At 32.6% G+C, this 230,686-nt stretch carries 204 protein-coding genes and 4 tRNA genes (2 of these 208 cut by a window edge); 117 read left to right on the top strand and 91 right to left on the bottom strand.

The genetic code is table 11. The features are described from left to right. Positions 1–247, top strand: partial view of an amidase family protein gene (locus QBK95_RS02125; RefSeq protein ID WP_280930047.1) — the end only. Its footprint begins 1,424 nt before the window's first position; only the last 247 of its 1,671 coding nucleotides appear in the window; its start codon lies off the left edge, out of view; its stop codon occupies positions 245–247. 65 nt (positions 248–312) lie between these two features. On the opposite strand, the gene QBK95_RS02120 is transcribed toward QBK95_RS02125, so the two are convergent. The 4 genes from QBK95_RS02120 to QBK95_RS02105 all read right to left on the bottom strand — a co-directional run bounded on the left by QBK95_RS02120 (position 313) and on the right by QBK95_RS02105 (position 4,710). After that, complete coding sequence (locus QBK95_RS02120) at positions 313–1,146, bottom strand: M57 family metalloprotease (protein ID WP_280930045.1); 834 nt, start codon at positions 1,144–1,146, stop codon at positions 313–315. Between the two features lie 129 nt (positions 1,147–1,275). Then, positions 1,276–2,301, bottom strand: a complete 1,026-nt coding sequence (locus QBK95_RS02115; RefSeq protein WP_280930043.1) for a zinc metalloprotease — start codon at positions 2,299–2,301, stop codon at positions 1,276–1,278. A 572-nt stretch (positions 2,302–2,873) separates the two neighbouring features. Next, the gene (locus tag QBK95_RS02110; protein ID WP_280930041.1) at positions 2,874–3,602 is read right to left on the bottom strand and encodes a hypothetical protein; all 729 of its coding nucleotides are present in this window, start codon (positions 3,600–3,602) and stop codon (positions 2,874–2,876) included. Between the two features lie 34 nt (positions 3,603–3,636). After that, the gene (locus QBK95_RS02105) at positions 3,637–4,710 is read right to left on the bottom strand and encodes a hypothetical protein (RefSeq protein ID WP_280930039.1); all 1,074 of its coding nucleotides are present in this window, start codon (positions 4,708–4,710) and stop codon (positions 3,637–3,639) included. A 110-nt stretch (positions 4,711–4,820) separates the two neighbouring features. Here QBK95_RS02105 and QBK95_RS02100 point away from each other — a divergent pair, with 110 nt between their 5' ends. From QBK95_RS02100 to QBK95_RS02090, 3 genes are all read left to right on the top strand, one after another. After that, positions 4,821–5,339 carry an RNA polymerase sigma factor gene (locus tag QBK95_RS02100; protein WP_280930035.1) on the top strand — a complete coding sequence of 173 codons (519 nt, stop codon included), beginning with the start codon at positions 4,821–4,823 and terminating at the stop codon, positions 5,337–5,339. Between the two features lie 49 nt (positions 5,340–5,388). Continuing rightward, on the top strand, positions 5,389–6,300 hold the full coding sequence (locus QBK95_RS02095; RefSeq protein WP_280930033.1) for a FecR family protein: 912 nt from the start codon (positions 5,389–5,391) through the stop codon (positions 6,298–6,300). An 85-nt stretch (positions 6,301–6,385) separates the two neighbouring features. Continuing rightward, positions 6,386–8,809 (top strand): TonB-dependent receptor, encoded by a 2,424-nt coding sequence (locus QBK95_RS02090; RefSeq protein WP_280930032.1) that lies wholly within the window; start codon positions 6,386–6,388, stop codon positions 8,807–8,809. 7 nt (positions 8,810–8,816) lie between these two features. On the opposite strand, the gene QBK95_RS02085 is transcribed toward QBK95_RS02090, so the two are convergent. Then, a complete protein-coding gene (locus QBK95_RS02085) occupies positions 8,817–9,932 on the bottom strand; it encodes a serine hydrolase domain-containing protein (RefSeq protein WP_280930030.1) in 1,116 nt (371 codons plus the stop codon). 137 nt (positions 9,933–10,069) lie between these two features. On the opposite strand from QBK95_RS02085, the gene rimO reads away from it, so the two are divergent. Then, positions 10,070–11,371, top strand: a complete 1,302-nt coding sequence (gene rimO / locus QBK95_RS02080; protein WP_280930027.1) for a 30S ribosomal protein S12 methylthiotransferase RimO — start codon at positions 10,070–10,072, stop codon at positions 11,369–11,371. Here rimO and QBK95_RS02075 read toward each other — a convergent pair. From QBK95_RS02075 to QBK95_RS02025, 11 genes are all read right to left on the bottom strand, one after another. Next, entirely contained in the window at positions 11,368–11,880 is a 513-nt protein-coding gene (locus QBK95_RS02075; RefSeq protein WP_280930024.1) for a hypothetical protein, read from the bottom strand. The two genes, rimO and QBK95_RS02075, sit on opposite strands and share 4 nt — an antisense overlap. Before the next feature lie 147 nt (positions 11,881–12,027). After that, positions 12,028–12,498: a fibronectin type III domain-containing protein gene (locus QBK95_RS02070; RefSeq protein WP_280930022.1), complete on the bottom strand. Its 471-nt coding sequence runs from the start codon at positions 12,496–12,498 to the stop codon at positions 12,028–12,030. A 569-nt stretch (positions 12,499–13,067) separates the two neighbouring features. After that, entirely contained in the window at positions 13,068–13,694 is a 627-nt protein-coding gene (locus QBK95_RS02065; RefSeq protein WP_280930020.1) for a hypothetical protein, read from the bottom strand. An 88-nt stretch (positions 13,695–13,782) separates the two neighbouring features. Next, positions 13,783–14,247, bottom strand: a complete 465-nt coding sequence (locus QBK95_RS02060) for a PaaI family thioesterase (protein ID WP_280930018.1) — start codon at positions 14,245–14,247, stop codon at positions 13,783–13,785. Positions 14,248–14,256: 9 nt separating this feature from the next. After that, the gene (locus QBK95_RS02055) at positions 14,257–14,769 is read right to left on the bottom strand and encodes a GTP cyclohydrolase II (RefSeq protein WP_280930017.1); all 513 of its coding nucleotides are present in this window, start codon (positions 14,767–14,769) and stop codon (positions 14,257–14,259) included. A gap of 32 nt (positions 14,770–14,801) precedes the next feature. Continuing rightward, entirely contained in the window at positions 14,802–17,660 is a 2,859-nt protein-coding gene (locus tag QBK95_RS02050) for a M16 family metallopeptidase (RefSeq protein ID WP_280930015.1), read from the bottom strand. A gap of 43 nt (positions 17,661–17,703) precedes the next feature. Continuing rightward, positions 17,704–18,159 (bottom strand): tRNA (cytidine(34)-2'-O)-methyltransferase, encoded by a 456-nt coding sequence (locus QBK95_RS02045; protein ID WP_280930013.1) that lies wholly within the window; start codon positions 18,157–18,159, stop codon positions 17,704–17,706. A 14-nt stretch (positions 18,160–18,173) separates the two neighbouring features. Beyond that, positions 18,174–18,893: a hypothetical protein gene (locus QBK95_RS02040; protein WP_280930011.1), complete on the bottom strand. Its 720-nt coding sequence runs from the start codon at positions 18,891–18,893 to the stop codon at positions 18,174–18,176. An 8-nt stretch (positions 18,894–18,901) separates the two neighbouring features. Then, complete coding sequence (locus QBK95_RS02035; protein ID WP_280930009.1) at positions 18,902–19,552, bottom strand: DinB family protein; 651 nt, start codon at positions 19,550–19,552, stop codon at positions 18,902–18,904. A gap of 48 nt (positions 19,553–19,600) precedes the next feature. Then, the gene (locus QBK95_RS02030) at positions 19,601–21,763 is read right to left on the bottom strand and encodes a M3 family metallopeptidase (RefSeq protein ID WP_280930007.1); all 2,163 of its coding nucleotides are present in this window, start codon (positions 21,761–21,763) and stop codon (positions 19,601–19,603) included. 35 nt (positions 21,764–21,798) lie between these two features. Beyond that, positions 21,799–24,279, bottom strand: coding sequence for a M14 family metallopeptidase (locus QBK95_RS02025; RefSeq protein WP_280930005.1), 2,481 nt, complete (start codon positions 24,277–24,279; stop codon positions 21,799–21,801). Between the two features lie 214 nt (positions 24,280–24,493). On the opposite strand from QBK95_RS02025, the gene bshC reads away from it, so the two are divergent. The 6 genes from bshC (at position 24,494) to QBK95_RS01995 (ending at position 29,851) form a co-directional block, all read left to right on the top strand. Beyond that, positions 24,494–26,089: a bacillithiol biosynthesis cysteine-adding enzyme BshC gene (gene bshC, locus QBK95_RS02020; protein WP_280930004.1), complete on the top strand. Its 1,596-nt coding sequence runs from the start codon at positions 24,494–24,496 to the stop codon at positions 26,087–26,089. A 191-nt stretch (positions 26,090–26,280) separates the two neighbouring features. Further along, complete coding sequence (locus QBK95_RS02015; protein ID WP_280930002.1) at positions 26,281–27,393, top strand: serine hydrolase domain-containing protein; 1,113 nt, start codon at positions 26,281–26,283, stop codon at positions 27,391–27,393. 9 nt (positions 27,394–27,402) lie between these two features. After that, positions 27,403–27,732: a hypothetical protein gene (locus QBK95_RS02010; protein WP_280930000.1), complete on the top strand. Its 330-nt coding sequence runs from the start codon at positions 27,403–27,405 to the stop codon at positions 27,730–27,732. Next, on the top strand, positions 27,722–28,288 hold the full coding sequence (locus tag QBK95_RS02005) for an RNA polymerase sigma factor (protein ID WP_280929998.1): 567 nt from the start codon (positions 27,722–27,724) through the stop codon (positions 28,286–28,288). The genes QBK95_RS02010 and QBK95_RS02005 overlap by 11 nt, the downstream gene beginning before the upstream one ends. After that, positions 28,285–28,611, top strand: coding sequence for a hypothetical protein (locus QBK95_RS02000; protein ID WP_280929996.1), 327 nt, complete (start codon positions 28,285–28,287; stop codon positions 28,609–28,611). Before QBK95_RS02005 ends, QBK95_RS02000 begins: the two co-directional genes overlap by 4 nt. Before the next feature lie 229 nt (positions 28,612–28,840). Continuing rightward, positions 28,841–29,851, top strand: a complete 1,011-nt coding sequence (locus QBK95_RS01995) for a ThuA domain-containing protein (RefSeq protein ID WP_280929994.1) — start codon at positions 28,841–28,843, stop codon at positions 29,849–29,851. Between the two features lie 82 nt (positions 29,852–29,933). Here the strand turns inward: QBK95_RS01995 and QBK95_RS01990 are convergent, their stop codons facing one another. After that, positions 29,934–30,713: an alpha/beta fold hydrolase gene (locus QBK95_RS01990; RefSeq protein ID WP_280929992.1), complete on the bottom strand. Its 780-nt coding sequence runs from the start codon at positions 30,711–30,713 to the stop codon at positions 29,934–29,936. A gap of 134 nt (positions 30,714–30,847) precedes the next feature. Between QBK95_RS01990 and guaA the strand changes: the two genes are divergently transcribed. From guaA to QBK95_RS01970, 4 genes are all read left to right on the top strand, one after another. Next, on the top strand, positions 30,848–32,380 hold the full coding sequence (guaA, locus tag QBK95_RS01985) for a glutamine-hydrolyzing GMP synthase (RefSeq protein WP_280929990.1): 1,533 nt from the start codon (positions 30,848–30,850) through the stop codon (positions 32,378–32,380). A gap of 55 nt (positions 32,381–32,435) precedes the next feature. Beyond that, positions 32,436–34,604 carry a PBP1 and LysM peptidoglycan-binding domain-containing protein gene (locus tag QBK95_RS01980; protein WP_280929988.1) on the top strand — a complete coding sequence of 723 codons (2,169 nt, stop codon included), beginning with the start codon at positions 32,436–32,438 and terminating at the stop codon, positions 34,602–34,604. Between the two features lie 348 nt (positions 34,605–34,952). After that, positions 34,953–35,492, top strand: coding sequence for a DUF922 domain-containing protein (locus QBK95_RS01975; RefSeq protein WP_280929986.1), 540 nt, complete (start codon positions 34,953–34,955; stop codon positions 35,490–35,492). A 17-nt stretch (positions 35,493–35,509) separates the two neighbouring features. Continuing rightward, the gene (locus QBK95_RS01970) at positions 35,510–35,734 is read left to right on the top strand and encodes a DUF3820 family protein (RefSeq protein WP_280929984.1); all 225 of its coding nucleotides are present in this window, start codon (positions 35,510–35,512) and stop codon (positions 35,732–35,734) included. Between the two features lie 2 nt (positions 35,735–35,736). On the opposite strand, the gene QBK95_RS01965 is transcribed toward QBK95_RS01970, so the two are convergent. Next, the gene (locus tag QBK95_RS01965; protein WP_280929983.1) at positions 35,737–36,249 is read right to left on the bottom strand and encodes an SRPBCC family protein; all 513 of its coding nucleotides are present in this window, start codon (positions 36,247–36,249) and stop codon (positions 35,737–35,739) included. 98 nt (positions 36,250–36,347) lie between these two features. After that, on the bottom strand, positions 36,348–37,580 hold the full coding sequence (gene lysA / locus QBK95_RS01960; protein WP_280929980.1) for a diaminopimelate decarboxylase: 1,233 nt from the start codon (positions 37,578–37,580) through the stop codon (positions 36,348–36,350). A gap of 182 nt (positions 37,581–37,762) precedes the next feature. Here lysA and QBK95_RS01955 point away from each other — a divergent pair, with 182 nt between their 5' ends. From QBK95_RS01955 to QBK95_RS01890, 14 genes are all read left to right on the top strand, one after another. Next, the gene (locus QBK95_RS01955) at positions 37,763–38,398 is read left to right on the top strand and encodes an LON peptidase substrate-binding domain-containing protein (protein WP_280929977.1); all 636 of its coding nucleotides are present in this window, start codon (positions 37,763–37,765) and stop codon (positions 38,396–38,398) included. A 156-nt stretch (positions 38,399–38,554) separates the two neighbouring features. Next, entirely contained in the window at positions 38,555–39,748 is a 1,194-nt protein-coding gene (gene sucC / locus QBK95_RS01950; RefSeq protein ID WP_280929975.1) for an ADP-forming succinate--CoA ligase subunit beta, read from the top strand. A 79-nt stretch (positions 39,749–39,827) separates the two neighbouring features. Beyond that, entirely contained in the window at positions 39,828–40,334 is a 507-nt protein-coding gene (locus QBK95_RS01945) for a cupin domain-containing protein (RefSeq protein ID WP_280929972.1), read from the top strand. A gap of 145 nt (positions 40,335–40,479) precedes the next feature. Further along, entirely contained in the window at positions 40,480–40,986 is a 507-nt protein-coding gene (locus QBK95_RS01940) for a ferritin (protein WP_280929970.1), read from the top strand. 554 nt (positions 40,987–41,540) lie between these two features. Beyond that, positions 41,541–41,957: a nuclear transport factor 2 family protein gene (locus QBK95_RS01935; RefSeq protein ID WP_280929968.1), complete on the top strand. Its 417-nt coding sequence runs from the start codon at positions 41,541–41,543 to the stop codon at positions 41,955–41,957. Between the two features lie 111 nt (positions 41,958–42,068). Next, entirely contained in the window at positions 42,069–42,833 is a 765-nt protein-coding gene (locus tag QBK95_RS01930) for a YARHG domain-containing protein (protein WP_280929967.1), read from the top strand. After that, positions 42,830–43,591 (top strand): hypothetical protein, encoded by a 762-nt coding sequence (locus tag QBK95_RS01925; RefSeq protein ID WP_280929965.1) that lies wholly within the window; start codon positions 42,830–42,832, stop codon positions 43,589–43,591. The genes QBK95_RS01930 and QBK95_RS01925 overlap by 4 nt, the downstream gene beginning before the upstream one ends. Before the next feature lie 234 nt (positions 43,592–43,825). After that, positions 43,826–46,150 (top strand): DUF2339 domain-containing protein, encoded by a 2,325-nt coding sequence (locus tag QBK95_RS01920; RefSeq protein ID WP_280929963.1) that lies wholly within the window; start codon positions 43,826–43,828, stop codon positions 46,148–46,150. Continuing rightward, a complete protein-coding gene (locus QBK95_RS01915; protein WP_280929961.1) occupies positions 46,134–46,799 on the top strand; it encodes a DUF3999 family protein in 666 nt (221 codons plus the stop codon). The genes QBK95_RS01920 and QBK95_RS01915 overlap by 17 nt, the downstream gene beginning before the upstream one ends. A 218-nt stretch (positions 46,800–47,017) precedes the next feature. Next, on the top strand, positions 47,018–47,359 hold the full coding sequence (locus QBK95_RS01910; RefSeq protein WP_280929959.1) for a hypothetical protein: 342 nt from the start codon (positions 47,018–47,020) through the stop codon (positions 47,357–47,359). A 105-nt stretch (positions 47,360–47,464) separates the two neighbouring features. Beyond that, positions 47,465–47,902: an SRPBCC family protein gene (locus tag QBK95_RS01905; RefSeq protein ID WP_280929957.1), complete on the top strand. Its 438-nt coding sequence runs from the start codon at positions 47,465–47,467 to the stop codon at positions 47,900–47,902. 85 nt (positions 47,903–47,987) lie between these two features. Then, the gene (locus QBK95_RS01900; protein WP_280929956.1) at positions 47,988–48,335 is read left to right on the top strand and encodes a YciI family protein; all 348 of its coding nucleotides are present in this window, start codon (positions 47,988–47,990) and stop codon (positions 48,333–48,335) included. A gap of 16 nt (positions 48,336–48,351) precedes the next feature. Beyond that, positions 48,352–48,696, top strand: coding sequence for a YciI family protein (locus QBK95_RS01895; protein ID WP_280929954.1), 345 nt, complete (start codon positions 48,352–48,354; stop codon positions 48,694–48,696). Positions 48,697–48,714: 18 nt separating this feature from the next. Further along, positions 48,715–49,992 carry an RNA polymerase sigma factor gene (locus QBK95_RS01890; protein WP_280929952.1) on the top strand — a complete coding sequence of 426 codons (1,278 nt, stop codon included), beginning with the start codon at positions 48,715–48,717 and terminating at the stop codon, positions 49,990–49,992. 14 nt (positions 49,993–50,006) lie between these two features. On the opposite strand, the gene QBK95_RS01885 is transcribed toward QBK95_RS01890, so the two are convergent. Continuing rightward, positions 50,007–50,948, bottom strand: coding sequence for a toxin-antitoxin system YwqK family antitoxin (locus QBK95_RS01885; protein WP_280929950.1), 942 nt, complete (start codon positions 50,946–50,948; stop codon positions 50,007–50,009). Positions 50,949–51,475: 527 nt separating this feature from the next. Between QBK95_RS01885 and QBK95_RS01880 the strand changes: the two genes are divergently transcribed. Both QBK95_RS01880 and QBK95_RS01875 read left to right on the top strand, forming a co-directional pair. Next, the gene (locus QBK95_RS01880; protein ID WP_280929948.1) at positions 51,476–55,138 is read left to right on the top strand and encodes a T9SS type A sorting domain-containing protein; all 3,663 of its coding nucleotides are present in this window, start codon (positions 51,476–51,478) and stop codon (positions 55,136–55,138) included. A 4-nt stretch (positions 55,139–55,142) separates the two neighbouring features. Beyond that, positions 55,143–55,505 carry a nuclear transport factor 2 family protein gene (locus QBK95_RS01875; RefSeq protein ID WP_280929946.1) on the top strand — a complete coding sequence of 121 codons (363 nt, stop codon included), beginning with the start codon at positions 55,143–55,145 and terminating at the stop codon, positions 55,503–55,505. 99 nt (positions 55,506–55,604) lie between these two features. Here the strand turns inward: QBK95_RS01875 and QBK95_RS01870 are convergent, their stop codons facing one another. After that, positions 55,605–56,579, bottom strand: coding sequence for a YitT family protein (locus tag QBK95_RS01870; RefSeq protein WP_280929944.1), 975 nt, complete (start codon positions 56,577–56,579; stop codon positions 55,605–55,607). A gap of 186 nt (positions 56,580–56,765) precedes the next feature. Between QBK95_RS01870 and QBK95_RS01865 the strand changes: the two genes are divergently transcribed. The 6 genes from QBK95_RS01865 to QBK95_RS01840 all read left to right on the top strand — a co-directional run bounded on the left by QBK95_RS01865 (position 56,766) and on the right by QBK95_RS01840 (position 60,539). Further along, positions 56,766–57,302, top strand: a complete 537-nt coding sequence (locus QBK95_RS01865; protein ID WP_280929943.1) for a DinB family protein — start codon at positions 56,766–56,768, stop codon at positions 57,300–57,302. Between the two features lie 221 nt (positions 57,303–57,523). After that, positions 57,524–57,715 (top strand): cold-shock protein, encoded by a 192-nt coding sequence (locus QBK95_RS01860; RefSeq protein WP_280929940.1) that lies wholly within the window; start codon positions 57,524–57,526, stop codon positions 57,713–57,715. Between the two features lie 455 nt (positions 57,716–58,170). After that, positions 58,171–58,389: a VF530 family protein gene (locus QBK95_RS01855; RefSeq protein ID WP_280929938.1), complete on the top strand. Its 219-nt coding sequence runs from the start codon at positions 58,171–58,173 to the stop codon at positions 58,387–58,389. 231 nt (positions 58,390–58,620) lie between these two features. Further along, the gene (locus QBK95_RS01850) at positions 58,621–59,460 is read left to right on the top strand and encodes an alpha/beta fold hydrolase (protein WP_280929936.1); all 840 of its coding nucleotides are present in this window, start codon (positions 58,621–58,623) and stop codon (positions 59,458–59,460) included. Next, positions 59,453–59,944: an RNA polymerase sigma factor gene (locus QBK95_RS01845; protein WP_348637314.1), complete on the top strand. Its 492-nt coding sequence runs from the start codon at positions 59,453–59,455 to the stop codon at positions 59,942–59,944. Before QBK95_RS01850 ends, QBK95_RS01845 begins: the two co-directional genes overlap by 8 nt. Beyond that, on the top strand, positions 59,937–60,539 hold the full coding sequence (locus QBK95_RS01840; protein ID WP_280929932.1) for a hypothetical protein: 603 nt from the start codon (positions 59,937–59,939) through the stop codon (positions 60,537–60,539). The genes QBK95_RS01845 and QBK95_RS01840 overlap by 8 nt, the downstream gene beginning before the upstream one ends. Positions 60,540–60,556: 17 nt before the next feature. On the opposite strand, the gene QBK95_RS01835 is transcribed toward QBK95_RS01840, so the two are convergent. Further along, on the bottom strand, positions 60,557–61,639 hold the full coding sequence (locus QBK95_RS01835; protein ID WP_280929929.1) for an acyloxyacyl hydrolase: 1,083 nt from the start codon (positions 61,637–61,639) through the stop codon (positions 60,557–60,559). Positions 61,640–61,781: 142 nt separating this feature from the next. On the opposite strand from QBK95_RS01835, the gene QBK95_RS01830 reads away from it, so the two are divergent. From QBK95_RS01830 to QBK95_RS01820, 3 genes are all read left to right on the top strand, one after another. Further along, a complete protein-coding gene (locus tag QBK95_RS01830; protein WP_280929927.1) occupies positions 61,782–62,534 on the top strand; it encodes a DUF5995 family protein in 753 nt (250 codons plus the stop codon). A gap of 64 nt (positions 62,535–62,598) precedes the next feature. Next, the gene (locus QBK95_RS01825; protein WP_280929925.1) at positions 62,599–63,036 is read left to right on the top strand and encodes a nucleoside deaminase; all 438 of its coding nucleotides are present in this window, start codon (positions 62,599–62,601) and stop codon (positions 63,034–63,036) included. Positions 63,037–63,050: 14 nt separating this feature from the next. Further along, complete coding sequence (locus QBK95_RS01820; protein WP_280929922.1) at positions 63,051–63,425, top strand: hypothetical protein; 375 nt, start codon at positions 63,051–63,053, stop codon at positions 63,423–63,425. A gap of 79 nt (positions 63,426–63,504) precedes the next feature. On the opposite strand, the gene QBK95_RS01815 is transcribed toward QBK95_RS01820, so the two are convergent. Next, complete coding sequence (locus QBK95_RS01815; protein WP_280929920.1) at positions 63,505–63,870, bottom strand: Ig-like domain-containing protein; 366 nt, start codon at positions 63,868–63,870, stop codon at positions 63,505–63,507. A 455-nt stretch (positions 63,871–64,325) separates the two neighbouring features. Between QBK95_RS01815 and QBK95_RS01810 the strand changes: the two genes are divergently transcribed. Next, positions 64,326–64,838: a DinB family protein gene (locus tag QBK95_RS01810; protein WP_280929918.1), complete on the top strand. Its 513-nt coding sequence runs from the start codon at positions 64,326–64,328 to the stop codon at positions 64,836–64,838. A gap of 10 nt (positions 64,839–64,848) precedes the next feature. On the opposite strand, the gene QBK95_RS01805 is transcribed toward QBK95_RS01810, so the two are convergent. After that, on the bottom strand, positions 64,849–65,619 hold the full coding sequence (locus tag QBK95_RS01805; protein WP_280929916.1) for a phosphatase PAP2 family protein: 771 nt from the start codon (positions 65,617–65,619) through the stop codon (positions 64,849–64,851). Positions 65,620–65,925: 306 nt separating this feature from the next. On the opposite strand from QBK95_RS01805, the gene guaB reads away from it, so the two are divergent. Beyond that, positions 65,926–67,398 (top strand): IMP dehydrogenase, encoded by a 1,473-nt coding sequence (gene guaB, locus QBK95_RS01800; RefSeq protein ID WP_280929914.1) that lies wholly within the window; start codon positions 65,926–65,928, stop codon positions 67,396–67,398. A 185-nt stretch (positions 67,399–67,583) separates the two neighbouring features. On the opposite strand, the gene QBK95_RS01795 is transcribed toward guaB, so the two are convergent. From QBK95_RS01795 to QBK95_RS01780, 4 genes are all read right to left on the bottom strand, one after another. Then, complete coding sequence (locus QBK95_RS01795) at positions 67,584–67,898, bottom strand: hypothetical protein (RefSeq protein WP_280929912.1); 315 nt, start codon at positions 67,896–67,898, stop codon at positions 67,584–67,586. A 217-nt stretch (positions 67,899–68,115) separates the two neighbouring features. Further along, positions 68,116–68,625, bottom strand: coding sequence for an OmpH/Skp family outer membrane protein (locus tag QBK95_RS01790; RefSeq protein ID WP_280929910.1), 510 nt, complete (start codon positions 68,623–68,625; stop codon positions 68,116–68,118). 89 nt (positions 68,626–68,714) lie between these two features. Then, a complete protein-coding gene (locus QBK95_RS01785) occupies positions 68,715–68,954 on the bottom strand; it encodes a hypothetical protein (protein WP_280929909.1) in 240 nt (79 codons plus the stop codon). Positions 68,955–68,995: 41 nt separating this feature from the next. Continuing rightward, positions 68,996–69,451, bottom strand: a complete 456-nt coding sequence (locus QBK95_RS01780; protein WP_280929907.1) for an SRPBCC family protein — start codon at positions 69,449–69,451, stop codon at positions 68,996–68,998. 175 nt (positions 69,452–69,626) lie between these two features. Between QBK95_RS01780 and QBK95_RS01775 the strand changes: the two genes are divergently transcribed. The 25 genes from QBK95_RS01775 (at position 69,627) to QBK95_RS01655 (ending at position 95,543) form a co-directional block, all read left to right on the top strand. Continuing rightward, entirely contained in the window at positions 69,627–71,585 is a 1,959-nt protein-coding gene (locus QBK95_RS01775) for a peptidylprolyl isomerase (protein ID WP_280929905.1), read from the top strand. Continuing rightward, positions 71,586–72,434 carry a peptidyl-prolyl cis-trans isomerase gene (locus QBK95_RS01770; RefSeq protein WP_280929903.1) on the top strand — a complete coding sequence of 283 codons (849 nt, stop codon included), beginning with the start codon at positions 71,586–71,588 and terminating at the stop codon, positions 72,432–72,434. Further along, a complete protein-coding gene (locus tag QBK95_RS01765) occupies positions 72,397–73,851 on the top strand; it encodes a peptidylprolyl isomerase (RefSeq protein WP_280929901.1) in 1,455 nt (484 codons plus the stop codon). Before QBK95_RS01770 ends, QBK95_RS01765 begins: the two co-directional genes overlap by 38 nt. A 1-nt stretch (position 73,852) precedes the next feature. Further along, positions 73,853–74,806 (top strand): AAA family ATPase, encoded by a 954-nt coding sequence (locus QBK95_RS01760; protein ID WP_280929899.1) that lies wholly within the window; start codon positions 73,853–73,855, stop codon positions 74,804–74,806. 10 nt (positions 74,807–74,816) lie between these two features. Next, the gene (locus tag QBK95_RS01755; RefSeq protein WP_280929897.1) at positions 74,817–75,275 is read left to right on the top strand and encodes a GNAT family N-acetyltransferase; all 459 of its coding nucleotides are present in this window, start codon (positions 74,817–74,819) and stop codon (positions 75,273–75,275) included. Positions 75,276–75,352: 77 nt separating this feature from the next. Next, positions 75,353–75,817, top strand: coding sequence for a hypothetical protein (locus tag QBK95_RS01750; RefSeq protein WP_280929895.1), 465 nt, complete (start codon positions 75,353–75,355; stop codon positions 75,815–75,817). A gap of 614 nt (positions 75,818–76,431) precedes the next feature. Then, complete coding sequence (locus QBK95_RS01745) at positions 76,432–79,209, top strand: bifunctional aconitate hydratase 2/2-methylisocitrate dehydratase (RefSeq protein WP_280929893.1); 2,778 nt, start codon at positions 76,432–76,434, stop codon at positions 79,207–79,209. A gap of 285 nt (positions 79,210–79,494) precedes the next feature. Further along, positions 79,495–81,762 carry an aconitate hydratase gene (locus tag QBK95_RS01740; RefSeq protein ID WP_280929891.1) on the top strand — a complete coding sequence of 756 codons (2,268 nt, stop codon included), beginning with the start codon at positions 79,495–79,497 and terminating at the stop codon, positions 81,760–81,762. A 494-nt stretch (positions 81,763–82,256) separates the two neighbouring features. Then, positions 82,257–82,889, top strand: coding sequence for a beta/gamma crystallin family protein (locus QBK95_RS01735; protein ID WP_280929889.1), 633 nt, complete (start codon positions 82,257–82,259; stop codon positions 82,887–82,889). A gap of 113 nt (positions 82,890–83,002) precedes the next feature. Beyond that, a complete protein-coding gene (locus QBK95_RS01730; RefSeq protein ID WP_280929887.1) occupies positions 83,003–83,683 on the top strand; it encodes an NUDIX hydrolase in 681 nt (226 codons plus the stop codon). Between the two features lie 223 nt (positions 83,684–83,906). Continuing rightward, complete coding sequence (gene prs, locus QBK95_RS01725; RefSeq protein WP_280929885.1) at positions 83,907–84,731, top strand: ribose-phosphate diphosphokinase; 825 nt, start codon at positions 83,907–83,909, stop codon at positions 84,729–84,731. A gap of 7 nt (positions 84,732–84,738) precedes the next feature. After that, the gene (locus QBK95_RS01720) at positions 84,739–85,197 is read left to right on the top strand and encodes a nucleoside 2-deoxyribosyltransferase domain-containing protein (protein WP_280929883.1); all 459 of its coding nucleotides are present in this window, start codon (positions 84,739–84,741) and stop codon (positions 85,195–85,197) included. Then, a complete protein-coding gene (gene ybiA / locus QBK95_RS01715; RefSeq protein WP_280929881.1) occupies positions 85,194–85,742 on the top strand; it encodes a riboflavin biosynthesis intermediates N-glycosidase in 549 nt (182 codons plus the stop codon). Before QBK95_RS01720 ends, ybiA begins: the two co-directional genes overlap by 4 nt. 23 nt (positions 85,743–85,765) lie before the next feature. Continuing rightward, positions 85,766–86,593: a TIGR02452 family protein gene (locus tag QBK95_RS01710; protein WP_280929879.1), complete on the top strand. Its 828-nt coding sequence runs from the start codon at positions 85,766–85,768 to the stop codon at positions 86,591–86,593. A gap of 27 nt (positions 86,594–86,620) precedes the next feature. Continuing rightward, positions 86,621–87,208, top strand: a complete 588-nt coding sequence (locus QBK95_RS01705; protein WP_280929877.1) for a DUF4291 domain-containing protein — start codon at positions 86,621–86,623, stop codon at positions 87,206–87,208. Between the two features lie 16 nt (positions 87,209–87,224). Further along, positions 87,225–87,734: an O-acetyl-ADP-ribose deacetylase gene (locus QBK95_RS01700; RefSeq protein ID WP_280929875.1), complete on the top strand. Its 510-nt coding sequence runs from the start codon at positions 87,225–87,227 to the stop codon at positions 87,732–87,734. Further along, positions 87,731–88,273 carry an LOG family protein gene (locus QBK95_RS01695; RefSeq protein WP_280929873.1) on the top strand — a complete coding sequence of 181 codons (543 nt, stop codon included), beginning with the start codon at positions 87,731–87,733 and terminating at the stop codon, positions 88,271–88,273. The genes QBK95_RS01700 and QBK95_RS01695 overlap by 4 nt, the downstream gene beginning before the upstream one ends. 79 nt (positions 88,274–88,352) lie before the next feature. Beyond that, positions 88,353–88,892 carry an RNA 2'-phosphotransferase gene (locus tag QBK95_RS01690; RefSeq protein WP_280929871.1) on the top strand — a complete coding sequence of 180 codons (540 nt, stop codon included), beginning with the start codon at positions 88,353–88,355 and terminating at the stop codon, positions 88,890–88,892. 11 nt (positions 88,893–88,903) lie between these two features. Continuing rightward, positions 88,904–89,455, top strand: coding sequence for a 2OG-Fe(II) oxygenase (locus QBK95_RS01685; RefSeq protein ID WP_280929869.1), 552 nt, complete (start codon positions 88,904–88,906; stop codon positions 89,453–89,455). Continuing rightward, positions 89,452–90,186: a metallophosphoesterase gene (locus QBK95_RS01680; protein WP_280929867.1), complete on the top strand. Its 735-nt coding sequence runs from the start codon at positions 89,452–89,454 to the stop codon at positions 90,184–90,186. Before QBK95_RS01685 ends, QBK95_RS01680 begins: the two co-directional genes overlap by 4 nt. Before the next feature lie 76 nt (positions 90,187–90,262). Next, complete coding sequence (locus QBK95_RS01675; protein ID WP_280929865.1) at positions 90,263–91,417, top strand: hypothetical protein; 1,155 nt, start codon at positions 90,263–90,265, stop codon at positions 91,415–91,417. A gap of 108 nt (positions 91,418–91,525) precedes the next feature. Beyond that, the gene (locus QBK95_RS01670; protein WP_280929863.1) at positions 91,526–92,971 is read left to right on the top strand and encodes a nicotinate phosphoribosyltransferase; all 1,446 of its coding nucleotides are present in this window, start codon (positions 91,526–91,528) and stop codon (positions 92,969–92,971) included. Between the two features lie 226 nt (positions 92,972–93,197). After that, positions 93,198–93,866 (top strand): Crp/Fnr family transcriptional regulator, encoded by a 669-nt coding sequence (locus QBK95_RS01665; RefSeq protein ID WP_280929861.1) that lies wholly within the window; start codon positions 93,198–93,200, stop codon positions 93,864–93,866. Positions 93,867–93,942: 76 nt separating this feature from the next. After that, on the top strand, positions 93,943–94,857 hold the full coding sequence (locus tag QBK95_RS01660; RefSeq protein ID WP_280929859.1) for an anti-sigma factor domain-containing protein: 915 nt from the start codon (positions 93,943–93,945) through the stop codon (positions 94,855–94,857). A gap of 125 nt (positions 94,858–94,982) precedes the next feature. Further along, on the top strand, positions 94,983–95,543 hold the full coding sequence (locus QBK95_RS01655) for a TlpA family protein disulfide reductase (RefSeq protein ID WP_280929857.1): 561 nt from the start codon (positions 94,983–94,985) through the stop codon (positions 95,541–95,543). Position 95,544: 1 nt separating this feature from the next. Here the strand turns inward: QBK95_RS01655 and QBK95_RS01650 are convergent, their stop codons facing one another. The 5 genes from QBK95_RS01650 to QBK95_RS01630 all read right to left on the bottom strand — a co-directional run bounded on the left by QBK95_RS01650 (position 95,545) and on the right by QBK95_RS01630 (position 100,017). Further along, positions 95,545–95,994 (bottom strand): sterol desaturase family protein, encoded by a 450-nt coding sequence (locus QBK95_RS01650; RefSeq protein ID WP_280929855.1) that lies wholly within the window; start codon positions 95,992–95,994, stop codon positions 95,545–95,547. 28 nt (positions 95,995–96,022) lie between these two features. Next, positions 96,023–96,862 carry a phytoene/squalene synthase family protein gene (locus QBK95_RS01645; RefSeq protein ID WP_280929853.1) on the bottom strand — a complete coding sequence of 280 codons (840 nt, stop codon included), beginning with the start codon at positions 96,860–96,862 and terminating at the stop codon, positions 96,023–96,025. A 27-nt stretch (positions 96,863–96,889) separates the two neighbouring features. Then, positions 96,890–98,383: a bifunctional phytoene desaturase/3,4-desaturase gene (gene crtID, locus QBK95_RS01640; RefSeq protein ID WP_280929851.1), complete on the bottom strand. Its 1,494-nt coding sequence runs from the start codon at positions 98,381–98,383 to the stop codon at positions 96,890–96,892. Between the two features lie 19 nt (positions 98,384–98,402). Next, on the bottom strand, positions 98,403–99,299 hold the full coding sequence (locus tag QBK95_RS01635) for a MerR family transcriptional regulator (protein WP_280929849.1): 897 nt from the start codon (positions 99,297–99,299) through the stop codon (positions 98,403–98,405). 160 nt (positions 99,300–99,459) lie between these two features. Next, positions 99,460–100,017, bottom strand: coding sequence for an RNA polymerase sigma factor (locus QBK95_RS01630; protein ID WP_280929847.1), 558 nt, complete (start codon positions 100,015–100,017; stop codon positions 99,460–99,462). A 371-nt stretch (positions 100,018–100,388) separates the two neighbouring features. Here QBK95_RS01630 and QBK95_RS01625 point away from each other — a divergent pair, with 371 nt between their 5' ends. From QBK95_RS01625 to QBK95_RS01615, 3 genes are all read left to right on the top strand, one after another. Then, positions 100,389–102,128, top strand: coding sequence for a helix-turn-helix transcriptional regulator (locus QBK95_RS01625; protein ID WP_280929845.1), 1,740 nt, complete (start codon positions 100,389–100,391; stop codon positions 102,126–102,128). 497 nt (positions 102,129–102,625) lie between these two features. Beyond that, positions 102,626–103,669 carry a hypothetical protein gene (locus QBK95_RS01620; RefSeq protein ID WP_280929843.1) on the top strand — a complete coding sequence of 348 codons (1,044 nt, stop codon included), beginning with the start codon at positions 102,626–102,628 and terminating at the stop codon, positions 103,667–103,669. A 101-nt stretch (positions 103,670–103,770) separates the two neighbouring features. Beyond that, the gene (locus QBK95_RS01615) at positions 103,771–104,349 is read left to right on the top strand and encodes a TlpA family protein disulfide reductase (RefSeq protein WP_280929841.1); all 579 of its coding nucleotides are present in this window, start codon (positions 103,771–103,773) and stop codon (positions 104,347–104,349) included. A 102-nt stretch (positions 104,350–104,451) separates the two neighbouring features. Here the strand turns inward: QBK95_RS01615 and QBK95_RS01610 are convergent, their stop codons facing one another. Next, positions 104,452–105,012 carry an RNA polymerase sigma factor gene (locus QBK95_RS01610; protein ID WP_280929839.1) on the bottom strand — a complete coding sequence of 187 codons (561 nt, stop codon included), beginning with the start codon at positions 105,010–105,012 and terminating at the stop codon, positions 104,452–104,454. A 210-nt stretch (positions 105,013–105,222) separates the two neighbouring features. Here QBK95_RS01610 and QBK95_RS01605 point away from each other — a divergent pair, with 210 nt between their 5' ends. Together QBK95_RS01605 and QBK95_RS01600 are read left to right on the top strand one after the other, a co-directional pair. After that, positions 105,223–106,398, top strand: coding sequence for a FecR domain-containing protein (locus tag QBK95_RS01605; protein WP_280929837.1), 1,176 nt, complete (start codon positions 105,223–105,225; stop codon positions 106,396–106,398). A gap of 240 nt (positions 106,399–106,638) precedes the next feature. Then, positions 106,639–109,818, top strand: a complete 3,180-nt coding sequence (locus tag QBK95_RS01600) for a TonB-dependent receptor (protein ID WP_280929835.1) — start codon at positions 106,639–106,641, stop codon at positions 109,816–109,818. A gap of 85 nt (positions 109,819–109,903) precedes the next feature. Here the strand turns inward: QBK95_RS01600 and QBK95_RS01595 are convergent, their stop codons facing one another. From QBK95_RS01595 to QBK95_RS01575, 5 genes are all read right to left on the bottom strand, one after another. Next, on the bottom strand, positions 109,904–111,238 hold the full coding sequence (locus tag QBK95_RS01595) for a M23/M56 family metallopeptidase (protein WP_280929833.1): 1,335 nt from the start codon (positions 111,236–111,238) through the stop codon (positions 109,904–109,906). After that, on the bottom strand, positions 111,231–111,614 hold the full coding sequence (locus QBK95_RS01590; RefSeq protein WP_280929831.1) for a BlaI/MecI/CopY family transcriptional regulator: 384 nt from the start codon (positions 111,612–111,614) through the stop codon (positions 111,231–111,233). Before QBK95_RS01590 ends, QBK95_RS01595 begins: the two co-directional genes overlap by 8 nt. A 223-nt stretch (positions 111,615–111,837) precedes the next feature. Beyond that, positions 111,838–111,921 (bottom strand) — tRNA-Leu (locus tag QBK95_RS01585). Positions 111,922–111,987: 66 nt separating this feature from the next. Beyond that, positions 111,988–112,060 (bottom strand) — tRNA-Lys (locus QBK95_RS01580). A 68-nt stretch (positions 112,061–112,128) separates the two neighbouring features. After that, positions 112,129–112,201 (bottom strand) — tRNA-Lys (locus QBK95_RS01575). Positions 112,202–112,336: 135 nt separating this feature from the next. On the opposite strand from QBK95_RS01575, the gene QBK95_RS01570 reads away from it, so the two are divergent. After that, positions 112,337–112,858, top strand: a complete 522-nt coding sequence (locus QBK95_RS01570) for a shikimate kinase (protein ID WP_280929829.1) — start codon at positions 112,337–112,339, stop codon at positions 112,856–112,858. Here QBK95_RS01570 and QBK95_RS01565 read toward each other — a convergent pair. From QBK95_RS01565 to QBK95_RS01555, 3 genes are read right to left on the bottom strand one after another with little or no spacing between them, the layout of a single operon-like run. After that, positions 112,850–113,350 (bottom strand): phosphoribosyltransferase family protein, encoded by a 501-nt coding sequence (locus QBK95_RS01565; RefSeq protein ID WP_280929827.1) that lies wholly within the window; start codon positions 113,348–113,350, stop codon positions 112,850–112,852. The genes QBK95_RS01570 and QBK95_RS01565 overlap by 9 nt on opposite strands. Positions 113,351–113,368: 18 nt before the next feature. Next, on the bottom strand, positions 113,369–113,950 hold the full coding sequence (locus QBK95_RS01560) for a methyltransferase domain-containing protein (protein ID WP_280929825.1): 582 nt from the start codon (positions 113,948–113,950) through the stop codon (positions 113,369–113,371). Beyond that, on the bottom strand, positions 113,947–114,342 hold the full coding sequence (locus QBK95_RS01555) for an RNA-binding S4 domain-containing protein (RefSeq protein WP_280929824.1): 396 nt from the start codon (positions 114,340–114,342) through the stop codon (positions 113,947–113,949). Before QBK95_RS01555 ends, QBK95_RS01560 begins: the two co-directional genes overlap by 4 nt. Positions 114,343–114,434: 92 nt before the next feature. Between QBK95_RS01555 and QBK95_RS01550 the strand changes: the two genes are divergently transcribed. Continuing rightward, positions 114,435–115,661 (top strand): FKBP-type peptidyl-prolyl cis-trans isomerase, encoded by a 1,227-nt coding sequence (locus QBK95_RS01550; RefSeq protein WP_280929822.1) that lies wholly within the window; start codon positions 114,435–114,437, stop codon positions 115,659–115,661. A gap of 54 nt (positions 115,662–115,715) precedes the next feature. Here the strand turns inward: QBK95_RS01550 and QBK95_RS01545 are convergent, their stop codons facing one another. The 3 genes from QBK95_RS01545 to QBK95_RS01535 all read right to left on the bottom strand — a co-directional run bounded on the left by QBK95_RS01545 (position 115,716) and on the right by QBK95_RS01535 (position 118,346). Continuing rightward, positions 115,716–116,333 carry a porin family protein gene (locus tag QBK95_RS01545; RefSeq protein WP_280929820.1) on the bottom strand — a complete coding sequence of 206 codons (618 nt, stop codon included), beginning with the start codon at positions 116,331–116,333 and terminating at the stop codon, positions 115,716–115,718. A gap of 160 nt (positions 116,334–116,493) precedes the next feature. After that, a complete protein-coding gene (locus tag QBK95_RS01540) occupies positions 116,494–117,447 on the bottom strand; it encodes a transketolase family protein (protein WP_280929818.1) in 954 nt (317 codons plus the stop codon). Between the two features lie 53 nt (positions 117,448–117,500). Further along, the gene (locus QBK95_RS01535; protein ID WP_280929816.1) at positions 117,501–118,346 is read right to left on the bottom strand and encodes a transketolase; all 846 of its coding nucleotides are present in this window, start codon (positions 118,344–118,346) and stop codon (positions 117,501–117,503) included. 177 nt (positions 118,347–118,523) lie between these two features. Between QBK95_RS01535 and tgt the strand changes: the two genes are divergently transcribed. The 9 genes from tgt (at position 118,524) to QBK95_RS01490 (ending at position 128,364) form a co-directional block, all read left to right on the top strand. Next, positions 118,524–119,654 (top strand): tRNA guanosine(34) transglycosylase Tgt, encoded by a 1,131-nt coding sequence (tgt, locus tag QBK95_RS01530; protein WP_280929814.1) that lies wholly within the window; start codon positions 118,524–118,526, stop codon positions 119,652–119,654. Between the two features lies 1 nt (position 119,655). After that, complete coding sequence (locus QBK95_RS01525) at positions 119,656–120,726, top strand: LptF/LptG family permease (protein WP_280929812.1); 1,071 nt, start codon at positions 119,656–119,658, stop codon at positions 120,724–120,726. Next, entirely contained in the window at positions 120,713–121,627 is a 915-nt protein-coding gene (locus QBK95_RS01520) for a DMT family transporter (protein WP_280929810.1), read from the top strand. The genes QBK95_RS01525 and QBK95_RS01520 overlap by 14 nt, the downstream gene beginning before the upstream one ends. Before the next feature lie 69 nt (positions 121,628–121,696). Continuing rightward, positions 121,697–122,650, top strand: coding sequence for an acetyl-CoA carboxylase carboxyltransferase subunit alpha (locus tag QBK95_RS01515; protein WP_280929808.1), 954 nt, complete (start codon positions 121,697–121,699; stop codon positions 122,648–122,650). 168 nt (positions 122,651–122,818) lie between these two features. Next, a complete protein-coding gene (dnaB, locus tag QBK95_RS01510) occupies positions 122,819–124,366 on the top strand; it encodes a replicative DNA helicase (RefSeq protein WP_280929806.1) in 1,548 nt (515 codons plus the stop codon). Positions 124,367–124,445: 79 nt separating this feature from the next. After that, on the top strand, positions 124,446–125,630 hold the full coding sequence (locus tag QBK95_RS01505; protein ID WP_445012617.1) for an asparagine synthetase B: 1,185 nt from the start codon (positions 124,446–124,448) through the stop codon (positions 125,628–125,630). 70 nt (positions 125,631–125,700) lie between these two features. After that, positions 125,701–126,507 carry a DUF6503 family protein gene (locus tag QBK95_RS01500; RefSeq protein WP_280929801.1) on the top strand — a complete coding sequence of 269 codons (807 nt, stop codon included), beginning with the start codon at positions 125,701–125,703 and terminating at the stop codon, positions 126,505–126,507. Between the two features lie 295 nt (positions 126,508–126,802). Continuing rightward, the gene (locus QBK95_RS01495; RefSeq protein ID WP_280929799.1) at positions 126,803–127,924 is read left to right on the top strand and encodes a pyridoxal-phosphate-dependent aminotransferase family protein; all 1,122 of its coding nucleotides are present in this window, start codon (positions 126,803–126,805) and stop codon (positions 127,922–127,924) included. Positions 127,925–128,046: 122 nt separating this feature from the next. Beyond that, positions 128,047–128,364 carry a hypothetical protein gene (locus QBK95_RS01490; RefSeq protein WP_280929797.1) on the top strand — a complete coding sequence of 106 codons (318 nt, stop codon included), beginning with the start codon at positions 128,047–128,049 and terminating at the stop codon, positions 128,362–128,364. Between the two features lie 64 nt (positions 128,365–128,428). Here the strand turns inward: QBK95_RS01490 and QBK95_RS01485 are convergent, their stop codons facing one another. Further along, the gene (locus tag QBK95_RS01485) at positions 128,429–129,724 is read right to left on the bottom strand and encodes an amidohydrolase family protein (protein WP_280929795.1); all 1,296 of its coding nucleotides are present in this window, start codon (positions 129,722–129,724) and stop codon (positions 128,429–128,431) included. Positions 129,725–129,741: 17 nt separating this feature from the next. Beyond that, a complete protein-coding gene (locus QBK95_RS01480; RefSeq protein WP_280929793.1) occupies positions 129,742–132,729 on the bottom strand; it encodes an amidohydrolase family protein in 2,988 nt (995 codons plus the stop codon). A 228-nt stretch (positions 132,730–132,957) separates the two neighbouring features. Here QBK95_RS01480 and QBK95_RS01475 point away from each other — a divergent pair, with 228 nt between their 5' ends. Beyond that, positions 132,958–133,617, top strand: a complete 660-nt coding sequence (locus QBK95_RS01475) for a hypothetical protein (protein ID WP_280929791.1) — start codon at positions 132,958–132,960, stop codon at positions 133,615–133,617. A gap of 2 nt (positions 133,618–133,619) precedes the next feature. On the opposite strand, the gene QBK95_RS01470 is transcribed toward QBK95_RS01475, so the two are convergent. Further along, positions 133,620–134,684 carry a DUF3810 domain-containing protein gene (locus QBK95_RS01470; RefSeq protein ID WP_280929789.1) on the bottom strand — a complete coding sequence of 355 codons (1,065 nt, stop codon included), beginning with the start codon at positions 134,682–134,684 and terminating at the stop codon, positions 133,620–133,622. Positions 134,685–134,782: 98 nt separating this feature from the next. On the opposite strand from QBK95_RS01470, the gene QBK95_RS01465 reads away from it, so the two are divergent. After that, on the top strand, positions 134,783–136,246 hold the full coding sequence (locus QBK95_RS01465) for an aminoacyl-histidine dipeptidase (protein ID WP_280929787.1): 1,464 nt from the start codon (positions 134,783–134,785) through the stop codon (positions 136,244–136,246). An 81-nt stretch (positions 136,247–136,327) separates the two neighbouring features. Here QBK95_RS01465 and QBK95_RS01460 read toward each other — a convergent pair whose 3' ends face one another. From QBK95_RS01460 to QBK95_RS01450, 3 genes are read right to left on the bottom strand one after another with little or no spacing between them, the layout of a single operon-like run. Then, a complete protein-coding gene (locus QBK95_RS01460) occupies positions 136,328–137,464 on the bottom strand; it encodes a peptidylprolyl isomerase (protein ID WP_280929785.1) in 1,137 nt (378 codons plus the stop codon). A gap of 15 nt (positions 137,465–137,479) precedes the next feature. After that, on the bottom strand, positions 137,480–138,031 hold the full coding sequence (gene gldI / locus QBK95_RS01455; protein ID WP_280929782.1) for a gliding motility-associated peptidyl-prolyl isomerase GldI: 552 nt from the start codon (positions 138,029–138,031) through the stop codon (positions 137,480–137,482). Continuing rightward, complete coding sequence (locus QBK95_RS01450) at positions 138,028–139,044, bottom strand: DHH family phosphoesterase (protein ID WP_280929780.1); 1,017 nt, start codon at positions 139,042–139,044, stop codon at positions 138,028–138,030. The genes gldI and QBK95_RS01450 overlap by 4 nt, the downstream gene beginning before the upstream one ends. Positions 139,045–139,123: 79 nt before the next feature. Here QBK95_RS01450 and QBK95_RS01445 point away from each other — a divergent pair, with 79 nt between their 5' ends. Continuing rightward, positions 139,124–140,155 carry an alkaline phosphatase D family protein gene (locus tag QBK95_RS01445; protein WP_280929778.1) on the top strand — a complete coding sequence of 344 codons (1,032 nt, stop codon included), beginning with the start codon at positions 139,124–139,126 and terminating at the stop codon, positions 140,153–140,155. A 176-nt stretch (positions 140,156–140,331) separates the two neighbouring features. Next, a complete protein-coding gene (locus QBK95_RS01440) occupies positions 140,332–140,751 on the top strand; it encodes a nucleoside-diphosphate kinase (RefSeq protein ID WP_027395629.1) in 420 nt (139 codons plus the stop codon). An 81-nt stretch (positions 140,752–140,832) separates the two neighbouring features. Here the strand turns inward: QBK95_RS01440 and QBK95_RS01435 are convergent, their stop codons facing one another. From QBK95_RS01435 to QBK95_RS01425, 3 genes are read right to left on the bottom strand one after another with little or no spacing between them, the layout of a single operon-like run. Then, a complete protein-coding gene (locus QBK95_RS01435; protein ID WP_280929773.1) occupies positions 140,833–143,379 on the bottom strand; it encodes a TonB-dependent receptor domain-containing protein in 2,547 nt (848 codons plus the stop codon). A 4-nt stretch (positions 143,380–143,383) separates the two neighbouring features. Next, positions 143,384–144,298, bottom strand: a complete 915-nt coding sequence (locus tag QBK95_RS01430) for a FecR family protein (RefSeq protein WP_280929771.1) — start codon at positions 144,296–144,298, stop codon at positions 143,384–143,386. A gap of 54 nt (positions 144,299–144,352) precedes the next feature. Continuing rightward, on the bottom strand, positions 144,353–144,874 hold the full coding sequence (locus QBK95_RS01425) for an RNA polymerase sigma factor (protein WP_280929769.1): 522 nt from the start codon (positions 144,872–144,874) through the stop codon (positions 144,353–144,355). A gap of 176 nt (positions 144,875–145,050) precedes the next feature. Here QBK95_RS01425 and QBK95_RS01420 point away from each other — a divergent pair, with 176 nt between their 5' ends. The 4 genes from QBK95_RS01420 to QBK95_RS01405 all read left to right on the top strand — a co-directional run bounded on the left by QBK95_RS01420 (position 145,051) and on the right by QBK95_RS01405 (position 149,961). Further along, a complete protein-coding gene (locus tag QBK95_RS01420) occupies positions 145,051–146,208 on the top strand; it encodes a hypothetical protein (RefSeq protein ID WP_280929767.1) in 1,158 nt (385 codons plus the stop codon). Positions 146,209–146,429: 221 nt separating this feature from the next. Further along, positions 146,430–147,854 (top strand): hypothetical protein, encoded by a 1,425-nt coding sequence (locus tag QBK95_RS01415; protein ID WP_280929765.1) that lies wholly within the window; start codon positions 146,430–146,432, stop codon positions 147,852–147,854. A gap of 200 nt (positions 147,855–148,054) precedes the next feature. Next, positions 148,055–149,497: a hypothetical protein gene (locus QBK95_RS01410; protein WP_280929763.1), complete on the top strand. Its 1,443-nt coding sequence runs from the start codon at positions 148,055–148,057 to the stop codon at positions 149,495–149,497. 83 nt (positions 149,498–149,580) lie between these two features. Then, positions 149,581–149,961: an acyl-CoA thioesterase gene (locus QBK95_RS01405; RefSeq protein WP_280931064.1), complete on the top strand. Its 381-nt coding sequence runs from the start codon at positions 149,581–149,583 to the stop codon at positions 149,959–149,961. Here QBK95_RS01405 and QBK95_RS01400 read toward each other — a convergent pair. Genes QBK95_RS01400 through recF form a run of 3 tightly spaced genes read right to left on the bottom strand, consistent with a single transcriptional unit; the run spans position 149,958 to position 151,770 of the window. Continuing rightward, entirely contained in the window at positions 149,958–150,254 is a 297-nt protein-coding gene (locus QBK95_RS01400; protein WP_280929761.1) for a DciA family protein, read from the bottom strand. The genes QBK95_RS01405 and QBK95_RS01400 overlap by 4 nt on opposite strands. After that, entirely contained in the window at positions 150,255–150,668 is a 414-nt protein-coding gene (locus tag QBK95_RS01395; protein WP_280929760.1) for a lipocalin family protein, read from the bottom strand. It abuts the gene before it with no gap. 13 nt (positions 150,669–150,681) lie between these two features. Then, positions 150,682–151,770: a DNA replication/repair protein RecF gene (recF, locus tag QBK95_RS01390; protein ID WP_280929758.1), complete on the bottom strand. Its 1,089-nt coding sequence runs from the start codon at positions 151,768–151,770 to the stop codon at positions 150,682–150,684. A 136-nt stretch (positions 151,771–151,906) separates the two neighbouring features. On the opposite strand from recF, the gene QBK95_RS01385 reads away from it, so the two are divergent. The 7 genes from QBK95_RS01385 (at position 151,907) to QBK95_RS01355 (ending at position 158,244) form a co-directional block, all read left to right on the top strand. Beyond that, positions 151,907–152,680, top strand: coding sequence for a tetratricopeptide repeat protein (locus tag QBK95_RS01385; protein WP_280929756.1), 774 nt, complete (start codon positions 151,907–151,909; stop codon positions 152,678–152,680). A 49-nt stretch (positions 152,681–152,729) separates the two neighbouring features. Continuing rightward, positions 152,730–153,227, top strand: a complete 498-nt coding sequence (ribH, locus tag QBK95_RS01380) for a 6,7-dimethyl-8-ribityllumazine synthase (RefSeq protein ID WP_280929754.1) — start codon at positions 152,730–152,732, stop codon at positions 153,225–153,227. A gap of 168 nt (positions 153,228–153,395) precedes the next feature. After that, positions 153,396–153,689 carry a hypothetical protein gene (locus QBK95_RS01375; RefSeq protein WP_280929752.1) on the top strand — a complete coding sequence of 98 codons (294 nt, stop codon included), beginning with the start codon at positions 153,396–153,398 and terminating at the stop codon, positions 153,687–153,689. Further along, positions 153,690–155,564 (top strand): DNA mismatch repair endonuclease MutL, encoded by a 1,875-nt coding sequence (gene mutL, locus QBK95_RS01370; RefSeq protein ID WP_280929750.1) that lies wholly within the window; start codon positions 153,690–153,692, stop codon positions 155,562–155,564. Between the two features lie 6 nt (positions 155,565–155,570). Then, the gene (locus QBK95_RS01365) at positions 155,571–156,326 is read left to right on the top strand and encodes a rhomboid family intramembrane serine protease (RefSeq protein ID WP_280929748.1); all 756 of its coding nucleotides are present in this window, start codon (positions 155,571–155,573) and stop codon (positions 156,324–156,326) included. Beyond that, the gene (locus tag QBK95_RS01360) at positions 156,326–157,222 is read left to right on the top strand and encodes a rhomboid family intramembrane serine protease (protein WP_280929747.1); all 897 of its coding nucleotides are present in this window, start codon (positions 156,326–156,328) and stop codon (positions 157,220–157,222) included. The genes QBK95_RS01365 and QBK95_RS01360 overlap by 1 nt, the downstream gene beginning before the upstream one ends. A gap of 2 nt (positions 157,223–157,224) precedes the next feature. Further along, positions 157,225–158,244, top strand: coding sequence for an endonuclease/exonuclease/phosphatase family protein (locus tag QBK95_RS01355; protein ID WP_280929745.1), 1,020 nt, complete (start codon positions 157,225–157,227; stop codon positions 158,242–158,244). Positions 158,245–158,256: 12 nt separating this feature from the next. Here the strand turns inward: QBK95_RS01355 and QBK95_RS01350 are convergent, their stop codons facing one another. The 20 genes from QBK95_RS01350 to QBK95_RS01255 all read right to left on the bottom strand — a co-directional run bounded on the left by QBK95_RS01350 (position 158,257) and on the right by QBK95_RS01255 (position 180,534). Then, on the bottom strand, positions 158,257–159,036 hold the full coding sequence (locus QBK95_RS01350) for a M949_RS01915 family surface polysaccharide biosynthesis protein (protein WP_280929743.1): 780 nt from the start codon (positions 159,034–159,036) through the stop codon (positions 158,257–158,259). Between the two features lie 79 nt (positions 159,037–159,115). Continuing rightward, on the bottom strand, positions 159,116–159,424 hold the full coding sequence (locus tag QBK95_RS01345) for a DUF6122 family protein (protein WP_280929741.1): 309 nt from the start codon (positions 159,422–159,424) through the stop codon (positions 159,116–159,118). After that, a complete protein-coding gene (locus QBK95_RS01340; protein WP_280929738.1) occupies positions 159,424–160,047 on the bottom strand; it encodes a WbqC family protein in 624 nt (207 codons plus the stop codon). Before QBK95_RS01340 ends, QBK95_RS01345 begins: the two co-directional genes overlap by 1 nt. 59 nt (positions 160,048–160,106) lie before the next feature. Beyond that, positions 160,107–161,687, bottom strand: coding sequence for a signal peptidase I (lepB, locus tag QBK95_RS01335; RefSeq protein WP_280929736.1), 1,581 nt, complete (start codon positions 161,685–161,687; stop codon positions 160,107–160,109). Between the two features lie 67 nt (positions 161,688–161,754). Then, entirely contained in the window at positions 161,755–162,453 is a 699-nt protein-coding gene (dapB, locus tag QBK95_RS01330; RefSeq protein WP_280929734.1) for a 4-hydroxy-tetrahydrodipicolinate reductase, read from the bottom strand. Between the two features lie 29 nt (positions 162,454–162,482). Beyond that, a complete protein-coding gene (locus tag QBK95_RS01325) occupies positions 162,483–163,088 on the bottom strand; it encodes a DUF5683 domain-containing protein (protein ID WP_280929732.1) in 606 nt (201 codons plus the stop codon). Beyond that, on the bottom strand, positions 163,078–163,983 hold the full coding sequence (locus tag QBK95_RS01320) for a ParB/RepB/Spo0J family partition protein (RefSeq protein ID WP_280929730.1): 906 nt from the start codon (positions 163,981–163,983) through the stop codon (positions 163,078–163,080). Before QBK95_RS01320 ends, QBK95_RS01325 begins: the two co-directional genes overlap by 11 nt. 6 nt (positions 163,984–163,989) lie before the next feature. Then, the gene (locus QBK95_RS01315) at positions 163,990–164,754 is read right to left on the bottom strand and encodes a ParA family protein (RefSeq protein WP_280929728.1); all 765 of its coding nucleotides are present in this window, start codon (positions 164,752–164,754) and stop codon (positions 163,990–163,992) included. Positions 164,755–164,888: 134 nt separating this feature from the next. Then, positions 164,889–167,744 carry a M16 family metallopeptidase gene (locus QBK95_RS01310; RefSeq protein ID WP_280929726.1) on the bottom strand — a complete coding sequence of 952 codons (2,856 nt, stop codon included), beginning with the start codon at positions 167,742–167,744 and terminating at the stop codon, positions 164,889–164,891. Positions 167,745–168,099: 355 nt separating this feature from the next. After that, positions 168,100–168,981, bottom strand: coding sequence for an SDR family oxidoreductase (locus QBK95_RS01305; RefSeq protein WP_280929724.1), 882 nt, complete (start codon positions 168,979–168,981; stop codon positions 168,100–168,102). A gap of 83 nt (positions 168,982–169,064) precedes the next feature. After that, entirely contained in the window at positions 169,065–171,200 is a 2,136-nt protein-coding gene (gene scpA / locus QBK95_RS01300) for a methylmalonyl-CoA mutase (protein ID WP_280929721.1), read from the bottom strand. 209 nt (positions 171,201–171,409) lie between these two features. After that, positions 171,410–172,042: a hypothetical protein gene (locus QBK95_RS01295; protein ID WP_280929719.1), complete on the bottom strand. Its 633-nt coding sequence runs from the start codon at positions 172,040–172,042 to the stop codon at positions 171,410–171,412. Positions 172,043–172,117: 75 nt separating this feature from the next. Next, complete coding sequence (locus QBK95_RS01290; protein ID WP_280929718.1) at positions 172,118–173,494, bottom strand: methylmalonyl-CoA mutase subunit beta; 1,377 nt, start codon at positions 173,492–173,494, stop codon at positions 172,118–172,120. After that, positions 173,487–173,846, bottom strand: a complete 360-nt coding sequence (locus QBK95_RS01285) for an FtsB family cell division protein (protein ID WP_445012614.1) — start codon at positions 173,844–173,846, stop codon at positions 173,487–173,489. The genes QBK95_RS01290 and QBK95_RS01285 overlap by 8 nt, the downstream gene beginning before the upstream one ends. A gap of 40 nt (positions 173,847–173,886) precedes the next feature. Continuing rightward, entirely contained in the window at positions 173,887–174,495 is a 609-nt protein-coding gene (gene udk / locus QBK95_RS01280) for a uridine kinase (protein ID WP_280929715.1), read from the bottom strand. Positions 174,496–174,592: 97 nt separating this feature from the next. Continuing rightward, on the bottom strand, positions 174,593–175,678 hold the full coding sequence (locus QBK95_RS01275) for an anhydro-N-acetylmuramic acid kinase (protein WP_280929714.1): 1,086 nt from the start codon (positions 175,676–175,678) through the stop codon (positions 174,593–174,595). A gap of 48 nt (positions 175,679–175,726) precedes the next feature. Next, positions 175,727–176,482, bottom strand: coding sequence for a hypothetical protein (locus tag QBK95_RS01270; RefSeq protein WP_280929712.1), 756 nt, complete (start codon positions 176,480–176,482; stop codon positions 175,727–175,729). Between the two features lie 130 nt (positions 176,483–176,612). Then, the gene (locus tag QBK95_RS01265; protein ID WP_280929710.1) at positions 176,613–177,086 is read right to left on the bottom strand and encodes a c-type cytochrome; all 474 of its coding nucleotides are present in this window, start codon (positions 177,084–177,086) and stop codon (positions 176,613–176,615) included. Then, on the bottom strand, positions 177,086–178,207 hold the full coding sequence (locus QBK95_RS01260) for a PQQ-dependent sugar dehydrogenase (protein ID WP_280929708.1): 1,122 nt from the start codon (positions 178,205–178,207) through the stop codon (positions 177,086–177,088). The genes QBK95_RS01265 and QBK95_RS01260 overlap by 1 nt, the downstream gene beginning before the upstream one ends. A 44-nt stretch (positions 178,208–178,251) precedes the next feature. Then, entirely contained in the window at positions 178,252–180,534 is a 2,283-nt protein-coding gene (locus tag QBK95_RS01255; protein WP_280929706.1) for a TonB-dependent receptor domain-containing protein, read from the bottom strand. 107 nt (positions 180,535–180,641) lie between these two features. Here QBK95_RS01255 and QBK95_RS01250 point away from each other — a divergent pair, with 107 nt between their 5' ends. Both QBK95_RS01250 and QBK95_RS01245 read left to right on the top strand, forming a co-directional pair. Continuing rightward, positions 180,642–181,184, top strand: coding sequence for a hypothetical protein (locus tag QBK95_RS01250; RefSeq protein ID WP_280929704.1), 543 nt, complete (start codon positions 180,642–180,644; stop codon positions 181,182–181,184). 180 nt (positions 181,185–181,364) lie between these two features. Continuing rightward, positions 181,365–181,439, top strand: a tRNA-Pro gene (locus QBK95_RS01245). Between the two features lie 235 nt (positions 181,440–181,674). On the opposite strand, the gene QBK95_RS01240 is transcribed toward QBK95_RS01245, so the two are convergent. The 4 genes from QBK95_RS01240 to QBK95_RS01225 all read right to left on the bottom strand — a co-directional run bounded on the left by QBK95_RS01240 (position 181,675) and on the right by QBK95_RS01225 (position 185,409). Then, a complete protein-coding gene (locus QBK95_RS01240) occupies positions 181,675–181,956 on the bottom strand; it encodes an MDR/zinc-dependent alcohol dehydrogenase-like family protein (RefSeq protein WP_280929702.1) in 282 nt (93 codons plus the stop codon). Positions 181,957–182,049: 93 nt separating this feature from the next. Then, positions 182,050–183,900 carry a serine hydrolase gene (locus QBK95_RS01235; protein WP_280929700.1) on the bottom strand — a complete coding sequence of 617 codons (1,851 nt, stop codon included), beginning with the start codon at positions 183,898–183,900 and terminating at the stop codon, positions 182,050–182,052. Between the two features lie 22 nt (positions 183,901–183,922). Beyond that, complete coding sequence (locus tag QBK95_RS01230) at positions 183,923–184,045, bottom strand: hypothetical protein (protein WP_280929698.1); 123 nt, start codon at positions 184,043–184,045, stop codon at positions 183,923–183,925. Between the two features lie 476 nt (positions 184,046–184,521). Beyond that, positions 184,522–185,409: a TolB family protein gene (locus QBK95_RS01225; RefSeq protein ID WP_280929695.1), complete on the bottom strand. Its 888-nt coding sequence runs from the start codon at positions 185,407–185,409 to the stop codon at positions 184,522–184,524. 132 nt (positions 185,410–185,541) lie between these two features. Here QBK95_RS01225 and QBK95_RS01220 point away from each other — a divergent pair, with 132 nt between their 5' ends. Together QBK95_RS01220 and QBK95_RS01215 are read left to right on the top strand one after the other, a co-directional pair. Then, on the top strand, positions 185,542–187,230 hold the full coding sequence (locus QBK95_RS01220) for a histidine kinase (RefSeq protein ID WP_280929693.1): 1,689 nt from the start codon (positions 185,542–185,544) through the stop codon (positions 187,228–187,230). A 4-nt stretch (positions 187,231–187,234) separates the two neighbouring features. After that, positions 187,235–187,933 (top strand): LytR/AlgR family response regulator transcription factor, encoded by a 699-nt coding sequence (locus tag QBK95_RS01215; RefSeq protein WP_280929692.1) that lies wholly within the window; start codon positions 187,235–187,237, stop codon positions 187,931–187,933. Positions 187,934–188,325: 392 nt separating this feature from the next. On the opposite strand, the gene QBK95_RS01210 is transcribed toward QBK95_RS01215, so the two are convergent. The 3 genes from QBK95_RS01210 to QBK95_RS01200 form a co-directional block, all read right to left on the bottom strand. Next, positions 188,326–189,924, bottom strand: coding sequence for a serine hydrolase domain-containing protein (locus QBK95_RS01210; RefSeq protein WP_280931060.1), 1,599 nt, complete (start codon positions 189,922–189,924; stop codon positions 188,326–188,328). 123 nt (positions 189,925–190,047) lie between these two features. Next, positions 190,048–190,848 (bottom strand): type 1 glutamine amidotransferase domain-containing protein, encoded by an 801-nt coding sequence (locus tag QBK95_RS01205; RefSeq protein WP_280929690.1) that lies wholly within the window; start codon positions 190,846–190,848, stop codon positions 190,048–190,050. 96 nt (positions 190,849–190,944) lie between these two features. Beyond that, entirely contained in the window at positions 190,945–191,991 is a 1,047-nt protein-coding gene (locus QBK95_RS01200; protein ID WP_280929688.1) for a helix-turn-helix domain-containing protein, read from the bottom strand. 208 nt (positions 191,992–192,199) lie between these two features. Between QBK95_RS01200 and QBK95_RS01195 the strand changes: the two genes are divergently transcribed. Together QBK95_RS01195 and QBK95_RS01190 are read left to right on the top strand one after the other, a co-directional pair. Continuing rightward, a complete protein-coding gene (locus tag QBK95_RS01195) occupies positions 192,200–192,739 on the top strand; it encodes an NADPH-dependent FMN reductase (protein WP_280929686.1) in 540 nt (179 codons plus the stop codon). Positions 192,740–192,742: 3 nt separating this feature from the next. Continuing rightward, the gene (locus QBK95_RS01190; RefSeq protein WP_280929684.1) at positions 192,743–194,050 is read left to right on the top strand and encodes an anthranilate synthase component I family protein; all 1,308 of its coding nucleotides are present in this window, start codon (positions 192,743–192,745) and stop codon (positions 194,048–194,050) included. An 18-nt stretch (positions 194,051–194,068) separates the two neighbouring features. On the opposite strand, the gene QBK95_RS01185 is transcribed toward QBK95_RS01190, so the two are convergent. Beyond that, positions 194,069–194,773 carry a hypothetical protein gene (locus QBK95_RS01185; protein ID WP_280929682.1) on the bottom strand — a complete coding sequence of 235 codons (705 nt, stop codon included), beginning with the start codon at positions 194,771–194,773 and terminating at the stop codon, positions 194,069–194,071. Between the two features lie 126 nt (positions 194,774–194,899). Between QBK95_RS01185 and tilS the strand changes: the two genes are divergently transcribed. The 11 genes from tilS (at position 194,900) to QBK95_RS01130 (ending at position 216,297) form a co-directional block, all read left to right on the top strand. Continuing rightward, a complete protein-coding gene (tilS, locus tag QBK95_RS01180) occupies positions 194,900–196,246 on the top strand; it encodes a tRNA lysidine(34) synthetase TilS (protein WP_280929679.1) in 1,347 nt (448 codons plus the stop codon). Continuing rightward, entirely contained in the window at positions 196,246–198,240 is a 1,995-nt protein-coding gene (locus QBK95_RS01175) for a protein-disulfide reductase DsbD family protein (RefSeq protein WP_280929677.1), read from the top strand. Before tilS ends, QBK95_RS01175 begins: the two co-directional genes overlap by 1 nt. A gap of 98 nt (positions 198,241–198,338) precedes the next feature. After that, on the top strand, positions 198,339–198,878 hold the full coding sequence (locus tag QBK95_RS01170; protein WP_280929675.1) for a Crp/Fnr family transcriptional regulator: 540 nt from the start codon (positions 198,339–198,341) through the stop codon (positions 198,876–198,878). Between the two features lie 308 nt (positions 198,879–199,186). Beyond that, on the top strand, positions 199,187–201,556 hold the full coding sequence (locus QBK95_RS01165) for a spondin domain-containing protein (RefSeq protein ID WP_280929673.1): 2,370 nt from the start codon (positions 199,187–199,189) through the stop codon (positions 201,554–201,556). A 335-nt stretch (positions 201,557–201,891) separates the two neighbouring features. After that, positions 201,892–203,721 carry a hypothetical protein gene (locus QBK95_RS01160; protein WP_280929671.1) on the top strand — a complete coding sequence of 610 codons (1,830 nt, stop codon included), beginning with the start codon at positions 201,892–201,894 and terminating at the stop codon, positions 203,719–203,721. 182 nt (positions 203,722–203,903) lie between these two features. Next, a complete protein-coding gene (locus QBK95_RS01155; protein ID WP_280929669.1) occupies positions 203,904–205,805 on the top strand; it encodes a CocE/NonD family hydrolase in 1,902 nt (633 codons plus the stop codon). A gap of 20 nt (positions 205,806–205,825) precedes the next feature. Beyond that, on the top strand, positions 205,826–207,670 hold the full coding sequence (locus tag QBK95_RS01150) for a DUF885 domain-containing protein (RefSeq protein WP_280929667.1): 1,845 nt from the start codon (positions 205,826–205,828) through the stop codon (positions 207,668–207,670). Between the two features lie 231 nt (positions 207,671–207,901). Further along, the gene (locus tag QBK95_RS01145) at positions 207,902–209,875 is read left to right on the top strand and encodes a tetratricopeptide repeat-containing sensor histidine kinase (RefSeq protein ID WP_280929665.1); all 1,974 of its coding nucleotides are present in this window, start codon (positions 207,902–207,904) and stop codon (positions 209,873–209,875) included. Between the two features lie 215 nt (positions 209,876–210,090). Beyond that, positions 210,091–212,070 carry a tetratricopeptide repeat-containing sensor histidine kinase gene (locus tag QBK95_RS01140; RefSeq protein WP_280929663.1) on the top strand — a complete coding sequence of 660 codons (1,980 nt, stop codon included), beginning with the start codon at positions 210,091–210,093 and terminating at the stop codon, positions 212,068–212,070. Positions 212,071–212,160: 90 nt separating this feature from the next. Then, positions 212,161–214,143 (top strand): tetratricopeptide repeat-containing sensor histidine kinase, encoded by a 1,983-nt coding sequence (locus tag QBK95_RS01135; RefSeq protein ID WP_280929661.1) that lies wholly within the window; start codon positions 212,161–212,163, stop codon positions 214,141–214,143. A gap of 180 nt (positions 214,144–214,323) precedes the next feature. Further along, complete coding sequence (locus QBK95_RS01130) at positions 214,324–216,297, top strand: tetratricopeptide repeat-containing sensor histidine kinase (RefSeq protein WP_280929659.1); 1,974 nt, start codon at positions 214,324–214,326, stop codon at positions 216,295–216,297. Between the two features lie 2 nt (positions 216,298–216,299). On the opposite strand, the gene QBK95_RS01125 is transcribed toward QBK95_RS01130, so the two are convergent. From QBK95_RS01125 to QBK95_RS01100, 6 genes are all read right to left on the bottom strand, one after another. After that, entirely contained in the window at positions 216,300–217,598 is a 1,299-nt protein-coding gene (locus QBK95_RS01125; RefSeq protein ID WP_280929657.1) for an HlyD family secretion protein, read from the bottom strand. Position 217,599: 1 nt separating this feature from the next. Continuing rightward, positions 217,600–219,804: a peptidase domain-containing ABC transporter gene (locus tag QBK95_RS01120; protein WP_280929655.1), complete on the bottom strand. Its 2,205-nt coding sequence runs from the start codon at positions 219,802–219,804 to the stop codon at positions 217,600–217,602. Positions 219,805–220,008: 204 nt separating this feature from the next. Next, positions 220,009–222,777, bottom strand: a complete 2,769-nt coding sequence (locus tag QBK95_RS01115; RefSeq protein WP_280929653.1) for an alpha-amylase family glycosyl hydrolase — start codon at positions 222,775–222,777, stop codon at positions 220,009–220,011. A 69-nt stretch (positions 222,778–222,846) separates the two neighbouring features. After that, a complete protein-coding gene (locus QBK95_RS01110) occupies positions 222,847–224,028 on the bottom strand; it encodes a SusE domain-containing protein (protein ID WP_280929650.1) in 1,182 nt (393 codons plus the stop codon). Positions 224,029–224,060: 32 nt separating this feature from the next. Then, positions 224,061–225,680 carry a RagB/SusD family nutrient uptake outer membrane protein gene (locus tag QBK95_RS01105; RefSeq protein WP_280929648.1) on the bottom strand — a complete coding sequence of 540 codons (1,620 nt, stop codon included), beginning with the start codon at positions 225,678–225,680 and terminating at the stop codon, positions 224,061–224,063. Between the two features lie 10 nt (positions 225,681–225,690). Next, positions 225,691–228,645, bottom strand: coding sequence for a SusC/RagA family TonB-linked outer membrane protein (locus tag QBK95_RS01100; protein ID WP_280929646.1), 2,955 nt, complete (start codon positions 228,643–228,645; stop codon positions 225,691–225,693). A 224-nt stretch (positions 228,646–228,869) separates the two neighbouring features. On the opposite strand from QBK95_RS01100, the gene QBK95_RS01095 reads away from it, so the two are divergent. Both QBK95_RS01095 and QBK95_RS01090 read left to right on the top strand, forming a co-directional pair. Next, a complete protein-coding gene (locus QBK95_RS01095; protein WP_280929644.1) occupies positions 228,870–229,892 on the top strand; it encodes a LacI family DNA-binding transcriptional regulator in 1,023 nt (340 codons plus the stop codon). A 132-nt stretch (positions 229,893–230,024) separates the two neighbouring features. Continuing rightward, positions 230,025–230,686, top strand: the start of a protein-coding gene (locus QBK95_RS01090; protein WP_280929642.1) for an MFS transporter. It continues 715 nt past the right edge of the window; only the first 662 of its 1,377 coding nucleotides appear in the window; it begins with the start codon at positions 230,025–230,027; its stop codon lies beyond the right edge, outside the window.

Genomic DNA, 230,686 nt, shown 5'->3' with positions numbered 1-230,686 from the left:
TTTTGATACTCATCTCGAAGAACACAACCTTGATGCTGTGTTGTCAATAAATAATTACCATGCTGGATATGCTGCTGTAGCTAAATATCCTGCGCTTACAGTACCTATGGGATATACAGATAATGGAGAGCCAAAAGGGTTAACGTTTATATCAAAACCTTTTTCTGAAGCTCAATTACTGCAATTGGGTATAGCTTATGAGTCGATTACGAAAGAGCGTAAAATGCCTTTTAAGTATTTGGATTGAGTGAATTTTATGAATAAAAAAAGGCCACCAAATTAGTGACCTTTAGTGTGTATAGAGTTGTGTGTTTAGTATGTTGTTTCTAATGCAGTTATGTCTCCAGAAGTGAATGGGCGATCTGTTCCGTTGCTGCACGCAAGCATCCAAGAACCATTTTCTGGTCCAGATGGTGTTCCTGGAATGTATATAGCGCCTACGCCCGCATCACCTTCATTACTTGTGGGGCCTCCACAGCTAAAGGAGCGATCGGTGTAATCTGTATGACGAAATCCGATAGCATGTCCGATTTCATGAGCGATAACTGTTGCTGCATCTGCAGGAACTCCTCCTCTTCGTGGATTGTAAATATCAGAATTTAAAACAATAGGTGTTGCTGGATTTCCATTTGTGTCAGGAAAACCTGCGCTACGGCCAAGAATGATTCCTCCGCCACGTACTCTTTTTAATTTTTGTGATAAAATATCAATGTCTGCACCTGAATTGTTTGACCTTTGAAAAGAAATTTCTAAGCCTAAGGAATTGTAACGATTTAATGCGTCGTCAAAAGCAGCTTGCATGGTAGAATTGAATTGAGTGTCCATGTATACGCTTACTACGCGTGGAGTGCTTACTATATTAGTGGTTCTGTAGTGTTTGTTGTTTTCATTTCCGAAGCCCACTGTTGGAAGCATTTGTTCAATTTGTTTTTCTGTTAAGAAAATATCCTCTACAGAAATACCTTGCTTACCATTAAAAGTGTCTTCAAAAGCTGTTTCTGTGTCGAAACCTAAGGTTTCTAACTTCGCTTTTGTTAGTGGGTCGATTGATTGTATTTCTTCGGTTGAGTTAGAGTCACAGGAAACAAATGTAGAGGTTGTTATAATTGCGGCCCCGAATAATGATAATAATCTGCTTTTTTTCATAAGTTGAGTGTTTTGAGTTATAAATACGCTTGTGTGCAAATGGTTGTAATAGATTTGTTTAAGCGCGATGAGTTTTTATTTGATGTATTTGTAATAGTCGCCTATTAAAAATAGGCGACTATTTAGGTCTTAGTTGGCTAATGATGCTCTGGCTCCATCAGCTTCCAGGACTGCTCTCATTCTTAGTTTTTGTCCATTAGAGAACATATACATACAGGCATCGTCTACATAATCCATATAGTTCATTGTCATATCTGTCGAACGGCAATGTGAAGTCGGGTATGAAGGGCATCCGTAGTTCGCTCTGTCTGATGCAGGAGTGTCACTTACAAAATCATCCTGTTTGCAACGACCATCTCCCCAAATGTGTCTTAGGTTTAAGTAATGTCCTACTTCATGAGTGGTGGTTCTTCCTTCGTCAAAAGGTGCAGAAACAAATCCAGTATTGCCAAAGTATTGTGGAGAAATTACTACACCATCTGTAGCTGCACTTCCTCCAGGGAATTGTGCGTATCCTAAGATTCCGCCACCAATATTACATACCCACATATTTAGGTAATTAGCTGGATCTATTGGATCAACACCTCCTTGACTCGATCTTTTCATGTCATCTCTTGTTCCCCAAGAAGTTCTTGAAGAAGAGGTTCTGGTTACTCCTGCAAGTGTAAAATTAATCTGAGTGTCTGCGGCATTATCTGCAAACTCAGAAGGGATTTGATTAGCATCAGAATTATTCATTCTGAAATCTTTGTTTAAAACTGCTATTTGAGAATTAATTTGAGCATCACTAATGTTTTCTTGATTGTTGCTGTAGATTACATGTACATAAACAGGTATAGTTACTATTGGGAAATCTGTTGGTGGTTCTTCTCCGCCGCCATTATTTCCACCACCGTTTCCGTTTCCTGGTCGTTTAGAGTCGATAAAGCGCTTGGTTTTGGATTCGATAGAGTTTAGGATGTTTTCTAAGCCTGGATTTTCTTTGATTTGTCTTTTGAGATTGTAGTCAGAGTGACAGGCTCTAGATTTTCCTGCAATTTCCCCGTTATCTTTGATAATTTCCTGTTGAGTTAAATCTTGTTCCGACACCTCTTCTTTAGAACAAGCCGTTACGATTAATGCAAAGGCTGCTAAGCCTAAAAGTATTTTTTTCATAAAAATATAAATTGAGTTAAATGATTCGCTCAAATGTAATAAAAACAATATGAAATACACAAAATATTTATTAAAAACTTGTACACTTTATATTGAGTTTTATTTATTATATTTTAATAATATATTGATAAACAAGTAATTATGTACTTTTGTTAAAGTAGTCTTTTTATTATTAAAAAATAGTTAATAAAAAAAGGAGTTATTACATAGAATAACTCCTTTCTAACCAAAATAAAGATATAATTACCTCTGCGATGATAGAAGAATTGGTCTTACGTATGAAAAATAAATTCTATCTACAGAGATCTTTAATAGTTGAATATTATTACTACACAAATTCAACATTTCTTCACTTACTTTTTTGTTTTATATTTTAAGAGATAACATTAATAATATTAGGCAATATGCTATTATGAAAACTCCATAAAATAGGACTTGATTTTTTTCAACTATATTTAATATTGACATTGGGGTATCATATTTGTTAAGTTTGGATAATTTCTCTCTTAATAGGTTCTATTGATCAATTGCTGAATTGGTATAGAGCCTCTAAGTACACTTCTTATTATTCTTTAACTCGGCCCGTTGCCTCCGTCTTCATTTTGTAAACAGAATTCAATATACATAGCCCAGCTATTTCCTGGAAATCCTTCTCCTGCGGCCCATGCTGTTTCTTCACCGCAATAATCATCTGTATTACCGTTGAATTTTGGACCACTATTATCATCGTCAGAATCATCATCATTATTATCACATTCTCCACAATCAACTTCTGCATGAGCAGCTAAACAGAAGCATTCTCCAATATCCAATAATGGAATAGTGTAAATAAATTCATTTATGCCATTTGGGTGCTCAGTTTTGTATGGAAACTTACCTATTTTTGGATTTCCTTTTTTGGTTATTGGTATATCCCCACAATTACCGACATATAAATGAGTAGCTTTAAGGGTCCAACTTCTGTTATCATTACTTGTTTTAAAACTGGTATCTTCTTCTGTGTCGTTATCACCATCAGTACAATTGGTCTTATATGTCACATATAAATAGGTTTGATCCGAAGTAACCGTAACTGTACCAGCTATATGATGCTGCCCTGCCATTAGGTTGGTAGTGTAAGAAGTGTTTAACCCATCAGAGGAGAGATTAAGTGTTTTTATATTTACTCCAGTATTAATCTCGTTTGATTCGTTAAACGATGTTAATCCTTCATTCTCACAGTTTGTCAACAAGGTAGTTGCTAGTATTACAAAAGAAGCTGTGAAAAATGTATTTTTAATAGTTTTAAGTGATTTTCGCATGTTAATTGGTTTGTTATATTTCAGGGTATTGTTGTTAAATTTTATCAAAGAATAATTCATCTCTATTGGCACCAATGCCGTCTCTGTCATCCAGCATAATTCTGTTTTCTTTTATTTTTTTAACATTCCATTGGTTATTGAGTTTATTTAATGGGGCTTCAGTTCCAAAATCAAGTGTGGCGTCTAATCCTCCATTAACTCTTGTATGTACTGACCAGGTTCCATTAGTAATTTCATTATTACTATCATCTGCATCATTGTCTTCTAAAGTGATTACTACCGTACCATCTTCAGAAAAATTAAAAACATAATCTCTATAATTATTGGTTTCATTACTTTGGTTATCCTTGTATTTCTGAATTTTTAGAGATTGGCTGGTAATTACCTTGATGAAACGTTGATCGCTAAGATCATTTTCGTCACAATCATCTATTGCATCTTCAATTACATTTTCTAGGTCATCTAAATTGTTAATCACAACTTCAGTATCGTCAGAAAGGATTAAGGTTATAGGGAAACTAATGTTTACAATATCATCTTCAGTAAGGTTGTTGATAAAACTGTATAATTCTTTGTCATTATTAAAAGTGATGATTTCTAGTGTTTCGCTATTTTCATTAAATACAGAAACTGAGAACGGATATTGAAAATCAATACATTCGATATCATCATCTTCATCCTGCTCTTCACAATCTTCAAGTAATTCTTCTAACTGATCAGTGTTTTCAATTATAGTTTCAGAAAAATCACTAGCGATCAATGTTATAGGGAAAATGAAACTCAGATCATCAAGATCATCTTCTAATTGGTTGAAAATTTCCTCAATACGTTCAAAATCGTTTACAGAATCAACAATGACTTCAATACCATTAACATTAACGGTAACAGGTAATTCAACATTAAAACAACTGGAACTATCCAAAATATTGTCCCCAGACCCGTCGTTCAAAGCCGTTTTTAATATAAGGTCAGCTACTTTAGAGTTTTCTCTAAGTGTTTGGTCTTGAGGAGAACCGATTTCTTCGTCGAGTTCAGTTCTGCAGGCAGTAGTATTAACTATAATGCCAACCATTAAAAAAATGAAGATAGATTTGATGTGAGTTTTCATAGGATGTTAAGTTTTATAAACTTGCAATCTAAATACTAAAACAACTAAGTTTTAAAAACTCCTTTCTTTTTTTTCTTTTTTTTACATTTACCACAAAAGTTATCTAGGCGATGCCAAAAAAAATACAAGAAAATGTTTGTGATGAAAAAATGTTTTCTGCGATTTATCGTAAGTATTCTAAAGAGATATATAATTTTCTGTATTATAAGTATGGAGAGACTTTAGAGCCTAATGATAAAATGCAGGATGTATTTATTAAATTGTTATCTCATTGCAAAGAGGTGGCTCCTGATAAAGCAAAAGGTTTTTTATTTAAAGTTGCAAAAAATATGATGCTCAATGCTATCAAGCATCAAAAAGTGGTACTCAGACATAGACAAGTAAAGCCAAAGGATTATACTCACGAATCTCCTGAGTTTCTATTAGAACATCAACAGTTTTTACAAAAATATCAGGAAGCTTTAAGTAGATTAACAGAAGATCAACGTACTGCTTTTTTGCTAAATAAAGTAGAAGGAAAGAAACATGCAGAAATAGCAGAGATGCTCGGGATAACGCGAAAAGCTGCTGAAAACAGAATTTATACAGCTTATAATAAGCTAAAAAGTGAATTGGAAGGATTTAAATAAAAGGAGTTTTTAAAACTTAGTTGTTATATATATAGAATGAAGACTGAAAATGGATAAAGAATATTTGATAAAAAAATGGTTAGCAGATGATTTAACAGATGCTGAATTAGAATTGTTTAAGAAATTGGATGATTATAAAATGCATACCAAGGTTATTGAAGGTGCTCAGTATTTTAAGGCTTCTGATGTTTCTGAAATAGGAGAAATAAAAGATTTGTATGCTAAAATGGAAAGTACTACCAATCTGGTTTCCGAAAACACCCATTGGTACATACCTCTATTAAAGATTGCTTCAGTTTTTGTCGTAATATTAGGTATTTCCTTTTTTTACTTTTTTCAGAGAGATAGTACATTCCAAACACTGGCAAATCAAAAACTGACCGTCGAACTTCCAGATGCTTCTGAAGTAGAGGTTAATTCAAAATCCGAGATCATATTTAATAAGAGTACTTGGGATAATAAAAGAGAAGTTAATCTTTCAGGAGAGGCGTTTTTTAAAGTAAAAAAAGGATCTGCTTTTGATGTAATTACTAAAGATGGTAGGATAACTGTTTTAGGAACTCAGTTTAATGTAAAGAACAGAGAGAATTATTTCGAAGTTAAATGCTTTGAAGGTCTTGTAAGAGTAGAACATGAATCGTATGCCAAAAGCTTGTCGGCTGGTAATACTATGAGGATTATAGATGGAAAAATTACTTTTGAAACTGTTGATTTAGATCGCCCCCAATGGTTAAGTAACATTAGCAGTTTTAAAAGTGTTCCATTTTATGCTGTTGTAAAGGAGTTTGAAAGACAATATGATGTAGTAGTTGTAATGGAAAATATTGACACAAAACGACTCTTTACGGGTGGTTTTGTTCATAATAATCTTGAAGATGGTTTAAAATCTATAACTTTACCACTAGATTTGATTTATAATATTGAAACTTCTAATCGCATCACTCTACGCAATACCAAATAATAAAGTTAGTAGAATCATTCTACTCGTATTACTATTCGTTGTTATAACTAATTCATTAAGTGCTCAGGTTAAGCGAGAGAAGGATATGTTTGATCTACTCGATGTACTAACACAAATAGAAAAAGAATTTGCATATCAATTTACTTATGCTGATGATATTATAGAAGATGTCTATGTTGGCAACCTTCCTGAAAATCTATCTTTTGATCAGATTTTAAACTTTCTGAGACAAGAAACAAAACTTACTTTTACTATTCTTAATGATACTTTTGTTTCTATCAATAAAGGAAACAAACCTTTTATTATTTGTGGAGTTATCAAAGAACTTATTGGAGATAAGTTACTCTCTGGTGCAACTATTAGAGGTGTAAAATCATCGACAACAAGTGATAGGAATGGGTATTTTGAATTAGAAGTTTTTAGTGATAAAGAGTCAATTACGATTGACCACCTTGGTTTTAAAACTATCTATATAGATTCTAGATCTTTCAATACATTGGATTGCGAACATATTTATATGACATCAGAAACCGAGATTTTAGCAGAAGTAATTCTTAAAGACTATCTAACAAAAGGAATTAGTAAAACTGATGATGGTGTTTTTCAGATTGAGTATGATGATTTCGGGATACTTCCTGGTTTAATAGAAGCTGATGTTTTACAAACGATACAAGCGCTTCCTGGAGTACAAAGTACCGATGAAACTGTTTCTAATATCAATATTAGAGGAGGAACTCATGATCAGAATTTAATTCTTTGGGATGGAATCAAAATGTATCAATCTGGTCATTTTTTCGGATTGATATCCATCTTTAATCCTAACATAACAGGAAACGCAACTTTAATTAAGAATGGAACTGGAACTGAATATACTGATAGTGTCTCGGGAACAATTTTAATGAATACCGATACAGAAATTAATTCCAGTTTTAAAAGTAGTGCAGGCTTAAATCTTATAAGTGCAGATGCTTTTACAGATATCCCAATAGGAAAAAACTCTTCAGTGCAGCTTTCTGCTAGAAAATCAATAAGTAATCTTATTAAAACACCTACATATGAGCAATATTTTGATAGAATTTCTCAGGATAGCGAGATTGGTAGTAACAATGAAACGGATATAGAATTTGATTTTTATGATATTAATTTGAGATGGAATTGGAAAATTTCTAAAAAAGATAAACTTAGAATCAACTTTTTAGGGATAAATAATGAATTGGTTTTTACTGAGAATTCAATTATCGATACAAATATTAGCTCTAGACAAAGTAGTCTTACACAACGAAGTATAGCAGGGGGAATTTGGTATCAGAGATATTGGAGTGAACGGTTTATTTCTTCTCTTCAGGTTTATGAAACCGATTATACATTAAAATCAATAAATGTAAATCTTCAGGATCAGCAGCGGTTTTTGCAAGAAAATGTAGTTTCTGAAACGGGAATAAAGTTAAATACCCACTATACCTTAAACAAGAATTTTATCTGGTTGAATGGGTATCAACTTACCGAAACAGGTATCTCAAACCTTAATGATATTGACAACCCTACTTTCCGCAGAAATAAGATAAGGGTAATCCGTAATCATGGTTTTTTTTCTCAGCTAGGTTATAAAGGATTTAAAAAGAAGAATTCTATAAATTTTGGGTTGAGATATAGTTTTAATGAGAAATTTAATAAGCACATTATAGAACCAAGATTAAGTTATAATCAGAAGTTTCTAAACTATTTTAATTTTGAAATATTGGGAGAGTTTAAGCATCAGAATACTTCTCAGATCATAAATTTTCAGAATGATTTTCTGGGTATCGAGAAAAGAAGATGGGTTTTGGCAAATGATGATGATATTCCAGTAATCAAGAGTAAGCAGGTTTCTTTCGGATTGCAATTTAATAGAAAAGGATGGCTAGTTAGTTCAGAAGGGTATTATAAATTGGTTAATGGAATTACAGCAAGAAGTCAGGGGTTTCGTAATCAATATGAGTTCGAAGAAGCGATTGGAGATTATGTTATTTCTGGAGTAGATTTTCTTATAAATAAGAGATTTAGAAATGTGAGTTCTTGGCTAAGTTATTCATATGTAAATAATGAATATACTTTTGAAGCTTTTGATGAGAAAAAGTTTCCTAACAATGTTGATATTACTCATTCTTTTACATTAGGAGTAGCATATACTATTAAAGATTTAAAAATATCCGCAGGACTAAATTGGCATTCTGGTCTACCTACAACAAGACCAGAATTTCTGAATGAAATAGAAGATGATAGAATCAACTATGATCCTGCTAACAGTGCTAGATTACCTGAGTACCTAAGATTAGATATCTCCGCTACTTATGATTTTTTTTTAACGAAAAAGGTCAAATGTCATGCAGGTATTTCTGTTTGGAATTTTTCAGATAAGAATAATAGTATTAGTAATTATTATCGAATCAATGAAGAAAACGAACCCAATGAAGTTGTTAACTCTTCTCTTGCAATAACCCCTAATGCAACGTTTAGAGTGTCTTTTTAATATTTTTCTAATTAATAAGCTTATTAATTTTTATCCATAGTTCATTATCAAAACCAGAAGGTCCTAACAATGTCTGACCAGCATCATCTCCCATTCTGACAATGACTAAATTTTGACTTGGAACTACATATAATTTTTGATCATTTTTGCCTAATCCAGCGATAAGATCATCTGGAGCATCGGGTATTAATTCTCCTGAGAATTCTGTTTCTAATGCAGGTGTTCTAAAACTTGATTTTCCATTTAACCACCATAAATATCCATAAGATTTATTGAGATCTTGAGAAGTAGTGGTCATTTCTGTAAAATAGTTTTCATCTGTAAGGATTGCTGTAGTGTTCCAGGTTCCTTTATGTAAGTTTAATAGGCCAAAACGTGCCATGCTTCTTGCCGTACTATAATATATGTTTGCATACCCAAGACGTACCCAAGCACCATTCATTCCAATTCTGTTTTTTAGTCTGGAATCAAAATAGGTGCTATAGTCCATATTCACTGCTCCAGCTACAATATCTGTAAGTAGCGTATATGCTGCATTATGATAATACCAAAAACTTCCTGGTTCATTAAAATAAGTAAGACAATCAAAGTCTGTGCAGTTTTGATTAGCAACGTTATAATTTAAACCAGATGTCATTGTTAAATGGTTTTTAACGGTAATCGCATTCTGTTGATCAGTAGTAATGTTTGCCCATCCATCACCTAAATAACTTGCGGATGTTTGATTAATGTCAAGTAAACCTTCTTGTTGTGCTAATCCAGTAGTAAAAGCGGTAAGCGTCTTTCCAGCAGAATACCAAGGATTATTGTCAGAAGGGGTTCCTCCGTTAAAGTATTTTTCTATCACAATGCGACCATTCTTAAGTATGATAAATGCCTTAGTATTTTTTTCTTCAAGAAAATCATATAATGGTTGCTCCGCATTTCCATTCCAATTTAAGTTTTCTATCGAAGTTGTTTCCCATAGACTAGAATTAATAGGAGGGAAATATAATGTATTTTGATCTGTAGTATCTGGATCAGGTTCCTCAATAACGACTTCTTCAATTATTTCATTGTCACTAGAGCAGGAAAACATCAAGGGTATTAATAAGAATAAAAATGAAATAACTAAGGTTTTCATATGTTGGGGTTTTGTAGGTTTAGACTCTGTAAGATACGAAAGGTTTAATTTCTGTTTTTAATCATATAGAGTTATCCATATTTATATGCTAAACTTTAGTTATTCATTGTATCTTTGCACACCTTTATCCAAATGATATGAGAACAAAGACTTTAAAGAAGAATAAGATTAATGTAGTTACTTTAGGTTGTAGCAAGAACGTATATGATAGTGAGGTTCTTATGGGACAGCTTAAAGCTAATAATAAAGAAGTAGTTCACGAAGAAGAAGGAAATGTTGTAGTAATAAATACTTGTGGTTTTATTGCTAATGCAAAAGAAGAATCTGTAAATACGATACTTGAATACGTAAAGAAAAAAGATGAAGGATCGGTGGATAAAGTCTTTGTTACTGGTTGTTTATCTGAAAGATATAAACCAGACTTACAGAAAGAAATTCCTGATGTGGATCAATATTTTGGAACTACAGAACTTCCAGGTTTATTAAAGGCGTTAGGTGCTGATTATAAGCACGAACTCATAGGAGAAAGATTAACAACGACCCCCAAAAATTATGCATACCTAAAAATAGCAGAAGGTTGTGATCGTCCTTGTTCGTTTTGTGCAATTCCATTAATGAGAGGTAAACATAAGTCAACTCCAATTGAAGAATTGGTTACTGAAGCTAGTAAACTTGCAGCAGATGGAGTTAAAGAATTAGTGCTCATTGCTCAAGATTTAACCTATTATGGTTTGGATCTTTATAAAGAAAGAAGGTTAGCCGATTTATTGAAGGAATTGGTAAAAGTAGAAGGAATAGAATGGATACGATTACACTATGCTTTTCCAACAGGTTTTCCTATGGAAGTATTAGAAGTAATGAAGAAAGAGCCTAAAATATGTAACTATATAGATATTCCATTACAGCATATTGCAGATCCGATTCTAAAATCAATGCGAAGAGGAACTACAAAGGCGAAAACTACTAAACTTTTGAAAGAGTTTAGAGCCGCAGTTCCTGAGATGGCAATTCGTACTACATTGATCGTAGGGTATCCTGGAGAGACACAAGAAGATTATGAAACACTAAGAGATTGGGTTAAGGAAATGCGTTTTGAACGTCTTGGTTGTTTTACGTATTCTCATGAAGAAAATACTCATGCCTTTAATCTTGAAGATGATGTTCCAGAAGAAGTGAAAATGGAAAGAGCGAATGAAATTATGGATATACAATCTCAAATTTCCTGGGAGCTTAATCAACAAAAAATAGGGCAGGAATTTAAAGTAGTTATTGATCGTAAAGAAGGACAGTATTTTATTGGTAGAACAGAGTTCGATTCTCCAGATGTTGATAATGAAGTGCTGATCGACGCTTCTAAATTTTATTTAAAAACAGGAGAATATACTACTGTTAAAATATATGAAGCAGAGGATTTTGATCTGTATGGAGAAGTAATTTAGTCTAACTGTTTAGGTTTGTAATCCCCATCAAATACTACTGTCCAGGTTTTGCCTTGATTACTGCTTTGCAACCAGGTTTGTCTCACGGTATCATCTATATTCTTTACCCAGGATATTTTATTCGATAAAACACCTTTTTTGGTGTCGATTTCGTTTTGTAATACCATCTTACCATTTTTTATATTGCCTTTAATGTGTAAGGTCAATCCAGTATTATCCACCCAAAATTGCTCCCATTGATCAGTTCTGGGATTATATTTATTCAAACTTGTTCCGTGATATTTGGATCTAGAAGAATGGTAGGTTTCCTTAATTACCTTATCATCAATAATGCTTTCAATTTTGCTGTAGCCTACAAGGGTATCTGTTCCGTGTTTGTATACATTCCATTCACCAACCCAAAAATCAAATTCATTGAACTTATCATCGCCAATATTATTTTGAGCATTAATGTTAGATATTCCGAACAATATTAATACTATGAGTATAGTATGACCTCTTTTTTTCATAATGATATGTTTTGATCCCTTATAAATATATATAAAAAAGGGGTGATCTGATCAGATCACCCCTTTTAGTGCGTAATAAACTTTTAAAATTTGGCTAATTCTTAATTCTAAAAAGAGAACAATTGTTTCTTTAGAATCTCTAGTTTATTATAATGTCGTAATTTCGATTGCGTTACTCCAGTCACTATAGTTTCCTGCACCACAATTTGTTCTTACAAATACTTCATATACAGTAGATGGTTCTAGATCATCTATCATAATGTTGTTAATGTCAGCGCTTAATATAGTAGCTGTTTCTTCATTAAGAGAAACTTTTTTAGAATATCTTACCTCCCAAGAATACTCACCTAATTCAGCTTCTTCTAATGACCAAGTTAAGTTTGCAGTTTCGTTTGTGATTGCGGCAATAGTTAATTCTTTAGGCGCAACACAAGTACTAAGATCATCTCCCGTTGGATCTAAAGTATCTGAACCACCAGTACCGTCAGTACCTTCGATGTTTTCATCTATAGTATCAGTGTCGCCTGTAGATTGGAAATTTGTTGTGTCAAATTCTTCTGCTTCACAAGAAATTAGAAGAGAAACGATAACTAGTAGAAATGGTAATTTTTTAATCATTTTTTTAATATTTAATAGTTTTGTTATTTGCTTTAAAGTTTTTGTTGTTTTTTAAATCGGCGGCAAAAGTATCTAAAAAAATGAAACGAAATCTTAAAATTTTCACAATGGAAAGTGAGGGAATTTATTAAGAAGATAGACGTAACATGAGATATGTTTAATAATACAGGAATAATGTATTAGAATTTCATAATTTTGGTAAGGATATATTTAAAAAATATGTTTTTTTTAATGAATTTTATTAAGAATATGATAAGTCGGTTTTTGTTAAAAAAAGCAAAATTGTTAACGATTTGGTAACAAAAGAGGCTTAAATTAATTTATTTTTATTGAAAATCTAATAAATGAGTGTTTTTAATAGTAATTCAATAAGTTTAAAAAAGCTTTTAAAGAATACTTCTTAACAATCTGGAGAATAAAAAATGAAGTTGAAAATTATTTCACACATCTAGCTGTGTTTTTATGCAGAATTGCATGCTTTCTAAGGTAATTTTTTGTCTTTTTTTGTCTTTAAAATAATTATTATTCGTTGTTGTAACCAGTAGTATATCGACACGAGTATTTTAGTTTTAAAATTTTAAAATTTCTATCATCTCATCGGCAATTCCTGCTTCAAAAGGATGTGCACTGGATTCTAATAAGGCTAATGTATCAAACATTCCTCCATACACATTCATTGTTGCGCGTGGATCAGCACCCTTACTAATTAAAAACCGTGTCATTTCGGGAAGATTTTGAGGTGCTTTTTGTCGCCACATTTCTACACCATTACTTGCGGCATAGTTTAATAAGGTGGCTTTATGCCCATATTTAGATCTTTTAACAACGAGTTCAGGGTCTGAATCAATTAGGTTTTTAAGATTTGTAAAATCTCCATTTACAAGATAATTAACAGCATTCTCAAAGTTTTGATCGTAATAATCTTCTAATTGTTCAACTAATTTCCAGTTTTTAAAACCATATTCATTGGCGATTGTAGCTCGACAATCATGAATTGTAAAATTTAATTTTTTTAATACTTCAATTGATGCACCTAAATAATCCGAATGATAATTATTAACTTCTTCGAAAATAAAATCTCTATTTTCTTTTATTCCATCTAACATTCGATCAGCGATTTTAGATAAATGCAGTTTAATCAAGGGATATTGATTAGTCTGAAATAGTAGATCGCCATAAAATGATGTTAATTCCATAACAAATCAGTTTTTTGGTTTTACATTAAAGGATTATCTTATAAAGATAGACGTATTTTCTAATAAGGTATATTCTTTTTAAACTTGATCAAAGTTGATTTCTATTATTTCCATCTGCACTATCCTTAAGTTCAATTAATGTAGATTGTGATGCAGCACATAATTTTTCTTTACCATCTTTAACAATGTACACTTCAGGTCGGCATATGGTTAGCGTTCTTCCATTTTTTAAAACATTTGATCTGCTAATTAGTAAATCACCATCTGCAGGAGACATTAAATTTAGTTTGAATTCTACAGTTAGAATCGATGAACTTTCCTCCATTAAAGAAAATCCAGCATATCCAGCAGTGTTATCTGCTAATGTACCTATGATCCCTGCATGAAAAAAACCGTGTTGCTGTGTTAAGTTATTATTATATGGTATATGAATTTCACAATATCCAGGAGTTACCTTTACTAGTTTTGCACTAATGAACTCCATAAATTTTTGACGATCAAAACTATCTTCTACTTTTTGTTTATATTTTGTAGTCTTAGGTGTGAAATCCATTGTTTTATATTATAATATGGTGGGTTGTGTCCCAGTTACTTTAATCCCGAATTGACTAAGAGTTTCTACTTTTTTTGGATTATTAGTCAACATTCTAATAGAGGTTACATCCAGTTTATTTAGAATTTTTGCTGCAGCAGAAAAATCTCTTGCATCTTTTTTAAATCCTGCAGCTTCATATGCTTCAGGTTGCAGTAATCCTTGTTTTTTATATTCAATACTTTTTAATAGTGCGTAATGACCATTAGATTTTCCTTCCTGATCTAACCAAATTATGATTCCTTTCCCTTCTTTTTGAATCAACTGTTGAGAAATTTCCATTTGTTCTCTACAGTCACATTCTATACTATTAAAATGATGTGCAAAGATGCAAGAAGAATGCACTCTACATAGTATGTTTTCCTTTGCTTTAATGTCTCCCATAACAAGTGCAAAAGATTCTTTTTGGCCATCATAAAACAAAATTTCATGATAGGTTCCGTATTTGGTCTTCAAGTCCGTTTCTGCAAGTTTAATAATCACTTTGGGTTGTTTTTAAATCTTCTTTGTATTGTTTAATCTTTAACTGTTTCGTTCTCTTCATTTAATAAAATTGGAGTACCATATCCTAGTTGTTCTAATTTCTTTAATTGTGTTTTAGCATCGCCAACTACCAGATATATCATTTTATTCGGATCCAAATATTGATTTGCTAGTTTTTTAATTTCCTCAACGGTCATATTGTTTACTATTTCTTCTCTTTTAGTAACATAATCCTTGGGAAATTGTAATGTACTAATATTGGTTAGCATATTCAGTTTAGCTCCAAGAGTTTCGAAAGCTCTGGCATTACTTTTAATCAAAGAACTTTTGGTAACTTCTAAGTCATTTTCGCTATAATCTTTTCCATAGTTTTCCAGTATTTCTTTTACCAATCTACTTGATTCATAGGTTACGTTGGATCGAACACCACTAGATATAGTGAACGCTCCAGGAATGGTACTTCCTGAAAAAAATGATCCAATACCATATGTGTATCCTTTACCTTCACGTAATTGCTGAGTGAGTTGTGATGCAAATCCACCTCCACCTAATCGATAATTCATAATTCGAACTGGATAGAAATCAGCATTAGTTGCAGCCATAGCGGGATATCCAAAACGGAGCATGGATTGTTTTGCATCAGGAACATCATAAAAATACACTCTGGATCTTTCTGGGGCTTTAGGGTTTTGAAGTTGAGGAAATTTCACATCTTTGGGTAACCACCTTTTATTAAGTTCTACAAGTGAAGAAATTGCCTGATTTTTAGATATATCACCAGCAATATGTAGTTTAGTTATTGATGGAGAAATATTTTCATTGTAATATTCTTTAAGATCTTCAATCGTAATTTCTTTTACTGAATCTTCTGTACCTAAGCTATTATGTGAAAGGATATGATCTTTTCCATAAATTAGTTTAGCGTATTCATTTCCTGCAATACTACGTGGACTTGCCTTTTGTTGTTGTATTTGACTAATAACACTTTGTTTAATTAATTCAAATTCTTTTTCGTCCCATCTGGGTTCTAATAAAATTTCTTTAATTAACGCTATCGTTTTGTCATAATTTTTGGATAGTGTACTACCACTTAAAATTATATTTTGATTAGTGGAATATACATCTAATATTGCACCAAGGCTTTCTATCGCATTTTCTAATTCTTCAGTGGTTTTGTTTTGTGTTCCTTTTGTCATTAACCGAGCCAAAAGATTAGAAACTCCAACTTTATCATGTTTTTCCAGTAATAAGCCACCTCTGATATCCATTCTAAATTGCACTAATGGTACTTCATCATTCTGTATACCATATGCCTTTAGACCAGAAGTTAAATTGTCTTCCCATACTTCAGGGATTGTAACTTTTGGGGTTTCACCATATGGTGGTTCGATAGATCGATCAAAACTCGAAGGAGTTTTTTGATAGGTAGCTGTGATGCTGGCATCAAAGCTTTCTTCAGCTCCCTCTACAATTTTTTCTTCTACTACTTCTGCCAAAGAAGATCCATTTAAAACAAGATCCGCTTGACCAATAGGTACAAAGCTAGTAGCGACATAATGTTTTCCTTTGATATATTGATTGTATACACGTGCCACATCATCAGTGGTAACGGCAAGGATATTTTTAACATCTTGATTAATAAACCCAGGATCTCCCGCAAAAATTTCATATTGTGCTAATTGAAACCCTTTTCCGAGCACACTTGATAAGCCATTATAGAAATCCGTTTCCTGTCCTGCTTTAATCCGATCCAGATCTTCTTGAGAAATACCTTCTGCTTCAAAGGCGGCAAAAGACTCTTGTACAGCTTTATCTATATCATTTAGGTTTGTTTTGGAGAACGCTCTAATGATCAATCTGCATTGGCCAGCTAACTCTGACCCAAAGTTAAACATGGTTACATTGGGTGCAAGTTTCTTATCTTCTACGATTATTTTATTAAAAGGAGCTTTTTTTCCATCAGATAAATAACTAGATAATACTTCCAAAGCATATGAATCTGGATGATACTGAGGTACAGATGGCCAAGTCATTGTAAGCTGCGGAAGACGTGCGAAGTTGTCTTCATAATATAGTTTTTTAGTTTCAGTTAATTTTGCTGGACGCTTTTTTAACGGAACAATATCTTCTCCGCGTTTAATTTCATCAAAATATTTGTGTACCCATTCTTTAGCCTGATTTGTGTCAAAATCTCCAGCAACCGTCAGTGTTACATTATTAGGAACATACCAACGATTATAAAAATCTTTTACATCTTGCAAAGTTGCATTTTGCAAATCTTCAAGAGATCCTATTACTTGCCAACTATAAGGATGATCTTTTGGAAACATATTCTTATCAATTACATAAGAAACATGTCCATAAGGCCTGTTATCTACACCTTGACGTTTTTCGTTTTTAACTACTTGTTTCTCTTTTGCTAAAACAGGATCAGTTACTGTATTAATAAAGAACCCAAGTTTATCAGCTTCTGCCCAGATCATTTTTTCAAGTGCATCCTTAGGTACTGTTTGAAAATAGTTTGTTCTATCACGACTTGTAGATCCATTAGCTCCTGATCCTCCAATTCTTGCGCTCATTTTGTCTAGACCTCCTTTTCCTAAATTTTCGGATTCCAGAAATAGTAAGTGTTCGAATAAATGAGCAAAACCAGTTCGTCCTTCTATTTCTCTTGCTGAACCCACATGCGCTGTTAGCGCAACAGCAACAACTGGATCAGAACGATCTACATGAAAAATGACTTGTAAACCATTATTCAAAGTAAATTTTTCGAAATCAACTTTGAATTCTTTGGTTTCAGCAATTTTAGTTTCTTCAGTTGTCTCTTTTTTACAGGAAATTATACATCCCAAAAGGAAAAGTAATACAGTTAAAAATTTGATTGTTCTCATGATTGACGAATTACGATGAATTTATAATAATTTATATAATATTTTATGTAGCTAAATGTCTTAGTCCTTCATATACCACAATACTGACGGCATTTGCTAGGTTTAAACTTCTTATATGCTCATTAAGTATTGGTATTTTGTAGGTGCTATTCTCATTCGCTTCTGTAATATTTTTTGGTAAGCCAACAGATTCTTTTCCGAAAATTAAAAACATATCATCTTCGTAATCGATCGACCAATGATCATTTTTTCCATGACTTGAAAAAAACGCCATTTTTTTGTCTTTGTGTATGGATAGAAACTCTTCAATATTATCATAAATTGTTAAAGAAATATGTTTCCAATAATCTAATCCTGCACGTTTAACTCGTTTATCACTTAGTTCAAATCCAAAAGGTTTTACCAAATGTAAGTTTGATCCAGATGCAAGACTTAATCGTCCGATGTTTCCTGTGTTGGTTGGTATTTCTGGTTCTATTAGAACAATGTTGTACGCCATTCTTTATATTAATGCTATTGCTTTGCTTTTTTGTTAGAACTTGTTTCGTTTAAAATAATAAGTTTTTGCCAAATCTTTCTACTCAATCCCGTTGTCAGTACTTCGATTTCGTTTACCGCACGTACTACAGCTTCATCTGGCAAACTTTGTGAATATAATGCCGCTACTTTACCAACTAATGCAGTAGCTTCTGAGCAGTAATCTAAGTAGCGTTGCAATTCGAAACTTGTAAAAGATCTTTTTGGTGAATTTTCTGTAGCAGATTCTGGTAAATCTGTTAAGTTTGGGTCTTTGGTTAATTGGTGCATATCGATTACGTGGGCAATCGCTCGAAGTTCATTAATAGCTTTAAGAGCGCGTTTAGTTTTTAATCTTGATTCTAACGAAACCAAAAAGAAAATCGCTGCACCTAATAGTATGATGTCATTGAAAATAGCTTCTGATATGGTAACAACATTCGCTAATGTATTATTTTCAATACGTAAATCAATATAGGTGATACTGTAAATCAATCCACCTAAACCCGTAAGAATTATAAGATATGCAAAAATCCTTAAGGTAAGATTTGGTTTAGAAATCCACTCAATATTTTGCTTACTATCTTGTGCGGTTTGCAAAAAAACATGGCATACTTTTTTAAGACCAGAATCTGGAAATCGATCATCGATACGTTTTTCTAATAATGAAATTGTATTGATAATTTTTTCTGGTTCAAGACGTACCATTTTATTCATAATTTGTATTAAGCGGGAAGCCTTTTAATTATAAATTTAATTTGTCCACGGTGATTAGATTCATGTTCACAGACATGAAACCACTTTGCATAATTATTAGTAGGTTGATTACTAAAAAATGGTTCAGATTTCATAATCCACTCATCATCTCTTTTTGCAAACTCTTTTTTGGTTATTTCTCTTACTTCTTTAAGTTTGTCAAGATAAAAACCAATAGGATTACCTTTTATCACTTCTCTTCCTTTTTCTCCTAATCCCATAGGAACATCCCATTCCTTTTTTATATCATCGCTCCATTGTCCCCAAGAAATCTCATCAAATGTGTTCAGTTGATAATATCTCTCTGTGGCCGCAAGATGAAATAACATTGCACCGATTGAGTTAGATTGTTCATCTATCTGAAAATCCAATTGTTCTACTGTAAGGTCTTTAACAGTTCCTATTACCCAAGTCCTCATCATGGTCATTGTAGACAGTAATGTTCCAATCTGAGGAGTATATCCTTTTTGTGGCCCAATCAGATAAAGATTATCAGAAGATTCAATTGGAGGTGTTTCATTTGCATAACTTATTAATGGAGTTGTTGCTAATCCTGCGGTTAAGATTGCAGATCCTTTAATGAATTCTCTTCTACTGGTTGTGTTTGATTCTTTGACCATTATTGAAAGGATTTAAAGTTAGTAATATGATACTAGTTTGTTATCGTTTTATTGTAAAGGAAAACCTCGATCTTTCATCAAGGCTTCTATTTTGGCATCGCGTCCACGAAACTTTTTATAAGCTTCTGCGGGATCCATTGCATTTCTGGGTGCAAAAAGGTATTTCACCAATTTAGCAGCCACTTCTTTATCATAAAATCCATCTGGAGCTTCTGCAAAGGCTTCAGCAGCATCAGAAGTTAATACATCTGCCCACATATATCCATAATATGCGGTTGCATAACCTTCTCCAGAAAACACGTGTCCAAAATGTGGAGTACGGTGACGCATTACGAGTTCTTTAGGCATATTTAGTGCTGTTAAAGTTTCTTTTTCGAATTTATCTACATCGATATTTGCAGGATCTGCCAAATGAAACTTCATATCCATTAAGGCAGATGCAAGATATTCTGTGGTTGCAAAACCTTGATTAAATGTAGCTGCCTTTTTTACTTTGTTTACTAATGCCTTTGGCATAGGTTCGCCTGTTTTGTAATGAACCAGATAGGTGTCGATTACTTTATCTGTTGATAACCAGCGCTCTAATAGTTGAGATTGAAACTCTGTATAATCCCTGACACCACCATTAAGAGTTGGATACCTTACTTCTGAAGAGAAAAAATGTAGTGCGTGTCCAAATTCGTGGAAAAAAGTTTCAGCATCATCCCAAGATATTAATACAGGTTCTCCAGGAGCTGGTTTTACAAAATTAGAATTGTTAGACCCTAATACGGTTTTTTTACCATCAAAAGTGGTATGACTTCTATAGGTTGTTGCCCAAGCACCAGATCGTTTGCCTGTTCTTGCAAATGGATCTAAATACCATAATCCAATATGTTCACCAGAGGTTTTATCATTTACTTCCCAAACTTTTACATCCTCATGAAATACAGGAACAGTTCCTTCTGCAATAGGAGTAAATTTATAATTAAATAATTCTCCCGCTACAAAGAACATAGCTTCCCTTAAGTTATCTAATTGTAGATACTGTTTTACTTCATCAGAATCTAAATCATATTTCTTTTTTCTTACTTTTTCTGCATAATATCGGTAATCCCATGGTTCTATAGAGATGTTGTCTCCAATCTCATTCGCTATAGCTTGCATGTCTCTAACTTCTTCTTTAACACGACCGATTGCAGCTGGCCATACTGCATTCATTAATTTCATGGCATTCTCAGGATTTTTAGCCATCCTGTTTTGCAACCTCCAATCCGCATAATTATCATATCCTAATAGTGCTACGCGTTCTTTTCTTAGTTTTAGGATTTTAGCAATATTCTCATTATTGTCTTTGTCATCTCCATTGTCTCCTCTAGAGTAATAATTTTTCCAAACTTTTTCACGCAGCTCTCTTTCGGTAGAGTAGGTAAGAAAAGGATCCATAGAGGATCTAGTATTTGTAACTGCGTATTGACCTTCTTTTCCTTTATCAGAGGCAGCTTTTGCATATGCTTTAATCAATGGTTCTGATAATCCGCCTAATTGATCTTTATTAAGATACGTAACATACCCTTCTTCATCTGCTAATATATTGTTAGAAAAATTAGTATAGAGTGCAGATAATTCTTTGTTAATCGCTGCATATCGTTTCTTTTTTTCTGAATCCAACTCTGCGCCATTCATTGCAAATTGCTCATAAGTGAGTTGTACGACACGTTGTTGATCTGCTTCTAAAGGTTGTTTTTGAGCATTGTCATAAACCGTTTTTATTCTTTGAAATAAAGCTTCATTTTGAGATATTTTTGATCGAAATTCAGATAGTTTAGGAGCCATCTCTTTTTGGATTTCTCTAAATTCTGGAGAAGACATATTACTACTTAAAATTCCATAATACGTAAAAACCCGATTTAGTTCAGCTCCAGATTTCTCTAAAGGTATAATTGTATTTTCGAAAGTTGGAGCTTCACTATTACTCGTTATGATGTCGATATCAGCCAGATTTAATTCCATGCCTTTTTCTAAAGCGGCTTTAATATCTGTAATCTTCATTTTGTCAAATGCAGGAGTTCCTCCATATGGTCCAGTCCATTCTTTTAATAACACATTGGTTACTTCTTCTTTAGGATTTGTAGTTTCCACAGTATCTTTCTTTTTATTACAACTAGTTAAAGCGATCAACGAACAGAACGCTATAGTTTTTATCGTTTTGGAGATGTGTTGAGTGTACATTATATGGTGTTTTATTGATGATGTTATCTAATAATTTATAATCTAAATTTGTTATTATTGGTAAGGAAAATTGCATTGACAAAAAATAATTTTCCGTTTTCCCAGAACGACCTAAATAATGGATTGTCTACCATATAAATAAGGCTTCCGCTACCTATTCTGGCTTCACCGAATACTAAAGAATTTTTTAAACCAGCGAATGCATCTTTACCAGAAAACCCTGAAACACTTGTTGGTTGTTCGATATATGCAATATTGTATCCGTTTTGTAAAAATTTGTAGGAGTTACTACCTAATTTCAGACTAAAATAAGTGTCACTATACCCAAAAGCCATAGGGTGCGATGTATCCACTTTTGTTTTAAAAATACTCCCAGTTATAAAGTCTTTTACACGTTCGCGTTCACGTTTATCATATGGGATAAGATTTCCAATAGAATCGTTTTTCTCTTTTTTAGCTTTATTACTTTTTAAATCAAAACCATCTTTATTGGCAAAAGCTTTTGCACCATTAGCTATGGCAATAACTTTACCTCCGCTACCGATCCATTTTTTTAATTTATCGAGTGAACTTTTGTCAAAATATCCTCCATAATATCCATTAGGAAGTATGAGTACATCATATTTGCTAAGATCTGTTCTTTTAAAATAATCAGTATCAATAGAAGTAATAGGGTATCGAAGTTGTTGTTCAAAGAAATGCCAGATTTCTCCATAACTTAGAGAGGATGTATAGTTTCCTTTTAGTACGGCAATACGTTGTTTATTGATAAGTTTAACGTCAGGAGAACCAAAATCTACACCATTAGTAGCAAAACTTGAAGTCGTAGTATAAAGTTTACGATTATGCTTGTTAGCAATATCGATTACAGTATTGTCGTAATCTTTACTGCTACGATTATCGCTTTTGGTAATGATAAGACTACCTTTCTTAAAACTAACTCCATTGTTTGTGAAATCTTTTTCGCTAAAACGAACTCTTATGTTACGGCTTAATAATTCAGCGAGAAAAGCAGCATCGTCCATACTATTCCATTTCGCAATGTATCCTGCTCCTGATGAGTTTGCTGAATTTGTTATTACACTATTTTTTTTATTTCCATTTGCAGGAATTAAAGATGTAGAAGCTATCGCTTCTAATCCATAAGCATGAGGAACACTCCAAGCAGTGATATCATATGTAAGAGGATCACTTAATTTAGCATCGGGTTCAAATAATACTTTTACCATTTTACCTTTTGGTTGATCCGTACTTACCACTAGAGCTCCATTTGCGTTGATGCTTCCTTGTTTATTTTCTCTAAAACTGAAACCTGATATTTTAGCGCTATTAGTATATCCATATTTGATTTCATGTTTATCCAATAGTTTTGTTAGCGCATTAATTTTATCAGATTCACCGTTCAATATGTAGCTTTTGTACTTCAATCCAGAGTTTGAAAAGAATTTCTTGAATTCTGTATTTAGTTTAGCTGCATTTTTAGAAGATATCTCTACAGTCGATAACCCTGTTGTGGTATGATGTAATAAACGATCTTTTAGTGTAAGTACATACCCTTCATCTGTTTGTATACCAAGTCCTGCTCGTCCGTGACCAGCTTGTTCATAGGTCATCCCTATTGCTCCCATAAAGGTTGGATAAGTATCTCCATAGCTAGGATATAACAAATCAAAACGTTCTCTGGTAAAAAACAACCAACCTTCTTTGTCAAAATATTTTGCGTGATTTTTACCTATCTGAGTTTGAAAATCTCTTTGCCAAGATGTGATGATCTCATGAAAAGGTTCTGCAGCAGGAGCAAAATAATAGGGTTCATTGATACCTTGTTCATGAAAATCTACATGAATATGAGGCATCCATTTATTATAAGCAGTTAGACGACTGGATGATTCTACTTGTGTTGCCCATGCCCAATCTCTATTAAGGTCAAAAAGATAATGATTTGGTCTTCCGCCAGGCCATGGTTCATTGTGTTCTGTTGCATTTTGATCTACGTTATATGGTGAAGCTTTTGTCTGGTTATACCAATTGGCATAACGATCTCTACCATCTGGATTTACGCAAGGATCCATAATAACTACTGTATTTTGTAACCAATCCTTCTTTTTAGTGATTAGTTCATAAATAGTTTTCATTGCAGCTTCGGTACTAGAAGCTTCATTACCATGTACGTTGTAACTAAGCCATACTACAGCGACCTGAGGGTTACTACTTCCTTGTACAATACCAGTGTTTTTAAGATGATCCAATCTGATATTTTCGATATTCTTTTGATTCTCCTTACTCGATATGATTGCATAAGTTAATGGTCTGCGTTCATTTGTTTTTCCATACGTATGATAGGTTACCATTTCAGAGTTAGTTGCCACGTGATTAAAATAGTTAACAACGTCTGCGTGACGTGTAAACTGATTTCCGAGATTGTACCCTAAAAATGTTGATGGAGATTGTAGTTTGTCTTGAGCATAACTAAAAGTAGTTATGAAGACAAAAAGAGTTAAGAGAGTTTTTTTCATTGAGATGTATTTAATTGTGGTAAAATACCGCCTTAAATTTAGGATATAAATCGTATTAACTAAAATTTAGGATTTGAAATGGCCCATATTTATAAATTTAGGTTTACCGCGAAATCCTGAATATGATTTGGAAATGACTAACTATTAAAAAAAATATAAAAAAACAGATGCAATCACAATCCGCCGTATATTTATCGATCAAAATTTAGACCTTATGCCTAGTGACTGTATTCCGTTTAGAGATACGAATTACTTTTCATCTTTTATATGTGATTATTTAGACGAAAAACATGAGTTAAAAGAATTTTATCATCGTTTTCCTAAAATAGAGAATTTTAAAAGCCAATTCGAGGATAAACAACAATCGTACACTAAAGAACATCGTAAGGTTTTGAAAGATGTTTTGATATCTCAGTATAAGGAAATTAATACATCTGAGGAAACTCAAGAAAATATCACATTACTTGCTAAGGATACCACATTTACAATTACTACAGGCCATCAACTAAACCTCTTTACAGGGCCATTATATTTTTTATATAAAATTGTTTCAACAATTAATCTTACTAGGGTTTTAAAGGATAGACATCCAGAATACAATTTTGTTCCAGTTTATTGGATGGCAACTGAGGATCATGATTTTGATGAAATAAACTATTTTAATCTTTTTGGAAAAAAAATCCAATGGAATCATAAAGATGGAGGAGCTGTTGGAGTATTTGATACTGAAGGATTGGATAAAGTTTTTGATATATTTTCTTCGGAAATAGGTTCAGGACGAAATGCAGAACGGTTAAAATTACTTTTTAAAGAGGCATATCTAGAACACTCTAATTTAGCAGATGCAACCAGGTATTTGGCTAATGAGCTATTTCGTGATCAAGGATTGGTTATAATTGATGCCAATGATCGAGAATTAAAACGTCTTTTTATTCCGTATATGGAAAAAGAATTGGAAATGCAGATTTCTTATGATACGGTATTACCCAAAGCAGAAAAACTCAGTGCTAAAGGGTATAAGGTGCAGGTAAACCCAAGAGAGATTAATCTTTTTTATCTTTCCGAAGGATTGCGAGAACGTATCATAGAAAATAATGGAGCGTATTCTGTAAACAATACGGACATTTCTTGGACTAAGAGCGAAATACTAAAAGAACTCTCTGAGCTCCCAGAACGGTTTAGTCCAAACGTAATGATGAGGCCGTTATATCAAGAAGTAATTTTACCTAATCTTTGCTATATTGGAGGTGGTGGAGAATTGGCATATTGGTTAGAATTGAAAGATTATTTTGACGCTGTAGCAGTTCCTTTTCCGATATTGCTACTTCGTAATTCGGTCTTGATTCAAACAGAAAAACAGGCAGATAAAATTAAGAAGTTGAAGGTTGCGAATATAGAATTATTCTTAAAACAACATGAATTAATAAATCGTAAAGTAAGGCAAATATCTAATATTGATATTAATTTTAATCCACAACGTGAACATCTGAAAGAACAGTTTAAAGGAATGTATGAGTTAGCCGAGCAAACAGATGTAACCTTTGTCAATGCTGTCAAAGCTCAAGAAGTAAAACAGCTTAAGGGATTAGATGTATTAGAAAAACGATTACTAAAAGCCCAAAGAATAAAGCTTAGTGATCAGGTAAAACGTTTAACTGAGATCCAAAATGAACTATTCCCTAATCAAAGCTTACAAGAACGTAACACCAATTTCTCCGAAATGTATTTAGAATATGGGGAGCAGTTAATTCCTGAACTTATAAAACAACTAAATCCTTTACAGGGAGAATTTATAATTATTAAGCAATAGTCTCTTAAATATATCTGTGTTTTATTTCGACAATCGAATATGTTTTAATTCGAGTTATCGACTTTTGTTATAGCTATTGCAGTATACTTGAAATAGTTTGATATCTATTTTGTAACCTTTTTTTTAGTCATCTTGTCCAATGGATGTGAATTCGCAATAATATATTTTACTCACATTCAAAATCCGATAAAATGAATCAATTAAAACGAACAGTAAAAGTAGCAACAATGCTATCTTTTATCATAATGTATACCGTGTCTTTTGGACAGTCCAAAAACAATTTCATACGAACTCCTGATGGCAGGAAGATTGAGGCGTCTGTGTTGAATCAGTATATTCAAAAAGCGATGGATTCAATTAAAATACCTGGAATTTCTATTGCCATTGTAAACAAAAATGATATAGTTTATCATAAAACATTTGGGATAGCAAATACAGAAACTAAGAAACCAGTAGATAAGCAAACTATTTTTGAAGGAGCATCACTTTCTAAGCCACTATTTGCATATTTTTTAATGAAAATGGTGGAAAAAGGAGCATTAGATTTAGATAAATCGATTTATCCATATCTGAAATCTATGTTTACAGAAGGTGTCATTGCTCCAGAGTCTTTAACAGCATATAAGACATTAACACCAAGAATTATATTATCTCATGGATCTGGAATACCAAACTGGGTTCGAGGAAAGCCTATAACTATTGCATTCGAACCAGGAACAGATTTTTCGTATTCTGGAGAGGCATATCAGCACTTGGGAGCCGCTTTCGGAAGGAAACTAGGTATAGGTTGGGGACCAAAATTAGACTCGCTTTTTATAAAGGAAGCAGCACATCCTATAGGTATGAATAGAAGCCTTTATACTTGGAATACGAAGTATGATAAAGATGTGGCTAGAGGACATATTGATGGTAAAATGACCCAAGAAATCAATAAGTATAAAAGAGTGGGACCAGGCTTTAGTTTACATTCTGATGCACAAGATTATGCCATGTTTCTGATAGAGATGATGAATCCCAAAAATATTAAAAAATCTACTCGAGATGAAATGCTTAAGGAGCATAATCATTTTAAATCGGATAGTGAATTGTTAAAAGAAACAGGTCAAACAGGATGGGGGCTTGGTTTTGCTCAAAAACCAACATCTAACGGGTTAATGCATTTACACACTGGAAACAATCAGGATTTTCAGGCATATGCCATGTTCATTCCTGAGCAAGAATATGGCTTTGTAATGTTTGGGAATTCAAATAATTTATTTCCTTTATTAAATAGTATAGAACAACTTATCGGAGAACATTTTTAAAGAAAAAATATGAAAAATTTAAACGAGTTTTTAGCAATTGCTACAATGTTTATAGCAGTGTTACTTATGGTATTTATCATAGCACGATATACATACCTCATAAAGAAAGCAATGATTGAGAAAGGTGTGTATCTAGAATCAAAAAATCATAAATTCAAATACTTAGATATAGGATGCATAGTGTTTGGTTTGGGAGTAGGGCTATTGGTGTCATCCATATTTACAACTATGGACTTATTAGAAGACACAATGGATCTGCTAGTTTGGGGAACTATTTTAATCTTTGGCGCAATGGGACTAGTAGTTGCTCATTTTATAAGAAAACGACTTGAAGAATAATCCAAAAGAACGGGATTACGAATTAATACGTAAGATCAAAGAAGGTGATACGAACGCTTTTAGACAACTTGTCTATGCATATAAGGACGTATCACTTTCTCTTGCGTCTTCTATTTTAAAAGATAAAATACTGGCAGAAGACGTATTGCAAGATGTATTTGTTAAGGTGTTTCATAAGCTTAATACATTTAAATTTAACGCTTCGTTTTCGACTTGGTTGTATAGAATTGTTGTTAACACGAGTTATAATGAACTTAAAAAACAAAAAAAGAATACAACACCAGTAATCGATGCATTTAACATTCCTACTGTGGATAAAAATAAGTTGAATGAGGCTGATCAAAAAAAATATATTCATCTCGCCTTAGAAAAATTAAAACCAGATGAATCATTATTGTTACGTCTTTTTTATCTCAGTGAATTAAGAATTAAAGAAATTGAAGATGTTACTGGCTTTTCAACGTCAAAAATTAAAGTTGACTTACATAGAGGTAGAGAAAACTTATATTTTCAATTAAAACAATTGCTAGGAAACGATTTAAAACATTTGTTATGAAAGAAGAAGAACTGAAAAAAATCATGGGTAAAAGTGCCATAGAGACTTCTGATGATTTTATTAATAAACTAATGGATACCATTGAGAAAGATCAAAAGGTAGAAAAGATTTCTTTTTGGTGGTCTTTTAAACCTGTTTTGATTGTTTGCTCATCATTAGTATTGACTATAACCTTTTTTCTTTATAAGTTCTTAAGTACCGATAGTAGTTTTTTAAACTTGTTGGGAGAGGTTAATAAAACTCCAATATTTGTAATGATTACGTTGGTTTTTCTATATTTTATTAATCAGGTTATAAAATTGAATGAAAATCTTACAGATTAAAAATCAGAAATCAATTTTGTTGACACTTTTTTTAAGGAATTATAGAGAGCTGTCTGGGTAAATAATGATATAATACTTTAGGTTTTTTAGGTAAACTCTTAGCAGAAGCTATTATTTATATTTTGTGTTTATAAAGAGCGTACATTTCATACATTACAAGATAAGCTTATTTAGAATGTATAATTTTATGGTAATTACACACGTTATGATGTAACAAACTCTTAACGTCATGAAAACACAAACCCTCTTAATTACCTTATCACTATCCTTTTTGTTTACTACACTATTTGCTCAGGATAAAGTACTAGTATTTACTAAAACTAACGGATTTACTCATGGTTCAATAGGAGCTGGTGTTACTATGATTACCAATTTAGGGAACTCCAATGGACTGTGGACAACAGATCAAACCGATGATGCTAATGATTTTACTGCGGGTAATCTGGCACAATATAGTGCAGTAATATGGTGTAATACTAGTGGTAATAACTTATTGAATACTTCACAACAACAAGCTTTTGAGGATTTTATCGCTGCTGGAGGAGGTTTTTTAGGGATACATGCGGCTACAGATACGTATCGGGATAATAGTTGGAGCTTTTACAACGATCTGGTTGGTGGGATTGTGCAATCAGGACCTAATCATACGAGTAACAATTTTAATGCAGATATGACCGTGGTAAATTCTCATCCTTCAGTTGATTTTCTGGGTGCTACCTGGAACAAGTCCGAAGAATATTATTATTGGAAGAATAACGGAGGACAGTTATTTAATGGTAATATTAATTTATTAATGGTAGAATCAACTGGATCTAATGATTATGATGAGGCCAGACCTATTTCATGGTATAAAGAATATGGAGGAGGACGCTCGTTTTATACTGCGTTGGGACATAATTCTAGTGATTATACAGGTAATGCTGATTTTATAAAGCATATAGAAGAAGGTATCAAATATGTTATTGGTAATACATTAAGTGTGGGAGGTCCTGAGGAAGAAATACCTTTTCAGATCACATCAAATCCAGTAAAGGATATTTTTACATTTGATACTTCGAATACAGTTAAAAACAAAACCTTGCAAATTTATGATATCAATGGACAGTTAGTATATAAGGAAGAAATTCCTTCTGCGATAGCAACCGTAGATATTAATGTCGGAAACTTATCACAAGGATTGTATATAGGACAACTTATTTCAGGAAGGCAAAAAAGTAGTTTTAAATTTATTAAGAACTAGTCGGTAAGAGTTCTATAACCATTGTTTATTTACAAAAACTTTAGAGAAATAAATTAAAAACATACTTCTTTAAATAAGTATGCTATTTGGTTTTCCAAACTTTGTTTTCCATCCAAGGAATACTTGTTTTTAGTATTTCTTTATATTCACATGCCTTAATGTGTGTGTTTCCTTCGGCTTCTATGAAAGTGATGTCGCAACCTAATTTTTTTGCTTCAGCAATACGTTTTCTAGCTTTTTTAATAGGAAAGAATCGATCCTTAGTTCCTTGAATGACATAAATAGGTACATCTAATTTTTCATCTACTTTACAATTAGAACCCATTAATATCATGGCAGAGAAAACATTTGGGTAATCTTTGGCATATTGCCATCCTGCCAATGCTCCATTACTATATCCAACTAAAACAACTTTATTGGGATCGATTGGCCAATGTTTTTTTGCAAGATCAATAAAATCGAGTATTCGTTTTTCTAAATGATCTAAAGTCCATGTGCGCCAAGCTCCAGAAGGACTAAAAATAAAACCTCCAGCATCTTTAAGACCAGGAACAACAAGGCAATCACTAAATTTTGTGTAGTTTTTACTTCCAACACCTCCATGAAGAACAATAAATAATGGAACTTTTGATCCTTCCTTAATTTTCGGAATAGTTAAATCGTATTTCCACTCTGATTCATTATCTTCAACCTTAATCGTACTAATTATATTTCCAGGAGTTAAGGGTATGGATGTAAAAGAGTCTGAGTTGATACTACTCTTATAGTCAGAAGATCCTCTAGTGTCTAGACCACTCTTACAAGAAACAATTGAAATGAGGATACAGCAACAAAATAGATAGCTTAAAATTGAACATTTCATAGTTTTTCTTTAAATATACTAAGTAAGTCGTTATTTTTTAGGACAATTGACAGGGTGTTTGTAAAATAATCAACTAAGTTGAAAATTATATCAGTAAGGATTTCAGAGGTTGTAATTTAATTTTATTTTTGCCTATGCAAAATAACGTACTCATTTTAGATTTTGGATCACAGTATACTCAACTAATTGCAAGAAGAGTAAGAGAGTTAAATATTTATTGTGAAATCCATCCTTTCAATAAATTACCAGGTAATTTATCAGATTTTAAAGCAGTTGTATTATCAGGCTCTCCATTCTCTGTAAGAGGTGAAGATGCACCACATCCAGATTTATCAGAAATCAGAGGTGAAAAACCATTATTGGCGGTGTGTTATGGGGCTCAGTATTTAGCACATTTTAGTGGAGGAGAAGTTGCGCCATCTAATACTAGAGAGTATGGAAGAGCAAATCTTTCTTTTATAAAATCAGATGAACAATTTTTTAAAAAGATATCTGTAGGTTCACAGGTATGGATGAGTCATAGTGATACTATAAAAACATTGCCAGAAGGAGGTGTGTTATTGGCAAGTACAGGTGATGTAGCTAATGCAGCATATAAGATTGAGAATGAAGATACCTACGCAATCCAATTTCATCCAGAAGTATACCATTCTACAGATGGGAAACAATTATTAGATAATTTTCTAATTAATATTGCTGGTATCGAACCTGATTGGACACCGAACTCATTTGTGGATACTACAGTTGCAGAGTTAAAGGAGAAAATAGGAAATGATAAAGTTGTACTTGGATTGAGTGGAGGAGTAGATTCTACTGTAGCTGCAGTTTTACTTCATAAAGCAATTGGAAGTAATCTACACTGTATTTTTGTGAACAACGGATTACTTCGTAAAAATGAGTTTTCTTCAGTACTAAATCAGTACGAAGGAATGGGACTTAATGTAAAAGGAGTTGATGCTTCGGCACGCTTTTTGGATGCGCTTGCAGGAGAAAGTGATCCAGAAGGGAAACGTAAAATAATAGGACGAGTATTTATTGAGGTATTTGATGATGAAGCTAATCAAATAGAAGATGCCAAATGGTTAGCTCAAGGTACTATATATCCAGATGTGATTGAATCAGTATCTGTTAATGGTGGTCCATCAGCTACCATTAAATCACATCATAATGTTGGAGGATTACCTGATTTTATGAAATTAAATGTGGTGGAACCATTAAAAATGTTGTTTAAAGACGAAGTAAGAAGAGTTGGTGCATCTATGGGGATCGATCCAGAATTGCTAGGAAGACATCCTTTTCCAGGGCCTGGACTTGCAATTCGTATATTAGGAGATATAACTTCAGAAAAAGTTAGTATTTTGCAAGAAGTTGACGCTATATTTATTAATGGATTAAAGGAAAATGATCTTTATAATAAAGTATGGCAAGCAGGAGCAATTTTATTGCCAGTGCAAAGTGTAGGAGTAATGGGGGATGAGAGAACCTATGAGAAGTGTGTAGCGTTAAGAGCTGTAGAAAGTACAGATGGAATGACAGCAGATTGGGTAAATCTTCCTTATGAATTCTTACAAAAAACCTCGAATGAAATAATAAATAAGGTAAAAGGCGTTAATAGAGTAGTGTATGACATAAGTTCTAAACCGCCTGCAACTATCGAGTGGGAATAATTTGCTAAGACCTAACAGCTCTGTTTTTATAATAGATCTATTAAAATTTAAACGAATGAAAAAAGTATTGTTGTTCTTTTTTGTGCTTTTCATTACCAGTATTGGTTTTGCTCAGCAGTATAAAAGTCATAAGGTTGCTAAAGGAGAAAATGTGTATAGAATTGCTAAACGCTATAATACCACTCCAGAAGCAATTTATAAAATAAATCCTAACGCCAAAGAAGGTATACAAGAAGGACAAATTCTTGCTATTCCAGTAATTGATGATCAGGAATTCCAAACTCATGTCGTAGAAGAAGGTGATACAGTATATAATATTTCTAAAAAGTATAATACTACTCCAGAAGCAATATATATTCTAAATCCCGAAGCTGTTAATGGTATTAATCTTGGTCAAATACTACGTGTTGCTCAAATAGAAAAAAGTGATACTGCAAATACCCCAACAGAAAATGTGAGTGACCCGATATTGGATAGTATAAAGCCATTAGAAGAGATTCGCAAAATTGTTCGTTTTAAAACACACAAAGTAAAACGAAAAGAAACGTTATATGGTATTGCTCAGAAATACGATATTACTGTTGATGATATAAAGAAACATAATAAAAGATTGTACTCTGAAGAAATTAGGAAACGTGATAGAATTAGAATTCCTGTATTTGAAGAAGTAGCGGTTGAGGAAACAGAAACTATTGTTCCTGTAGATACTCTTGGAGGCAGAATCTCTACCACAACGAAGTATATTGTTAAGCCTAAAGAAACTAAATATAGTATTTCAAGGAGGCATGGAATTACAGTAGGTGAATTGGATCAGTTAAATCCGAATATGGATCCTAATTTTCCGATTGGTATGGAAATAATTGTACCTACAACCATTTTTGTTCCTCTCGAAGAAATTATAGAACCAGAATTTGAATTGTACGAAGTACAGCCAAAAGAGACTATATACAGTATTCTTAAGCGAACAGAAATATCGTCTGATTCTTTGTTTAAAATGAACCCATATTTAAGAGAAGGACTTAAGGCTGGTATGGTGATTACGCTTCCTAAAACAGAAGCTATTGATTCTTTGGCGATTAATTTTCCAGAGAGTAAATATGTGAAACTTGATAATATGTTGTCTAATTTCAAAACGAAGAAACTAGCAATAATGCTTCCTTTTGGGTTAGATACATTAAATCCAGACTCACGACAAGAAACAGAGGAATATATTAAGAGTAGAAAAGCGCGAGGAATAAGAGTTGCTTTGGATTTTTATAAAGGTGTTCAGATGGCTGTAGATTCTGCTAAAACCAGAGGAGTAAGTATTGATTTATCTGTGTTTGATACACAAAAAAATAATAATGCCAATTATATAAAACAGCTTATCAATCAAAATAATTTTGATGAAATGGATGTTGTTATAGGACCTCTTTATCAAAGTAATGTAGAGGCTGCCGCTGCAGAGCTTAAAAAGTATGAAACACCAGTGCTTTCTCCTTTGTCAAATAAAGAATCTAAATTATATAGTAATTTTTTTCAAACTATACCGACAGATGTAATGCTTCAGGATAAATTGATAAATTATGTAGCTAATGATTCTACAGATAAGAATATCATTATTATTGTGCAGCAAGGGAAAAAGAAACACGAAGAAATAAAGAATAAGTTAATTGCTAAATTTCCAAATGCTAAAATACCAAGATTGGAAGAAGGTAATTATTTATACGAAGTGCATTTAAATAAAGTTTTAGCAAAAGATAAACCTAATTGGGTTTTTCTAGAATCTGATGATGTTGCATTAATAAGTAATGTAACACCATTACTTAATGCAAAAGCAGAAAGTCATCAGATTACTTTGTTTACAACAGATAAGGATGATGCATTTGATGATGATAATATTAAGAATGAATATTTATCAAATTTGCATTTACATTATCCTTCTATAGGTAAGGAATATGATAATTATGATGAGAATAATATGACTCCCTTTGTTAAAAGGTATAAAAAGGAATATGGCACTATTCCAAGTACCTACGCAGTTAGAGGTTTTGATATTACTTATGATATTTTGATGAGACTTGGTACAGCAGATGACTTGTACCATGCTGCAACTTTTGAAGGAACAACGGAATACGTGGAAAACAAATTTAATTACGCTAAAAAACTTTTAGGAGGTTATTATAATAAAGCCTCTTATATCATTAAATTTGATGATGACCTAAAGCTTACTGTAATAGAATAAAAATTATTTAATCAATAATTAATATTACAGCGGATTTTAATATGTTTTTTTTTATTTTTAGAATCTGAATTGTTTTGTTTTCATTAGTATTGTAGGAATATTTTTCAGTTTATTTGCACTATTGACTTATTTTAAAGTCGTGGTATGAAAATTGATATACAATTTGATAATGATAGCGATGAGTCATTTAATGTTGAAAATGATGTTGCTGTTGCACTAGATATTAAATTATATGTCTAGTTATGAATAAGCATATTTTGGTAGCGATTATCGATACTCGCCCCGTATTGAGTAATGCATCCAAAATACAAAATAAACAACTTTTAGCCGGGCATAATTATTGCAATTATGGGTAAATTTTTTACTATTCTCTTAGTTTTAGTTTTTGCTAATCATGGGTATGTAGAGCGTTTTTCTTATGCAGAAAAGAGTAAGTTAGATTGGTCGGATTTTAGAGGGGAACCTAAATCGAACAGTAATTTTGACGCTAGCGTCAATACAGGTATAACTTATCAATGGTCTATAAGCAAAGATTACGGAAGAATTGAATTAAAATATGAAGTAGATAGCTTTTGTTATCCATCATTGTCATGGGTCAAAAAAGGACAATCTACCAAATATTTACTACTACATGAACAGCTGCATTTTGATATTTCAGAATTGCACGCTAGAATCATGCGCAAAAAACTTAAAGAGTATAAACCCATACCTGCTAAGAATGTCCGTAAAGATCTCAATAAATTGTACAAGAGAGTAGAGCGTATGAGAATTAATATGCAAGAACAGTACGATATAGAAACTGATCATTCTAAAAATAAAGGAAGTCAGAAAAAATGGGAGAAAAAAGTTAAGAATTTGATGTGGTATTATAGAGACTATGCCAAATAAACGTATACCGTTTTTTTATGCAATTACAACCCCAAAAGGATTTCTTGATTAAACTTGCAAATACCAAAATGCCTTTTGGTAAATATAAAGACAGATATCTAATAGACTTACCAGAATATTATATTGTTTGGTATCATAATAAAGGATTCCCTAAAGGTACTCTTGGACAACAATTGCAAACAGTGTACGAGTTAAAGTTAAATGGTCTTGAGTATTTAATTAGAAATATTCGAAAATTATAATTTTACATATTTACAAATTGATACCCTGCAAGTTCGTTTCCTCTTAAGTCAATTTCTTTTTCATTTAATAAGATTCCATGCTCGATAAAGGCTTTTAAATTTGTGAGCCAAAACGTCCATCCATTACTACAACCATAATGTAATTTTAGTTTACTATCATCGTCTTCAGGAATTTCAAATTGAGTTAATATTACGATGGTAATATCTTGTTTCTCTTCTAGTTTAATTGAAACTTTACAACCACCAAATTCCATTTCAATGTAATCACGTCCATTAGCTTCAAGGACTTTTCCTTTTTCTTTTTCATCCCAATTATGCCATTGCCAAGTGTATACATCTCCTTTTTGAATGTGTTCATTGTTCTTTCTTTTTTTATCAGTTGCGTATACATAATCCGCCTCTTTAAGAAACCAAGAAGTGATTCCTTGTTGTGTGGCCCATAGATTATATAATTTCTCAGATGAAGTGTGGATGTATATTTTCTTTGTAAAGGAATTCCATTGTAATTTTTCCATGAGTAGAAGTTTTAAAAGTTCAAGAGTATATTAAAAATAAAAAAAATGCGTTAGAAAGAATTCTAACGCATTCGTAAAATATTGAACTTTAAGTTTTTTTAAGAGATAGAAACTGGAATTTCAGTAAATATATCCACGTCAATCTGATTTTTGGTGATATCTTCCATAGTTTCACGTTTACGAATTAGATGTGCTTTATTGTTATGCCAAAGCACTTCTGCTGGACGGAAACGAGAATTATAATTACTAGCCATAGAATAACAATAGGCACCAGCATTTTTAAACGCTATAATATCTCCTTCAGTAATTTCTAAAATTCTTCTATTTGTAGCAAACGTATCCGTTTCACAGATATATCCAACGATAGAATAAAAACGTTCTCTTCCTTTTGGATTAGAGATATTTACAATTTCATGATGAGAATTATAAAACATAGGTCTTATCAAATGATTAAAACCACTATCAATTCCTGCAAAAACAGTAGAGGTAGTTTGTTTTACTACATTAACTTTTGCTAGAAAATAACCAGCTTCACTGACTAAGAATTTTCCTGGCTCAAAACCAAGCGTTAGTTCTTTACCATATTCTTTGCAAAAAGTATTAAAACGTTTGGTAAGCTTTTTACCAAACTCTTCTATATTGGTTTCGATATCTCCCTCTTTATATGGAACCTTAAAACCACTTCCGAAATCTATAAAATCTAAATTTTTAAAATTTTTCGCAGTTTCGAATAATATTTCACTCGCATATAAAAACACATCAATATCTAAAATATCACTACCCGTATGCATATGAATACCATTGATGTTCATTCCAGTATTTTCTACAATTCGCAGGATATGCGGTATTTGATGAATAGAAATACCAAATTTACTATCAATATGACCTACAGAAATTTTACTATTTCCTCCAGCCATTACGTGCGGGTTGATCCTTATACAGACAGGGATATTAGGATGTTTTGTTCCAAATTGTTCTAGAATAGAAAGGTTGTCGATATTTATTTGTACTCCCTTTTCTGAAACCTGTTCGATTTCTTCTAAAGAAACTCCATTAGGTGTAAAAATTATGTTTTCTGGCTTCACACCAGCCAATAATCCTAGTTCTACCTCTTGTATCGATACAGTGTCTAATCCAGCTCCTAATGAATTCATTAGTTTTAGAATTGCAAGATTAGACAATGCCTTGACTGCATAGTTAAGTTTTACTTGTTTTACCTGTTTAAAAGCGTTAGTTAAACGTTCATACTGTGAAACAATTTTTGAGGAGTCATACACATATACTGGACTCCCAAACTCTTTTGCGATTGCTAATAAATTTGCGTTTTCCATTTTTAACTAAAATTAAGCTTACGAAATTACCATTTTTTACGGTTGATTACATCTAAGCGCCGCGTAATTAGTATAAAATTATGTAAACCTAAAAAAAATAAGCCTCAAATAACTAATTTTCTTTTTTTGAACTGTGATGATACAGATAGTCGTCATTATATTTAGTATTTTTAAAATAAAAAATGTTAGCACTCTTTCCCTTACCATTAGTAGTATATCCTGGTGAGCGATTACCTTTGCATATCTTTGAAAAGAGATACCAGCAGTTGATTACGGATTGTGAAAACGATGGAATCTCGTTTGGTGTGCCTACTTATATAGATAAAAAATTGGATTATGGTACCGAAGTTACCTTACAAAAAGTAAAAAAACGGTATCCAGATGGCGAAAGTGATGTTGTTTGCATTGGAAAAAGAGTATTTAGAATTAAAAGCTTTCAGCAGGAACTTCCAGGAAAACTTTATGCAGGAGGAGAGGTTGAATATCTCGAAGATACCGAAAATGGAGTAGAAGAACTTCAGGAAGAGTTATTAAAGAATATTGCAATTTTATATATTGAATTAACCATTGATAAACCACCGATTTTTGACATTCCATTTATAAGTTATCAGGTTGCGCATAAGGTAGGATTGGCACTTCATCAGGAATATCATTTGCTTAAATTAAGAAGCGAATTAGAACGGCTTAATTATCTTATCGGTCATCTTAAAATTACAATTCCTGTTGTCAGAGAAATGAATCGTGCTAAAGAGGTTATTAAAATGAACGGGCATTTTAAAAACTTTGACCCTTTGGATTTTGAGGATTTTAAAATGTAAAGGACTAATTATTAGTTTTTCGGATATTTTACAGGGCTGTTATTTAGATAATTTAACGGCTATTTGAATAGTATTTTTTTTACCATAAAAGATTGGCACAGTAACTTCACTTTTCCTATTTTTGGGACTCCTATTCAAAAGGCAAAAAATAAGACTATGAACTTACACGAATATCAGGGTAAAGAGATATTAAACAGCTTTGGTGTGCGTATCCAGCGAGGTATTGTTGCACAAAATGCTAAAGAAGCAGTTGCTGCTGCAAAACAACTAACTGCAGAGACAGGTACTGGATGGCATGTCATCAAAGCACAAGTACATGCAGGTGGTCGAGGAAAAGGTGGTGGAGTAAAACTTGCAAAAAACCTTCAAGAGGTTGAAGATATAGCAGGACAAATCATCGGAATGAATTTGATCACTCCGCAGACATCAGCAGAAGGAAAAAAAGTACACCAGGTTTTAGTAGCAGAAGATGTGTATTATCCTGGAGATAGTGAACCAGACGAATTTTATATGTCTGTGTTGCTTAATCGTACTACTGGACGTAATATGATTATGTACTCTACAGAAGGAGGTATGGATATTGAAACTGTTGCAGAAGAAACACCACACTTAATATTTACAGAAGAAGTAGATCCTGCTGTAGGTTTATTACCATTTCAGGCTAGACGTGTAGCGTTTAATTTAGGATTGAGTGGTACTGCTTTTAAGGAGATGACTAAGTTCGTTATGGCTTTATATACAGCATATGTAAAATCAGATTCTTCTTTGTTCGAAATCAATCCAGTTTTAAAAACTAGTGATGATAAAATTATGGCTGTAGATGCCAAGGTTACGATAGATGATAACGCATTATACCGTCATAAAAACTATGTGGATATGCGAGATATTCGTGAAGAAAATCCAATTGAAGTTGAAGCAAATGAAGTAGGACTTAATTATGTTGATCTAGACGGTAATGTTGGATGTATGGTAAATGGAGCTGGTCTTGCAATGGCTACTATGGATTTGATCAAGCAAGCTGGTGGAGAACCTGCTAATTTCCTTGATGTTGGAGGAACTGCAGATGCTAAACGAGTAGAAGAAGCGTTCAGAATTATTCTGAAAGATCCTAATGTTAAGGCGATACTGATTAATATATTTGGAGGAATCGTTCGTTGTGATCGAGTTGCTCAAGGTGTAGTAGATGCATATAAAAATATGGGTGATGCTATTAACGTGCCTATAATTGTACGTTTACAAGGTACGAATGCAGATATAGCAAAAGATTTAATAGATAATAGTGGATTGGATGTACAAAGTGCAGTACAGTTTCAGGAAGCTGCGGATAAAGTGCAAGCAGTATTAGCATAATATCTAAATAAATTTATAAAGTATTTTGAAGCGACCTGATTCCATAGGTCGCTTCTTTTTTTGTCTAAAGATTAGTGATATGGAAAAGAAAGTACAAAAAATAGTTACAAAATTGAAAATGTCACCACATCCAGAAGGTGGTTTTTATAAAGAAACATATAGGAGCGATGGTGTCATTCCGAAAGATGCTTTACAAGAAAACTTCTCTGGAGAACGTAATTATTGTACAGCAATTTATTTTCTACTTACATCAGAGAATTTCTCAGCTTTCCATAGAATAAAACAAGACGAAATCTGGCATTTTTATGAAGGAAGTTCACTGTATGTTCATGTAATTTCTCCAGATGGCATATATACAAGACATGCAGTCGGAATGAATCTGGAAAAAGGAGAATCACCTCAATTAGTTGTTCCTGCAGGTTGTTGGTTTGCATCTAGTGTGAAAGATGAGAAAGGGTATTCTTTTGTAGGTTGTACGGTATCGCCAGGTTTCGATTTTGAAGATTTTGAATTAGCTGAACAACATATTTTGACAAGTGAGTTTCCTGCACATGCTACGGTAATTTCCGAATACACGCGGATCTGATGTAAGAACATTGTACTAGATAGATCTTAGTACAAAGTATTGTTTAAAATAGTCTGATTTTAAATTAATTGAAAACACTTGTAAAAACTATTGAAACTATTTTAAATTATGTACTTTAGTTTATAGAAATGAAATTAAAAATGTTATGATACCTGAGATAGAAAAATCTTTAAATGACCAAATAAAGTATGAAGCCAAAGCATCCGCAGAATACCTTTCGATGGCATGTTGGGCTGATGTAAATGGATATAATGGGATCGCCGAGTTTTTTTACACACAATCAGAAGAAGAGCGTGTGCATATGACCAAATTGGTTAAGTTTATTAATGAAAGAAACGGAAAGGCTGTAATTCCCGCAATTGATAAACCTAGAGATGATTTTAAATCATTGAGAGAGTTGTTTGAGATATTTCTTGAAAGTGAGGAATTTGTTACAGCTCAGATTAATAATGTTATTTTTCAATGCTTAGAACATAAAGATTATAATGTACATAATTTTATGCAATGGTATGTTTCAGAACAACTGGAAGAAGAAGCTACAGCAAGAACATTATTAGATAAATTAAAGATCATTGGAGATGATAAATCTGGTCATTATTTATTTGATAGAGATATCAATACGCTCCAAGCGGTTACATCAGATGCAGAGTAGTGTAACTGATTGTTAATAAGTTACTGCATAAAATTAAAAGATTCTTTGGTTGAGAATCTTTTTTTTATATTTTTGCGCTTTATTTAGATTTAATAAAAATTAAATACAAGTGCGAAGTTCAGAAATGCCATCTTTATATTCTCCTTGCTCTTCAATGAATTGTGAAATCAGCTGTGGAGGAAAAAAGAAAAAATGTTGTAAGAAATATAAAAAGAAAGGTAAAACTAATTGTAAAAGATGCCCTAAGCTTTAGTCTTTTCAATTTATAAATAGCTATTATTATAATAGTATACTTTATCGAACTAAACAAACAAACGAGTGTACCTTTTGTGCACTCGTTTTTATTTATCTAAATATTAGATGATGTCCGTGCCAAGTTCTTCTTCATGTGTTATCGTTATTTTGTTGAAAGCGAATAATTTGTAATGGATTAAGATTTTATTGGGATAGAATACAAAAATGATTTTATAGATTAGTGTTTTGATTATCCAGTGTATTGGAAATCTCTTTCCTTACCTGACCTTCTAAAATATTATAATCTAAAATCATCAATCATGAAACATTTCCTAACATTATTTTTAGTGATGACTATATCGGTTATCCAAGCACAAGAATCAGATCGTAAGCTGGTAGAACAAACTGTAAACTATTATCTAGAAGGAGGAACCAACAATGATTTCGAAACCCTTAAAAAGGCATTTCACAAAACAGCTACCATGAAATATATTAATAATGGATATCAGGAAGTTAATGCTATCGAGTTTTTCGGAAAAATAATGAAACCAGGTCCTAAGCAAAATAGAAAAACTAAAATTGCAAATATTAATATTTCTGGGCACGCTGCCAGTGCAGTTTTAGAAATAGAATATCCAACATTTACCTTTATAGATCACATGAATTTGCTGAAAATTGATAATGAATGGAAGATTGTGAATAAGATTTTCTATCGAAAAATGCATGATAAAAAGTAATACAAACCCTATATTAGCTTTCACGATTTCTAAAAAAGTTTTTTAGATTTGTGCTTTCCAGCCCTTTTGTTTCAATACAAAACTCTACTTGTGCCTATAATTAGACCATGTATGATGCGATATATAGTAATATTAAATGTTTTTTTTACATCAATAGGATATGCTCAGGAGAGCGAATTTGAAAGCTTGGTTGAGTTATTTGCTGAGTCTAAAAAAGTAATACCAGAGGATGTAGCGTTAAAATATTTTGAGTTTACATCTTCTGAGAGAGCTAATGAATTATTAACCAATGGTATTATAATTAAAACAGATAGGTATGTACTACTTTCCACACGTTTTGATTGTAATGCTGAAGGAGTTTGTGAACAATCAACCTTAACCTCGTTTACCGTTGATGGAAAACGTATTGACAAAATAGATTTTGAACGTGCCATGGCGGATTGCTCTTTTGACGATACCAGAGCATCTGTTTTTATATCAAAAGACCTTCTTGTATTTAAAGAAACGAGGGAGAAATTAGATTGTCAAGGTGATGGAAAACAAATTGGCAAAAAAATATGGCTGGAGTTTCAACCTATAAAAGAAGATGGGACATTTTCTAAGCCTTATATAGATAGAAAGGCATCAGAGCGTGAAAATTTTATATTTTCTCATAGGATGTTTTCTATAACAGAATTAGATGGTAAAACCGAAGAAGAGCTGGCAATTATTAAGAACGAAATTTTTGCCTCACATGGATATATGTTTAAAACCAAAAAATGGCAAGATTACTTCGAGTCAAAATCATGGTATATTCCCACAACTGGAGATGCAGTGAATAAATTATCTACTATAGAAAGAAAAAATATAGAGTTAATTTTAAGTATAAAACAATGAGAATTATTTGTAGTGTTATTTTAATACTTTTTTTGAAAGCGTCTTTTGGTCAGACCAAAAACATCCATGTATTCGTAGCGCTATGTGATAATGTTAATCAAGGAATTGTCCCAGTACCAGAGAAGATAGGTAATGGTCAAGATCCTAAACATAATTTGTATTGGGGAGCAGGATATGGCGTTAAAAACTTTTTTAAAGTTAAAACAAGAGACTGGCAACTTATCCGCACAATACCTTCTGATGATTCTGATATCTTAGAACGGTTACTTTTTAAGCATGCCACTAAAGATGTATATATGTTAGCAGAGGCTTATGACGGAGCTAAGATTAAAGAATGTATTCAGGATTTTTTGAAATCATCTAATGGTCAGCAACCTTTTCAAATAAAAGAAGAAAATAAGACCTTACATTTTGGTGGAGGATCAGATTTATTGGCATTTGTCGGACATGATGGTTTAATGGATTTTGATGTAAATATCCTGTATAACGAGTCCGTAACCACAACAAGAGATGTTATAATCCTAGCATGTTATAGTAAAAGTTATTTTTCTCCAGAAATAAAAAAAGCAAAAGCAAACCCCATACTCTGGACAACACATCTAATGGCACCAGAAGCATATACACTAAAAGCAGCAATTGATGGTTGGATTGCTAAAGAATCAGGAGATCAGATTGACGAAAGAGCAGCGCAATCATATCATAAATATCAAAAATGTGGCATTAGAGGTGCAAGGAACTTATTTACTACTGGTTTTTAAATTTTTCTGTATCTTATTATTAAGCTTTTTTAGTCACGTGATATAATCTTACTTCAAATTATACAGCTTTTTGAAAAATACCCTTTTTTCAGGGTGTTAATTGATTTTTATTAGCAATATTTTGTGGTGTGAAAAGAGAGAAAATATTTATGTATTTAAATAAAGCTCTTTTTTTTGACTATATTTCTATAATCAATATCAAAAAATCATCTTCATTTTTATACGAAAACCGCGATGGCTAATAATCAAGATTACATTAATGAACTTCTTAAAAAAATAGAGATTCTTTCAAAAAAACAAGAGGTTTTTCATAGAGAAATATTAGACTTGAAAGGCGAAATATATAAGCTAAAAGGTGAGGTAGAAAGAAAAGAAGAGCCAATTGTAGAGGACAGAGATCGAATCACTTCAGGAATAGCCGAACCAACATTAAAAAATATAGAAGATGAACCTAAACCAGTAGACTTCGCGGAACAAAAACAGCCTATTACACCAATAACAACACCTACAATTAAAGAAATTGTTAAACCAAAAGGGAAATCGAATTGGGAAAAATTTATAGGAGAAAATCTTATAAGCAAAATCGGAGTTGTCATTTTAATAATTGGAGTAGCTATTGGAACCAAATATTCTATTGATAATGATTTAATTAGTCCGTTAACAAGAATTGTGTTAGGATACATCACAGGTATTGGTTTGATCACTATTGGAATGAAACTAAAGCAGAAATACGAAAACTTTAGTGCAGTATTGGTGAGTGGAGCAATGGCGATATTATATTTTATAACCTTTATGGCGTATAGTTTATATGATCTGATTCCACAGCTTTTTGCTTTTGGTCTGATGGTTTTATTTACAATTTTCACAGTATTTGCGGCGATACAGTATAATAGACAAGTGATTGCACATATAGGGTTGGTAGGCGCTTATGCAGTTCCGTTTTTACTTAGTGATGGGTCTGGAAGAGTGGGAGTACTATTTAGTTATATGGCGATCATTAATATTGGGATCCTTGTAATATCGCTACAGCGTTATTGGAAATCATTATATTATTCTTCTTTTTTTCTTACATGGTTGATTTATTTTAGTTGGTATGTTTCTGATTATGAAACAGGTATTCACTTTGGATTAGCAGCTGTCTTTTTGCTTGTGTTTTTTACGACATTCTATGTTATATTTTTGATGTATAAACTGATTAGAAAAGAAAAGTTTAGTATAGGTGATATTATTCTTCAACTAATTAATGCTTTCGTTTTTTATGGAATCGGTTTTTCGATGCTAGACAATCACCCAGAAGGAAACCAATTATTAGGAGTATTTACATTAGGGAATGCTATAATACATTTCATAATAAGCGTCTTCATTTATAGATTAAAGCTAGCGGATCGCAATTTGTTTTATTTTATATCAGGAATGGTGTTGGTTTTTATCAGTATCGCATTTCCCGTACAGTTAGATGGCAACTGGGTTACCCTTTTATGGGCTGCAGAAGCAGTTTTGTTATTTTGGATAGGTAGAACTAAGAAAGTTCCTATTTATGAAAAACTTGCATATCCAGTGATAGCATTAGCTTTTTTTAGTGTATTACAGGATTGGTGGTTTTATTATGTAGAGTATTCTTATGTTTCAGAGGTACCAGAAAGCAATATGATACCATTTTTTAATATTTCTGTACTCACTTCCCTAATATGTGTCGCTTCTCTTGGGTATATTCTCTACTTACATCGTAGTGACAAATATCCATTTCAATGGCCTAAATATAAAACTTGGTTCGATTTAATCTCCTTATGGATTTCTGCAATGTTTCTGTTTGTTCTTTATATGACTTTCTTTTTAGAAATCAATGAATATTGGAATAACCAGAACGAGAATAAACAGGAGTTTAGAGGTATCTGGTTGATTAATTACACTTTAATATTTCTAATCATAATTTCTCTTGTAAATATTCGAAAATTTAAAAACATGGTTTTTGGATATATCAATGTATTTCTTAATCTATTTGGAGTACTTATTTTCTTATCAAGTGGGCTTTATATATTAAGTGAGTTAAGAGAAATTTACCTAAACTCAAAGCTTCTAGAATCGTCTGAAATTGGTTTGTATCATATTGGTATTCGATATATTTCATTAATTTTTGGAATTGGATTGCTAGCTATCTGTTATCAATACGTGAGACAGGATTTTCTAAAAAGAACCTTTAAAATAAGTTTCGATGTTATTTTACAAATAGCGATAATATGGATTATTAGTAGTGAATTAATTCATTGGTTGGATATAGCAGGATATATATCATCAGATAAATTAGGATTAAGTATTCTTTGGGGTTTATATGCACTACTATTGATTGCACTTGGATTTTGGAAAAAAACAAAGCACATACGTGTTATTGCGTTCATTCTATTCGGGATTACTTTGATAAAACTATTCTTGTATGATATCGCACATCTAAATACCATTTCTAAAACCATTGTGTTTGTGTCTTTAGGAGTATTACTTTTGATAATTTCGTTCTTATATAATAAATACAAACACATAATAGCTGATGAGATCAAAGATTAATATTGTACTCTGGATTCTAGTAGTAATTTCTTCGGAAATGTACGGACAGATAGACAAATATCAATATAAACGAGAATTATATGGTATATCTGATAGTTGGCATTCTATTACACTACCTGACGAGGTATTTAAAAACCTGTCTTCGGATTTTTCTGATATAAGAATTTATGGAGTTACTAAAAAAAATGATACAATAGAAGCTCCTTATTTGATTAAACAAAATGAACCAGAAAGTACCAATAAGCAGGTTAATTTCGAAATTATTAATAGAGTTACTACTCATAAAGGAGCTTTTATAACGTTTAAAATACCCCTTGATCAAACCATAAATCAAATTAAATTGTTTTTTCGACAAGATAATTTTGATACTGCAGTAACTTTAGAAGGAAGTCAAAACTTAAAAAAATGGTATACGATTGTAAATAATTACCGAATCCTATCTATAAAAAATGAATTAACTTCATATGATTTTACCACTGTAAAATTTCCAAGTTCTAAATATCAATACTATAGAGTTTTTATAAAGGGAAATAAAGCCCCAGAAATAAGTAGTGCACAGATCACTTTAAAACAAGTAAAAGAGGCAAATTACAAGGAGTATTCTATTCAATCGATAGAAACCAAAAAACAAATAAGCAAACAATACTAAATATTCAATTAGAAACAGCAATTCCTTTAAGTTATATAAAAATAAAACCCAAAAATGAATTTGATTACTATCGACGTATACGTATCAAATTTCTTGAAGATAGTACTCAAACCGAAAAAGGATGGAAATATAGATACGAAGATCTTACAGCAGGAACTCTCAATTCAATTGAAGAAAATGAATTTAGGTTTTCTAGTACGATTACTAATAAAATAAAGGTGATAATTGATAATCAGGATAATGAACCTTTAACAATAGACACCATTCAGCTAAAAGGATATACTTACGAATTAATCACACGATTTACAAAGCCAGCAACATACTATCTTACATATGGGAACAATAAAGCGCACCAACCTTCGTATGATTTGCAATATGTTTCTGAACGAGTGCCCAAAGAACTAAAGATATTACAAGTAGGAATTGAAGAACCTATCCAACAAAAAGAAGTAGAAGCGACAGAATCACTATTGAAAAATAAAATATGGTTATGGGCAGTAATGCTTATAGTTATATTGTTATTAGGTGGATTTACGTTTAGTATGATGAAAAAGAAATAATATTTTGTGATATTAAATTGAAAAGAACATTTCAGATAAATCAAAATTGAGTCTAAATATCATATAGCTATTCGTCAAAGAGAAGTATATATAAAAATAATACTCATGGAATATTCGATCAAACACCTTTTTCATATAGATGCCAATGCGCAAAAAGTTTTTGAGGCAATAACTACTATTGAAGGCTTGTCTAATTGGTGGACGATTCAAACGAAAGGAAACACAGCACAAGAAGCAACAATTCAATTTGATTTTGGGACTACTATAGGACCTACAATGAAAGTGGTTACATTACAACCTAATCATAAAGTAGTGTGGACATGTGTGGCAAGTGAACATGGTTGGATTGGTCATATTTTTACGTTTTTATTAGATAAGAATGATGGAAAAACACGTGTAAGATTCTCACATGAAGGATGGAAAGATCAGGATGATTTTTATGCAATCTGTAGCTATAGTTGGGGAAGGTATATGGAAAGTTTACGTCAATATTGCCAAACAGGTATAGGAGAAGCTTTTGGCTCTGTAGGATATAGAAAATAATTTTTTTTAAAATAATGTCCTAATTCCTAAAACAGATCCGTCATAGTACTATAAAAAAATAAATAAACATTAAAAAATTAGACAAATGAAACAATTTATGTTCCTTTTTAAAGGCGGAGACGAAGTATGGGATGCTAAAACCCCAGAAGAGCAAAATGCACATATGGAAAAGTGGATGGAGTGGATTGGGCAAATTTCAGAACAAGAAAAATATATGGGAGGTGAGCGGCTATATCCAGCAGTAAATACGGTTCATCCTGGAGGCACAAAAGTTACTGATAGATCTCTTGTTGAAGCTAAAGAGCTAGTTGGAGGCTATATCATAGTACTGGCCGAAACAATGGAAGAAGCGACTGGAATGGCAAAAGGATGTCCAGGATTGCAATGGGAATCCTCTGTAGAAGTTAGAGAAGTGTGGCCAGAAGATGTTTAATTAAAAAAAATAGACGATGAAAGAATTTTTAATGCTTATAAGAGGAGGACAGGAAAAATATAATTCGGTATCTCCAGAAGACATGCAAAAGCATATGGAACACTGGCAAGAGTGGATGGGTAAATTGGCACAAGAAGAAAAATTAGTGGGAGGACAACCTTTAATGAATGAAGGTAATACCATGACCGAAGGAGGAAAGAAAGTGATAGATCGCCCATTTGCAGAAGGCAAAGAATTGGTAGGAGGATATCTCCTTATCAAAGCAGATTCACTGGATCAGGCAACAGAAATTGCAAAAGGTTGCCCTAGCTTTGAGTACGATTGTAGTGTAGAGGTTCGTGAAATAGCACCAATGGGATAATTATTATTATTATTATTATTGGAATCACAAGATCACATAGATAATACCTTAAACCATCTTTTTAGACAAGAATCTGGAAAGATGGTTGCTGTTTTAATTAAAATCTTTGGGACTGAAAATATAGCAATAGCAGAAGATGTCGTACAAGATGCATTGGTTAGTGCCTTAGAAACATGGAAGTTTAGAGGGATGCCTGATAATCCAAAAGCTTGGCTATATCGCGCTGCAAAAAATAAAGCAATTGATATTATAAGAAGAAAAAAACATAGTAAAACTATCGACTTTTCAGATCCCGAACGTAAATTATTGACTTCCGAATACACATTAACAAGTACTATGGATAGTTTTTGGAAAGAACAACATATACAAGATGATTTTTTAGCAATGATGTACGCTTGTTGCCATCCCGATATTTCTTCTGAAAATCAAATCACTTTTATATTAAAATCTCTTTGTGGATTTAGTACAAAAGAAGTAGCTAAATCCTTTCTTACTTCTGAAGACACGATCTCTAAAAGATTGTACCGTACGAAAGAATATTTTAGAAAACATAAAATACGACCTAGAATACCTTTTCTAGAGGAGATCGAAACAAAAACAGAGGTGGTATTGAGTACAATTTATTTGATGTTTAACGAAGGATATAATTCTACACATGATGATCAACTAATACGAAAAGACTTGATTTCGCAAGCACTATGGTTGTGTAAATCTTTATTGGATAGTAAACGTACACGTTTACCACAAGTATATGCATTAATGTCATTGATGTGTTTTCATACAGCCAGAATAGAAAGTCGAACTACCAAAGATGGAAACCTGATACTGCTATCTGATCAAGATCGAAAAATATGGGATATTGAATTGATCAAATTAGGAAGCAAGTATCTTAATCAAGCAGCTTTTGGTGACACATTAACAACTTACCATGTAGAAGCAGCGATAGCCTATCAACATTGTACAGCTTCAAGTTATGAAACAACGAACTGGAAGGAGATATTAAAATATTATGACCTGTTATTGAATATTAATTATGATCCTATAGTTTTTCTGAATAGATGTTTGGTAATATTGGAATTAAAAGGGCCATCAGAAGCTTTAGATGTCATAGAAAAAATAAATGATCATAAAGTAATGAACAGATATTATCTGTACCACGCTATTATGGGAAAAATATATGAACGTTTGATTCAACCTAATGTAGCTGTTGAATATTATCAACAAGCACTAAAGCTTACTCAATCCAAAATTGAAAAACACTTTTTGAAACAAAAAATAGCTCGTATTCTTAATTAATTTAAAGTATCATACTACAAGTGACAATCTTTCATAGATTCGTAATAACTGCGATATTCATCATAGGTTATTTTTTTTCTACCATTATCTAACGTAATAGCATCTTGATCAGAAAAATCTGAGAATGGCATTATTTTTTTAGGAAAACCTTCAATGACAATTTCAAAATAACTATTTTCAGTAATCTTATCATAATCAATTTCGATATCAAAATTACCATCAAAATCGGTAAAAGCATATGTGCAAGAGGTATCTGTAAGTTGTAATCGAACTACAGCAATTGGAGCAATGGTTCCATCGGGTTTTTGTACGCTCCCTTGAACCGTTTGGATGCCAGATGTTGCAGATGAAGCCTCAGTCGGTTGTGATGAGATGCTTGTATTTTCTCCTTGATTTTTGGTGTTTCCAGAAAGATCTTCAATAGTCCAATTATCAAGTTTTTCACCTTTTTTATAAGCTCCTTTTACAATAACTCCTGATGCGTCCTGACGCCAATAATCACCATGTTTTTTACCGTTTTTATAATTTATTTTTTCATTAGAACCACTTTTTGTAACATTCCATAATCCTTCTTTTTTGCCTTTCTCATAATATCCTTCTTCCGAAAAAGTAAATCCATTGTCAGAATTATAATAATACCCATTTCTTAAATCATCTTCATAGTTTTCTATAGTGGATAAATCCAGTGTTCCCTTTTTTCTGAAAATCGAAAAATGTAGCCATTCTCCATTTTTTCTTCCTTTTCTGTATTCGATTTTATGGATACCAATAACTTTTTTGTCTTTAAACTGTCTGACATAATATTTACCATCCAATTCATTCTCTTGATTAATTTCTATAAGTTCTGTATACTCATCATAAGTAAGTTCGATATAACCTCCTTGAATAGGAGTTTGTCCTTTTGTGAAAAAAGTAATAAGTAGTAAACCAATAAAGATAAAGTGTGAGTTTTTCATTGTTTTGATGAGTTGGATTTGCGTAATTTTTTTCCCTTTGACTATTAATAAAGTTAACTTTTTTTTGTTGTTTTTCAAAAAGTCTTGATCCAAAACGGACCTTTAGTTTATTATAGATCAAAGACAATACCAATTTGTTACCTTTTTGTCAATTTAGCAGATAAAATTCTCACCTGTTTATAAGTTATTGCGCTTGATTTTGATTTTTACAGTGATAACTATTTTTTTTAACTTATAATTAATACTTATCTTGTTAATTACAACTAAACCCACCGCTTCATAAACAAAACATTATGAAAAAAAATACGCAACTGATTTTTATTTCAATTGGAATCATTCTTTTTTCGTTTTCTAATCTATCATATGCTCAATGTGCTGCTGGACAAACATAAAATAGTTATTGCTATTCACAGAGTGATAGTAATACGGTAGGATTTGAATTTTGCCCGACTGCTGGAGATATTGCACAATCTACAATTACTGCAGGAACGATTGGAACTATCACACCAGGAATACCAACAAATCTGGTGAACCTTACAGTTTATGAAGGAGCTACTGGATCAGGAACTGGAGGTAGTATTATTTTTGGTCCTGCCAATGGGGATTTAGCAGGAACTATAATAACGGCATCTGCTTCTGATTTATGTCTAATATTTGTTTTCACCAGTACTCCTGGGTTTTTTGGTTGTGCAGAAGGTTTTGAAACAGCCATGGATGTTTGTAGCGAAAGCTTAGCAGGTACTACAGTTACTTTTGCAGCACCTGCAGATTTATGTATTGATGATGGTGTGCAGACTGGATTAAGTGGAGGTTCTCCTTCTGGAGGAGTGTATTCGGGAGCAGGAGTTACAGATGATGGAAATGGAATGACGTATAGTTTTGATCCTGGAACAGCTGGAGTAGGGACACAAACGTTAACGTATACCAATGGAGGATCAGCATCTGATGATGTTGAAGTGGTAGCAATTCCAATGGTTAATTTTACAGCTCCAGCGGATCTATGTATTGATGCAGGTACAGTATCGTTAAGTGGAGCTACACCATCTGGTGGTGTATATTCTGGTCCAGGTGTCACTGCTTTAGGGCCAAACTATAGTTTTAATCCTGCTTTTGCTGGAGTAGGAATTCACACCATCACCTATACAGAACCTGGAGTATGTGGAGCAACTGCTACAGATACTATAGAAGTTCTGGCAGCCTGTGGTTGTACTGATCCTGGAGAAACTTCAGAGTTTTATTGTGGAGGAACCACGGCAGAAATAGATCTCGTTGTTTTTGAAGTATGTCCATCTGCAGGCATGGCAGCCCAAGCTACTATTAATACAGGAACATATACTTTAGGAGGAAATACCTTAACTGTGTATGAAGGAGCCACTGGATCAGCTACATCAGGAACCCTTGTATTTGGTCCTGCTACAGGTGATCTTACAGGAACCGTGATTACAGGACTCGCATCAAATCAATGTTTGATTTTTGTAAGTAATTCACCTACAGCATTGGGCTGTCAAGATGGTCTTGAAACAGCACTGTCTGTTTGTGGAGAAGATGTTGCACCTTCTATAAGTTTTGCTGTAACCTCTGATTTGTGTATTTCAGACGGAATACAAACAGGTCTTAGTGGAGGCTTACCAGTTGGAGGAGTATATTCAGGTACCGGAGTTACCGATGATGGAAATGGAATGACCTATTCTTTTGATCCTGCAACTGCAGGAGTTGGTGTATTTACATTAACATATGATCAAGGAGGAAATTCAGCTTCTGACACTATCGAGGTTTTTGCCATAGGAACTACAGGATGTCTGGACTTTACAGCTCCAGCTGATCTATGTGTTGATGCAGGAGTACAGACAGGTTTAGGAAGTGGGTCCCCAACTGGTGGTGTATATTCTGGTTCTGGAATCACCGATGACGGTAACGGAATGACCTATTCGTTTAACCCTATAGCTGCTGGAGTAGGTGTGCATATAATAACATATACTGAAGGAGGTAATAGTGTAACAGATGACATTGAAGTCTTTGCATTACCATCAGTTGTTTTTACTGCTCTTGCAGATTTGTGCGTTGATGCAGGAATACAACTTTCGTCATTAACAGGGACTCCTTCAGGTGGTACCTATAGTGGTCCTGGAGTTACAAATATTGGTGATGGAATTAATTATCTTTTTAATCCTCTAATAGCTGGAGTAGGAACTCATACGCTGACATATACCTATACAGATGGGAATGGTTGTACTAATTCTGCAAGTGATGATGTAGAGGTATTAGGACCAACAGTTACATTTACAGCTTTAGCGGATCTCTGTATTGATGCAGGTGTGCAAGCAGGCTTAGGAGGAGGAACTCCAACTGGAGGTGTGTATAGTGGTTCTGGAGTTACTGATGATGGTAATGGGATGACCTATTCTTTTGATCCTGCAGCAGCAGGAGTAGGAGTCCATACAATAACGTATAGTTATACTGATGGAGGAGGTTGTACAGGCACTGCAACGGATGATGTTGAGGTTTTTGGATTACCAACAGTTACATTAACAGCTTTGGCAGATCTCTGTATCAATGCAGGTGTGCAAGCAGGTTTAGGAGGAGGAACTCCAACTGGAGGTGTTTATAGCGGTTCTGGAGTTACCGATGACGGTAATGGGATGACCTATTCTTTTGATCCAGCTGCTTCGGGAGTAGGAGTCCATACAATAACATATAGTTATACTGATGGAGGAGGTTGTACAAGCACTGCAACGGATAATGTTGAGGTTTTTGGATTGCCAACAGTTACATTTACAGCTTTAGCGGATCTCTGTATTGATGCAGGTGTGCAAGCAGGCTTAGGAGGAGGAACTCCAACTGGAGGTGTTTATAGCGGTTCTGGAGTTACCGATAACGGTAATGGGATGACCTATTCTTTTGATCCTGCAGTAGCAGGAGTAGGAGTCCATACAATAACGTATAGTTATACCGATGGAGGAGGTTGTACAGGCGCTACAACGGATGATGTTGAGGTTTTTGGATTACCAACAGTTACATTTACAGCTTTGGCAGATCTCTGTATCAATGCAGGTGTGCAAGCAGGTTTAGGAGGAGGAACTCCAACTGGCGGTGTGTATAGCGGTTCTGGAGTTACCGATGACGGTAATGGGATGACCTATTCTTTTGATCCTGCAGCAGCAGGAGTAGGAGTCCATACAATAACGTATAGTTATACCGATGGAGGAGGTTGTACAAGCGTTGGAATGGATAATGTTGAGGTTTTTGGATTACCAATAATTACATTTACGGCTTTAGCAGATCTCTGTATCAATGCAGGTGTGCAAGCAGGCTTAGGAGGAGGAACTCCAACTGGCGGTGTGTATAGCGGTTCAGGAGTTACCGATGATGGTAATGGAATGACCTATTCTTTTGATCCTGCTGCAGCAGGAGTAGGAGTCCATACAATAACGTATAGTTATACCGATGGAGGAGGTTGTACAAGCGTTGGAATGGATAATGTTGAGGTTTTTGGATTACCAATAATTACATTTACGGCTTTAGCAGATCTCTGTATCAATGCAGGTGTGCAAGCAGGCTTAGGAGGAGGAACTCCAACTGGCGGTGTGTATAGCGGTTCAGGAGTTACCGATGATGGTAATGGAATGACCTATTCTTTTGATCCTGCTGCTGCAGGAGTAGGAGTCCATACAATAACATATGATTTTACAGATGGAGCAGGTTGTACTAGTACTGCAACGGATAATGTTGAAGTCTTTGGATTGCCAGATGCAACAGTTACCGATACTGCTCCTACATATACTGCTAATGCAACAGGAGTAACGTATCAATGGATCAATTGTGATACGAATATGCCAATCCCAATGGAAACTAACCAATCTTTTACGGCCACTGCAAGTGGTAATTATGCTGTTATTGTTATAGAAAATGGATGTTCATCAACTTCTGCATGCTTTTTGTATCAACTTTTAGATGTAGAAGAAGAAGAGTTTGATACTACGAAATTAAAGTTATATCCGAATCCTGCGGATGATTATATAATGTTAAACAAACCTGTAGAAAAAATTATAGTCTTTACAATTAGTGGTCAGAAAATCTTAGAGACAACAAATAATAAGTTAGATACTTCGGAAATGAAAGCTGGAGTATATTTTGTAAGTATAAAGACCATTAAAGGAAATCAAGTTATAAAACGCTTTATAAAAAAATGATATCATGGACTTAAAAGAGTTGGTTGAAAAATGGTTTAATATCTGGGAAGAAGGTGATTTTTTAGAGTTACCCATTTCTGATAATTTTAAGCACACAAGTCCTTACGGAACTATAGAAGGGAAAAGAGCATATATAAACCTTGTAGAAGCTAATAAAGATAAGTTTTTGGGACATCATTTCGAAATTCATGATACAATTTACGGAGTGGACAGAGCCTGTGTACGTTATACTGCAAAGCAAGGAGATTTCACACTGGATGTAAGTGAGTGGTATTTTCCTAAAGATAGTTTGATAGAAGAAATAATTGCCTATTATAATATTGCAGGTGACATACCAGATGAGAGAAAACTTTCGGAGCCTAGCTAAGATTTGTAGCGTTCATTCTGTATATTTTGTTTTTCAATATGATTTGATGAAATAGTGTTGGATTATGGATAATAAGAAAGATATTGATGTGAATCAATCTCATTTCATAGGTTTTCTTTTTATCATTCCTCCTTTAATATCCTTTACCTGATCCATTACAATAAAAGCGTTTCTATCTATTTTGTCGATTTCGGTACTCAGTTTTGCTATTTCTAAACGAGTCAAAACGGTATATACTATTTCGATGTTGGTACGTTGTCTATTAGGTTTATCATATCCTGGTCTTCCATGATATATGGTACAGGCTTTCCCCATTTTATTAGTTAACATTAATCGGATTTCTTCGTTTTTTTTAGAAATAATTGTAACGCCAATATATTCTTCAACTCCATCTACTATATAATTCACGGTTTTAGCAGCGATCAAATACGTAAGAATCGCATATAATGCTATTTCTATGGAAAGTAAATAAGCTCCAACAGAAAATATAACGATATTAATCAATAGAATGATATCTCCAACAGTCATATGCCATTTTCTACTTAGATAAATTGCTAAGACCTCTGTACCATCAATAACACCTCCACCACGCATGCTCATACCAATACCTAAACCTAAAAAGAAACCCCCAAAAAAGGCAATCAGTAATTTATCTTCTGTTATTATTGGATAGGGAACAAAATGTACTACAATAGCCAAAGCGGTAATGGCAATAATGCTTTTGATGGCAAATACTCTGCCTATAGTTTGTGCCCCTAAAATTATAAAAGGAAGATTCACAATAATAAGTAGTAACCCTAAGGATATATTAGAGAATACCTGCAGTAATAAAGAAACACCTGTGGCACCACCATCAATAAATTGGTTAGGGATTAAGAAACCGTTAAGTCCGAATCCAGCCGAAAGAACACCAGCGGATATAAATATTATTTCTTTTACCGAGTGAACAAACTCTACATGTCCTTTTCTTAATTCTGCTACAATTTGACGTTTCAGAATTGTCTGATCATCGCTTTTGTTTTTTAACTTTTTTTTGGCGCGTAGTAATAAGATATATTGTAATAATGGATTCATCTATTACAATATAGTCAAAATTGACGGGGATGATTGTTTGTAAACATTTTAATAATAGTTATTTAGTGTATTTTTTTATACGAAAGTGCGAATGTGGTTTTTAATTTCAATACGGGAAACCAAAAATCTGTTTTAAGACAAAAAAATAAAGTAAATTAGAAACAAATGATAAAATAAGGAGCTACTATGAAATTTGAGTTAAATGATGCTATATCTATTTTAGAAAAAACACCTATACTTTTAAAAGGCTTTTTACAAGGATTACCTTCAGAATGGATCTATGAAAATGAAGGAGATAATACTTGGAGTTCCTTTGATGTAATTGGTCATTTAATTCACGGTGAAAAAACAGATTGGATGATTAGAACTGAAATTATTTTAAGTACCGCTCCTGATAAAACATTTGAACCCTTTGATAGATTTGCTCAATTCGAAAACAGTTCGGGAAAAACGATTTCAGAATTACTCGCAGAATTCGAAACGCTCAGAAATAATAATATTATTACGTTAAAATCCAAGAACCTTTCTTTAGAGGATCTTAATCGTAAAGGAATGCATCCAGAATTAGGTGAAGTTAGTTTAAGTCAACTCTTAGCGGCCTGGACCGTTCATGATTTAGGGCATATTGCTCAAATCTCTAGAGTTATCGCGAAACAATATAAAAATGAAGTTGGACCTTGGCCAAAATATCTTACAATATTGAATTACGCACCCAAAGAATAAATAGTAAGATGTTGTAGTTTTTGCTTCAGTCTATTAATTAAGAGTAAATTTTAATAGTGTACTAAAATATTAAATCAGGTTATAAGAATCTGAGGTATTACCATAAATATTATAAAATTATTATTCGTAGCTTTACAATTACTGAAGATCTGCCAAAGAACTACTCACATCTCTGGCATCATCTTTGTAAATCAATAAATAATTAATTTTAAATTTTAACAATGAACAAAGGAACAGTAAAATTCTTCAATGACGCCAAAGGATTTGGATTTATTGTAGAAGAAGGTTCGAACAAAGAACATTTTGTACACATTTCAGGATTAGTAGACGAGATTCGTGAAGGCGATGTAGTTGAATTTGATCTACAAGAAGGTAAAAAGGGTTTAAACGCAGTAAATGTAAAAGTAATTTAATATATACTACATAACTTTTTTAATGAAGAAGCCTATCAAAATTGATAGGCTTTTTATTTGTACTACATTTTGACGTTGTAGTAGATTTATTGATATTATCCAAATGAAAATAAAACAATGTATTTATCCTTCATATAAAGCGAGTTATTGCTTTAATATAATGGATTGTTGTTATACAAGTTTTTCATTTATCTTCTTAAAGCATAGCCGCTGGAAGAAGGCAATTCCCTTAGAAAGCTCATAATAAGCTTAAAGCTCAATTTAAAATGTGTTTTTAAAAATCTCATAATACTTACTTTTTATTATAAAACGCATAAATAGATAGAATACCCTACCTTTGATGGCATTGGTTGATATCCATTTATAGAAGACTGGCTACAATGTAATACACCAAATAGAGTGTTGTAAACGAATCTGTTACTAATGACAATTCGTGTATGAAATATAGAATTGATATGAATAAACAAGCAAACAATCCTTTACACGGTGTGAAGTTGGTAGATATTTTAGAGTACTTAGTATCTGAGTATAGTTGGGAGGAATTAGGTACTAGGATAAATATTCAATGCTTTAAGAATGATCCATCTGTAAAATCAAGCCTTAAATTTTTAAGACGAACACCTTGGGCAAGGGAAAAGGTAGAGAAATTATACCTAAAATCTATTAAAAGGTAGTTTCTTATAATTCTCCTTTAGTAGATAAATAATTCTGTTTCTATATATACTTTTTAGGGTTTATTGGTCGTAACGATTGAAACTTTAAATTAGAGTTCTAGCTTTCTACACTATATTAACCAAATTAGAATCTGTTTTTTTTTAATCCTTCGCTACGTATCATTTTTTTTCATATGTGCTGTAACAATTTCCAATCTTTTGCATCAAAGGGGAAATTAAAAACAGAATATTATGAAAAATTTTAAAATTACACTGGTGTTATTTGTAATTGCCAATCTATCTTTCGGTCAAGCACCTGCTATTACGATTGAAGTATCAGGAAATGGGAATCCAATTTTGTTTTTACCAGGTTTTACCAATCCAGGATCAATTTGGAATGATACGGTGGCTCATTTAGAAAATGAACATCAAAATCACTTAATATCCTATGCAGGGTTTGATAGTAATGAGCCTATTGAGATGCCTTGGTATGATACTATTAAAAAAGAGTTAATATCTTATATTAAAGAAAAAGAGTTGACCAACGTGATTATTATTGGTCATAGCATGGGAGGAAATCTTGCAATAGATATAGCCGCAGCGATACCAAATACTATAAAAAGTCTAGTTATTGTAGATTCAATACCTTGTATGCGTGAGCTAATGATGCCAGGTGTCTCAGAAAGTCAGATTAAGTACGATAACCCTTATAACCAGCAGATGCTTGCTATGAATGAAACACAGTTTAAGCAAACTGCAATGATGATGGCTCAGAATATGACCAATAATAAAGAAAAAGTAGACACCTTACTTGATTGGATTCTAAAAGCGGATCGAGAAACTTATGTCTATGGATATACAGATCTCCTAAAACTAGACCTTAGAAAAGTGTTGGATAAAGTAACGGCAAAAACTTTAATTTTAGGAGCAGCTTTTCCAAACATTGACGTAGCAAAATCAAATTATGAAAAACAATATGTTTCCCTTTCTGATAAAACTATAAAAATGATACCTGATAGTAAGCATTTTATCATGTTCGACCAACCAGAATTATTCTATCAAAAAGTAAATGCTTTCTTAGCAAATGAGTAAAACGAACCAAGAACTTTTCGAAATGATTTATAAAAAATGTTACCCTATGGTATTACAAATGTGTCTGGGATATATGAAAGGAGATGTAGATTTGGCTAATGATTTAACACAAGAAGTGTTTATAAATATTTGGAATGCTATGAGTAGTTTTAAAGGACAGTCTACTCATAAAACTTGGGTATATAGAATTACTGTGAATACCTGTCTACAACATATCAGAAAGGAAAAAAATAAGAAAAAAGTATCTTTAGATAAAGTAGTATATGCCCTGGCAGAAGAACCAAAAATCACTTCGGATCAAAACCAAAGTTTATATCAGGCAATAGGTAATTTAGACGAGTTAGATCGATTATTAATTATGATGGTCTTAGATGGACAAGAATATGATTACATATCAAAAATTATGGGAATTAAGCCCACGAATGTGAGAGTAAAGATTCATAGAATAAAAAGAAGACTTAAAAAAATATTAAACAATGAGTAATGAATTTGAAGCATTGCAGCGTCAATGGCAAAGTGATAAGGATGGCATAGAAAGCAAACCACAAGATATAGAAAATACTATTTCATCAATCAAAAAAAAGAAAAATTGGAGTGTACGTTTTCACTATGGAAATATCTTAGTGCTGTCCTTGGTTTTGATAGGGATAATTGCTTTTTTCTATTTTATAGCACCAGTGAAGGAGTTGTTAAGTAGAATAGGAGTAGGGGCAATGATAGGAGGGTTAATACTAAGGGTTATTATTGAAAGCCTAAGTGTTGTAAAGTCAAAAAAGATTAATATGGTAGATGATGCCTTACAAACAACAAATGATACAATAGCATTTTATAATTTTAGAAAAACTATTCATGGACCAGTAACCATTGCTATTATAGTTTTGTATACTGTTGGTTTTTATATGATCACGCCAGAGTTTAGTCTCTATTTTAAAACATGGCAAATGATATTGATTGATGTTTCCTATATTTTTGGTGCGATTATACCTTTTATAGCAGTTAGAAAAAGTATCAAAAAAGAAATAACTACTTTAATAGAGATCATTGAACTGAAAAAGAAAATGACTGAGGAATCTATGTGATAAAAACAGAAAAAAGATCAATTAATGAGGTATATCAATCTACCATCCATGTGGTCAGCCACTTTACCATACGCAATCAAAGATGCACCGATTGTCCATCGTTTAGAGGCTCCAAGACTATACCAGAATGAATATCGTTGATATAACCAATTTCCTTGAATGTTTTTTGGTCGTGTTAAATAAAAACCAAACTGTTGCAAGAAGTAAAAATTGCCAATAGAAAAATGATGCCCTGCTGTAATTGCTGATGAGAAAGCAGAATCATTAATATCTTGCTGTTTAGCTATTTCTCGGTCAGAGTAATCATACCAAAGCTCGATACCAGCATTAAGACCATTAATACCAGAAATAGGTTTTAAAATTCCGCCCATAATCCCTATCAAAAGGTGATTAGTTGCTTCTGCCTCTCTATCAGATGATCGTAAACTAGCAAATGATCCCAAATAATAATCCAAGGATGTATCATAGGATCTTAGAGATTTGGGTTTTCGTTTTAATGGTACATTATTGATTATTTTGTCTACACCAATAGAAAGAGTTGGAAAATTCATTCCTTTATTAGGTTGCTTTTGACCCCCATTAGAAATATGGTTGTAATTAGCAGATAGATTGATAGCATAATCATCGTTAATGTGGTAATTGAGATTAAGAGATAAAGCTAGATAAAAGCTAAAATGAGTACTGAAAAGTAGATTGTCAGGATTTGTTTCTTCGTCAAATTTTTTATTAAGGTAGGTTGCTCCTACCGACCCTCTTAATGAGAATCGTATTGGACCTTGATAGGTGAAATATGGTTCTACAAAGTAAATCAGGTTATATGAACTACCTAATATATCAGGATTTGCATAATTAAAATAAGCAAATGAAAAACCTGATTTCCCATAACAAAAACATGTTTTCCAAGCTTTGTCACTTGTCTTTAACCAACTATATTCCAGTTGTAATCCATAAGGGTTTGTCTGAGAGATAGGTTTTAACTCTGGTGAATGTGCTATAATGAAACCATAATGAGACTTTATACCGTAAAAAGAAGGATTTACTTGTGCTCCAAGTGAAGTGTATATAAACATTATAACTAAGAATCCGTTAATCTTTTTCATTGTAAATCAGTGTCTTATTAAATTTACTGAAAATTACACTGGATTAAAATGGAATTTCGAATTTATTGTAATATATCGAAATCAAAGTATGCAATTAGAATAATTAGTACATTAGTAATACACAATATCATAAAACTACAATTTGAAACCAATTACTACTATTGATGATGTTATCAATTCCTTGGATAGCATCATAAAAGAATCACAAGCCAATAATGACCCATTAGGATATTTTGCTGCATTGTATAGAAGAGTGACCATAAAAGTAAAAGAAGGTATTGAAAATAACTTTTTTGATGATGGCACAAGAATGGAAAAACTAGATGTAATTTTTGCTAGTAGATATTTGGATGCGTATTATGCGTTTAAGGATCATAAGGTAGTCACAGATTCATGGAAGGTTGCTTTTGATTTATCTAAGAACTATTGGCCGATTGTATTACAACATTTGTTGATAGGTATGAATGCACATATTAATCTGGATTTGGGGATTGCAGCAGCAGCAGTTTCTAAAGGACAAAATATAGAAAACCTTAAAGATGATTTTGATAAAATCAATGAAATTCTGTCATCATTAGTAACAAAAGTAGAAAACGATCTTGCCGAAATCTGGCCTACGTTAAAAAAGATTTTAAAGTTTACTCGTAAGGTGGATAATTTTTTAGTAGATTTTAGTATGGAACTAGCCAGAGATGGAGCGTGGAAATTTGCTAAAGAAATAGCAGCTACTCCAGATGATAAATTAGAAGCTGTCATTGTAAAAAGAGATCACAAAGTAGCTGATAATGCTTCTATTATTACTAGTCCAGGATTTATTGTAGGAGTCATTTTGGGTGTTGTTAGAATAGGTGAGCGAGGCTCTGTTGCTGATAAAATTGAAGATTTAAAGGAATAATCAATCGAAGAATGTTTGCTTCGTTTAGGAGTATATATAGAGAATTACAAAACAAAAAATAGCCATGGATAAATTTATGCAAGCTGCAATAGAAGAAGCTAAAAAAGGATTGGAAGAAGGTGGTGTTCCTATAGGATCTGTTATTGTGTACGCGGATAAAATTCTTGGAAGAGGGCATAATAAAAGGGTGCAAAATGGAAGTGTAGTGCTACATGGGGAAATGGATGCGTTTGAAAACGCTGGCAGACAACCAGCTGCAGTGTATCAACAATGTACTTTATATACCACTTTATCACCTTGTCCTATGTGTACAGGAGCGATATTGCTATATGGAATACCTAAAGTTGTTATTGGTGAGAATCAGACATTTTTGGGCTCTGAATCTTTGTTAAAAAAAGAGGGTGTAGAAGTTGTCGTTTTGGACAATAAAGAATGTAAAGATATGATGGATGCATTTATTAAGAATAAACCCGAGATCTGGAATGAAGATATAGGAGAATAAAATGATGTAATCGTATGATGCTAAGAAATCTGTTTAGAAGTAAAATGTTTTTATTAGTTGGGATTACCTATCTGATTTTTCATTTTTTTATAATAGGATTTAGATTTCCAGTAATAATTAATAAAACAGTGCAATGGACTTGGGATATTACCAATTTGTTTTTCTTTTTTGAACCTTTTACGTGGTGGTTGTTTTTAGTTGGTTATGGAATATTACTACTCGTTAGATTAAAAACCAAAGAAGCCTTATCTATAGTTCATATAGGGTTAATCATTTTGTCTTTAATTATTTCTTCTAAAAATGTACAGTTCGAGATCATTTTGATTATTGGATTAATTTCATTGATTGTATTTGTAATAAATCTTATTAAGTCGATCCAAGATAGATAAATAAGATTGATGGATAATAAAAAGCTGGCAAAGTATTTTTCTGAAAAATAAATTGCCAGCTTGTTGGTATCAGTGGTTATTAAGGTTGTTGTATAACTGTTTTTGTAGGATCACTTTCTGCACATTTATTTGTTTTTTGAGTAATGGATAGAGTATCTCCTAATCCAGCATTAGACTGTCCAAAAGGAGCAAAGAAACTACCATCTTTATTAGCAGTTACTGTTGTAGATACACCAGCGGCATCAGTAATTGTTACCGTAGCTCCTGGCTCTACAGCTCCTGCAGCGCCACTTATAGTAAGTCCACCAGCAGCCATACTAATTGAAGCTTTAATTTTTTCTACATCAGGTTTAGCGCATTTTCCTTTGCCACAGCTTACACCAAGCATTGAAATAGCAAGAACAATAAGAAAACTGGTTGTGCGTAAAGAATAGGTTGTCATCATAATTGCGAGTTTTTATAGTATAAATTAAAATAGATATTTCGAGTTACTTAAAAATTTAAATTGCAAAAAAGCCTAAAAAAAATAGTGACCACTTGATTTTGAATACTTCCACTGTTGTCAGAAATGCATACAATTACATTTATATAGTTTTTCTTACCCTCGGTTCTGACTGGCCCATATCCAAAGAGAGAGTTTTTGGTATTACAGTTTCTCAGGCTTTTTGTTTATTACATATATTGAATTTGGCTAACTCAAATAATTCAAGAACTTCAATATTGTTTTCAAAAGTAAGCCATTCAGCGATCTAGGGAAAGAGTTAAAAAACTGATTTTTAAAGGGGTATCTTACCCTTATGCTTGATTTTAATGGTCAAATCACTTTTTTTTAAAACAATGATACCATTTATGGAATTCAATTGTAGTTTTATAATATATTCTAAGAAATAAATAATTATTATGATGAACCACCAATTAATCATTAAAGAGCTTGAAAGAAATTTAGGAATTTTTGAACAATCATTAACAGGGGTTTCTAAAGAAGAATATCTGTGGAAGCAAGATCCTAATCGTTGGTGTTTATTAGAAATTATATGCCATCTTTATGATGAAGAAATAGAAGATTTCAGAACAAGAACATCACACGTGCTTTTTACACCAGATAAACCTTTTACACCTATTGATCCAGTTAGCTGGGTGGATAAACGAAAATATATTAAGCAAGAGTATGATGCTGTGGTGTCTAAGTTTTTAGAAGAAAGGAAATCATCTTTAATATGGTTACATTCTTTAGTAAAACCAAAATGGAACAACAGCTGTATGCACGTTGATTTTGGACTAATGACAGCCCAACAGTTTCTGGCGAATTGGTTAGCTCATGATTACCTACATTTTAAACAAATCTCAAAGTTAAAAATGGATTATCTGAGCTATATATCTAAGGAGAATTTTTCTTACTCCAGAGGTTGGTAAAATAATAGTGTTAAAAGGATTTAGAAAAATACAAAGCTAGCCCATCACCAGTAAATTGTGGCGCAAAGGCTACATCATCCATTTCTTTAAATGGATTCCAAGATATTAGGTGATCAAAATGATATACAAGTCGTGTAGACAAAATACCAATACCTGCTCCTACAAGAACATCGGAAAGATAATGTTTGTTATTCATCATTCGCAGGCTTCCAGTTGTAATTGCAAAAAAATATCCACTATAAGCTAGAAGAGGGCTCGTGTCAATAAACTCTTCATATAAAACCGCAGCAGAAACAAAGGCCATAGAAGTATGCCCAGAAGGAAAAGAGTTTAATTTGGTTGGATCTTCTGGTCGTTCTTTACGTACTTCTTGCTTTAGAATTGTTGTGGCGGCACTTGTTATTAAGGAAGATATTAATAGGTTTTTAGTTTGATCAAACCAATGGTTTTTGGATTCAACACCAAAAATATCAGCTGCATACATCTGTACTATAGGCGCATATCTTGTATAATCATCAATACCAAAATAAAAATCATCACCCACAGAACCTCTAATGTCCTTTTGAAGCGATTTCTCAAAATCACTAGTAGATAATAAAAGTCCAGAAGCGATTAAAGTGATAGGTACAATTCTCTTTGTAAACAAATTCTTTTTGGGTTTTTTGTTTTCAGTCTTCTTGGATGTTTTCAATTGGGTTTTGGTAAGCGGTGAGTCGGTAAACTGGGCTTGGGTACTATATATGCATAAGCAAATCAATAGTAGACTAATACTAATTCTCATAGGTTATTGTTTTGGGGCTTTAGGTGATTTGGGATCTACCTGTTTGAAATATACTATTTAAATATTAAAAAAATGTTAAATAATTAAATAGATTATTAACTATTTTTAAAACAAATAGAAAATAAAGTAATGTGTAATGGTTTAAAAACCAGTGTTTAAAGGAGTTTTGAAGGTTTTTTTTAAATGTGTTAATGTGAATATTTTTTCTTGCCAATTGTAAAAAGGCAATTAAGATATTACTCCTATTGTTTTATAGGATTCCTTTAAAAAAGACTTATATTTGCACGCAATTAAATCTTAATTGCCATGACAGCACATGAATCCAAAATCGTTGGAGAAGGACTTACCTATGATGATGTACTATTAGTTCCTGCATTTTCAGAAATATTACCACGCGAAGTAAGTATTCAAACTAAATTTACTAGAAATATTACAATCAATGTACCTATTGTCTCTGCGGCGATGGATACTGTTACAGAAAGTCGTATGGCAATCGCGATGGCACAAGAAGGTGGTATTGGTGTGTTACATAAAAATATGACCATTCAGGAACAGGCAATGAAAGTACGCAAGGTAAAAAGAGCTGAAAGCGGAATGATCATTGACCCTGTTACTTTACCGCTAGATGCAAAAGTGATAGATGCTAAAAACAATATGCGAGAGCATAGTATTGGCGGAATTCCTATTGTTGATGGTAATAACAAATTGTTAGGGATTGTTACAAATAGAGATTTACGTTTTGAAAAGAACAATGAGCGACCTATTTCTGAAGTTATGACAAACAAAAATCTTGTGACTGTAGCAGAAGGAACTTCGTTGCAAGAAGCAGAAGTGATACTACAAGATAATAAGATTGAGAAGTTACCTGTTGTAGATGGGAACAATACATTAGTAGGTTTAATCACTTTTAGAGATATTACTAAACTTACTTTAAAACCAAGTGCTAATAAAGATAAATTAGGACGTCTTAGAGTAGCAGCTGCGATTGGAGTTACTGGTGATGCAGTTGATCGCGCAGAAGCTTTGGTTAATGCTGGAGTAGATGCTGTAGTGATTGATACTGCTCATGGTCATACTAAAGGAGTTGTTGCAGTGCTTAAAGAAGTAAAAAATAAATTTCCAAATCTTGATGTGATTGTTGGTAATATAGCTACTGGTGAGGCTGCTAAATATTTGGTAGATGCTGGTGCTGATGCTGTAAAAGTAGGAATAGGACCAGGATCAATTTGTACAACTAGGGTAGTTGCAGGAGTTGGTTTTCCTCAGTTTTCTGCAGTACTAGAAGTTGCATCTGCGATAAAAGGATCTGGAGTTCCAGTTATTGCTGATGGAGGAATCAGATATACTGGCGATATACCAAAAGCGATTGCTGCAGGAGCAGATAGTGTAATGTTAGGGTCATTACTTGCTGGAACAAAAGAATCCCCAGGAGAAACGATTATATACGAAGGAAGAAAATTTAAATCGTATCGTGGAATGGGTTCTGTCGAAGCTATGAAGAAAGGTTCCAAAGATCGTTATTTTCAAGATGTAGAAGATGATATTAAAAAATTAGTTCCAGAAGGAATTGTTGGACGCGTTGCTTACAAAGGAGAGTTGTACGAAAGTATACATCAATTTGTTGGTGGTTTACGTGCAGGAATGGGATATTGCGGTTCAAAAGATATCCAAACTTTACAAGAAACAGGACGCTTTGTTAAAATCACCGCAAGTGGTATTAACGAAAGCCATCCACATGATGTGACTATTACAAAAGAAGCACCTAATTATAGCAGATAGTAATAAGCAATAGTTATGAAAATATTTAAAAAAAAAGCAATACTAGTAGTATTGCTTTTTTTTAATGAATATGTGGACCAACGGTAATGAAATCATTTACTTATTTAGCACCTTTTTTTAATAAAATCAAAGTTAGAGACTAAGCAGGTTGGCCCGTTAAGTTGGATGAATTCTACAATAAAATTTTAACAACCAAAAAGAGGCTTAAAGAAATCTGGGATATAATCACAGAAATCTCTTGGCTCATCATCTGTATTTCCGTCTGTATCTCCATCACTTATAGAAGAACAACTTGTAGAAACAGAATTTTGATCGCATTCAAAAGTGTCGAGTATATTTCCTTCGCTATCCTCTACTGTTACCACGCCATTTATATTAGATGCAGAAACACTATCTACTGCATAGGTTCTGTCTCCGCAAGGTGTTGATACGGTACAGTCTGCATTCATCATCCCAACAAAAGCAATGTTAAGAAGTATACTTAAAAGTTTAGTTTTCATAATTTGTGTTTTTAAATAATTAATAATTTTTTGATAAATGTAACTAGGAAGACAATAACAAGTTATGTCGAATTCACTTACTGCGCCTATGAGTGTACAAAGAGGTAATTTGATTGTATCAATAGATTCTGTAAAAGATTAGATGATCGTTGACAATAAAAAAAGAGGTTACCTTTTTAAGGCAACCTCTTTTTAATTGGTGTTATATGTGTAAAAACTACTGCAAAGGAATCCCTAACTTAGTCATTACCTTTTTTGTAAGATCAAAATTAGGATCTACATATGCTAATCCACTACTTGTAATTGTTAAAATTTGCGTATAACCTTCCGCTTTAGCAACTTCTTCAAGAGCAGTTCCTATTTTTTTATATAAAGGTTGTAGTAATCTATTTTGTTCTATCTGAACCAATTGAGAACCATTCTGACGAAACTTAGCGATATCATTTTCTAAAGCAATAATTTCTTCTTGCTTCGTTTTTTTCATAGGCTCTGTCATTGTAGCTACACCTTCTTGGTATGCCTTTACTTTGGCTTGATAGTCATCAACTTTAATCTTTAATTCACCTTCTAAATTGGCGTTGTAAGCCTTTAATTCTTCCTGCATTTTCGTAAGTTCAGGCATTTTAGAAAGAATAAATTCACTATCTACTGTACCTACCTTAGATTGTTGTGCTATCGCTTGTGTACTAATGATCAATAATAAAATTGGAAATAGTATGTTTTTCATTGTAATTATTTTAATTCTTGATTTTAAATTTTTGCAAATATATAAGGTCTAAGGCAATATACGTGCCAAGACAAATATTTTTTAAAAATCTATTCCTCATAAAGTTGACCTCGATGCGGTTTTAGAGCGTCTCTCACTGATTTCATTTCTGCATCTGTAACAACCATATAAGCCAAACTATGCATTTCGTTTACATCAACATATCCAGTAAGGTTAATTGCTAATTTTTCTATAGCTATATATTCTTTTAGATGAATTTCATGATGTTTAGCGGTTTTACTTGCTGTAGGCCCTCTAAAATCCCAAATCAGTTTTAATTTTCGTTCCAATAGTTATTGTTTAATGTTAATCTTAATCTTAATCTTATTTTTTAAGAATCTTCAAGGACACTTTTCCCTTCTTCAGCAAACGTTTTAAAATCCTGCATATAAGTAAGGGATTGTTTTCGAAAAGCTCCTGGCATCAAAAACCCCATAATTTTCATAAACCCACTGAATCTAAATTCATTTTTAGAAATCCATCTTGTATGACCATTTGGTAATTCTTCAAAATGATTTTCTTGAATATTATACACGTTTTTTGCGTCAAAGGTAAGATGAAATGCTTCAGGTAAATCTAATAAAGTAATTGTTTCTATCATTTCAATTTCTCGCTTTCCCATCTTATAACTAAGCTTAGCTGTAGCTCCTGTTTTCCCTTTTTCGCCGCTTAGATGCTCCATTCCAACAAAACCCTTTTGCCAATGTTTCATATTCTCTTCATTATCAAATTTGGCAACGACTTGATCTCTGGGTAATGCAATTTCTATTTTGTTAGTATACTCCATTATTGATCATTTGTTTATTAATAAATCAATTGATAATTACAATATAAGGAGATCATCAAAATTTTAAAAGGTATTTAATACTATATTATCATAATGATTCGTTACTAGAAGAGCTTGTAAAACGTGTTAATATTATTATTTTTGTCCGAATTGGGGATTATATTTAGAAAGAACTATGCACAAAAAATCGATACTACTTTTTTTAGGAATTATTTTAGCCTCTTTAGTATATGGTCAGGAGAAGGATCCTGTACTACTAATGATTAATAATTCTCCCGTTTATACTTCAGAATTTAAGAGAGTTTATCTCAAGAATATAGACCTTGTGAAAGATGAATCCCAAAAGGATATTGACGAATATTTAGAGCTTTTTATTAATTATAAATTAAAATTAGAAGAAGCTAAAGAACAAGGGTTAGATAAAAAGGAAACTTATATCAAGGAACTAGAAGGATATAAAAAACAATTATCTGCAGGATATCTTACCGATAGTAAAGCTTCTGAGGCATTGGTAAAAGAAGCATATGATCGTTTACAACAAAGAGTAAATGCAAGTCATATTTTGATCTTAGTAAAACCGAATGCATCACCCAAAGATACCTTAACTGCATATCAAAAGATCACCGAAGCTAGAAATAAGATTGTTAAGGGAGGAGATTTTAAAGAGATAGCACTTCAATATAGTGAAGATCCTTCGGCAAAAAAGAATGGAGGAGATTTAGGATGGTTCTCAGCATTTAGAATGGTGTATCCTTTTGAAGATGCAGCTTTTACTACTAAGATTGGTGAAGTGTCAGAACCATTTAAAACTCGTTTTGGTTATCATATTGTAAAAGTAAATGATAAACAAAAAACCTTAGGAGAGGTAACTGTAGCTCATATTATGGTAGCTTTTAATAAGGACAGAACCGAGGAGCAGGCAAAAGAAAGAATCAAAGAAATTAATATACAGTTGACACAAGACGCTTCATTTGAGACTTTGGCAAAGGAGTATAGTGATGATCGCAATACAGCTGTTAATGGAGGTAAAATTAATAAGTTTGCTCAAGGAGCTTTAAATTCTGAAGATTTTGAGAAAGTTGCTTTTGCATTGCAAACTGCAGGAGATTTATCGCAACCAGTAAAAACGAAATATGGTTGGCATATTATAAAATTGTTAGAAAAACACCCTCCCAAAACGTTTAATGAGTTAGAAGGAGAATTAACTCGAAGAATTAAGAAAGATAGTAGATCCCAACTTATCACAGAATCTTTTATAAATTCTCTTAAACAAAAATATTCGTTAAACAAAAATGAAGAAGCAATAACTTACTTTAAAAAAGTAGTCCCTACGTCTATATTTAAAGAGAAATGGGATGTTCAATTAGACGAAGAGTCATTAGAAAAACCATTATTTTCTATAGGTAAAAACAGTTACTTGTATAAGGATTTTGCAAAATATGTTCAGGATCGAGGAGTTCCTAAAACAAATAATAAAGACGTTTCTGAATATATAGAATCAATATATGAGGCATATGAGTCTTCTCAGTTATTGCAGTATTACGAAGAACATCTGGAAGAAGATAATCAGGATTATGCGAATGTGATTTCAGAATATAGAGACGGATTATTATTGTTTGATCTGATGGAAGATAAGATATGGAATGCTGCAAAGGTAGATTCAGTAGGACTCAAAAAGTTTTATGAATCCAGAAAAGATAGTTATATACAGGGAAAAACGTATAAAGTGCTAAAAGCTTCTTCATCTGTTAAGGAATCCATTGCTATGGTCAAAAAACTTTTGGAAAAAGGGAAGTCAATTCAGGAAATAAAAAAAGAAATAAATACCAAAGATTCCGATGCTGTAATTTTTGCTGAAGAAGAATTGATTCATGGTGAAGATGCTATAACCAGTACATTTACAGGAAAGAATGAGCAACTTATAGAGACAAATGATGATAACTATTTTACCGTGATTAAAGTAGTAAATATAGTGCCTTCCAGAATAAAAACTTTCGAAGAAATCAAGGGTAAAGTTATTAATGATTTTCAGGAAGACCTTGAAAACAAATGGTTAGGTGAACTTAGAAAGAAGTACTCGGTAGAATTAAATAAGAAAACTTTAAAAAAAATTAAAAAAGAATTAGCCATATAAATGCGGTATATAACAATCATACTCTTATTTCTTTTATTTACTTCCTGCGGAAAGTTGAATCGTAACATCAAACGTGAAGTTGTAGCAAGGGTGAACGAAACCTATCTATATAAAGATGATATTAAAGAGGTATTACCAAAAGGAACATCAAAAGAAGATAGTATTAATATCGTAAATAATTATATTAATATTTGGGCTACAAGACAATTATTCATTGATCAGTCTAAACGTAATTTAACCGAAGTTGAACTTAGAGAATTTGACAAGTTAGTAGATGATTATAAAAGTACCTTATATATTAATGGTTATAAGGATGCAGTAATTAATAAATCTATTAATATGGAGGTTACAGATCAGGATATGGCTTCGTATTATGAAGAAAATTTAGAAAATTTTAATCTTAATGAGGAGTTGGTAAAGCTACGTTACTTACATTTGCCACCTGATTATAATAATATTGTTGCAACGCAAACACGATTTAATCGTTTTAATGATGAAGACGAAGAAGATTTACGAAGCAAAAAATTAGAATTTGTAACGTTTTCTTTTGCGGATTCTAGTTGGGTTCAGTTTGATCAGGTATTACATAAAATACCAGTTCTTAAGAAACAGGACAGAAACAAGGTGCTCAAAGATGGTAAGTACGTGCAATTGCGCGATTCTCTTGGAGTATATATGATTAAAATCGAAAAAGTGCTAAAGAAGAAAGAAACAGCACCAATAGAATACATAAAGCCAACAATACGACAGATCATATTGAATAAGAGAAAGAGGGAGTTGATAAAAAAATTAGAAAAGGATATTACAAAAGATGCAATTAAAAACAAACAATTTGAAATCTATAATTAAGAATATTATTTGTCTTGCAGTGTTCGTATTATTTGGTACAAATATTCAGATATATGCGCAGGAAATTATTGAAGATGTAAAAAAAGAGGAAGAAGAACAGAAAGAAGATGTAGCACAATCATCTCAAAAAATTAAAATAGACGGTGTAGCTGCGGTGATAGGCGAGTATGTAATTCTTGATAGTGATATTACAATCGCTTACCAACAATTAATTAGTGAAGGTGTTTCGGCAGATGATGTGAGTAGTTGTGAGTTAGCAGGAAGTCTTTTTGAGAATAAGTTATATGCACATCACGCTATTCAAGACAGTATTGTGGTCACAGATGCAGAAGTTAATTCTATGGTTGATCAGCAATTAACCTATATGACTAGAGAGCTAGGAACTATAGATAAAGTCTTGAGATTCTATAAAAAAGATAATGAAGCTGATTTTAGAAAAGAACTTTTCGAAATCAATAAAGGAAATAGATTATCTGAACAAATGCGTTCTAAAATTGTGGAAGAAGTAGAAATTACTCCAGAAGAAGTTAGAGAGTTTTTTGATGAAATTCCTGAAAAAGAAAGACCTCTTTTTGGTACAGAATTAGAGCTGGCACAGATAGTAATTGAACCTAAAATACCTGATGAAGAAGAGCAGAAAGTAGTGGATCGACTTAAACAATTCAGAACAGATATCGTAGAAAATGGAAGTAGTTTTGCTACAAAAGCTGTACTGTATTCTCAGGATCCAGGATCTAAATCAACAGGTGGTAAATATACTTTAAATCGCCAGACACCATTTGCAAAAGAGTTTAAAGATGTGGCGTTTAGCTTACAGGAAGGAGAGGTGAGTGAACCATTTAAAACAGACTTTGGATGGCATATTATTCAGCTGGATAAAGTGAGAGGAGAAGAAATTGATGTAAGACATATTTTATTAGTTCCTGATGTTACAAGAGAAAGTGTTGAGGTGGCTCAAAAACTTGTAGACTCTGTACGTACAGCTGTAGTTGCTGGGACTATAGATTTTAAAGAAGCTGCAAGAAAATTCAGTGACGAAAAGGAAACGAAAGAGGATGGAGGACAATTATTAAATCCAACAACTGGAGATACACGTTTTGAACTTACCAAAATTGATCCTATATTGTACGATCAAGTATCAAAATTGAAAACTAATGAAGTCTCATTAGTAATTCCTGATCAGGATCGTCAAGGTCGAAAGAAGTATAAATTAATAACGGTATTAAACCGTTTTGACGAACATATTGCAGATTATTCTAAGGATTACCTGAAAATACAGGAATTAGCTCTTAGAAAGAAACAAATTGATGCAATACGTAAATGGCAGGAAGAAAAAATTAATGATACATATGTAAAAATTAATGGTGAGTACAGAGACTGTGAGTTTAGCGGTAACTGGTTAAAAAAAGAAAAATAATATGTCAGACGTTGCAGCAGTAGAAAAGCTGGTAAGCAAACATACCGAACTCAAAAAAGAAATTTCTAAAATTATTATAGGTCAGGAAGAAGTAATCGATCAGATACTTATTTCTATATTTTCAGGAGGTCATGCGTTATTAATTGGTGTGCCTGGATTAGCAAAGACCTTAATGGTTAATACAATATCAAAAGCCTTAGGGTTGGATTTTAAGAGAATCCAGTTTACACCAGATTTGATGCCTAGTGATATATTAGGAAGTGAAATTTTAGATGAGTCAAGACATTTTAAATTCATTAAAGGCCCTATATTTTCTAATATTATTTTAGCAGACGAAATCAACCGTACGCCTCCTAAAACTCAAGCTGCTTTATTAGAAGCGATGCAAGAAAGAGCAGTTACGGTAGCTGGACATCATTATAAACTAGATTTACCATATTTTGTACTTGCAACCCAAAATCCAATTGAGCAAGAAGGAACGTATCCTTTACCAGAAGCTCAATTAGATAGGTTCATGTTTGCAATAGAACTAAAATATCCAAGTTTTCAAGAAGAAGTAGAAGTAGTAAAAAGTACTACAGGAGATACTTCTGTTACAATAAATCCATTGTTTACCACTCAAGAAATTATTGATTTTCAACATTTGGTTCGTCGAATTCCTGTGGCGGATAATGTAGTGGAGTATGCCGTTGGGATGGTTGCCAAAACCAGACCTAATGAAGAATCTGCGACAGAATTGGTGAAAAATTATATCGATTGGGGAGCAGGTCCAAGAGCATCTCAAAACCTTATTTTGGGAGCAAAAACAAATGCAGCTGTCAAAGGTAAGTTTTCTCCAGATATAGAAGATGTACAAGCAGTTGCAATGGGGATTCTTCGTCATCGTATGATTAAAAACTACAAGGCAGAAGCAGAAGGAGTTAGTATCGAAGATATTATCCAGAGCCTATTTTAAGATTAAAAAAGTGCATTTATCAATTTCTGATATTCAGATAGAACCTTGTGATAAGGATAGTATCTCAGTAATTTTGGATGGGTTGAATACATATAATCTTAACAAAGTACCTGCTGTAATTGAAAAAATTTGGACACCCATAGAATTACAAGTTATAAATGCTAAAAAGGAAGTTGTTGGAGGATTACTTTCTGGAATAGGATATTGGGGAGGTTTAGAGATAAAGATCTTATGGGTACACGAAGATTACAGATCATTAGGTATTGGATCTCAATTAATGGATAAAGCAGAGCAAAATGCGGTCCAAAAAGGAGCAACTATTGCAATATTAGATACCTTTGATTTTCAGGCTAAAGATTTTTATTTAAAGAAGGGATACGACATTATTGGTCAGCTCGACAATTTTCCAGAAGGACATCAAAGAATCTTTTTTTCAAAAAAACTTATAGAAATCGTAGATAACGATTAAACCTTTTCTCATCGTATTAGTCTTAGTATTGAACGTTCATTATAGATAAAGTTTAATAATAAAGAAATAAAAAACAGATGAAAAAGGTTTTAACCTATGCGATGATAATATGCTTTGGGATAGTATCGCTATCGGTTCAGTCACAAGATCGAACTGAACGAAAAGAAGATCGTCGTCAAAAAAGAGAACTAAGAAAAGAGTTTAATGAAAGCTTATCAGAGGAGCAAAAGACGCAATTAGAACATCAAAGGCAATTACATGCCGAACATAGAAAAACATTACAAGCTACTTATACAGATGAGCAATTAGCTATTGTTAAAAATGAAGACCTTTCAAGAAAAGGAAAACATAAAGCACTAAAGTCAACATGGAGTGATGATCAAAAGGAAATGACAAAATCACATAAGGACATGATGAAAGCAGAAAAAAGCAAGTTCGAAGCATCCCTTAATGATGAGCAATTTAAGAAGTATAGTGAAATAAAAAAGAGAAAAAGAAGGAAAGGGCCTCGTTCAGAGAAAGGTAAGAAAAGAGATCATTAGGTCAATACATAGTGAATTGAAAAGGTGAAGTTGAGAAACTTCACCTTTTTTTATGCGTTCATACTAAAATTAGTCGTTTTTTGATTAATAACTGAATAAATAACTATAACGTTTTCGTAATTCTTAAAAGAACCAATTAAAATATTAGATGTTTTTTTATGCGATTACTATTTTAGGTTATCAAAATTTGATGATTTCTGTAAATAAATATTAGATTTTTTTTAAAAATGTAAAAAAATGCTATTAGAGGCTTTCATTTAATAAAATCCTTTAAAATTCGTATTTTCGTGGGACTTTTCGTTAGATAAAATACAACTATAAGGCATTCAATATAGATATGATAAAAATAAAGTGTGCCTAAGTTTCAGAAACAGTAAATACTGCGTATGAAGTAACGGGATACCTTCTAATATTGATAGAAAATTGTAGGTGTACATCTATGGAAAGATTAAACCAGTAGAGTACTAATAGGATGTAAGGATCATATTAATTTCACTACAAATTTGATGACTTGCTATGACACAATTGTGTAATAAAGTTATTGTAGTTTATGTAGACAAAAAAAAGGAAATTGATGTGTATTTATGTACTTACATCTAATATTAAAAGAATTTATGAACACTTATAAGGATTACATCAAGGAAATTGAAGAAAGAAAATCTCAAGGCCTACACCCTAAGCCAATTGATGGAGCTGAGTTATTAAGCGAAATTATTTCGCAAATTAAAGATAAAGATAACGCACATAGAGAAGATTCTCTTAATTTTTTTATTTATAATGTTTTACCTGGTACCACAAGTGCTGCTAGTGTAAAAGCTAAGTTTTTAAAAGAAATTATTCTTGGTGAATTTATTGTTGAAGAAATTACACCCGCTTTTGCATTTGAGCAATTATCTCATATGAAAGGTGGCCCTTCGGTAGAAGTGCTATTAGATTTAGCTTTAGGAAATGATGAAACAATTTCGCAAGAAGCTGCTAAAGTTTTGAAAACTCAAGTTTTCCTGTATGAAGCAGATACAGAACAGTTAGAAAAAGCATACAAAGCTGGTAACGTTATAGCTAAAGAGTTATTAGAAAGTTATGCTAAGGCTGAGTTCTTTACTGCTTTGCCAGAAGTAGATGAAGAAATAGAAATAGTAACATATGTAGCTGGTGTTGGTGATATTTCTACAGATTTATTATCTCCAGGAGCAGATGCGCACTCTAGATCAGATCGCGAATTACACGGGCAGTGTATGTTTGAGCATAACAAAGAAATGCAACAAGAACTTTTGGCTTTAAAAGAGCAACACCCAGATAAACGAGTGATGTTAATAGCTGAAAAGGGAACAATGGGAGTTGGTTCTTCAAGAATGTCAGGTGTAAACAATGTAGCATTATGGACAGGTATTTCTTCTAGCCCATATGTGCCATTTATTAATATTGCTCCAGTAATTGCAGGTACTAATGGTATTGCTCCAATTTTCTTAACTACAGTTGGAGTAACTGGAGGTATTGGTATTGATCTTAAAAACTGGGTAAAGCAAAAAGATACTGATGGTAATACGATTGTTGATGAAGATGGTGAACCGATTTTAAAAGAAGTATATTCTGTAGCTACGGGTACAGTACTTACTATAAATACAAAGACTAAGAAGCTATATAACGGGGATAAAGAATTAAAAGATATCTCTACAGCATTGACTCCACAAAAAATGGAGTTTATCAAAGCAGGAGGTTCTTATGCAGTTGTTTTTGGTAAAAAACTACAAACGATAGCTTGTAAAATATTAGGAATCGATATACCTCAGGTATATGCTACTTCTAAAGAAATTTCTATAGAAGGACAAGGATTAACAGCTGTAGAAAAAATATTCAATAAAAATGCAGTAGGAACTACACCAGGTAAAACATTACATGCAGGTTCTAATGTGCGTGTTGAGGTTAATATAGTAGGTTCTCAGGATACTACAGGATTAATGACCTCACAAGAATTAGAAATGATGGCTGCTACAGTTATATCTCCTATTGTTGATGCTGGTTATCAATCAGGGTGTCATACAGCTTCTGTATGGGATGATAAGTCAAAGGCTAACATTCCACGATTAATGAAGTTTATGAATGACTTTGGGTTGATTACAGCTCGCGATCCTAAAGGAAGTTATCATGCGATGACCGATGTAATCCATAAGGTATTAAATGATATTACTGTTGGTGATTGGGATATTATTATCGGTGGTGATTCACATACACGTATGTCTAAAGGAGTTGCTTTTGGAGCAGATTCAGGAACAGTTGCCTTAGCATTGGCTACTGGTGAGGCTACAATGCCAATCCCAGAGTCTGTAAAAGTTACCTTCAAAGGAAATATGAAATCGTATATGGATTTCCGCGATGTAGTGCACGCTACACAAGAGCAAATGCTGAATCAGTTTGGTGGTGATAATGTATTCCAAGGTAGAATTATAGAGGTTCATATTGGAACGTTGACATCGGATCAAGCCTTTACATTTACAGACTGGACAGCAGAGATGAAAGCCAAAGCATCTATCTGTATTTCTGAAGAAGAAACACTAATAGAATCGTTAGAGATAGCTAGAGATCGTATCCAAATCATGATCGAGAAAGGAATGGATAACGAAAAGCAAATGCTTCAAGGTTTAGTTGATAAAGCCAATACTAGAATTACTGAGCTTAAAACAGGTACTAAACCAGCATTAAAACCAGATGCAGATGCTAAGTATTTTGCAGAGGTGGTGGTTGATTTAGATAAAATTTCTGAGCCAATGATTGCAGATCCTGATGTAAATAATGAAGATGTTTCTAAGCGTTATACACATGATAATATCAGACCATTATCTTTCTACGGAGGGACTAAACAAGTAGATTTAGGATTCGTAGGATCTTGTATGGTACATAAAGGTGATATGAAGATTTTAGCGCAAATGCTAAAGAATATAGAGGTACAACAAGGCAAAGTTGAATTTAATGCTCCTCTAGTGGTTGCACCTCCAACATATAATATTGTTGATGAATTAAAAGCTGAAGGAGACTGGGAAGTATTACAAAAATACTCAGGTTTTGAATTCGATGATAGTGCACCAAAAGGTCTAGCGCGTACTAAATATGAAAATATGCTGTATTTAGAACGTCCTGGATGTAACCTTTGTATGGGTAATCAGGAAAAAGCAGAACCAGGTGATACAGTAATGGCTACTTCAACTCGTTTGTTCCAAGGAAGAGTTGTAAAAGATTCTGGTGAGAAAAAAGGAGAATCTTTATTATCATCTACTCCAGTTGTAGTGTTGTCTACAATTCTAGGTAGAACTCCTACGATGGAAGAGTATGAAGCTGCAGTAGATGGGATCGTGTTAACTAAATTTAAGCCATCTCAAAAACAATTAGTTATATAATCAAAGATTTTTAATGTCTTCCTATTAGGTAGATAGTGCTTAAAATAATTGAGTAAAACCTGTGAAGTTAATTTCACAGGTTTTTTTGTAATAGATTTTCTGCTAAATAATAGTTTGACGATTGATAAGATTTGGAATTACATTCTTTAATTTTCACAATAACTATTGCAGTTTATAATGCTTTTTTATAATCATTCTATATTCTTTATACACTTTTCGTAGTCATTCTATATTTCGTATCTTGAAATGCTTAAAATAAAATAACAGAAAATATATAAAAGTCTTATGGCATTCGATATTGATATGATAAAAAAGGTGTATGCTCAAATTGCTGAGAGAGTAGATGCTGCTCGCGAAGTAACGGGAAAACCTTTAACATTAGCAGAGAAAATTTTGTACTCACATCTTTGGGATGGTAAAACGAAAAAAGCGTTTACAAGAGGTAAAGATTATGTTGATTTTGCACCAGATCGTATAGCTTGTCAGGATGCAACCGCTCAGATGGCATTATTGCAATTTATGCAAGCAGGAAAAAATAAAGTAGCAGTTCCTACAACAGTACATTGCGATCATTTAATACAAGCAAAAGAAGGTGCTGTAGCAGATTTAAAAAATGCAAATGATATTAGTAGTGAAGTGTTTAACTTTTTAGAATCGGTTTCTGATAAATATGGAATCGGATTTTGGAAACCAGGAGCAGGGATTATTCATCAAGTGGTATTAGAAAACTATGCTTTTCCTGGCGGTATGATGATTGGTACCGATTCTCATACTGTGAACGCAGGAGGTTTAGGAATGGTAGCGATTGGAGTAGGAGGAGCAGACGCAGTAGATGTAATGGCTGGAATGGCTTGGGAATTGAAGTTTCCTAAATTAATCGGAGTCAAATTAACTGGTAAATTATCAGGTTGGACAGCTCCAAAAGATGTGATATTAAAAGTAGCAGAAATTCTTACCGTAAAAGGAGGAACTGGTGCTATTGTAGAATATTTCGGACCTGGTGCAACATCCATGTCTTGTACAGGTAAAGGTACCATTTGTAATATGGGAGCAGAAATAGGAGCTACTACTTCTACGTTTGGATATGATGAATCAATGGAGCGTTACCTACGTGCTACAGAAAGAGCAGATGTTGCAGAAGCTGCTAACAAAGTAAAAGAACATTTAACAGCAGATCCAGAAGTGTATGCAAATCCAGAGCAGTACTTTGATCAGGTAATTGAAATCAATTTGTCTGAGTTAGGACCATTATTGAATGGACCATTTACACCAGACTTGTCTACTGAAGTAGGTACTACTATGAATGAAAAAGCAAAAGCAAATGATTGGCCCCTTGTTGTAGAATGGGGTTTAATAGGTTCATGTACCAATTCTTCTTATGAAGATTTATCAAGAGCTTCTTCAATCGCACAGCAAGCTTTAGACAAAGGATTAAAGATGAAAGCAGAACTGGGTATTAATCCAGGTTCTGAACAAGTACGATATACCGCAGACAGAGATGGTATTTTAGGAATTTTTGAAAAACTAGATGCTAAAATATTTACAAATGCCTGTGGACCTTGTATTGGACAATGGGCAAGATATAATGACCCAAAAAATGCACCAAAAAATAGTATAGTTCACTCGTTCAATAGAAACTTTGCGAAGCGTGCTGATGGAAACCCTAATACACATGCATTTGTGGCTTCTCCAGAATTGACAGCAGCTATTGCGGTTGCAGGACGTTTGGATTTCAATCCGTTGACAGATAAATTAATCAATGAAAACGGTGAAGAAGTTATGTTTGACGAACCAACTGGGTGGGAATTACCACCAAAAGGTTTTGAGGTAAAAGATAATGGATATTTAGCACCAGTAGAAGATGGAAGCGGTGTAGAGGTAAAAGTAAGTCCGACATCAGAGAGATTACAATTACTTACACCTTTTGAACCAATAGGTAATGAGATAAAAGGAGCAAAGTTATTAATCAAAGCTTTTGGAAAGTGTACTACAGATCATATTTCTATGGCTGGACCTTGGTTACGTTTCCGAGGACATTTAGATAATATTTCTAACAACTGTCTAATTGGAGCTGTAAATGCCTTTGGTAAAAAGACAAACTTCGTTAAAAATCAATTAACAGGAGAATTTGGTGGTGTGCCAGATACTGCAAGAGCCTACAAAGCTGCTGGAATTAGAACAATAGTTGTAGGTGATCACAACTATGGAGAAGGTTCTTCTAGAGAGCATGCTGCAATGGAACCAAGACACTTAGGTGTTGCTGCCGTAATCGTAAAATCATTTGCACGTATACACGAAACAAACCTTAAAAAACAAGGAATGTTAGGGTTGACATTTGTGAATGAAGCAGATTATGACAAAATTCAAGAAGATGATACAATCAATTTCTTGGATTTAGATGCATTTGCACCAGGAAAGACATTGAATATAGAGTTTGTTCATGCTGATGGCTCTAAAGATGTTATAGAAGTAAACCATACGTACAACCAATCGCAAATCGAATGGTATAATGAAGGTTCTGCTTTAAATTTAATTAAAAAGCAAAACGCTTAAGAAAAAAACATAACCATTATATTTTCTAAACTCCCTGACAAACTCAGGGAGTTTTTTATATAACTAACAAATTGGCTTTACAGTGTACTCTTAACGAGTTTATTCTTATAGAAGAGATTAGAAATTACAAATAATACTGCTTGGTGTCAGAATTTTAATGCTAAAAACATATACCTCTTACCTATAAGTACTAACCCTGGTTTTAAAAACTAACTAGATCATTCAAGAAAGTGTTCTGATAGAAACATTTTTAATTTAATTTTTGACAATTAAGGGGAATTATCCCTTTCATATGTCCTCTTATTTCTGTTGGTAATCCTCAAAATAATGTTGTAAGTCCTAATACTTGTTGATGCTTACATTGCTATACGTACATTCATCTTATAAATATATAGACCAACAAATATATTTTATTTACTGCGCAGTAAATCTGGGAGGAAGTCGAAAAACCCTAAAAAATAGAGTAGGCAATGTATTATTAAACTTTTAAAACCATGAAAAAAGTATCTTTATTGATCGCACTTTGTTTAACTATCTTTTCTTGTTCTAAGGAAGGGATAATTACAGAAGAAGAATTAGTACTAGAAAATGTACTAACAAAAACCTTTGTTTACGAAAGTAATGAGTATACCGTTCAGTTTAATGGAGATGGAGAGCCAGTTGAATCTGGTGTCAGTGAAAAATTGCTAAGAGCTATCTCGTCTAGTAATGTTGTTGAAATAGGGAATGAGGATATATTTTATTTATTCGATGATATAAATGAAATGAATACATTCATTCAGGAAAAAACAGCAACATTTGCTATAGAAGGAGATATGTCCAAAGTAGCTGGAATAGCAAGAAGTACAGGATATCAGCATGAAAATTATTTAGGTTTCCCTTTAGGAGGTTCAGGTAATTTTGCTTATCCAAGTCTGCGTCCTCATGGATTTAATGATCTTATTTCTTCTTGCATTGTGACTAATCAGAGTTCAAGAGCGTATTTGGCTCAATACTTTGAGCATGATAATTATAGAGGAAGAGTGTATAATGTTGTTCTAAGTCCAGGGCAAGTTAAGGCAGTACCTAACATGAGAAGTGTAGGTCTTCATGATAAAGTTTCTAGTATGATAGGTAGATATCTATAATATTTTAGAAGTTGTAAAAAAAAGGATCAGGAGTGTATGCTCCTGATTTTTTTATGAAAGCTTATTTATCGTTTTAGGTGATAATTTATAGTAAGATTTGTAAATTTGCGTATATGATACGCCAAAATATAAAAGTTGCTGTTGATGCTGTGGTCTTTGGATATAAAGACAAGGTATTGCAGGTGTTATTGATTAAGAGGGACATAGAGCCGTTTAAAAATTCATGGGCATTGCCAGGAGGCTTGGTGTTAGAAAGTGAAAGTCTAGAAGATGCTGTAGAGCGAGAACTTAAAGAAGAAACCAACGTTACAGTAGATTATCTAGAGCAATTATATTCCTTTGGGAAACCCGATAGAGATCCCAGAAACCGTGTTATAAGTGTCACGTATTTTGGACTAGTAAAACCAGAGCATCATTCTATAAAAGCAGACACTGATGCTAATGATGTGGCTTGGTTTGATATGAATGAACTTCCTGAATTAGCGTTTGATCACGCCCAAATTCTGGATACGGCGCAGAAAAGATTACGTAATAAACTTACTTATGAACCCATAGGTTTTGATTTATTGGCAGATAAGTTTTTGTTTTCTGATTTAGAGAAATTATATATGACTATTCTCGATAAGAAAATAGATCGAAGAAATTTTAGAAAGAAAATTCTAAGTTTTGATATCCTCGAAGAATTAGAAGAAAAAGTATCAGAAGGAAGAGGTAGACCTGCAAACCTCTTTAAATTTAATCAAAAACAATACTTCAAATTACAAAAGGAAGGATTTCTTTTTGATATAAAGTAAATTTCTGTACGTACTTTGATCAGTACAGATATATAATAAGAAATATCTTCTTATATCTTTTTTTTTGCATTTCAGTATGTCATACTGAGGTTGTCGAAGTGCGGACTGAAATCCAAATGTAACATCCCAAATATCAATACATTGTTTTTTTATTGTAATTTTTACGCAAAATATTTTGCCAGTATACTGTTCTGTTTTATATTTGCGTAAAAATGACACAATTATGAAGTTTTTACATTTAGATCCATCGTTTACTCCATACGGAAAATCAATAGTTTTTACATCTTTTGTGTTTAATGGAGGAGAACCACACATTAAAATCTCTGAAGAGTCGATGGATAATGAAGTAACGATTACACATCGATTGAATTCGTTTAATGATGTTGGTTTGCTGTTGGTAGCTACAGATGCACTTCGAAGAATGGATGTAAAATTGATTAATGTATTGATTCCTTACTTTCCTGCTGCAAGACAAGATAGAGTAATGGTTGGTGGAGAATCATTGAGCGTAAAGGTATATGCAGACATTATAAATGCTCAACAATATAACCAAGTAACTGTTTTTGATCCCCATTCTGAGGTAACTCCAGCATTGCTCAATAATGTAAAAGTAATTCAGAATTATGAGTTTGTAAAACAGTGTTTAAAACAAATACCCGAAGAGGTATTGTTGATTTCTCCTGATGGCGGTGCTTTAAAAAAGATTTATAAGGTATCAGAATATTTAGGAGGAATAGAAGTGGTAGAATGCTCTAAGAAACGAGATGTAAAAACAGGAAAGCTTTCTGGATTTAGAGTATATGAAGAAGATTTAAAAGGAAAACATTGTGTGATCGTAGATGATATCTGTGATGGTGGAGGAACATTTTTAGGGCTAGCCACAGCATTAAAGGAAAAGAATGCTGGAAAACTGAGTCTTGTAGTAAGTCATGGGATTTTTAGTAAAGGGTTTGAAGAACTAACAAAATCATTTGATACCGTTTTTACTACCAATTCTTTTAGAGACTTAGAAGAAGAAAAAGTAATACAGTTTCCAGTAATAAAATAAGTAAATAATGAATCTAATAACAGCATCATCAAAAATAGAATTAGATAAAAACCTAAGTGTGTTTTTAGCTGGAAGTATAGAAGTTGGTGTTGCCGAAAACTGGCAGGATATAATAATCAGAGAGTTATCTAAGGATAATGTAACCTTATTAAACCCTAGAAGGGTAAGTTGGGATGCTAGTTGGAAACAGGAAATAGAGAATCCTGTTTTTAAAGAACAGGTAAACTGGGAACTAGAAGCTTTGGAAAAATCGGAAATGATTATAATGTACTTTGATAAAAATACCAAGTCACCAATTACATTATTAGAATTAGGATTATTTGCCAGAAGTGGAAAATTAGTCGTTTGCTGTCCAGATGGATTTTGGAGAAAAGGGAATGTAGATGTGGTTTGTGAACGATATAAGGTACTACAAATTAGTAGTTTAAAAGAATTGATTAATGAAGTAAAGGAGAAATTAAAATGAAATACACAATACAAACTATACAAGAACAATTTAACAAAGGAAAAAGTTTAAAGTATCTATTCTTTTGGGGACATACGCCCAATAAGGATGGAAGTGTAGGTAAAAGTTGTTTTAGTCAATGGTGGAATCAATCTTTTGAAGTAGAAAAGGTTGTTTATAAAACTGCAGAACATTGGATGATGGCTGAAAAAGCAAGATTGTTTGAAGACACTGAAATTTTGAAAGAGATTATTGATTGTAATCAACCTATGGAAGCTAAACAACTAGGTAGAAAGGTTAGAAACTTCGATCCTAAGATGTGGGATGCTCATAAATATGAAATTGTAAAACAAGGGAACTTCCATAAGTTCTCTCAGCATGAAGAACTTGCAACCTTTTTATTAAATACAAAGAAAAGAATTATTGTAGAAGCGAGTCCAAGAGATCGCATATGGGGAATCGGAATGGGACAAGCAAACGAAAAAGCAAAGAATCCTAATTTGTGGAGAGGTCAGAACCTTTTAGGTTTTGCATTGATGGAAGTAAGGGATATGCTAAGTCCATAAAGGGCATTTAAAAAATTTAAAAAATGCAAAAGACATTACGTAAAATAACAGCAAAGGAAACTTTAAAAATCATAAATAAAGGACTATATATTAATCAAAAAAGCGAAAAAATATATATTCGTAAGATACAAGAGGAAGCTGTAAATGGAACAATTTATCATTCTTCGGATGAACTGGATGATATTTTATATGCTCGTCCATTAAAGTCGATACACAATACAGTTTTTGAAGTTGTAGAAGAAACAACTATTAATAGTATCCAAAGATTAATTTCTGCAGGATTCTTAAATCCTATGTGTTTAAATTTTGCTTCTGCTAAAAATCCTGGAGGAGGTTTTTTTAATGGAGCACAAGCTCAGGAAGAAAGTATAGCCAGATCTTCGGGATTATATCCGTGTCAATTATCTGCAATAGAATTTTATGAAACGCACAGAGCAATGAAATCATGTATATATACAGATGGCATGATTTATAGTCCTAAAGTACCGATTCTACGAAACGATAAAGGAGAGTTATTTGATACACCAATAGTAAGTTCGATAATTACGGCTGCTGCTGTTAATAAAGGAGTAGTTAAAAGATTTGAGGCTGATAAGGTGTCCAAAATTGAAGATATAATGAGAGTAAGGATTGATAAATTATTAGCACTTTCGATAGCTAACGATCATAAAACTTTGATTTTAGGAGCTTGGGGATGTGGAGTATTTCAGAATGATCCAAACATGATAGCGAGATTGTTTTCAGAGTTATTAAAAGGAAAGTATAGAGGAGTATTTGAGAAAGTAGTTTTTGCAATTTATGCTAAAAGCAAAAAGTATATAGAAGCTTTTCAGAATGAATTTGAGAAATGAAATTAAAATAACCTAGTAGAAATGGGAATGATTCAAGAAATAAGAGCGGATTATAATAGAGAAACAATAACGGTATATCAGGCATATGGTAAATCTATTGCGGTATCTGCTATCAAGAATAATAAGTTCGAATCACCTTTTTCTTTTAATCGAATGACTTGGATCAAACCCTCTTATCTGTGGTTAATGGAACGGAGTAATTGGGGAACAAAATCGAATCAAGAGTACATCCTTGGAATAAAAATAAAGAGAACTCATTGGGAAAAAGCTTTATCAATTGGAGTACTAACAGATCCAGATAAATCAATTTATAAAAGTGGAGCTTTATGGAATAAGGAATTCCAAAATGCTAAGGTTCATATTCAATGGGATCCAGAAAGAACCCTTAAAGGAGCTAAGATGCAAATTAGGTCCATTCAGGTAGGAATTGGTAGAGATTTGATACAAGAATATAACGAAGAATGGATACAGGAAATAATCGATCTAACTCCATTAACAAAGAAAATTCGTTTGTTGTTAAAAGATGGAAAGTATAAAGAAGCTAAAAGAATAGTACCTGGAGAAAAAATATATGAAGTTCCTGATGATATAAAACAAAGAATAGGAATTAGGTAAGCTAAATCAACATAAAATGAAACTAAAATTACTTCAATCTGATATTACTACTATAAATGTAGATGTTATTGTCAATGCGGCGAATACTTCTTTGCTAGGTGGCGGTGGAGTAGATGGTGCGATTCATCGAAAAGGAGGTTTAGAAATTTTAGAAGCTTGTAGAAAGATTAGAGCTACTCAAGGAAAATGTAATCCAGGAGAAGCAGTAATTACTACGGCTGGTAACCTTCCTGCTAAATATGTAATTCATACTGTTGGACCTGTATGGGATACTGGAGGAAAAATAAAAGAAGAGTTATTGAGAAGTTGTTATGTCAATGCATTACAATTAGCAGTGGATAATGGTGTAAGAACTATTGCTTTTCCCAACATCAGTACAGGAATCTATAAGTTTCCAAAAAGATTAGCAGCCAAAATTGCTGTTGAAACGGTCAATGATTTTAAATCAGATGAAATAGAAGAGGTGATTTTTGTTTGTTTTGATGAAGAGAACTATAAGTTATATGATGAATTGTTAAGGATATGAAAGAGATAAAATATGCAGCATTATTCGGAGGATCGGGTAAGAATCGAGAAAGTAAAGAATATAAAGAGACTTTACTAATAGGTTCCTTGTTAGCTGAAAAAGGATATATAGTTAAAAATGGAGGATACGGAGGAATGATGGAAGCAGTGTCCAAAGGAATTACAGATGCAGGAGGAAAGGCTATTGGGATTACTTGTAAACAAGTTGGCTCAGCAAAAGGGAATAATTTTCTAACGGAAACCGTGGTAACCGAAACGTTGTATCAAAGATTAGAACAGCTAATTGATGAAACAGAACTTTTTATTATTCAAAAAGGAGGCATCGGAACATTATCTGAAGTGTTTTTGACATTAGATATTATCAGAAAAGAATCAATGGTCAATAGACCTAAAATATTTTTGATTGGAGATTTCTGGAATGTAATTGTCAATTCATTAAAACAAAATATTATACCAAAATATGAGCATGATCTATTTACTGTACTTTCAGGTTATGAAGAACTAAAAGAAATAATAAATAAAACTCAGGAATTGAGTTAAAGTGTAATGCTGAGCCTGTCGGAGCAAATCCATAGAAGAATTACTCTTTGACTGGTTCAGAGTACCAAAAGAAACAAAAATGAAAACAAATACGAAACAAATAAGTAAATTTCTAAGCCTTATACTAAGGCACAATCCAGCAAAGATTGGATTAAAATTAGATGAAAACGGTTGGGCAGATGTAGACGAATTAATACGCAAAGCAAATACACATCGAAATCAACTAAATCTGGAAATACTAAAAGAAGTTGTTGCTACTAATGACAAAAAACGTTTTACATTCAATGATGATGAAACTAAAATCAGAGCGAATCAGGGACATTCTATAAAAGTTGATTTAGAATATACACCTGTACAGCCACCAGAATTTTTATATCACGGAACGGTAGGAAAGTTCAGAGAAGATATACAAAGAAAAGGTTTGCTAAAAATGAGCAGACATCACGTACATCTTAGTGAAGAACTAGAAACGGCAATGAAGGTTGGTTCCAGAAGAGGAGTTCCTATAATACTAACCGTTCGATCAGGAGATATGTATCGTAATGGTATCGAGTTTTATCAATCTGATAATGGCGTATGGTTGACAGATACAGTTGCTTCAGAATATATTGAGTTTTAAATGAAACCATGATGAAAAAAACAGTACTACATCCCGAAATATTCTTAATTGAAGAATTTCTTTCAAAAGAAATGTGTGATCATTTCATAGAGAAAGGAGAACAGGTTTCATTCGAAGAAGCTAAAGTCTCTATTGACGGTAGACAAGTGATGGTAAAAGGAGTTCGTAATAATCAGCGAATTATGTTCAAAGATCAATTGTTAGCTGATAAGATATGGAAACAATTGGAACCTTATGTCGAGCAGGATTTTGAGGTTTATAAAGCACATGGCCTTAATGAAATGTTTCGTATTTATAAGTATGAAGAAGGGCAACGATTTAAAATGCATCGAGATGGTAGTTATAAACGAAATGAAAAGGAATGTAGTTTCTTCTCATTTTTGATATATCTAAATGACGATTTTGAAGGAGGAGAAACCTATTTTGAAGAAGGAGTTACCATTATGCCTAAACTAGGAGAAGCATTATTATTTCATCATCCATTACGTCACGAAGGAAAACCTATTGTATCAGGAACAAAATATGTGTTAAGAACTGATATAATGTATAAATTGAGAGAATGAGAACACTTGTAATCGGAGACATTCACGGAGGTTACAGAGCATTAGCACAGGTTTTAGAAAGAGCTAAAGTAACACCAGAAGACAAATTAATCTTTTTAGGAGATTATGTTGATGGATGGGGCGAATCTGCAGAAACCATCCAGAAACTTATCGAATTATCTAAAACTAATTCTTGTGTTTTCATTCGTGGTAATCACGATCTTTGGTGTGGTTTATGGCTAGATAAAGGAGCGACTAATCCTGTTTGGGTGGCTCACGGAGGAAAAGAAACTATGCATAGTTATATCCAATCTGGCATGATAACTAAAAACTCACATAAACAGTTTTTTAATGAACTACAGAATTATTATATAGATTCGAAAAATAGACTTTTTGTTCATGCAGGATTTACTTCTATGCATGGAGTTAACAAAGAAGAATACGAGTCTAATTATTATTGGGACAGAACCTTATGGGAAGCAGCATTACTTGCAGATAAAGTAGCTAAAAAGACTTTAACTAACATGCTTACTTCTCCAAAACGATTCCGTCATTATAAAGAGATTTATATTGGCCATACACCTACTACTAATTATAAAATTAGTAAACCAATAAAAGCATATAACCTATGGAATATCGATACAGGTGCGGCTTTTACGGGAAAACTCACCATATTAGATATTGATACTAAAGAATGTTGGCAAAGTGATTCGCTACCTTCGTTGTATCCTGATGAAAAAGGGCGAAACTAATCCGTTTAATTTTACCTGAAAACAGGGTGGTTTTTATAGAAAATAGTAACGATTTTTATTATTCGAAATACTAAAAATGAAAGCTTTGAAATTTCCATTAAGATATGCAATCAATTCCAATATCAAGATTCCTTTTCTTTTAGTATGGTATATTTTCTTTTCTAATACTATAAAATCTCAAAATATGGATGAAGTTATCGAGTATGATTCTTTTGTAATTATAGAGAAACCTCAAAAAACATATAAGGGTTTTTATAAGAACGGGAAACCTTATCGAGGATATTTTTCAAGTGGAAATAAAGAGTTTCCTAGAGTTGATTATTACGAGAATGGAGAAGCAAAGTTTCAATATTCTTTAGATGTATATCAAATGGCACTTGGAACAGATTCTGGTGAAATAGATGAGATTGAGGAATCAGAGGAAGAAATATTTAATGAAACGGATTATGATGAATATATCAAGAACCGCTATAAATCAAAGTTAAATATCAAATCTATATATGAGAATGGTAGCATTGTAGATGGATATGAATATGGAGATGTACCTTCAGGAATATTCTCTAAGAGAATAGAAAACCAAAAAACTACAGAACTGCATATTGATGTATTTGCAATGCACTATTACCAGAGAACCTCAATAACATTGAGATCTAATATGATTAGCATAACATCACCAACTTTGGCCATTGCAGGAGAAAATCTAGAAGTTCGATTGGTAAAGAGACGTAAAGGATGGAAAGCTTTGTATACCGTCAACGATAAAGAAATCGGTGCTAAATATTTTATTCCAGGAAATATCCAGGAAATACCAGCGAATAGCACCCTATTCATATATGACCTAAATGATCAAACATATAGTTATGGGACTAGCGGTTTTCAGGAATATTCAACCAAATCGGATTTGATAGCGATTTCAAATATTTATTTTGATAATCCGAACACTTTTTTAACTCAAAATGCACAAGTTTTTTTCAATGACTTGATAGAAGCTATTATCCAAGAAGTACAACGTGAAGAAGAGGAGTATCTGGAAGAACCTGAAGTTTATCGAGGCTATATCGTAACTGATAGTATTGGTGATAGAATTAAAGGGATACAATTTTTTCAGAAAGGTGTACATTCATATTGTATAGAATATAAAGATGGATCAGAAGTTAAAAATGAAAAAATGGACCTGAAAAAGTTTCAGGAGATGTTTAAAGAATACTTAAACAACTCGCAAAAAGACTAGGGTTGTTACCATATTTTTTGATAATGATTTAAAGAAAATCATTTAAAAACTTTCTAAGTAAGAAAATAAAAACTATATTTGCGTATAATTAACGCAAAATAATATATTATGAACCCATTACTACTTACAGACGGTTATAAATTAGGTCACAAAGAACAATATCCAGATGGTACTACCTTAGTATATTCTAACTGGACTCCAAGAAAGAGTAGAATTGCAGGAATTGATAATGTAGTATTTTTTGGGTTGCAATATTTTATTAAAGAATATCTTATAAAAAGATTTAATGATAGTTTCTTTAATCTTCCTAAAGAAGAAGTAGTTTCAGAATATAAAAAATATGTAGATAATTATTTAGGAGTTGATTACGATGTTACTCATATTTCTGCATTACATGACCTAGGATATCTTCCTATAGAAATTAAAGCATTACCAGAAGGAACAGAAGTACCAATTAGAGTTCCTATGTTTACTTTGGTGAATACCAAATCAGAATTCTTTTGGCTAACAAATTATTTAGAAACACTTTTATCAAGTATCATTTGGCAGCCTTGTACTTCTGCTACCATAGCAAAACAATATCAAAAAATACTTAGTAAATACGCATCAGAAACAGATAAAGAAAATCTGGAATTTATAACCTGGCAAGGTCACGATTTTTCTATGAGAGGGATGTCTGGTACAGAATCAGCAATACTTAGTGGTATGGGCCATGCACTTTCTTTTTCTGGAAGCGATACATTACCTGTAGCAAAAGCTTATGAGATGTATTATAATGCTGATGTAACCAAAGAGTTAGTTATTGGTAGTGTAAATGCTACAGAACATAGTGTAATGTGCGCAGGTAGTAAGGATGATGAGATAGGCACCTTTAGACGATTATTAGAAACCTATCCAACAGGTATTTTATCAGTAGTTTCTGATACCTGGGATTTATGGAAAGTACTAACTCAATATTTACCTAAGCTAAAAAATGAAATTCTTGAACGAGACGGAAAATTAGTTATTAGACCAGATTCTGGTGATCCTGTAGATATTATATGTGGTTGTACACACGAAAATACGATAATCTCCAAAGGAGTTATTGAACTGCTATGGGAAGAATTTGGAGGAACGGTAAACGAACAAGGATATAAAGTATTGAATCCAAAGATTGGTGCTATTTATGGAGATAGTATTACTATAGATAGAGCTACCCAGATTTGTGAACGTCTTAAACAAAAAGGGTTTGCTTCTACCAATGTAGTACTAGGGATAGGAAGTTTTACATATCAATATAACACAAGAGATACTTTTGGGTTTGCTATGAAAGCAACTTATGTAGAAGTGAATGGAGAAGGAAGAGAAATTTTTAAAGACCCAATCACTGATGATGGAACTAAGAAATCTGCTAAAGGACTTATGAAATTAGAGAAACATAATGGAACCATAATCTTAAAAGATCAATGCACTAAAGAAGAAGAAGCGCAAGGATTATTTAAGACTGTTTTTAAAGATGGTCAATTGATAGTAAATCATAATTTATCGGTGATAAGAAAACGAATCTTACAGTAAATAAAAGCAATCGGTTATAAAAACTCCCAGAATCATTTTTTGGGAGTTTTTTTGTATGTATGAGTATAGGGTTTATATCACATCAACTGTTATTATAGTAATAAGATATTGGGAAATAGAATTAATAAAATTTCATAATTTCTTTGTAAGGATTGCGTTTAAATTACGACCCTTTCTTTGATGTTATCTATATAATATCGGACTAACTTAAAAAAACACAAACATCATGAGTGCTATCTGGTTTTTTGAGGATGCCAATCTCTTCAAGGTATTATGTCCTCATAAATTTAAAAATTATAAGAAAGATCACGATTTTGACGCGTATAGAAAGAGCGATTATATCTATTTTGAAGAAGACTCAGCGAATAAAGTATATCTAATTGAAAAAGGAAAAGTAAAAATAGGATATTATTCTGAAGACGGAAATGAAGTAGTTAAAGCTATTCTTACACGTGGAGAACTTTTTGGAGAAAAAGCAATTCTTGGAGAAGACCGAAGAACAGAATTTGCACAATCTGTGGATAATGCTACTTCGATATGTCCAATAGGAGTTCAGACAATGCATGATCTGATGCGAAATAATCAGACATTCAGTCTTAAAGTATATAAGTTTATAGGAATGCGCTTTAAGCGTCTGGAACGAAGATTACAATTACTTCTTTTTAAAGATACTAAAACAAGATTATTAGAATTTCTTGATGAGTTGAAAGAAGATTATGGGTATTGCTGTCCGAATACAGGAGATACCGTAATTCAGCATCCATATACACAAAGAGATATTGCCAATCTAATAGGAACATCTCGTCCCACATTAAATATCATTATGAATGAATTGAAAGAATCTAAGCGTATTGATTTCAATAGAAAAGAGATTCGATTAAAAAATGTTGCCTAATGTTAGCTAGCTAACACTTTAAAAAGTTTTATGGATATACTTTTATGGTATAATAATAATCATAAAACAAAAAGCAATGTTCAAAAAATCAATTATAGGAATTCTAGCGATAGGATTAATCGCTATTTCCTGTAGTGACGATGATGATTCAGGTAACGTAGTTACAGAATCAAATCTTACACTTAATTTAAATGGGTTAGAAGACCTTGGAAGCGGTTATCTATATGAAGGATGGGTAATTGTAAATGGATCTCCTGTATCTACAGGAACTTTTTCTGTAAATAGCACAGGTGAATTATCTAGTACTACATTTAGTGTAAATACAGAAACACTTAATGCAGCTACTGCATTTGTATTATCAATCGAACCAGATCCGGATCCAGATCCTGCACCAGCACCAACCAAACTTTTACGTGGAGAATTTGGTACAGGTAATGCTGCCAATACTGCAATGGTAGGTTTAGGTCCAGTAGGAGATTTTGCTAATGCCGCAGGAACATTTTTCCTAAGAGCTCCTACAGATGAGGATGTACCTAATGGAGCTCCAAATAACATGAATGATCAGTATGGAGTATGGTTTGGTACTCCTGGTATGCCACCTTCTCCTAATTTAACATTACCTGCTTTAACAGGTTGGAAATATGAAGGATGGGTAGTAGGTGACAACGGACCTCTTTCTACAGGAACATTTAGTTCTTTTGATGTTAGTGACGATAATGCAGGTGATCCTAATGGGTTTAGTGAAACTGTATTTGACGGACCACCATTACCAGGAGAAGATTTCTTTAGAAATGCTCCAATGGGAGTTACTTTTCCACTTGATATAAGAAATAGGATGGTAATTATTTCAGTAGAACCAGATCCAGATAACTCTCCTGCACCTTTTGTTCTTAAACCACTGGTAGGAACAGCAGGTACGGATACAGCTCCAACAGCTTACGATTTTGGACTTAATGCAGCTTCCTTTCCAACTGGAAGCGTAACAAGATAGTTCATTGTTGTTTTTTTGTTAGTTTTAAAGCGCAATCAATGATTGCGCTTTATTTATTTATATACTTTTGTAAGGACATAATTTTTCACAGACAAATAGTATTACTTTAGTATACCTTATCCTTTATGAAATTCAATAGAAAGAAGATATCTAACTTAGTTTTTGTAATAATTTTATTATTGTTTTTTATTCCTAATACCAGAGGAATGATGCAAATTTTCCTTACTAGAATGTTCTCTTTTAGTCCAAGCTTAGTTGCTGTCGAAGAAAGAGCTAAGGTAGAAAGTTATGATTGGAAATTACATGGTGTAAATACAGAGTCTATGAATTTTGATACTGCTCAAGGCAAAGTGATATTGTTAAATTATTGGGCGACTTGGTGTCCTCCTTGCATTGCAGAAATGCCATCATTACAAAAATTATACAATGATTATAAAGACCGTGTAGTTTTTGTGTTTCTAACAGAAGATGATGATCCAGAATTGGAAAAATTTATGAGTGATAAGAGTTACACTTATCCGATTTACAGAGCCTTATCAGAGCATCCTAAACCTTTTGTGCATAAACCTATTCCTGGTACATACCTTGTTGATAAAAAAGGAAATATTGTGATTCACAAAGTAGGCGCTGCCGACTGGAATACAGATAAGGTAAGAGCGACACTAGATCAGTTATTGACAGAGTAAATTAGTTTTTAAAATATTTAAAAGGAACAAATAACATCCCATAACATTCACCTTTATGTTTGCCAAGATGTTTATGATGAATTTTATGAGCTCTTCGCACCCCTTTTGCATACCAATGAGTTGCATTTCTAAATAGTTTAAACCGTTGGTGTATAAAAATATCGTGTACTATAAAATATGCAATTCCGTATGCAAGTATTCCAAAACCAATAGGTTTACCCACCCAAAAAGTAATAGGGTCGTGTAACATGATACAAGACATACTAATTACAGCATAAAATACAAAAAAAAGATCGTTTCGTTCCCACCAACTACCATGATCCTTGTGATGATGATCTTTATGTAAAGACCATAAAAAACCATGCATAACATATTTATGAGTAAACCAAGCCATAAACTCCATAAAACAAAAAGTGGCTATAAAAATCGATATCCAAATCAAGATATTCATTTTAAATATATTGTGTCAAAGAAAATTATTAAATCAGGTTCAATCTGTAGTCAAAATAAGACTTCGCTAATAGTCCGAATTTTTGATAATTAGGTACTCTAATGCGAGTGTTTTTTATTTCTAGAGATGGAGTCGCCTTTAATTTATTTAATAATTTTTTGTAATAAATGTAGGCAGTATATACACCAAATTTTGCCTCTACAGGAAGTTTCATAATACCTTCGAATGCCTTATTGAAATCTTCCTGAATCTCATCAATAATATTTTGCTTAGACATCTCGTCTAATTGGGTAAGGTCTGTATTTGGGAAATAAGTACGACTTAAGTCTTCAAAATCTGCTTTTAAATCTCTTAAGAAGTTTACTTTCTGAAAAGCTGAACCTAAATGCATTGCACTCTGCTTTAGTTCGTCATATTTAGTTTGATTTCCATTTACAAAAACCTTTAAGGACATTAAACCTACTACATCAGCAGAACCATAGATATACTCTTTATACTCGGCATCACTTAGATAATCAGTTTTATGAAGGTCCAGACGCATACTTTTCATAAAAGCCTCATATAATTCTGGTTGGATATTATACTTATGCACTGTATGCTGAAAAGAATTAATAATTGGGTTAAGGCTTATTCTGTTTTCTATAGCCCTGTACATTTCAGTTTCAAAATCATTAAACAGCTGTTCTTTATTATAATCGTGAAAGCTATCCACAATCTCATCGGCAAATCTTACGAATCCATAGATGTTATAAATATCTTGTCGTATAGAATCTGCTAACATTTTGGATGCAAGAGAGAAGGAAGTACTGTAAGACGTGGTAACGATCTTACTACAATTATAAGAAACAGAATCAAATATTGCTTTCATAATTAAGATGTATGTGTAAGTTGTTTTTTATACAACTTGCAGGTTAGGTTTATTAGATACTTTGTATTGTGATTCAATGATTCCGGCTACTAATTTACCCGAGATCAATGACGGTGGTACTCCTGGTCCTGGAACAGTAAGTTGGCCGGTAAAAAAGAGATTTGATACTTTTTTACTTTTTAACTTAGGTCTTAGAAAAGCAGTTTGGAGTAACGTGTTGGCCATTCCATAAGCATTTCCTTTATATGAATTGTATTCTTTAATAAAGTCTTTAACACAAAAAGACTCTTTAAATATAATACTATTTTGCACACTTTGATCCGTTAGATTTTCGAATCTGGTTATAATTTTATTAAAATAAGTTTCTCTAAGTTGTGGTGTATCCTCAATTCCTGGCGCTAACGGAATTAGAAAAAAACCATTCTCCTTTCCAGAAGGAGCTGTGCCAGAATCTGTTACTGATGTGAAATTTGCATAAAAAAGTGGATCCTCTGGCCATTTAGGGTCATCGTAAATGTCTTTAGCGTGAAGATCAAAATCAGTATCGAAAAATAAATTATGGTGATGTATGTTTTTTAGTTTTTTATCAAATCCAACATAAAATAGAAGGGAGGAAGGAGCAAATGTTTTGCGTTCCCAGTATTTTTCAGAATACTGGCGATATTTTTGATCCAATAAGGTTTCACAATGATGGTAATCGGCACCGCACAAAATAATATCTCCAATGACTTTTTTCGATGTAGTAAAAACTCCTTTGGCAATGCCACCTTCCACAATAATTTTTTGAATAGGTGCATTGGTATATATTTTTACACCAAGTGATCTAGCTAAAGTCTCCATGCCTAATATCACTTGATACATACCGCCTTTAGGATGCCAGGTACCTAATCCAAAATCCGCATAGTTCATAAAACTATAAAAAGCAGGAGTGTCACTTGGTTTTGCTCCAAGAAATAATACAGGGAATTCTAGGATCTGTATTAATTTTTCGTTTTTAAATTCTTTACGAACCTCCTTTGAGATTGTACTAAAAAATTGACCAATTTTTTTAATTGTTGTTGGTGTCACCAACTCTAACGGAGATATTCCTGGGCGATATACTAAATCCTTAATAGCTACATCATAGTTGTTTTTTGCGGCAGTAATAAAAGTCTTTAATTTCTCAGAACTTCCTTTTTCTTCTTTTTCAAAAGCGATATAAATTTTTTCTAATGTGTCTTCAATACTGATACTTTCTTTATTTTTAAAAAAGACTTTATACGCAGGGTTTAATTTTTCTAAAGTATAGAATTCAGATACAGATCGACTAAAGTCATTAAAGAACTTCTCAAAGACATCAGGCATCCAATACCAAGAAGGACCAATATCAAAAGTGAATCCATCCTTAACAAATTGCCTCGCTCTTCCACCTACAGTATCGTTTTTTTCATAAATACTAACATCATACCCTAATTGTGCTAAGTAGCAGGAAGCAGAAAGGGATGAAAAACCTGAGCCAATGATTATTACTTTTTTTGACATATTAGGAATATACAGCTAATTATAATTCTGTTATTAAATCTCCAATTGAAGAGAAATAGCGATGATTGGATGCACTATCATTAGAAAGATTCATGGTTTGCTTACCTAACATCCAGAATTCACTTAATCTTTTTGCACACACTATTTCATTAAATTGATTTACATATTCTTCTATTTTGTCTTTTTCTGGTCTTACTGTAAAATAAGATACGAAAACTGTGTTTTCATGAAAGGATAATAGATTAGGAAGGCTTTCTAACGGAATACTAGGACCTAAATAAATGGCTTTATAACCTTTTAATAGTATTTCGTGATTTATGTATAATAAACCCAATTCGTGTATTTCATTTTCTGGCAGATATAGAATAAATGCTCTATCCGTTTTCGTAGGATTAACGTATTGTAGTTTTTCGATGTTAACCAATAGCTTTTGTTTGATCAAATTGGTGATAAAATGCTCATGTGATGGACTGATCGTATTTGTTTGCCATAATAAACCTATTTCTGTAAGCAAAGGGATGAATACATCAGTGAAAATTTGTCTAAATGTTCTTTTTTCTGATAGTTGTTCGAAAGTATCCATGAACAATTGTAAATCATAATTGAGCATGGATATTTTTAAAGAATTGATTGCTTGATTTTTAGTGCTGTTATCAGAAACAATTCTCCTTACATATTCATCGATCTCTTCATTATTAAGTTTAGAAACACGAGAAATTTTGTAGCCACTATTTACTAAATAAGTTACATTAAGTAACTTCTGAAGATTTCTTAAACTATATGTACGTATATTCGTTTGAGTTCGATCTGGTGATAATAAATTGTATCTTTTTTCCCATATTCTTATGGTGTGCGCTTTTACACCACATAAGTTTTCAAGATCCTTAATACTGAAATTTTGTTTAATATTGTTCACTTTTTAAGTATAAAAGTTAAACAAATTTAAATAAAAAAAAGGAGTATTAAGCAAACTAAGCTTGTTAAAGTATGAATTTTAATTGTTAAAAAAATGTATAAAACACATGTTAAAGCTATAAAAAGCTGATTATTTGACAACTACAATGTGATTTTGTTGATTAAAATAAAAATCTAGACACTTGTGCTTTTATCAATTTGATAGCTTTACGAATATGTACTTCAACAGTTCTTGAAGAAATACCTAATAATTTGGCAATCTCCTTATTTCTTTTTTGTTCAAATCTACTCAGTTTAAAAACTTTTTTACATTTTGTAGGTAATAGTTCTATAGCTTTTTCAATTTTTATAAAATAAGATTCCAATAGATTTTCCTCAAGCACATTATTGGTGTCATATAATGTTTCTAACTTTAATTGATCAAGCAGATCAATTTGTTTTTTTTGTTTTCTAATGTGCATCAAGAATTCATTATGACACGCTCTAAAAAGATAACTTTTTAAAGAAGTTTTAATCTCTAAAGATTCTTTTTTCTCCCAAAGACGTAGCATTACATTTTGAACCAAATCTTTTGATAAATCCATGTCATTAGATAATTTACATACGTAGTTACATAACCAGTTATTATATGTGTCAAATATAATTTTGTAGCACTGTTGATCTCCTGTACTTAATCCTTTAATGAGTAGTTTTTCAGTAATTTTGAATTCTTGCCCCATAGTATCTGAATAGTTATAAAATTGAATTACTATTGTTTTATTATTTGTATTGTTTTGTGCTCGACAAATGTATTTTGAGAAGAGAGATTTTTCAGTAAATTCAGGTGTGTAAAAGGTGTGTGTAGCGATGGTTTATGCGTGTGTATTATGTGTATTATGGGGTTAATTACCATATTTTTAAGTGTATACGTTCTTTTAAAGAAAGTGTTCTGGTTTTTTTCTGTTACTACAGTTGTCGTTTTATCTTATGAATTGTAGATGAAAAAAACATCAATTTTAGAAAGAAAGTAAATGGTTATTTATTAGATATGATAGAACATATGTTGTTCATAAATTATTTGTAATTTTAGTTGTATCGAAAATTCTATAACATGAAACGGTTTTTTGCATCTATGTTATTTGTTCTCTCTCTAATGGTAGTATCTGCTCAAGGTACTAAAGATGACCTCGATAGATTCAAAGAATTGGTGAAAACTGAACCAATTAGAGGTGATAAAGGAGCAAATTCTAAATTCCATACATTATTGGTACTATCTAAGAAGCTCAACTTACCAATTAAAGAACGCTACTATACGACGCAAATATTGAGAGATCATTATGCTAAGAGCAGAAAAGATAGTTGTCTTTATTATTTAGAAAAAGTCAAGAAGTTAGCTGAAAATACCAAAGATGAGATGTCTATTGATGAAAAAATAGAAATTTATAATAAGATAGCTTCTATTGAGTCTGGTTTTTTTGGATATAATTTTAATGTAACTAATTATTATAGTAAAGCATATGAATTAGCTTTAACATCGCAAAATGATAATGCAATTTTTTATATATTACTTAATATAGCAGAGTTATTATTACTTCAGGATGGAGACCCTCTTGATCAGGTAAATCAATTGATACCAGATATAAAAAATGCCTTAAAAGATTATCCTGACACCTATTATCGATATGATGCCTATAATTCTTTAGCAAGATTGTATTTTATAAAAAATGATATGGATATAGCTAAGCGCTGGATTGATAAAACCAAGATAGGCACGCTAGAGGATAAATACCATAAATATCAATATTGGGTCGCAGAAAATTTAATGAGCTACTATTTTTACAAAAAAGGAGAAGTGTACAAAGCATTAGATGTATTGAATTCTGCAATGAATGATTTTGAGCCACTATCTGGAAATCAAGATGAATTAAAAATGATGTATTATCACTATTATTTATACTATAGTTATATAGGGGATGATGATAAAGCATTATCCTTTATAACCAAAGCAAGCGAAGCCCCATTATCTATTTACGAAAAGATATTTTATAAAGATAAAATGGTAGGATATTTATATAAACAAGAAAAGTATACACTTGCAAAGAAATTGAATAAAGAAAAATTAGAGTTATTATCAGAGATTACTATTACTGATGATAACTTAATATCCAAGTTTTTTATAAATGAACTTCAAAAGAAAGACCTGGAAGTAGCACAAACCGCATTAATAAATAATAATCTACAGTTAAAAGAAAAAAATATAACTAAAACTAATCAGGTACTTTGGTTGGCCATCGCTTTGATTTTAGTTTTGATTGCCATACTTATCTATGTTTTTATAAAGAAAGGAAAGAAAAAAGATAAGACAATTGTCGATTTAAGACTTAGAGAATCTAGAGTTTTACAAGAATTAGTAGCTCAAAGAGAAAATGAGTTACAATTGGTAGCACTTAAAGTAACTAATAAATTGAATGTTTTAAAAGAATTAAAGGAAGAGATAGAAAACATAACACAGATTACTCCAGAAATCAATACTCTAAAAACAAAAGTCAATAGGTTAATATCTTCAGGAACCGAACTGGCAGAGGTTTCGGATCGATTGCAAACCCAATATCCTGGAATCTCCTATAACTTAAAAAAATCACATCCTGATTTATCCGAAACTGAGGTTAAATATTGTTTATTGACCAAATTAAACTTATCCTTAAAAGAAACGGCAAATATCTTAATGGTATCCCCAGATACCGTAAAACACACCAGAAGCCGTATTAAAAGAAAAATGAAAATACCAAAAGAGCTTTCTTTAAAAAACTACATGGATCAGGTTTCTAACGAAGAAAGAGTAGTTGCTTAGTAGTTTTATAATTTGTTCTAAGATCTTTTTATAATAGAGAATGAATACAGCTTGTACTTAAGTTAAAAGCAAGAGTGTCTAGATTTATAATTTAAAAATATCAATTTTCCCTTTCTTTTTTTATTGTGTCTAGACCCCTTGATATACTTGAGTTAATGAGAATCCTAGCTAGTCTTCTGAAAACTTTTTTCACAAAAAAATAATACTAGAGTACGTAATATTCATTATGTCTGCATCATAGATACAGAAAATGAATAACAGATTAGATTCGTTAACTAGTACTTGAGATTATTCACTAATATGATAATTTGACTTTATATCACTTTACACAAGCAAAATTTAATAAAAACTCAACTAGCTGTAAGTGTAAGTGTATCATATTGATAAAAAAACAAGTGTGCGCCGCGCTAAGGAATCCTAATACTATTTTTCATGAGGAGGTATCCGAAAATCCTTTGCATAGAGTAGGAGTTACAAATTTCTAATTTTAAAAAACTATGAAAAATTTAAGAAAGTATTATGTGTTAATCGTAGCATTATCCCTGGTATTAGTGTCTTGTGAAAAAGATGAAGTACAAGAACCAATAGAAGGACCTCAAGCAGAAGAAATTGGCATAGAAGAGATTGAAGCAGATGTCGAATCTTCTGATATGGATGGTAAAAGTTTTGTGATTACTGAAGATGGGAAACAAATATCTGAAGAAGAATATTTAAAACTAACTGCAGAAAAAAATAATTCACTAGCAAAATCATCTAATACGTATTCATATAATATTTCAGGAGCTGATATGGATAAGTTAGGGATGAGGCATAGTGATGCACGAACGGTAATGGATCGCTATAAAAGAAACCAAGCATGGTTAAATTACCCTAATGTTAATATATATGGTTTATTGGTTGGCTGTAGACCTTTTGGAAATAGTGCAACTTGCACAGGAGACCGTTCGGCAAAATGGCATTTAACTAGAGAAAGTGTGGGAGATCAGTTTACCAGAAGAGTTAGTGGACCATTTATATTAACCGAAAGAGAGAAAAAAGGATTACCAAATAGAGATGTATCCTTAGGAGGGCAAAGAGCATTTGACTATCAAGAGTCTGTTACTGGTAGTATAACTGTAACCTTAAAAGCTGGACTTAAAGTAGGTGTTAAAGCATCTGCAGGATTTTTAGGTACAGGTACCGAAGTTACAGGAGAAGTTAATTTTGAAGCCTCTGTAGCGGGATTGGTAGGAAGAACTGTTACTCGTACCAATATTATTAATTTCTCTGATGGAGATTTTGTTCCTAAAGGGAAAAAATGTGATTTTCGAATCATAGGCGAAAAACGAGAAACTGTCAAAAAATACAATGTAAAAGTTAGAGTGAAAGGACCTGCTTACGTAAGATTTACAGCTGGAGGAGAACAGCGTGTGAGAGACGAAGCAGATGGAGCAAAGTATGCTTTTCCTGATAAAGAAAGAAATGGAGGAACGTATTCTTATGAGGTGAAGAACCAATATTGGAGATACTCTATCGAAAGAGTTAATTGTAGAAATCTATAAACAGACATAGAGAGCTATTTATCATGTTATTAGTGATAAGAAACTGATAAATAGCTCTTTTAATTCCCATTTAAATACTAAACAATATAAAAAAAGAACAGATGAGAACTAATAAAAAAATATCTTTAAGTATCATCATAAGTATGTTTGTTATCATTATAGTTTGTGTAATTCAGTTATTGAATCTAAAGGAATCATTAAACATTGCGCAAGTGAAAATTAACGAACTAACAGAAAATTCTGAAATAACTAGTGTATCGCAGAATACTAAGGAAAATAAATTACTACCACCAGCACCAGAACTTGCACTGCAAGATCATAATGGGAAAGAATTACAATTGAAAAATCTTTCTTCTGAAAAGAAAAAATTGTTGGTATTTACCAGTGAAGGATGTGATTATTGTGAAAACTTTTATCCAGAATTAGATGCCTTTTCAAAGCAATATGAAAACTTTGAAGTAGTGGTAGTTAAATACGGAACTTCTATAGATGATAACAAACAAATGATGGAGAAGAAAGGATATAATTTCAAACTTTTATCAGGAACCGAACAAACATTTGCAGAGTATCAAATCCAAGGAACACCAGTGACATTTTTGTTAAATGAGACCAATCATATCGTAGAAATTGCCTACTTAGAAAGTAAAGAACAGATTGAAGAATGGGTTTTTGCTATTTAAATATCTTTTGTAATGATCGTGATGAAAAAGATATTATTTCAATAAAACATGATGTTTTGCCTCTTTCAGCTCCCCCAATCTGATAGAGGTTTTTTTGTTTTTTTAGAACAATAAGAAACTAGAAACATTAGTTTTTAAAAAAAGCATAGCCTTACGAATATGAACTTCGACAGTTTTGGGAGAGATCCCTAATATTTGAGCGATCTCCTTATGCTTTTTACGTTCCAGACGACTTAATTTAAAAACCTCTCTACATTTAGCAGGTAATTTTTCGATGGCATTTTCTATTTTTTGCCAATCTGCTTCTTCTTGTTCTTTTTCCTGTACAGAATGAATTTCCAATAAGGTCTCCCATTTTAAAGTGTCTAATGCATCAACTTCTTTTTTCTGTTGTCTTAGATGCATTAAAAATTCATTATAGCAGCTTTTAAAAAGATAGCTTCTAAGTGAGGTAGTAATCGTAATCGTGGTTTTCTTTTCCCATAATCGCATAAAAACGTTTTGAGTCAAATCTTCAGCTAATATACGATCATTAGTGAGTTTGTATACATAGTTAGTTAGCTCATTAAAGTGATTTGTAAACACAATTTTGTAAGCAGTATGATCACCTGTAGAGAGTCGTTTTATAAATGCATCATCAATATGTAAAACTTTGTTTATCATACAACTATTCTATCGCTAATGTAAAAAAAATAAAATTTAATGCAGGATTTAATTTGTCTAAACTTATGTAAATAGCTTTAAAATAAGCTCCTTTTTTTAAAAACTAGAATAGAGAAATGATCATTAAAATATTTTTTTTCTAAATAACTAAGGGATTTTTGTTTTTTCTGCATCATGTAGGTAGGGAAGATTAAAGAGAAGAATATATTGATGAAAAAACATTTACAATTAATAGAAGAATACTTAAAGAATACGATTTCTCCAGAAGATAGAGAAATACTAAAATCATGGCTAGAAGAAGACGAAGAACATAAAGACATTTTTAAAGAGAAAGTTACTGCGTGGAGTGCTACAAAAGAAGAGATTTCAGTGGATCCAAAAAAAGCATATGATCGTTTTGTAACTAAGATACAAGAAAAAGATAGTGAAAAGGCTAAAGTTATCTCATTACGACCGTGGAGAAAAGTTGCACAATATGCTGCAGTATTAGCTGGAATTTTGGTTGTGGGATATTTTATAACTAAAACCAATCCTGTATACACCGAAAATGAAAATACTATCGTATCAACTGAATCATTACCAGAAGATAAAATTAAAATTGTACAAGAAGATGGTACGGTAATCTATATGGATGTTGATGACCAATCTGATATTGTAACCGCAGATGGTACTGTAATCGGTACAAAAGAACAAGATCAGCTTATTGTAACAGCAGATAACAAGGATAACAAAGTAGGATACTTAGAAATTTCAATACCGAAAGGGAAAATTTTTCAATTGAGTCTACATGATGGAACTAAGGTATGGTTAAATGCTGCAAGTACACTTAAGTTTCCGCAGCAGTTCAATGCGTCGGAAAAAAATAGAACAGTGTATCTCGATGGAGAAGCTTTTTTTGATGTAACGACGAATAAGGAACAGCCTTTTATTGTACAAACAAAAGAGATACAGGTAGAAGTATTAGGTACACAGTTTAATGTATCTTCTTACGCGGATGATACTACTGTAAGAACAACTTTAGTAGAAGGTTCGGTAGCAGTTAATGATTCAGAAAATCAATCTAACTTATTAAAGTTAATACCAAGTTATCAAGCGATATATAGTAAAGATCAAAAGATTATAAATAAACAGAAAGTAAACACCGAATTATTTACATCTTGGATGTATAGAAAAATGATCATACAAGATGAATCTTTCGCTTCGATAATCAAACGATTAGAAAGAACTTATGACGTAGAAATTGTAAGTAATAACCAAAAATTAAATGATACACAATTTACTGGAGAATTTGATATAGAAAATGTAAGACAAATTCTAAATGTGTTTTCCGAAACTATAAATTTTACATATAAGATAGAAAATAAAAGAATTGTCATCGCCCCATAATTAAGAGACAATGGTTATTCAGAACTTATCAAATATGATATTTATAATACGATAAGTTCTGGATGACTTAAGAAAATTACAATCAATCCGTAAAAAGAAAAAAGGAAGTGCTGCAACACTTCCCTTACGGTTTGATTATTATTTAACTGAGTACTAACAACCAAACTTTTCAAAATTATGAAAAAAAAGGGTAACCGTACGCTATTTTCACACTTAGCGCACAAATCAATCGTTTTAAGAATGAGGCTTACACTAGTTTTATTTTGTTTTTCAATCCTACAGATGATGGCAACTTCAGGCTTTTCACAAGGCAAAATAGAACTGGATTTAGAACAAACAACCATTGCTGAAGCAATAAAAGAAATTAAAAATCAGACTTCTTATAAGTTCTTTTATATCAGTGATCAGGTTAATTTGAATCAGAAAACCACTATTAAAGTTAAAAAGGAAACTATTGATAAAGTATTATCAATACTCTTTGATAATACCGATATTTCGTATTCTATTATTGGAAAACAGGTAGTGTTAAAGAAAAAACCTATTATACCAGAAGAAAAAAAGATACTTCGCGAAGTAAAAGGTAATGTCAAAGATTCTAATGGTAGTCCACTTCCTGGAGCCAATGTGTTAGTAAAAGATACCACGATAGGGGCGCAAACTGATTTTGAAGGAAACTTTACAATCAATTTACCTGATGATGCTTCTATTCTGGTAATTTCATACGTTGGTTTTGAAACACAAGAAATAGATGTGACAGGAAAAGATTTTATTGAAGTTACCTTAAAAGATGCATCAGCTCAATTGGATGATGTGGTCATTGTAGGATCTAGAAACCCTAGTAGAACTGCTACGCAAACTGCGGTACCAATCGATGTAATAGATATTACACAAGTAGCTACTCAAGGACCGCAAACATCGGTAAATGAAATCCTTAATTATGTAGCGCCTTCTTTTACTTCACAAACACAAACGGTTTCTGATGGAACAGATCATATTGATCCCGCTTCATTACGTGGATTAGGGCCTGATCAGGTATTAGTATTGGTTAATGGAAAAAGAAGACATAATACAGCTTTAGTAAATGTAAATGGAACTGTAGGTGCAGGTAGTGTAGGAACGGATTTAAACGCTATTCCTACAGCAGCTATACAACGTATTGAAGTATTAAGAGACGGAGCGGCAGCTCAATATGGTTCTGATGCAATTGCAGGAGTAATTAATATTGTACTAAAAAAGGGAACAAATAAACTGGATGTAATCCTTACTACTGGAGCTAATTTTAGTGAGAATTCAGATCAATTTGATGGAGGTAGTGATGGAGAAAAGGTAAAACTTGATGTTAATTATGGATTGCCGTTAGGAGAAAAAGGCGGGTATATAAACTTTACAGGATCTTTATCTACTAGAGAACCTGCTTTACGTAATCGTGATTATCAAGGAGATATTTTTAGAGGGTTTCATGGAGCAGAAAGAGTATTTGCTGCTGGAGGAGGAAATGTAGCTGAAATGACATTAGCCGATTATCAATCAGCTTCGCAAAATATTACCTATTTAGATCAAGCGACCCGAGATCAGATAGCGGCATTAGATGTTACCGACCCAACGGATATTGACACCTTTAGAACCTTATTAGATTTTGATGCAGATGAAGATGAATTGGCTGCAAGAGGATTGACACGAACAGATTTCAGATTTAAAGTAGGTACAGCAAAATTACGAGAAGGAAAGTTTTTTGCCAATATGGCTATTCCATTAGGAGAAGATGCAGAGTTCTATAGTTTTGGAGGAATTAGTTATAGAGAAGGACTAGCTTCAGGATTTTACAGGAGACCAGCACAAAGTGATGGTAGAGCTAATACTCCTGCATTTCCAAATGGTTTCTTACCTAATATAGGAACCGATATCGTAGATAAATCTATTGCAGTAGGAATTAAAGGAAAAGTAAAAGATTGGAACGTAGATTTTTCGAATACTTATGGAATCAACAACTTTGATATTACTGTTGGCAATTCTAGTAATGGAACATTAGGAGTGGCAACACCCAGAAGTTTTGATGCTGGAGCTTTAAGCTTTATGCAAAATACTACCAACCTTGATATTGGTAGGTTTTATGAAGATATTTTTAGCGGATTGAATGTAGCGATGGGGGCTGAGTACAAAGTAGAGAACTATACAATTACAGCTGGAGAAGAAGCATCCTACACCAGTTATGATATTAATGGTAATATTGTTACAAGTACAACTCCAGACACTGATTTAGTTCGTAATAATTTCACTGGAGCAGTTCTTGGTGGAGGTTCTCAAGTTTTTAGAGGATATGATCCTAATAATGAAACGGATAAATATAGAAACAGTATCGCTGGATATATTGATCTTGAAGCTGATTTTACTGAAAAATGGTTGGTAAGTCTTGCCGGAAGATATGAGAACTTTTCGGATTTTGGAGATACATTTAATTATAAGCTAGCTACTCGTTATAAGATAACTGAAAATTTCTCGGTACGAGGAGCGAACAGTACAGGATTTAGAGCACCTTCATTGCATCAGCAATTCTTTAGTCGTACCAGTACTGTTTTTGTGGATAATCAACCGTTTGAGCAAGGAACTTTTACAAATGATAGTAGAGCGGCAGCTTTAATTGGTATAGCTCAGCTAAAAGAAGAAACTTCTAGTAGTTTTAGTTTAGGGTTAACTACAAAAATTAAAAGTTTTACAGTTACAGCAGATGCATATCTAATCAATATTGATGATAGGATTGTATATAGTGGAAGCTTCGGAAACGGAGGAGATCCTGAGTTAACTCAGATATTTGCAGATGCTGGAGCGACCAGTGCTCGATTCTTTGTAAATGCTATAGACACAAAATCACAAGGAATAGATATAGTGATATCTCATAAAGCAAATTTTGGAGAAGAGATGGTATTAAAAAATGATTTATCGGCAACATTTGCGAAAACCGAAGTTGAAGAAATCAGAGTGCCAGAAAGGATAGCCAATGCAGGACAGAGTATTAATTTCTTTGACGGACAAGAAGAAGCTTTTCTAACCTTAGCACAGCCAAGAACCAAATTAAGCCTTACCAATGCGTTATCTTTTGGACGCTATGATATCTTGTTAAGAAATGTATTCTTTGGAGAAGTAACGGATCCAGATGATTTTAATGGAGATGCTAGAGTAGATGGTACTCCTGTTAGTGACGATGCTGTATATGGTGGAAAGGTAGTAACGGATCTTTCGTTTTCTGCAAAACTGTTGGAAAACCTAAATATTACGATTGGGGCTAATAATTTGTTAGACGTATACCCCGATGAGAATAGAGCAGGAGGAACAGCTGGTGATCAGTTTGTATACTCCAGAAGAACTTCGCAGTTCGGATATTCTGGGAGGTTTTTATTTGCAAGGATTAACTTTAGCCTTTAAATACATTGAATTTTGTTTCACTAATTTAGTTTTTGTTTGTTAGAACAGGCAAGAGTAATTTGTACTCTTGCCTGTTTTTACATCATTACTCTTTAATATAATGCATAGGGTTTACTCGCTTTCCATGAAGCTTTACTTCATAGTGTAGATGAGGTCCTGTAGAAAGTCCAGTGTTTCCGGCATATCCAATGATTTGCCCTTTTTTAACTTGTTGCTTTTCTGTGATGTTAAATCCTTGTAAGTGTGCATACCAGGTTTCATATCCATCAGTGTGAGAAATAATAATTAAATTTCCCCAATCACCTTTATTTTTAGCGTTAAGAATAATTCCGTCTGCCGTAGCTATAATGGGAGTGCCTATTTTTGCTCTGATATCAATGCCGTGATGAAAAACTTTCTTTTTCTTTATTGGGTGATTAAATCCAGGACCGTAACGAGCAGTTATGTCATCTATAGATCCATTTTTAATAGGAAAAATAGAAGGAGGGTTTTCTGTTATCATTTCTTTTTCAGGTACTTGTTCTATGATGTGATTTGAACTGAGTTCTGGTTTAATAAATGCCATAAAAAGCATTACTAATACAGGAATGAGTACAATATATTTGATAATATTGTTTTGATTAGAATTGGTTCTTGTGATCATGTCTATTCGTTTTTTGATTAATGAATGATTGAAATAACTGTATAGTTTTACTGATTGTTTTACTCCTAGATTTTTAGCTAGGAGCTCTAAATAATATGATTTTTTGATTTGGCTATCTACTACTGATTTATCTGCCTGAAATTCATGAATAGATCGAATCGATTTTCTGAAAAGATATACACAAGGGTTAAACCAAAATAATGCTACATATATTTCTGTAAATATTATATCTGCGGTATGATATAATCTGATATGAGCTTGTTCATGGGCAATTATAGGTTGATCGTATTTATACGGGTTATCTTTTGGAATAAATATCCAATTAAGACAAGAAAATATAGTCGGTACATCTGCGACAATAAATCGATATCCATTTTTAATAAAACTTTCAGATTTCTTTTTCAAAATGTATAAATGTGAGATAGAAAATAATAACCTTAGGATACATAAAGTAAAACCTGAAAAATATAATAGATATAGTAGCTGAGTCACATTCCAGTCTTTCTGGGTACTGTGAGTTGTAGTTTTCTTAGTTACATCAGTCACCGCATTGAAAGAGATGAATTCGTCAAAATCTGGAATCTCAATAATATGATGCTCTATAGGTATCACTATTTGGTTTAAAAGAGGAAATAATAGGGATAGTGGTAATAAAAATAATAATACGAATCTATTAATTTTGTGGAACGTTAGCTTTCGAAAGAATATGTAATAGGTGATATATAAAATTATCAAACAAATGCTTGTTTGTAATAGGTATATTAAAAAATTATTCATCTTCTTTTTTTAATTTATTTATTTTTTCCTCAATAAATTGCTTCATATCTTCTAATTCAGAGACATCCAGATCTGCGTCATTAGCAAAAAACATAGCAAACTTACTTGTCGAACCACTAAAGAAATTTTTAACTACACCTTTAAAGTGATGCTTAAAATAGGTTTCTTTAGATATTAAAGGGTAGTATTCTTTTATTCTGCCGTAAGTAGTAAAACTTATAAACTTTTTGGTAACCAAAGTTCTAATTACAGTAGAAATCGTTGTATACGCTGGGCGAGGCTCTGGAAATTGAGTCACAATATCTTTTAGGAATGCTTTTTCAAGTTTCCAGAGATATTTCATAATCTGCTCTTCAGCCTTTGTTAAATCCTTCATATGGCAAATATAACTATATTTTTAGTAATAAAACTATAAAAATAGTAATATAACTATGTTTTTAGTAATTAAAACGTTTAACGAATCTTATCCTGTATGTAATCGGGTGTTAATTTGGTGGAGTATACTCAATGAGTATTTTGTTGATTAATATTACGTATGCAAGTAGTTATGGAAATTAAGTATATAAGATTTTTTTAAATTCCATTAAGTAAAAGAAAAGTGCCCAGGATGGGAGTCGAACCCACACGCCCTAATGGACACATGGCCCTCAACCATGCCTGTCTACCAGTTCCAGCACCTGGGCAAATTAGGTGCTATAATATACTATAAAACTAAAAAAGTACCGCAGGGGAATTGCGATACTTTTTAGTGACCGGGCTGGGGCTCGAACCCAGGACCCTCTCCTTAAAAGGGAGATGCTCTACCAACTGAGCTACCAGGTCATTGATAAAATCTTTATCAAATATTTTTAAGAACTAAAGGTAATTGTTAAAAGCATTACCAAGCTTTGTGACCGGGCTGGGGCTCGAACCCAGGACCCTCTCCTTAAAAGGGAGATGCTCTACCAACTGAGCTACCCGGTCAGACATTCTTTTTTCCTTGAATGCGGGTGCAAATATACTATCAATAATTTATTTTTCAAGAAGAATTTAATATAAATTTACGTTTTATTTTAAATGTCCTTTTTTTCAGGCATAAATAGTCTAAATTTTAGTTTTATGAATATCATTTTATTGGGGTATATGGGATGTGGTAAGTCCTCTATTGGCAGGGATTTAGCTTCTAGATTAAAGATGAAATGTCTGGATCTGGATGATTATATAGAAGATCAAGAAAAAAAATCGATTAAACAGATTTTTGCAGATAAAGGAGAAATATATTTCAGAAAAAAAGAGACCGAATACCTTAAACAGCTCTTAGAAATTCGTTCAAATACCATAATTTCTCTTGGAGGAGGAACTCCATGTTTTGCAGGTAATATCGAATTGATAAAAAATAATGATAAGGCTAAAAGTGTATATTTAAAAACATCTTTGCAAGAGTTGGTGAGTAGATTGTATCTAGAAAAAGATAAACGACCATTAATTGCTCACATAAATTCTCAGGAGGATCTAAAAGATTTTATTAGAAAACATCTATTCGAACGTTCATATTACTATAACCAGGCTGAATATGTTATTTCTACAGATAGTAAAACGGTTACCGAAATAGCAGAAGAAATACAAGCTAGCTTATTCTAAAGTTGCTAAATCACGCTCTCCAAATGTCACCTGTACATGTTCATGTAATGAAGTGGATAATGAAATACCTTTAAAATCCGCTTTAATTGGGTATTTTTTGTGATTTCGATTAACCAAAACCGCTGTTTTAAAACGTGTTAAAGGAACATCAAGAAAATGTTTTACTCCATAAACTAAAGCAGTCCCAGAATTGAGCACATCATCGGCTAAAACTAATGATTTGTTTTTATAGACTGAATCTGATATGGAGGTTTTTACAGTGTTCTGAGGTGAAGATTTATCCATAGTTACTTCGCACAAAGTAATATGGATGTTAGAAATGTCTTCCAAGATCGCTTTTAGGCGTTCAGCAAAAATGTATCCGTTTTCTGCAATACCAGCAATAATAATCTCTTTCTCATTTACATTGGTTTCATAGATTTGATATGCGATACGCTTAATCTTATGCTGAATTTGTTCATGAGTAAGAATGATGTTGTCTGTAGTCTGCATACCTCGGATTATTATTTTTTAATTGACCTCAAAGATAAAAAAGAGTTCGTTACTCATGCGAGGTGAAATTGAATTATAACATTTTTCTAATATTTTGATATCAAATGTAGGAGAAAACAGTTTGCTGTATTCCTTAAGGTTGCCGCTAAATGGTGGTCCTGGTTTTTTGAACTCAGTATCAAAAAGAACACCTACTAGTTTTCCTTGAGGCAAAAGAAGTGATTTTATTTTATGCACATAATCTTTTCTTTGATTGGGTTGCAATGCACAAAAAAATGTTTGCTCTATAATGATATCGAATGTGTTTTCTAAATCAAAAAAATCTTGATGTAGTATATGTGACTTAGGAAAATCGGGTACTTTTTCTTTAAAATTATCCAGCGCTTCTTTTACAAAATCTAGAACATAAATATTTTTAAATCCTTTTTTATATAAATATGCAGCTTCGTAAGCGTTTCCACATCCTGGAATTAAAATTTTTAAATCTCTATTTTCGAGTTGATCAATATAAGAAGCTATTGGAGGAGAAGCATAGCCAATATCCCAACCTGTTTGTTGTTGTTTATATTTATGATTCCAAAAATGTGTGTCTAATATCATTCTTCACTATCGTTTTCATTATCAGTTGGTTCGTCAAACCAATCATCAATATCTCTTCGATCTTTTTTTGTGGGTCTACCCATACCTTTTTTTCGATAATATTCCTTAGAATATTTTAAAAGATCTAATTTTTGCAACGCTTCTTTTGGAGTTACGTCTTTACGATATATGTCGACTAGCTTAGCACCTAGCCGACTTTTTGGTGTGTCCAGAACGATAAGTTCGTAGTTGACTTGGTTCTTACGAACCATAATTTTATCAGTAGGGTAAACTTCTCGAGATGGTTTTATAATATCTCCATTTACTCGGACTTTACCTTCTTTGCAAGCCTTAGTAGCAATGCTACGTGTCTTGAAATATCGGATACACCATAAATATTTATCAACTCGCATAAAAAAATGATTAAAAATGCGTTTTATCTCTAATAATTGTGAAACAAAAGTACAAGAAAATCGTATCTTGCGCCTTCAAAAAAGTAATTTAGATGAATCTTAAAAAATATATTTTCGCCATAGGAATTATTATGGTAGTATTATATTCGTGTGGTAATGATGATGACAACGGTCTAGAGATGGTTCCACCTAGGGATCGAGCAGAACAACAAGCAAATGAAGATCCTTTAATACAGGAATACCTAAAAACACATTTCTACACTTTGGTGGATAATGATGCGAATCCTGATTACCAAATAGTACAATTTGATACTATTGCAGGAGTGAATAGTGCAGAAACTTCTATTTGGGATTCTGGACTTTTAGCAACTAAAACGATTACTCGAGAAGAAGTAGATTATACTTTATATATATTAAATTTCAATAGTGGGGTGGATACAGAACGCCAACCTACTTTTGCTGATTCTACTTTTGTAACCTATAGAGGAGAGCTATTCTACGATAATGAAGATAAGGATGGAGATGGTATACCAGATGATGGAGATGTTGATGCCGATGGAGATGGTGAAGCTGACTTAATTGATGATGTAGCCAGAACAGATAGTGATGGTGATGGTATTGCAGATGATAGTGATGCTGATGATGATGGTACTCCAGGAACAGATCCAGGTAAAATCGATTCTGATGGAGATGGTGTTATTGATGATAAGGATCCTGTGGATAATAATGATCCTAATAGAAGAGTATTTGATAGTGCTGTAACACCATTATGGTTTGATCAGGTAAGCTTGATTGAAGGATGGAGAGAAACCGTTGTTGATTTTAAAGGAGCTTCTGGTTTTGTAGAAAATGCGGATGGTACCGCAAGTTATAATATGGATTTTGGTAATTGTACGGTATTTTTTCCTTCAGGTTTAGGATACTTCTCGTCTGCAGCACCAGGAGGAGGAATCCCACTATATTCTCCACTGATTTTTAGTATTCAATTATATGGAGTTAATGAATCTGATCACGACAATGATGGAGTACCTTCTTATTTAGAAGATATAGATAACGATAGGTTAGTGCTTGATGAAGATGATGATACGGATAATGATACACGCTTTAATTTTCTGGATACAGATGATGATGGTGATGGAACATTGACAATAGATGAGGACTTAGAGCCTGATACAGATTTATTGGTAGATAGAGATGGAGATGGAGATCCTACTAATGATATTGGAGATGGAGATCCTACAAATGATGATACAGATAACGATGGTATACCCAACTATCTAGATACTGATGATACAGCATCTAGAACGGATACAAATTAAAAACAAAAAACCTGGTGAATTCACCAGGTTTTTTTTGACGTTATTTTTAGGGAATTATAAATCTAAAGCCACACTTAAAATAAACTGATTAGGTCTAGAATCGACTCGGATAGTTTGACCTGTGTTTTGATCAATTGCTTCGGCTTGATTTTCGCTAATTCCTCTTTCGTATCGTAAATCTACATTAAGGCGCTTTATTTGTAATCCAATTCCAAACTGGAGTCCAACTGTAAACTCGTTTTTCACATCACCTAATTGTACATCTTCTAGGTCATTGGCTACAATATACTGAAGAGAAGGACCTCCAAAAACATGTAGTGGTCCTAAAAGATATGCTCCAACAAGAATAGGTAAATCTATTTTTTTTAGATCATAATCTAATTTTCTGTTATCAAAAGAATAGGAGCTGTTATTTTGAGTGTATTGTAATTCTGGTTTAAGATATAGGTTTTCGGTAATATCCCCTCTTAAGAATATGCCGATATGATATCCAGTCCTGTCATCTGCGTTTTCAGAGAGTAGGTTACTACCAGAATTTGTCACATCACTAAATTCTATTTTGCCATTGTCACCATAATTAAGACCCGCTTTAACTCCAAAATTAATTCCTTTATTCTGAGCGATAATTGTGGAAGAACTGAATAGAATTAAAAATACTAATACATTTTTCATTTTAAATGATTTTTAAAAGATGAATAAATAAATTAAATATTTTTTTGGTCGTGGTCAGTATTCCTCTTATAACGAAAATAAGTATTGATTATTCTAATGTTTAATAAAAAAAAGCCTTCTGTGAACAACAGAAGGCTTAAATTTTTACGTAATGCAATTTTTATTTCCTCTTGATAACCTTTATTGCAGCATTAGTTATTGCTTCGGCGTTTAAGCCATACTTTTCCATTAATTGATCTGGAGTTCCACTTTCTCCAAAAGTATCATTGGTTGCGATGAACTCTTGCGGAGTAGGGTGGTTTTGTCCTAATACTCTAGAAACACTTTCTCCTAGACCGCCTAAAAAGTTGTGTTCCTCTGCGGTTACAATACATCCTGTTTTTTTAACAGAATTTAAAATAGCTTCATCATCTAGCGGTTTAATAGTGTGAATGTTAATCACTTCTGCATTAATGCCTTTTTCTTGTAAAGCTTCTGCAGCTATTAAAGCTTCCCATACAAGATGACCTGTAGCTACAATAGTTACATCAGAACCCTCTTGTAGATGAACTGCTTTCCCAATTTCGAATTTTTGATCTTCAGGAGTAAAATTTGCCACTTTTGGTCTTCCGAAGCGTAAGTAAACTGGGCCTTCGTATTCAGCAATAGCAATAGTAGCAGCTTTAGTTTGGTTATAATCACAAGGATTGATTACCACCATTCCTGGTAGCATCTTCATTAAACCAATATCTTCCAGAATTTGATGAGTAGCTCCATCTTCTCCTAATGTTAAACCAGCATGCGATGCACAGATTTTTACATTTTTTCCACTATATGCAATGGATTGACGAATCTGATCATACACACGACCTGTAGAAAAATTGGCAAAGGTTCCAGTAAATGGAATTTTACCTCCAATAGTCATTCCTGCAGCAATCCCCATCATATTAGCCTCGGCAATTCCTATCTGAAAAAAACGATCTGGATTATTAGCGATAAAAGCATCCATTTTTAGAGAACCTATAAGATCCGCACAAAGTGCTACAACATTTTCATTTGTTTTTCCAAGTACTTCAAGACCTGCACCAAAACCTGAACGCGTATCTTTTTTTCCTGTATCTATATATTTTTTCATTTATATCTTTTTTAAGTTATTTCTGTCTTCACAGAAATCTCTTTTTGTATGCCTTAATAATCTCCTAAAGTTTCTGGGTTTTGTTCTAAACCTATTGCTAATTGCTCATCGTTGGGAGCTTTTCCGTGCCAAGCATGAGTATGCATCATAAAATCCACTCCATTACCCATCACAGTATGCATCAATACGCATACAGGTTTTCCTTTTCCTGTTCGGCTTTTCGCTTCCTTTAAACCATCGATTACAGCTGTAATATTATTTCCTTCTTTAATCTCCATAACATCCCAACCAAAAGCTTCAAATTTAGCTTTTAAACTTCCAAGAGGCAATACATCATCTGTAGATCCATCGATTTGTTGACCATTAAGATCAATAGTAGAAATAAGGTTGTCTACTTTTTTACCTGATGCATACATAGCCGCTTCCCAAATTTGTCCCTCTTGTAATTCTCCATCTCCGTGTAGGCTATATACAATATGGTCATCATTATTTAATTTCTTGGCTTGTGCAGCACCAATAGCTACAGACATTCCTTGTCCTAAAGAACCTGAAGCAATGCGAACACCTGGAAGCCCCTCATGAGTTGTTGGGTGCCCCTGAAGTCTACTATTTATCAATCTAAATGTATTTAGCTCTTCTACAGGAAAATAACCGCTTCTTGCTAATACACTATAAAAGACAGGAGAAATATGACCATTAGATAAGAAGAAAAGATCTTCTTCCATTCCATTCATGTCGAATCCATCTTTTCTTTCCAGAATTTCCTGATATAAAGCAACGAAAAATTCTGTGCATCCCAGAGAACCACCTGGATGCCCTGAGTTTACTTTGTGTACTTGTCGTAGAATATCTCTACGAACTTGAGTTACAAAATCTTCTAATTGTTGTGTTTTTGGCATTGTAATGCTAATTGGCTTAATGATTAAGGCGCAAAAATACAGGTTTTGATTACTGTGGCAAAATGTCTGATGACCTTTTAATTAAGATAGCATTGTTAATAACGAAGAGTTTTCGCAAACTTGACTTTATCAAAGTAGTTTTAGTTAGTTATCTTTGCGCTCTACGAAATAAAAATTATGCAATTCGACCTATTATCTACCGATCCTCAAAGTAAGGCAAGAGCTGGAAAAATAACAACTGATCACGGAGTTATCGAAACTCCGATTTTTATGCCTGTTGGTACTGTTGGTACTGTAAAAGGAGTACATCAAAGGGAACTTAAAAACGATATTAACCCAGATATCATTTTGGGAAATACCTATCATTTATATCTAAGACCACAAACCCCTATTTTAGAAAAAGCAGGAGGATTACATAAGTTCATGAACTGGGATCGAAATATACTTACGGATAGTGGCGGGTATCAAGTATATTCATTATCAGCAAACCGAAAGATTAAGGAAGAAGGAGTTAAATTTAAATCTCATATTGATGGGTCTTACCATGTGTTTACTCCAGAAAATGTGATGGAAATACAACGTACTATTGGTGCAGATATCATTATGGCTTTTGATGAATGCACTCCATATCCTTGTGATTATAATTATGCTAAAAGAAGTATGCATATGACACACAGGTGGTTAGACAGGTGTATGCAACATCTTGAAAAAGTTCCAGTTAAATATGGATATGATCAGACTTTTTTTCCAATTGTGCAAGGAAGTACTTATAAAGACCTTAGAAAACAGTCTGCAGAGTATATTGCCAATGCGGGAGCGCAAGGAAATGCAATAGGTGGATTGTCTGTTGGAGAACCAGCTGAAGAAATGTATGCAATGACAGAAGTAGTAACAGAAATATTACCAGAAGATAAACCAAGATATTTAATGGGGGTTGGTACTCCTATTAACATCTTAGAGAATATCGCATTGGGAATTGATATGTTTGATTGTGTAATGCCTACTCGTAATGCCCGTAATGGAATGCTTTTTACAGCTCATGGTACGATTAATATGAAAAATAAAAAGTGGGAAGATGATTTTTCACCTATTGATGAAATGGGGATTACATATGTTGATACAGAATATTCAAAAGCATATCTAAAACACCTTTTTTCGGTAAATGAATTATTAGGAAAACAAATTGCTACAATACATAATTTAGGGTTCTATTTATGGTTGGTTCGAGAAGCAAGAAAACATATCTTAGCGGGAGATTTTAATTCCTGGAAAAATATGATGGTTAAACAAATGGATAAAAGATTGTAATTTGAAAATATTAGACTGGTACATACTTAAAAGATATTTAGGAACATTTTTTACAATGATTCTTTTGTTTATTCCGATTGGTATTATAGTAGATCTTTCGGAAAAAATTGATAATATGTTGGAGCATAAGGTTCCTGTTGCTGCGGTAATATCATATTATTTAGATTTTACAGTGTACTTTGCTAACTTACTATTCCCATTATTTGTTTTTCTCTCGGTAATTTGGTTTACCTCCAAGTTAGCTAATAAAACAGAAATTATTGCTTTTTTGAGTTCAGGAGTTTCGTTTTGGAGATTTCTTAGACCTTATATGATTGGAGCTATTCTTATTTGTTTAGGAGCTTTAGCGATGGGGTTATTTTTGGCGCCAAAAGCAAGTCAAGGATTTAACGAATTTAAATACACATATCTAAAAAAAGGTAAAAAAGTTCAGGAAACCAGAAATGTATATAGACAATTGAACGATAGTATTTTTTTGTATGCAAATGATTTTAAGCCGCTTAAGAAAAAAGCTACCAACTTTACACTAGAGTACTTTAACGGAAATAAGTTGGTTACAAAAATTTCGGCGAGAACAATAACTTCTAAGGATAGTATCTATGAATTACGAGATTTTGTAAAGCGTACCGTATTAGAAAACGAAGACATAATAGAAAAAGCCAGAAAAAAGGATACAGTTCTTCCATTTAATATTGATGAATTTACTCCAGTAACCTATGTGGCTGAAACTCTTAATTATATGCAATTGAGCAAGTTTATCGAGAAAGAAAGTAAAAGAGGATCTTCAGATATCAATCGCTATAAAGTAGTAGCCTATAAACGATGGAGTATTCCAGTTTCAGCATTTATTCTTACCGTGATAGGTGTAGCAGTATCTTCGATGAAAAGACGAGGAGGAATGGGAATTAATCTTGCAGTTGGTATTTCATTAGCTTTTATTTTTATCTTTTTTGATAAAGTTTTAGGTACAATGGCTAATCAATCTGATTTTCCACCTTTAGTAGCTGTGTGGTTTCCTAATGTTTCCTTTGGAATTCTAGCTATATATCTATTATATAATGCCAAACGTTAAACTTAAGAATTACCTTCATCTTCATTTTATAGTATTTATATGGGGATTTACAGCGATACTGGGAGAACTAATATCCATTGATGCGCTGCCTTTGGTTTGGTATAGAATGTTAATGGCCTCTGGTTTTATTTATTTGTTTATTCGTCTAAGAAAAATCTCTTTAATAATTTCCAGAAAGCTATTAGTAACCTTATGTGTTGCAGGAACTATCATAGCATTACATTGGATTACTTTTTTTGCTGCGATAAAGGTTTCCAATGTATCTATAACATTGGCTGTACTTTCTACAGGAGCATTCTTTACTTCAATTTTAGAACCGATATTTTATAAAAGAAAATTGATTTGGTACGAAGTTCTTTTTGGTTTAATGGTAATTGCTGGATTATATATAATATTTAATGTAGAAGGTGATTATTTTCTTGGAATATTATATGCTATATGTTCAGCATTTTTATCCTCTGTATTTTCATTAATAAATGGAAAGATTGCACAGCAATATAATTCATCGATGATTTCTTTTTATGAATTATTAAGCGGTGTTGGATTTGTAACATTGTATTTAGTCGCAATTTCTTTTTTTGGAAATCAAAATGAAGGTTTTTCAGCGTCTTTCTTTCAATTATCTTCTACTGATTGGATTTACCTTATTATTTTGGCATCAGTTTGTACAGCCTATGCTTTTATAGGTTCTGTACAGGTAATGAAGTACTTAAGCCCGTATACAGTGATGTTAACGGTTAATTTGGAACCGGTATATGGAATAATATTAGCTTTTTTAATTTTTGGAGATTCAGAAAAAATGAATCCTGGATTTTATTACGGAGCTCTTATTATTATTGGTACTGTCGTGTTAAATGGAATATTTAAAAACTTTAAAAAAATAAAAAGACAAAGTTCTTAATACTAGTTTACCAAGTAAAGTTTTATATTTGTCCGCTAACCCTAGTTAAAAATAAAATATATTCTTGATATGGAATATTTAGAATTTGAACTCCCCATAAAAGAACTCGAAGAACAATTTGAGAAAGCATGTGCTATAGGTGCAGAGAGTGACGTTGATGTGACCGATACCTGTAAGCAGATCGAAAAGAAATTGAACGAGACTAAAAAGGAAATTTATAAAAACCTAACTGCTTGGCAACGTGTCCAGTTATCTAGACACCCATCTCGACCATATACTTTGGACTATATTAATGCCATCTGTGGAGAATCTTTTTTAGAATTGCACGGAGATCGGAATGTTAAAGATGATAAGGCAATGATCGGTGGTCTTGGTAAAATTGGTGATCAAAGCTTTATGTTTATTGGTCAACAAAAGGGATATAATACTAAAACGAGACAGTATCGTAATTTTGGGATGGCGAATCCTGAAGGATACAGAAAAGCACTTCGTTTAATGAAAAGTGCAGAGAAGTTTGGTATTCCAGTTGTAAGTTTTATCGATACTCCAGGTGCGTATCCAGGTCTTGAAGCTGAAGAAAGAGGCCAAGGTGAGGCGATTGCCAGGAATATTTTAGAAATGACACGTCTTAAAGTTCCGATTATTGTAATAATTATTGGAGAAGGAGCAAGTGGAGGTGCTTTGGGAATTGGAGTAGGAGATAAAGTATTGATGTTAGAGAATGCTTGGTATTCTGTAATTTCTCCAGAAAATTGCTCTTCTATTTTATGGAGAAGTTGGGAACAAAAGGAAATCGCAGCTGAAGCGTTAAAGCTTACGGCTAAAGACAGTGCAAAGCTTAAAGTGGTAGATGAAATTGTAAGAGAACCACTTGGAGGAGCGCATAGTGATCGTGAGAAAACATTCAAAGCTGTTCGAGACAAAATTTTAACATCTTATGATGAAATGAAAAACTTATCACCAGAAGAATTGGTAGAAAAGCGTATGGATAAATATGCAAACATGGGAGTCTTTAAAGGCTAACCCCTAAAAAATCACTTGACGAAAAAATCTGAAGTTTCTCACTTTGGATTTTTTTGTGCTTATTAACAAAATAATTAAGTTATCAACAGTTCATTTGTTGATGACTGGTGGACATTCATTATCTTTGTATAAGGACCATCTCTTTACAATTTTTTTACTTTCGTAGCTATGGAAAAAGTACAGCAGACTCAACAAGTTAATTATGGTCGGGGGAACATAATTTCGCTTGAAAAAGGAAAAATACCTCCTCAAGCAACTGATTTAGAGGAAGTTGTACTCGGAGCAATGATGATTGATAAGAAAGGGGTTGATGAGATTATAGATATTCTCAATCCTGATGTATTTTATAAAGAGTCTCATAAATATATTTTTGACGCAATCTATAAACTCTTCGAAAACTCTGAACCAATAGACTTATTAACGGTTTCTAGTCAACTTAAGAAAGATGCAAAACTTGAATTAGCAGGCGGGGAATTTTATTTGATACAACTAACTCAAAAGGTAGCATCCTCGGCACATATCGAGTTTCATGCAAGGATTATTTTGCAGAAATATATCCAACGTAGTTTGATAAAAATATCAAACGAAATCATAGAAGAATCTTATGATGAGACGACTGATGTTTTCGACCTTTTGGACATGGCAGAATCTAGATTGTATGAGGTAACGCAAGGAAATATAAAAAGATCAACAGAAACGGCACAGAATTTAGTAATTCAGGCTAAGAAAAAGATTCAGGAAATATCGAATAAAGAAGGGATGAGTGGAGTACCTTCTGGGTTTGATAAGTTGGATAAGCTTACTTCTGGTTGGCAGCCGAGTGATTTAATAATTGTTGCAGCGCGTCCTGGTATGGGTAAAACGGCTTTGACATTATCTATGGCACGAAATATGGCAGTGGGAGCTAATATTCCAGTTGCATTTTTTTCGTTAGAGATGTCTTCTGTACAGCTTATTACACGTTTGATATCATCAGAAACAGGACTTTCTTCAGAGAAATTGCGTACAGGTAAGTTGGAAAAACATGAGTGGGAACAACTTAACGTAAAAGTGAAAGACCTAGAGAAGGCACCACTTTTTATTGATGATACTCCCTCTCTTTCCATTTTTGATTTAAGAGCCAAAGCGCGTCGTCTTTCTTCTCAGCACGGTATTAAAATGATCGTTATCGATTATCTTCAATTAATGACTGCAGGAGGAAGTGGTAAAAATGGAAATCGTGAACAAGAAATTTCTACAATTTCTCGTAACCTTAAGGCCCTTGCAAAGGAATTAAACATTCCAGTAATTGCATTATCACAACTTTCGCGAGCTGTAGAAACACGGGGAGGTAGTAAACGACCGTTGTTAAGTGACCTTAGGGAATCTGGTGCGATTGAGCAAGATGCCGATATTGTAGCATTTATATTTAGACCAGAATATTATAAGATTGATGAATGGGATGATGAAGAAAGATCACCCACACAAGGTCAAGGAGAATTTATCGTAGCTAAACACCGTAATGGAGGTTTAGAAAATATTAGGTTAAAATTTATTGGTCACTTAGGTAAATTTGATAACTTAGATGACTTTAGTACTCCTTTTGAGTTTCACTCTAAAATGAACGATGGCAAAGAAGAAGAAGATCCATTTAGTACAAATCATCTTCCAAGTGCAGATGAAGCTTTCGGGAGTAGCATAAATGACTCTAATGATGATGACGATGTTCCTTTCTAAAATGAAGTGTAAGTTTCTAATTTATACTTTGTTATTTTTATTTACTTTTCAATCCTATGCTTCATATGTTTTGATTCCGATGGATGCTGAAAGTCAGCAAAACCATTTAAAAGCGTATGGGATAACATATTGGACATTAAGCAAAGACCTTAAAGTAAAATGGTTACTTAATTATAGAGGAGGTTCCTTTTTGTTGCCAGATACAGAAGACATTAGAAAAGAATGCACTATTAGAGGTGTTTCTTATGAATTATTAAGTGCCACCAAGACAGAGGAAATTTTAGCAGAAATTAGTAGTCCGTCAAAGAATATGGAAGCAGTGATTCTAGAAAAAGCACCTAAAATTGCTGTGTATTCTCCAAAAGGAAATCAACCTTGGGATGATGCTGTTACGATGGTATTGACTTTTGCAGAAATACCTTATGAAACGGTTTACGATAAAGAAGTTTTAGAAGACAATCTAATATTGTTTGATTGGTTGCATCTTCATCATGAAGATTTTACAGGTCAATATGGTAAGTTTTATGCTACATATAGAGCCGCTCCTTGGTATATTAGGGAGAAGGCTAATGCCGAAAAACTAGCAAATAGTCTGGGATATCAGAAAGTATCACAAGAAAAATTAGGTGTTGCACTTAAAATTAGAGATTATGTTGTTGGCGGTGGGTTTATGTTTGCTATGTGCAGTGCTACAGACAGTTTTGAGATTGCCTTGGCAGCAGAAGGAATAGATATATGCGAACCCATGTTTGATGGGGATCCAAGTGAACCAGGCTATCAGTCTAAGATTGATTATAATAAAACGTTTGCGTTTAAGGATTTTAAGTTAGAACGCAGCCCAAACGTATATGAATTTTCGTCTATCGATATGACCAGGAAACGCCGTATTCCTAAAAGAACAGATTATTTTACCTTAATGGATTTTTCTGCAAAATGGGATCCGATTCCAACAATGCTTTGTCAAAATCATACCGCTTTAGTTAAAGGTTTTATGGGGCAAACAACGGCTTATGACCCTAATGAAATTAAATCTAATGTGCTGGTTCTTGGAGAAAACAGAACTAATAACGAGGCCAGGTATATCCATGGAATTAAGGGCAAAGGGTTTTTTACTTTTTATGGAGGACACGATCCTGAAGATTACCAGCATAGAGTAGGTGATCCAAAAACTGAGTTAGAACTACATCCTAACTCTCCTGGATATCGATTGATTCTTAATAATGTCCTCTTTCCTGCGGCTAAAAAGAAAAAACAAAAAACTTAATGCTTTTTATTGTAAGGTTATGTAAGTAATACGACTATAGCATACTTAATAAGATAACCTTAACTCAATAATGAAAAAAATATACACATTACTAATCATAATTAGTATCGCATTTTCTTGTAAACAAGTTTCTACTCAAGAAAAAGAAATAGTTGAAGAACAGGTAGTTGAAGAAATAATTCAAGATCGTTCAAAAGATTTCCCCGCTGATATTGCATCCGTATTTACCGCACACGGAGGAATCAAAACTTTTGATCAACAACAAACAATGGTTTTTGAGCTTTCTAATCCTGAAGGTAATGAAAAACATACTACCGATCTTAAATCTAGACATGCAAGAATAGAAACTGATAAATTTGTATTAGGTTTCGATGGAAAAGAAGCATGGCTTGAACAAGATTCAACTTATTTTAAAGGAAACCCTCGTTTTTATCATAATTTGATGTTTTATTTCTATGCAATGCCTTTTGTATTAGGAGATGAAGGAATCACCTATGAAAAGGTTGATGATCTAATTGTAGGAGATGTGTCTTATCCAGGTTATAAGATCTCTTATGGAGAAGCGATTGGAGATTCTCCAAAGGATAATTATTTCTTGTATTATGAAAAAGACTCGCACCAGATGAAATATTTAGGGTATACAGTAACATTCTTTAGTAAAGAAAGTAGTGAGAAAATAAGCTTGATCGAATATTCTGATTGGAATAATGTAAATGGCTTATTACTTCCTAAAACATTAAAATGGAAAGAATATAAAGATGGTGTTGTTGGCGATGTGAGAAGTGAAAGAAACTTTGTAAATGCAAGTGTAAGTTCTGAAAAATTAGATTCGTCTTTATATAAAAAACCAGCAGAAGAAAAAGCAAATACTTTGTAAAGTATTAATATTGAAAAAGAGAAGTTTTATTAATCCCCATCGGTTCATAACCGATGGGGATGTTTTTTTATGGTAGATTTTAATTTTTTTTGATAAAAATTAGAGTGTATTTTTCCTGATTTGATATTTTTCTAATAATATTTGACCTTCTAGTTGTTAAATAATCATTTTTAATAACATTTTTAACAAATACTGAAATATGATGAGTAATGGACATATTTAGAATTACCTAATTTTATATCCTTTATCCAATTCCATTTACGAAAACGATATAGTAACACACAAAATGAATTTTATGTATACAGAACTTAATACAAGTAATAGGATATTAATGGGACCAGGACCATCTGATGCACATCCTAGAGTGTTAAAAGCAATGTCAACTCCATTGATTGGTCATTTGGACCCAGAATTTGTAACTATTATGGATGAAGTTAAGACGATGGTTCAAGATACGTTCTTAACTAAAAATCATATGACATTCGTGGTTTCTGCTCCAGGTAGTGCAGGTATGGAAACTTGTTTGGTTAATTTACTAGAACCTAATGATGAAGTTATCATAGGTATTAATGGTGTTTTTGGTGGAAGAATGGCTGATATTGCAGAAAGATGCGGAGCAAAAGTTCATAAAATTGAAACAGCTTGGGGAAATGTTATTACTCCTGAGGATATTAAGAAAAAATTAGAAATATGTCCGAAGCCTAAATTAGTAGCATTAGTGCATGCAGAAACTTCTACTGGTGCTTTGCAACCTTTAAAAGAAATTAGTGACTTAGTTCATAATGCTGGAGGGTTGTTCATGATAGATGCAGTGACATCATATTGCGGAATGGAATTAAGGGTAGATGATTGGAATATTGATGCTATCTATACAGGAACACAAAAAAACCTAAGTGCACCTCCAGGATTATCTCCTGTTAGTTTTTCGGAAGATGCATTAAAAGCACTGGAAAATAGGAAGACAAAAGTGCAAAGTTGGTTTTTGGATTTGAGTTTAGTAAAAAATTATTGGGGAGGAGCTAAACGAGCTTATCATCATACAGCACCTGTATCCTCTGTTTATGCTTTGCGAGAATCTCTAAGGATTGTGTTGGAAGAAGGATTGGAAAATAGATGGAAGAGACATCAAGAAGTACATCAGGTATTAAAAACTAAATTGGAAAATTTGGGCTTCAGGTATTTAGTAGAAGAGCAATATCGCTTACCTAATTTAAATTCTGTCTTTTTACCAGAAGGAAATGATGAAGCTTTAATAAGAAAAAAGTTATTGAACGACTACAATATAGAAGTAGGAGGAGGGCTAGGCGCTTTTGCTGGTAAAATATGGCGAATTGGTATTATGGGCGAAAGTTGTACACTTAATCATGTAAATATGTTGATAAGCGCTCTTGAAGATATAAAAGAGTTTAAAAATTAGGATGTAAGGAAATTGGGGTTTTAATTTCACTGAAAACAGGGTGTGATTTTGATTAAGAATTTACAAAATTTGTATAGAAAATTTAATCAACACATTTTTTAATCTCTTAAAAACCTTATTTCATGAGTTCTTTACACAATGACCAAATGGTCGTGGAAATCTTAAACTATTTTTATCCTAATAACACAATTTCAGAGTATGATGTAACCGAAGATTTGGGTGATCTAGCAGCAGAAATGTATGCAGAAGCACTGGAAGCTTCTAATGTAATGCATTTAGTGCCGAGACCAACATATACGCCTTCATTTTCCTGGTTAGTAAAAGAGGGAGTTAAGGCAGTATGGAGATCAAAAGGAGGTGATGATATATACGAATCAGTTCGAGTTACAGTTGCGCTTAAGTATAAGAGTGCACATCAAATGGGAAAACTAGGAATCTAAAACAAAAAAAGAGGCGCTTGGAATAGCGCCTCTTTGTATTTTAATAGTAAATATAAATGCCTTATTATTTGCCGTATTTATTACTATATCTCTTCCATAATTTAGTCTGATGGCTCTCTAAACTAATATCTCGTCCTTGGATAAAAGCTTTTTCTAATTGATTAGTTCGCATATCTAATGCGTCACCAATACTTATGAATAATGTAGCATCTTTTCCTACTTCTAGGGTTCCTACCATAGCATCAATTCCTAGTATTTTGGCGTTATTACCAGTAATTAATTGCAATGCTTTTTCTTTGTTCAATCCATGAGCTGCTACAGTTCCTGCTTGAAAAGGTAAATTACGAGCATTAGCACGCTCCATTTGGCCACTATTTTGTAGGCCTACTAATACACCTGCATCTACTAATAGTTTTGCATTTTTGTAAGGCAAATCATAATCTTCATCTTCATGGCGTGGAGTACTGTGAGTTCTGGATGCTAGTACGGCAATATTATTTTGTTTTAGCTGAGAAGCTACTTTATATGCTTCATAGGCACCAACAAGTACAACTTTATTAAAGTTATTTTCTTTAGAAAAAGCAATTACATCCATTATAGCTTTTTCGTTACCTACATGTACAAATAAGATTTGAGAGCCATCAAAAATACCTTGCAATGCCTTATGAGGAAGGTTTTTTGCTAAATTCGAATCCGCTTGTACAGATGCTCTAGCCTGCGAAATATAATCTTTTAGTTTAATTACTTGCTTAGTATACTCTTTATTTGGTTTAAAACCAGGATCTTCTCCTAACCACCAACGTCCTCTGGTAAAAGGATTTGGCCAATTCATATGAATTCCATCATCCGTTTTGATTGCGGCATCTTCCCAGTTCCAGGCGTCCAGTTGAACTATAGAAGATGTACCAGAAATCCAACCACCTCTTGGGGTTGTTTGAGCAATTAAAACACCATTGGGTCTCATGCTTTCTACAATTTTACTTTCTGCATTGTAAGCAATGATACTACGTATATGAGGATTAAAACTCCCAACTTCACTATCATCATCAGTGGCCCTTACTGCACTAATTTCTACAAGTCCTAAAGTAGAATTAGGTGCTATAAATCCAGGATATACATGTTTCCCAGTGGCATCAATAACTTTTCCTTTTGTAGCAGTACTTCCTTTAGAACCTACATCGGTTATTTTTCCATTTTCGAATATAATAATACTATTCTCGATTACCTCACCATTACCAATATGTGCTATAGCTCCAGAAATAGTAATAACTTCTGATTGTGCTTTAGCTGGAGTTTGCTGTGCTGTTACATTTCCAAAATTGAAGATCAGTAACAACGCTATATATAATACTTTTTTCATGTCTTGAATCATTAATTTTAGTGAATGGTTTCTAAAGTTTCACAGTGAAAATGCTGTTTTTCCTTTTTCTTAGGCGGTTGCGTTTTTAAACCATTGTTTTTTGCCTTTAGTAGCATAGTAGAAAGTTTATTTCTTTCTTGTGCAATGGTTCTTCTCATTGCTTTGTCTTTTTCAAGATCAAAATATATTGCACCTTCAATTAACGTTTTTTCTGCTTTTGCATAAATAGATAACGGATGGTCGGTCCATAGCACCACATCTGCATCTTTACCTATTTTTATACTACCAACACGATTATCAATATGTAAAAGTTTAGCAGGGTTTAGAGTCACGAATTTCCAAGCATCTTCTTCACTAACACCTCCATATTTTACGGATTTAGCAGCCTCTTGGTTTAATCTTCGTGACATTTCACCATCATCACTATTAATGGCTACAGTAACGCCTTGATTATGCATAATAGCTGCATTGTAAGGAATAGCATCATTTACTTCATACTTGTACGCCCACCAATCTGAAAACGTGGATCCACCTACTCCATGTGTAGCCATTTTATCTGCTACTTTATAACCTTCCAGAATATGAGTGAAAGTATTTATTCTAAAATTAAATTTTTCAGCTACCTTCATTAACATATTTATCTCGCTCTGTACGTAAGAATGACAACTAATAAAACGATCACCGTTTAGGATTTCTAATAGTGTTTCCATTTCTGTGTCCTTACGATATGATTTTCCGCTATTTTTTAAAGTTTCATATTCTCGAGCTCGAGTAAAGTAATCTGTATATAGTTGCTCTACACCCATTCGAGTTTGAGGAAAACGTATTCTCTGATTGTCACCCCAGTTACTTTGTTTTACATTTTCACCTAACGCAAATTTTATAAATTTTGGAGAATTGCTATAGATTAAGTTTTCAGCACTTTCTCCCCATTTTAATTTTAGGATTGCTGATCTACCTCCAATTGGATTAGCAGATCCATGAAGAATCTGAATTGAAGTCACACCACCTGCCAGATTACGATAAATATTAATATCATCAGGTGATACTACATCTTCAATGGTTACTTCTGCAGAAGAATTATGCCCAGCTTCATTAATTGCTGCAGCTGCTATATGCGAATGCTCATCTACAATACCTGAGGTTAGATGTTTTCCTGTTGCATCAATTACTCTAGCATTACCAGCATTAAGGTTTTTTCCTATAGCAGAAATTTTACCATTTTTAATCATAACATCAGTTTCGGTTAAGATTCCTTGAGATTCGTTAGTCCAAACCGTTGCATTTTTGAATAGTATATTTTCTGATTTAGGAAGTTGACTGGTACCATATGCGATATTAGGGTAGGTAACAGGAAGCACTTCTGGGCTCTCTTTTTTGTCTTCGGGTTTCTTTTTGTCTTTTTCTACATCTTCATTAGGTTTTTGTTTTGCTGTAAATGTAGTTTCAGAACCATTAGGTAGAATTGCTTTTCCGCTCCAAAATTTTGAATTGTTATTAATTGCAGTGACAATTCTGGTATATTTTGTTTTTGTAGTATCTGCGTCTGTAAATGTTATGGATACCCAATCGTTTTTATAGTTTATTTTACTACCTAATTTAGTTTCTCCAAGTTTTATTTCAGCTTTGGGTTTAGTTGGTTTTCCTGATATAGACATATCGTAGGTTTTTCCTGCAAGAGTAAGTTCATACGATCCGTTTATATCCGTAATTTTCATATCATTTATAATGTTCTTGCGACCTTGAACCCAGTTTTCATAAATGATATTGTCTTTAGAAAAAAGCTCTTTGCTAGAAATTAAAAAATTAGCATAAGCTCCTTTTTTGATAGCTCCAAGAACATCACTTTTACCTAACATTTTAGCGGGAATAGTAGTTAAGGATGCTAAAGCTGTTTTTGTATCTAAACCATGTTCAATTGCTTTCTCTATCCTTGTTTTAAGATCAGTTATCTTTTTTAATTTATGTGTTGTTAAAGAAAACTGAATACCATTTTTAGCAAGTACAGAAGGATTGGTTGGAGCCTGGTTCCAATGACGCATATCACCTAAGCTAACCAGATTAGACATAAATGGATCAGAGACATCATATGCATCTGGAAAGTCAAGAGGAAGGATATATTGTGCATTGGTAGCTTTAACCTTGTTTATTCTGGCATATTCATCACCTCCTCCAACAATAATGTATTGGATATTGTATTCATCTCCAATGTTATCAGCTCTAAAACCATTAATTCTACTTCCTGCTTCGAATATTTGCGGTAAGTTTTTATTACGGTTTAAAGCTTCTAATGATAAATCTTTAGTTTCTGTATTTCCTTGAGCGTACCAACTAGCATCATTGTATACTTGTCGTAGCAATGCCATAGATCCCATTAAAGAAGTAGGGTAAGATTGTTTGCTTTGTACACTTTTAGAGAAGGATAGTATTTGAGATGACGCATCACTTAATAATCGATCACCTGTTGTTCCTTCATTATTTAAAGCAACCAGTAATCCCGTTCCTCTAAGAATTCCATCGGGCATATGTGTGTTCAATGCACCATATCCTTCCTTGATAAATTCATCTGCTTTCTTTTTGTTATACTTAAAATCTTTAAGTGGACTGGTCTCTGGACGAATATGATCATTCCAATAGTATCCTTCTCTAGAAGGTCCATATTGAGGGTTCCCACCAAATTGATCTCCTTTTCTTTTAGGTTTTTCTATTCCGAAATTAGTGTAGGGATCTATAAAAGAAGCATAAATATGCTTTCCTTTTAAATCAATGACCACGCTGTTTTTAGGAATAGTAAGAGAGGTTCCTACTTGAAATATTTTTCCTTTCTGAATAATCAATGTGCCATTCTTAATTTCACTATCTGGAGAAGTGTGGATAATAGCATTTGTGAATACTGTGTAATTGGAGTTAGTAGTTTTTACTCCATCATTTTTTGGAAAATATTCTTGAGCATTAAGATTAAATCCCATACATACCGCAAAGAGCGATAATAATAGTTTTTTCATAAGAGTTAGTGTAAAGATGAATTGGTTTTAAAGATAACTGTTGCAATAGAAAGACCTTGTTAATTAATAATTTTTTAACAGAAGTGTATATAGAAGAATCGTCCTTTTATTTATTATTGTATAGTGCATACTGTTTTATGGCAAGAATTTTGATGCTATAAAATTAAAAGTAACTAATAACCAAGATCATTTTAAAAGCTTATTTTTATGATCTAAAAACGATGTATTATGAGATTTTTATTTATTTCTACCTTATTTATTTGTTTATCGGCTAATGCTCAGCTTGGTCGCGTAGAGTTGTCTCCTGAAGCAGGAAGATTAGCTGATATGAATACTTTTAATGGTGTAGATATTGGTGATGGTAGTATTAAAGGAAGTCCTTTTTATCTTGGCGGATATAAATTGGGAGAAGTGTTTGTCGATGGATCATCAAGAGGAAAAACCTTGTTGAGATATGATGGAGTAAATGATGAATTACAGTTTCAAAAAGATAATGAAACGTATAACGTAGTAAAAAAAGACAAGCTTAAAGCGATAGTGGATAAAACTGTGTTTAAGATTTATACCTATGAAGGAGAAAAGCAATATTTCATAACATATAATACTGGAAAAAACTCACTTTTGTTAAAACCTAAAAAGAAATTTGTTGATGTTGTAAAGGCACAAAGTGGTTATAGTAAGGATATACCTGCAAAATTTGTTGATCAGTACAAGTATTTCATATTAAAAAACGGAGAAATTCAACCCATAAAACTTAAGAAAAAAGACGTTCTTAAAGTTTTAAGTGATAAGAAAAGTGAAATAGAATCTTTTGTGTCTTCAAAAAAACTTGGTTACAAGAAAGAGAAAGACTTAATAAAAGTTATGGATTATTATAATACACTATAATTCTAAAGTTTATCCTTATAATAGTTTACTAAAAGAGCAACTACATAACTATAAGTTTCGATACCTTTAGGTTGATTGTTCGCTTTTAAGTAACTGTCATATGTGCTTTTGAAAATAGGTTCTAAAGGATTTTGATAGCTTAGCCAGAAGTCATTTACTTCTTTGTAGTTTTTACGAATTCCTGGTCTTAATTTTTCAATAAGACAAAGTGCTTTCTGTTCATCTCGAAGATAGAGATCGTTTAAGCAAAATTTTAGAGCAAAGGTAGTACCGCTGTATTTAAAATATAGATCCTCATAGTTCATAGTAGTTAATGCTGCGATAAAGTTCGCTTCATTTTCTTTAGCAAAACCTAATTGATGCGCTTCTTCATGACAACTAGTGGTAGGGGCCTTATAGTTAACGATTAGCCCATTAATTTGGGCTTCGTTGGTAATAGGGTTTAAGTAACCACTGAACCCCATATACGTTAGAGGTAGACTTAATATAGACTTCTTAATACTCTTTGGATAATAGGTGATCGATGGAAAGACATGATTAATTTGTTGATAGGCAGGAATCGTTTTATCAAATATTTCTTCTTTACTATATGGTATTTTTACAGGTAATGAATCATTTGATTCTAAGCGAGCATGGATTGTATTAGCTTGTTCGATCAATTTTTTAGATACAAATTCAAGCTCATGTTCTGTATATTGGTCATCAATATCTAAAATTTCATGCATAGGTAATCGATAATAATTCATCCCCCATAATATATGAAAACAGGCATAAATTATAGAAATGGTAGCACCTATATCAAGTAAAACACTTTTCCATTGTATATTTTTTCGAAATACCTTTTTAAATAAAAATCGTATAAAGAGTATTATTAAAATACTATAACCAATATCTCCAAAAGAGAAAGGAATCCATCCAAAAGCATATCGTAATGCTTTAGATGTAAAAACGAAAATCCCATTGCTATAAAATCGATCAATAAATTCTGGAAAAAAAGAAAGGATTTTAATAATAATAATCTGAATAGGTAAAAGAATCGTTAGATATAATTTCGTTTTGGACTGCATGAAATAAATGTGAATTATAAATGTAAATCTACAACAATTAATATATCATTTGAATTAAGATTTTCATAATGTACATTTGTCAAAAACACAATACAAATATGAATTCAGAAATAAGATCTCTTGAACCTAAAGAACTGTGGAATAAATTTGCGGACCTTAATGCGGTTCCTAGACCTTCTAAAAAGGAAGAACGTGTAATTGCTTTTATGAAAGACTTTGGGAATTCATTGGGATTACCAGTTGAAGTAGATGGAGTAGGGAATGTCTTGATTAGAAAACCTGCAACTGCCGGAATGGAAAATAGAAAAACAGTGGTAATGCAATCTCACCTTGATATGGTACATCAAAAAAATGCGGATACAGTTTTTAATTTTGATGAACAAGGAATTGAAATGTATGTTGATGGAGATTGGGTAAGAGCGAAAGGAACTACATTAGGTGCAGATAATGGATTAGGTGTTGCAACAATCATGGCTATTTTAGAATCCAAAGAAATTTCTCACCCTCCTATTGAAGCGTTATTTACTATTGATGAAGAAACAGGAATGACAGGAGCAATGGGGTTAAAACCGAACTGGTTACAAGGAGATATACTGTTAAATTTGGATACCGAAGAAGATGATGAAATCGGTGTTGGATGTGCTGGTGGAGTTGATGTCACAGCAGAGAGAAGTTATAAAGAAGAAGCCGTTTCGGATGGTAAAACAGGATATACAATTTCGGTAACTGGCCTTAATGGAGGACATTCCGGAATGGATATCCATAAAGGGTTAGGTAATGCGAATAAAATAATGAATCGATTACTGTTTGACGGCTTTGAGAATTTTGGTTTAAGAATTCAAGAAATTAAAGGAGGAAGTCTTAGAAATGCAATTCCAAGAGAGAGTTTTGCAACTATAGTTGTCGATTCAATTCAAGCTGAGGCCTTCGAATTTGAAACAGCAGAATTAATTACAACAATAAAAAAAGAATTATCATTAGTAGAACCTAATTTGTTAATTGAAGTTCGTAAAGTTGATGCACCAAATTCTGTTATGGAATTAGGAGTACAAGAAGGAATATTGAAGTCAATATATGCAGCACATAATGGAGTATATGTAATGAGTGCATCTATTCCTGATTTGGTAGAGACTTCTAATAATATAGCTAAAGTATCTATTGGTGGAGGCAAAATTAAAGTAGAGTGCCTTACTAGAAGTAGCGTAGAGTCTACTAAATTAGATTTGGTTAACAAATTGCGAGCTACTTTTGAATTAGTAGGTTGTGAAGTTACTACAGATGGGGATTATCCAGGTTGGGCACCAAATATGGATTCATCTATTTTAAAAGTATTAGATGAATTATACCAAAAAATTAATGGAGAAAGAGCACATATTGCCGCTTGCCATGCAGGATTAGAGTGCGGTATTTTAGGGCAGAACTACCCAGAAATGGATATGATCTCTTTTGGACCTACAATTTTAGGAGCTCACTCTCCTGATGAGAGAGCTAGTATTTCTTCAGCTAAAAAGTATTGGGGATTTGTATTAGAAATTTTACAAAATATTCCTATAAAGCAATAATTTTATTTAAATATTGATATAAAAAAACATCCCACCGTAAAGTGGGATGTTTTTTGTTTATAGTTGTTATATATCTATTATTTATTTATCCTGTCCTCCTTGAATACCAACTAGTTCTAACTCAAAAATCAAGTCTGCATTAGGAGGTATTGGCCCTCTACCATTTGGTCCGTAACCTAAATGAGGAGGAATGAAAAGTATGGCTTTATCACCAACTTTCATTTTTTGTACACCTTCTTTAAAACCTGCAATCATTTGAGCATCTGGAGAATAAGGCATTTGGATTGGAGCATAACCTTTTGGGTGATCCGCACGACGTTGATCAAAAATTCCCATTTCTTTTGCTCTTTCGATAAGATTAGTATCAAATATTTTCCCATCAGAAAAATATCCTTCATAGTTAATATCTACAATTTGCCCTGCTTTTGGTTGTGTACCATCTCCTTGGTTAAGGAAGAGTATCTCTAAACCACTTTCTAATTTAGTTGCTTTTTCTTTTAAACCAGCATATTTAGTAGCAGTTTTTGTTTCTCTTTCTTTAGTCAAACGATCTTTTTCAGCTTTTTCCTCTTCAAGTTTCTTTAACTTACCTTCAAAAGCAACTTTAGCATCAAAGGCTTTAGCACTTTTACCTTTTCTAAAAATGTTTACTTCTTGCATTTTCACTTCTGCAACTGGCTTGTCTCCAGGTTTTTTTGTCTCTACGGCTCCAATACTATCAACAACTTCTTGTCCATATACGATTTCTCCAAACACCGTATGTCTTCCATTTAAATGAGGAGTAGGAACTAAAGTAATAAAGAATTGACTACCGTTTGTAGCAGGCCCAGAATTGGCCATAGATAAGATACCTTTAGATTTATGTGTTAATGAATCCACAAATTCATCTGGAAACTTATATCCAGGATCACCTGTTCCTGTACCAAGAGGATCTCCTGTTTGTACCATAAAATCTTTGATCACACGGTGAAATATAACCCCATTATAATATTTTTTTCCTTTATATAAACTATCTACCATTGTGTTTGTTCCTTCGGCAAGAGAGACAAAGTTAGCAACGGTTAATGGTGTTGCCTCATGATATAATTTAGCAACTGCAGTCCCTTTATTTGTTATGATTTCTGCATAGATCCCATCTTCTAGTTCAGGGTATTTTTCTTCACAATTACTAAATGTAAAAGCAATAATTGCTAAAAATAAAAGATTTAATTTTTTCATTTTTTTAGTTACGTTTTAATTTTCTTTTGTTGATTGTTTGGTAATTCTATTGAGTGTTACGTTAGATATTAACGGAATATTTGTGCCAATCTTATTATCATCTCCATAATATCCATAGGCTTGATACGAAGGAAATAAAAAAGTTACCGTTTCTCCAGCTTTCATAAGTTTTAAACCTTCGCGTAAACCGAAAAACAATTCTTCTTTATCAATGGCATAGTTGATAGTGTCAAGTTCTTTTTGGTTATATATAATGTTTCCACTTAAATCTTTAACATCATAGTTGAAGTTTACAATATCTCCAAACTTAGGAGTAACAGAAGATAAGGTGTCTTTTACATTGTAATAATACCAAAACCCACCATCCGATACGATATAATTATGAACAGAATCTTGCTGAATAATTTTCTGAATTCTTGCTTCTTCTCTTGCACTCAGTTCTTTATTTCTGTTTATAGATTCGCTAATAAAAGAACCAGAAGAAATACTCACTGGTTTTCTAGCCTCTGGAGCTTTACAAGAAAAAAATAAGAATAAAAAACTTAGAAATGGAAGAAAATATCTCATGAATTTAGGGCATTTTTATAAGAGGGTAAGATACTAATAAATTTTTCAACAGTTTCATCTAGTGAAAGATTACTTTTTCCTCCTGCAGCGTTATGATGGCCGCCTCCTTCAAAATGATTTCTAGAAAATTCATTAACAGAAAAATCTCCTTTAGAACGCAAAGAGATTTTTATAATTTTCTCACCTTTATTTTCAATAAAAATTAATGCAAATCGGATACCTTCGAGTGATAAACCCATATTGACAAAAGTTTCTGTATCACCTTTCTTAAAATTATGATCATCTAACTCTTTTTGGGATAAGGTAATGTATGCAGTTTTGTATTCGGGAAGAACTTTTAAATTTCTCAGTGCTACACCTTGTAATTGTAGTCGGGAATATGAATTAGCATCATAAATATTTTCATGAATAGCTGTGTTATCAGCTCCTCGATCAATTAGGTCTGCAATCACTTTATGTGTAGTACTAGTTGTAGATCTAAATCTAAATGAGCCTGTGTCGGTCATTATACCAACATAAATACAGGTAGCGATGTCAGCATTAATTTTATCTAAATCACCTAATTTTTCTATAAAATGATATATCATTTGACAAGTAGAGCTCATCCCCACATCGCTATACATATACTTTGCGTAAGTATCGGGCTGTTGATGATGATCTATCATAATAAAAGTAGTGGAAGTGGCTGCTAGAATTGCTTCCATATTACCTGTACGTGATAAATGATTAAAGTCTAAGGTGAAAATGATGTCAGCTTCTTTAATTTTGGATAATGCTAACTCAGTATTACTGTCATATTTTACAATTGTATCTTCTCCTGGAATCCATTTTAGAAAATTAGGGTAATCATTAGGTGTTATTACAGTAGTATGATGCCCAAATCCCGAAAGATAATGGTGCAATGCTAAAGTAGAACCAATGGCATCTCCATCTGGATTTTTGTGCGGAATAATTACAATGTTTTTTGGAGCACTTAAAAGCGCTTTTATTTCTTTAATCTCACTCGTATTCATAGGTCAGCGAATATACTATTTATTAATAATATGGTAATAAAGGAATACTTAATTTTATAGGCTAATCATTCTTTATCATATGAAAACCGTTATAAACATATTCATTGCATTATTTTTTGCAACGTATTACTCGTTCTCTCAGACAATATCAAATATCAAAAAACCAGATTTCACGATAGCTTTTGGGAGTTGTAATAAGCAAAATAGTCCACAACCTTTTTGGAAAGAAATATTGAAAAATAATCCAGATGTATTTATTTGGGGAGGAGATAATATCTATGGAGATTCTGATGATATGTCTAAAATAGCAAACGATTATAAAATTCAAAATAAAAATTCTGGTTATCAAAAATTAAAGAAAACTATTCCAATATTAGCCACTTGGGATGATCACGATTATGGTAAGAATGATGTCGGTGCAGAATGGAGCATGAAAGAAGAAAGTCAGCAGTTATTCCTTGATTTTTTAGGTGTTTCAAAAGATGATTATAGAAGAAAACAAGAAGGTGTATATTATTCTAAGTTGTTTAAAAATGAAAAAGGAAGTATTAATGTTATTATTTTAGATACAAGATATTTTAGATCTAAATTATTAAAAGATGTAACAGGCAATAAACGCTATGTGCCTTATAAAAATAACATAGGAACTATTTTAGGAGAAAAACAATGGAAATGGTTAGAAAAGGAATTAGACTTAACTACAGCTGATTTTAATGTAATTGTTAGTAGTATTCAGTTTTTGTCATCAGAACATGGTTGGGAATGTTGGGGCAATTTTCCAGGAGAAGTGGAAAGGTTGAAAAAGTTAATCGTAGATAAAAAAGTAAAGAATGCAATGATTCTAAGCGGCGATCGACATATTTCAGAATTTTCTACTACTCGAATCCCTGAACTAAGATACCCATTAGTAGATTTTACTTCTAGTGGATTGACACATTCTTATAGTAAATATAGCGGAGAGGTTAATAAAAATAGAGTAGGAGTGGTTATTTCTGTACCTAGTTTTGGGGTTTTGAAATTTAATTTTGATAAACAAAAGGTGATTATGCAAATGCGGGGCGAAAACAATAAAATTTTACAAGAATTCGTGCCGAATTACCATAAAAATTAGAATTTTGTATTTCTATATTGTAAATCCAGAGACTTTCTATTGATATTTCTTGTTTTTGATGCTTTTATCTATACTTTTGCACAAAATTTTGCTTTCTGGTTTGTATGATCAGAAAATTGTTAAAAAGAATAGTTTTCCTTTTGATAGGAAAATTGAATAAAAACTAAATTTTAAAAATGGCAACAAATAGAACTTTTACCATGCTTAAGCCAGATGCAGTAAGAAAAGGGTACATCGGTGCGATCCTTGAACAAATCACTGCTTCAGGTTTTAGAATTGTAGCAATGAAATTAACACAACTTACTACAGATGATGCAAAAGCTTTTTATGCTGTGCATAGTGAGCGTCCGTTTTACGGAGAATTAGTAGAGTATATGACTAGTGGTCCAATCGTAGCGGCTATTCTTGAAAAAGAAAATGCAGTTGAAGATTTTAGAACATTAATCGGAGCTACTAATCCAGAAGAAGCGGCTGAAGGAACCATCCGTAAGAAATTTGCTACTTCAATTAGCGAAAATGCTGTACACGGAAGTGATAGTGATGACAACGCTGCTATCGAAGGTGCTTTTCATTTCTCAGGAAGAGAGCAGTTCTAAGAAAAAGTTAGACGCATATAATATTCAAAACCATTCTAATTTTTTAGAATGGTTTTTTGTTTTTGTAATCCAGATTGTGAGTTACCAAAAAACTCTGAAACTTAGGTTAGGTGTAATACCTAATGCAAAAATATCTGAATTAATAAACCGATTATCTAATGAATTGGTGGTTCTGAACTCTCGGTTTAGTAAATTTTTTCTGTCATAGATATTCAATACAGAAAGTCCTAAACGATAATTAATATTGGGTGTAGATCTAAGTTTGAAATCATAAATTGCAGAAAAATCTAACCTGTGATATACAGGTAAGTTGTTACCATTAATTTCTCCAAAATCCAATAATATTAAATCACCTCTTTCATCGACTCCCAAAACATTGGTAAAGGCTTTACCAGTATGCCAAAGCCAACCTAACGAAAACTGAAAATTATTTAGCTTATAAAAATGAGACCATTTTACTGTATGCTCAATATTCCAGTTTCCAGGAAAAGATTCATTATTATTGATATCATCAAACTTATTTTGAGTATTGATATATGAATAACTCACCCAGGTTTTGTAATTTTTAAACCGTTTCTTTAAAAAGAAATCGATTCCATATACTCGGCTTTCCCCATTATGATAGGTGTTATCTATGGGGTTTATGAAACCAGCTGTTAGCGAGGTTATATTGTCAATTTGTTTATAATAAGTGTCCACATCAAAATACCATTTGTTTTTTTTAAAACTACTTCCTAAAGTAAATTGATAACTAGTGATAATAGGAAACTGGGCTTCATTGGCAAGTGTCCAAACCTGATTTTCTAAAGATAGATCACTTACAACAGACTCTCTAATCTGACTAACAGCTTGACTTCTGTATTCTCCAGTAGCATTAACTTTCCAGTTTTTAGATAAGTATTTTTGAATAAAAACCCTTGGTTCTATAAATGATTCGTTCAATTCTGAATAGTGGTTAAAACGTAATCCAGCAGATATGTATAAGTTTTTAGGGGTTTCATATTTATATTCGGCATAAGCAGCATGCGAATTAAGGAATCGATCGTCTTGGTCAAGAATTAGTTCGTAAGTTGGAGTGGTTGTTACAAATGCATATTTGATCGTATTGTTAGAGAATTGATATCCACCTATAATTTTTTGATTGTCGGATAAAGAATAATCTAATTCTAATGCTCCTCCTAAGTCTTTTACACTATTCTTTTTGCTTTCTATTTCGGTAGTAATTCCAGATGCACCTGTTATAAATTGATAATTCAAAAGATATCTGGCATAATATCCGCTAGTATGCACAGTTAATTTATTATTCCAGATATGCTTCCATCCAATGTTATAACCTTCATTTTCTGTAACCAAATCATCATTTAGGGATGTGAGGTTATCACTTCTTCTAAAATCCAAATCGTTCTTACTATAAAGTGCATTTATTTCTAAATTATCAAAATCAGATATTTTGGCGATGAGATTAGCATTGAAATCTGCATAGAAAAAATCATTTCTAGCCTCATTTAATTCTGTGATTTCGGCGATGGTGGTATTTTGAAAAACTCGATCTGCAAATTGTTTATAGGTAAAAGTTTCTAAAATATCCGTATAAGACCTTCTTCCTGATACCTGTAGTGATACTTTATCCTTAATAATTGGCGTATGGATAACAGCATCGGCATTGATCATATTAAAACCTGCACCTCCTGTAAAACGTTCGGCCACTTTGTTTTCTGTTTTAATATCGACAACTCCAGATATTCGATCCCCATATTTTGCACTTACTCCACTTTTAGCAAAATCCACTTCTTTAACTACATATGGATTAAAAGCGGATAACATGCCAAAAAAATGACCTTGATTATAGGTTTTGATTCCGTTCCATAAAACTAAGTTTTGGTTAGGTGTACTACCACGCACATATAATCCTGAAGCAGTTTCAAAAGGGCTGTTAACGCCTGGAGTTAGTTGAATACTTTGTAAGATGTCTGGTTCTGTCAATCCAGGTAATATTTCTATTTCTTTTAGATTAATATTTACTACCTTTTTATTTTGTGTAATCCCTTTGGTTAGATATTCCTGAATCAAAACTTCATCAAGCGTTTCTACTGCATTGGTTAAGTATATTTTTATGCAATCGTCTATAAGCGTTGCAGAATTTAATACTTTCTGTCGAAACCCAGGAGCACTTATTAGTATTACAGAATTAAAAGGGACTTCTTTATTTTCAAAATACCCTTTTTCATCAGTTGTGATATTAGCTCTAGAGGCTTTAAAGAATATTCTTATGTTCTCTAACGGTTTTAAATTTTCATCGTAGATATACCCACAAACAGATATCATATCTTTTTTAATATAATTTCTAATGGTAATAAAATTTCCTCCTGTAATTTCGAATTTTAACCGTGTTTGCTGCTGAAGAGTATCTATAATATCTTCTATGGTCGTTTCAGAATCAATCTGAATCGTAACTAATTTATTGACAATAGTAGCATCAATGTATGAGAGTTTTACATCAAAATGCTTTTCTAGGTCAGGAATAATTTGAGATAGCGGTTGATTTTCGACATGAATAGGAAATGCTTTTTCTTGTGAAAAAACAGACATGCCCAATAAAAGTATGCATACACAAAAAAGTCTAATCATTCTTTTAATTTTCTAATACCACGGTCTTGCCATCTTGCGATAGCTTGTATTGCAAACCTAAGGTACTAAAAACTGTCTTAAGAGCGACTTCTATATCATTATTTGGAAAAGTTCCAGTATAGATTGTAGATGTGTCTATATCTTTAGTTTCAATATTGATATTGTATTGTTCTTCTAGTTCACTAAAAACATATTTTAGAGGAATACTTCTGAATGAACTTGTATTATTAATCCAGGAAGGTTCTTGTGTTACAAATGTCCAATGTTCAGGAGCTGTGTTTTTAATATTTCTGTAAGCTTTTCCAGCTGTCAGAATAGTATTATCTTGACCACTTGTAACACTTACCTTACCTTCATAGCAAACTGCTTCAAAGAATGAAGTTTGAGATTGCACGTTAAATTCAGTTCCTAAAACGGAAACATTTCCGTTTTCAGTGGTAACTGTAAATTTACTTCCTTTTTTAACTTTAAAATATGCTTCACCGTTAAGTAATACGGTTCTATCAGTGTTCCAGTTCTTTTTATCAAAACTAGCTTCAGATTTGGCATTCAGAATCATTTCAGAGCCATCAGGTAACGTAACTGCTAATTGTTCTCCATAATTTGTGGTAAACGAATCGTCAGAACTGAATAAAAATAATCCTAGTATAACTACTATCGAAGCTGCAACAGCAGCATAAGGCCAAAGTTTAATTACTGGTTTTGATTTGTTTACTGATGTAGTATTTCGATTAGATTTTATATTAGCTAATGCTGTATTCATGTCATATTCTGCTAGATCCAAAGCATCAGCACCAGCCATTATCTTTGCATAATATTCATATTCAGGATGAGATTGGAACTCGTTAAGTTCCTCCGGAGAAAGCTCTCCGTTAATCCATCGGGATAAGAATATATCATCTTTTTTGTTCTCTAACATAATCTGCTTATATATAATAGAAACGTTTAAGTTTGGGATTACCCTACCTCTTTTTTAAATATTTCCAATTTTTTTTCTTAAAGTCACTAAAGCTTTATGCATTAATTTCTCAATAGCTTTTACTGAAACGTTTGATAATTCTGCAATTTCGCGGTACGTTTTTTTGTCAATTCTACTTAATAAAAAAACTTCTCTTTGTCTTTCAGGTAAATCTGCAATAGCACTTTTAAGTTTCTCCATATATTCTTTTTCAAGAATAACAAACTCAGGAGATTCATTGGTAACATCACTTTTTCGTTGTGTAATATAGTTTTGGTACTTAAATTTTACCTGTTGGTGTCTAGCAATACTAATTCCAAAATTAGTAGCAATCGTATATACATAACTCTTTGCTTTTTCTATAGGAACCTTAGAACAATTATTCCATAATTTGATAAAAGAGTCTTGCACGATATCTTCCGCTTGATCTAAGTCACCGAATTTATAATAGAGGTAACTTCTCAAAAGTTTTGCGTGACTTTTGAAAAACTGATCAAAAACTTGTTCATCACAAGTAGATTTATTGTTGTCAGACATTTAAGGCAAAATTATGGGAGCAAGATCAATTTTTTTTTGCGAAGATCAAAAATAAAAAAATAAAAAAAAGTAAAATAAGTGGTAGGGCGATCTATGAATGAAGCGTTTTATTGATGTTATAACAAATCAAGATTAACGTACGTATTCACAAATCATTAATTTAAATAAAGATTACCATGAAAAATAATAAATTATGGAGCCTACTGGTTTTTGCTCTTATGCTAAGTTTTAATTCTTGTGTTGAAGATGACGGAATAGATCAGGATTCTGATTGTCCTCAATTATCTTTTACTCAAGATGGAAAAGTTCTGTTTGCCGATTTTGAAGAACTTAATAATTTGGAAGTGTATGAGTGGTTCGTAAATGATGAGCTAGTCGAAACTGAAAATTTACAAGATCAAAGAGATAATAAATTAGATTTAAGTACATATAATCCAGGTACCTATAATGTATGTATTAAGGCAGAAACACCAGATTGTCCAAATGGAGCGGAGTTTTGTAAAGAAATTGTTATCGAAGATGAGAATAATGAATCCTGTCCTAATTTGGCTTATAGCAGAGAAGGGGATTATCTGATCGCGGATTTTGAAGGTATTGATACACTAGGCTTTTATGCTTGGCAGGTAACAGGAGAGCCTTTAGACAACGAATCTATCATAGAGAATGAAGGATTAGATTTTCAAGGAGATAATAAGTTCTTATTAACAAATCTTCAACCTGGTACTTATACCATTTGTTTAATTTCTGAGAGTACTACATGTACACAGGCAGAACCATTCTGTAAAGAAATAGTTGTAGAAAACACCAATAATGAGACATGTCCAGATTTGTCCTTTATAGTAGAAGGGACCTTGATGTTTGCTAATTTTTCTGGAATAGATCAGTTGGGAGTTTATACTTGGTATGTAAATGGCCAGTTGGTAGAAACCGAAGATCTTCAGAATCAAGATCGTGACAATATGTTGGATTTGGATTCATATAATCCAGGAACTTATACTGTTTGTATAAAAGCTGAGACTACAGATTGTCCAAATGGGACAGAGTTTTGTGTTGAGGTGGTAATACCAGAACCACAAAGTATTGATTGTTCTGTTTTTGATGTGATAAATTATAAAGACACGATAGCAATTGCTACAGCTTTGTCTATTACAGATATAGACCCTAATTCTATAATCTGGACAATAGATGGTACTGCGATAACACCTATTACTCCTAGAGTAGCAAGACTTCAAGACCATGTAAATCAGTCTGGTACTTATGAGATTTGTTATAAGGCAGTTTCACAAACTTGTGGCACTTTAGAGAAGTGTATTACTATAGATTATCAAGGATAACTATTAGGAAACAGTAACATGTTTTGAATATTTTATTAATGAGGTCATATGTACGTATGACCTCATTTTTATTAGGATTTTCGGCAAAAATTAAGTGTAATTAACATTTTTTTGTAGGAATGGGGTAGGGTATTCTTTTTGTGCTGCGTTTCATTATTGTAGAGCGAATAAATGACCTCTTTTTTAATTAATTATTGATAACCCCTAAAAAATTATATACGATGAAAAAACTTAGTATTTGGTGTGTAACCATCTTTACACTGTTATTAGGATTTACTTCTTGTGAGGAAAACGAAGAATTTGAAACTTGTCCAGATATTACTATAAATATTGATAATGTACCAGGAAGTACAGTGTATCGTTTTGTAGCTCAATTGGATGGTATTGAAGATGTAAGGTTTACTTGGTCAATTGACGGAGAAGAAGTAGATACTGGTAATCTTAATGATATAGCGAGTCAGATTTTTGACTATCAATTCGAAGAAGGAGCACATACGATTTGTGTAAAAGTAGCAAGTGACACTTGTCCTTTAGAAGTGTGTAAGGAGATTGATGTAGTTAGAGATGAAACTGATCCTTGTCCAGATCTATTCTTTGAATCAAGACAGTTGGATAGACCAAACAAATACAAGTTTATTGCAGATTTCCCAGGAATAGAAGAAACACGTTTTGACTGGTTTATAAATGGAGAAGTGGTAGAAAATGCCAACGCAAATGATAGTAATTACTTATTCTGGGAATTTAATGAGCCAGGAAGATATGAGGTGTGTATTAAATCAGAAAGTGACGAATGTCCCAATGGAGCATCATATTGTAAGGTGATCGAAGTAGAAGAAGTGGATTCAGAGTGTCCTGACTTATTTTTTATTGCAGAGCAAGACGGTGATAATCCAGCGTATTATTTCCAGGTAGAATTTGAAGGAGCAGATCAATTTGAGTGGTTAGGTTGGTTTATAAATGGAGAATTTGTAGAAGATTCTAATAATGGAGATAATAATAGATTCTATTATCAATTCGCTCCAGGAAGATATGAAGTATGTTTAAAAACAGAAACTCCAGAATGTCCTGAAGGAACATCGTATTGTAAAATAATCGAAATTGAAGGTGATACCGTTTGTCCGGAAATATTCTTCGAAGCAGAACAAGATGGTGATAACCCAGCATATTACTTTTTCCCTAATGCATTCGAAGGGATTGATGATGTAACATTATCGTGGTCAGTTAATGGAGATCATGTAGGAACTAGTAATGGACATAACGATCCTTTTTACTTTCAGTTTAATCCAGGAACATATGAAGTGTGTTTATCAGTAGAAACACCTAATTGCCCACAAGGAGTTACATTCTGTAAAGTGATTGAAGTAGAAGAACCAGGAACAGATTGTCCTAATTTATTCTTCGAGATTGAACAAGAAGGAGATACTCCAGGATATAATTTCTGGGCAGAATTTTCAGGAATGAGCGATGTATCCTACGAATGGACTATTAATGGAGAAGTAGTTAATACAGAAATGATAGGTAGTAATGATAGAGATGATTACTTATACTACCAGTTTGGAGCAGGTACATATGAAATCTGTATCATAGCAGAAACACCAAATTGTCCTAATGGAACTACATATTGTAAAACATTAGTGATAGAATAATTAAAGTTGGTTAGGTTAGATTAATTAGGTTGATTCCCTGGAAGCATTGCCATTCTTCCAGGGAATTTTGTTTATAAAACTAGGATGTGTTAGATTGTGATCTAAAATGAATTGAAAAATTTATTTTAAATTGGGGTAGGGTAGCCTGATTTTCAGGCGTTTTACTTATATAAAGACAGAATATTTTGAAAAGATTCAATATGTATACACGGTTTTTGATAATACTTGCACTACTTTTTAGTAGTTGTGTAACTGATGATTCCTTTTTTCCTGATGAAAACACAGATGATATTATATCCAGTGTTTCGGTAGTTACTATCCTCAATAATTTTGATTCAAACACAACTTTTTTGCCTGAAATTGAACAGTGTTTTAAATTTGTATATCCTATTACATTAGGATATAATAATGATGCTACTATTAGAATTGATGACTATCAAGGATTGGTAGATGTTATTTCTAGTCAAGAAACTAATTTTAATGTTACTGGCTTGCAATTTCCTGTTCGAGTTATATTTAAAGGTAGTGATGATGAGGTTGTTATTCCAAATGAGATAGCTTTATTTAATGTCCTTCGAGAATGCGAGTTTGATACAGTTAGAGATCAATTTGATCGTTTTTTTAATGGATGTTTTAAGTTTGATTATCCAGTGACCTTATTGAGTGCTAGTGGTAATGAGGAGGAAATAAACTCTGACGAAGAATTTCAGATTTTTTATCAAGGCCAAGGAGCAGATTATCAGCCAGAATTTAAGTTCCCAGTGAATGTGTTAGTATCTCCTAATTTTGAAAGCACATCTATAAATACCTACTTTGGATTTTTTAGAATTATAGAATCTTGTATACAAAGATGTCCTCAATTAGGCTTTACTTTTGATGTAACAGACTCTTTTAACTTAGGGTATAGATTCGAAGCAGATTTTCCTAATCTGAATGTTGTAGGTTCTTATAGTTGGTATGTTAATGGAGAGTTTATAGAAATCGATGGTCCAAATAATCAAGGTGATAATATACTATTAAGAGATTTTGATGCTCCTGGAGTATATGAGGTTTGTATGAAGGCAGAAACCGATAATTGTCCTGAAGGTATTGAATTTTGTAAAAGAATAGAAGTTGCTGCTTTATGTCCAGAATTGTTTTTCGAATTCGAACAAGAGCAGGGAACACTTGAGTATACTTTTGTATCTAATTTTACTGGAATTAGCGATGTAACCTATCAATGGTTCGTCGATGAACAAGCTGTAGAAGAAGATGGTGGAGCTAATGGAGATAATATGTTTTTCTCTAACCTTACGCCAGGAGTTCATACTGTATGCATTAAAACTACAACGCCCTCTTGTCCTAATGGAGTAGAATTTTGTAGAGAAATTACTGTGGTACCCATTTGTCCAAATTTGTTTTTTACCGTAGAACAAGAAGGAAATACGCCTAGCTATAATTTTACTGCGCAATTTGATGGGATACAGGATACTACGTATGAATGGAGAGTCAATGGAGATGTTATTGAGCAAGATGGAGGACCAGGAGCAGATAATACTTTCTCTTTTCAGTTTAGTCCAGGAACCTATGAAATCTGTATTTCTGCAGAAACTCCAACTTGTCCTGATGGAACTCAGTTTTGCGAAGAAATAATCGTACAGTAAAAAAGCAGTTAATTTTTATACCTGATCTAAGTACTAATTTATTAAGGTCATATTTCTCTAACTTTGTGAGAAAGAATAGAAATATGCATTATCATACCAGAAAGATTGTAAAACCTGGAGATTTAAACCCAAATGAGACACTTTTCGGTGGGAGACTGCTGGAATGGATCGATGAAGAAGCAGCACTGTATGCTGTTATCCAGTTAGAAAGCAAAAGGGTTGTTACAAAATTCATGTCTGAAATTAATTTCGTGAGTTCTGCAATACAAGGAGATATTGTCGAAATCGGAATGGAAATAGTGAAGTTTGGAAGAGCATCTTTAATTCTTAAATGTGAAGTTAGAAATATACTTACTCATAAAACTATTATCAAAGTCGAAAATATCACTATGGTTACACTTAACGAAAAAGGAAAACCAACTGCTCACGGAAAAACTAAGATCGATTTGCCAAGAGTAGACTAACGCAATACTAATTTCTTAATTAATGCTCTTCCGAGAGTTTCATTAAGATTGGCTATGATTTTATCTTTTCCATAACTTAGTTCTTCTCTAAGAACAGAAGAAGTAAGTTCTACATAGAGTGTTTCTCGCTCTAGTTTAATATTTCGGGTATATTTATTAATAGCAGGCCCCATAATTTGTTCCCATACATCACGTACTTCAACTTTATCCAATCCTTTTTGAAGTTTGTTTTCGCTCACAAATTCTTTAAGAACGTCACTGATGCTTAGGTGTTCGTTTTGTCTTCTCGCCATTTATAATTGGATCTTCTTATACGGTTTGTAAAAGTAAAGATTTCCAGCCTTATTTTTTATAATCATTTGATTTTCTTTTGCAGAAATCAATGTTTCTTTCCAAGTTGCAAAAGGTGTTTTATAATACATTCTTAGACTGTCGTTTTCTATTTTTAACGAAAAAGTTTTACTGTCTCGTGTGGTTATAAAACTGCCATCTAATTGCGGTTTTACTTTTTTACGAACTCCTTTAAGATCATGTACTTCAAAAAAATCAACACTTTGACTATAATTGTATAGTTTTTCGACACCTTCAGAAGTAATTACTTTCTCAATTCCCCAATATCCATTAATATGTTTAATGTACTCTTCTGGATTAGGTTTTGAACAGGAAACTAGTAGAAAAACCGATATGTATATAATCTTTTTAAACATAAATTTGTTTTTATTAATCATTACTTAATTTGATAATTTTATAAGATTGTGATATTTTCTTTACCACATTTTCCGTACGATCCGCATGGGTATCGCTTATAAAAAGCTGTCCGAAATTTTGATCATCCACTAGTTGTATAATATGTTCTACACGCTTTTCATCAAGTTTGTCAAAAATATCATCTAATAAGAGCAATGGATTTACTTTGCTTTGTTTTTTGATGAAATCAAATTGTGCCAGTTTTAATGCTATTAAAAAAGATTTTTGTTGGCCTTGACTTCCAAATTTCTTTATAGGATGCCCTTCGATCTCAAAAGATAGGTCATCTTTATGAACACCAACACTGGTGTATTGTAACATTCTGTCCTTTGCTAAATTTTGTTCTAAAAGCGTTAATAAGCTAGTTTCTGATAGTTTACTTTGATAGCTTAATGTAACCGATTCTTTACCAGAGCTGATAGCTTCATATCTATGTGTAAATATTGGGATGAATGTTTCTAGAAAAGATGTTCTTTTTTCATGAATAACACTTCCTAATTCGTGAAGTTGCTGATTGTAGATTTCTAAGGTAGTAGCATCAAAGGTATTATTCGCCGCAAAATATTTTAAAAGAGAATTACGTTGAGAAACTACTTTAGTATAGTTTAACAGAGTAGAAAGGTAAGCTGTATCGCTTTGCGAAATTACGCCATCAATAAACTTACGACGTGTATCACTACCATCCGTAATTAAATCTCTATCAGCTGGAGAAATAATAACCAAAGGAAGAAAACCTATATGTTCGCTAAAAGTATCATAGGCCTTTCCATTACGTTTTATTACTTTTTTTTGCCCTCTTTTAGCACTTACAATGACCTTTTCTTCGCGATCTGATTTATCATACAGCCCTTCAACAACAAAAAAATCGGTCTCATGCCTTATATTTTGTCCAGTGATTGGATTAAAATAACTTTTGCCAAAAGATAAATGATATATGGCATCTAAGATATTGGTTTTGCCTACTCCATTATGACCGACAAGGCAATTAATCTTATCGTCAAATTCGAAATTGACGGATTCAAAATTTTTGTAATTGATTAAAGAAAGTGATTTTAGAATCATAAACTACTGATCGTCAGCAAGTCGCGACTTTTTTGGAATTCTCAAATAAGAAGTGCAAAATATTGAAAAATAACAAATATTTTCGCTTTTAATTATGAATAAAAATTTTATTTTTGCCGTTCATTAAATATAATTTATGGCAACTTATAAGAAACGAGGATACAAACCAAAAAATAAAGCAGAAGAAGTAGAACAATTAGAAGACAATTCTACAACTGCTGAGGTATTTAATACTTTAGATGAAGGTGCTTCCCGAACTGAAGAATGGGTTGCTGCTAATCAAAAATATATATTTATTATTGTTGGTGCTATAGCTGTAGTTGTTTTAGGATACCTTGGATATCAGAAATATATTCAGGAACCAAAAGAACAAGAAGCTTCCAATGAAATGTTTAAAGCACAACAATATTTTGATAATGCAGTAAATGGTAACACTACACTTAGTGATTCTTTATATACATTGGCTCTTAATGGAGGAGAAGGTAAATATGGTTTTTTAGAGATCATAGAAAACTACGGAGGTACTAAAGCAGCAAACTTAGCTAATTATTATGCAGGTTTTTCTTACCTTAATATGAGCAAATATCAAGAAGCTATCGATCATTTAGATAAATTCAAGAGTGATGATGAGATGCTTGGTCCTTTGGCATTAGGTGGAATTGGTGATGCATTTGCTCAGTTAGACCAAATGGATGAAGCATTGGGGTACTATGAAAAAGCAGCCAAAACAAAGAACAATGAATATACAACTCCTAAATTCTTATTGAAATCAGCTATTACTGCGATATCATTAGGGAAACCAGAAGTTGCGATTACATACTTAGAAAGAATAAAAGAAGAGTTTTCTAAAAGTGCAGAGGCTAATCAAGTTGATGTACATTTAGGAAGAGCTCAAGGAATGCTTAAATAGTTTAAATAATAAATTCAGAATTCTGAATTCTGAATTCTGAATTTTAAATATGGCTACAGAAAATAAAAATTTATCTCAATATGATAAAGCTACAATCCCAAACTCGAAGAATTTTCGGTTTGGGATTGTTGTTTCAGAGTGGAATGAAACGATTACTGAGGGACTTTTTCAAGGAGCTTTTGATGCATTGATAGACTGCGGAGTAATTAAAGAAAACATAGTTCGTTGGAATGTGCCAGGTAGTTTTGAACTCATCTATGGTTGCAAAAAAATGCAGGAATCCTATGATATGTTAGATGCTGTTATTGCTATTGGGAGTGTGATTCAGGGAGAAACAAAACACTTCGATTTTGTATGTGATGGAGTAACTCAAGGAATCAAGGATTTAAATATTAATAATGATATTCCAGTTATCTTCTGTGTGTTGACAGATAATACAATGCAGCAATCGATAGATAGATCAGGAGGTAAACATGGTAACAAAGGTACAGAAGCTGCTATTGCGGCAATCAAAATGGCACAACTACGTAAAGACGCCAAATTCTAAGCTGGTTGGTCAATAATGATCTCTATTAATGTAGCGTATATTTTTTATGATTTCCTAAAACGGCATTATCCTTGCTGTTAATATTTCAATGTTATTGTAATGCTAAAAGCTTTAGATTACTATGCATTTTAAGTATATTTGGATAATATAAAAAGAAAGGAGCAGCACGTGAAATTAAGTATCCCTAAGAGAAAAACGAATCGAAGATATAACTATACACCTAGGTATTATAAAGGTAAGAGTGAAGGAAATATCTATGATTTCGAAAATAGAATTACTAAATATCGCGATACTAAAAATGCAATAGATTTTGGAGCGCAATGGAGTGAAGACCGAAAATCAAGTCGCAATCGAGGAAATCGAGAAATCAACAAAAGATTAATTTATATTGTGTTTGTACTCATCTTCATCTTTTTATATTTCATTGATTTTGATTTATCCATATTTACTGCGGGACAATAAATGTCAGATATCATCCAATTATTACCAGACCATGTAGCCAATCAGATTGCTGCTGGAGAAGTGGTTCAACGACCAGCTTCTGTGGTTAAGGAGCTGTTAGAGAATGCTATAGATGCTAAGGCTACCCATATAAAATTAATCATTAAAGAAGCAGGCAAAACACTTATTCAGGTTATTGATGATGGTGTTGGTATGAGTGTTACAGATGCAAGACTTAGTTTTGAGCGCCATGCAACCTCTAAAATAAAAACAGCAGAAGATCTTTTTCAGCTAAATACTAAAGGGTTTAGAGGCGAAGCCCTTGCCTCTATTGCCGCAATTGCTCATGTAGAGTTAAAGACTAAGCAAGAGAAGGATGAAGTAGGTACAGAAATAAAAATAGAGGGTAGTGAAGTAGTTTCACAAGAGGTTTGTGTTACACCAAAAGGAACTTCTATAAGTGTGAAAAATCTTTTTTATAATATTCCTGCACGTCGTAATTTTCTAAAATCAAATACCGTAGAGTTACGCCATATTATAGACGAATTTCATAGGGTTGCTATGGTTCATGCAGATATTAAGTTTGATATGTACCATAATGGAAGCGAGGTTTTTAATCTTCCTGTTTCTAATCATCGTCAACGAATTGTTCAGATTTTTGGTGGAAAAACCAATGAAAAATTAGTCCCAATTGACGAAGAGACAGATCTGGTTAGTATTACTGGGTTTGTGGCCAAACCAGAATATGCAAAGCGAACCAGAGGTGAACAATTTTTCTTTGTCAACGATAGATTTATCAAGAGTGCTTATCTTAATCATGGAGTGAATTCTGCATTCGAAGGATTGCTTAAAGAAAAAACACATCCAAGTTATTTTATATATCTAACAGTTGACCCAACATCTATTGACATTAATATTCATCCAACGAAAACAGAAATTAAGTTTGATGATGAACATGCGTTATATGCGATGTTACGTTCTACGATAAAACATAGTTTAGGTCAATTTAATGTAGCTCCAGTTTTAGATTTTAATCGGGATGCTTCGATGGATACTCCGTATGAGTATAAAAGTAAAATGGTTCAAACTCCTACAATAGAAGTTGATAGAAGTTTTAATCCGTTTAAAGAAGACCCAAAGGATAGTAATGGATCATCTACAAAAAGTTATACCAATTTTAAAAAAGAATCTACTGGAAGTTGGGAGAATTTATATGCTGGTTTAGATACCACAGAAATACCTTCTAAACCTACTGAAAGTGATTTTTCTACAGTTCAGTTTGAAAGCACAGAAGTAACGGGTTCTTTATTTGAAGGAAATACAAATACAGATTTAGAACATAATACAACGTATCAGTTAAGACGAAAATATATTGTGACCACTATTAAAAGTGGTATGGTAATTATTAATCAACATCGAGCACATCAGAGAATTTTATACGAAGAGGTACTAAAGAATATTACAATGGCAAGTGCTGTAAGCCAACAGTTATTATTTCCATTAAAACTTTCTTTTTCCAAACAAGAGGTAACATTGCTAAAAACTGTGCAGGAACAGTTAGAGAATACTGGTTTTGTATTTGAAGATATCTCTGGAGAAGAAGCAACCATTTCAGGAATTCCTACAGTAATTACAGAAAGTGAAGTTTCTATGCTTTTAGAAAAATTAATCAGTGATATTGAGCACGAAGTGCCAGATACTGGTTTTTCTTTAACAGATCTACTAGCGAGATCTATTTCGGGAAGTATAGCAGTAAGAACGGGAGCAGATTTGGCAAAAGAGCAACAGCAACATATAGTAAATAGTCTTTTTGCATGTACTGAACCAACAATTTCACCAGATAATAAGCCAACATTCATCACGTTAACAGTAGATGATATAGATAAAAAATTTTAAAAGTAGATGGGTAGAATTACAGATACGGTAAAGGTTTTATTAATAATTAATATAATAGTTTTTGTAGGAGCGCTTGGTATTGGAGGATATGCTTCTGATCAGTTTTTTGCGTTATGGTATCCCGAAAATAATAATTTTCAGGTATGGCAGATTATTACACATATGTTCATGCATGGTAATGGAACACATATTTTCTTTAATATGTTTGTGTTGTATATGTTTGGTAGTCACTTGGAATATTCAATAGGTCAAAAGAAATTTTTGTTTTTATATTTTTCTGCTGGATTAGGTGCTGCAGGTTTACAATTATTCTTTCATTATATTCAATTTAAACCAGCTCTTGAGGCGCATTTACAGGCAGGGATTCCAATGAGTAATATTCTTGAAATGTTAGATCAAGCAACAATAAATAGATCCTATTACTCATATGAATCTATATCATCAGATGTTACTGCAACATTAATAGATTCTTATGCAGTTCCTATGGTTGGAGCTTCTGGTGCAATTTCTGGAGTTATTGCTGCTTTTGCTGTATTATTCCCAAATTTACCTTTGTATCTTATGTTTATCCCTATTCCTATAAAAGCTAAGTATTTGGTTGCAGGATATTTTGCTATGGATTTATTTGGAGGATTAACTGGTCAGAGTATTTACGGAGCTACAAATGTAGCGCACTGGGCACATATTGGTGGTGCGGTTATTGGGTTTATCACGATGTGGTATTGGAAAAAGAATTCGTTTAATCAAAATCGTTGGAATTAATGTCACAGATAGACGATTTAAAGCTGAAATTTAAAAGGTTTACGATCATTGAGAAATTGATAGTGATCAATGTGGTGGTATTCATTTCTTTTTATCTACTAAATACGTTTGCATTTTTATTTAATGCTTCTAGTGGTTTTTTAATGGATTGGTTTGTTTTCCCTAAGGAGTTAGGGGATTTTTTTACAAAACCATGGTCTATAATAACCTATGCCTTTCTTCATAGTGGTATCTGGCATATTGCTTCTAATATGATTATACTATACTTTTCTGGGAGATATTTTATTTCTTATTTAACAGGAAAAAGAGTGCTTACGGTATATTTTTTGGGGGCAATTTTTGGAGCACTACTATATATGTTATCGTATAATTTGTTTCCAGCTTTTTCCGAAATAGGAGATTCTGTATTGTTAGGGGCTTCTGCTTCTGTAATGGCGATATTGATTGCTACGGCAACCTATATACCACATATGACCGTAAGGTTAATGTTTATCGGTAGCATTAAATTTTGGTGGATAGCTGCCTTTTTTGTGATATTGGATATTGTCCAAATACCAGCTGGAAATGCAGGTGGTCATATTGCACATTTAGGAGGAGCATTATTTGGATATCTATATGCTAGTCAACTTAAGAAAGGGAACGATGTTGGAAGTTGGTTTGAGAAAATAATGGATTCATTAGTTAACCTTTTTAAACCTAGTAAGAAAAGCCCTCTTAAAACAGTGCATAAAGCTAAAAAAACTAAAAAGACTGCTACTAAAAAAACGATTACACCTAAGACTAAAAACCCCAATCAAGCTCAGATAGACGCAATACTTGATAAAATTAGTAAAAGCGGCTATGATAGCTTAACCAAGCAAGAAAAAGATTTTTTGTTTAAAGCGGGTAAAGATTAGTCATGAGAAAACTGGTTAATAAGATCATATTTTTTATAAATTCAATAATAGCCTTTGCTTTATTGATGTCGTATCTATTACCATACGTTTCTCCTCAAGTATTTCCTTTGTTATCGGTATTAAGCCTTGCTGTACCTGTTTTGATTCTTGTTAACGTATTGTTTTTTTTATATTGGGCTATACTCTTAAAGCGCAAAATGCTGTTATCATTGATAGTATTGATTTTGGGGATTTCGCATGTATCTTCTTTGTATAAAATAAGAGGGAAATCTTCGGACGATGTAGAAAATACACTTTCACTATTAAGTTATAACGTGCATAGCTTTAATCGTTTTGAATGGATTGACTCTGATGAGATTCCTAAAGATATTTCGACATTGGTAAGAGATCAAAATCCAGATGTTTTTTGTGCACAAGAATATTATAATGACCCTAATATTGATTTTAAGCAATACGAGTTTAAGTATGAATATTTTAATCATAACAGTAAAGAATTAGCACTGGTGATTTTTTCCAGGTATCCAATTGTTAATAAAGGTTCATTGAATTTTGAAGAAACCGCCAATAATGTGATTTATGCAGATATTGTAAAAGATAAGGACACATTAAGAATTTATAATGTCCATTTACAATCTCATAAAATAGGTGCTATGACTAAAGAATTGTCTAAAGCAGATTCTCAGAAACTACTAAAACGTATTCAAATTTCTTTTAAAAAACAACAGAGTCAAGCAGAACAATTGATCGCACATATGAAATCATCCCCTTATGAGAATATTATAATGGGAGATTTTAATAATACGGCATATTCTTATGTCTATGATAAAATTAAATCAGAAAATCTTCAGGATACTTTTAAAGAAGCAGGTTCGGGTTTTGGAAAAACGTTTAATTTTGAGTTATTTCCTGCAAGAATTGATTTTATATTGGTTCCTGAAAATTCAGAGGTATTAGGTTTTAAAAGTTTTGACGTAGAGCTTTCAGATCATTATCCTATCTTTTCAAAGATTAAACTCAAATAATACTATTGAGTATTAATTGTTTTCTAAACGAGTAGCTTTATTATCCATACTTTTTTCCCAACCTTCGGCAAAAACAGCATGTCCGTTTTTTGTCATTAATCTCATTTTTTCCTTTACAGCCTCTTGAATTTGTACAGGGAACTTATAAAAGTTTTTATTAATTTTTGTAAGCCTGCCATCAGGTATTTCGCTATTCTGGTGCTTAATAGTTACTCTTTTTTTCTTGTAATACGCTATTATTCTAACTCTACCATCTTCATACATACTTTGAGTAGTAGTACCATAGACTATAATTGGATCTATTGAGCCATCTTTGTCAAGATCTGATAGTTGTGAATATTGATTCCAGAAACCAATAGAAGTTTCCCATTCTTCATCTATTTCCCCTTTAATAGTAGATCTTTTTTTAAACTGATAATTTTTGCTTGTTAGGTTTAACGCATATACATTATCATATAAGGTGTCTTTTTCTTCATTTATTATATTATTATGATCTGTTAATAATAGATAATATTCACTAGACGTATCTTTATAAGTATATGCTTGATATACCTTATTAGAGATACCTAATTTAATTTGTCTATTTGTTGTGAATATAGAAGTTAGTTCTTTATTAGAAAGTTTACGTACAAGAGCGGTGTCCATTGGTATGGTAGCATGTCTTTGTATAGGCAATGCGATAACGGTTTCAGGTTTGGCTGTTTGGTTGTCAGCGTCCTTTGTCGATTCTTTAGTTTGTTTTCCACAAGAAAAAAAGGTCAAAAATAGGATGGAAAGTAAAAATCTATTCATAGATATATAGGGTTTAGAAACAAACAAGTTACGACTTGTCGAGTAATAAATGTAAAAAATATTTTCTAAATACCTGTATTTACATCATCCAACAATCTAATTGATCAGTAAAAATATGCCAAAGTAGTGCAATACCGATAATTCTTGTTTTTTTAGGTAACAACAAAATACTATATCCAATTATAGCATAGATACTATGTAAAAAATGAAATCCAATACTACAGCGGTTAGGGTCAAAAACTGGATTTGCAAATAAATGATCCAGATCGATTAGCATAGCAGCTAAGAATATAGGATATGCTTTTTTCCATTCCGTAGGATAACAAATTAAAACCAGTCCTAACGGTAATATTAGATGAAAGCTGTAATGAATAAAAAAAGTTGTCATTAAAAAATCACTTGATTTTCTAAATAAGTGAGTGCGTTTGTGCCTTCATTAAAAAGTAAATCCAAAACAGAAAGATTAGGTATAAACCCATATTTATCAGAGAATACTTGGATATAAGATTCTAGATTGACTGGTGCTTTGATTTTAGCATTGACAAGTGTTCTCATATCGATAAGATCTTCTGTTTTTTTTTGGTATGATGCTGTTTTTGTATAACCTATGTCCAGTTGCATACAATCCCAAACAAATTGCATGCATTCATAATTAAAATCTAATAGAAAATCCTTTCTATTTTCGAACAGATGTACCAAATCGTCTTCATAATACTCAAAGAAAGGAGAAGTACGATAAGCAGATTCAAGAGATTTCCAGTGGAGCGCTTGCCACTGAAAATCATTCTCTATACGAACATCTTTATATAATTGCCTTCCTTTATTTCCAATATGCTTAATCGGAATGGTTAATAAAAGTTTCCCATTGGCACAATAAATATAGGTTCTATTGCGGTAAGTTTGTTTTTGATAATTATCATGTTCTTCAAAAACAATTGAATCAGATTGCGCTATTGCTGCATATTGCGCAATAGACCCAAAATATGTTGGATGGAGTAGGGTACTTTTCAATTTTAAAAATTCTATACGTATTTTATCAGCTTAATTTTTGTAAACCCTAATATCTAATATTAACCGTTAGCTTGTTTTTTCTTTTTTCTAAATCGGCTATAAATAATCCAACCTACTAGTACAATCAAGAAATAGTAGAAATAGGATACAGGTTTACCATTTCCACCAACTGTAGTAAATAATCGATCCCATCTAATTTTATTTAAAAAACCTTTAGCATTTGAGTCCCAACTCATCCAAATAAAAACGGGTTTTCCTACGACGTGATTTGCAGGAACATATCCCCACATACGACTATCTTCACTATTATGACGATTGTCTCCCATCATCCAATAATAATCCTGTTTAAACGTATAATTGTTTATTGGCTTGTTGTTTAATAAAACCTGAGAACCTTTAACAGATAATTTATTTTCAATACCCATTTCTGAGCCTTCATATACTTCTATAATTCGTCTGTACAGAGAAAAGCTCTCTAGATTCATTGCTACTGTTTTTCCAGCTTCGGGAATATAAATGGCTCCAAAATTATCTACATTCCAATTTACCTTTCCGTTATTAGGGAAAATAGATGCATCCTTAGTTCCTTTTTGAGAGATTATTCTTTCTACACTAGTTACATAAGGATTGTTTTTTAGTTTAGTCGCATTTTCCTGAGATAATTCGGATGCAATATATCCACCAGCATTATTGATAGGGTATAAGTTTTGACCATAAACTAATTTGTAACGCTCATATAAATTTCTTGGGTTAAATCCACTTTCTGTCTGAATATTATAGGAGTATTGTACTCTGGATCTATCAGGAAGTTGTAAAGGTTCTTTGTTGATATGTACTTTGCCATCAACGATAGATAAAGAATCACCTGGGATTCCTACACAACGTTTTACATAATTAGATTTTTTATCTATTGGCTTATATACATTAATTCCAGATTTATCTCTAAAAAAACGAACTGTATCTACAGGCCAACTAAATACTACAATATCATTGCGTTTAATTTTTTGGAAACCTGGTAATCTAAAATATGGATATTGCGGTGTCTCTAGATATGATTTTACTCCTACTTTAGGAATTGTATCATGTACCATAGGAAAAGATACCGATGTCATAGGAGTTCTTGCTCCATAATGAAATTTACTGACAAATAGGAAATCTCCAATAAGAAGCGTTCTTTCTAGTGATCCTGTGGGAATCGTATAAGGTTGCATAAAATAGGTATGAACCAGAGTTGCTGCTACTACTGCAAAAAGAATAGAACTAACCCATTCTCCAGTTGCGGTTCTAGGTTTTAGATCTCGGTCTTCAATATAAGTGACATCTAACATATAATTTACATAGTAAATATATAATCCTAATGTTAGGATCACCAAAACAGTGTCAGTAGTAGTGTTTTTGCCAAAACTTCTTATGGTTTCTACCCATATTACAGGAAGCATGATTACATTAATCACAGGTATAAACAATAGAATAACCCACCACCAAGGGCGATTTATTATTTTCATTAAAACAACTGCATTATATACTGGTACTGCTGCTTCCCAAGCTTTTCTTCCTGCTTTGATATATAATTTCCAAGTTCCCAAGAAATGTACAACTTGTACTGCCAGGAAAAAAATAAACCATTCTGATAGTGTCATTATTTTTTATGTTTTTAGTATAAGTGTAGCTTACTATAAAAGTGTTACACTTTTTAATCTATTCATTTTACAACCCTAAAACGTCTTTCATTCCAAAAACCCCTGTTTTACCATGTAACCATTCTGAGGCTACAACAGCACCAAGAGCAAATCCTTGACGATTATGAGCTGTATGTTTAATTTCTATGTCGTCCACTGCGGATGCATACGTTACTGTATGCGTACCAGGAACGTTCTCAATACGTTTGGCAATGATAGGTATTGTATTATCATTCCCTTCATTTAATTGCCAAGAATCCTTATTCGTATTCTCGATAATTCCTTCTGCCAATGTAATTGCCGTTCCACTTGGAGCATCTAATTTTTGAGTATGATGAATTTCTTCCATATTGATATCATAGCCATCAACTTGACTCATCATTTTAGAAAGTTTTTTATTTAATTCGAAAAATAAATTAACACCTAGGCTATAGTTCGATGCATATATAAACCCACCTTTTTTTTCTTTGCATAATGCTATAATCTCATCGTAATGATCCAGCCAACCAGTAGTTCCAGAGACAATGGGTACTCCAGAGTTAAAACACTTGGTGATATTGTCAACAGCTGCGGTTGGGATACTGAAATCAATAGCTACATCTGCAATAGACACGTCATAATCTAGATCATCTTTATCGACTTTAAGCACAATGGTGTGCCCTCTATCTGTTGCTATTTTTTCAATGGTTTTACCCATTCTGCCATATCCTAAAAGAGCAATATTCATATTTTCTTAATGGTTGTTGGTTATAAAATTTAAAAACTATAATTCAGAGACATTCCGTAACTAGGAGTGGCATCAAATTCGTTAAAATGTATATTGGGTTTAAAAGATAAGTCTTTAGACACGTTGAACTGCTGCAAATGAGCCGTTACATTGGCATCTATAATGTTTAATACATACAATCCTACAGTAATAAGTATAGATAGTTCTTGATCTCTTTTAAATCGACGTTGTCGATCAATTAATTGTTCATTACTTAGAACACTCAATCTATTATTAATGTCATCAGGAAGTCCCGCTAATCTGTTTTTATAAAAATCACGAGCTTCAGTATATTGATCATTATTGAATTTATAAAAATAGACACCAGCACCAAGAGCACCATATACAATAGGTATTTTCCAATACTTTCCATTATATGCTTGACCTAAACCAGGCAGTATTGCAGAATAGAAGGCAGCACGAGCAGGCGCCAAAGGTTCATATGGTCGTAATTTTTTGTTCTTTTTTTTCTTCTTTTTAACAGCTACTTCTTCAGTAACCACTTTTAGTTCTCCATCATTGTTTTCTTCCTGAGAAAAAGTATAATGAACACAAAAGAATAGGAACAAAATGATATAAAAGGAATTAGTTTTCACTATTGATAAGTTTCTTTAGGCGTTTAAAATCTTCTTCAGAAGAAAATGGGATTATTAACTTCCCTCGTCCGTTACTGGAAACCTTCACATCAATTTTTGCTCCAAAATATTCTGAGAAATCCTTAATTCCTTTTAGAATATATTGAGGAGCCTTATCTTTAGTTTTTTCAGTGTTTGGATTTTCTTCTTTGTTATTTAAAGACCTAACTAATTTCTCTGTGTTACGAACAGATAAAGAATCTCCAATAATTTTTTCGTAAATATCAAGCTGTTGTTGCTGATCAGTAATATTAATAAGCGCTCTACCGTGCCCCATAGAGATAAAACCATCTCTGATTCCTGTTTGTACGATAGGGTCTAACTTTAATAATCTAAGGTAATTAGCAATCGTAGATCTTTTTTTACCTACACGATCACTCAACTGTTCTTGAGTTAGTTTGATCTCATCAATTAATCGTTGATAGGACAATGAAATTTCTATTGGATCTAAATCCTGACGCTGAATATTTTCTACCAATGCCATTGTCAATGACTCTTGATCATTAGCAATTCTGATATAAGCAGGAATTGTTTTTAAGCCTACTAATTTAGAAGCACGAAAACGTCGTTCTCCACTTACTAACTGATACTTGTCAAAATCTAATTTACGAACAGTAATTGGTTGAATAACTCCTATTTCCTTGATGGATGTAGCAAGTTCTTGTAGTGTTTCATCATTAAAACTAGTACGTGGTTGAAATGGATTAACTTCAATACTATTAAGATCTAGTTCTATAATATTTCCAACTACTTTATCAGCATTTTTATCTTCTGCTGATTTAATATCATTTTCGGGATCTTTGAGTAGTGCTGATAAACCTCTACCTAAAGCTTGTTTTTTTGTTGCCTTCGCCATGAATCATTAACTATTTTTCTTTATAATCTCGTGGGCCAAACTTAAGTAATTGCTGGCACCTTTACTAGCTGCGTCATAATTAATTATACTTTCGCCATAACTAGGTGCTTCACTTAAACGAATATTTCGCTGAATGATTGTTTTAAATACCATTTCATTAAAGTGTTTTTGCACCTCTTCAACTACCTGATTTGATAATCGTAATCTTGAATCATACATTGTAAGTAATAATCCTTCGATATCAAGGTGTTGATTATGTATTTTTTGAACACTTTTGATAGTGTTTAATAGTTTTCCTAGCCCTTCTAATGCAAAATACTCACATTGAATAGGAATAATAACTGAATCCGAGGCTGTAAGCGCATTAAGAGTTAAAAGTCCAAGAGAAGGTGCGCAATCGATTAAAATATAATCATATTCTGACTTAAGATCAGTAATTACTTTCTTCAGCATATATTCTCTTTGATCCTTGTCTACTAGTTCAATTTCTATAGCCACAAGATCAATATGTGCGGGAATTATATCTACATTAGGAGAATTAGTTTCTAATATAGCTTCTGTTGGCTTAATCGTATGTTCTAGGATCTGATAGGTTCCTTTTTCAATACTTTCTACATCTAGACCTAACCCTGAAGTCGCATTGGCTTGAGGATCTGCATCTATTAGTAATACTTTTTTCTCTAATACTCCTAGAGAAGCTGCTAAGTTTACAGAAGTGGTAGTTTTACCTACGCCTCCTTTTTGATTGGCAATCGCTATTATTTTACCCATTGGGGGAGATTTGGATTTTAAGCGATAAAAATACAATTAATTATACATTATAAAAATGAAAAATATTAACAGTGTTTAATAAAAAAGGCCATCCGTTGTTACAGATGGCCTTTGGAGTGAATAATTATTTAAAATTATTCTTTTTCTGGCATTAATACACCTAAAATATATCCTTTATCTAGATACTTTTTGGCAACATTCTGTACATCCTGCTTTGATAGCTTATTGATAGTCTCAGTATAACTTTCTCCACTTTCCATTGGGGTTTGTTCGTAATCAGCACTTTGAAGATTACTTAACCAAAACCTATTTTGTTTGCTTTTTTCTTTATAATCTAGTAATCTAGATCCTTTGATTTTAGCAAGATCTTTATCTGTTGGTCCTTGAGTAATCACAGTTTTTACCTCTGCGATAGCGGCATCTGTTAGTTTTTTAACGTTTTCAGGTCCGCAAGGAAAGCTAATACTAAAGCTATAATTTCCATACGCTAATTTGTTTAAGCCACCTCTGGCACCAACACCGTATACGCCACCTTCATCTTCACGAAGTTTTTCGATTAATTTAATCGTAAGGATTTCTCCTAAAGCTTGCATTGCTAAATCTTCTGATTTACTATATTCCGTTTCACCTCTCCAGATAATATTCACAGCACTTTTAGGGTCTTTACCTTTGTATATTGTTTTCTCGTGTGCACCAGATAACGGTCTGAAATCAGAAACTTTATAGGTTTCACCTTTACCAGTATCTGGTAAGCTAGCTATATACTTTTCTGCATATTCTTTTAGTTTTGCTTCATCAATATTTCCTACAAAATAGAAATTGAAACCACCAGCTCCAGCAAATCTTTCTTTGTATTTTTGATATGCAAGCTCATAATTAGTTCCGTCTAATTTTTCTGCAGTTGGAAAGCCAGTATATCTTGGACTTTTTCCATATTGAAATTTACTAAACTCTTCACGGAAATAATTTTGAGGGTTAGATAGATAATTTGCTAAAAAACCTTTTTGCTTTTCTAGATCTGATCTAAAAGCTTCTTCATCTTTGTTTACGTCAGTAAAGTATAAGTATACTTGTTGAAACAATGATTCTAAATCTTTAGGTGTAGTGGCTCCATTAAACCCTTCTGATATACCACCGATATATGGCCTTAGTCTTACAATTTTACCAGACATTACTTTGTCCATATCATTTAGTGATAAACCACCTAAACCTGTTTGAGATACGCTTCCGCTACCGTATGCGGTTTGTAAATAGTCTTCATCAGTATACAAAGAGCTTCCTCCGTAACTATATGCAGAAAATAAAATCTCATCATTTTTAAAGTCAGTTTTCTTGTAAGTAATTTTAGCTCCGTTGCTTAATTCTAAAACTGTAAACCCTAATTTTTCATTATTTTTTGAAGAAACTATTTTTCCTGCAGTAGGCATTTTTTCTATAAGATTCTCACGAACTTTTTCATCTTTGTAATCTTCTATGTCAGAAGTTTCTACTTCTTTTAATAAAGTTAGAATCTCTTCTTTTGTAACCTGCTTTAAACCTTCTTTCTCAGGTCCAGTCATTACAACAGCTCTATTGTCATCATGTAAAAAGTCTTTAATCAGACCGTTTACTTCTTCAAGAGAGATTGTTGGCAATTGAGACATTGTATATTTATACTCCCATTCTATTCCTGGAATAGGTTCTTGTTGTAAGTAATTGTTGATGTATTCTCCAATAATTCGAGAAGATTCTCTTTTGTCCTTATCCTTAAACTGTTTGTCCCAACGTGCAGTAATGTCTTTTTTAGCACGTTCTAGTTCACCAGCTTTAAATCCATATTTCTGAACTCTTTTGTTTTCCTGAAGAATTGTCTTTAGTGCATTTAATTGTCCTGTTTCCGAAGTTAACGCAAATGATTGGTATGCTTCTCTGTTTCTTGCAAAAGTTCCACTATGACTGCTTCCAGCAAATACAAATGGAGGGTTAGGGCTATTTCTTAATTCATTAAGACGATTATTCATCATCTGACTAAACACTCCTTCTACTAGATCTTTTCTGTAATCTCCAACAGTGCTCATTGGCTCTGTAACTTCTCTGTCTTTATAGATTAATCTTACAATAGAATTAGAAGCTTCTTTATCCGAAACTACAGCTATTAAAGTTTCCTCATGATTAGGAGTGTCATACGTTTCCCTTTTTTTAGGGTTTTTAGGCATTTTGATACCACTAAAATGATCTTTGATTTTTTGCTCTAAGGTAGCAACATCTAGATCTCCTACAGCAACAACAGACATTAAATCTGGTCTATACCAATCTTTATAATAGCTTCTTACATCTTCGTATTTAAAGTTTTCTAACACTTCTTTAGTACCAATTGGTAATCTCTCAGAATATTTAGAATTGTATGCGATTATTGGTAAGTATTTTTGAAGCATTCTTTCATTCGCTCCCTTACCCAATCTATATTCTTCAAGTACAACTCCTCTTTCTCCATCAATAGCTTCTTCAGTCAACTCTGCGTTATGAGCCCAGTCTTCAATGATTTGAAATCCTTTTTCTAATTTTTCAGGATCATCACTAGGTATAGGTAATATGTATACGGTTTGATCAAAACTTGTATATGCGTTTAAATCCGCACCAAACTTAACACCAATGGTTTGTAGATAATCTATAAGATCATTCTTTTTGAAATTTTTCGTTCCATTAAAGTTCATGTGCTCCATGAAGTGAGCCAAACCAAGCTGATTTTCATTTTCTAAAATAGACCCTGCGTTTACCACAAGTCTTAATTCTACTTTGTCTTCTGGTTTTCCATTGTTACGAATATAATAGGTAAGTCCATTATCTAATTTTCCTACTTTTACGTTAGGATCTACTGGGATTTTATCCTCATTTTTAACATTGATAGGGGCACCAAGCTCCTTGTTTGTAGTCGTTTGAGCAATGGATGTAAATGGAATGCTGCATAAAAAAGCTCCAATACATGCGCTGAAAATTGTTTTTCCTTTCATTGACTGATAATTTGCGTGAGTTATATATTAATATTAGTAATAATCTCAAAAATAGGTAAAACTTATAAGATTCAACTAATTTTTTAGTTATACTTAAAAAAAATACTATAAGCGTAGAATTAAATATACCAAATACATTAGAATGTATGGTTTAATTTCTAAGTTGAATCCTAATTAGCGTGTGTTTAACGTTTTTTAATAAACATTCACTATTTGATTTTAAATATTATTGATGATTACCTTTTAATAAGTGTCATTTATTGAATAAATGTTACCCTATGCTTGATAAAAAAAACTGGATGCCAGTGTATAACATTGGTATCCAGTTTCTTTAATTTTACTTTTTATGATGTAATTACTTTCCTTTTTTAGCTCTAATTGCCGCTTCTAACATGTCCCACATTTGTTCAGGAACTTGATCCAATAAGTTGAATTGTCCAGCTCCTTTAAGCCATTCACCACCATCTAACGTTATCACTTCACCATTAACATAGGCTGAAAAATCAGAAACTAAATAGGCCGCTAAATTTGCTAATTCTTGATGCTCTCCAAGACGCTTTAGTGGTACTTTTTTTGAAAGATCAAATTGATCTTTCATATCACCTGGCAATAATCTATCCCAAGCTCCTTTTGTCGGAAAAGGTCCAGGAGCAATAGCATTAAAACGCATACCATACTTTGCCCATTCTACAGCAAGAGATCTTGTCATTGCTAACACACCTGCCTTAGCAGTTGCACTTGGTACAACATACGCAGACCCAGTCCAGGCATATGTTGTCACGATATTAAGAACATTTGTATTTTGATATTTGGTGTCTATCCAATGCTTACCAAATGCAAGCGTACAGTTTTTGGTTCCTTTTAAAACAATATCTATAATTGTATCAAAAGCATTGGCTGATAAACGTTCTGTTGGTGAGATAAAATTCCCTGCGGCATTATTTAATAATATATCTACAGTTCCAAAAGCTGCTATCACCTGATCTCTCATGGATTCTACCTGATCATAATGTCTAACATCACATTGAAGTGGGAGACAAGTGCCTCCTGTTTCTGCTTCAAGTTCTTTTGCAGTACCTTGTAACTTTTCTAGATTACGAGATGTAATAGCGACTTTTGCCCCAAGTTCTAAGAAGTACTTGGTCATTGATTTACCTAATCCACTACCACCTCCAGTAACTACAATGTTTTTTCCTTCTAGCGCTCCATCACGAAGCATTTTATCAGTATAGCTCATATCTCTTTATTATATTAATATCATTATTTTGGTGAAAGTTACAAATTATATTTAAAATACTATGCGCGCATAGTATTTTAAAATTACTCAAACGTTGAAATCAAAATATCAAGAATGGTAATTGCTGCATCACTAATTTTGGTTCCAGGACCAAATATTGCTACAGCTCCTTCTTGAAATAAGAAATCGTAATCATCGGGAGGAATTACGCCACCGACGATAACCATAATATCTTCTCTTTGATATTTTTTTAACTCAGCAATAATCTGAGGAACTAATGTTTTATGACCTCCTGCTAAAGAAGATACTCCTACAATGTGTACATCGTTTTCGACCGCTTGTTTTGCAGCCTCAATTGGCGTTTGAAATAAGGGGCCAATATCTACATCAAAACCTACGTCAGCATAACTGGTTGCTACCACTTTAGCACCACGATCATGACCGTCTTGCCCCATTTTAGCAATCATTATTCTTGGTCTTCGACCTTCAAGTTCAGCAAATTGATTTGCTAATTCTCTTGCTTTATTAAAAGACTCATCGTTTTTTATTTCCTTGGCATACACTCCAGTAAATGATTTTATTTCTGCTTTATATCTTCCAAATTCTTTTTCTAATGCGCTACTTATTTCTCCTAATGTAGCTCTTAATCGAGCTGCATTTACTGCTAAAGCTAATAAATTTTCATGATCATCTTTGGTTGCTTTAGTTAATGCATTAAGAGCTTCTTGTACAGCCTTTTCATTTCTAGAATTTTTGACTTTTTTCAGCCCATCAATTTGCTGATTTCTTACCGCATTATTGTCTACTTTTAACGTTGAGATATGTTCTTCTTCTTCGAGAACAAACTTATTTACACCAATAATTACATCTTGTTCACTGTCTATTCTTGCTTGTTTACGTGCGGCAGCTTCCTCAATTCGCATTTTAGGGATTCCAGCTTCAATGGCTTTAGTCATTCCTCCTAATTCTTCGACTTCTTCAAGAAGTTTCCAGGCTTTTTCGGCAATGTCATTGGTTAAGGATTCTACATAATAACTTCCAGCCCAAGGATCTACAGTTCTGTTAATCTGTGTTTCTTCCTGAAGATATATTTGGGTATTTCTGGCAATTCTTGCAGAGAAATCGGTTGGTAATGCGATTGCTTCGTCTAATGCGTTAGTGTGTAAGCTTTGCGTACCTCCAAAAGCGGCAGCACTAGCTTCAATACATGTTCTGGCTACATTGTTAAAAGGATCTTGAGCCGTTAAACTCCATCCACTTGTTTGGCAATGAGTCCTAAGCATTAGGGATTTCGGATTTTTAGGATTGAATTGTTTAATCAATTTAGCCCAGAGCATTCTAGCTGCTCGCATTTTTGCAACCTCCATAAAATGATTCATTCCTATCGCCCAGAAAAATGACAACCTAGGAGCAAAGGAATCGACATCTAGACCAGCTTCAATTCCTTTTCTAATATATTCTAATCCATCTGCCAAGGTATATGCTAATTCAATATCACAAGTAGCTCCTGCTTCTTGCATATGGTATCCAGAAATACTAATAGGATTAAACTTAGGCATGTTTTTAGAGCAATATTTAAAAATATCACTTATGATTCTCATAGAAGGAGTAGGAGGGTAGATGTATGTGTTGCGAACCATAAATTCTTTCAGGATGTCATTTTGAATGGTTCCTGATAGCAATTTTTTCTCTACTCCTTGTTCTTCTGCAGCAACAATATAAAAAGCCATTATCGGTAATACAGCTCCATTCATTGTCATAGAAACAGACATTTTATCCAAAGGTATTTGATCAAAAAGTACCTTCATATCTTCTACGCTATCTATGGCAACTCCAGCCATTCCTACATCTCCAAATACTCTTTCATGATCACTATCATAGCCGCGATGCGTTGCTAGGTCAAAAGCAACGGACAAACCTTTTTGACCTGCTGCAAGATTTCTACGATAGAAAGCGTTACTTTCTTCTGCTGTAGAGAATCCAGCGTATTGTCTTATTGTCCATGGCCTTCGTACATACATAGTAGAATATGGACCTCGCAAATATGGTGGGATTCCAGCGGCAAAATCAATATGGTCAAAATCTTGAATGTCTTTCTCGTTATATATTGATTTTATATCAATTCCTTCAGAAGTGGTGAATGTTTTGTTTTCTAACGGAGTATTAGAATCGTAATTTTCTGATTTTAGTGTAATATGTTGAATGTTTCTTCTGGTCATTTTTAAAATTTCATTTTTCCAATCCAATTCTGAGCTTCTTTTATACAGATGTTGTAAGAGGTGCAAAGTATTGAAATGCAAATAACAAAACCTCGTTTTATGCTCATGGAAAAATCATTAATAAAACCGTAAAATTACGGTTTTATTAATGATTTTTTTTAGAAAATATCAATTATGTTAGCTGTATAACAGAGAATATCGCAATGAAATTACCCAAAGGCTTTTTCGATTACCATTAGAATAGAGTAGTAGATGTCAAAGGCAATAAACTTTTTTATTTCAGAAGCTTTAAACTTCTTATCAGGGATGTAATAAATTCGTTGCGCAATTAAAGATGTACTTACATTTCCATCTTCTTCAAGAGTGCTAATGATTTCTTTAAAATCATCACTTTCACTGTTGTTTTTTAGACATTGAATAAGGCCTCCTCTATAGTTGAAAATCAAAATTTCTTCTTCTCCTTTTTTAGAAGGTGGAGTATACGGAGATGGTTTTTTTGTTGCTTCCTGATTTTCATAATCACTTAGTTTTACCCAGATTGAATTAGGGTCATTGGATTTTTTTTTGAAAACTCTTGCTAATTGAATGGAATTATCTGACGGAAGTTTTCTTAAATCTAAGGATAGACTTGCAACTTCTGCTAGAAATGTTCTGTATGTCTTTATGGAATCATTTCCGAAATTATAATATTCGAATAAATCACTTTCGAAAGAATCAAAGGCTTTACTGTAAAGACCGCTTCTGTCGACACTTAGGCAGTTGATGCCATTTTGTGAATAACCAATTAATGTTAAAAATAATAAAGTAATTAAAGCGATTCTAGATCTAATCATTTGGGGCATCGATTAAGATTTAGTTATGTTAAATATCTGTTATATAAATGTTAATATTTAGGGAAGTTAACAATAAAATATCAATTATTCACGTTTTATAGTGTTTTTCTCAATTTTTTCACACAATCTTCTCTGGATAATTGGATTAATTAAAGTCTTTCTTACATTTTTTTCAGGAAACGGTTTCTTTTGAAAAGGAGGTATTTGCTCTTCAGAATTTTTATACCTATTGGCGCCTGTTAAAATAATTTCTTCCTTATCAAAAAGCTCTTGCTCCTTATCAGCACTTTCTTTAATTTTTCTCTGAATTGTTCCAGATTTTAATTGCTTCAGATAACCACCATTTTCTTCAATATCCTTAAATAAGGATAAAGCTTTGTCGGCTAACTGATTTGTTAAACTCTCTATGTAATATGATCCTGAAGCAGGATTATTTACTATATCAAAATAACTTTCGTTCTTTAGAATCAACAATTGATTGATCGCAATTCTTGTTCCAAAATCGTTTTCTAGGTTATAAATGTCATCATATCGAATATTATGAATCGTATTTGCTCCTCCTAAAATTGCACTCATACATTCTGTAGTTGTACGAAGCATATTAACATTGTAATCTAAAATAGTTTTATTTCTGTGTGAAGGATATGCGAATATATGACATTTTTCCAATATTTTGTATTCTGAAGCAAGGGAATTATACAATATTCTTAAAGCTCTTAACTTGGCTATTTCGAAGAAGTAATTTCCCCCTGTTGCAACTTTGAAAAGTATAGATGTTTCTTGAAAAGGGTTATTATCGTGTTTTTCAAAATGATTCAAATATTCATTAGCGTGCGCTAAGCCATACGCTAATTGCTGAATGATAGTGGCACCAGAATTTTGAAGTATACCAAGATCTACGCTAATTACGTTTTTTAAATAATTACTTTGACTGATGATTTTTTCTAAAATCTGATGATCTTCTTTTAAGCTAAGAAACCAATTTCCTGAATTTTCTAAGTTTCCAATAACATCAGTTAATAAATAAATAGAAAGCTTCGATTTATCGGCAATATCATTTAGTTTAAAAGTGTAATCAAAGGATAGAAATAAAGGCTCGATATAAATCAATATGTCTGGGGAAATATTTGCTAATAAAACCGTAGGGTTAATTTCTTCAGTCTCTATTATAAAATAAATACTTTCTGCGCCCTTTTTTATGGAATTGATAGCTACATTATTTCCTTCGATCGCATCTTTAACAATAATTTTTTGAGAATTTTTCCAGGAAGATGGATGAATAGGGTGATTATTAATGTCCTCAGTATCTTCTTGATTGTAAAAAGGTTTTACATCAATCCCTTCATAGGATTTATAAATTAAAGCTTCATTGTAATCAGCTCCTTTTAAATCGAATTGAATTTTTTGTTTCCATTCTTTTGTGGAAACTTTATCAAAACCATTAAATAAAGTTTTAGTCATCTTTGTTGGTTTTTGGGATACTGTCTTCGTATTCAATAATATAGATTTCCTCGTTATCTCGTTTCATAAAATACTCTTCTCGTGCAAACTTTTCTAATTCGTTACTGTCTTTAAGTATTTTTATATCCTTTTGATCCTTGACAATTTCTTTTTTATAATACTCCTTATTATCTTTTAGTTCTTTAATTTCTTGATCTAATTCCCTATGGATAAGCCAAGAATTAGTGTCTAAAAATAGAATCCATATCACAAATACAAGCACGATCAGTACATATTTATTTAAAAATATGGCAAAAATCGGAATCAATGCGGGAGTATTCCTTAGCTTTTCAAAATAGCGTTTTAGCTTCAAATTAGATCAAATGATTTTGGTTTTGTAAAGGTACAAAAAGTTAATCCAAGCGTTCTTTTATAATTGTTCGTACAATATCTACTGCTACATTATTATAATTATTATTGGGAATAATTAAATCAGCAAATTCTTTGGTTGGATCAATGAATTGCTGGTGCATAGGTTTTAAGGTGTTCTGATATCTATCTAAAACTTCTTCCATATCTCTGCCTCTTTCAGCTATATCTCTTTTTAGACGTCTTATCAAGCGTTCATCACTATCGGTATGTACGTATATTTTAATATCAAACATATCTCTAATCATAGGATTAGTAAGAATTAAAATCCCTTCTACTATGATTACTTTACTAGGTTGGGTTTTCACGGTTTCATTTGTTCGATTATGTTCAACAAATGAGTATACGGGTTGTTCTATCGTATTTCCTTTTCTTAAAGCTACTAAATGTTCACCTAGCAATTCAAAATCTATAGATTGAGGATGATCAAAGTTAATTTTAGTTCTTTCGTCGTATGTTAGATGACTCGTATCTTTATAATACGAGTCTTGTGATATTACACATACCTCATTTTCAGGTAATTCGTTCACAATTTGATTTACGACTGTCGTTTTTCCGCAACCTGTTCCTCCAGCTATACCGATAATAAGCATTTCCAATTATTTTTTGACAAATTTAGAAATAGTTATTGAGTTATTGAGTTTTTGAGTAAGAGAGTTTTATTCCTGTGTATTAACTTGCAGAATAATATTAGGATGGATGGAATACTATTCCTGAAGAAGAATCTTTTTTAGCTCCAGTTACAGATTGCAGGCAGTTTATTTCGTTTCTTTCTTTTAATACACCCATAAATGCAAAAATCAAAGCTTCTTTATAGTCAATAATGTTTTCGTCTGGAATCACTACAGTAGAGAATTTATGTAGCTTTTGTCGTAATACCGCTATTAAAAAATCATTTTTAGCTCCTCCTCCAGTAATTAGGAGAGATGATTTTTGTTTTTCTGTTTGTTTGATAACATTAGATATTTGTTCTGCAATATGATATACTGAAGTGTGTAATAAATTTTCAATTGAATCTTTAGTGTTTTCAATAATTGGAATGATTTTTTCTGCAAACCATTCATATCCTAATGATTTTGGATACGACTCTTGGTAGTAATCTAACTGGTTTAATGATGTAAGTAATTTTTGATTTAATGTTCCAGTTTCGGATAGTTGACCTCTATCATCATATGCTAGATTAATTTTAGAAATGATATAATTTAATAACATATTAGCTGGAGCTATATCATATGCTATTCTTTTTCCATTCTGATCAAAAGAGATATTACTAATTCCTCCTAGATTTAGACAGAAATCATAGGATTTGAACAATAACTCATCTCCAATGGGAACCAAAGGAGCTCCTTGTCCACCAAGGGCTACATCGTTGGTTCTGAAATCACAAATCACTTTTTGATTACAGGTATTTGCAATATGTTGACCAGAACCAATTTGATAGGTTAATCCAATTTCGGGTTGATGAAAAACAGTATGACCGTGACTGGAAATAAAATCTACATCGACCTTATGCTGATCCATAAACCGTTTCACTTGCGTACCCAGCCAAGTACCATAACGATTGTGAAAAGCCAATAATGCTACTGGATTAAGATTTACCGTGTTTTTAAGTTCTTCTCTAAAATTAGTATCGTAGTCTACACTTTCTGTTTTAAGAATAGAAAAAGACCAAGAATTCTGATCCTTTTTTATATGACAATATGCGATATCCAAACCATCTAATGAAGTTCCAGACATTAATCCAATTACTTTGTATGTTTTGGAAATGTTAGTCATTTATATACGCAAACTAGTAAAATCTTTTTTAACAATATTCTTTTTTACTTAGTTATATTTATTGATATACTGTAGATCAAGTTTTTCTGGATCAATTTCGATGATTGCTTTTTTGTAATAAAAATCGATGATTTGGTTTTCGAGATATTTCTTGATTTCATCTACACTTTTTTGACCAAAAACAGAAAATATATATCCAGCTTCAGCTTTTTTGAATTCGTTTATCAAATCATCAGGGTTTTTTACCATGTCGATCCCTTTGTATGCTTCAAACTTTTTCTTCATCCATCTATGACTTGCTAATCTAATTAAACTTTTTTGTCGTTCTTCAGTTAAATACTGGATTTCCTGAATATTCGTAGAGTCAGTTTTTTTTATACGATCTAATGCTGTTTTGGATTTTATGAATTGCCTTTCTAGTTTAAAATCGATACGCTTTATATCTCTTTTTAATTTCTCTACAACCTCATAAAGCGCTCCGTTATACATAATTACAAATTCTTCATAATTATATAAAGCATCAAGAAATATGATTGCTTTTTTTCGATATCGTTTGGGTAGTGCTTGACTTTTAGCGTCTTTAAAAAGTTTATTAAGTCCAGACTGTATTTCCTCTGGAATACCCGAAAATTTAGGACCATTTTTAATAGCTCTAAGTTTTGCAGTTATTTCTAATCGAGTACCCTTATAAACTTCTGACTTGTACCTAAATCTATATTTGTTAGGAGAAGTTTCGTCTTCGTAATATTGATTATAAGCTAACTGGCTTATGAAAAATACAACAAGAAATGCAAGGAATTTCATGAAAAATAATTTGTCCGATGTTCTGGATTTGTTTTACAAATAGATGCTTGATATTAACGTTAAATACATCTCGTTTGTTATATTTTTAAGTAATGAAAAAATTCAGAAAGACTAGAAACTGTTTTTAAACTTATTTTTGAATAGACTTTACTTCTTCGGTAGTTACCATCTTTTCTTGCTTATTTCCCCAACTGTTCATGATGTAATTCATAACATCAGCAATTTCTTCGTCTTCTAATCCTAATGGGGTCATTGCACTGTTATATAGTTGATTATTAACTTTTATAGGGCCATTTAATCCATATTTAATAGAGTGAATACTTTCTTTACGTTTATTAACCAACCAATCTGATCCAGCTAAAGGAGGGAAGATTTTGGGTGTTCCTTTTCCATTAGGCAAATGACATTGCATACAGAAGTCAGTATAAATTTCTTCACCGCGTACTATGCTTTTTGATAATTCGGTCTCTTGATAATCGACTGGAGTGTTTATCGTGTATTGGCTATTGGATTTTCCTTGTTTTGCAACTAAAGAAATGCAAAATATAACTGAGATAACTTCAATAATCAAGATGTGCTTAAAGCGTTTTTTTATAATAGACATTATGATTTAGGTATGATTTTTACAATTCCTTTATTTTCTACAGCAACATAAATATATCCATCAGGACCTTGACGAACGTTACGAACTCTACCAATATCCTCTACTATTTTTTTTCTTGCTGTTACCTTATTATTATCTAATTCGACCAGTTCTAAATATTGAAATTTAAGAGAACCGACTAACAAATCATTTTTCCAATCGGGATATTTATCACTAGTGACAAAATCCATTCCACTTGGGGCGATAGAAGGAACCCAATAATATATAGGTTGTTCCATTCCCTCTTTACTGGTGATATCGGTTATAGAAGAGCCACTATAATTAATTCCATAAGTGATAACTGGCCATCCATAATTTACTGCTTTCTTTATGGCGTTTATTTCATCTCCACCTCGTGGACCGTGTTCATGCACCCATATTTTTCCGTCAGTAGGATTGATAGCCATTCCTTGTGGATTGCGATGTCCATATGAAAACACGGCTTTTTTTGCTCCAACCTCATTCACAAAAGGATTATCTTTTGGAATACTACCATCATCATTAAGTCTGTATATTTTTCCACCATCTCGGGTGATATCTTGCGGGTTTTGGTCTCTATTTCCTCGATCACCAATACTGAAATAAAGGTATCCTTCATTATCAAATTCTATTCTCGAACCAAAATGATGTCCTCGTGTAGTATTTGGAGTTCCTTTATATAGATTCTCAATAGAGGTTAATTGGTGGTTTTCTAGTTTAGCTCTTATTAAGGCGGTATGCCCACCTTTTTCAGGGCCTTCTTTAGAAGAGTATGTAATATAGATCCAACCATTTTCACTATAGTTAGGATGTAATTCGATATCCAGCAATCCTCCTTGATTACGATTGTATACTTCTGGTACATTAGTAATCGATGTTTTAATTCCGTCTTTATAATGAATTAGTTCACCGCTTTTTTCTGTTATAAGCATGCTATTATCTGGTAGCCAAACCATTCCCCAAGGAATCTGTAAGTCTGGAACTACAATTTCTGTAGTATAACTTTTAGGATCAGGCTCTAAAATAATATCATTTTTCTTTTCTTGAGCACAAGAGAATATGGCAAATAGGAACAATACTTTAAGGAATATAAAATTCTTCATCGTGACGTGTTGATTTACTTCTGAAAAGTACAAATAAAAATTATTTATAGTCTATATTTTATGTTAATGCCTCCATATGTGTTAAAAGGAAGGCCTGGATAAAAATATCTGGGTGCATTGCCTCCAAAACCTCTTGCATTAATTTGAAGTTGCGATGCATAGGTTGTGTCTAAAATGTTATTAGCTCCAAAAAACAGATCATAATGGATATGTTTACCTATGGTATTGATGTATCCTATTTTGCCGTGTAATAATTCATAATGCTCGCTAAATACAGTATTTGCATCATTGGCAGGAATTTCTCCAACAGTTTGAAAATTAAGATTTCCATAGAATCCTTTTTTAGTCACAAGATCTATTCCAATGTTAATGATTTGAGAAGGAACTCCAGTAAGGTTATTACCCGAAAAGTCATCATCTAAATCTATAAATTCATCGAATTTATAATCGTGGATAGATGTATTGACAAAGCAGGATAATTGGGATTGTCCTATTTTAAACATGTTGTAATTTAAAGAAGCTTCTATGCCATTGTGTACTGTTTTTCCAGCATTGATAGCAAAGAAATTATCCGCCGCGGTTCTTCGTGTTACCAATAGGTCTTTTACTCGTAATGAATATATAGAAAGAGATCCATATAGTTTTTTATTTAAAAAATTAAAACGGGTTCCTAGCTCGTAGTTCCAGCCAATTTCTGGTTTTATATCTGGATTGAACTCTCCATCAGGTAATAAGGTTTCAGCAGTAGTTGGAGTAGAAAATCCATGCGCTGCGTTTCCGAATAGAATAAAATTAGTGTTCAAAATATAGTTCATACCCAATTTTGGAGAAAGAATTGGATCAAAATCGTATGCTCCTGAACTATCATCACCATCGATTAAAAAATTGTCATCAATATCAAAAAATGTTTGATTGAGATGTATTCCAAAATTGAACCGCAGTTGATCACTTAATTTTAAATTAGTTTCTACAAACAGATTGTAATAATTTCTTTGTTCCTTTAGATCCGAAAGTTGATCGCCTAATACACTGCCAGTTCCCACAGGAAAGTCCTGATACAGGTTCTCGAAAGTTTTTCCATTGTAAAAATCAAAAAAGAGCTCTCCTCCAGCAGTCCATTGCCATTCTTTTTGAAACAAAACAGAATTACCAATAACTCTGCTTCTGAGGCCTATTGCGTTTGATTTTTCTTCTAAAATATTGAAAGGTCTTGGTTCATTATTATTTCTAAATGAAGTAAATATGCTAGTATGTTGAGTAAAAGCGTCATTGTAATTATGTTTCCAGGTTAATCCAAAAATTCCATAATCCACATCTTCTAATCCTTGTGATCTTCCCCAGGTGAATGCTGCTTGCCTTGGAGAATTATCAAAATCTTCTTGGTCTAAGGAACTAGGAATTCCTGCTTTTAGATTAACATAACTGGCAATTATTGATACATTGTTTTTTTTGGCGTTATATAATGTAGAGGTAGCTGTTACCGTATTTCGATTATAGGTGTTATTGTCTCTATAGCCATCTGCATGGGTATTACTATAAACTATCATAAGGTTTGATTTCCTACCAGCAGTGGCAACCTTAGCAATGGTTCTTTGTAAACCATAACTACCTATAGAAGTTAATAGTGATGCTTGTGATGTGTTATATTCAATAAATTCTGGCTTTAATAAAATAGTGCCTCCTAATCCAACACCATAACTACTGGATGAAGGTCCTTTATGTATATTAATTCTTGCTATTGAACCAAGTTCCAAATCTTCAATAGAGGATTCTCCATTACCATCAGTTATTGGAATGTCTCCAAAATATGCTCTAATACCAGCTGTACCAAACAAATTTCTGGCACCAATCCCTCTAATAGTAATTCTATTGGTATTTAGTGTTCCGTGTTGCATAAAAACTCCTGGAACTTTGTTCAATACAGGATGTAATTCAATGGTGTTGCCACGATTAATATCGTTGTCACTGATAATAGCAACTGCATTTGTAGCTAATTTATGTTGTGATGGAATAGATAAACTATTTATTAAAACTTCTTGTAGCTGATTGATGTTTGTAGCAAGATGTATACTGATAAAAAGGTTTTCTGTAATGGTAACTTGTTTTGTAGTGTATCCAGGAAAAGAAACTTTTATTGTTCCATTAGAAGTTATATTAAAATTACCATTATTGTTGGATATTGCCGTAGTACCATTTTCTGTGTCAAGTATCACCGCATTTTTTATAGGAATTAAGGTGGTTTTATCAATAATAACTCCTGAAACGTTGTATTGAGCACTGACTATATAATTCAGAAAAAAGAAAAGAAATAATGCTATTTTTTTCAAAAGTAGATTTTTGCTCAAATATCGGAAACTTATTAAGTATGGATTCTTAAAAATAACTTATAATTGCATCAAGATCAAAAAACAAAATCAACTAAGTACGTTATAAAATGTTTAGAACAATTTTATTCCTTTTTCTTACTGTCTTAAGTACAACTTCCTTTGCTCAAAGAATTAAAATCGATAAGAAAAAATTAGACTTTTTAAAAAATGAAACTAAAATAGCTGTACGGTTAACTTTTCCAGAAGACCTTATAGTTTACAGTCTTCACCCAGAAAAGGAGTTTATTGAGAATATGAAGAAAAAGTACGGAAAGATAGATAAAAGCAAAGGTGAAAAATGGTTTAAAACCTACGAAATCGCGAAAAAGGAAACTTGGCGAGATGCTTTTATACAAGGAGTAAGCAAAAAATTAAATAGATATAGTGATTTGAAGTTTGTTTCTGCCGAAGAGGAAACAAATTATATATTAATTATTGAAGCGGATTGGATATACACTGGATATGGTGGAAGCGCAAGTATTGGAAGAGAAGAAGGCAAGCTTGAAGCAACATTGAGATTTGTAAAAACTTCTCAGCCAGATGCTTATCTGTATTCAACTCAAACACCAAAGGTAATAGGCAATTATGCATATGGAGAATTTGGGATATAGAACGAATACGAGAATGTTATAATAAATTAGGGTATTTATTAGAGCTTCAGTTAAAAAGAATATTGAAGTAAATAAAATAGAGAAAAATATATTTAGATAAAACTAAATAGTTTTTAAAATTCTTTGGGATTTAACAAAAGAGTTTACCTATATTTGCACCCGCAAAAAGGGTAACCTTATCGGGGTGTAGCGTAGCCCGGTTATCGCGCCGCGTTTGGGACGCGGAGGTCGCAGGTTCGAATCCTGCCACCCCGACAAAATTAATACCAAAGAAAACTAAAACCCTGTAAATCATACGATTTACAGGGTTTTATGATTTTTAAACTATTATTAAGAATTGAATTAATATGATTTAATTCGGTTCACGTTCGAATCATTGAAAAAAATGTGAACCGAATGAGTACTAAAAGCATCTAAACTTTTTTGTTCGGATAATAAATCTATGAGAGCTCCTATTCTGTCATATTTTAGTTTATTAGGAAGCCCCCATTTATTTTTTATACCCAGTTACTTGCTTACCTACGGCTTCAGTAATTCTGGAAAAATTATTTCCTAAAATTTGCTTTTTTGGTTTATTGAATCCCAATAATAACCTTGCAATAAATTTAAACCCTTTTGGTGTTCTTAATGCCCTTAACCTACTATCTGCTGATGTGACAGATGTAGCAACCAGCTTTATTAAGATTTCTTTGTCTTTTATAGTTGGCTTATCTATTTCTTTGATTTTAAGCACGTCTGGTGGACCGTATGTGGTATATACTACTGCTTTCATAAATTTTGTTGTATTGAACTTCTGTCTAAACAAATATTTTATACACTTGTTTATTAGAGAAATGAAAAATGTCTATTTCTTTTAAGATGGATTTCATTCGCCTTTTTGTAATTCATTAAGTTTATGCCTCGCACGATTATTTTGAGGATTTAATTCAAGTGATTTAGCGTAATTTTTAATTGCTAAATGAATTTTTCCTGCTTTCTCGCAAGCTTCTGCATAACTATCATACACTCTGAAACCATCTGGATAGAGCGCCATATTAACTTTGAACGTATTTAGTGATAATTCCATTCTATTCGCATGAAAAAAATCATATCCTATGTCATTTAAATAATCTTCAGTAATTGTCAAGTACGTTGAGTCTTGTTCTTTTTTAATTCTATATGCATTCAATGCTTTGTCAAAATCACCTTCAAGAAGGAATTCTATGGGTTCTTTTTTATCAGTATCCATTTTAGTAAAAGTTGCAGCTATGCTAGCATCGTTACGATTAATATAGCGTAAATTGAGTGTTTCATTTTCAGAATTTGGTTTGAATTGCATAAGTCTCCTTGAATTTCTTCTAACAAAACTACTGTCTGAAACTTTGATGAGTTCCTCAGCTTCTATGTCAAGTATGTTTTTATAGAGCAGTTGGTTGTCCTTTTGAAAAACTTCAACAATCCTACCATTGGAGATATATCTACCAGTAATTTTATCGAGTAAAGACTGTTCAATTTCCATTTTTTCATGTATTGGAATAAACTTATCCCACTCATAAGCCATGGCAACAGCGCGAATCACTTCGTTATTAAATTCTGGAAAAGTAGAATTAGTCATCACAACCACACCATAACCTTTATCTCTATGAGCCATTATTTCGGCATAGAATCCTGTATTCCATCCGTGATGCCTTAAGTAGATTTCATTGTTTCTATTAAAAAGCTGAAACCCTAAACCTAATGTAAATGACCATCCAGAATTATTACTCACCCCATATGGTGTGCCCATTAATGTTGTCAGATTTTTTGATAATCCTTTAGTGCTCTTACCTTTTAGTGTTTGCTGTACGTTGGCTATAAATTTTGCATAGTCCTCAGCAGTTGTCCATAATCCAGTTGAAGCCAATACAGGATCAATCTTTCTTCCTCCTTTTACCTTAGAACCATCTTTTAGATAACCTGTTGCTACCTTAGCTAATTGCTCCGTAGTAAGTGATAAGTTAAACGTACTGTTGTTCATTTCTAAGGGCTGCAACACGAGTTCATTCATAATCTCTGGAAATGTTCTCCCTCCAACATCTAGCATCATTTGCTGAACAGGCACATAGCTAGCATATGCAAAACTAACACTTTCACTAGGCTCTTTGTTTATATTAATTGACTCATTTTTAGCTGGATAAACCCCATTTAAAATCTCTAAAAGTGTTGGGATTTTTTCATCTATACTATATGATCCCGTTCCATACGGATGTATTCCAGCAGAATGATTTAAAAGATTTTTTATAGTAACTTTCTTTTCCTTAGTAAATTCATTTTCTGGTACTTTCCAGGATTTTAAATAACTGTTAACATTTTCATCTAAGTCTAATTTATTTTCTTCTACAAGGCGTAATGCACCATAGGCTGTTACAGGCATACTAGTTGCCGCTGCTTGGAAAAGGGTTTGTTTTGTTACAAGAGTGTTACTTTCTTTATCCGTTACACCATAGCCTTTTGCCCAAGCAACTTTACCATTATGTATTACAGCAATACTTGCACCCGGAATGCCATAGTGCTCCATCCGTTCTTCGATAGACCATGTAGAGTCTCCCTCTATATGCACTCGAGTTGTGAGACCAGTTTCTACTTGTTTTACTAAATCTATTGCAGTATCAGTAGTTGATTTTTCCGTACATGATTGAAAAAAAATGAGGATTATAAGAACTGAGATTACGGATTTTACATTTGATATTTTTTGCATTGAACTCTTCTTTTAATATATTTTACTGACTTTCTTTACTTTTTTGTAATTCCTTTAGCTTGTCCTTGGCATTTTGATTACCAGGATTTAATTGAAGTGACTTTGTGTAGTTTGAAATTGCCAAATCTGTTTCTCCTGCTTTCATACAGTTTTCAGAATTTGGTTTGAATTGCATCAATCGGGTAGAATTTCTTCTAGCAAAACTACTGTCTGAAATCTTGATTAGTTCCTCAACATCTAAGTCAAGTATATTTTTTTACATTGTTGCCAAACGTGAGTATAATTATTATCCGATTTATTTGTTTCACAATTTATCAACTCTTAGAGCCTGTTTAGTTAGCTATTTTTAACCATGCGACATGTGTCTCATATTCTATAATTTTCTTTGTCGAAGAACCATCTTTGTTCATCATCTAGATGTTCGGTTTTCCATTTACTTTACTCATAAATATCCGTTTAGAACCGCCCAAGATCCCATGATGGATACCAGTATTCAACAGCGTTATGATTCCCGTTTTTAATTAGAACCATCAATAGATTTCATATTTTCCGTCCATATAAACATAAAAACGATTTACATGCCATTAGGTGAAACTGCAGGGCTTCATTATTTAGCCCTAGCTAACGCAGAAATGTCGCTTTTCTACCATGAGAGAGGATCTTTTTTACTGAAGAACCATCGTTATTCATAATATAAATATGTGATTTTTTATCCTTGTTGGTTGATGAAAAAATTATTTTAGAACCATCAGGGGACCAGGATGGGTGCCAATTACCAACATTATTAAATGTTAATCGTTTTTGATTAGAACCATCAATATTCATCACATAAATTTCAAAATTTCCATCTCTATTAGACATAAAAACGATTTTCTTACCATCAGCAGAAACCTCAGGATGCCATTCTTCAGCTTCATTATATGTCAAATGGATAATATTGGTGCCATCAATATCTGCTATACTTATCTCACCTTTTTTATCTTTGTATTCTGAAGTAAATACTATTCTTCCATCTGGAGTAAAATAAGGGTTACTGCCTTTCAGTGATTTTATTTGAGTCCTTTCGCTACCGTCTTGATTCATAATCCAAATTTCTGCCTGCCAAACGTCTTCCGAATCTTTATATTCTCTTGCAAAAGCAATTTTTTTTCCATCGGGAGTCCATTCAGGTGCGCTATCCCATTTGTTTTTTGCATGAGTTAATCGTTTGCTATTCGTACCATCACTGTTCATTGTATGAATAGACCAAGTCTTACCGTTATCATGATATACTCGAAAAGCAAATGTTTTTCCATCAGGAGACAACGCCAAGTAATCACCCTTCGTATTCATACTTCTAATATTTGATTTACCTTCTTTATCGATTGAATAAATTTTTGCTACTCCCTTTGAAGTATAGGCAATTGTATGGGACGATGATTTAGATGTGTCATTTTCCTTATTTTCTTGAGCAAAGACAGTGTTTAGCGATAGTATGCTTGTTAATAATAGTATGGATATATTTTTCATTAGACGTTATTATTTATGGTTCTGTATTCTACAAAGAATACTTTTTTATTTCATCAATCAAATCTTAATTATGTCAACTGCTCTAAGAGGATGGTTTTAATGATTATATTGCATCGGTAACCCTCTTTGAAAATGAATTTGAGATATTTACGATATTTTCTTTTAGTATGTACTATATTCCTTGTAACTTCTTGTTCACAAGAACCCGATATTTTTAAGAAATACAAGACCGTATTTAAGATAGGCGATCAACCAGAATGGGCTACAAAAAACTGGGAAGATAAGAGCTGGAAAAAAAGAATGAGATTAGTTCCAGATGGTCAAATTTTCTGGTCTAGAACAAAAATTGATATTTATAAGACATCAGAAGTTTTACAACCCTATGGTCTTCGATTAGAAGTCTATGGCGAGTATGAAGTATTTTGGGATGGGGTATTGATTGGCAAAAACGGAAACCCTGGACAAGAAGCAAATCTTCCGCCAGAAGGTAAGCTATGGGCTACTTTTAGCATCCCAACGCACCTAACCAACCAAGGAGAGCATGTATTGGCATTGCGATTAAGCAATTATTATTTTCCAGATCACATAGGGATTAATGATTTAAAAATAGACGATTACGATAATTTATTAACCGACCGACTTATCCAAAACTCTTATATGCATGTTTTTGCAGGAGCTTTTTTAATTGCCGCTATCTATTTCCTTTTTCTATTCTTAGGTAATAAAAAAGATTATCAAAGGCTTATTTTTAGTATCAGTTGTTTTCTTTTCTTTGGCTTAACCATGACCCATTTTGTTAGAACAACTATACCTATACATTATAGTTTGCATGTTATACGCTTAGAAGTTATAACCAGCCTAATGCTAGGTATTTCGTTTTTAATTCCGTTCTATTTTTCCATGCAGTTTCCGTACCCAAAAAGGAGACTCTTATTAGGTATTTATGCCATAGTCCTTTTGTTTCTATTCTCATTTAAACATCAAGCATTTACTAATACAATCTTAAATATGGCAGTTAGCTCATTGGTATTTTCCTTAGGTATAGCAGTTTTTGGAGCATATAGGAAAGTAAAAGGTGCTTTTTTAGTGCTACTTACATTACTCCTTTGTGTATTTATTCGTTATTCTGTTTCATTTAACATTAGTCTTTTTATAGGTTTTAGCCTAATTCTGCTTAACATGTTGTACTTACTCTCGCACAGGATTAAAGAACAACGATTGGCTTATGAAAATTCTTTAGTAGAATCTACGCACCTGCGTTTGGAATTATTAAAAAAGAATATTCAACCTCATTTTCTAATGAACACTTTAACTTCATTAATAGATTGGGTAGAAGAATCACCTAAAGAAGGTGTTTTATTTATAGAGGCATTAGCCAAAGAATTTGATCTATTTAATCAAATAGAAAATAAAACATTGATACCCATTACTCAAGAAATAGCGCTTTGTCGTACCCATCTTGAGATTATGAAATACCGAAAAGAAATTAACTATTCTTTACAAGAAGAAGGCATAGATACCGAGCAAAAAATACCTCCTGGAATTTTTCACACTTTATTGGAAAACGGGATTACGCATAGCTTACCTTTGGAAGATAATTGTATTAAGTTTAAGCTTATTTTTGAATCAAATAATGAGTACAAGTCTTATACTTTTTTAACGTTTGCTACAAGGGTAAAACAAGAAGCTAATCTAAAAAAAGAAGGCACGGGATTAAAGTATATCAAGGCTCGACTTACGGAGAGTTATCATGAGCAATGGGAATTTACCTCAGAACCAGTAAATCATGGTTGGAAAAATATCATAAAAATATATTTTTAAAGAAATGAATATTTTAATTGTTGAAGATGAATCAAGAATCGCCAAAAGAATTGAACGAATGACTCGTGCTATTTTGGGAGATACCTTACAGTCAATTAAGCATAGTAACACGCTCCAAGAAGCAGTGAAGTTTATTGAGAATAACGCATTAGACCTTGTTCTTTTAGACTTAAACCTTAATGGCAGTAGTGGTTTTGACTTGTTGACTACGGCGGTTTCTGAATCATTTCATACAATTGTTATCTCTGCCTATAAAGAACAGGCAATTACAGCTTTTGAATATGGAGTGCTGGATTTTGTGCCCAAACCATTTAATAGTGATAGGTTGGAACAGGCTTTACTTCGAATTAGTACAAAAGAAAAAATAGCAACGAGTGCTATTAAATATTTAGCAATAAAAAAACGACACAAAGTACAGCTCACACCAATTGAAGATGTGGTTTATATAAAAGGGGCTGGAGCTTATACAGAGCTCTTTCTGGCAAATGGAAAAAAAGAGTTGCATGATAAATCACTTGAAAAACTAGAACAGTTGTTATCGCCTTATTTTGAACGAATACACAAATCATATTTGGTGAAGATGTCTGAAATAACGAAAATTAGTGTAGCATCAGGGAGCAAATATATGGCTGAACTCAAAAATGAAGAGCAAATCCCTGTCGGAAGAACCAAGTATAAAGATATGAAAGCGAAGTGGTATTAAGATACCCTAGATGGTAACTCTAAGTGGATTCTCGTTATAAGGTTATTGTTTTCGCAAAATTAGAAATTATAACAAAATTATAAAATGGTTAATTCCTTCTACGTCGTCGTGTAAAAAAGCCTTCCGTTAACTTTCATAAAAGAATTTTTTTTTAAGAAAATATGTTTTAATGGTAATGCCTTAAATGAAAATAAAAAAATTAAATTTTATTAATTATATTTTCGCACATATTGTATATTTTCCCACCTGTAAAAAGTTAAATAATAACAAAAGTTCTTATCAAATAAGTTACCTATTCGGTTACCAAGTAAATCCAATGATATGTAACTTTTTGCTTCGAGATCAAAACTAAACATACTGGCTAAGGTTTTTAATAATGAAATGATGTCTGTTTAGTTTAGTTCTATTTTTTCAAACCATAAATTTCGTATCGCATTGTTTCTTACATAAAATCCATTTATCTTTTGATTTTTATCTTTTGTGAATTCGACACTTCTTAAGTACCATTGATCTCCAGAAAATAACATAGATGTAATAGATGTAAAGTGTATACTTTCATTTTTAGCATTGCTTAAAGTAAGTTTGTTATTGTCTTCTTTAATGTTGTATATGATATTATACGCTTTGTTAATGTAGATTCCACTAAATAGTTTGATAAGGTCTTGTTTCTCATATACTTTTTGAGTGTATTTTTTAAATTCAATAGGTTCTGCTCCTAAATACTGAAACTCCATGATACCTGATTCTTCCTCGGGGAATTCAATATAAATTTTATCATCAAATTGAACTTTCATTTGAAATTTGTTATTTGATAATGGTATTAAAGGATTTATATTTCCATTGGTTCTTACATAACGTAAGGTGTCATTGATGACTTTAATTTCTCTACTCAATTCTCCCAATTGATCCCAGTAATGACCCTCATGTTTTTGAAGCTGTTTCTTTGATAATATTTTAGTTTTTACTTGGTTAAAATCTGTGGTTTCAGGCTCTGGAAAATGTGCTTCCATGATGTTATGTGCTGATATTACTCCTAGATACCCATTGTATCCATCTCCATTGTTGCTCAGCGCAATAGCAGTATAATTTTGAGGAGGGAATTTAAAAATAGAACTATCATGTCCACCGCTACTACCAAGAATGTATGTAGAAAACATTCCTCTTTCTTTATGACCATATAATTGTCCTAGAGTAAGTTCTCCTGAACTAGTGTTATTGGTTCTTCCGTTGTCTAATTGTATAATCGCATTCATCTGTTGCACAATTTTTTGATTATCTCCAGAAGCATTATTTATATGACGCTCCCATAATATTAGATCATCTATACATGAGTACATGTTATTAATTCCTAATACAGTATTCCCTGAATTGTTGAAAACAATATTATCATCTTCTGATCTATAAGAACGTGCTACATTTTGATACATAGTACTTTCATTAGTTTTGATGAATGTGTTCTTCATACCTAAAGGTTTAAAAACATCTTCTTCCATATATGCTTTAAAGGACTTACCGCTAACATTAGCAATTAATTCGGCTATTAATGCGAAATTGGTATCAGTTTCTGAATAATCTGTACCTGGTGTATACGTTAGATCTTTTTGTGATGCTACTAATCTTAAAAGATCTTTTTGAGAAAAAAACTCAGTATAATCCCAACCACAAATAGTTTTAAGAACTTGGTAATCATATATTCCGCTAGAACCATATAATAGATTCTTTACAGTAATTACCTGATTAATATTTTGGAGTTCTTTTATGTGTTTTCGAGCATCATCGTTTAGTGAGAGTTTGCCTGCTACTATTAATTTTAAAAGCCCGTATGCGGTATAATGAGCTGAACTTTGCCCTAAGTTAAACCTGGTTTGGGATGTGATTGGTGTTTTATTTTCGATATCAGAGAATCCATAGTTTTTTTTAGAAATTACTTTGCCATCTTTTATGATAGCAAATGATACTCCTGGACTGTCTGGACCTTTCCAAGGATTAATAAACTATCTATTGTTGTTTCTATTTCCTGAGGAATGATAGATTGTTGTTGCGCAAAGGCGTTCAGAGTAAATAGGAAAGTTAGAATATAAGTTAATTTTAGTATTCTCATAGTAATTAGATATTTAATATATAGTTTGATTACGTATTGTTTCAATCACTTTTTTTGCAACAATGCTAGCACTTGTTGGATCTTGTCCTGTAATGATTCTATCATCTTGTAGATAGTAATTATCCCAACCATCTTTAGAGAATTTAAAAACACCTCCATTTTCAATAGCTTTTTCCTGAATAGAAAATGGAAATTCTTGATAATAACTGGCTTTCTTATTTTCAAAAACATCAGGGAATCCAGTAATGTTCTTACTAGAAATTAGAAATGATCCATCTTCTTTCTGAAGATCAATAATACCTGCTGTACCGTGACATATAGCAGATATGATTCCATTATTTTTTTCGTAAATGTTCATGGAAATCTCTTTAATTTCTTTTGATTCTGGTACTGTGAACATGGCACTTCCTCCACCAGTATAATACACAGCAGCATAATTTGTATAATCGATTTGTATAGGAGATTTGGTATGCTGTAACTTATCCATAAAGCTCGCATCATATAGATATTTTTTAGTGATAGTATCAGAGCTGTAGATATATCCAACAGCTATTTCTCCTCCATTAGGGCTTACAAAATCTACTTGAAATCCTTCTTTTATAAACTCTTCATATGCAAAAATGATTTCAGGAAAATGATTTGTAGATTCAATATCCGAATCTCCATAAAAATGGGCATTACTGGTAACAAATAGTATTCGTTTTTTGTTTGATGATTTTGTAGCGATAGACATTGTGGTATTATCCTTCTCATTACTGATAGTTTGACAACTTATAAGAATGAATACAAGAATGTATGATATAATTTTTTTCATGACGAAAAGTTTACACAACATTACATTTTATGTGTGTCAAAAGGATTTTGGAAAATAAATCAGGAGTACTGAATTATTAATCAGGAATAAAAAATATTAATCGGTAATCGACTTACGGTACTTTAAAGGTGTGGTACCAGTATGTTTTTTAAAAGCAGTGTAAAAAGCAGATTTCGAATTAAATCCACAATCATATCCGATGGCTTCAAAGGAATAATTTACCTTGCTGCGGATCATTTTTTGAGCTTCTTCGATCCGTTTCCCATTTAGATAGTCAGAGAAACTTATTTTCATATTGTCATTTAAAAGTAAGGACAATTTATTAGGAAGTATATTAAGTTTTTTTGCAATTTTAGATAAAGTAATATCAGAGTTCTTGTAAAATTCTTTTTCAGTTATTAACTGTTCCAGATTCATTATAAGCTGTTCTGCTTTATCATTGTCAATTCTTTTTTCTCTATATCTAGGTGGGTTTAAAAAGATAAGCTCGTTACGTTTTTTTGCAAACAACAATAACAAAATGAGTAAATAAAAGACAAAAGAAAAAGATAAGGCACCTACAATATAAGATGTATAATTTCCAGTAATAAAAGCAAGACAAATTATAGTATTGCCCAAATAAATACTTAAAAGCCATAGCCTGAATGTTACAACCCCTTTTTTAGTTTGCTTAGTTTTTTCAAAGTTTTTCCAAACGATCAATCCAGAAACTATAACATATATCGCCCATTGCCCATAGATAAAATAAATAAATAAAGTAACCCAGGTTTTTTCATAACTGCTTCTCGGGAAAACCAAAAACAAGACCAGAGCAATAGGTGTTAAAATGGTAAAATGAGTTTTGAGTTTTTTTGGTATGGAATCTATAACCTCTAACGCCGTACCAACATAAAAATATAATAGCGGGCCAATAAACCAACATGCAAACAGCCCAATTTGAATATAAATATCTGCTAAATCATCATTAAAATAAAAGAAAACAGATTTGCCGATGCGTACACTTAATGCAAGTAATAGTAAACCAAGAAAAATATGACTCTTATGTGATGGTTTTACATAAAAAAGGAAAAACAGCCCCACAATTATTCCATTAAATGCTCCAAAAGCGCTAAAAAAGAATAATAATTGAGATTGTATATCCATAAACTGGGATTGATTTTAGATTTCAAATATAAAAAAAATGAAGAGCATATTTTTATGCTCAAGTAAATCATAACGCATTTATTTTGTGGTTAGCGTTACATTTTTCACCAAACTAATAGTTAAAATCTAGAACTTATTTTAATCAAGAGTGGTTGTTTTTTGTAGCTGCTTTGAATTTAACTACTTTTGACTTTAAACTCAATTAACAATGAAAAAAATTCTTGCTTTTGCTGGTTCTAATAGTAGTTCTTCTATTAATCAAAAACTTGTAGAATATGTTGCTTCAGAAATAACAGATCATACCGTTAAAGTTCTGAAACTAGTTAATTATCCCATGCCTATGTATAGCGAAGATGAGGAGAAAAATAATGGGTTTCCTGGGATGACATTGGGATTAAAACAAGAAATATCAGAAGTAGATGCTTTGATTATTTCGGTAAACGAGCATAATGGTACTTGGAGTGCGTTTTTCAAAAATGTGATGGATTGGTTATCGAGATTAGATAGAAACTTTCTTGAAGGGAAGAAGATATTATTAATGAGTACTTCTCCAGGTCAACGTGGTGGAATAGGTTCTCTAGAATATGCAAAAAATGTATTACCTCGATATGGAGGAGAGATTATAGAAAGCTTTAGTTTCCCATCTTTTTATGCTAATTTTTCTGCAGAAAATAATGAAGTCACTGATGAAACACTTTTATTGGGATTAAAGGAAGTTCTAAGTACTTTTGCGCATCAAATTAAGTGATAAGTGCGGAGTACCAAAACATATACCTTACATAATTCTTCTGAATTTAAAACCAAACTATTACAATGGGCTCAGCAGTTCAATGAGATTATATGGTTAGATTCTAATATGTATTCACAACAGTATTCCAGTTATGATGCTGTACTAGCGGTTGATGCTTTTACCCTTATTAAAACTGATTATTATAATGGTTTTGATAAACTAAAGGAATATCAGGAACAGACAGCTGATTGGATTTTTGGCTATCTATCATATGATCTTAAAAATGATACGGAGAAGCTTGTCTCCGAAAATGAAGATCATTTAGGCTTTCCAGACCTATACTTTTTTCAACCTAAGAAAATATTTCTTCTAAAAGAGGATATACTAGAGGTTCAGTATCTCAGTATGGTAGATGATGAAATAGAAGAAGATTTCCAATTAATTAATACGTTTCCTTCTTCAATAAAGGTTTCTACAGAAGATTCACCTTGCGGAAAGGTTAAAATAAGTTTAAGAATAACTAAAGATGTCTATAAAGAAAAGATTCATCAAATGCTTGCGCATATTCATAGAGGAGACATTTATGAAGCAAATTTCTGTCAAGAATTTTTTGCAGAAAACAGTTGTATAGCACCATTAGAAACCTATTATCATTTAAACCAGATTTCGACTCCTCCATTTGCAACGTTCTTTAGAATGAATCAGCAATATTTGCTATCTGCCTCCCCAGAAAGATATATAAGAAAAGAAGGGAACCGAATAATATCCCAACCAATAAAGGGAACTGCAAAAAGATCACAAATTGATGAGGATGATAAAAGATTAATTGCAGAACTACAAAAGGATCCTAAAGAAAGATCAGAAAACGTAATGATTGTGGATCTTGTAAGAAATGATTTATCCAGAACAGCAATTAAAGGCTCAGTAATGGTAGAGGAGCTGTGTAAAGTTTATTCATTTAAACAAGTACACCAGATGATATCCACAATAACTTCAGAAATTGATTCTGGAACCTCTCCAATTGATGTTTTAAAAACAACGTTCCCAATGGGAAGTATGACTGGAGCACCTAAAATATCTGCGATGCATATTATTGAAGACTTAGAGGAATCTAAAAGAGGATTATATAGCGGAGCTGTGGGGTATTTTACACCGCAAGGTGATTTTGATTTTAATGTAGTAATCCGAAGTATTTTATATAATGAAGACAAACAATATATTTCTTATACTGTAGGTGGAGCCATTACTGCTAAATCTGATCCTGATAAAGAATATGAAGAATGTTTGATTAAGGCCAAAGCAATGAGAGAAGTGTTAGAAGGACTGTAGTTTACAAAACATCACAACTTATATAAGGTTCTTTCTAAAACTCTTTCTTACATCGATAATCGTTTCTTTTACTTCTTGCGCAGTGATATCCTGAATTCTTGCTATTTCTTCAAAATTTAACTTCCCAAAAACGAATAAATCGATAATTTTAGAAGTTTCTAGAGGTAACCAACTATAAAATTTACCTAATAATTTTTGTTTTTTATTTTCAGAAGACTCTTCGGCTTCAATTACTTTAAGAATGGCAGAATCTGCATCATCATATATAAACAATTGCTTGTTTTCTGAATCTTGATGATAAGAAATATCATTTAAATCTTCATTCATAATTAATTCGTTATCAGCTTCTGAAGTGAAATTCTCCTCAAGTTTATTGAGTTCTTCCTTTAGAAAATAATTCGTGCTAATACATCGTTGATGCCAGCCTTCACTTATATATAATTCATCTATTAGATGATCCGCTATCCTAAAAAGTTTTAACTCCAGAGATAATCTATCCATATCAATATCAAGATGATCTTCATCATACAGATTTACAATAGCATCATCGATAATACCATTAGAACAATACATATTTCTTGGTAAAATACCTGTGCTCTCGGCGATATACAATCGATGTTTTACATAAGGATGTAGATGAGGAACCACTGATAATAACTTTTTACCAAACTCTTTTCTATGATTATCTTCATAATATTTAGGCATTTCATCGATCATATTCATAATATCAAAATTTTAAGAGTTCTTTAAAAATAACAAAAACCAATGGGTTTTTGTGTTAAAAATCTGAAAATCAGTCAATAAAGATGAAGAAAAGAAAGATTGATCTACATATACAAAATCGTATATTTGAAACATGTCTTAAGACAAATAAAGAAAACATTGATAGAACAGTTTAAAACTCATATAAAGAATCATTTATCCTTTCTTAATGAAAGTAAATTACTTATCGCATGTAGTGGAGGATTAGATAGCATGGTATTGACCTACCTTTGTAGTTCTCTTGATTTAGAATTTGGGATTGCACATTGTAATTTTAAGTTAAGGGAAGCAGAAAGTGATGGAGATGAGAAATTTGTTTCAGAAGTTTCAGATAAATTAGGAGTTGCATGTTTTGTGACTAGTTTTGAAACTGAGAAATATGCAAAAAAACACAAGATTTCTATCCAAATGGCAGCAAGAACCTTACGATATAAATGGTTTAGTGAGCTTCTGCTAGAATATCAATATGATTTTGTACTTACAGCGCATCACAAAGATGATAATCTGGAAACATTTCTAATAAATTTATCAAGAGGCACTGGTATTGAGGGGCTTACTGGAATTCCTGAAATTAATGATGTTTATGTTAGACCACTATTACCGTTTTCAAGAAATCAGATTTTAGAGTTTGCTAAAGAAATTAATATAAGTTGGCGAGAAGATAGTAGTAATGGTGATACTAAATATCTTAGGAATAAACTTAGGCATAATGTGATTCCAGAACTTACTTCGGTAAATCCAGAGTTTTTACAAAACTTCGAGACTACTTTAAACCATTTAAAACAAGCAAATACGTTTGTTAAAAACCAGGTAGATAGGGTTAGAAAAGATGTATTCGAATATTCAGAATTAGATACTATTAAAATACCGATTCATAAACTTCAACAATATGATGATCCAAAAACTTACTTATATTTTTTATTAAAAGAATATGGTTTTACGGCATGGAATGATATTTTACAAATACTAACAGCACAATCTGGTAAGCAAGTGTTTTCATCTACACATAGACTTGTGAAAAATAGAGCAGATTTATTATTGTGTCCAATAATTGAAGATATTTCGGATCGAATTTATACAATTCCAGAAGAAGAAAATATGATTATGATTCCTTCAGGAATGCTTAAGTTTAAAGAGGTTTTTGGAATATCAAATCACGACCTTAAAACCATTTATGTAGATAAAGAAAAGTTAAAATATCCATTAGTTGTAAGAAAATGGAAAGAAGGCGACTATTTTTATCCTTTAGGAATGAAAGGCAAAAAGAAGCTAAGTAAATATTTTAAAGATGAAAAACTATCTTTGCTAGCCAAAGAAAGGGTCTGGTTATTATGCGCAGGAGAAGACATCGTATGGGTCATCAATTACAGAGCAGATAACAGATTTAAAATAAGCCCCAAAACTAAACAATTACTAAAAGTAACGATAACCTAATGAGGAAAACGCTATTACTACTGACTACACTGTTGTTTTCAACAACTTTATTTTCACAGATTTATGAACCTATAAAATGGAAAAGTAGTGTACAAGAAGAATCCGAAAACGTGTATACTTTATATTTTGAAGCAACCTTGGATAAAGGGTGGCATCTCTATTCTCAGAAAGAAGTAGAAACGGATGATATCGCTCCTACAGCTACAGAATTCACTTTTTATAATGAAGATAAAGCGTATGAGCTTATAGGGGAAACTACAGAACCCGAAGGCATTCAAAAGTTTGATAAGGTTTTTGAGATGGATATCAAATATTTTGAAGGAAAGGTTGTTTTTGCTCAAAAAATAAAGAGATTAGATACGTCGCTCTCTACTATAAAAGCAGAAGTGTTTTTTGGTGTTTGTGATGATGAAAAATGTTTAGCTCCTGATATAGTAGAATTTAATCTAAAACTATCTGGAGGAAACATAAATGCTATAGAAAGAAGTTGGACTTCTGACGCTTCTTCAGAACAGAGTGAAAAAGTTTCAGGTGCTTCTGATCATGTAAAGAATACAGAAGAAAAAGAAGAACAAAGAGGTCTGTGGAGTACATTTATTTTAGCTTTCTTATCTGGTTTTGCAGCGCTTTTAACACCCTGTGTGTTTCCTATGATTCCTATGACAGTAAGCTTTTTTACAAAACAAAGTAAAACCAGAGCTGCTGGGATAAGGAATGCGATCATATATGGAATTTTTATTATCGTAATCTATGTAGGATTAGGTTCTGTCGTTACTGCAATTTTTGGAGCAGATGCTCTAAATGCACTATCCACGAATGTTTGGTTTAATTTGTTGTTTTTTATACTACTTATAGTATTTGGATTATCCTTTTTAGGCGCTTTCGAAATTATGTTACCTAATTCCTGGGCAAATAAAGTAGATAGACAAGCAGATAAAGGAGGTTTGATAGGAATCTTTTTCATGGCGCTTGCACTGGCAATAGTTTCTTTTAGTTGTACTGGTCCAATAGTAGGTACCATTCTAGTAGAGGCTGCATCAAAAGGAGGTATTGCACCTATTATAGGAATGCTAGGGTTTTCTTTAGCAATAGCCTTGCCGTTTGCGCTTTTTGCAATGTTTCCTGGATGGTTGAATTCTCTTCCTAAAAGTGGAGGATGGCTTAATACTGTAAAAGTTTTTCTTGGTTTTTTAGAGTTGGCGTTTGCATTTAAGTTTTTATCCAATGCAGATTTAGTACTGCAATTGGGCTTACTTCAAAGAGAAGTGTTTCTAGCAATTTGGATAGCTATTTTCGGTACATTAGGACTATATCTTTTAGGAAAAGTAAAACTCCCACATGATTCACCAACTGAACATATTTCTGTAGGTAGATTATCGATGGCATTGTTAACACTTGCGTTTACGGTGTATTTGATACCTGGATTATGGGGTGCACCTCTAAAATTGATTAGCGGTTTCCCACCACCTTCAACCTATAGCGAATCGCCTAGAGGCTTTGGAGGCTCAGGAAACGAAATATCAAATAATGAACTCCCAGAAGGGGCGAAATATGGAGAACATAATATCATTTCATTTACTGACTATGAGGTAGGTTTAGCATATGCCAAAAAAGTAAATAAACCAGTTCTTATTGATTTTACTGGATATGCATGTGTTAATTGCCGTAAAATGGAAGAATATGTATGGTCAGAACCAGAAGTTTTGAAGATCTTAAAAAAAGATATTGTATTAGTTTCATTGTATGTAGATTATAAAAAAGAACTTCCTGAATCAGAACAATATGTTTCAAAGACAACGGGCAAAAAGATAAAAACTGTTGGGAATAAATGGAGTGATTTTCAGATTACAAGATATAAGGCAAATGCACAACCTTATTACGTTTTGGTTGATCACAAAGAAGCAAACCTAATAGATCCTATTGGTTATACACCAGATGAAGTCGCATATGTAAAATGGTTGAAAAGAGGACTGAATAATTTTCCCAAAAAATAAAACGCTTATAGCTGTATAAGTTTTTATTATGGTACTGTTGTAAGGACGGATTTAATTATCGACTTTATTCCTAAGCTAAAGTGTAACTAACAACGTCTATGGAAAAAATCGACTTATCTCAGTGTTTCCCATTTATTGAAAAAGATCTAAAAGATGAAATTATGTCTTTTGGTGAATTTAAGAATGTTCCAAAAGGTGAATATGTAGTAAGACAAGGAGCTTACTTAAGTTTTTTGCCTATTATTTTAGATGGATTGATCAAAATGTATGCAGAAGAAGATGAGGTGGAATTTCTATTATATTATATCCATCCCAATCAATGTTGTATTCTGAGCTTTAATCATTTATTCTCTCAGCAGCCAGTTCGTTTTTCTGCTAAGACAGAAGAAGAAACTCAAGTGTTATGCTTACCAATGAATAAGGTGAAAGAATGGTTTATAAAGTATCCATCCTTTACACAGATTATTTTAAAAGATTTTCAACGTAATTATGAAGATTTACTAAATACAACTAAGCAAGTGGTCTGTTATAAAATTGAAGATAGATTGGTTAATTATTTAAGTGAGAAAGCCAAACTTCAAAATTGTAATATGATCCTAATGTCTCACAAACAAATAGCTGGTGATTTAGGCACATAGCGAGAAGTTGTTTCCAGAATAACTAAAAAATTACAAGCCTCTAATTTATTAATTCAACATAAACGACATATCGAATTGACCAAAGGTATTTACTGCAAAAACTAGGGAGTACTTTACAATAAAAAAGCATCACAGAAACATCGCAAATTCGCGATGTTTCTGTGATGCTTTTTTGTATTTAAAATATTGATAATCAATAAATTAAATAACATTTTTTTAACTTTTTGAAGTGACTTTTGTCACCGTTTACAACTTCGTGGTGGATATATATTTGCTCCATATTGATGAACAAATAAAATGTATAAATCATGAAAAAAAATTTAATTTATTTAATTGTTGGACTGTTTACATTTATCTCATGTGGTGATGATGATGATATTGTAATACAACCAGATGGGGAAACTGATGACGTAATTAATCAGGTAGTGTTTAATGAGGTAAAATATCAAGGTACAGACTTGATAGAAATCTTTAATAAAGGTGATCAGGAAGCTGATTTAAGTGATTATTGGTTATGTCTTGGTCCAGGAACTTATCAAAGAATAGGGGATCTAACACCAGAGAGCGGAAATATTGCAATTCCAGCTGGTGGATACTTAGTATTATCGTATGATTTACCAGATACTAGTGGAGGTTTAGGACTGTATAACTCAAATGCTTTTACTGATGCTGATGCACTGGTGGATTTTGTACAATATGGAGCTGGCGGAAGTGCTAGAGAAAATATAGCTGTAGCAGCAGGAATATGGACCGCAGGAGAGTTTGTACCAACTGTGAGCAATGCAGATAATAGTATTGTATTTGATGGAGAAGGAGATGGAGCAGCCAATTGGGCAGAAACAACAACAGTTACTTTTGGTGCAGCAAATATGTTAACTGTTCCTGTAGAAGTAAGATCAATAGTATTTAATGAAGTACAGTATGGGAGTAGAGATTTAGTAGAGATTTATAATAACGGAGATGTAACTGTAGATTTAAGTTCATATTGGTTATGCTTAGGCCCTGGTACTTATGTACAGATAGGAAATATTACACCAGAGAGTGGAAATATTGAATTAGCATCTGGTGAGTTTTTAGTCTTACCATATACAATGCCTGATGATCAAGGAGGTTTAGGATTATATTCTGCAAACCAGTTTACTAATCCAGATGCCATTATGGATTTCGTACAATGGGGATCAGGAGGAAGTACACGTGAAAATGTTGCAGTATCTGCAGGAATATGGACTGCGGGAGAATTTGTTCCAACAGTTAGATTAGAAAGTTACAGTATTGAGTATGATGGAGAAGGAGATACAGCTGCAGATTGGAGCGAAGAAATTAATCCATCTTTGGGAGTAGCAAATGATGTAGAAAACCCTACAACCACATTTAATGTAACTCTTAGTAATACAGTTAATTATCTAAATGTTCACACTTTTACTACGCCAGTAGGAGCAGGAAGTCCAGGACCATTAACAACCAATGGAGCACAGTACCAGGTATCTTTTAAAGCGGTTCCAGGAACTAAATTTACTCCAGTTACTATGATGGGTAATAGTAATGACTGGTTTTTAGCTCCAACGAACTTGGATGGAATTGATTTATTTCCTAATGGTCAGGCACTTAACGGAGTAGATATTGCTAGTCAACTTTCTTTATATGATTTAGGAACAGAAGCTGATAATGATCCAGCTACTTTTCCACCAGCAGGAGCTAATGTTGGACCAGCAGATGCAGATCCATTGGTTCGTTTGGTACCAGGCAGAGATACAGGAGATATTTATATGACAGCAACGCTTGATTATGCTAATGGAGATGGAAATTCTGCAGGAACATTTACATTAACCATTACAGCGATCAATACCCCTAATGCAGGTATGGCTCCAAGTTCTGATAACGGATTTGTAATCACACCAGGAATCGTGGTACTACATGCACAAGGAGAACCATTGTTTACTCTTGGAGAGGAAGATAGAGGAGTGGGACTAGAAGGTATTGCAGAAGATGGTATGCCAGGAGCTTTATACAATTGGTTTACAGAAACTGGATCTCAAGGTGCTCCATTACGTTTATCATCATCTTTAACACCTTTTTCTCCAGCATTTATTTATGCTTTTAATACAGATAGTGACCCTTGGTTTACTCAAGGAACACAGGCAGAAGCATCTAATGGTTTAGAAGAAATAGCTGAAGATGGTAATAGAATGGTAGCATATAATTACTTAAAAGATTTCGGAATTCCTGTAGCGCTGAGTAATGAAATGGGACCTATTGGACCAGGGGAATCCTATACTTTTACAATTGAAGTACCACAAGGACAAAATTATAAATTTGGATTTGGAACTATGTTTGTAAAATCTAATGACTGGGTGGTAAGCTATAATAACGCTGGATTACCATTATTTGGAGAAGATGGAACCACTCCATATTCAGGAACTGATCTAAGTACTAAAACATATTTGTATGATGCCGGTACAGAAGAAGATCAACCAGTAGGATTCGGAATGGATCAGGTGATGAACCAATCAGGACCGAATACTGGTAATGCAGATGCAAATACTACTATCAGAAGGGTGTCAAATCTGGAAGATGTACAATTTGGAAAAGGAGTTATCGCTAGTCCTCCAGGTGTTACTTGGTCTGGAGATTCTAGAGGAGGATATAATATCATAGAGCTTAATTTTCAACCGCAATAAGTAACTAAGAACACTATATATTTGGGTATAAAATATGTTCTTAGCATCAATGGGCCTTCAGTATTTACTGAAGGTTCATTTGTTTTTGATAAGATAATGTTACGATAGGTTTTAAACAATTGTTCTAAAGGCTTTGGTATACTTTAATGCATATAGATTTATGTATATCTCATATATAAACGAGTGTTTTTATAAATTTTTTTGTAGGAAAAAACGTGTTAATACACTAGGAGTTACTTTTTATACTTCAAAACAAGTTGTTCATACATACCAGATATACATTAAACAAATGTGTCTTTACATTTGAAAAAAAATTAATTGTAAAAATTATTATTATGAAAAATTTAAAGAAAACATTTTACCAAGGAACGCGAATTTTGACCCCTGTATTGACTGCAATGGTTATATTATTAACTGGTTGTGAGAAAGATGACTTACTAGAATCTACAGCAGAAGAGATTCAAGAACCAGTTATCGAGCAAGTAAATAGTAAAAATTTAAAAGGATTGCCTAATCAATTGTACAGTGGTTACGATATAATGGGTTATCTCGAACCAGGTTCAGCTGTTAATTCAGCATTTACAGATTTAAAAGATGGAGTGAGAATAGGTGGTACCGAAACAAATTATAGCTTGAGTTATATTTCAAACGAACAAGAAATAGATGAGTTCTTCTCTTTACAAACAAGCTCAAATATTTCATTCGAAAGAAATACACCAGGTTTACAGAGTGTTAATGGTGAAGTAGGCTTTGAAACTAATTTAGAACAATCGTTTAAGAGTAATACCAAACAAGTGTTAACCATAATACAAGCAACCGTTAGTGGACCTAAATTGGAAAGATCCCTTACTAGTGGAAGTGAAACATTAAGCACTGGTGCAATAGACCTTATTAATAAATATACCAATGCTACAAGTGCTTTCGCAAGATTTGTGCACAAGGATAATTTTGAACGAAATTATGGACAAGGTTTTGTTAGTTCGATCACTAAAGGATTTAAATTTTATTTTGTCTATAGATTGGATTATAGTAATACTAAAAACGTTACGAGCTCAGAGATAATAACGACTCTAAGCGGAGGTGCTTCAACTCCTGTAGGTGGCGGTTCTGCTAGTTCTGAAATTAGTACTAATACTATAAGATCATTACAAAGTAAAGGAGTTGTAATTACAATTGATGTATACTCAAATCCTATATTTACAATATCTGAAGCCCCAGAACCAGGTACTGGAGCTCTAGCCAATATTGCTAATAAATTTGTAGAAGATGTTAAGAATACTCCTTTCGATCAGTTACCAACAGTTGATTTTACAGTATCTAATTACAATCAACCTCTTACTAATAGTAGTGAATTTGATAATCCAGCTGCAGCAAAAACATTTTTAAATCAATTGTATAGAGAAGTAGGTACGCAAGAAAAGATCATTATTAATCAAAGAAAGAGATTAACCGATATCCAAAACCTTAGAAATCAATACCTGCAATTTGCAAGTACATATTCTAAATCTGTAAATCTTAGTGTGTTAGATTATATTAATAATGAATTTGACGCTTTGTCGAAAAAAGTATCAGAGCAAGGAGGTGATTCCGTTAGCGACAAAAAGGTTTTGGATCATAAAAAAAATCTTGACAATCTAAAACAAACGGTCTTGAATGATAATTGGATAAATGTTAATAAAGTACAACTATTTCTTCCTAGTATAGGTGATGCTACTCAAGGAAAAAGGTATATAAAGACTAATGATACATTCCTAAGTTTTCCAACTACTCCATATTTATCAAAAAAATCTAGTCATTTTAAAATTGTCGTAGTGAATAGAATTAAAGGAGCATCTATATTCCAAAGAAACTCTAGACCAATATATAGGATTTTTCATAGTAATGATAGAAAGTTTGATACTTCTATAGGTACTACAAGTGATGCCAATAATAATTTACTAACTTTTAATAAGGAAAGAACAAATAGTAATTGGTTCGTGGATCGAGTAAATAAAGAAACAAACCTTCGCTATCCTACGTATCATATATATAAAATAGTAAAAGGAGAAAGAAGATATATTACTGTTGCTGCTAATAGTAAATCTCGTGGAGATTTCGAATTAAGAGCTTCTAATGATGGTCGTGTTAAGAATGATAATATTTGGCAATTCCATAATGAACAATAAAAGTAACTAAGAACAGTACGAATTGGGGATAAATTAAGTTCTTAGTTTCCAGGAGCCTTCAGTAAACACTGAGGGCTCTTTTTTTTAGTTGAATGAAATTATAAGATTGTTAAAATCTCCTTAAAAGGAGGCTAGTCAGCATTCCATTTTTTTATCTTCAGCCTTCAACTAAACTCAAACAAATGCGATCAACTAGAATACTATTATTAAGCTTTCTTAGTCTTTTCTTTTTTGTTTCATCTTGTAACAATAAATCGGATGTAGTACATGATAAAATAGCTCAAAAAGAAACTCAAACAATAGAAAAAAAGGATGCTTACGAAGTAAAGGAACATTATTCTAAACAAGAAGTGGATATTGTAATGAGAGATGGGACTAAGCTTCATACCACTATTTATTCACCAAAAGATACCAGTAAGAAGTATCCTATTTTAATGCAAAGAACTCCCTATAGTTCGAGACCCTATGGAGAGGATCAGTTTCGATCTAAAATTGGTCCGAATGAATTCTTAATGAAAGAAAGAAATATTGTTGTATATCAGGATGTAAGAGGTCGTTGGATGAGCGAAGGAGTATACGATAATATGAGAGCTTATATTCCAAATAAAACCGAAAAACAATTTGACGAAGCAAGTGATACCTACGATACAATAGATTGGTTGGTTAATAATGTAGAGAATAACAATGGAAAAGTTGGAGTTTGGGGTATTTCATATCCAGGATTTTATGCTACATATTCTTTGTTAGATGCGCATCCAGCATTAAAAGCTGTTTCTCCGCAAGCATGTATTGGAGATTTCTTTTTTGATGATTTTCATCATAATGGAGCGTATTTATTGAGTTATTGGAGAGCAACTGCGGTATTTGGTTATGAAAAAACTAAACCAGTAAAAGAGGCTTGGTATACATTTCCAGAATTGAATACTAAAGATCAGTATCAATTTTTCTTAGACGCAGGTCCACTTAGTAATTTGGATCAATATTATAAAGAAGATAATGTTTTTTGGACACAGCTGAAGGAACATCCTAACTATGACGAGTTTTGGCAGAAGAGAGGAATCATACAACATCTTAAAGACATAAAACCTGCAGTAATGGTTGTAGGGGGATTGTTTGATGCAGAAGATTTGTATGGCCCTTTCGAAACTTATGAGAAAATAGAAAATAATGGCGAAAACTATAATATTATGGTTTTTGGACCTTGGAGTCATGGAGATTGGGCAAGAAATAAAAAACGTCAGGCCATTGGTAATGTATATTTTGGAGATGACCTCTCGTTGAATTTTCAAAAAAATGTAGAAACCAAGTTTTTTAATCATTTTCTAAAAGGAGAAGGAGATAAAAATACAGGGTTATCTGAAATCCAGATTTTTGATACAGGAAAGAAGGAATGGAATACCTTTGATAGTTGGCCCCCAAAGAATGTAGAAAAGAAAACTTTTTATTTATCTGGAGGTGATATTGCAGATGGCGCGGGTAATGGTTTTTCAGAATTTATAAGTGATCCCAAAAAACCTGTTCCGTACTCAGAAGATATTAAAATGGTATTTACACCCAGAAAATACATGACAGATGATCAACGTTTTGCTGCGCGTCGCCCTGATGTGTTGATATATGAAACTCCAGTACTAGAAAAAGATATGACTCTTTCTGGCGAAATATTAGCCAAACTAAAAGTAGCTATTACGGGAACAGATGCAGATTGGATAGTGAAACTTATTGATGTGTTTCCTGCGGATGCAGAGGATACAGAAGAAACCCAAGAGTATTTAAAAATGTCGAATTATCATATGATGGTGCGAAGTGAAGTACTAAGAGGAAGATTTAGAAATGATTTCAGCAAACCTGAAGCTTTTATAGCAAATCAGAAGACAGATGTAAATATTAAACTTCAGGATATACATCATACTTTTTTAAAAGGACATAAAATTCAGATTCAGGTACAATCAACCTGGTTTCCTTTTATAGATCTTAATCCGCAAACTTTTATTCCGAATATATTTAATGCGAAAGCATCGGATTTTAAAAAGCAAACCCACAAAGTATTTGATGATTCATCAATCGAAGTTTCCATTTTAAACTAACTAAACCTAATTCCTAACAGATGAATAAAGTAAAAATTGGTATATTATTTTTTTCTTCGTTTCTAATAATTTCTAGTTGCAAAAAAGAAAATAAAGAGACAGAAACGGTAGTCTCTGAAGAACAGTTAATCGAAGAACATTCTACAAAACTTAATGATTGGTTCGAAACCCAGTTTCAGGAAGAAGTTGCAAATTCTCCTATGACCCAAACGTATCTTGGAGTAAAAACTGAAGATTATGGTAAATGGGATGACATTTCCTCAAAAAAAGAAGTTGAAGATCTGGAGAAAGCTAAAAGAAGATTAGCGTATTTAAGAGATTCTATAGATGTTACGATGCTAAATGAAGCTACTGCATTGAGTTATAAATTGATGAAAGAGGATTTAGAAAATACTGTTGAAGATTTTCAATATCGTTTTTATAATTATCCCGTCAATCAAATGCATGGAATGCAAGCAGAAATCCCAGCATTCTTGATTAATATGCATAGAATAGAGGATAAAGATGATGCACAGGCATATATCTCTAGACTTGATGGAATGGATGAACTATTTACACAATTGGTAGAAAATATAAAGATAAGAGAAAAGAACGGTATTGTTCTTCCAAAATTTGTATTCGCTAAAGTACTTAATGATAGCCGAAATCTAATTACAGGGAAACCTTTTGATCAATCTAATAATGAGAGTACCTTATTATTAGATTTTAAAGGAAAAGTTTCCAAATTGGAATTACCTGAAGAAGAAGAAAAGGAATTAATATCCAATGCAGAAAAAGCATTATTAGAAGGAGTAAAACCAGCTTATGATCATTTGATAGCAATGTTAGAAGACCAACAACAAAGAGCTACTATAGAAGATGGAGCCTGGAAATTTCCAAAAGGAGATGCATTTTATAACAATGCCTTAAAGCGTACAACTACAACTACAATGTCCGCCGAAGATATCCATCAGTTAGGATTAGACGAAGTTGCCAGAATCCATAAAGAAATGAAAGATATTATGGGACAGGTTAAGTATGAAGGAACATTGCAAGACTTCTTTAAATTTATGAAAGAGGATAAAAAGTTTTATTATGCTAATGACGCAGAAGGTAAAGCATCTTATTTAAAAAGAGCTGTAGGATTAATCGATAATATGAAATCGAGAATGGATGAACTTTTTATTACTAAACCTAAAGCAGATATCATTGTAAAGGCGGTTGAGCCTTTTAGAGAAAAAAGTGCTGGAAAAGCTTTTTATCAAAGAGGAACTCCTGATGGCTCCAGGCCAGGAACATACTATGCGAACTTGTATGATATGGAAGCTATGCCAATATATCAAATGGAAGCACTAGCATATCATGAAGGAATCCCTGGACATCACATGCAGATTTCTATTGCTCAAGAGTTAGAGAATATCCCCAAATTCAGAAAATTTGGAGGATATACAGCTTATATAGAAGGATGGGGATTGTATAATGAGTTTCTACCAAAAGAAATAGGATTGTATAATAACCCGTATTCGGATTTTGGAAGATTAGCTATGGAATTATGGAGAGCTTGTCGATTAGTTGTAGATACAGGGATACATGCTAAAAAATGGACCAGAGAGGAAGGTATTAAATACTATACTGATAATACACCTAATGCAGAGAGTGATGCCGTAAAAATGGTAGAAAGACATATTGTAATGCCGAGTCAAGCTACTGCGTATAAAATAGGCATGAATAAAATATTGGAATTACGTGAAAATGCAAGATTAAAGTTAGGAGATACATTTGATATTAGAGAATTTCACGATGTAGTCTTAACAAATGGAGCCGTTCCACTGACCATTTTGGAGGAACTGGTTAATAATTGGATATCAAGTAAACAAGGAGAATAAAAAAACAACTAATTAGGTAATAAAAAGTCGGAATGGTTTATAACTTTTCTGACTTTTTATATGTTTATACTTTAATAATTCTTCTATAAATGCTACTTAGAACAGTATCACGATAGAAATATTTCATAATAAAAGTAAGAAAAAGACTACTTTTTTATTATTGTTTAAATAAATTTATGTATTTTGTGGATTAAATTAGATTATTTGTCTAATTCCCCAAAATTCATGAACATGCAAAAAGTATTTTTATTTATTGGTACGGTATTTTTTTTGGGACAAACTTTTGCCCAAGATAACATAGCTGTAAATCCTCAAAGTTTTAATCATATTACCGATACGCTGCAATTTAAAGAAGCATTAGTTGCTCTTAATAAACTAATTAAGGATAATCAGGTTGATGAGGTAGAAAATTTGGCGAATGTTTTGATTAAAAAAGGTGAAGAATTAAATTATTCTAACGGTTTAGGAGAATTATATTTAATCCAAGGAAGGTTTTTGAAAAGGAATAAAAAGTATCTAGAGGCTATAAGAAATTATGAGTACGCAGAGAAAAATTATAAAAAAGCCAATAACCTAAAAGGATTAGCTAATGTTTTTAATACCAGATCCATACTAGAAAGTCATCGCGGTAATACAGAAAAGAGTATAGACTATTTGTTGGAAGCGAAAATGTATAATGAAAAATTAAGAGATAGTGCTGGTTTGGCGATTATATACAATAACCTAGCTAGTCATTATGCAGGTTTAGATGACCTTGATGAGTCAGAAAGATATTTCAATAAAGCCATTACGACTCGAAAAAAAATAGGAATGCTTCGTAATATTGGAATGGTGATGAATAATTTAGCATTCATTTATTTACAAAATGGTAAGCCAGATATGGCTAGAGCCATGTTGCCTGAGGCATTATCTATTAATAAAAAAGATAGTATTAATGCTTCTATTGCGCATTCTTATAGTATTATGGCCGAAGTTGAATTATACGAAAAGGATTATGAAAAAGCCAAAAAACACTATGAAACGTCATTATCCATATCCGTGAATACTAATTATGATCTTCTTACTGTAGATAATAAACAACAACTCGGGTATCTAGCGATTATATCAAAGAATTACAAAGAAGCTGAAAAGTTATTGGCGGTTGCCCGAAAAGAATCTTCGGATTTAGGAGCGGTGCAATTATTAATGAAGAATTATCAATTTTCTTCAAAATTAGATTCTACCAGAGGAAACCTTTCTGGCGCATTAGCATGGCAAAAGAAACATCAAAAATTATCTGATGAAATGATGACGGAGTTGTCAACAAAAAAAATGGAAAGAGCAGAAGCTAGGTATCAGGCAGAATTAGAACACTTACGTACTATCGATGCACAAGAAAAAAGAGAGCAACTTACAAGAGAAGAATTGTTTAGATATAGAGTTCTTACTTTCGTAGCTTTAGGTTTATTATTAATCTTTTTTGTATTTATGGTAATGATCATAAGAACTAGAAAAGAACGTAAAAGACTAATTAGCAAACTAAATGAATCTAATCAGATTAAAAACAAATTGTTTTCTATTATATCACACGACCTCAAAAACGAGATTCATGGATTAGAAGGTAGTTTAAACTTAATGAAGGAAGATGCTATTTCTGCCGAGGAGTTTAAAGAAATAGTTCCACTATTGGCAAATAGAACGCACCAAACATCCATTTTATTAAATAACTTATTGAATTGGTCGAAATCACAGATGAAAGAACTAAATGCTAGACCAATAACTTTTGATATTACAGAAGTTATATCTAATAAATTCGCTTTTTTTAGACCCAAGGCGAGTCAGAAAAATATTAGATTAATTAATAGATTAGATGCTACTAATATTTTTGCGGATAAAGATATGGTAAGTATTGTAGCGCAAAATCTAATAGCAAATGCAATCAAATTCTGTAATCCTGGGGATTCTATAGCATTAGTATCCAGAGAAAAAGAGGATCATTATGAAATATGTTTTGAAGATACTGGTGTAGGTATCGATCCTTCTAACCTCAATAAATTATTTGCAGAAGATACGTTTACTACAAATGGTACTCAAAATGAAACAGGAACTGGTCTGGGACTTAGAATTTGTAAAGAATTAATAGAACTTAATAAAGGAAATATAAAAGTGGAAAGTATTTTAGGAAAAGGAAGTACGTTTTCTATTTCACTACCAAAAGCAGCATAATAAGATTATAAATATGGCCTAAAAATCAAAAGAAATTGATGTATGGTTTAATGTTTTAAAAGTCAGGTAATTGAATAAATTACCTGACTTTTTTTGTAAAAACACTATTATTAAAAATAAATGTAAGAATAAGACTACTTATTGTGTGTTTTTATGTTTTTTTGTGTATTTTGAGGATCAAATATGTTTTTAATCTTGTTTTAGTAAAAGTAAATATGAACAAAAGTGTTTTTATATTTTTAATTCTATGTTTGATACATGGCTTGGGTATTTCCCAAAGTCAATTATCAACCGTAGATCTATCTGATATAAATGCATTAAAAGATTCCATAATCTTTAATAAGGCTGTTAGTGATTTACAACAATTTGTAAACGAAGACCAGATCGATAGGGCCGAGCTTTTATCAGATCAACTTATTAAATTAGGTACCGACATTGAGTATAATAATGGATTAGGTCAGGTATTTAGATTAAAAGGAATTATTAGTAATGCGCTTCAAAGAAATAGCGTCTCTGACAAAAGTTTTGAAAAAGCGACTAGTTATTTTGAAAAAACTAATGACCGTAATGGACTTGCAGTAGTAAGTAATGATAGATTCATTATTGAACAAAACAAAGGGAATTTAGAAAAAGCAGCTGATTACTTAATGGAAGCCAAGTTATACAGAGAACAATTAAATGATAGCGTAGGGTTATCTGGGATCTATAATAATCTAGCAATCATCTATAAAGAACTTAAGAACATTCCGAATTCTGAGAAATATTACTTAAAATCTATAAATCTAAGAAAGCAATTAAAAATTGACGGGATTGGATTGGTTATGAATAATTTGGCATTGCTATATACAGAAAAAGGAAATCTTTCTGAAGCAAAGAAACTTTTACCAGAAGCATTAAAGATTAATAAAGCAGAAAATGATTTAAGGCATACAGCACAGTCCTATAGCATAATGGCAAAAGCAGCAATGTATGGCAAGGAATATGAAGCTGCAAAAAAATATTATGATACCACCTTATGCGTAGGTAGTCAAGCTAATTATAAACTAATCGTAGTGAATGCCAAACAGCAGCTTGGAATTATTGCATTAGAACAAGGAGAATATAAAAAATCAGAAGAATTATTAAAAATAGCTAGAGATGGTTTTAAGAAAGTCAATGTAGTATCGCTATTGTTGAAAAATTATAAATACTCTTTTAAGTTAGACTCTACGAGAGGTAATTTATTGGGAGCAATTGGATGGCAAAAAGAATATCAAAAACTTTCTGATAAGAGATTGTACGATATAAGTGCTAAAAAAGTTGAAAAAGCTAAGTCGAGATATGAAGCAGAATTAACACAACTAAAACTAATTGACGCACAAGAAAAAAGGGAACAAAAAACTAAAGAATCATTATTTAGATATAGGTTACTTACTTTTATTAGTATGGCCGTAATTGCAGTAATATTGGTTTTTATGATTCTTATTATTAAGACCAGAAAAGATCGAAAGAGATATATTAACGAACTTAATGAATCCAATCAAGTTAAGAATAAACTATTTTCTATTATATCCCATGATCTTAAAAATGAGATTCATGGGTTAGAAGGTAGTTTAAATTTGATGAAGGAAGATGTGATTTCTACAGAAGAATTTAAAGAAATAGTTCCTTTATTAGCAAACAGAACACACCAAACTTCAATTCTGTTAAATAATTTATTGAACTGGTCAAAATCACAAATGAAGGAGTTAAACCCTAAACCTACTACCTTTGATATAACAGAAGTTATCAGTAATAAATTTACTTTTTTTAAACCTAAAGCAGAGAAAAAGGATATTAAATTGATTAATAAATTAGATCCAACAATGATTTTTGCGGACAAAGATATGTTTGGAATTGTAGCGCAGAATTTAATAGCAAATGCAATTAAGTTTTGTAACTCTGGAGATTCAATAGCTTTGGTTTCAATTGAAAAAGAAGATCATTACGAGATCTGTTTTGAAGATACTGGAGTTGGAATAGATCCTTCTAATCTCAATAAGCTATTTGCCGAAGATACATTTACAACTAACGGTACTCAAAATGAAACAGGAACTGGTCTTGGACTTAGAATTTGTAAAGAGTTAATAGAACTTAATCATGGTAATATAAAGGTTGAAAGCACTCTCGGAGAAGGAAGTACTTTTTTTATATCATTACCTAAAGCAGCTGCATAGTATAGATGCTATAAAAGACCATAAATTAACCGCATAGATATTTTTATCGTTTATTGTGATATTATATTTTTCAAATTAACTTCAAAATATATGATTATAAAAAGGCTAATCACGCTAGTATCCATCTTCCTTTTTTTAAACCAGAATTATGCGCAAGATAAAAGTACAGTATCGCCTCGTGATTTTTCTCATATAAAAGACACTACTTCATACCATAATGCAGTAGATGATTTTCGTAAAACACTTCAAAAAAGAACGGATACCATATCAATAAAAGAAATAGATGCGTTTATACAGTTAGGTGTAAAGTTAAATTACACTAAAGGCATAGGTAAAGCATATGTAGTCAAAGCTTTAATATATAGGAATAAATTAGAATATTCACTGGCCGAAAAAAATTATCAAAAGGCAATTACCTATTTCAATAAAATAAACTACCAAAAGGCAATAGCTGTTGTTCATAATGAACTTTATATAACAGAAAAACAAATGGGTAATTTAGAGAAAAGCGCCTATTATCTGCTGGAGGCCAAAAATTACTTCGAAAAAATCCAAGATAGTATTCCATTGATTGTTATGTACAATAACTTAGGTAGAATACATATGGAATTAGAGGATTATGAATTTTCTGAAGAAGCATTTTCTAAATCAATATTGTTAATAAAGAAGTCTGGAGAATATAAGGATGAGTTAGGTACAATAATGAATAATCTGGCTGAAGTGTATATAGAACACAAGAAATATGATGAAGCCGAGGCTATGGCAAAAGAATCTATAAGAATCAATAAAAAAGATAGCCTGATAGGAGTATTTGCATATTCATACGCAACATTAGGAGAAATTGCTATTGCCAAAGAAGAATATCATAAAGCAAGAAAACTTTATGATAGCTCATTATATTATTACAGTAAAGGAGGAGATAATATTATGACTATCGATACGAAACAGCGTATTGGATATATAGAGCTTCAATTAGGAAATATTAAAGAAGCAGAAAAAATGTTTACAATAACTCGAGAAGCTTATCGCAAAATTGATTCGAAAGCGAACTTACTCGAGAATTATGAATTATCTTCAAAATTAGATTCTGTTACTGGAAATCTTGTTGGTGCAATAGCCTGGCAGCATAGGTATCAAGAACTATCTGATGAAATAGCATCTGAATCTTCATTAAAAAAAATCGAAAAGCGAGAGGAGTTTTATGCAAGAGAATTAAAACAGTTGCGAACGATTGATGAACAAGAAATAAGAGAACAAAAAAATAAAGAAGAGCTGTTTCGTTACAAAGTAATTGCGTTTATCATTTTAGGAATCTTGTTAATTAGTTTCGTCTTTGTTCTTTGGATTGTAAAAACAAGGAAAGAACGAAAAAAGTTAATCACTAAACTTAATGAATCAAATGAGGTAAAGAATAAATTATTTTCTATTATTTCTCATGATCTTAAAAACGAGATCCATGGGTTAGAAGGTAGCCTTAACTTAATGAAAGAAGATGTAATCTCTACAGAAGAATTTAAAGAAATAGTTCCTTTATTGGCAAATAGAACACACCAAACTTCCATTCTGTTGAATAATTTATTAAACTGGTCTAAATCGCAGATGAAAGAGTTGAATCCTAATCCAATTACCTTTGATATAACAGAAGTAATTAAAGATAAATTTATTTTTTTCAAACCTAAAGCAGATAAAAAGAACATAGCACTAATTAATAAATTAGATGCAACGGTAATTTTTGCGGATAAAGATATGTTTGGAATTGTAGCTCAAAATCTAATAGCAAATGCCATTAAATTCTGTAATCCTAATGACTCTATAACCCTAGTATCCATAGAAAAAGAGGATCATTATGAGATTTGCTTTGAGGATACAGGTGTAGGGATAGCTTCTTCGAATCTCAATAAGTTATTTGCAGAAAATACCTTTACTACCAATGGTACCCAAAATGAATCTGGAACAGGTCTTGGACTTAGAATTTGCAAAGAGCTTATAGAGCTTAATCAAGGTAGCATCAAAGTAGATAGTACATTAGGAGAAGGCAGTATTTTTTATGTTATATTACCTAAAGCGAAATAGATGTGGTGAGTGTGCTTCTCCTGAATTCAAGAGTATGATTTAGTAAACATTAATATGTTTTGACGCGAAAAACGTAATTAAAAGTAAGAATAGTATTACATTTCTTGTATTTTTAAAATTAAATTGTGTATTTTGAAGATATAATTGGATTTTTATCTAATATCCCCAAAATAATCGAATATGAAAAAACTATTACTACTCAAATTAGGATTGATTGTATTCACCACTGGTTTTGCACAAGATATAGTTTCTATTTCATCTTATGACTTTGATAAGATAACGGATACTATCCAATTCGATAACGCAATTAAAGATTTTAAGTATTTAGTAAAAGAAAAGAAATATGATGAAGCGTTACTTTTTGCAGACAAGCTTATAGATGTAGGTACTGAATTAAAAGATATAGATGGTGTTGGACATGTTCATGTATACAAAGCTAAAGTATATTCTAAAACCAAAAATTTTCTTGAGGCAGTGAGTTCTTTTGAAAATGCTGAGGCTAATTTTAAAAAAACAAATAACCTATGGTGGTTGTCAGAAGTGTATAATGCTAGATTTGTTTTAGAGTATAATAGAGGTAATATAGAAAAGAGTACGGATTATTTATTAGAAGCAAAAATGTATTCAGAAAGATTAGCTGATAGTTCAATATTGTTTCGAAGATATAACAATTTAGGGATTGTATATGGAGCATTAAAAAACAATGAAGAAGCAGAAAAATTTCTGAGTAAAGCAATTGAAGTTAGTAAGAAAATTGGACAGGTAAAGAATATTGGAAGAGTTATGAATAACTTGGCGGTTATATATTCTTCTGAAAAAAAGTTTGATAAAGCCAAAGAAGTCCTTAAAGAAGCGTTGACACGCAATAAAATAGATAGCCTTCCTGCTTACGTAGCGCATTCCTATAGTATCATTGCAAAAGTTGCATTACGTGAAAAAGATTACACTACCGCAATAAAGTATTACGATACTAGTTCACAGATTTTAAAAACTACAACCTACCCTATGCTAAGTGCAGATAATAAGTTGCAATTAGCGAACTTATTTATATTAACAAAGCGATATAAAAAAGCAGAAGGATTATTAAAAGAGTCCGAAAAAGAGTTTACAGCTTTAAAAGCTACAAAATCATTATTAGAAGTTTATAAATATTTTTCGCAATTAGATATTGCAAGAGATAATCTTACCGATGCACTTGTGTGGCAGCAAAAATATCAAAAGTTGTCTGATGAAAGGATTAACGAATTGTCTACCAAAAAAATTGAGAGGGCAGAGGCTCGCTATCAGGCAGAATTGGAGCAATTACGTAAGATTGACGAGCAAGAAAAAAGAGAGTTACGTACTAAAGAACAATTGTTTAGATATAGAATATTCACATTCGTAGTACTATGTGTTTTAGTGATTAGTTTGGTGTTTTTATTTTGGATTATTAAAACGAGAAGAGAAAGAAAAATGCTAATTGCTAATTTAAATCAATCAAATCAAATCAAAAATAAGCTATTTTCTATCATCTCTCATGATCTTAAAAATGAGATTCATGGATTAGAAGGAAGCTTAAATTTGATGAAAGAAAATGAAATTTCCACAGAAGAATTTCAGGAAATAATTCCATTATTAGCAAATAGAACGCATCAAACTTCTATTTTGTTGAATAACTTATTAAACTGGTCTAAATCTCAGTTAAAGGAGTTATCTGCAAAACCAGTTAGTTTTGATGTTACAGAAGTAATTACGACCAAGTTTGCTTTTTTTAATTCTAAAGCAACACAAAAGAATATTCAGTTAATTAATAAGTTAGATACGACCAAAATATATGCGGATAGAGATATGGTTGCGATCGTTGCTCAGAATTTGATAGCAAACGCTATAAAGTTCTGTAAACCTGGAGACTCAATAGCTTTAATTTCTAAAGAAAAAGAAGATCATTATGAGATTTGTTTTGAAGATACAGGAGTTGGAATAGATCCTTCGAATCTCAATAAATTATTTGCTGAAGATACATTTACAACCAATGGAACTCAAAACGAAACAGGTACAGGTCTTGGTCTTAGAATATGCAAAGAACTGATAGAACTTAATCAGGGTAATATAAAGGTAGAAAGCACATTAGGAAAAGGCAGTGTTTTTTCCGTTTCATTGCCAAAGGCTGCATAACATTATTTATCCATTAAACTCTTAAATTGATAAAAGAAGCGCTCGATAAGCCTTAGATCTTCTGTTATAATCTCTACAGAACCTCTCATTTCCTGTTTAAAAGGTATTTTCTTTTTATATGTAGTTATTAATTGTTTAGGCAGTTTTACATCGATAAGATATAATCCATCTTTATCAGGCAGCATAGAAATGTAATCCACAGTTCCTTGTAGCATACCAAATTCGTCATCAGGGAAGTTTTCTAATTTTATATTAGCTTTTTGCCCTAATTTTATTTTTCCCGAATTCTGAGTCGGTGCCTTTATTTTAGCAACATAAGATGAAGATTCTTGGATAGGTATTATTACAAAAACAATATCTCCTTGAGAAACATTTTCGTTTTCAAAACGATAATTGGTAAAGGAAACGCGTCCTGTAATATCAGATTGCAATAAATATCTTAATTCCCAGTCTCTGATATTTTTACGTAATTGATCAAATGATTGAATGAGCTTCGTACGTAGGTTAACCTCTTCTTTTTGTTGTTGATACTTAGTTCCTTTTGAATTTTTCTGGGCAGTAACTATATTTTCTGTAGACTGAGATAATTGAGCATCATAATCATTAAATCTATTTTCTATTTGTAAGAACTCTGCTTGTTTGTTTTCAAATTCTTGTTGAGATATGTTTCCCTTTTCAAGCATTGTTTTTTGCCTTTCATAATCCTTTCTTTTGATATCCAATTCACTTTTGGCAAGTCTTTTTTGTCTGCGTAAACCTTCTCTTCTTCTATGAAGTTCTTGTATGGATGTTTGATTTGCTAAACTTTCTCCACTAAACGGCTGATACTGCTTATTAAGACGATATTCAGTGTAATTATTTTCGAAGGTTGCATATGCAGCTTGAATATCTCCCAAAGCTAGAATTGGAGGCATTTTATCAAAAGGAAAATCGATAGATCTATTATTGATAGTAATAGTATCCATTACTCTTTTAAGAATAAACACATCCTCATAATTCGCAGTATTTCTAAGGATAGCCAAAGGAGTTCCTTCGGGAACTGTGTCGCCTTCTTTAACCAAAATAGCTTCGATTTTTTCACTAACGTTTGCTTGCTCTTTTTGTAAAGGAGTTTCTGTGGTTACTATAGCTTGTGCGGGAATAGTATCTGGATATTTAATAAGCCAAGATAGAAATAGTAATAATAGTACTAATACTAATATTAATAGATTTCCCCATCGGATCATCCAATGCGGCACACGAGTCAGGATTTCCTGAACTTCTTCACTTCTTAATTGTATGTCGTCTAAATTATCAGGCATTTTATTTTCCGAGTTCTAATTGATTTTTAACCAAATTGTAGTAGCTTCCCTTTTCTTTAATCAAAGATTCATGATTTCCTACTTCTATAATTTTTCCTTTATCTAATACCACAATTTGATGAGCATTTTTTACAGTACTTAACCTATGCGCAATTACCATCACGGTTTTATTCTTAAAAAAGATATCAAGCTTTTCCATGATTACTTTTTCATTGTTGGCATCCAAAGCCGAAGTTGCCTCATCAAAAAACAGAAACTTAGGGTTTTTGTATACAGCACGAGCAATAAATAATCGTTGTTTTTGACCTGTACTAAGTCCTACACCTTCCATTCCGATCTTCGTATTATAGGATAAAGGTAGAGATTCTACAAACTCTTTAATATTGGCTACATCTACTGCATGCGCTAATTTTTTCTTATCCACATAATCTTCACCAACGGCAATGTTATTTGCAATAGTATCATTAAAAATATATCCTTCTTGCATTACGACACCAAATTGATCTCTCCATGCTTTTTGTGATACATTGTGTAAATCACTAGATCCAATAAGTATTTGACCATCATCAGGTTCATAAAACTTAAGTAAAAGTTTCATTAAGGTAGTTTTTCCACTACCACTTACACCTACAACCGCTGTAATTTTGTTAGCTGGAATAGATAAGTTTAAATTTTCTAATACTGGTTTGTCTGATCCTACATACCTGAAATTAAGATTGGTAATCTCAAAATCTGAATTTTCAGGAATTTCCCTGATTTTTTCATCACCAGATTTTTCCTCATCTTCTTTATTATGGATCTCACCAAGACGTTCTAATGAAATCTGCGCATCCTGTAATTCTCTTAAGAAATTAATTAATTGAGTAATAGGTGCATTTAATTGGCCTACAATAGAAGTAATTGCCAGCATCATACCTAATGTGATATCTCCATCAATTACAAGTACTGCCGAAAGCACAGTGATTAATATATTTTTTAGTTCATTGATAAATGCAGAACCTACACTTTGGTATTGTTCCAAAGCTAGATTTTCTATCGATATTTTAAAAAGCTTAGCCTGTACGAATTCCCAATTCCATCGTTTTCTTTTTTCAGCATTATGGAGTTTGATTTCCTGCATCCCGTTTACCAACTCAATAACCTTACTTTGCTCTTCGCTAATTTGAGAAAAACGTTTGTAATCTAGCTTTTTACGTTTTTTGAAGAATATTAAAATCCAAGCAAAATAGAATGCACTACCAATCGCAAAGACTGTAAATATTGAAAAACTATAATAAATCAGTACAATACTAAATACAATCAGGTTGACCATAGAAAACAATACATTCAGCGATGACATGGTAAGTATTTGTTCTATTCTTTTATGGTCATTAATTCGCTGCAATAAATCTCCAGTCATTTTTACATCAAAATAGGAGATGGGTAAGTTCATTAATTTTATAAAAAAATCTGATATAAGAGAAATGTTAATTCTTGTACTTAGGTGTAATAAAATCCAACTTCTGAGCACATCTATTAAGGTCCGACCAATAAACAATGATAATTGAGCAATCAGTACTAAGTATACAAAATCAATATCTTCATTTTCAATACCGACATCAACAATACTCTGTGTTAAGAATGGGCTTATAAGTTGTAATAAACTACCAGCTGTTAATCCAAGTATAAGCTGAAAAAGAAATTTCTTATACTTAAAAACGTACTTAGAGATAAATTTAAAACCAAATTCTTCATCTTTCTCATCCAGATTGTCATTATAAAATTTGGGTGTGGGTTCAACTAACAATGCTACTCCTTCTTCAGTAGTTTCATCTGCATTATTACCAATCCAAGCTTTGATAAACTCTTCTTTAGTATATGTTATCAAACCATGTGCTGGATCCGAAACATAAATAGTCATATTTCCTTTTCGAGAAGTCTTAACTTTATATACTACAACATAATGTACTTTGTTCCAATGTACAATACACGGTAAGGGTACATCTACCAGTTGATTTAATGATAACTTGACTCCCAATGATCTAAAACCTATACTTTCTACGGCATCGCTTAAACCTAGTAAAGAACTTCCCTCTCTTGTAGTTTCACTAAGAGATCTAAGCTTCTGAGTATTCAGGATTTTTCCGTAATGTTTAGCTATGATTTTTATACAAGTGGGTCCACAATCTTTAGATTCAGCTTGTTTGTAAAAAGGAAATTTTGGCATTAAGAGTTTTAATTTTGTGTAATGAGATCTGTTACAAAGTAAAGTAATTCTTTTCGATTATACTATCATAGAGGTTTAGATCCTGCATGTTTCGTATTCATATGTTCCTATTTGATACTATTTGTTACCCAAAAAAGGAGTATTTTTTTTTAAAAAAAATACTCCTTTTTGAGATATAGGGTAGTGCTAGAAGACTAATTATTTCTAGTTCAAACTCAATTTGGTCGTTGCTACTCCTTTTTCGTTTTCAATTTGTACAAGATATAAACCTCTAGATAATTCTCCTATTTCAAAACTTGTCCCTGGTTCAAAATCACCCTCGAATTTTTTTGCGATTGCTCCTGTAATGGTATACACAGATACCTTTTGCACAGATTCATCAATACTAAAAGATGTTTTTGCAGGATTAGGATATGCATTAAAACTATTCCCTTTTATAAAGTCTTGAGTACCTAAGTTACGTTGCTCATTACCATAAACCTTAAACTCACCTGGTTGTAAGGTAATTAAAGCATTTACATCGGTAACATTGATGGATGCACCAGTATCACTTAATAGATCATACCAAGTTCCTGTTTCTTGAAATGCAGGATCAATGGTTAGCGATGTTGTCCTGAAGTTTCCGATGATTGTTACATACTTTATCTCATCACCAGTAGCAGAATTATCGGTAAGATGAATTGATTTTCTTGTATCTACCGAGGTTTCTAAAGTGAAATCATTGGTTTTAAATATTTTCTCATTCCGCTTTAATTTTATTAGCTTAGCGTATAGATCGTATACATCAGTCCTATCAGTATCATTTAGATAATCCCAACGAATTGGTTTAGGGTTGGTTCTACAATCATTATTGATAGTTCCGTTTTCACATCTATTAATACTGAATTCATATCCTAATTCACCAAATTGCCAAATTAACTTAGGTCCAGGAACAGTAAAATAAAATGCTCCAGCCATTTCTACACGATCTAATGCTGTTGATAGGTCTTTGATGTCATAAGAGCCAAATGCATTTCCAGACTGAAGATTATTATACATCAATCGTTCTTCATCATGGCTTTCCATATAACCAACTAATGAAGGTGTGGTCCATCCTCTACTTAAATAAGAAACACCTTCAAAATTAGATCCACCAAATCCCATAGTGGCATTGTTATAACTAAAATGTATATTACCCCAAATCAGCATCCCAGCATTTACTAATTGAGTTTCCTCAGTGTTTGGAGCGAAATGTTCTAAAATTACATAGGCATTTGGGTCAACAGCTTCAATAGCAGTGTTCATTCTGGTTAAAATATTGATACGGCTTTGATCAAAAGAGCCACCATCACCACTTACGTTAGTAAAACCTTTAGTAAAGTCAAATCTAAATCCATCTATATTATATTCTGTCAACCAGTATTCATTTAATCGATCAACATAATTTTCTGTTGCAGTAGATTCATGATCAATATCATTGAAAAATGAGAAACTGGTATTAGGATCACTAACGTTAAATATTGGATTCTCTGCTGTAGCTTGGCCATTATAGCAGCCATTACAATCATTCCACATTCTATAAAATGGATTTTGACCAGTAGCATGATTATACACAACATCCAGTATTACAGCAATTCCTCGTGCATGACATTCATCAATAAATTGCTTAAATGCAGTTGGTGTACCATAGTATTTATCTAAAGCCATATGGAAAGAAGGGTTATAACCCCAACTATTATTTCCGTCGAATTCGGAAACAGGCATTAACTCAATAGCATTGATTCCTAAATCTTGTAAATAATCTAATCTAGCTTTTACTGCATCAAAAGAATGTAGCGCATCAAAATCACGAATTAAAAGTTCATAAATTACCAAATCGGTAACTTCTGGTCTTTGAAAATTAGTGGTTTGCCATACATATTCAGTTTCACCTGTTTTAAAATAACTTACCGCGTGATTTGTACTTCCTGTTGGATACGCTGGTAAATTAGGAAAAGTAATGTTATCTATACCACCATCGTTCGATTCTGATAATATTAAGGTAGAGTATGGGTCTGCAACCGAAATAGAAGCATCAATCTCATATTGATATAGTATATCTGAGTTATTTGGAAGATTTGTTAGTGTAATCCAAAACCTATCTTGAGCACTGTCTTTATTCATCAGGTAGGTATTATCTCTCATCCAATCATTCCCGTTAAAATTACCTTTAAGATGAACAAAACTTTTATTAGGTGCATATAATACAAAGGTAGCAGTAGCTGGATTATTGGGATCCAAATTCAGACCATCTTTCATTCCTGCAGGGACTGGTGCTTCAGTTACTGTAGGAGATACAACAACCGAAAAAGTTTCTGACAATTCATTTGAAGTACCCGTTTCAGTAGCAATAAGTTCTAGACTTGCGTCTGTGGTAACGTTATAGTTATAACTATATGAAGTTGTTGCGTTTTGAGTGTTTATAGCTGTTGTAGATCCGTTAACAAATAATTGAAAATCAGAATTTACTGTAGCAGTAGCTGTAATGGTTAAGTCGTTTCCACTGTTTACAACAGTTGTTTCCGTTGCGGGTGAGGTAAGAGATATTTGAAAAAGTCCAACTTCTACTAAATTATCTCCTGTCTGACCGTCATTACCATTATCTGCTTTAGCTAAGAATCCAATACGTCCAATACCTGTAGTTCCATAAAATGTTGTAGGTGTAAAGGTGAATGAATACGTACCATCCATATTATCGGTGAATCTTTGAGATTCGTCAGAGTTGGTCCATTGACCATTGGTAGGGGAATCTCCAGCAGGATCATCATTTAAATCAAAATACCATGCCCACAGATATATATCTGTGACTCCCCATTCTGTATTAGGATTAAAGTTAGAAATCGTAATTGTTATCTCGTCTGTTTCATTAAATGCAGCTGGAGTAACCGTAAATGTTTGTGCGGTTGCCATAAACATGCTGCAAATTGTCAATATTATAAAAGTAAATTTTTTCATGACTAATTGTATTTTATTAGAACGCAAAAAGGCTGTTGTTACACAGCCTTTTTGGTTACTAAGGATATATTATTCAACTATAGGAATAAGTACATAACTTGCATTAAGGTCGTTAAACCAAATATCATAAACGCCTTCTCTGGAAACAGGAATATTAGGTCCATCTTGTGTAGCAAACCCTGTTAATTCAGTATTGCCTCCCCAGTTTACAGCCCAATCATCCTGAGCTCTAAACTTCATTTCTCCAACAGTAAGTGTTACACCATTTGCATACCAGATATGTGGATCAAAAGTAGATTGCGTAAGATCGGTATCACTATCCCATCCATCAGGAGTAGCATCTCCGATAAATCCAATTGTAGGATATGTTACAGAGGCACTCTCGTCAAAAGGATCAAAACTATGAGTGAAATCTTCTACATTTACAGTAAGTGTATAGTACCCTGTAGTTGGAACAACAAAAGAAGCTGGGTCTCCACCAAGAATTTCGCTACTTGTAAATCCACCACCATCAAGTCCCCATTGTGGTTGCCATTGGCCTTTAGTTTCTAGTAGTTTAAACTCATTGGCAACGAAATATCCAGTATAACTATATGCATTTTCATTTCCAGGATCTCTAGTTAATGGAGTATTGTTATTATCGTTATTCCAGTCTGCTGCTGTAGCGTTACCAACAAAGAATAATTCTCTTAAAAGTATAATTGGCTCTTCTCCAGTAGGCTCTGGTAAGAATACATTTAATGGTAATACATCAGAAGTGTTAGACGGTCCGCCATCAGTAGTTCCTACAGAAGCAACTAACCTGAAAAATAATTCCCCAGCGTTATTAGGGATAGGGTTGTTATCACCATCCAAAACAGGATTTCCATCTGCATCTAATTGAGACGTTTCAGGGTCATTATCTAAACCAGCAGTCGCTGCTAAGTCAAATAATTGTTTTACAGTAACAGCAATGTCATTTGCAGAAGTAGTTCCTAAAGATTCGAAAGTTGCAAATGTTGATTCTCCAGATCCCTGAAGATCATAAGTTATCGCCGTATCTACTCCAAAATCAGGAGATTCCCATACAAAACGTTCTGCAGTGTTATCCAATGTTTCTAATGTAAGTACATATTCTGAAGAAACAGAATTTGTAAACGTAATTGCCTCGGCAGGTTCCTGTGCAGTGAATACTAATGCGTCGTCATCAGTACAAGCATTAAACCCAATTAGGGTTACTAATGCCATTACTATTATTGATATTTTTTTCATGTTGCTTTATTTTTAAAATTGAGTTTAATAGATTAATAACCAGGATTTTGTCCTAAGTTTTGATTTGCAGCTCTGGCTGCATCTGGAACAGGGAATAGATCTCTGAAAGCTGGGATAGAAATTCCATTCTGAGAATTACCTTTTAGTGCCCAGTTATATCCACCACCTGAAAATAATCCGAAACGGATAAGATCTTGTCTTCTATGTCCTTCCCAATACAATTCTCTTGCTCTTTCATCAATGATGAAATCAAGATCCACATCACCAGAAGTTACAGTTGGAGAATTACTTCTGTTTCTAAGGTCATTAATATATCCTAATGCAGTACCAGCGTTACCACCTCCACCTCTAAGATTAGCTTCTGCATACATTAAATAAATGTCAGCTAATCTAAATAAAGGGAAGTCTACATCAGAAAAAGTGTTATTCGGATCTGTACCAGTATCGCCAGAAGTAGTCACGTTCGTGAATTTTTCTAATACGAAACCAGTTCCAGGATCTGTAATATTTGTAATTTCAGGTAGTCTACCATCTTTAATAATGGTATTTCTATCATCATTAGTAAATGCTGGATCTTCAAATTTTTCGGCAAACTGAGGAGAGATTCTAATGGCTCCACCCCAACCACCAGCTGAAACACCAAGGTTTCCACCGTTTTGCTCGATACTACCCACAGCACCATTAGTCATCACAGTCGTTGGACCAAAATTTTGAACAAATTGCCCATCTGCAATAAAAGGGAATATGATTTCATTTGCTGCTTGATTAGTGTCATTATCACCTCTAAATAAATCTTTATAGTTATTAGCAAGAGTATATCCTCCATTTATGATTCTCTCACAATAAGTGATACAATCACTATATCGATTCGCACCAATATATACTTCAGCATTTAAATACATCTTTGCTAGAATTGCCCAAGCAACAGCTTTATCACCTCTTCCATATTCATTTTGACGAGGATCAGCAAGTTCGGATTCGATAGCTAATAATTCTGTTTCAACAAATTCGAAAAGTTGTGCGCGATCCATTTCAGGCCCTTGTATATTTCCTACGGGATCGTTTTCGCTATATAAGGGAGCTCTAGCGTATGAATCCATTAAATGATAATATGCTAACGCTCTGATTAATTTTGCTTCTGCTCTGTATGCTGCTATTTCAGTTCTCAATGCTCCACTAACTCCTCTAGAATCTAATTTACCATCAGTAGTCTGACGTAAAAACTCATTAGCTAAAGACACAGAAAACATTGCTCTACTAAAAAAACCACGTATTACTGTATTTGCTCCTGTCCAGGTTGATGTTTGTAAATCATCTATAAACCCGCTTTCATCATTGATATAAGTCCAAACGATTTCGTCTGTAGTAAATATTTGCATATTCATAATACCACGACCATATTGACTAGTACCTGCATCGATACCTCCAATATTCGATGATCCTGCTCCAGTTAGACCTGTAAGAGAAAAATTTCCATACACTCCAGCAATTGCTTGTTCATAAGAACCAGGATCTGCGTAGAATTCTTCATCAATAAAAACACTGTCATCTCTAGGACTCTGCTCTAAATCACTTGTACAAGAATTTAAAGTGATGACACCTATCATCAACAATAAATACTTGAAATAATTAGTTTTTATATTTATTTTCATAATAAATTAATTAAAATTTTACGTTAGCTCCCATCAAGAAAGTTCTTGCTCTTGGGAATAATGTTTGATCAACTCCTGAAAAGATTTCAGGATCTAAACCTGAATACTCGGTAATCGTAAATACGTTCTGAACTCCACCCCATAATCTGATTGAAGAAGTATCTCCAAAAAACTTATTGAATGTATATCCTAAAGTCACGTTATCCATCTTTAAAAACGAAGCATTTTCTACGTAAATATCAGATTGGAATGTATCTCCAAAAACATTAAAATTAGTGTCTAATACAGATGAATGGATATTGGCTAACGTTCCATTATTATTGATTGCGTTGTAGGTAGCTCCAGAATTTACATTGTTAAATACGTAGTTACCAAGGCTTGCTCTAAGATTAAAAGATAAATCAAAACCTTTATAGGTCATATTGGATTGAAACCCCATTGTGACATCAGCATCACGATTTCTATAAATATATCTGTCTTCACTATTAATGATATTATCTCCATTAAGATCAGCATATGCACCTTCTATAGGAGCTCCATTTGCGTCATATAATTGTTTGAAAACTAAAAACGAAAAAGGAGAAAACCCTTCTCTGTGTAATTGTATGTTACCACCTGTTCCACCTACTGATGGACCAACTAATTGATCTTCACCACCAACAAGTTTCTCAACTTCTTGATCAATAACTGCAGCATTGTAATTGATGTTCCAAGTAAAGTTACCATTCTTTACAATGTCTGCATTTAGATTTAATTCAATACCTTCTGTTAGTAATTCACCAAGGTTTTGTTGACCAATGTTACCAAAGTTTGCTCCATCAGGTAAACTACCACTAATGAATAGGTCGTCAGTTTCTCTTCGATATAGATCTAACGATCCATTAATACGATCATTAAACAAACCGAAATCTAAACCAATATTGTATTGCGTTGCAACTTCCCATTGTAATTCCTCATTTCTTAATGATGGATTGGCTACGGTAATAGATGCGTCACCAAAAATGTATTGAGAAGTGTTTTGCCCAAGTTGATATCTTGCTAAATATGGTAATTTGTTAAACTGACCAGCACCAATATTCTCTTGCCCAGTTACACCATATCCTAAACGAAGTTTTAAGTTACTTAGCGTACTAGAGTTGGCTAAAAAACCTTCGTCAGAGATGTTCCAAGCAAATGCTGCTGAAGGAAAGTTACCCCATCTGTTTTCCTCGCTAAATCTAGAAGTACCGTCTCTCCTATAAGAAAGAGTAAGTAAATATTTATCATTAATAGCTAAGTTTGCTCTTCCAAAAAATGCTACTAATACTAAATCTGGATCAAATAATCTTGTAGCTTGATTTGATTGACTATCGCCTCTTAACTCTCCTGTATTGAAATCTTCTACCCTAAAATTTTGGTATGAATATCCTCCAGTTACATCAAGACTAAGAGCTCCTATATCTTTTTTATAATTTAGATATGAATCAAATAAAGTGTTTCTTCTATAGCTGGTGAACTCTGTTCTATCTCCATCTAATGTTCCATCTGTCAATAATTGACCACTACTACTTTCACGAGATAACTCATTAAAACCATCACCATTTTGCTCATCGAAACCAATATTTACAGTAGCGGTTAATTCTGGTAAAAACCATAAAGAATAATCTACTTTAAAATTTCCGAAATAACGATCTACTTCACTTCGGTTGTTTCTTTGCAATAAAGAAGCAACTGGATTAGTCACTGCTAATATATTATTTAAAGATCCATCTGGGTTAATACTGTCATATTCAAAGAATCCACCAAAAGGAGAAGTTGGATCATTAACAGGTTGCGTTGGATCAAATGCAATTGCTGCACCTTCAACTCCATTTGCAAATCTTCTTTTTTCGAAAGTAGCATTTGCATTTAAATTAAATTTAAGATTTCCATTTAAAAAAGTTGGGTTCAATACCAAGGCAGCCGAACTTCTTTTAAATCCACTGGTCAAACGTAAACCTTCTTGATCTAAGTGACCCAATGATACACGAACTGGTAACACGTCGAAAAGAGAACCTCTTATCGAAACGTTGTTATCAGTTGAAACAGCGTTTCTATAAATTTCCTTTTGCCAATCTGTATTTGCGTTTCCTAATAAACTTGGATCTATATTATTGTTAACTAGGGCTTGCTCTCTAACAACATCTCTAAACTCATTTGCAGAAAAAACATCGATAGTGTCTGGGATAGTATAAATACCGGATTGGAAATTATAATTAACCTGTAATCCTTTACTTCCTTTGATTGTTTCAATAATAATTACCCCTGCAGATGCTCTGTTACCATAAATTGCTGCTGCGGATGCATCTTTTAGTACTGTAAAAGACTTAATGTTATTAGGGTTAATTGATGATAAAATAGATTGAGAACCACCAACTACGTTATTATTAACTGGTAATCCATCTATTACAATAAGTGGATCATTAGATGCAGCAAGAGAACCACCACCACGAATTCTAATAGCAGCCCCAGAACCTGGTGCACCTCCAGCAGTAATATTAACCCCAGCTACACGACCATTAAGTAGATTTTCAGGAGAAACAATATTTCCTTTGTTAAAGTCACCAGCTGTAACTGTACTTACAGAACCTGTTAAGTCCTTTTTTCTGGCGGCACCATAACCAATTAATACTACCTGCTCTAATTCTGCAGCATCTTCTTGTAAAGCAATGTCAATTCTGTCGTTTCCAGAATAAGTAATTTCCTGAGGTATGAAACCTACATAGGAAAACTCAATAATATCTCCGTTGCTTACTCCTCCTAACGAATAGTTTCCATCAAAGTCTGATGAAGTTCCGTTTGTTGTTCCCCTTATAATGATATTAACACCGGGAATCGGTTGACCATTTCCAGCATCAGTAACAGTACCATTGACCGTCGACTGTGCAAAAAAGCTCATTGGTATCAACCACAATAAAAACAATGCGCTTTTAGTAAATGTTTTCATATAAAATTTATTAGTTTTTAATTGTTTTTAGCCTTATATTTTCACTTTCTGGAGTCCAAAGTATGTAAAATCTGTGTTAAATTTTAGCTACGGTGTAGCCGTAACCTTACTCAAACGTTTGCGTGTGGATAACTTTTAAAATTCTGTTAAAATTTTAAGGGTAATTATGATCATATGGCATATTTTCGCGGAAAAGTTTGACTTTTAATAAAAATTCAAGGGAAATGAAGCAAAAAGTTACGTTAAAACAAATAGCAAAAGAACTAGATGTATCTATATCTACAGTATCAAAAGCTTTAAAAGATAGTGTAGAGATTAGTCTCGATACTCGACAAAAAGTAAAAGCTTTCGCTAAGTTGTATAACTATAAGCCTAACAACATTGCACTTAGTCTCAAAAACAGAAAAACAAAGACTATTGGAGTAATTATTCCTGAGATTGTTCATCATTTTTTTACTACTGTAATAGGTGGTGTAGAGAAAGTAGCTAATGAAAAAGGGTATAATGTTATCATTTGTTCATCAAACAATTCTTTTGATAAAGAAGTGATTAATATGGAAATGCTAGCTAGTGGGAGTGCAGATGGATTTATTTTGTCTGTAGCAAAAGAAACTCAACAAAAAAAAGATTATCATCATATCGAAGAAACCATGAGTCAAGGAATGCCTGTGGTTCTTTTTGATAGAATTATAGACGAACTTGTATGTGATAAAGTGATTATTGATGATGGCAAAGGTGCTCAAGCTGCTACAAATCACTTACTTTCTTTAGGATGTAAAAAAATAGCTATCCTTACAACAGTAGATTATATCAGTGTTGGTAAACTAAGGACTAATGGGTATTTAAGAGCCTTAAGAGCATATGATATTACCGCTAGAGAAGACTATATTTTGAAAATTGAAGACATTGATAATTGTGAATCAGAGATTTCAGAATTTCTAAAGAATAAAGATGTAGATGCGATTTTTGCTGTGAACGAATTATTTGCAGTTACTGCTGCCAAAGTTTTGGATGAGCAAGGTAAAAAAATCCCCGATGATGTATCCATTGTAGGTTTTACAGATGGGATTTTATCTAAACATTTTATCCCTAGTTTGACCACCATTAGTCAGCATGGAGAAGAAATGGGAGTAAGAGCTGCAAAGCTACTGATAGAAAAGCTTGAGGGCGATGATAACCTTCCCGAAGAATATAAAACTGTGATCATTGATACCAGTTTGATTCAAAGACAATCCACAAAAAAATAACAGGCTTAAACTATTTTATTAAAAATATTATAATATATTTGACCCCTATCAGAACTTATATTTTCACTTTCTACTAACATAAGTTTTGATAAGTGTACGCGCTTATCATAGTAATAATCAAATATTTACTTAATGAACAAGCGTAAGCTAAGTTTCTGGGAAATATGGAACATGAGTTTCGGTTTCCTAGGAATACAATTCGGTTTTGCATTGCAAGGCGGATTCATGTCTAGAATTTTCCAGACTTTAGGAGCAGAGATTCATGATATACCAATCATGTGGATTGCAGCACCGTTAACTGGTTTATTGGTGCAACCTATAATAGGCTATCTAAGTGATAGAACTTGGAGTCCAAGATGGGGAAGAAGAAGACCTTATTTTTTGATTGGAGCTGTTCTTAGTTCTATAGCTCTATTTTTTGTGCCGCATTCTCCTGTTTTATGGGTTGCAGCTGGTTTTCTATGGATTCTGGATGCTTCTATAAATATTTCTATGGAGCCTTTTAGAGCGTTGGTAGCAGATAAATTACCAGAATCACAACGTTCGTATGGTTTCGTTATTCAGACATTGATTATAGGTATAGGAACTTGGGTAGCCAGTAATCTTCCTTGGATGGTATCTCAACTAGGAGTTAGTGATTCGGCTGCAAATGGAGTTGTACCGATGTCTGTTAAGGTTGCTTTTGCTATTGGTGCATTTGTTTTTCTTGTAAGCATATTGTATACCGTTTTTACTACTACAGAATATCCTCCTGAGGATATGGAAGCGTTTAAAAAAGAGAAACAGAAAAAAAA

The sequence above is a fragment of the Aquimarina mycalae genome (assembly GCF_029906345.1).
Classification (GTDB): domain Bacteria; phylum Bacteroidota; class Bacteroidia; order Flavobacteriales; family Flavobacteriaceae; genus Aquimarina.
Note: the sequence above shows the minus strand (reverse complement) of the source record. Positions and strands in the feature narration are given on the sequence as shown.

Coding starts and splice junctions, on each gene's coding strand:
- QBK95_RS02120 (WP_280930045.1), bottom strand. CDS start 1,146: ATGAAAAAAAGCAGATTATTATCATTATTCGGGGCCGCAATTATAACA.
- QBK95_RS02115 (WP_280930043.1), bottom strand. CDS start 2,301: ATGAAAAAAATACTTTTAGGCTTAGCAGCCTTTGCATTAATCGTAACG.
- QBK95_RS02110 (WP_280930041.1), bottom strand. CDS start 3,602: ATGCGAAAATCACTTAAAACTATTAAAAATACATTTTTCACAGCTTCT.
- QBK95_RS02105 (WP_280930039.1), bottom strand. CDS start 4,710: ATGAAAACTCACATCAAATCTATCTTCATTTTTTTAATGGTTGGCATT.
- QBK95_RS02100 (WP_280930035.1), top strand. CDS start 4,821: ATGCCAAAAAAAATACAAGAAAATGTTTGTGATGAAAAAATGTTTTCT.
- QBK95_RS02095 (WP_280930033.1), top strand. CDS start 5,389: ATGGATAAAGAATATTTGATAAAAAAATGGTTAGCAGATGATTTAACA.
- QBK95_RS02090 (WP_280930032.1), top strand. CDS start 6,386: ATGTTTGATCTACTCGATGTACTAACACAAATAGAAAAAGAATTTGCA.
- QBK95_RS02085 (WP_280930030.1), bottom strand. CDS start 9,932: ATGAAAACCTTAGTTATTTCATTTTTATTCTTATTAATACCCTTGATG.
- rimO (WP_280930027.1), top strand. CDS start 10,070: ATGAGAACAAAGACTTTAAAGAAGAATAAGATTAATGTAGTTACTTTA.
- QBK95_RS02075 (WP_280930024.1), bottom strand. CDS start 11,880: ATGAAAAAAAGAGGTCATACTATACTCATAGTATTAATATTGTTCGGA.
- QBK95_RS02070 (WP_280930022.1), bottom strand. CDS start 12,498: ATGATTAAAAAATTACCATTTCTACTAGTTATCGTTTCTCTTCTAATT.
- QBK95_RS02065 (WP_280930020.1), bottom strand. CDS start 13,694: ATGGAATTAACATCATTTTATGGCGATCTACTATTTCAGACTAATCAA.
- QBK95_RS02060 (WP_280930018.1), bottom strand. CDS start 14,247: ATGGATTTCACACCTAAGACTACAAAATATAAACAAAAAGTAGAAGAT.
- QBK95_RS02050 (WP_280930015.1), bottom strand. CDS start 17,660: ATGAGAACAATCAAATTTTTAACTGTATTACTTTTCCTTTTGGGATGT.
- QBK95_RS02045 (WP_280930013.1), bottom strand. CDS start 18,159: ATGGCGTACAACATTGTTCTAATAGAACCAGAAATACCAACCAACACA.
- QBK95_RS02040 (WP_280930011.1), bottom strand. CDS start 18,893: ATGAATAAAATGGTACGTCTTGAACCAGAAAAAATTATCAATACAATT.
- QBK95_RS02035 (WP_280930009.1), bottom strand. CDS start 19,552: ATGGTCAAAGAATCAAACACAACCAGTAGAAGAGAATTCATTAAAGGA.
- QBK95_RS02030 (WP_280930007.1), bottom strand. CDS start 21,763: ATGTACACTCAACACATCTCCAAAACGATAAAAACTATAGCGTTCTGT.
- QBK95_RS02025 (WP_280930005.1), bottom strand. CDS start 24,279: ATGAAAAAAACTCTCTTAACTCTTTTTGTCTTCATAACTACTTTTAGT.
- bshC (WP_280930004.1), top strand. CDS start 24,494: ATGCCTAGTGACTGTATTCCGTTTAGAGATACGAATTACTTTTCATCT.
- QBK95_RS02015 (WP_280930002.1), top strand. CDS start 26,281: ATGAATCAATTAAAACGAACAGTAAAAGTAGCAACAATGCTATCTTTT.
- QBK95_RS02010 (WP_280930000.1), top strand. CDS start 27,403: ATGAAAAATTTAAACGAGTTTTTAGCAATTGCTACAATGTTTATAGCA.
- QBK95_RS02000 (WP_280929996.1), top strand. CDS start 28,285: ATGAAAGAAGAAGAACTGAAAAAAATCATGGGTAAAAGTGCCATAGAG.
- QBK95_RS01995 (WP_280929994.1), top strand. CDS start 28,841: ATGAAAACACAAACCCTCTTAATTACCTTATCACTATCCTTTTTGTTT.
- QBK95_RS01990 (WP_280929992.1), bottom strand. CDS start 30,713: ATGAAATGTTCAATTTTAAGCTATCTATTTTGTTGCTGTATCCTCATT.
- guaA (WP_280929990.1), top strand. CDS start 30,848: ATGCAAAATAACGTACTCATTTTAGATTTTGGATCACAGTATACTCAA.
- QBK95_RS01980 (WP_280929988.1), top strand. CDS start 32,436: ATGAAAAAAGTATTGTTGTTCTTTTTTGTGCTTTTCATTACCAGTATT.
- QBK95_RS01975 (WP_280929986.1), top strand. CDS start 34,953: ATGGGTAAATTTTTTACTATTCTCTTAGTTTTAGTTTTTGCTAATCAT.
- QBK95_RS01970 (WP_280929984.1), top strand. CDS start 35,510: ATGCAATTACAACCCCAAAAGGATTTCTTGATTAAACTTGCAAATACC.
- QBK95_RS01965 (WP_280929983.1), bottom strand. CDS start 36,249: ATGGAAAAATTACAATGGAATTCCTTTACAAAGAAAATATACATCCAC.
- lysA (WP_280929980.1), bottom strand. CDS start 37,580: ATGGAAAACGCAAATTTATTAGCAATCGCAAAAGAGTTTGGGAGTCCA.
- QBK95_RS01955 (WP_280929977.1), top strand. CDS start 37,763: ATGTTAGCACTCTTTCCCTTACCATTAGTAGTATATCCTGGTGAGCGA.
- sucC (WP_280929975.1), top strand. CDS start 38,555: ATGAACTTACACGAATATCAGGGTAAAGAGATATTAAACAGCTTTGGT.
- QBK95_RS01945 (WP_280929972.1), top strand. CDS start 39,828: ATGGAAAAGAAAGTACAAAAAATAGTTACAAAATTGAAAATGTCACCA.
- QBK95_RS01940 (WP_280929970.1), top strand. CDS start 40,480: ATGATACCTGAGATAGAAAAATCTTTAAATGACCAAATAAAGTATGAA.
- QBK95_RS01935 (WP_280929968.1), top strand. CDS start 41,541: ATGAAACATTTCCTAACATTATTTTTAGTGATGACTATATCGGTTATC.
- QBK95_RS01930 (WP_280929967.1), top strand. CDS start 42,069: ATGATGCGATATATAGTAATATTAAATGTTTTTTTTACATCAATAGGA.
- QBK95_RS01925 (WP_280929965.1), top strand. CDS start 42,830: ATGAGAATTATTTGTAGTGTTATTTTAATACTTTTTTTGAAAGCGTCT.
- QBK95_RS01920 (WP_280929963.1), top strand. CDS start 43,826: ATGGCTAATAATCAAGATTACATTAATGAACTTCTTAAAAAAATAGAG.
- QBK95_RS01915 (WP_280929961.1), top strand. CDS start 46,134: ATGAGATCAAAGATTAATATTGTACTCTGGATTCTAGTAGTAATTTCT.
- QBK95_RS01905 (WP_280929957.1), top strand. CDS start 47,465: ATGGAATATTCGATCAAACACCTTTTTCATATAGATGCCAATGCGCAA.
- QBK95_RS01900 (WP_280929956.1), top strand. CDS start 47,988: ATGAAACAATTTATGTTCCTTTTTAAAGGCGGAGACGAAGTATGGGAT.
- QBK95_RS01895 (WP_280929954.1), top strand. CDS start 48,352: ATGAAAGAATTTTTAATGCTTATAAGAGGAGGACAGGAAAAATATAAT.
- QBK95_RS01885 (WP_280929950.1), bottom strand. CDS start 50,948: ATGAAAAACTCACACTTTATCTTTATTGGTTTACTACTTATTACTTTT.
- QBK95_RS01875 (WP_280929946.1), top strand. CDS start 55,143: ATGGACTTAAAAGAGTTGGTTGAAAAATGGTTTAATATCTGGGAAGAA.
- QBK95_RS01870 (WP_280929944.1), bottom strand. CDS start 56,579: ATGAATCCATTATTACAATATATCTTATTACTACGCGCCAAAAAAAAG.
- QBK95_RS01865 (WP_280929943.1), top strand. CDS start 56,766: ATGAAATTTGAGTTAAATGATGCTATATCTATTTTAGAAAAAACACCT.
- QBK95_RS01860 (WP_280929940.1), top strand. CDS start 57,524: ATGAACAAAGGAACAGTAAAATTCTTCAATGACGCCAAAGGATTTGGA.
- QBK95_RS01855 (WP_280929938.1), top strand. CDS start 58,171: ATGAATAAACAAGCAAACAATCCTTTACACGGTGTGAAGTTGGTAGAT.
- QBK95_RS01850 (WP_280929936.1), top strand. CDS start 58,621: ATGAAAAATTTTAAAATTACACTGGTGTTATTTGTAATTGCCAATCTA.
- QBK95_RS01845 (WP_348637314.1), top strand. CDS start 59,453: ATGAGTAAAACGAACCAAGAACTTTTCGAAATGATTTATAAAAAATGT.
- QBK95_RS01840 (WP_280929932.1), top strand. CDS start 59,937: ATGAGTAATGAATTTGAAGCATTGCAGCGTCAATGGCAAAGTGATAAG.
- QBK95_RS01835 (WP_280929929.1), bottom strand. CDS start 61,639: ATGAAAAAGATTAACGGATTCTTAGTTATAATGTTTATATACACTTCA.
- QBK95_RS01825 (WP_280929925.1), top strand. CDS start 62,599: ATGGATAAATTTATGCAAGCTGCAATAGAAGAAGCTAAAAAAGGATTG.
- QBK95_RS01820 (WP_280929922.1), top strand. CDS start 63,051: ATGATGCTAAGAAATCTGTTTAGAAGTAAAATGTTTTTATTAGTTGGG.
- QBK95_RS01815 (WP_280929920.1), bottom strand. CDS start 63,870: ATGATGACAACCTATTCTTTACGCACAACCAGTTTTCTTATTGTTCTT.
- QBK95_RS01810 (WP_280929918.1), top strand. CDS start 64,326: ATGATGAACCACCAATTAATCATTAAAGAGCTTGAAAGAAATTTAGGA.
- QBK95_RS01805 (WP_280929916.1), bottom strand. CDS start 65,619: ATGAGAATTAGTATTAGTCTACTATTGATTTGCTTATGCATATATAGT.
- guaB (WP_280929914.1), top strand. CDS start 65,926: ATGACAGCACATGAATCCAAAATCGTTGGAGAAGGACTTACCTATGAT.
- QBK95_RS01795 (WP_280929912.1), bottom strand. CDS start 67,898: ATGAAAACTAAACTTTTAAGTATACTTCTTAACATTGCTTTTGTTGGG.
- QBK95_RS01790 (WP_280929910.1), bottom strand. CDS start 68,625: ATGAAAAACATACTATTTCCAATTTTATTATTGATCATTAGTACACAA.
- QBK95_RS01780 (WP_280929907.1), bottom strand. CDS start 69,451: ATGGAGTATACTAACAAAATAGAAATTGCATTACCCAGAGATCAAGTC.
- QBK95_RS01775 (WP_280929905.1), top strand. CDS start 69,627: ATGCACAAAAAATCGATACTACTTTTTTTAGGAATTATTTTAGCCTCT.
- QBK95_RS01770 (WP_280929903.1), top strand. CDS start 71,586: ATGCGGTATATAACAATCATACTCTTATTTCTTTTATTTACTTCCTGC.
- QBK95_RS01765 (WP_280929901.1), top strand. CDS start 72,397: ATGCAATTAAAAACAAACAATTTGAAATCTATAATTAAGAATATTATT.
- QBK95_RS01760 (WP_280929899.1), top strand. CDS start 73,853: ATGTCAGACGTTGCAGCAGTAGAAAAGCTGGTAAGCAAACATACCGAA.
- QBK95_RS01750 (WP_280929895.1), top strand. CDS start 75,353: ATGAAAAAGGTTTTAACCTATGCGATGATAATATGCTTTGGGATAGTA.
- QBK95_RS01745 (WP_280929893.1), top strand. CDS start 76,432: ATGAACACTTATAAGGATTACATCAAGGAAATTGAAGAAAGAAAATCT.
- QBK95_RS01740 (WP_280929891.1), top strand. CDS start 79,495: ATGGCATTCGATATTGATATGATAAAAAAGGTGTATGCTCAAATTGCT.
- QBK95_RS01735 (WP_280929889.1), top strand. CDS start 82,257: ATGAAAAAAGTATCTTTATTGATCGCACTTTGTTTAACTATCTTTTCT.
- QBK95_RS01730 (WP_280929887.1), top strand. CDS start 83,003: ATGATACGCCAAAATATAAAAGTTGCTGTTGATGCTGTGGTCTTTGGA.
- prs (WP_280929885.1), top strand. CDS start 83,907: ATGAAGTTTTTACATTTAGATCCATCGTTTACTCCATACGGAAAATCA.
- QBK95_RS01720 (WP_280929883.1), top strand. CDS start 84,739: ATGAATCTAATAACAGCATCATCAAAAATAGAATTAGATAAAAACCTA.
- ybiA (WP_280929881.1), top strand. CDS start 85,194: ATGAAATACACAATACAAACTATACAAGAACAATTTAACAAAGGAAAA.
- QBK95_RS01710 (WP_280929879.1), top strand. CDS start 85,766: ATGCAAAAGACATTACGTAAAATAACAGCAAAGGAAACTTTAAAAATC.
- QBK95_RS01705 (WP_280929877.1), top strand. CDS start 86,621: ATGATTCAAGAAATAAGAGCGGATTATAATAGAGAAACAATAACGGTA.
- QBK95_RS01700 (WP_280929875.1), top strand. CDS start 87,225: ATGAAACTAAAATTACTTCAATCTGATATTACTACTATAAATGTAGAT.
- QBK95_RS01695 (WP_280929873.1), top strand. CDS start 87,731: ATGAAAGAGATAAAATATGCAGCATTATTCGGAGGATCGGGTAAGAAT.
- QBK95_RS01690 (WP_280929871.1), top strand. CDS start 88,353: ATGAAAACAAATACGAAACAAATAAGTAAATTTCTAAGCCTTATACTA.
- QBK95_RS01685 (WP_280929869.1), top strand. CDS start 88,904: ATGAAAAAAACAGTACTACATCCCGAAATATTCTTAATTGAAGAATTT.
- QBK95_RS01680 (WP_280929867.1), top strand. CDS start 89,452: ATGAGAACACTTGTAATCGGAGACATTCACGGAGGTTACAGAGCATTA.
- QBK95_RS01675 (WP_280929865.1), top strand. CDS start 90,263: ATGAAAGCTTTGAAATTTCCATTAAGATATGCAATCAATTCCAATATC.
- QBK95_RS01670 (WP_280929863.1), top strand. CDS start 91,526: ATGAACCCATTACTACTTACAGACGGTTATAAATTAGGTCACAAAGAA.
- QBK95_RS01665 (WP_280929861.1), top strand. CDS start 93,198: ATGAGTGCTATCTGGTTTTTTGAGGATGCCAATCTCTTCAAGGTATTA.
- QBK95_RS01660 (WP_280929859.1), top strand. CDS start 93,943: ATGTTCAAAAAATCAATTATAGGAATTCTAGCGATAGGATTAATCGCT.
- QBK95_RS01655 (WP_280929857.1), top strand. CDS start 94,983: ATGAAATTCAATAGAAAGAAGATATCTAACTTAGTTTTTGTAATAATT.
- QBK95_RS01650 (WP_280929855.1), bottom strand. CDS start 95,994: ATGAATATCTTGATTTGGATATCGATTTTTATAGCCACTTTTTGTTTT.
- QBK95_RS01645 (WP_280929853.1), bottom strand. CDS start 96,862: ATGAAAGCAATATTTGATTCTGTTTCTTATAATTGTAGTAAGATCGTT.
- crtID (WP_280929851.1), bottom strand. CDS start 98,383: ATGTCAAAAAAAGTAATAATCATTGGCTCAGGTTTTTCATCCCTTTCT.
- QBK95_RS01630 (WP_280929847.1), bottom strand. CDS start 100,017: ATGGGGCAAGAATTCAAAATTACTGAAAAACTACTCATTAAAGGATTA.
- QBK95_RS01625 (WP_280929845.1), top strand. CDS start 100,389: ATGAAACGGTTTTTTGCATCTATGTTATTTGTTCTCTCTCTAATGGTA.
- QBK95_RS01620 (WP_280929843.1), top strand. CDS start 102,626: ATGAAAAATTTAAGAAAGTATTATGTGTTAATCGTAGCATTATCCCTG.
- QBK95_RS01615 (WP_280929841.1), top strand. CDS start 103,771: ATGAGAACTAATAAAAAAATATCTTTAAGTATCATCATAAGTATGTTT.
- QBK95_RS01610 (WP_280929839.1), bottom strand. CDS start 105,012: ATGATAAACAAAGTTTTACATATTGATGATGCATTTATAAAACGACTC.
- QBK95_RS01605 (WP_280929837.1), top strand. CDS start 105,223: ATGAAAAAACATTTACAATTAATAGAAGAATACTTAAAGAATACGATT.
- QBK95_RS01600 (WP_280929835.1), top strand. CDS start 106,639: ATGAGGCTTACACTAGTTTTATTTTGTTTTTCAATCCTACAGATGATG.
- QBK95_RS01595 (WP_280929833.1), bottom strand. CDS start 111,238: ATGAATAATTTTTTAATATACCTATTACAAACAAGCATTTGTTTGATA.
- QBK95_RS01590 (WP_280929831.1), bottom strand. CDS start 111,614: ATGAAGGATTTAACAAAGGCTGAAGAGCAGATTATGAAATATCTCTGG.
- QBK95_RS01570 (WP_280929829.1), top strand. CDS start 112,337: ATGAATATCATTTTATTGGGGTATATGGGATGTGGTAAGTCCTCTATT.
- QBK95_RS01565 (WP_280929827.1), bottom strand. CDS start 113,350: ATGCAGACTACAGACAACATCATTCTTACTCATGAACAAATTCAGCAT.
- QBK95_RS01560 (WP_280929825.1), bottom strand. CDS start 113,950: ATGATATTAGACACACATTTTTGGAATCATAAATATAAACAACAACAA.
- QBK95_RS01555 (WP_280929824.1), bottom strand. CDS start 114,342: ATGCGAGTTGATAAATATTTATGGTGTATCCGATATTTCAAGACACGT.
- QBK95_RS01550 (WP_280929822.1), top strand. CDS start 114,435: ATGAATCTTAAAAAATATATTTTCGCCATAGGAATTATTATGGTAGTA.
- QBK95_RS01545 (WP_280929820.1), bottom strand. CDS start 116,333: ATGAAAAATGTATTAGTATTTTTAATTCTATTCAGTTCTTCCACAATT.
- QBK95_RS01540 (WP_280929818.1), bottom strand. CDS start 117,447: ATGAAAAAATATATAGATACAGGAAAAAAAGATACGCGTTCAGGTTTT.
- QBK95_RS01535 (WP_280929816.1), bottom strand. CDS start 118,346: ATGCCAAAAACACAACAATTAGAAGATTTTGTAACTCAAGTTCGTAGA.
- tgt (WP_280929814.1), top strand. CDS start 118,524: ATGCAATTCGACCTATTATCTACCGATCCTCAAAGTAAGGCAAGAGCT.
- QBK95_RS01520 (WP_280929810.1), top strand. CDS start 120,713: ATGCCAAACGTTAAACTTAAGAATTACCTTCATCTTCATTTTATAGTA.
- QBK95_RS01515 (WP_280929808.1), top strand. CDS start 121,697: ATGGAATATTTAGAATTTGAACTCCCCATAAAAGAACTCGAAGAACAA.
- dnaB (WP_280929806.1), top strand. CDS start 122,819: ATGGAAAAAGTACAGCAGACTCAACAAGTTAATTATGGTCGGGGGAAC.
- QBK95_RS01505 (WP_445012617.1), top strand. CDS start 124,446: ATGGATGCTGAAAGTCAGCAAAACCATTTAAAAGCGTATGGGATAACA.
- QBK95_RS01500 (WP_280929801.1), top strand. CDS start 125,701: ATGAAAAAAATATACACATTACTAATCATAATTAGTATCGCATTTTCT.
- QBK95_RS01495 (WP_280929799.1), top strand. CDS start 126,803: ATGTATACAGAACTTAATACAAGTAATAGGATATTAATGGGACCAGGA.
- QBK95_RS01490 (WP_280929797.1), top strand. CDS start 128,047: ATGAGTTCTTTACACAATGACCAAATGGTCGTGGAAATCTTAAACTAT.
- QBK95_RS01485 (WP_280929795.1), bottom strand. CDS start 129,724: ATGAAAAAAGTATTATATATAGCGTTGTTACTGATCTTCAATTTTGGA.
- QBK95_RS01480 (WP_280929793.1), bottom strand. CDS start 132,729: ATGAAAAAACTATTATTATCGCTCTTTGCGGTATGTATGGGATTTAAT.
- QBK95_RS01475 (WP_280929791.1), top strand. CDS start 132,958: ATGAGATTTTTATTTATTTCTACCTTATTTATTTGTTTATCGGCTAAT.
- QBK95_RS01470 (WP_280929789.1), bottom strand. CDS start 134,684: ATGCAGTCCAAAACGAAATTATATCTAACGATTCTTTTACCTATTCAG.
- QBK95_RS01465 (WP_280929787.1), top strand. CDS start 134,783: ATGAATTCAGAAATAAGATCTCTTGAACCTAAAGAACTGTGGAATAAA.
- QBK95_RS01460 (WP_280929785.1), bottom strand. CDS start 137,464: ATGAAAAAATTAAATCTTTTATTTTTAGCAATTATTGCTTTTACATTT.
- gldI (WP_280929782.1), bottom strand. CDS start 138,031: ATGAGATATTTTCTTCCATTTCTAAGTTTTTTATTCTTATTTTTTTCT.
- QBK95_RS01450 (WP_280929780.1), bottom strand. CDS start 139,044: ATGAATACGAGTGAGATTAAAGAAATAAAAGCGCTTTTAAGTGCTCCA.
- QBK95_RS01445 (WP_280929778.1), top strand. CDS start 139,124: ATGAAAACCGTTATAAACATATTCATTGCATTATTTTTTGCAACGTAT.
- QBK95_RS01440 (WP_027395629.1), top strand. CDS start 140,332: ATGGCAACAAATAGAACTTTTACCATGCTTAAGCCAGATGCAGTAAGA.
- QBK95_RS01435 (WP_280929773.1), bottom strand. CDS start 143,379: ATGATTAGACTTTTTTGTGTATGCATACTTTTATTGGGCATGTCTGTT.
- QBK95_RS01430 (WP_280929771.1), bottom strand. CDS start 144,298: ATGTTAGAGAACAAAAAAGATGATATATTCTTATCCCGATGGATTAAC.
- QBK95_RS01425 (WP_280929769.1), bottom strand. CDS start 144,874: ATGTCTGACAACAATAAATCTACTTGTGATGAACAAGTTTTTGATCAG.
- QBK95_RS01420 (WP_280929767.1), top strand. CDS start 145,051: ATGAAAAATAATAAATTATGGAGCCTACTGGTTTTTGCTCTTATGCTA.
- QBK95_RS01415 (WP_280929765.1), top strand. CDS start 146,430: ATGAAAAAACTTAGTATTTGGTGTGTAACCATCTTTACACTGTTATTA.
- QBK95_RS01410 (WP_280929763.1), top strand. CDS start 148,055: ATGTATACACGGTTTTTGATAATACTTGCACTACTTTTTAGTAGTTGT.
- QBK95_RS01405 (WP_280931064.1), top strand. CDS start 149,581: ATGCATTATCATACCAGAAAGATTGTAAAACCTGGAGATTTAAACCCA.
- QBK95_RS01400 (WP_280929761.1), bottom strand. CDS start 150,254: ATGGCGAGAAGACAAAACGAACACCTAAGCATCAGTGACGTTCTTAAA.
- QBK95_RS01395 (WP_280929760.1), bottom strand. CDS start 150,668: ATGTTTAAAAAGATTATATACATATCGGTTTTTCTACTAGTTTCCTGT.
- recF (WP_280929758.1), bottom strand. CDS start 151,770: ATGATTCTAAAATCACTTTCTTTAATCAATTACAAAAATTTTGAATCC.
- QBK95_RS01385 (WP_280929756.1), top strand. CDS start 151,907: ATGGCAACTTATAAGAAACGAGGATACAAACCAAAAAATAAAGCAGAA.
- ribH (WP_280929754.1), top strand. CDS start 152,730: ATGGCTACAGAAAATAAAAATTTATCTCAATATGATAAAGCTACAATC.
- mutL (WP_280929750.1), top strand. CDS start 153,690: ATGTCAGATATCATCCAATTATTACCAGACCATGTAGCCAATCAGATT.
- QBK95_RS01365 (WP_280929748.1), top strand. CDS start 155,571: ATGGGTAGAATTACAGATACGGTAAAGGTTTTATTAATAATTAATATA.
- QBK95_RS01360 (WP_280929747.1), top strand. CDS start 156,326: ATGTCACAGATAGACGATTTAAAGCTGAAATTTAAAAGGTTTACGATC.
- QBK95_RS01355 (WP_280929745.1), top strand. CDS start 157,225: ATGAGAAAACTGGTTAATAAGATCATATTTTTTATAAATTCAATAATA.
- QBK95_RS01350 (WP_280929743.1), bottom strand. CDS start 159,036: ATGAATAGATTTTTACTTTCCATCCTATTTTTGACCTTTTTTTCTTGT.
- QBK95_RS01345 (WP_280929741.1), bottom strand. CDS start 159,424: ATGACAACTTTTTTTATTCATTACAGCTTTCATCTAATATTACCGTTA.
- lepB (WP_280929736.1), bottom strand. CDS start 161,687: ATGACACTATCAGAATGGTTTATTTTTTTCCTGGCAGTACAAGTTGTA.
- dapB (WP_280929734.1), bottom strand. CDS start 162,453: ATGAATATTGCTCTTTTAGGATATGGCAGAATGGGTAAAACCATTGAA.
- QBK95_RS01320 (WP_280929730.1), bottom strand. CDS start 163,983: ATGGCGAAGGCAACAAAAAAACAAGCTTTAGGTAGAGGTTTATCAGCA.
- QBK95_RS01315 (WP_280929728.1), bottom strand. CDS start 164,754: ATGGGTAAAATAATAGCGATTGCCAATCAAAAAGGAGGCGTAGGTAAA.
- QBK95_RS01310 (WP_280929726.1), bottom strand. CDS start 167,744: ATGAAAGGAAAAACAATTTTCAGCGCATGTATTGGAGCTTTTTTATGC.
- QBK95_RS01305 (WP_280929724.1), bottom strand. CDS start 168,981: ATGAGCTATACTGATAAAATGCTTCGTGATGGAGCGCTAGAAGGAAAA.
- scpA (WP_280929721.1), bottom strand. CDS start 171,200: ATGACCAGAAGAAACATTCAACATATTACACTAAAATCAGAAAATTAC.
- QBK95_RS01295 (WP_280929719.1), bottom strand. CDS start 172,042: ATGCCCCAAATGATTAGATCTAGAATCGCTTTAATTACTTTATTATTT.
- QBK95_RS01290 (WP_280929718.1), bottom strand. CDS start 173,494: ATGACTAAAACTTTATTTAATGGTTTTGATAAAGTTTCCACAAAAGAA.
- udk (WP_280929715.1), bottom strand. CDS start 174,495: ATGCTTATTATCGGTATAGCTGGAGGAACAGGTTGCGGAAAAACGACA.
- QBK95_RS01275 (WP_280929714.1), bottom strand. CDS start 175,678: ATGACTAACATTTCCAAAACATACAAAGTAATTGGATTAATGTCTGGA.
- QBK95_RS01270 (WP_280929712.1), bottom strand. CDS start 176,482: ATGAAATTCCTTGCATTTCTTGTTGTATTTTTCATAAGCCAGTTAGCT.
- QBK95_RS01265 (WP_280929710.1), bottom strand. CDS start 177,086: ATGTCTATTATAAAAAAACGCTTTAAGCACATCTTGATTATTGAAGTT.
- QBK95_RS01260 (WP_280929708.1), bottom strand. CDS start 178,207: ATGAAGAATTTTATATTCCTTAAAGTATTGTTCCTATTTGCCATATTC.
- QBK95_RS01250 (WP_280929704.1), top strand. CDS start 180,642: ATGTTTAGAACAATTTTATTCCTTTTTCTTACTGTCTTAAGTACAACT.
- QBK95_RS01240 (WP_280929702.1), bottom strand. CDS start 181,956: ATGAAAGCAGTAGTATATACCACATACGGTCCACCAGACGTGCTTAAA.
- QBK95_RS01235 (WP_280929700.1), bottom strand. CDS start 183,900: ATGCAAAAAATATCAAATGTAAAATCCGTAATCTCAGTTCTTATAATC.
- QBK95_RS01230 (WP_280929698.1), bottom strand. CDS start 184,045: ATGAAAGCAGGAGAAACAGATTTGGCAATTTCAAACTACACAAAGTCA.
- QBK95_RS01225 (WP_280929695.1), bottom strand. CDS start 185,409: ATGAAAAATATATCCATACTATTATTAACAAGCATACTATCGCTAAAC.
- QBK95_RS01220 (WP_280929693.1), top strand. CDS start 185,542: ATGAATTTGAGATATTTACGATATTTTCTTTTAGTATGTACTATATTC.
- QBK95_RS01215 (WP_280929692.1), top strand. CDS start 187,235: ATGAATATTTTAATTGTTGAAGATGAATCAAGAATCGCCAAAAGAATT.
- QBK95_RS01205 (WP_280929690.1), bottom strand. CDS start 190,848: ATGAAAAAAATTATATCATACATTCTTGTATTCATTCTTATAAGTTGT.
- QBK95_RS01200 (WP_280929688.1), bottom strand. CDS start 191,991: ATGGATATACAATCTCAATTATTATTCTTTTTTAGCGCTTTTGGAGCA.
- QBK95_RS01195 (WP_280929686.1), top strand. CDS start 192,200: ATGAAAAAAATTCTTGCTTTTGCTGGTTCTAATAGTAGTTCTTCTATT.
- QBK95_RS01185 (WP_280929682.1), bottom strand. CDS start 194,773: ATGAATATGATCGATGAAATGCCTAAATATTATGAAGATAATCATAGA.
- QBK95_RS01175 (WP_280929677.1), top strand. CDS start 196,246: ATGAGGAAAACGCTATTACTACTGACTACACTGTTGTTTTCAACAACT.
- QBK95_RS01170 (WP_280929675.1), top strand. CDS start 198,339: ATGGAAAAAATCGACTTATCTCAGTGTTTCCCATTTATTGAAAAAGAT.
- QBK95_RS01165 (WP_280929673.1), top strand. CDS start 199,187: ATGAAAAAAAATTTAATTTATTTAATTGTTGGACTGTTTACATTTATC.
- QBK95_RS01160 (WP_280929671.1), top strand. CDS start 201,892: ATGAAAAATTTAAAGAAAACATTTTACCAAGGAACGCGAATTTTGACC.
- QBK95_RS01155 (WP_280929669.1), top strand. CDS start 203,904: ATGCGATCAACTAGAATACTATTATTAAGCTTTCTTAGTCTTTTCTTT.
- QBK95_RS01150 (WP_280929667.1), top strand. CDS start 205,826: ATGAATAAAGTAAAAATTGGTATATTATTTTTTTCTTCGTTTCTAATA.
- QBK95_RS01145 (WP_280929665.1), top strand. CDS start 207,902: ATGCAAAAAGTATTTTTATTTATTGGTACGGTATTTTTTTTGGGACAA.
- QBK95_RS01140 (WP_280929663.1), top strand. CDS start 210,091: ATGAACAAAAGTGTTTTTATATTTTTAATTCTATGTTTGATACATGGC.
- QBK95_RS01135 (WP_280929661.1), top strand. CDS start 212,161: ATGATTATAAAAAGGCTAATCACGCTAGTATCCATCTTCCTTTTTTTA.
- QBK95_RS01130 (WP_280929659.1), top strand. CDS start 214,324: ATGAAAAAACTATTACTACTCAAATTAGGATTGATTGTATTCACCACT.
- QBK95_RS01125 (WP_280929657.1), bottom strand. CDS start 217,598: ATGCCTGATAATTTAGACGACATACAATTAAGAAGTGAAGAAGTTCAG.
- QBK95_RS01120 (WP_280929655.1), bottom strand. CDS start 219,804: ATGCCAAAATTTCCTTTTTACAAACAAGCTGAATCTAAAGATTGTGGA.
- QBK95_RS01115 (WP_280929653.1), bottom strand. CDS start 222,777: ATGAAAAAATTTACTTTTATAATATTGACAATTTGCAGCATGTTTATG.
- QBK95_RS01110 (WP_280929650.1), bottom strand. CDS start 224,028: ATGAAAAAAATATCAATAATAGTAATGGCATTAGTAACCCTAATTGGG.
- QBK95_RS01105 (WP_280929648.1), bottom strand. CDS start 225,680: ATGAAAATAAATATAAAAACTAATTATTTCAAGTATTTATTGTTGATG.
- QBK95_RS01100 (WP_280929646.1), bottom strand. CDS start 228,645: ATGAAAACATTTACTAAAAGCGCATTGTTTTTATTGTGGTTGATACCA.
- QBK95_RS01095 (WP_280929644.1), top strand. CDS start 228,870: ATGAAGCAAAAAGTTACGTTAAAACAAATAGCAAAAGAACTAGATGTA.